General features: G+C 60.5%; 207 protein-coding genes, 5 tRNA genes, 1 pseudogene and 1 riboswitch (1 of these 214 running past the window's edge). Of the genes and pseudogenes, 94 read left to right on the forward strand and 119 right to left on the reverse strand.

Annotated features, from left to right (window positions below; all coding sequences use genetic code 11):
- From AC0JZ4_RS02310 to AC0JZ4_RS02355, 10 genes are all read right to left on the reverse strand, one after another.
- Nucleotides 1-958, reverse strand: partial view of a flagellar hook-associated family protein gene (locus AC0JZ4_RS02310; RefSeq protein WP_471884846.1) — the 5' portion only. 140 nt of this gene lie to the left of the window's left edge; only the first 958 of its 1098 coding nucleotides appear in the window; it begins with the start codon at nucleotides 956-958; its stop codon lies off the left edge, out of view.
- Nucleotides 959-960: 2 nt separating this feature from the next.
- Nucleotides 961-2481, reverse strand: coding sequence for a flagellar hook-associated protein FlgK (flgK, locus tag AC0JZ4_RS02315; protein ID WP_471884847.1), 1521 nt, complete (start codon nucleotides 2479-2481; stop codon nucleotides 961-963).
- Nucleotides 2482-2517: 36 nt separating this feature from the next.
- The gene (locus AC0JZ4_RS02320) at nucleotides 2518-3804 is read right to left on the reverse strand and encodes a flagellar hook protein FlgE (RefSeq protein WP_471884848.1); all 1287 of its coding nucleotides are present in this window, start codon (nucleotides 3802-3804) and stop codon (nucleotides 2518-2520) included.
- A 143-nt stretch (nucleotides 3805-3947) separates the two neighbouring features.
- Entirely contained in the window at nucleotides 3948-4619 is a 672-nt protein-coding gene (gene rem, locus AC0JZ4_RS02325) for a transcriptional activator Rem (RefSeq protein WP_471884849.1), read from the reverse strand.
- Nucleotides 4620-4902: 283 nt separating this feature from the next.
- Nucleotides 4903-5577, reverse strand: coding sequence for a transglycosylase SLT domain-containing protein (locus AC0JZ4_RS02330; RefSeq protein WP_471887759.1), 675 nt, complete (start codon nucleotides 5575-5577; stop codon nucleotides 4903-4905).
- A complete protein-coding gene (gene fliK, locus AC0JZ4_RS02335; RefSeq protein WP_471884850.1) occupies nucleotides 5540-6943 on the reverse strand; it encodes a flagellar hook-length control protein FliK in 1404 nt (467 codons plus the stop codon). The genes AC0JZ4_RS02330 and fliK overlap by 38 nt, the downstream gene beginning before the upstream one ends.
- Nucleotides 6940-8226, reverse strand: a complete 1287-nt coding sequence (gene motC / locus AC0JZ4_RS02340; protein ID WP_471884851.1) for a chemotaxis protein MotC — start codon at nucleotides 8224-8226, stop codon at nucleotides 6940-6942. The genes fliK and motC overlap by 4 nt, the downstream gene beginning before the upstream one ends.
- Before the next feature lie 2 nt (nucleotides 8227-8228).
- On the reverse strand, nucleotides 8229-9536 hold the full coding sequence (locus tag AC0JZ4_RS02345) for a MotB family protein (protein WP_471884852.1): 1308 nt from the start codon (nucleotides 9534-9536) through the stop codon (nucleotides 8229-8231).
- The gene (locus AC0JZ4_RS02350; protein WP_471884853.1) at nucleotides 9533-10171 is read right to left on the reverse strand and encodes a hypothetical protein; all 639 of its coding nucleotides are present in this window, start codon (nucleotides 10169-10171) and stop codon (nucleotides 9533-9535) included. Before AC0JZ4_RS02350 ends, AC0JZ4_RS02345 begins: the two co-directional genes overlap by 4 nt.
- Before the next feature lie 232 nt (nucleotides 10172-10403).
- Entirely contained in the window at nucleotides 10404-11441 is a 1038-nt protein-coding gene (locus AC0JZ4_RS02355; protein WP_471884854.1) for a flagellin N-terminal helical domain-containing protein, read from the reverse strand.
- A 621-nt stretch (nucleotides 11442-12062) separates the two neighbouring features.
- Between AC0JZ4_RS02355 and AC0JZ4_RS02360 the strand changes: the two genes are divergently transcribed.
- The 4 genes from AC0JZ4_RS02360 to AC0JZ4_RS02375 all read left to right on the forward strand — a co-directional run bounded on the left by AC0JZ4_RS02360 (nucleotide 12063) and on the right by AC0JZ4_RS02375 (nucleotide 20053).
- A complete protein-coding gene (locus tag AC0JZ4_RS02360) occupies nucleotides 12063-14876 on the forward strand; it encodes a hypothetical protein (protein ID WP_471884855.1) in 2814 nt (937 codons plus the stop codon).
- Nucleotides 14877-15248: 372 nt separating this feature from the next.
- On the forward strand, nucleotides 15249-16628 hold the full coding sequence (locus tag AC0JZ4_RS02365) for a hypothetical protein (RefSeq protein ID WP_471884856.1): 1380 nt from the start codon (nucleotides 15249-15251) through the stop codon (nucleotides 16626-16628).
- A gap of 209 nt (nucleotides 16629-16837) precedes the next feature.
- Nucleotides 16838-18880 carry an O-linked N-acetylglucosamine transferase, SPINDLY family protein gene (locus AC0JZ4_RS02370; protein ID WP_471884857.1) on the forward strand — a complete coding sequence of 681 codons (2043 nt, stop codon included), beginning with the start codon at nucleotides 16838-16840 and terminating at the stop codon, nucleotides 18878-18880.
- Nucleotides 18881-18904: 24 nt separating this feature from the next.
- A complete protein-coding gene (locus tag AC0JZ4_RS02375) occupies nucleotides 18905-20053 on the forward strand; it encodes a UDP-galactopyranose/dTDP-fucopyranose mutase family protein (RefSeq protein WP_471884858.1) in 1149 nt (382 codons plus the stop codon).
- Between the two features lie 144 nt (nucleotides 20054-20197).
- Here the strand turns inward: AC0JZ4_RS02375 and AC0JZ4_RS02380 are convergent, their stop codons facing one another.
- The 17 genes from AC0JZ4_RS02380 to AC0JZ4_RS02460 all read right to left on the reverse strand — a co-directional run bounded on the left by AC0JZ4_RS02380 (nucleotide 20198) and on the right by AC0JZ4_RS02460 (nucleotide 34722).
- Nucleotides 20198-21418, reverse strand: coding sequence for a flagellin N-terminal helical domain-containing protein (locus tag AC0JZ4_RS02380; RefSeq protein ID WP_471884859.1), 1221 nt, complete (start codon nucleotides 21416-21418; stop codon nucleotides 20198-20200).
- Between the two features lie 250 nt (nucleotides 21419-21668).
- The gene (locus tag AC0JZ4_RS02385) at nucleotides 21669-22910 is read right to left on the reverse strand and encodes a flagellin N-terminal helical domain-containing protein (protein WP_471884860.1); all 1242 of its coding nucleotides are present in this window, start codon (nucleotides 22908-22910) and stop codon (nucleotides 21669-21671) included.
- A 320-nt stretch (nucleotides 22911-23230) separates the two neighbouring features.
- The gene (locus tag AC0JZ4_RS02390) at nucleotides 23231-24472 is read right to left on the reverse strand and encodes a flagellin N-terminal helical domain-containing protein (protein ID WP_471884861.1); all 1242 of its coding nucleotides are present in this window, start codon (nucleotides 24470-24472) and stop codon (nucleotides 23231-23233) included.
- Between the two features lie 391 nt (nucleotides 24473-24863).
- Nucleotides 24864-25601: a flagellar type III secretion system pore protein FliP gene (fliP, locus tag AC0JZ4_RS02395; protein WP_471884862.1), complete on the reverse strand. Its 738-nt coding sequence runs from the start codon at nucleotides 25599-25601 to the stop codon at nucleotides 24864-24866.
- Nucleotides 25602-25754: 153 nt separating this feature from the next.
- On the reverse strand, nucleotides 25755-26258 hold the full coding sequence (locus AC0JZ4_RS02400; RefSeq protein ID WP_471884863.1) for a flagellar basal body-associated FliL family protein: 504 nt from the start codon (nucleotides 26256-26258) through the stop codon (nucleotides 25755-25757).
- Between the two features lie 26 nt (nucleotides 26259-26284).
- Nucleotides 26285-27004 (reverse strand): flagellar basal body L-ring protein FlgH, encoded by a 720-nt coding sequence (gene flgH, locus AC0JZ4_RS02405; protein ID WP_471884864.1) that lies wholly within the window; start codon nucleotides 27002-27004, stop codon nucleotides 26285-26287.
- Entirely contained in the window at nucleotides 27001-27555 is a 555-nt protein-coding gene (locus AC0JZ4_RS02410; RefSeq protein WP_471884865.1) for a MotE family protein, read from the reverse strand. The genes flgH and AC0JZ4_RS02410 overlap by 4 nt, the downstream gene beginning before the upstream one ends.
- The gene (locus AC0JZ4_RS02415) at nucleotides 27552-28667 is read right to left on the reverse strand and encodes a flagellar basal body P-ring protein FlgI (RefSeq protein WP_471884866.1); all 1116 of its coding nucleotides are present in this window, start codon (nucleotides 28665-28667) and stop codon (nucleotides 27552-27554) included. The genes AC0JZ4_RS02410 and AC0JZ4_RS02415 overlap by 4 nt, the downstream gene beginning before the upstream one ends.
- The gene (gene flgA, locus AC0JZ4_RS02420; RefSeq protein WP_471884867.1) at nucleotides 28664-29146 is read right to left on the reverse strand and encodes a flagellar basal body P-ring formation chaperone FlgA; all 483 of its coding nucleotides are present in this window, start codon (nucleotides 29144-29146) and stop codon (nucleotides 28664-28666) included. Before flgA ends, AC0JZ4_RS02415 begins: the two co-directional genes overlap by 4 nt.
- A gap of 19 nt (nucleotides 29147-29165) precedes the next feature.
- Nucleotides 29166-29954 carry a flagellar basal-body rod protein FlgG gene (flgG, locus tag AC0JZ4_RS02425; RefSeq protein ID WP_471884868.1) on the reverse strand — a complete coding sequence of 263 codons (789 nt, stop codon included), beginning with the start codon at nucleotides 29952-29954 and terminating at the stop codon, nucleotides 29166-29168.
- 17 nt (nucleotides 29955-29971) lie between these two features.
- Nucleotides 29972-30322, reverse strand: a complete 351-nt coding sequence (gene fliE / locus AC0JZ4_RS02430) for a flagellar hook-basal body complex protein FliE (protein WP_471884869.1) — start codon at nucleotides 30320-30322, stop codon at nucleotides 29972-29974.
- The gene (gene flgC, locus AC0JZ4_RS02435; RefSeq protein WP_471884870.1) at nucleotides 30319-30741 is read right to left on the reverse strand and encodes a flagellar basal body rod protein FlgC; all 423 of its coding nucleotides are present in this window, start codon (nucleotides 30739-30741) and stop codon (nucleotides 30319-30321) included. Before flgC ends, fliE begins: the two co-directional genes overlap by 4 nt.
- A gap of 3 nt (nucleotides 30742-30744) precedes the next feature.
- Nucleotides 30745-31131 (reverse strand): flagellar basal body rod protein FlgB, encoded by a 387-nt coding sequence (gene flgB, locus AC0JZ4_RS02440; protein WP_471884871.1) that lies wholly within the window; start codon nucleotides 31129-31131, stop codon nucleotides 30745-30747.
- Between the two features lie 89 nt (nucleotides 31132-31220).
- Complete coding sequence (locus AC0JZ4_RS02445) at nucleotides 31221-31775, reverse strand: flagellar protein (RefSeq protein WP_471884872.1); 555 nt, start codon at nucleotides 31773-31775, stop codon at nucleotides 31221-31223.
- 6 nt (nucleotides 31776-31781) lie between these two features.
- Nucleotides 31782-33191 (reverse strand): flagellar protein export ATPase FliI, encoded by a 1410-nt coding sequence (fliI, locus tag AC0JZ4_RS02450; RefSeq protein WP_471884873.1) that lies wholly within the window; start codon nucleotides 33189-33191, stop codon nucleotides 31782-31784.
- A gap of 15 nt (nucleotides 33192-33206) precedes the next feature.
- Nucleotides 33207-33944: a flagellar basal-body rod protein FlgF gene (gene flgF, locus AC0JZ4_RS02455; protein ID WP_471884874.1), complete on the reverse strand. Its 738-nt coding sequence runs from the start codon at nucleotides 33942-33944 to the stop codon at nucleotides 33207-33209.
- Between the two features lies 1 nt (nucleotide 33945).
- Entirely contained in the window at nucleotides 33946-34722 is a 777-nt protein-coding gene (locus AC0JZ4_RS02460) for a DUF1217 domain-containing protein (RefSeq protein WP_471884875.1), read from the reverse strand.
- A gap of 174 nt (nucleotides 34723-34896) precedes the next feature.
- On the opposite strand from AC0JZ4_RS02460, the gene motA reads away from it, so the two are divergent.
- From motA to AC0JZ4_RS02490, 6 genes are all read left to right on the forward strand, one after another.
- The gene (gene motA, locus AC0JZ4_RS02465) at nucleotides 34897-35766 is read left to right on the forward strand and encodes a flagellar motor stator protein MotA (protein ID WP_471884876.1); all 870 of its coding nucleotides are present in this window, start codon (nucleotides 34897-34899) and stop codon (nucleotides 35764-35766) included.
- A gap of 1 nt (nucleotide 35767) precedes the next feature.
- Complete coding sequence (locus AC0JZ4_RS02470; RefSeq protein ID WP_471884877.1) at nucleotides 35768-36718, forward strand: FliM/FliN family flagellar motor switch protein; 951 nt, start codon at nucleotides 35768-35770, stop codon at nucleotides 36716-36718.
- 65 nt (nucleotides 36719-36783) lie between these two features.
- Nucleotides 36784-37359: a flagellar motor switch protein FliN gene (gene fliN, locus AC0JZ4_RS02475; RefSeq protein WP_471884878.1), complete on the forward strand. Its 576-nt coding sequence runs from the start codon at nucleotides 36784-36786 to the stop codon at nucleotides 37357-37359.
- A gap of 29 nt (nucleotides 37360-37388) precedes the next feature.
- Nucleotides 37389-38441: a flagellar motor switch protein FliG gene (gene fliG / locus AC0JZ4_RS02480; protein ID WP_471884879.1), complete on the forward strand. Its 1053-nt coding sequence runs from the start codon at nucleotides 37389-37391 to the stop codon at nucleotides 38439-38441.
- A gap of 193 nt (nucleotides 38442-38634) precedes the next feature.
- A complete protein-coding gene (flhB, locus tag AC0JZ4_RS02485) occupies nucleotides 38635-39714 on the forward strand; it encodes a flagellar biosynthesis protein FlhB (RefSeq protein ID WP_471884880.1) in 1080 nt (359 codons plus the stop codon).
- 5 nt (nucleotides 39715-39719) lie between these two features.
- A complete protein-coding gene (locus AC0JZ4_RS02490; protein ID WP_471884881.1) occupies nucleotides 39720-40148 on the forward strand; it encodes a hypothetical protein in 429 nt (142 codons plus the stop codon).
- Nucleotides 40149-40282: 134 nt separating this feature from the next.
- On the opposite strand, the gene visR is transcribed toward AC0JZ4_RS02490, so the two are convergent.
- The 14 genes from visR to AC0JZ4_RS02560 form a co-directional block, all read right to left on the reverse strand.
- Entirely contained in the window at nucleotides 40283-41029 is a 747-nt protein-coding gene (gene visR / locus AC0JZ4_RS02495; protein WP_471884882.1) for a transcriptional regulator VisR, read from the reverse strand.
- A 4-nt stretch (nucleotides 41030-41033) separates the two neighbouring features.
- Nucleotides 41034-41750, reverse strand: a complete 717-nt coding sequence (gene visN / locus AC0JZ4_RS02500; RefSeq protein WP_471887760.1) for a transcriptional regulator VisN — start codon at nucleotides 41748-41750, stop codon at nucleotides 41034-41036.
- Between the two features lie 383 nt (nucleotides 41751-42133).
- Nucleotides 42134-43807, reverse strand: a complete 1674-nt coding sequence (fliF, locus tag AC0JZ4_RS02505; RefSeq protein ID WP_471884883.1) for a flagellar basal-body MS-ring/collar protein FliF — start codon at nucleotides 43805-43807, stop codon at nucleotides 42134-42136.
- Nucleotides 43808-43960: 153 nt separating this feature from the next.
- Nucleotides 43961-44350, reverse strand: coding sequence for a chemotaxis protein CheT (gene cheT, locus AC0JZ4_RS02510; RefSeq protein WP_471884884.1), 390 nt, complete (start codon nucleotides 44348-44350; stop codon nucleotides 43961-43963).
- 31 nt (nucleotides 44351-44381) lie between these two features.
- A complete protein-coding gene (cheD, locus tag AC0JZ4_RS02515) occupies nucleotides 44382-44933 on the reverse strand; it encodes a chemoreceptor glutamine deamidase CheD (protein ID WP_471884885.1) in 552 nt (183 codons plus the stop codon).
- Nucleotides 44930-45319, reverse strand: a complete 390-nt coding sequence (locus tag AC0JZ4_RS02520) for a response regulator (protein ID WP_471884886.1) — start codon at nucleotides 45317-45319, stop codon at nucleotides 44930-44932. The genes cheD and AC0JZ4_RS02520 overlap by 4 nt, the downstream gene beginning before the upstream one ends.
- Entirely contained in the window at nucleotides 45320-46369 is a 1050-nt protein-coding gene (gene cheB / locus AC0JZ4_RS02525) for a protein-glutamate O-methylesterase CheB (protein WP_471884887.1), read from the reverse strand.
- Entirely contained in the window at nucleotides 46366-47274 is a 909-nt protein-coding gene (cheR, locus tag AC0JZ4_RS02530) for a protein-glutamate O-methyltransferase CheR (protein WP_471884888.1), read from the reverse strand. Before cheR ends, cheB begins: the two co-directional genes overlap by 4 nt.
- Nucleotides 47271-47750 carry a chemotaxis protein CheW gene (locus tag AC0JZ4_RS02535; protein ID WP_471884889.1) on the reverse strand — a complete coding sequence of 160 codons (480 nt, stop codon included), beginning with the start codon at nucleotides 47748-47750 and terminating at the stop codon, nucleotides 47271-47273. Before AC0JZ4_RS02535 ends, cheR begins: the two co-directional genes overlap by 4 nt.
- A 15-nt stretch (nucleotides 47751-47765) precedes the next feature.
- On the reverse strand, nucleotides 47766-49994 hold the full coding sequence (locus AC0JZ4_RS02540; protein WP_471884890.1) for a chemotaxis protein CheA: 2229 nt from the start codon (nucleotides 49992-49994) through the stop codon (nucleotides 47766-47768).
- 16 nt (nucleotides 49995-50010) lie between these two features.
- The gene (gene cheY1 / locus AC0JZ4_RS02545; RefSeq protein ID WP_471884891.1) at nucleotides 50011-50376 is read right to left on the reverse strand and encodes a chemotaxis response regulator CheY1; all 366 of its coding nucleotides are present in this window, start codon (nucleotides 50374-50376) and stop codon (nucleotides 50011-50013) included.
- An 11-nt stretch (nucleotides 50377-50387) separates the two neighbouring features.
- Nucleotides 50388-50672, reverse strand: a complete 285-nt coding sequence (locus AC0JZ4_RS02550; protein ID WP_471884892.1) for an STAS domain-containing protein — start codon at nucleotides 50670-50672, stop codon at nucleotides 50388-50390.
- On the reverse strand, nucleotides 50672-52315 hold the full coding sequence (locus AC0JZ4_RS02555; protein WP_471884893.1) for a globin-coupled sensor protein: 1644 nt from the start codon (nucleotides 52313-52315) through the stop codon (nucleotides 50672-50674). The genes AC0JZ4_RS02550 and AC0JZ4_RS02555 overlap by 1 nt, the downstream gene beginning before the upstream one ends.
- Nucleotides 52316-52663: 348 nt before the next feature.
- Nucleotides 52664-54970: a cellulose synthase gene (locus tag AC0JZ4_RS02560; RefSeq protein WP_471884894.1), complete on the reverse strand. Its 2307-nt coding sequence runs from the start codon at nucleotides 54968-54970 to the stop codon at nucleotides 52664-52666.
- A gap of 247 nt (nucleotides 54971-55217) precedes the next feature.
- Between AC0JZ4_RS02560 and bcsN the strand changes: the two genes are divergently transcribed.
- The 5 genes from bcsN (at nucleotide 55218) to AC0JZ4_RS02585 (ending at nucleotide 62190) form a co-directional block, all read left to right on the forward strand.
- Nucleotides 55218-56294, forward strand: a complete 1077-nt coding sequence (gene bcsN / locus AC0JZ4_RS02565) for a cellulose biosynthesis protein BcsN (RefSeq protein WP_471884895.1) — start codon at nucleotides 55218-55220, stop codon at nucleotides 56292-56294.
- Nucleotides 56295-56334: 40 nt separating this feature from the next.
- Nucleotides 56335-58512 (forward strand): UDP-forming cellulose synthase catalytic subunit, encoded by a 2178-nt coding sequence (gene bcsA / locus AC0JZ4_RS02570; protein WP_471884896.1) that lies wholly within the window; start codon nucleotides 56335-56337, stop codon nucleotides 58510-58512.
- Between the two features lie 10 nt (nucleotides 58513-58522).
- A complete protein-coding gene (locus AC0JZ4_RS02575; RefSeq protein WP_471884897.1) occupies nucleotides 58523-61021 on the forward strand; it encodes a cellulose biosynthesis cyclic di-GMP-binding regulatory protein BcsB in 2499 nt (832 codons plus the stop codon).
- A 147-nt stretch (nucleotides 61022-61168) separates the two neighbouring features.
- The gene (locus AC0JZ4_RS02580) at nucleotides 61169-61399 is read left to right on the forward strand and encodes a hypothetical protein (RefSeq protein ID WP_471884898.1); all 231 of its coding nucleotides are present in this window, start codon (nucleotides 61169-61171) and stop codon (nucleotides 61397-61399) included.
- Nucleotides 61400-61614: 215 nt separating this feature from the next.
- Complete coding sequence (locus AC0JZ4_RS02585) at nucleotides 61615-62190, forward strand: hypothetical protein (protein ID WP_471884899.1); 576 nt, start codon at nucleotides 61615-61617, stop codon at nucleotides 62188-62190.
- A gap of 42 nt (nucleotides 62191-62232) precedes the next feature.
- Here the strand turns inward: AC0JZ4_RS02585 and AC0JZ4_RS02590 are convergent, their stop codons facing one another.
- From AC0JZ4_RS02590 to AC0JZ4_RS02630, 9 genes are all read right to left on the reverse strand, one after another.
- Complete coding sequence (locus tag AC0JZ4_RS02590; protein ID WP_471884900.1) at nucleotides 62233-63474, reverse strand: NAD(P)/FAD-dependent oxidoreductase; 1242 nt, start codon at nucleotides 63472-63474, stop codon at nucleotides 62233-62235.
- A 96-nt stretch (nucleotides 63475-63570) separates the two neighbouring features.
- Nucleotides 63571-64533: a dihydrodipicolinate synthase family protein gene (locus AC0JZ4_RS02595; protein WP_471884901.1), complete on the reverse strand. Its 963-nt coding sequence runs from the start codon at nucleotides 64531-64533 to the stop codon at nucleotides 63571-63573.
- Between the two features lie 105 nt (nucleotides 64534-64638).
- Entirely contained in the window at nucleotides 64639-65343 is a 705-nt protein-coding gene (locus AC0JZ4_RS02600) for a GntR family transcriptional regulator (RefSeq protein WP_471884902.1), read from the reverse strand.
- Between the two features lie 77 nt (nucleotides 65344-65420).
- Nucleotides 65421-65852 (reverse strand): monovalent cation/H(+) antiporter subunit G, encoded by a 432-nt coding sequence (gene mnhG / locus AC0JZ4_RS02605; protein ID WP_471884903.1) that lies wholly within the window; start codon nucleotides 65850-65852, stop codon nucleotides 65421-65423.
- Nucleotides 65849-66130, reverse strand: a complete 282-nt coding sequence (locus AC0JZ4_RS02610) for a K+/H+ antiporter subunit F (RefSeq protein ID WP_471884904.1) — start codon at nucleotides 66128-66130, stop codon at nucleotides 65849-65851. The genes mnhG and AC0JZ4_RS02610 overlap by 4 nt, the downstream gene beginning before the upstream one ends.
- Nucleotides 66127-66603, reverse strand: a complete 477-nt coding sequence (locus AC0JZ4_RS02615) for a Na+/H+ antiporter subunit E (protein WP_471884905.1) — start codon at nucleotides 66601-66603, stop codon at nucleotides 66127-66129. Before AC0JZ4_RS02615 ends, AC0JZ4_RS02610 begins: the two co-directional genes overlap by 4 nt.
- Nucleotides 66603-68228 carry a monovalent cation/H+ antiporter subunit D gene (locus tag AC0JZ4_RS02620; protein ID WP_471884906.1) on the reverse strand — a complete coding sequence of 542 codons (1626 nt, stop codon included), beginning with the start codon at nucleotides 68226-68228 and terminating at the stop codon, nucleotides 66603-66605. The genes AC0JZ4_RS02615 and AC0JZ4_RS02620 overlap by 1 nt, the downstream gene beginning before the upstream one ends.
- Nucleotides 68225-68563, reverse strand: a complete 339-nt coding sequence (locus AC0JZ4_RS02625) for a Na+/H+ antiporter subunit C (protein ID WP_471884907.1) — start codon at nucleotides 68561-68563, stop codon at nucleotides 68225-68227. Before AC0JZ4_RS02625 ends, AC0JZ4_RS02620 begins: the two co-directional genes overlap by 4 nt.
- Entirely contained in the window at nucleotides 68563-71484 is a 2922-nt protein-coding gene (locus tag AC0JZ4_RS02630) for a monovalent cation/H+ antiporter subunit A (RefSeq protein WP_471887761.1), read from the reverse strand. Before AC0JZ4_RS02630 ends, AC0JZ4_RS02625 begins: the two co-directional genes overlap by 1 nt.
- 83 nt (nucleotides 71485-71567) lie before the next feature.
- Between AC0JZ4_RS02630 and AC0JZ4_RS02635 the strand changes: the two genes are divergently transcribed.
- The 11 genes and pseudogenes from AC0JZ4_RS02635 to AC0JZ4_RS02685 all read left to right on the forward strand — a co-directional run bounded on the left by AC0JZ4_RS02635 (nucleotide 71568) and on the right by AC0JZ4_RS02685 (nucleotide 78971).
- The gene (locus AC0JZ4_RS02635) at nucleotides 71568-71870 is read left to right on the forward strand and encodes a helix-turn-helix transcriptional regulator (protein WP_471887762.1); all 303 of its coding nucleotides are present in this window, start codon (nucleotides 71568-71570) and stop codon (nucleotides 71868-71870) included.
- A gap of 194 nt (nucleotides 71871-72064) precedes the next feature.
- Nucleotides 72065-72154, forward strand: a tRNA-Ser gene (locus AC0JZ4_RS02640).
- Between the two features lie 217 nt (nucleotides 72155-72371).
- Nucleotides 72372-72764, forward strand: a complete 393-nt coding sequence (locus AC0JZ4_RS02645) for a helix-turn-helix transcriptional regulator (protein ID WP_471884908.1) — start codon at nucleotides 72372-72374, stop codon at nucleotides 72762-72764.
- On the forward strand, nucleotides 72761-73210 hold the full coding sequence (locus AC0JZ4_RS02650; RefSeq protein ID WP_471884909.1) for a helix-turn-helix domain-containing protein: 450 nt from the start codon (nucleotides 72761-72763) through the stop codon (nucleotides 73208-73210). The genes AC0JZ4_RS02645 and AC0JZ4_RS02650 overlap by 4 nt, the downstream gene beginning before the upstream one ends.
- A 178-nt stretch (nucleotides 73211-73388) precedes the next feature.
- Nucleotides 73389-74504 carry a tyrosine-type recombinase/integrase gene (locus tag AC0JZ4_RS02655; RefSeq protein ID WP_471884910.1) on the forward strand — a complete coding sequence of 372 codons (1116 nt, stop codon included), beginning with the start codon at nucleotides 73389-73391 and terminating at the stop codon, nucleotides 74502-74504.
- Between the two features lie 407 nt (nucleotides 74505-74911).
- Nucleotides 74912-75754 carry a transporter substrate-binding domain-containing protein gene (locus AC0JZ4_RS02660; protein WP_471884911.1) on the forward strand — a complete coding sequence of 281 codons (843 nt, stop codon included), beginning with the start codon at nucleotides 74912-74914 and terminating at the stop codon, nucleotides 75752-75754.
- 74 nt (nucleotides 75755-75828) lie between these two features.
- On the forward strand, nucleotides 75829-76491 hold the full coding sequence (locus AC0JZ4_RS02665; protein ID WP_471884912.1) for an amino acid ABC transporter permease: 663 nt from the start codon (nucleotides 75829-75831) through the stop codon (nucleotides 76489-76491).
- A gap of 7 nt (nucleotides 76492-76498) precedes the next feature.
- Nucleotides 76499-77161, forward strand: a complete 663-nt coding sequence (locus tag AC0JZ4_RS02670) for an amino acid ABC transporter permease (protein ID WP_471887763.1) — start codon at nucleotides 76499-76501, stop codon at nucleotides 77159-77161.
- 11 nt (nucleotides 77162-77172) lie between these two features.
- Nucleotides 77173-77943, forward strand: coding sequence for an amino acid ABC transporter ATP-binding protein (locus AC0JZ4_RS02675; RefSeq protein WP_471884913.1), 771 nt, complete (start codon nucleotides 77173-77175; stop codon nucleotides 77941-77943).
- 38 nt (nucleotides 77944-77981) lie between these two features.
- Nucleotides 77982-78145: pseudogene (locus tag AC0JZ4_RS02680) on the forward strand (RidA family protein); the annotation flags it as partial.
- Between the two features lie 19 nt (nucleotides 78146-78164).
- Complete coding sequence (locus tag AC0JZ4_RS02685) at nucleotides 78165-78971, forward strand: IclR family transcriptional regulator (RefSeq protein ID WP_471884914.1); 807 nt, start codon at nucleotides 78165-78167, stop codon at nucleotides 78969-78971.
- A gap of 6 nt (nucleotides 78972-78977) precedes the next feature.
- Here AC0JZ4_RS02685 and AC0JZ4_RS02690 read toward each other — a convergent pair whose 3' ends face one another.
- From AC0JZ4_RS02690 to AC0JZ4_RS02710, 5 genes are all read right to left on the reverse strand, one after another.
- A complete protein-coding gene (locus AC0JZ4_RS02690; protein ID WP_471884915.1) occupies nucleotides 78978-79325 on the reverse strand; it encodes a RidA family protein in 348 nt (115 codons plus the stop codon).
- Nucleotides 79326-79590: 265 nt separating this feature from the next.
- Nucleotides 79591-80349, reverse strand: coding sequence for an SDR family oxidoreductase (locus AC0JZ4_RS02695; RefSeq protein ID WP_471884916.1), 759 nt, complete (start codon nucleotides 80347-80349; stop codon nucleotides 79591-79593).
- Nucleotides 80349-81275, reverse strand: coding sequence for a dihydrodipicolinate synthase family protein (locus tag AC0JZ4_RS02700; protein WP_471884917.1), 927 nt, complete (start codon nucleotides 81273-81275; stop codon nucleotides 80349-80351). Before AC0JZ4_RS02700 ends, AC0JZ4_RS02695 begins: the two co-directional genes overlap by 1 nt.
- A gap of 11 nt (nucleotides 81276-81286) precedes the next feature.
- The gene (locus tag AC0JZ4_RS02705) at nucleotides 81287-82651 is read right to left on the reverse strand and encodes a dihydroorotase (protein WP_471884918.1); all 1365 of its coding nucleotides are present in this window, start codon (nucleotides 82649-82651) and stop codon (nucleotides 81287-81289) included.
- Nucleotides 82648-83340, reverse strand: a complete 693-nt coding sequence (locus tag AC0JZ4_RS02710; protein WP_471884919.1) for an aspartate/glutamate racemase family protein — start codon at nucleotides 83338-83340, stop codon at nucleotides 82648-82650. The genes AC0JZ4_RS02705 and AC0JZ4_RS02710 overlap by 4 nt, the downstream gene beginning before the upstream one ends.
- A gap of 309 nt (nucleotides 83341-83649) precedes the next feature.
- Between AC0JZ4_RS02710 and AC0JZ4_RS02715 the strand changes: the two genes are divergently transcribed.
- The 9 genes from AC0JZ4_RS02715 (at nucleotide 83650) to AC0JZ4_RS02755 (ending at nucleotide 92499) form a co-directional block, all read left to right on the forward strand.
- Nucleotides 83650-84372, forward strand: coding sequence for a GntR family transcriptional regulator (locus AC0JZ4_RS02715; RefSeq protein ID WP_471884920.1), 723 nt, complete (start codon nucleotides 83650-83652; stop codon nucleotides 84370-84372).
- Nucleotides 84373-84686: 314 nt separating this feature from the next.
- On the forward strand, nucleotides 84687-86669 hold the full coding sequence (locus AC0JZ4_RS02720) for an oxidoreductase (protein ID WP_471884921.1): 1983 nt from the start codon (nucleotides 84687-84689) through the stop codon (nucleotides 86667-86669).
- A 32-nt stretch (nucleotides 86670-86701) separates the two neighbouring features.
- A complete protein-coding gene (locus tag AC0JZ4_RS02725; protein WP_471884922.1) occupies nucleotides 86702-87067 on the forward strand; it encodes a cupin domain-containing protein in 366 nt (121 codons plus the stop codon).
- 51 nt (nucleotides 87068-87118) lie between these two features.
- Nucleotides 87119-87955: a creatininase family protein gene (locus AC0JZ4_RS02730; protein WP_471884923.1), complete on the forward strand. Its 837-nt coding sequence runs from the start codon at nucleotides 87119-87121 to the stop codon at nucleotides 87953-87955.
- Nucleotides 87956-88117: 162 nt separating this feature from the next.
- Nucleotides 88118-88984: a substrate-binding periplasmic protein gene (locus AC0JZ4_RS02735; RefSeq protein WP_471884924.1), complete on the forward strand. Its 867-nt coding sequence runs from the start codon at nucleotides 88118-88120 to the stop codon at nucleotides 88982-88984.
- A 13-nt stretch (nucleotides 88985-88997) separates the two neighbouring features.
- Entirely contained in the window at nucleotides 88998-89669 is a 672-nt protein-coding gene (locus AC0JZ4_RS02740) for an amino acid ABC transporter permease (protein ID WP_471884925.1), read from the forward strand.
- Nucleotides 89666-90319 carry an amino acid ABC transporter permease gene (locus tag AC0JZ4_RS02745; protein WP_471884926.1) on the forward strand — a complete coding sequence of 218 codons (654 nt, stop codon included), beginning with the start codon at nucleotides 89666-89668 and terminating at the stop codon, nucleotides 90317-90319. The genes AC0JZ4_RS02740 and AC0JZ4_RS02745 overlap by 4 nt, the downstream gene beginning before the upstream one ends.
- A gap of 61 nt (nucleotides 90320-90380) precedes the next feature.
- A complete protein-coding gene (locus AC0JZ4_RS02750; RefSeq protein ID WP_471884927.1) occupies nucleotides 90381-91178 on the forward strand; it encodes an amino acid ABC transporter ATP-binding protein in 798 nt (265 codons plus the stop codon).
- Nucleotides 91179-91188: 10 nt separating this feature from the next.
- Complete coding sequence (locus tag AC0JZ4_RS02755; RefSeq protein WP_471884928.1) at nucleotides 91189-92499, forward strand: NAD(P)/FAD-dependent oxidoreductase; 1311 nt, start codon at nucleotides 91189-91191, stop codon at nucleotides 92497-92499.
- A 9-nt stretch (nucleotides 92500-92508) separates the two neighbouring features.
- On the opposite strand, the gene AC0JZ4_RS02760 is transcribed toward AC0JZ4_RS02755, so the two are convergent.
- Entirely contained in the window at nucleotides 92509-94068 is a 1560-nt protein-coding gene (locus AC0JZ4_RS02760) for a GMC family oxidoreductase (protein ID WP_471884929.1), read from the reverse strand.
- Nucleotides 94069-94087: 19 nt separating this feature from the next.
- Entirely contained in the window at nucleotides 94088-94894 is an 807-nt protein-coding gene (locus AC0JZ4_RS02765; protein WP_471884930.1) for a substrate-binding periplasmic protein, read from the reverse strand.
- A gap of 111 nt (nucleotides 94895-95005) precedes the next feature.
- On the opposite strand from AC0JZ4_RS02765, the gene AC0JZ4_RS02770 reads away from it, so the two are divergent.
- Together AC0JZ4_RS02770 and AC0JZ4_RS02775 are read left to right on the forward strand one after the other, a co-directional pair.
- A complete protein-coding gene (locus AC0JZ4_RS02770; protein ID WP_471884931.1) occupies nucleotides 95006-96172 on the forward strand; it encodes a mandelate racemase/muconate lactonizing enzyme family protein in 1167 nt (388 codons plus the stop codon).
- Nucleotides 96169-96939, forward strand: a complete 771-nt coding sequence (locus AC0JZ4_RS02775; RefSeq protein WP_471884932.1) for an AroM family protein — start codon at nucleotides 96169-96171, stop codon at nucleotides 96937-96939. Before AC0JZ4_RS02770 ends, AC0JZ4_RS02775 begins: the two co-directional genes overlap by 4 nt.
- 48 nt (nucleotides 96940-96987) lie before the next feature.
- Here AC0JZ4_RS02775 and AC0JZ4_RS02780 read toward each other — a convergent pair whose 3' ends face one another.
- A complete protein-coding gene (locus tag AC0JZ4_RS02780) occupies nucleotides 96988-97683 on the reverse strand; it encodes an amino acid ABC transporter permease (protein WP_471884933.1) in 696 nt (231 codons plus the stop codon).
- 14 nt (nucleotides 97684-97697) lie between these two features.
- Complete coding sequence (locus AC0JZ4_RS02785; protein WP_471884934.1) at nucleotides 97698-98375, reverse strand: amino acid ABC transporter permease; 678 nt, start codon at nucleotides 98373-98375, stop codon at nucleotides 97698-97700.
- Between the two features lie 86 nt (nucleotides 98376-98461).
- Between AC0JZ4_RS02785 and AC0JZ4_RS02790 the strand changes: the two genes are divergently transcribed.
- A complete protein-coding gene (locus AC0JZ4_RS02790; RefSeq protein WP_471884935.1) occupies nucleotides 98462-99718 on the forward strand; it encodes an NAD(P)/FAD-dependent oxidoreductase in 1257 nt (418 codons plus the stop codon).
- Here the strand turns inward: AC0JZ4_RS02790 and AC0JZ4_RS02795 are convergent.
- Together AC0JZ4_RS02795 and AC0JZ4_RS02800 are read right to left on the reverse strand one after the other, a co-directional pair.
- Nucleotides 99710-100426, reverse strand: a complete 717-nt coding sequence (locus AC0JZ4_RS02795; protein WP_471884936.1) for a response regulator — start codon at nucleotides 100424-100426, stop codon at nucleotides 99710-99712. The two genes, AC0JZ4_RS02790 and AC0JZ4_RS02795, sit on opposite strands and share 9 nt — an antisense overlap.
- A gap of 2 nt (nucleotides 100427-100428) precedes the next feature.
- Nucleotides 100429-101667 carry a GAF domain-containing sensor histidine kinase gene (locus AC0JZ4_RS02800; RefSeq protein ID WP_471884937.1) on the reverse strand — a complete coding sequence of 413 codons (1239 nt, stop codon included), beginning with the start codon at nucleotides 101665-101667 and terminating at the stop codon, nucleotides 100429-100431.
- 243 nt (nucleotides 101668-101910) lie between these two features.
- On the opposite strand from AC0JZ4_RS02800, the gene AC0JZ4_RS02805 reads away from it, so the two are divergent.
- From AC0JZ4_RS02805 to AC0JZ4_RS02825, 5 genes are all read left to right on the forward strand, one after another.
- Nucleotides 101911-102918, forward strand: a complete 1008-nt coding sequence (locus tag AC0JZ4_RS02805) for a substrate-binding domain-containing protein (RefSeq protein WP_471884938.1) — start codon at nucleotides 101911-101913, stop codon at nucleotides 102916-102918.
- 91 nt (nucleotides 102919-103009) lie between these two features.
- Complete coding sequence (locus tag AC0JZ4_RS02810; RefSeq protein WP_471884939.1) at nucleotides 103010-104470, forward strand: ATP-binding cassette domain-containing protein; 1461 nt, start codon at nucleotides 103010-103012, stop codon at nucleotides 104468-104470.
- A complete protein-coding gene (locus AC0JZ4_RS02815; RefSeq protein WP_471884940.1) occupies nucleotides 104467-105408 on the forward strand; it encodes an ABC transporter permease in 942 nt (313 codons plus the stop codon). Before AC0JZ4_RS02810 ends, AC0JZ4_RS02815 begins: the two co-directional genes overlap by 4 nt.
- A complete protein-coding gene (locus AC0JZ4_RS02820) occupies nucleotides 105405-106352 on the forward strand; it encodes an ABC transporter permease (protein WP_471884941.1) in 948 nt (315 codons plus the stop codon). The genes AC0JZ4_RS02815 and AC0JZ4_RS02820 overlap by 4 nt, the downstream gene beginning before the upstream one ends.
- Before the next feature lie 39 nt (nucleotides 106353-106391).
- On the forward strand, nucleotides 106392-107309 hold the full coding sequence (locus AC0JZ4_RS02825) for an SMP-30/gluconolactonase/LRE family protein (protein ID WP_471884942.1): 918 nt from the start codon (nucleotides 106392-106394) through the stop codon (nucleotides 107307-107309).
- 51 nt (nucleotides 107310-107360) lie between these two features.
- On the opposite strand, the gene AC0JZ4_RS02830 is transcribed toward AC0JZ4_RS02825, so the two are convergent.
- Nucleotides 107361-108602, reverse strand: coding sequence for an amidohydrolase family protein (locus AC0JZ4_RS02830; RefSeq protein WP_471884943.1), 1242 nt, complete (start codon nucleotides 108600-108602; stop codon nucleotides 107361-107363).
- Between the two features lie 81 nt (nucleotides 108603-108683).
- On the opposite strand from AC0JZ4_RS02830, the gene AC0JZ4_RS02835 reads away from it, so the two are divergent.
- On the forward strand, nucleotides 108684-109082 hold the full coding sequence (locus AC0JZ4_RS02835; protein ID WP_471884944.1) for a nuclear transport factor 2 family protein: 399 nt from the start codon (nucleotides 108684-108686) through the stop codon (nucleotides 109080-109082).
- Between the two features lie 29 nt (nucleotides 109083-109111).
- Here AC0JZ4_RS02835 and AC0JZ4_RS02840 read toward each other — a convergent pair whose 3' ends face one another.
- The gene (locus AC0JZ4_RS02840; RefSeq protein ID WP_471884945.1) at nucleotides 109112-109816 is read right to left on the reverse strand and encodes a GntR family transcriptional regulator; all 705 of its coding nucleotides are present in this window, start codon (nucleotides 109814-109816) and stop codon (nucleotides 109112-109114) included.
- 232 nt (nucleotides 109817-110048) lie between these two features.
- Between AC0JZ4_RS02840 and AC0JZ4_RS02845 the strand changes: the two genes are divergently transcribed.
- From AC0JZ4_RS02845 to AC0JZ4_RS02855, 3 genes are read left to right on the forward strand one after another with little or no spacing between them, the layout of a single operon-like run.
- A complete protein-coding gene (locus tag AC0JZ4_RS02845; protein ID WP_471884946.1) occupies nucleotides 110049-110888 on the forward strand; it encodes an ABC transporter ATP-binding protein in 840 nt (279 codons plus the stop codon).
- A gap of 3 nt (nucleotides 110889-110891) precedes the next feature.
- Nucleotides 110892-111665 carry an ABC transporter permease gene (locus tag AC0JZ4_RS02850; protein WP_471884947.1) on the forward strand — a complete coding sequence of 258 codons (774 nt, stop codon included), beginning with the start codon at nucleotides 110892-110894 and terminating at the stop codon, nucleotides 111663-111665.
- A gap of 30 nt (nucleotides 111666-111695) precedes the next feature.
- Nucleotides 111696-112718 carry an ABC transporter substrate-binding protein gene (locus AC0JZ4_RS02855; protein WP_471884948.1) on the forward strand — a complete coding sequence of 341 codons (1023 nt, stop codon included), beginning with the start codon at nucleotides 111696-111698 and terminating at the stop codon, nucleotides 112716-112718.
- Between the two features lie 50 nt (nucleotides 112719-112768).
- On the opposite strand, the gene AC0JZ4_RS02860 is transcribed toward AC0JZ4_RS02855, so the two are convergent.
- Nucleotides 112769-114346, reverse strand: coding sequence for a capsular polysaccharide export protein, LipB/KpsS family (locus AC0JZ4_RS02860; RefSeq protein ID WP_471884949.1), 1578 nt, complete (start codon nucleotides 114344-114346; stop codon nucleotides 112769-112771).
- Nucleotides 114347-114653: 307 nt separating this feature from the next.
- Nucleotides 114654-115646: a cell division protein FtsZ gene (ftsZ, locus tag AC0JZ4_RS02865; protein WP_471884950.1), complete on the reverse strand. Its 993-nt coding sequence runs from the start codon at nucleotides 115644-115646 to the stop codon at nucleotides 114654-114656.
- Between the two features lie 298 nt (nucleotides 115647-115944).
- Between ftsZ and AC0JZ4_RS02870 the strand changes: the two genes are divergently transcribed.
- The 3 genes from AC0JZ4_RS02870 (at nucleotide 115945) to AC0JZ4_RS02880 (ending at nucleotide 119810) form a co-directional block, all read left to right on the forward strand.
- Nucleotides 115945-116322, forward strand: coding sequence for a hypothetical protein (locus AC0JZ4_RS02870; RefSeq protein ID WP_471884951.1), 378 nt, complete (start codon nucleotides 115945-115947; stop codon nucleotides 116320-116322).
- Nucleotides 116323-116788: 466 nt separating this feature from the next.
- On the forward strand, nucleotides 116789-117517 hold the full coding sequence (locus AC0JZ4_RS02875) for a CatB-related O-acetyltransferase (RefSeq protein WP_471884952.1): 729 nt from the start codon (nucleotides 116789-116791) through the stop codon (nucleotides 117515-117517).
- Between the two features lie 67 nt (nucleotides 117518-117584).
- The gene (locus AC0JZ4_RS02880) at nucleotides 117585-119810 is read left to right on the forward strand and encodes a glycosyltransferase (RefSeq protein ID WP_471884953.1); all 2226 of its coding nucleotides are present in this window, start codon (nucleotides 117585-117587) and stop codon (nucleotides 119808-119810) included.
- A 48-nt stretch (nucleotides 119811-119858) separates the two neighbouring features.
- On the opposite strand, the gene AC0JZ4_RS02885 is transcribed toward AC0JZ4_RS02880, so the two are convergent.
- The 18 genes from AC0JZ4_RS02885 to AC0JZ4_RS02970 all read right to left on the reverse strand — a co-directional run bounded on the left by AC0JZ4_RS02885 (nucleotide 119859) and on the right by AC0JZ4_RS02970 (nucleotide 136690).
- On the reverse strand, nucleotides 119859-121052 hold the full coding sequence (locus tag AC0JZ4_RS02885) for a CDP-glycerol glycerophosphotransferase family protein (protein WP_471884954.1): 1194 nt from the start codon (nucleotides 121050-121052) through the stop codon (nucleotides 119859-119861).
- A gap of 9 nt (nucleotides 121053-121061) precedes the next feature.
- Nucleotides 121062-121460, reverse strand: a complete 399-nt coding sequence (locus AC0JZ4_RS02890; protein WP_471884955.1) for an FAD synthase family protein — start codon at nucleotides 121458-121460, stop codon at nucleotides 121062-121064.
- 826 nt (nucleotides 121461-122286) lie between these two features.
- On the reverse strand, nucleotides 122287-124455 hold the full coding sequence (locus AC0JZ4_RS02895) for a bifunctional glycosyltransferase/CDP-glycerol:glycerophosphate glycerophosphotransferase (protein WP_471884956.1): 2169 nt from the start codon (nucleotides 124453-124455) through the stop codon (nucleotides 122287-122289).
- 8 nt (nucleotides 124456-124463) lie between these two features.
- A complete protein-coding gene (locus AC0JZ4_RS02900) occupies nucleotides 124464-125441 on the reverse strand; it encodes a glycosyltransferase family 32 protein (RefSeq protein ID WP_471884957.1) in 978 nt (325 codons plus the stop codon).
- Between the two features lie 400 nt (nucleotides 125442-125841).
- Nucleotides 125842-126240, reverse strand: coding sequence for a hypothetical protein (locus tag AC0JZ4_RS02905; RefSeq protein ID WP_471884958.1), 399 nt, complete (start codon nucleotides 126238-126240; stop codon nucleotides 125842-125844).
- A 202-nt stretch (nucleotides 126241-126442) separates the two neighbouring features.
- Nucleotides 126443-127545 (reverse strand): IS3 family transposase gene (locus AC0JZ4_RS02910; protein ID WP_471884959.1). Its coding sequence is split into 2 segments (ribosomal slippage): nucleotides 126443-127284 and nucleotides 127284-127545, totalling 1104 coding nucleotides; the frame shifts between segments, so codons are not numbered across the junction.
- 130 nt (nucleotides 127546-127675) lie between these two features.
- Nucleotides 127676-128884 carry a tyrosine-type recombinase/integrase gene (locus AC0JZ4_RS02915; protein WP_471884960.1) on the reverse strand — a complete coding sequence of 403 codons (1209 nt, stop codon included), beginning with the start codon at nucleotides 128882-128884 and terminating at the stop codon, nucleotides 127676-127678.
- A 491-nt stretch (nucleotides 128885-129375) separates the two neighbouring features.
- Nucleotides 129376-129451: transfer RNA gene (locus AC0JZ4_RS02920), tRNA-Phe, on the reverse strand.
- Nucleotides 129452-129688: 237 nt separating this feature from the next.
- Nucleotides 129689-129904, reverse strand: a complete 216-nt coding sequence (gene yacG / locus AC0JZ4_RS02925) for a DNA gyrase inhibitor YacG (protein ID WP_471884961.1) — start codon at nucleotides 129902-129904, stop codon at nucleotides 129689-129691.
- 267 nt (nucleotides 129905-130171) lie between these two features.
- The gene (locus AC0JZ4_RS02930) at nucleotides 130172-130792 is read right to left on the reverse strand and encodes a Maf-like protein (RefSeq protein ID WP_471884962.1); all 621 of its coding nucleotides are present in this window, start codon (nucleotides 130790-130792) and stop codon (nucleotides 130172-130174) included.
- Nucleotides 130793-130821: 29 nt separating this feature from the next.
- On the reverse strand, nucleotides 130822-131040 hold the full coding sequence (infA, locus tag AC0JZ4_RS02935; protein WP_004435948.1) for a translation initiation factor IF-1: 219 nt from the start codon (nucleotides 131038-131040) through the stop codon (nucleotides 130822-130824).
- 130 nt (nucleotides 131041-131170) lie between these two features.
- Nucleotides 131171-131668 carry an arsenate-mycothiol transferase ArsC gene (locus AC0JZ4_RS02940; RefSeq protein ID WP_471884963.1) on the reverse strand — a complete coding sequence of 166 codons (498 nt, stop codon included), beginning with the start codon at nucleotides 131666-131668 and terminating at the stop codon, nucleotides 131171-131173.
- Nucleotides 131669-131670: 2 nt separating this feature from the next.
- Nucleotides 131671-132144, reverse strand: coding sequence for a UPF0262 family protein (locus AC0JZ4_RS02945; protein ID WP_471884964.1), 474 nt, complete (start codon nucleotides 132142-132144; stop codon nucleotides 131671-131673).
- 2 nt (nucleotides 132145-132146) lie between these two features.
- Nucleotides 132147-133445, reverse strand: a complete 1299-nt coding sequence (hisD, locus tag AC0JZ4_RS02950) for a histidinol dehydrogenase (RefSeq protein ID WP_471884965.1) — start codon at nucleotides 133443-133445, stop codon at nucleotides 132147-132149.
- A 64-nt stretch (nucleotides 133446-133509) separates the two neighbouring features.
- Nucleotides 133510-133941 carry a DUF2948 family protein gene (locus tag AC0JZ4_RS02955; RefSeq protein WP_471884966.1) on the reverse strand — a complete coding sequence of 144 codons (432 nt, stop codon included), beginning with the start codon at nucleotides 133939-133941 and terminating at the stop codon, nucleotides 133510-133512.
- Nucleotides 133942-134078: 137 nt separating this feature from the next.
- Entirely contained in the window at nucleotides 134079-134921 is an 843-nt protein-coding gene (locus AC0JZ4_RS02960) for an oxidoreductase (RefSeq protein WP_471884967.1), read from the reverse strand.
- A gap of 142 nt (nucleotides 134922-135063) precedes the next feature.
- On the reverse strand, nucleotides 135064-136356 hold the full coding sequence (gene murA / locus AC0JZ4_RS02965; protein ID WP_471884968.1) for a UDP-N-acetylglucosamine 1-carboxyvinyltransferase: 1293 nt from the start codon (nucleotides 136354-136356) through the stop codon (nucleotides 135064-135066).
- 109 nt (nucleotides 136357-136465) lie between these two features.
- Nucleotides 136466-136690, reverse strand: coding sequence for a hypothetical protein (locus tag AC0JZ4_RS02970; protein ID WP_471884969.1), 225 nt, complete (start codon nucleotides 136688-136690; stop codon nucleotides 136466-136468).
- A 155-nt stretch (nucleotides 136691-136845) separates the two neighbouring features.
- On the opposite strand from AC0JZ4_RS02970, the gene AC0JZ4_RS02975 reads away from it, so the two are divergent.
- The 11 genes from AC0JZ4_RS02975 (at nucleotide 136846) to AC0JZ4_RS03025 (ending at nucleotide 146679) form a co-directional block, all read left to right on the forward strand.
- Nucleotides 136846-136920, forward strand: a tRNA-Thr gene (locus tag AC0JZ4_RS02975).
- 82 nt (nucleotides 136921-137002) lie between these two features.
- Complete coding sequence (locus AC0JZ4_RS02980; RefSeq protein WP_471884970.1) at nucleotides 137003-138781, forward strand: DUF6538 domain-containing protein; 1779 nt, start codon at nucleotides 137003-137005, stop codon at nucleotides 138779-138781.
- A 585-nt stretch (nucleotides 138782-139366) separates the two neighbouring features.
- Nucleotides 139367-140665 carry a hypothetical protein gene (locus tag AC0JZ4_RS02985; protein ID WP_471884971.1) on the forward strand — a complete coding sequence of 433 codons (1299 nt, stop codon included), beginning with the start codon at nucleotides 139367-139369 and terminating at the stop codon, nucleotides 140663-140665.
- An 847-nt stretch (nucleotides 140666-141512) separates the two neighbouring features.
- On the forward strand, nucleotides 141513-141746 hold the full coding sequence (locus tag AC0JZ4_RS02990) for a hypothetical protein (protein WP_471884972.1): 234 nt from the start codon (nucleotides 141513-141515) through the stop codon (nucleotides 141744-141746).
- 192 nt (nucleotides 141747-141938) lie between these two features.
- Nucleotides 141939-142130: a hypothetical protein gene (locus AC0JZ4_RS02995; protein WP_471884973.1), complete on the forward strand. Its 192-nt coding sequence runs from the start codon at nucleotides 141939-141941 to the stop codon at nucleotides 142128-142130.
- Nucleotides 142127-142480, forward strand: coding sequence for a hypothetical protein (locus AC0JZ4_RS03000; RefSeq protein ID WP_471884974.1), 354 nt, complete (start codon nucleotides 142127-142129; stop codon nucleotides 142478-142480). Before AC0JZ4_RS02995 ends, AC0JZ4_RS03000 begins: the two co-directional genes overlap by 4 nt.
- Nucleotides 142477-142695, forward strand: a complete 219-nt coding sequence (locus AC0JZ4_RS03005; RefSeq protein ID WP_471884975.1) for a hypothetical protein — start codon at nucleotides 142477-142479, stop codon at nucleotides 142693-142695. Before AC0JZ4_RS03000 ends, AC0JZ4_RS03005 begins: the two co-directional genes overlap by 4 nt.
- Before the next feature lie 96 nt (nucleotides 142696-142791).
- Complete coding sequence (locus AC0JZ4_RS03010; RefSeq protein WP_471887764.1) at nucleotides 142792-144159, forward strand: DNA cytosine methyltransferase; 1368 nt, start codon at nucleotides 142792-142794, stop codon at nucleotides 144157-144159.
- A 386-nt stretch (nucleotides 144160-144545) separates the two neighbouring features.
- A complete protein-coding gene (locus AC0JZ4_RS03015) occupies nucleotides 144546-144869 on the forward strand; it encodes a plasmid mobilization protein (protein ID WP_471884976.1) in 324 nt (107 codons plus the stop codon).
- Entirely contained in the window at nucleotides 144866-146053 is a 1188-nt protein-coding gene (locus AC0JZ4_RS03020) for a relaxase/mobilization nuclease domain-containing protein (RefSeq protein WP_471884977.1), read from the forward strand. The genes AC0JZ4_RS03015 and AC0JZ4_RS03020 overlap by 4 nt, the downstream gene beginning before the upstream one ends.
- Complete coding sequence (locus AC0JZ4_RS03025; RefSeq protein ID WP_471884978.1) at nucleotides 146050-146679, forward strand: hypothetical protein; 630 nt, start codon at nucleotides 146050-146052, stop codon at nucleotides 146677-146679. Before AC0JZ4_RS03020 ends, AC0JZ4_RS03025 begins: the two co-directional genes overlap by 4 nt.
- Before the next feature lie 9 nt (nucleotides 146680-146688).
- Here the strand turns inward: AC0JZ4_RS03025 and AC0JZ4_RS03030 are convergent, their stop codons facing one another.
- Nucleotides 146689-147174, reverse strand: coding sequence for a hypothetical protein (locus tag AC0JZ4_RS03030; RefSeq protein ID WP_471884979.1), 486 nt, complete (start codon nucleotides 147172-147174; stop codon nucleotides 146689-146691).
- Nucleotides 147175-147328: 154 nt separating this feature from the next.
- On the opposite strand from AC0JZ4_RS03030, the gene AC0JZ4_RS03035 reads away from it, so the two are divergent.
- The 5 genes from AC0JZ4_RS03035 (at nucleotide 147329) to AC0JZ4_RS03055 (ending at nucleotide 154635) form a co-directional block, all read left to right on the forward strand.
- Entirely contained in the window at nucleotides 147329-147535 is a 207-nt protein-coding gene (locus tag AC0JZ4_RS03035) for a hypothetical protein (RefSeq protein ID WP_471884980.1), read from the forward strand.
- Nucleotides 147532-148878 carry a DNA cytosine methyltransferase gene (locus AC0JZ4_RS03040; protein WP_471884981.1) on the forward strand — a complete coding sequence of 449 codons (1347 nt, stop codon included), beginning with the start codon at nucleotides 147532-147534 and terminating at the stop codon, nucleotides 148876-148878. The genes AC0JZ4_RS03035 and AC0JZ4_RS03040 overlap by 4 nt, the downstream gene beginning before the upstream one ends.
- Before the next feature lie 96 nt (nucleotides 148879-148974).
- On the forward strand, nucleotides 148975-150765 hold the full coding sequence (locus tag AC0JZ4_RS03045; protein WP_471884982.1) for a DUF262 domain-containing protein: 1791 nt from the start codon (nucleotides 148975-148977) through the stop codon (nucleotides 150763-150765).
- Between the two features lie 271 nt (nucleotides 150766-151036).
- Nucleotides 151037-153577 (forward strand): Z1 domain-containing protein, encoded by a 2541-nt coding sequence (locus tag AC0JZ4_RS03050; RefSeq protein WP_471884983.1) that lies wholly within the window; start codon nucleotides 151037-151039, stop codon nucleotides 153575-153577.
- On the forward strand, nucleotides 153574-154635 hold the full coding sequence (locus AC0JZ4_RS03055) for a PD-(D/E)XK motif protein (protein ID WP_471884984.1): 1062 nt from the start codon (nucleotides 153574-153576) through the stop codon (nucleotides 154633-154635). Before AC0JZ4_RS03050 ends, AC0JZ4_RS03055 begins: the two co-directional genes overlap by 4 nt.
- A 171-nt stretch (nucleotides 154636-154806) precedes the next feature.
- Here AC0JZ4_RS03055 and AC0JZ4_RS03060 read toward each other — a convergent pair whose 3' ends face one another.
- The 5 genes from AC0JZ4_RS03060 to mscL form a co-directional block, all read right to left on the reverse strand.
- Nucleotides 154807-156261 carry a hypothetical protein gene (locus tag AC0JZ4_RS03060; RefSeq protein ID WP_471884985.1) on the reverse strand — a complete coding sequence of 485 codons (1455 nt, stop codon included), beginning with the start codon at nucleotides 156259-156261 and terminating at the stop codon, nucleotides 154807-154809.
- 418 nt (nucleotides 156262-156679) lie between these two features.
- A complete protein-coding gene (locus AC0JZ4_RS03065; RefSeq protein WP_471887765.1) occupies nucleotides 156680-157489 on the reverse strand; it encodes a polysaccharide deacetylase family protein in 810 nt (269 codons plus the stop codon).
- A 145-nt stretch (nucleotides 157490-157634) separates the two neighbouring features.
- On the reverse strand, nucleotides 157635-158669 hold the full coding sequence (gene galE, locus AC0JZ4_RS03070) for a UDP-glucose 4-epimerase GalE (RefSeq protein ID WP_471884986.1): 1035 nt from the start codon (nucleotides 158667-158669) through the stop codon (nucleotides 157635-157637).
- Nucleotides 158670-158796: 127 nt separating this feature from the next.
- Entirely contained in the window at nucleotides 158797-159972 is a 1176-nt protein-coding gene (locus tag AC0JZ4_RS03075; RefSeq protein ID WP_471884987.1) for a pyridoxal phosphate-dependent aminotransferase, read from the reverse strand.
- A gap of 131 nt (nucleotides 159973-160103) precedes the next feature.
- Nucleotides 160104-160535 (reverse strand): large conductance mechanosensitive channel protein MscL, encoded by a 432-nt coding sequence (mscL, locus tag AC0JZ4_RS03080; protein WP_471884988.1) that lies wholly within the window; start codon nucleotides 160533-160535, stop codon nucleotides 160104-160106.
- 210 nt (nucleotides 160536-160745) lie between these two features.
- Between mscL and AC0JZ4_RS03085 the strand changes: the two genes are divergently transcribed.
- Nucleotides 160746-164258, forward strand: a complete 3513-nt coding sequence (locus AC0JZ4_RS03085; RefSeq protein ID WP_471884989.1) for a PAS domain-containing hybrid sensor histidine kinase/response regulator — start codon at nucleotides 160746-160748, stop codon at nucleotides 164256-164258.
- 210 nt (nucleotides 164259-164468) lie between these two features.
- Entirely contained in the window at nucleotides 164469-165701 is a 1233-nt protein-coding gene (locus tag AC0JZ4_RS03090) for an OpgC family protein (protein ID WP_471884990.1), read from the forward strand.
- Nucleotides 165702-165788: 87 nt separating this feature from the next.
- Here the strand turns inward: AC0JZ4_RS03090 and AC0JZ4_RS03095 are convergent, their stop codons facing one another.
- From AC0JZ4_RS03095 to AC0JZ4_RS03115, 5 genes are all read right to left on the reverse strand, one after another.
- Nucleotides 165789-166751 carry a bile acid:sodium symporter family protein gene (locus tag AC0JZ4_RS03095; protein ID WP_471884991.1) on the reverse strand — a complete coding sequence of 321 codons (963 nt, stop codon included), beginning with the start codon at nucleotides 166749-166751 and terminating at the stop codon, nucleotides 165789-165791.
- Nucleotides 166752-166977: 226 nt separating this feature from the next.
- Nucleotides 166978-169194 carry an FAD-dependent oxidoreductase gene (locus tag AC0JZ4_RS03100; RefSeq protein ID WP_471884992.1) on the reverse strand — a complete coding sequence of 739 codons (2217 nt, stop codon included), beginning with the start codon at nucleotides 169192-169194 and terminating at the stop codon, nucleotides 166978-166980.
- Between the two features lie 32 nt (nucleotides 169195-169226).
- Nucleotides 169227-169439: a hypothetical protein gene (locus AC0JZ4_RS03105; protein ID WP_471884993.1), complete on the reverse strand. Its 213-nt coding sequence runs from the start codon at nucleotides 169437-169439 to the stop codon at nucleotides 169227-169229.
- Between the two features lie 12 nt (nucleotides 169440-169451).
- Nucleotides 169452-170660, reverse strand: coding sequence for an acetyl-CoA C-acetyltransferase (locus tag AC0JZ4_RS03110; protein ID WP_471884994.1), 1209 nt, complete (start codon nucleotides 170658-170660; stop codon nucleotides 169452-169454).
- A gap of 236 nt (nucleotides 170661-170896) precedes the next feature.
- Nucleotides 170897-172690 (reverse strand): acyl-CoA dehydrogenase C-terminal domain-containing protein, encoded by a 1794-nt coding sequence (locus AC0JZ4_RS03115; protein WP_471884995.1) that lies wholly within the window; start codon nucleotides 172688-172690, stop codon nucleotides 170897-170899.
- 472 nt (nucleotides 172691-173162) lie between these two features.
- Between AC0JZ4_RS03115 and AC0JZ4_RS03120 the strand changes: the two genes are divergently transcribed.
- The 4 genes from AC0JZ4_RS03120 to AC0JZ4_RS03135 all read left to right on the forward strand — a co-directional run bounded on the left by AC0JZ4_RS03120 (nucleotide 173163) and on the right by AC0JZ4_RS03135 (nucleotide 181143).
- Entirely contained in the window at nucleotides 173163-177140 is a 3978-nt protein-coding gene (locus AC0JZ4_RS03120) for a peptidoglycan-binding protein (RefSeq protein WP_471884996.1), read from the forward strand.
- A gap of 349 nt (nucleotides 177141-177489) precedes the next feature.
- Nucleotides 177490-178416, forward strand: a complete 927-nt coding sequence (locus AC0JZ4_RS03125) for a sulfite exporter TauE/SafE family protein (protein WP_471884997.1) — start codon at nucleotides 177490-177492, stop codon at nucleotides 178414-178416.
- Nucleotides 178413-179225: a TIGR02186 family protein gene (locus AC0JZ4_RS03130; protein ID WP_471887766.1), complete on the forward strand. Its 813-nt coding sequence runs from the start codon at nucleotides 178413-178415 to the stop codon at nucleotides 179223-179225. Before AC0JZ4_RS03125 ends, AC0JZ4_RS03130 begins: the two co-directional genes overlap by 4 nt.
- A gap of 151 nt (nucleotides 179226-179376) precedes the next feature.
- Entirely contained in the window at nucleotides 179377-181143 is a 1767-nt protein-coding gene (locus AC0JZ4_RS03135; RefSeq protein WP_471887767.1) for a chloride channel protein, read from the forward strand.
- Nucleotides 181144-181194: 51 nt separating this feature from the next.
- On the opposite strand, the gene AC0JZ4_RS03140 is transcribed toward AC0JZ4_RS03135, so the two are convergent.
- Complete coding sequence (locus tag AC0JZ4_RS03140; RefSeq protein ID WP_471884998.1) at nucleotides 181195-181983, reverse strand: DUF4394 domain-containing protein; 789 nt, start codon at nucleotides 181981-181983, stop codon at nucleotides 181195-181197.
- Nucleotides 181984-182266: 283 nt separating this feature from the next.
- Here AC0JZ4_RS03140 and AC0JZ4_RS03145 point away from each other — a divergent pair, with 283 nt between their 5' ends.
- The 3 genes from AC0JZ4_RS03145 (at nucleotide 182267) to AC0JZ4_RS03155 (ending at nucleotide 184094) form a co-directional block, all read left to right on the forward strand.
- Complete coding sequence (locus AC0JZ4_RS03145; protein WP_471884999.1) at nucleotides 182267-182821, forward strand: sigma-70 family RNA polymerase sigma factor; 555 nt, start codon at nucleotides 182267-182269, stop codon at nucleotides 182819-182821.
- Complete coding sequence (locus AC0JZ4_RS03150; protein ID WP_471885000.1) at nucleotides 182818-183558, forward strand: anti-sigma factor; 741 nt, start codon at nucleotides 182818-182820, stop codon at nucleotides 183556-183558. Before AC0JZ4_RS03145 ends, AC0JZ4_RS03150 begins: the two co-directional genes overlap by 4 nt.
- A gap of 98 nt (nucleotides 183559-183656) precedes the next feature.
- Entirely contained in the window at nucleotides 183657-184094 is a 438-nt protein-coding gene (locus tag AC0JZ4_RS03155) for a universal stress protein (RefSeq protein WP_471885001.1), read from the forward strand.
- A 10-nt stretch (nucleotides 184095-184104) separates the two neighbouring features.
- Here the strand turns inward: AC0JZ4_RS03155 and pdeM are convergent, their stop codons facing one another.
- The 5 genes from pdeM to AC0JZ4_RS03180 all read right to left on the reverse strand — a co-directional run bounded on the left by pdeM (nucleotide 184105) and on the right by AC0JZ4_RS03180 (nucleotide 189743).
- Entirely contained in the window at nucleotides 184105-184833 is a 729-nt protein-coding gene (gene pdeM, locus AC0JZ4_RS03160; protein ID WP_471887768.1) for a ligase-associated DNA damage response endonuclease PdeM, read from the reverse strand.
- A 22-nt stretch (nucleotides 184834-184855) separates the two neighbouring features.
- Complete coding sequence (locus tag AC0JZ4_RS03165) at nucleotides 184856-187369, reverse strand: ligase-associated DNA damage response DEXH box helicase (protein ID WP_471887769.1); 2514 nt, start codon at nucleotides 187367-187369, stop codon at nucleotides 184856-184858.
- Between the two features lie 49 nt (nucleotides 187370-187418).
- Nucleotides 187419-188063, reverse strand: coding sequence for a YitT family protein (locus AC0JZ4_RS03170; protein WP_471885002.1), 645 nt, complete (start codon nucleotides 188061-188063; stop codon nucleotides 187419-187421).
- 1 nt (nucleotide 188064) lies between these two features.
- Entirely contained in the window at nucleotides 188065-188715 is a 651-nt protein-coding gene (locus AC0JZ4_RS03175; protein ID WP_471885003.1) for a YitT family protein, read from the reverse strand.
- A gap of 104 nt (nucleotides 188716-188819) precedes the next feature.
- Nucleotides 188820-189743 carry a class I SAM-dependent DNA methyltransferase gene (locus tag AC0JZ4_RS03180; protein WP_471885004.1) on the reverse strand — a complete coding sequence of 308 codons (924 nt, stop codon included), beginning with the start codon at nucleotides 189741-189743 and terminating at the stop codon, nucleotides 188820-188822.
- A 149-nt stretch (nucleotides 189744-189892) separates the two neighbouring features.
- Here AC0JZ4_RS03180 and AC0JZ4_RS03185 point away from each other — a divergent pair, with 149 nt between their 5' ends.
- Nucleotides 189893-190159, forward strand: a complete 267-nt coding sequence (locus tag AC0JZ4_RS03185; protein ID WP_471885005.1) for a DUF6460 domain-containing protein — start codon at nucleotides 189893-189895, stop codon at nucleotides 190157-190159.
- A 1-nt stretch (nucleotide 190160) separates the two neighbouring features.
- Nucleotides 190161-190646, forward strand: a complete 486-nt coding sequence (locus tag AC0JZ4_RS03190; protein ID WP_471885006.1) for a CAP domain-containing protein — start codon at nucleotides 190161-190163, stop codon at nucleotides 190644-190646.
- An 8-nt stretch (nucleotides 190647-190654) separates the two neighbouring features.
- Here AC0JZ4_RS03190 and AC0JZ4_RS03195 read toward each other — a convergent pair whose 3' ends face one another.
- Nucleotides 190655-191755, reverse strand: a complete 1101-nt coding sequence (locus AC0JZ4_RS03195) for a quinone-dependent dihydroorotate dehydrogenase (protein ID WP_471885007.1) — start codon at nucleotides 191753-191755, stop codon at nucleotides 190655-190657.
- The gene (locus tag AC0JZ4_RS03200; protein ID WP_471885008.1) at nucleotides 191752-192099 is read right to left on the reverse strand and encodes a DUF952 domain-containing protein; all 348 of its coding nucleotides are present in this window, start codon (nucleotides 192097-192099) and stop codon (nucleotides 191752-191754) included. Before AC0JZ4_RS03200 ends, AC0JZ4_RS03195 begins: the two co-directional genes overlap by 4 nt.
- 138 nt (nucleotides 192100-192237) lie before the next feature.
- Between AC0JZ4_RS03200 and AC0JZ4_RS03205 the strand changes: the two genes are divergently transcribed.
- From AC0JZ4_RS03205 to AC0JZ4_RS03215, 3 genes are all read left to right on the forward strand, one after another.
- Nucleotides 192238-192615 carry a hypothetical protein gene (locus AC0JZ4_RS03205; RefSeq protein WP_471887770.1) on the forward strand — a complete coding sequence of 126 codons (378 nt, stop codon included), beginning with the start codon at nucleotides 192238-192240 and terminating at the stop codon, nucleotides 192613-192615.
- A 130-nt stretch (nucleotides 192616-192745) separates the two neighbouring features.
- Complete coding sequence (locus AC0JZ4_RS03210; RefSeq protein WP_471885009.1) at nucleotides 192746-193393, forward strand: response regulator transcription factor; 648 nt, start codon at nucleotides 192746-192748, stop codon at nucleotides 193391-193393.
- A 216-nt stretch (nucleotides 193394-193609) separates the two neighbouring features.
- Nucleotides 193610-194272 (forward strand): S24 family peptidase, encoded by a 663-nt coding sequence (locus AC0JZ4_RS03215; protein ID WP_471885010.1) that lies wholly within the window; start codon nucleotides 193610-193612, stop codon nucleotides 194270-194272.
- A 232-nt stretch (nucleotides 194273-194504) separates the two neighbouring features.
- On the opposite strand, the gene AC0JZ4_RS03220 is transcribed toward AC0JZ4_RS03215, so the two are convergent.
- Nucleotides 194505-195398: a transporter substrate-binding domain-containing protein gene (locus AC0JZ4_RS03220; RefSeq protein WP_471885011.1), complete on the reverse strand. Its 894-nt coding sequence runs from the start codon at nucleotides 195396-195398 to the stop codon at nucleotides 194505-194507.
- Between the two features lie 88 nt (nucleotides 195399-195486).
- On the opposite strand from AC0JZ4_RS03220, the gene AC0JZ4_RS03225 reads away from it, so the two are divergent.
- Nucleotides 195487-197466 (forward strand): glycosyltransferase family 2 protein, encoded by a 1980-nt coding sequence (locus AC0JZ4_RS03225; protein WP_471885012.1) that lies wholly within the window; start codon nucleotides 195487-195489, stop codon nucleotides 197464-197466.
- A gap of 122 nt (nucleotides 197467-197588) precedes the next feature.
- Nucleotides 197589-198482: a helix-turn-helix domain-containing protein gene (locus tag AC0JZ4_RS03230; RefSeq protein WP_471885013.1), complete on the forward strand. Its 894-nt coding sequence runs from the start codon at nucleotides 197589-197591 to the stop codon at nucleotides 198480-198482.
- A 58-nt stretch (nucleotides 198483-198540) separates the two neighbouring features.
- On the opposite strand, the gene AC0JZ4_RS03235 is transcribed toward AC0JZ4_RS03230, so the two are convergent.
- Nucleotides 198541-200721, reverse strand: a complete 2181-nt coding sequence (locus AC0JZ4_RS03235) for a TonB-dependent siderophore receptor (RefSeq protein ID WP_471885014.1) — start codon at nucleotides 200719-200721, stop codon at nucleotides 198541-198543.
- A 368-nt stretch (nucleotides 200722-201089) separates the two neighbouring features.
- Here AC0JZ4_RS03235 and AC0JZ4_RS03240 point away from each other — a divergent pair, with 368 nt between their 5' ends.
- Genes AC0JZ4_RS03240 through AC0JZ4_RS03255 form a run of 4 tightly spaced genes read left to right on the forward strand, consistent with a single transcriptional unit; the run spans nucleotide 201090 to nucleotide 204944 of the window.
- Nucleotides 201090-202061, forward strand: a complete 972-nt coding sequence (locus AC0JZ4_RS03240; protein ID WP_471887771.1) for an iron-siderophore ABC transporter substrate-binding protein — start codon at nucleotides 201090-201092, stop codon at nucleotides 202059-202061.
- Nucleotides 202058-203095: a FecCD family ABC transporter permease gene (locus AC0JZ4_RS03245; RefSeq protein WP_471885015.1), complete on the forward strand. Its 1038-nt coding sequence runs from the start codon at nucleotides 202058-202060 to the stop codon at nucleotides 203093-203095. Before AC0JZ4_RS03240 ends, AC0JZ4_RS03245 begins: the two co-directional genes overlap by 4 nt.
- Nucleotides 203092-204144, forward strand: a complete 1053-nt coding sequence (locus AC0JZ4_RS03250) for a FecCD family ABC transporter permease (RefSeq protein ID WP_471885016.1) — start codon at nucleotides 203092-203094, stop codon at nucleotides 204142-204144. Before AC0JZ4_RS03245 ends, AC0JZ4_RS03250 begins: the two co-directional genes overlap by 4 nt.
- Nucleotides 204141-204944 (forward strand): ABC transporter ATP-binding protein, encoded by an 804-nt coding sequence (locus tag AC0JZ4_RS03255; RefSeq protein WP_471885017.1) that lies wholly within the window; start codon nucleotides 204141-204143, stop codon nucleotides 204942-204944. Before AC0JZ4_RS03250 ends, AC0JZ4_RS03255 begins: the two co-directional genes overlap by 4 nt.
- A gap of 56 nt (nucleotides 204945-205000) precedes the next feature.
- On the opposite strand, the gene AC0JZ4_RS03260 is transcribed toward AC0JZ4_RS03255, so the two are convergent.
- The 3 genes from AC0JZ4_RS03260 to AC0JZ4_RS03270 form a co-directional block, all read right to left on the reverse strand.
- On the reverse strand, nucleotides 205001-205840 hold the full coding sequence (locus tag AC0JZ4_RS03260) for a glycosyl transferase (protein WP_471885018.1): 840 nt from the start codon (nucleotides 205838-205840) through the stop codon (nucleotides 205001-205003).
- Between the two features lie 139 nt (nucleotides 205841-205979).
- Nucleotides 205980-206053: transfer RNA gene (locus AC0JZ4_RS03265), tRNA-Gly, on the reverse strand.
- 73 nt (nucleotides 206054-206126) lie between these two features.
- Nucleotides 206127-207218 (reverse strand): 2'-deoxycytidine 5'-triphosphate deaminase, encoded by a 1092-nt coding sequence (locus tag AC0JZ4_RS03270; protein WP_471885019.1) that lies wholly within the window; start codon nucleotides 207216-207218, stop codon nucleotides 206127-206129.
- 76 nt (nucleotides 207219-207294) lie between these two features.
- Nucleotides 207295-207372: riboswitch (SAM riboswitch) on the forward strand.
- A 46-nt stretch (nucleotides 207373-207418) separates the two neighbouring features.
- Between AC0JZ4_RS03270 and AC0JZ4_RS03275 the strand changes: the two genes are divergently transcribed.
- The 3 genes from AC0JZ4_RS03275 to AC0JZ4_RS03285 all read left to right on the forward strand — a co-directional run bounded on the left by AC0JZ4_RS03275 (nucleotide 207419) and on the right by AC0JZ4_RS03285 (nucleotide 210760).
- Nucleotides 207419-208597, forward strand: a complete 1179-nt coding sequence (locus AC0JZ4_RS03275; RefSeq protein WP_471885020.1) for an O-succinylhomoserine sulfhydrylase — start codon at nucleotides 207419-207421, stop codon at nucleotides 208595-208597.
- Between the two features lie 175 nt (nucleotides 208598-208772).
- Nucleotides 208773-209165: a Co2+/Mg2+ efflux protein ApaG gene (gene apaG, locus AC0JZ4_RS03280; protein WP_471887772.1), complete on the forward strand. Its 393-nt coding sequence runs from the start codon at nucleotides 208773-208775 to the stop codon at nucleotides 209163-209165.
- A 206-nt stretch (nucleotides 209166-209371) separates the two neighbouring features.
- Nucleotides 209372-210760 (forward strand): tetratricopeptide repeat protein, encoded by a 1389-nt coding sequence (locus AC0JZ4_RS03285; RefSeq protein WP_471885021.1) that lies wholly within the window; start codon nucleotides 209372-209374, stop codon nucleotides 210758-210760.
- Between the two features lie 82 nt (nucleotides 210761-210842).
- Here AC0JZ4_RS03285 and AC0JZ4_RS03290 read toward each other — a convergent pair whose 3' ends face one another.
- The 3 genes from AC0JZ4_RS03290 to AC0JZ4_RS03300 form a co-directional block, all read right to left on the reverse strand.
- A complete protein-coding gene (locus tag AC0JZ4_RS03290) occupies nucleotides 210843-211829 on the reverse strand; it encodes an Hsp33 family molecular chaperone (protein WP_471885022.1) in 987 nt (328 codons plus the stop codon).
- Nucleotides 211830-212023: 194 nt separating this feature from the next.
- Nucleotides 212024-212941 (reverse strand): ornithine carbamoyltransferase, encoded by a 918-nt coding sequence (argF, locus tag AC0JZ4_RS03295; protein ID WP_471885023.1) that lies wholly within the window; start codon nucleotides 212939-212941, stop codon nucleotides 212024-212026.
- A gap of 51 nt (nucleotides 212942-212992) precedes the next feature.
- Nucleotides 212993-214189: an acetylornithine transaminase gene (locus AC0JZ4_RS03300; RefSeq protein ID WP_471885024.1), complete on the reverse strand. Its 1197-nt coding sequence runs from the start codon at nucleotides 214187-214189 to the stop codon at nucleotides 212993-212995.
- 407 nt (nucleotides 214190-214596) lie between these two features.
- On the opposite strand from AC0JZ4_RS03300, the gene AC0JZ4_RS03305 reads away from it, so the two are divergent.
- Nucleotides 214597-215136, forward strand: coding sequence for a GcrA family cell cycle regulator (locus AC0JZ4_RS03305; RefSeq protein ID WP_471885025.1), 540 nt, complete (start codon nucleotides 214597-214599; stop codon nucleotides 215134-215136).
- Between the two features lie 212 nt (nucleotides 215137-215348).
- Nucleotides 215349-215783 carry a PACE efflux transporter gene (locus AC0JZ4_RS03310; RefSeq protein WP_471885026.1) on the forward strand — a complete coding sequence of 145 codons (435 nt, stop codon included), beginning with the start codon at nucleotides 215349-215351 and terminating at the stop codon, nucleotides 215781-215783.
- Nucleotides 215784-215859: 76 nt separating this feature from the next.
- Here AC0JZ4_RS03310 and phoB read toward each other — a convergent pair whose 3' ends face one another.
- The 7 genes from phoB to phoR form a co-directional block, all read right to left on the reverse strand.
- Nucleotides 215860-216543 (reverse strand): phosphate regulon transcriptional regulator PhoB, encoded by a 684-nt coding sequence (gene phoB, locus AC0JZ4_RS03315; protein WP_112458346.1) that lies wholly within the window; start codon nucleotides 216541-216543, stop codon nucleotides 215860-215862.
- 136 nt (nucleotides 216544-216679) lie between these two features.
- The gene (gene phoU / locus AC0JZ4_RS03320; protein ID WP_471885027.1) at nucleotides 216680-217393 is read right to left on the reverse strand and encodes a phosphate signaling complex protein PhoU; all 714 of its coding nucleotides are present in this window, start codon (nucleotides 217391-217393) and stop codon (nucleotides 216680-216682) included.
- A 49-nt stretch (nucleotides 217394-217442) separates the two neighbouring features.
- Complete coding sequence (gene pstB / locus AC0JZ4_RS03325; protein ID WP_471885028.1) at nucleotides 217443-218258, reverse strand: phosphate ABC transporter ATP-binding protein PstB; 816 nt, start codon at nucleotides 218256-218258, stop codon at nucleotides 217443-217445.
- Between the two features lie 12 nt (nucleotides 218259-218270).
- On the reverse strand, nucleotides 218271-219587 hold the full coding sequence (gene pstA / locus AC0JZ4_RS03330) for a phosphate ABC transporter permease PstA (protein WP_471885029.1): 1317 nt from the start codon (nucleotides 219585-219587) through the stop codon (nucleotides 218271-218273).
- Complete coding sequence (pstC, locus tag AC0JZ4_RS03335) at nucleotides 219584-221068, reverse strand: phosphate ABC transporter permease subunit PstC (RefSeq protein WP_471885030.1); 1485 nt, start codon at nucleotides 221066-221068, stop codon at nucleotides 219584-219586. The genes pstA and pstC overlap by 4 nt, the downstream gene beginning before the upstream one ends.
- A 269-nt stretch (nucleotides 221069-221337) precedes the next feature.
- Entirely contained in the window at nucleotides 221338-222372 is a 1035-nt protein-coding gene (locus AC0JZ4_RS03340; protein WP_471885031.1) for a PstS family phosphate ABC transporter substrate-binding protein, read from the reverse strand.
- A 193-nt stretch (nucleotides 222373-222565) separates the two neighbouring features.
- The gene (phoR, locus tag AC0JZ4_RS03345; protein WP_471885032.1) at nucleotides 222566-223819 is read right to left on the reverse strand and encodes a phosphate regulon sensor histidine kinase PhoR; all 1254 of its coding nucleotides are present in this window, start codon (nucleotides 223817-223819) and stop codon (nucleotides 222566-222568) included.
- A gap of 183 nt (nucleotides 223820-224002) precedes the next feature.
- On the opposite strand from phoR, the gene ppk2 reads away from it, so the two are divergent.
- Nucleotides 224003-224881, forward strand: a complete 879-nt coding sequence (gene ppk2 / locus AC0JZ4_RS03350) for a polyphosphate kinase 2 (RefSeq protein WP_471885033.1) — start codon at nucleotides 224003-224005, stop codon at nucleotides 224879-224881.
- Between the two features lie 36 nt (nucleotides 224882-224917).
- Here ppk2 and AC0JZ4_RS03355 read toward each other — a convergent pair whose 3' ends face one another.
- Nucleotides 224918-226228 (reverse strand): hypothetical protein, encoded by a 1311-nt coding sequence (locus tag AC0JZ4_RS03355; RefSeq protein WP_471885034.1) that lies wholly within the window; start codon nucleotides 226226-226228, stop codon nucleotides 224918-224920.
- A 257-nt stretch (nucleotides 226229-226485) separates the two neighbouring features.
- Here AC0JZ4_RS03355 and AC0JZ4_RS03360 point away from each other — a divergent pair, with 257 nt between their 5' ends.
- Together AC0JZ4_RS03360 and AC0JZ4_RS03365 are read left to right on the forward strand one after the other, a co-directional pair.
- Nucleotides 226486-227442 (forward strand): NAD(P)H-dependent flavin oxidoreductase, encoded by a 957-nt coding sequence (locus AC0JZ4_RS03360; protein WP_471885035.1) that lies wholly within the window; start codon nucleotides 226486-226488, stop codon nucleotides 227440-227442.
- Nucleotides 227443-227560: 118 nt separating this feature from the next.
- A tRNA-Thr gene (locus tag AC0JZ4_RS03365) sits at nucleotides 227561-227636 on the forward strand.
- Between the two features lie 46 nt (nucleotides 227637-227682).
- Here AC0JZ4_RS03365 and AC0JZ4_RS03370 read toward each other — a convergent pair.
- On the reverse strand, nucleotides 227683-228798 hold the full coding sequence (locus AC0JZ4_RS03370; RefSeq protein ID WP_471885036.1) for an NAD(P)/FAD-dependent oxidoreductase: 1116 nt from the start codon (nucleotides 228796-228798) through the stop codon (nucleotides 227683-227685).
- Between the last annotated feature and the right edge of the window lie 21 nt (nucleotides 228799-228819).

Raw genomic sequence — 228819 nt, forward strand, 5'->3', positions numbered from 1 at the left:
GGATATCTTCTTGCGCCCTCAAGCTTTCGCCAGCCTTGGATACGCGTTCGGTATAGATGCCGATTGTGGTTCTCTGCTGGACCAGACCGCTCTGCGCCTGGCTGACATAGCTCTCGCTGACCTTTTCGCCGACCAGTTCGCGTGCACCCTGGTTCATGCCAGCGGTCAGGAACTCGACGGACGTGACGGCAGCGAGTGCGAAGTAGCGCATGCCCATGCTGTTGGCGTTGGTGGAGCTTTCCACCACTTCCGTCGGCGTGATGCGGCTTTTCATGTTCTCGTCGGAGGCCGATGAGACGAAGGTGGTCCAGAAATCCAGGCCAGCATCTTCCGCATCGTGCGGAGGGCTGGTGGTCAGCTCCTCGCCCGTGAACTTCTTCTCAATGTCGGCCAGAAAGGCCTCCATGTGAGTCTCCGTCATCTCCTCTTTGCTCGCCAAAGCATTGTCGTCGAGGAACTGCTGAAGTTCGCGGTCAAACGCAAGCTTGGCACGCGAGTCCTCGGCGACAAGGTCGTCCAGAGGTCTTACGTCGCTATTGATACCCGCAAATATGTATTCTCCGTTAACGGCCGTGTTGGCGAAGCCGGTAAAGGCGGAAAGCGATGCGCTCATGACGGTACGCGCCGTGGCCAGGCTTGTCTCGTCAGTCGCATTTCCGAGCGAAATGATCGCGTTCTGCATGTCGAGCGCCAGCGTGTCCATGCTGGACAGAGCCAGTTCCGCGCTTTCCAGCCGCTGGGTAGCAAGCGAGGCGGTGCTGTAAAGACTGTCGATACGGGTCAGCTCGCGGGTCAGATCGAGCGCGCGCGAGGTGCTGGCGCCAAGCGTTGCGCCGATATCGGCGTAGCGGCCACTGACGGCCTCGGTATTGGCGTCGACCAGTTCGCGCTGCGCACTCGCGATCGAGTTGCGCATCGTGGTCTGTACCGCAAGAGACGAAATAAAGGAGGTCTTCATAATCAGCTCGCAATATCCAGAAGGGTCTGCAGCATTTCATCGACGGTGGACATGAGCCGCGCGCCGGCCTTGTAGGACTGCTCGATATCGAGAAGAAGAGAAAGCTCCTCGTCGAGGCTGACGCCGGTCTCGCTGGAGAAGGCTTCGAAGCTGCGGGTCAGCATGGCATATTTCGCCTCATCGGCTGTCGATGCGGAACTGCGCAGCTGTTCCAGCCATCCGAGCGAGTCGGATGCCATCGACATGATGTCGGGCGTATCGCCGATCTGCGTCGCCGGGTCGAAGGCGAGCGGGGCTTCCAGCGCTTCGTTGTAGCGATCGAGCAGTGCCGAATAGCTGCTGCCACCGGGCTGGCCGTTGACGAGATTGACCACATACTCGGTTCCGTTGATGCCGCCATCGCGGATCAGGTTGGCCGAGCCGTTGGGCGGCTGAACCGCCGGGTTGAGACGCAGGCGCGATGCCAGACCTGCAACGACCGCCGAGTTGGCCACCGGATTGCCGTCGGCATCGTATTCCACGGCCACAGGCACATCAGTCTGAAGCGCCCCGCTTTCATCCACATAGGTGAAGAGACCCGTGCGCGGCTCAAGCGTGCCACTCGGATCGGTTTCCTGGAATGCCGTGATCAGGCCTCGGGCGATTTCGTCTAGCTGCGACTGGAAGACCGGGGCGATGTCGTCACGGATCTGCAGATGCGACTGGAGCGAGCCCTTGGCGCTGGTGTCACCGGAGACGCCTGCCTTGAGCTGGACACCGTCGATGAAAACCGCGCCGCCCGTGTTGCCCGCATCGAACGCGGATGTCGGCGCGAAAGTCACGGCGCGCGGACCGGCCTCGAACAGCGTCACGCCGTCCGAAGTGTAGAGCACCATGTCGTTGTTTTCGCGCACATAGGACGAAACGCCGACGATTTCGGAGATCTGCTTGAGCAGCGCATCACGCTCATCGAGCGCATCGTTCGGATCACCGCCCGTTGCAGTGAGGCTCTTGACCGCGTTGTTGGCGGATTCGAACTTTGCCAGCAGCGTATTGAGGTCGGCAACGTTCTGCTCGATATTCTCGTCGGCCTGCTTGCGGATCGCCTGAAGCTTGTCGGAAGCCGAATTCAGCGTCGTGACCAGATCCTGGGCGCTGGAGACGACGGCCAAACCCATGGCGTTGTTGTTTGCCTGGCCGACAAACGCGTCCATGCTTTCTCGAAAGGCAGAGAGATAGCTGGCCGGCGACGTTTCGTAATCGTTGCCGCCCATCAGGCTCTTGATCTGCTCCAGACCGTTCAGAAGCGTCCGCTGCCCGGAAGAGATCGAAGTGCTTTCGATCGTCTGACGAAACAGCGGCTGGTCGGAAGCGCGAACGATGGTGCCTATCATCGCGCCGTTGCCACCGGTGACGACCATGGCCGAACGACGGATGTAATCCGGATTCTGCGCATTGGCGATGTTCTTCGCCGTAACCGACGACTGGGTGCCGGTATTCGTGAAGATGGACTGCGCCGTGGACATTGCGGATGTAAGCGACATCTTAAATTACCTCTCGAGATTCATTCTCGGATTAAGTTACCGTCGCAGGTTGATGATGACGTCCATCAAGTCCGAGCCGGTCTGAAATACCTTGGAGTTTGCAGTATAAATGCGCTGTGCTTCGATCATCTCGGTCAGCTCGGTGGCGATATCCACGTTCGAGCCTTCGAGTGCGCCGGAGTAGATCTGGCCGAACACGCCTTCCTGCGGGAAGCCGATGGTGACGACGCCCGAGTCGTTGGTCGGGATGTAGACGTTGCCGTTCTGCGGCATCAGCTTGTCGATCGCCGGAACGGTGGCAAGGGCGATCTGATAGATCGCGCGGCGGCCGCCATCCTGATACACTGCCGTTACCAGACCATCGCTCGATATCTGCACGTCGCTGATCGGGCTCGGCGCGTTGCCGTTGACGATACCCCTGCCCGGTGTGAAGTCGGTGGAGAACTGCGTCATGTCGGACAGATCGATGCTGATCAGCTGCGCCGGCGTGGCTCCGTCATTCGGATCCTCGATATCGATCGCAGTCGGCGAACCATCCGCGAGCGTGTTGGTGTTCGGATCGAAGGTGAGCGTTACCGAGGTCTGAACCAGATCGGGCGCGTCAGCTGTCGCGACATAGGGGAAGCCGCCACCGGTAGACTGATCCTGGCGGAAAACCGTGACTTCCCAGGAGTTATCGGAAACCTTGGTGTAGTAGAAGTCGTAAAGCACCTTGGCGCCGGAATTGTCGTAGCCGGTCAGCGAGGCCTTGTTGTGATAGGTGCTGGTGGCGCTGTTCGTATCCGGCGTGTCACCCGTGATCGGGTCGACCGTCTTGTCCAGGTTGGCCGGGAAGCTGCCCTGCGTCGACGGCGAGGAGACAAGGCCGAAATCGTTGATGTTGATCGCCTCGAGGCCGTTGAAGCCGTTAACGACGGCCGCCGGCGGGTTCGAGCCGTAGGGGTAGCCCATCAGCTGGAAACCGGCGGCGTTGACGAGGTAGCCCTCGGAATTCTGCTGGAAGGAACCGGCGCGGGTCAGCGCAGGTGTACCGGCCGGATCGGACACGATGAAGAAACCTTCACCCTGGATCGCAAGGTCGGTGGACGACGTGGTGTAGCTGATCGTGCCCTGTTCGGAAATGCTGTAGCGAACGTTCGTCTGCACGCCGCCGGATGTGTAGCTGCCGGACGTTGAAGGCAGGACCAGAGAGGAGAACGCGGTTGACGCGCGCTTGTAGCCCGTAGTGCTGGAATTGGCGATATTGTCCCCGACGGTGCTGAGCCGGTTGGACTGGGCGTTCATGCCAGACACGGCCGTTCTCATGGAACCGAAAATGCTCATATGGGAAGTCTCCTATTAGGCTGGTGCCGAACCTAGTGGGCAAGCCTTGCGTGAAGCTGTCTGACTTGACGGTTTGTCATTTTTAGAAATGAAAAAGCCGCCGATAACGGCGGCCTTTCGGGAATGAGCCAAGGTCAGCTCCATCAGCTCCAGTCGATGCAGTAGCCAAGGAAACGCTTGGAATCGACCGGATCGAAGCCCAGCTTCTTGCGCAGTTTCTTGCGCAGCTTGCTGATGTGGCTTTCAACGACGTTCTCTTCGACTTCCTCATCGAAGATGCCGTAGATGGCGTTGAAGATCTGCGTCTTCGACACGCGACGACCGCGGTTGGAGACCAGATATTCCAGAATGCGGCGCTCGCGGCGCGGCAACGCGAAGGTGTCGCCGTCGATTTCAGGATCACGGCCGTCGGAGAAGACGCGGATCGAACCGATGTCGGTGAAGTTGGAGATCGCCTTCAGGCGACGACGGATTGCCGCCGCACGTGCAAGGATCTCACGGGGATGAACCGGCTTGCGCACGACATCGTCGACGCCGCTGTCGAAGAAGGCGAGTGTCGCCTCCAGTGACGGCTGATCGCTGACCGCGATGACCGGTGCCATGGAACGATCGCGGATTGCCCGCGGCAGCTCGAGCGAACGCTCGCCCTGTCCGATCAGGAATGCCTCGACCGCTGCGATATCGGAGTCGGCTGCCGACTCCACCCATTCGCTGAACTCCCGCGGGTCGAAACCCGTGGAAGGAATGCCTTCACGTCCAAATAACGACGTGTATCCGTCTTTTACGAGCTCACGCTCATCTACCACTACGATCATTCGTCCGCCTCCGAATCAGTTGTGGTGCCTCGATGGCTCTATGGGTACGAATCGGAGGAATCCCAAACAAGCTGTGGGAAGTTAACCAAACAAATTAATAGTTGATTAACCTTTGAGCGGCGATTTGCACTACATTTAGTGGGTCATCGCGGCCTTGGCACAATTTCGAAGTGGAAAAGTTAACGCCGAAACCGACAGGGCTTGCGTGCCTCATTTTCCGCATTTTTCGAAATATACGCAATCATACGATTCAAGTTACCCACAGGAGGCAACCTGAACGCGCTCAGGCCTGGCAAAAACGGGTGGCGTTGGTGGTCCATGTTCCGTAGCCGGTGGCCACGAGATTGGCGATGACACGGCAGACATAACGCTTCTGGGCGGGATCGTTATTGGGTCCGGCGTGGTATCTTGCTACCGCCATCGTCCAGGTATCATGCCTGTCATGGAGCGCCTTCAGGAACTTTGCAGCGTATTCCACATTCTTGCGCGGGTCGAACATCTCCTGGGCGGAGGAGAAATTCTCGCCGTGAAAGTGGTGGTTGATCTGCATGCAACCGATGTCGATAAGCTTTGCGCCGCGCGTTTTCGCGGCACCGAATTGTTGCATTGCATCCTGCATCGATGCGGCGAAATAGGCCTTGCCCTCAATGTTCATCGCGAGCGAACTGAGGCTTCCCTTGCGGCCGGTTTCCGTCAGCCCGACCGAGTAGAGGATGCCTTCCGGCACCCCGTATTTGGCGGCGGCAGACTGAATTTCCCGCTCGCAGTCACCGGAGCCGACAGCAGCGCGCGGCGACGATTTAGGCAGGGCGGAGGGCTTTGCCGCGACCGCTGGCGCGGGCTGCGCAAGCGCGGCCGGATTACCCGTACCGGCAGCGGAGCCCCAGCTGCCGGCAGAGAAAAGCGAAGCCGAATGAGCGCTAGAGGTAGAGCTGGCCAGGGCGAGCGTTGCCAGCAGGGGAAGCAGCCTGGTTTTCCGATGCGCCATCATTGCCGTTTCCTGCCTGGTCATCAAAGCTCTGGCCTCCTGCGGCATTTTCCTGACCGCGGTTCGCCGCGCCCTGCCTGTTGCCTTCAGAGGCGGCCTGCTGTCCGTTCTGGCCGTTCAACGGGTTGTTGGAGGTATCGCTGTCCGCGGTCGGCGCGATGCTGATCGTGACCTGGTCGATGGCAAAGCCCTGGGCCTTCAATGCGTCCATGATGCCGCTGCTATCATCGGCCAGCTGGCGATACGCGGCACGGGTCTCGACGGTCAGGTGGACGTTGAGCTGCTCGCCATGCAGGCGCAGCATGGCCGTGACCGAGCCGAGATCATGCGGCGTCATCTGCAGTTTCAGCGTGTTGACGACGCCCCCGGTGGCGTTCTGAGCGTCAATCGCCTGGGCAGCCGCGCTGGACTGCATCGCCGCGACCCAGCCCTTGTCGCCGGAAAGCGCCGAGGTGAGAGCAGAAGAATTCGGCGCCAGACCGATGAAGCGGCGTGCGTCGAGAACCGTCACGGTCTCACTGGCATTGCCGGAAGAATTGCGGAATTCGGCTGCGCGTTCGGAGCGGCTGTCGCCGGCGACCATATCCACGCTATGGCGCTCGCCCTTGCTGCCCTGAAAACGGAACACCCGGTCATCGCCTGCCGAAGGCTGCACGTCGCCCGGCATGTCGATGTCATCCGACGTGGAGGAGACGGCCGACAGCGCATCCATGGCGGCGCTGCTTCTGCCCTTGAGCTCATCGGCGTCACGCTTGCCGCCCTGGCCACCATTCGCCTTCTGGCCCGGCGCCATGCCTTCAAGGGCCGCGGCGGCACCCTGGCCGTTCAGCAACGAGAGAATATCGGACAGCTCGACCTCGCTACCGCTGGCAAGCAGCGCTTCGATGTCGACTTCGGTGTCATCGGCTGCGCCATTGGCCTTTTCGGCCGCATCGGATTTCGCGGCAAGCGCCTTGGCGGTCGCGAGTGCTTCCTTGAGCTTCTTCTCGGCAACCGTCAGCTCGCGGACATCCTTGCCACCCTTGGCGGTTTCGGCCGAGGCGATCGTCTCGCTCTGCAGGTCGATCACGGGACCGGCCTTGCGCAGCGATTCCGGGCGAAGGTCGATGATCGGCTTGCGCGTGGTGGAAGCCGTCGTGTCGGCTTCGGCATCCTGCGGCAAGGCCTGATCGTCGCCACCATCGGTTTTCGCCGAGGTCTTCTGCGAGGCGGCATCCTTGTCGAAGCTCGAGAGAGCCTCGGAAAAGCCGTCGTTGCTTTCACCGGTCTTCTTGGGGGAGGAGGCCTGGGCGGAGGTCGCGGCGTCGGAGGCGCCTGTGCTCTGGATGTTCATCATGGGGACGCGTTCTCCTCCTTCAACAGGTCATCAATGGCATCGAGCTTCGAGCGACCGCCATCAACGAAGGACTTGAAGGCCGGATCGAATGAAGCCTGAGATCCGGTAACCGGATCGGATAATTCAGGGGTGGTTCCGGCTATGTCATTTCCGGTCGAAGCGGATGGAGATTCCGCCGTAGTCGTAGAGGACAGATTGCCCCCTGATTCTTGCGCGAGGCTGTTGGCAGAGGGCGCCGCGACAACCTGGCTCGCAATCGCCTTTGCCGCCCGCAGAAGCGCACGATCGCGCTCGGAGAGATTTTCCTCGTTGATCGCCGAAATGGCGTCCATGGCCGAACTGACGGAGCCGGTCGGAATCTCCGCCATGCTGCCGAACAGTTTCGCCATCGCTTCCGGCGTGCCGTTCCCGGTGCCGCTGCCAGTAAGAGCCTCGGCCTTGGAAGATGCGAGCGCTGCGAGCGCCACGCCGCCTTTGAGGGTTGCCTGCCGGGCGATCCGCAGGAAGATTTCGCGGCGGCGGTCGGCATCCATGAATTCCAGCGCGCCGTCGATATCGCCCTCGGTGATCTCGCCATAATGAGCGATCACAAGGTCGACGAAGAAATCGGCAAACTGGCTGGCATAGGGAGAATGGATGTAGCGGCGCGCATATTGTGTCGAGTACGACAGCGCTTCCTTGACCATGTTCGCCTCGACAGCAATCGCGACGGAGCGGCGCAGGGCCGCCTCCTCGACAATCGTGCCGGGTGCCGTCAGCCGCGCCCAGTCATACTGGACGAGGGCCGCTTTCGGGTCGGAGGTGATCGCCACATTGCCGCTGACGAGCGCCAGATAGGGACCGATCTTCTGATCGCGGTATTCCTCCGCCATCTGGGCCAGGCTCTTGGCCGCCAGCGTGCCCTGGCCGCTCAGATACTTGCGCAGGGCATCGGCAACGCGATTGTCGAAATTACCGTCGACATCGCGGGACGCCAGATATTCTAGCGTCGCCGGATTGCCGCCGCTCATGGCGTAGATCAGCGCCGCATCGACATTGCGGGGGTCCTGGAAAACCGCGGGATCGGAGGCTCTCAGGCGTTTGTCGAGCGTGCCGAGCATGAAGCGCTGCATCTCGCCGGCCGAATGATCTCCCAGCACGACCGAATCCTGGACGAACTGCAGCGAACGCAGCATCGAATAGGGCGTAAGCTCGCTCGGCTCCTGCGCGATCGCTGCCCCCGGCGCGACTGCGCCGCAGACTAGACCGGCGGCCAGAAGAGACCGTATCCGCGTCAGACCCATCGTCAGCTCTCGTCCGACTGGAGAAGGATTTCGATGCGGCGGTTGCCATTGGCCAACGGATCGTCAGGCACCTGTAGACGGCGGTCGGCAAAGCCGGAGACCTGCTTGATGCGCTCTTCCGTGACGCCACCATTGACGAGCATGTAATAGGCACTGTGCGCACGCGACATGGAAAGCCGCCAGTTGTCGTTGTTGCCGCCGCGGAACTGACGGCCATCGGTATGGCCACGGATGATGATGTCACCCTGCCTTTCCCGCAGGACCTGGCCGACGCGCTGCATCGCCAGAACCATGTCGCGCTGCGGCACGGCCGAACCGATGTTGAACATCGGGTCTTCGGTCTGGTCGGAAATGCTGATCAGCAGGCCGCCTTCGGCCGGCGTCACGACGAGACCTTCGGCAAGCTTTCCGGGAACGCCGGTCAACTGGCGCTGAAGTTCTTCCTTCAACTCCTCGGCGCGCTCCTGCTGCTCGGCATCGGCTTCGGCCGGCTGGCCATTCGCCTGGTTCTCGTCTGGGGTCGGCCTGCCATCGGCCGTCTGGGTATTCTGCGATGTCTCGGGCGGGCGCGTCGGAGTTGCCATGGCGACCTCCTCGGCAGCCGGCAGCGCCGGATTGGCCTCTGCAACTGTGCCCGGCTGCGGCGGCGCGGTGGGCGAAGCCGTCTGCTGGGCGAGCGGGTCCTGGCTCGCATCCGTCCGGACAGCTTCCGAAGGGCCTTCGGCGCGTGTCACCTGAACCTGTTTGGTCCAGAAATCGGGATCGAACGGATCGCGATAGGCTTCGCCGCCATCGGCGCCGGTGGCGGGGCCTGAATCAGCCGCACCGCCCTCGCCCTTGGCGCTGACATTGGCCTGCTGGCCGACTTCCTGGGCGATCTCGGCAAGAACCGAATAGGGATTTTTGAAATAGTCGGCTTCCGAGTAATTCTGCTCGTCGCCGGACGTGGAGGTCATGTCGTCGCCGGTGGCCGCCGCGGTGCCGACGGTATCGCCCTCACCCGCCACCTTGGACTGGGCCGTCTGCTCGGTGCCTTCGGCCTGATCGACCGGCTTTTCCAATCCCTTTTCAGCCGGCGTTTCGTCGGACAGCTTGATCGGGTTGAAGTAGCTCGCCATCGAGGCCTTGGTTTCCTCGTTGGCGGCATTAACCAGCCACATGACGAGGAAGAAGGCCATCATCGCGGTCATGAAGTCGGCATAGGCGATCTTCCACGCACCACCATGGGCGCCATCATCATGGCCGCCGCCGTGACGCTTGACGATGATGATCTCGTTCTTGCCGTGGTGATGATTTTCGCCGTCGCTCATTCCAGCACTTTCTTAAGGCTTGCGGACCAAGCCGACATGCGGCTGACGATCGATGCGTCGCCGAGTTCTATCGTCAGATCGGGATCGGAGGTTTCCACATGCCGAAGCACGCCGGCCTCTTCGCCCATTTTTTCGCGCAACTGCTCGAACATCGGCAGCGGGCCGGACACGATGACGCTGCCCACTTCGCCAGCCAGAAGCGCTGCGCGCAGCAGGTCGGCGAGATCGGCAACGGCCTTGGCCACAACCGCTTCGTCCATCACCGGGGCCAGTGCCGCGGCGGCCTGATCGGCGACGGCGCGGGCGGCAGCACTGGCAAAATCCTGCAACTGCGTTGCGATCTTGTCCACCAGCTCCGTCTCAAGCCGTGCCTTGAGGGCCGCGAGTTCCGCGGCATGGGCATCGATGAGCGCCGTCCGCTCCTCGTCCCATTGCCGACGCAGCTCTTCCCCTGCCTCTTCGCGTCCCTTGGCGTGGGCATCCGCACGCTCCGCCTCGATATCGACCGGCGGCTCCTCCGGCACGGCTGCGAAATCGCCCAGGTCGGGAGCGAAGAAATCGCTTTCCTGCTCGACGACGACCGGCGGCGGTGGCGAGCCGAAATCCTTCAGATACCTGGCGATAGAAGCGCTCATCGCGGATCCCTTTCTGCCGGTGCCGACACGGGGAAGGAACACCAATGGCCGGGCGCCTTGTCTGTGCACCGCGCGGAAAGCCATGTCGTTGCCATCATCGTGTCATCCCGAAACCGTCTCGCGATCCGCCAAGCGCGGACACGATCGTCAAATTCAACCTCCCGAAGGCTAGGCTGCTAAACTTGCGCGAGGATGAAGGCCGGCGACGCGGTCGCCGGTCACGGCCGCTGCCTTACTGCTGAAAGAGCTGCAGGATGTTCTGGGCGTTGGTATTGGCGATCGACAGCGACTGGATACCGAGCTGCTGCTGCGTCTGCAACGCCTTGAGACGGGTGGATTCCTCGTTCATGTCGGCATCGACCAGACGGCCGACACCCTTGTCGATCACGTCGGTCAGCGAGGCGACGAAGTTTTCCTGCAGTTCGATGCGGCTCTGGATCGAGCCGAGGGAAGAGGCCGCACTCGTCATGGCGAGAAGCTGGGTATCGACGAAGCTTTCGAGAATATCGAGCACATCTTCCTGCGTTGCGACCGGCTGGATCGCGTCATCGGGATCAAGATCGGCAATAGCGTTGATTTCGACGAGGTATTCGTCGAGCCTGTCGATATCGAAATTGGCAACCGAGAAGCTCAGCTTGGTGTCGGGGTTTTCCGGGTCGAGCTGCAGCTGCTTGTCGAGAATGCCCTGGTTGCCGCCGCTCAGGTCGAACAGGACGGTCGTCTCGTCGAGGATGAAATCGACTGTCTGGACCTGAACCTGCCCCTGGGCGGTGCGCGTGAAGGAGGCGACGACTTCCTTGGTGACGGGCGTCAGCTCTGCCGGAATGGTCGGATCGTCAGGGTCGCCGCCGTCGCTGATCCGGTCCTGCAGCCAGTTCTCGCCGGAGAAGCTGGCGGCATCGGAGATGCTTCGCAACTGCTGCTGCAACTGCGCAATTTCTTCTTGGATCTTGCTGCGGTTGGCACCGACGCCGTAGGCAGCGACGAGCTTGGTCTTGATTTCGGTGACGGTATCGATCGCACCCTGCATACCGGCATAGGCGGTATCGACCTTGGCCGCGCCGAGACCGAGCGCGTCCTGCACGGTGGAGAGCGCCTGGTTGTCGGAGCGCATCGTGGTGGCGATCGACCAGTAGGCAGCGTTATCAGCAGCGGTCTCGACCCTAAGACCCGAGGAAACACGCGCCTGCGTCGATTCCATGTTGCGGTCGATCGAACGAAGCGTCTGCAGCGCAGCCATCGCCGCGCTATTTGTAAGGATGCTGGTCATCTGGCCGTGCCTCAGTCACAAAGTATGGGAAATCGAGGGCGTCTCACCCACCGGAACGACAAAGGGGCATCATGCCAGCCGCGCGGAAAATCGGCGCAGATTGTCGTTTTAACAAATCGTTAACCATACTTAACAGAAGCGCAATCGGCTTTACAAGCAGCAAACCGGCCGGCTTTCACGGCTGCGCAGGCTTCACGCAAGCTACACTTGGAGCGCTGGTCACCAGTTTTATAGATGACTAGTGGTCAGATTATAAGCTTGAACGTCGCAGAATAGAGAAGGGTGTTAACCAATTTTTAACCGTCGTTAACTAGGTTTCCGGTCATCGCACATCCCTTCTGCATGTAAAAGCGGATGGTATGCTCGGGCAAAACGGTTTGGCGACCGGCACGAAGCACACGGATGGCGCGAGACGGCGCAAGAATCAGGGGATCTTCAACCCCTGGTGCATGATGTCTCTTTCATGCGCAGGCTCGCTCGAGCCATGTCTATTGGTTTTCCCGTACATGAACGAGTTGAGGCGAATGCATTTTCATTCGCCGTGTCGCCCGAGAACGGCCAGATACTTCGCTCTTCCGGAAAGATCGCTGGATACTGCTCTTCGAACCGGAGACTATTTCTATGCCGACGCCGATTTCTTCTATGCCCACCAGCCAGATCCGCAGCCTGACAACGGCAGAGATCGGCGCCTGGACTACGACGGATGTCGGCCAGCTGTCGTCGGGGCAGATCGCAGCCCTCAGCTCGCGACAGATTTCGGCTCTGTCGACGCAGAATGTCAGCGCGTTGCGCGACGACCAGATCGTCAGCGTGCGGCCGGCGTCGATCATAGGTCTTTCGGCAGATCAGCTCGCGGTACTTTCCTCGCAGCAGATACAAAGCCTTGCCCCGTCACAGGTGAGCGCACTCTATCTCGATCAGCTCAGCTCTTTGACGACCGGTCAGGTCAGCGCGCTGACATCGTCGCAGATCGCCGTGCTTACCTCGTCCGACATCAGAGCCCTCGGCGCTGACGATATCGCCACCTTCACGCCGAACGAAATTGCCGCCATCGGCTCCACGGCTCTGCGCGGGCTGTCGACGGAAGCGATTGCCGGCTTGTCCTCGGCACAGGTCGCGGCACTGTCGACCGGCCAGATCGGCGCTCTCAACACCGCCCAGGTTGCGGCGCTGACCGAAACGCATATCGCCAACCTGAGCGATACGCAGATCGGCGCGTTCAATTCCCGCCAGACGGCCGGCATCGCGTTTGCAAGCCTCACACCGGCGCAGACCACGCTTCTGTCCACCAGCCTTGTCGCCTCGCTGAAGTCAGACCACGTCGCAGCCCTTTCATCAGCCCAGATTGCCGCCTTCAGCGAAGCCCAGGTCAGAGCCCTGAGTTCCGTGGCAATCGGCGCGCTGGAAACGGCCGATCTCGCGACCTTCGATTCCGCCAAGATCGCCGCGCTCGGCACCAAGGGCGTGCGCGGGCTGACCACCGACCTGATCACGGCACTTTCCTCGGCTCAGGTCGCCGCGCTGGACAACACGCAGATCGCTGCGCTCTCCTCTGCCCAGGTTGCGGCGCTGACCTCGGAGCATATCGGCGATCTCACGAACGGCCAGATCGGCGCATTCACCATGCGCCAGGTTTCCGGCATGGACTTGTCGACGTTCGACAGTTCCGACGTCGCTGCACTTTCGACCGGCGTCATCGGCGCGCTGCGCAGCAGCCATGTCGCCGCGCTGACCTCCACCCAGATTTCGGGCCTGACGACAACCCAGCTCGGCGCCCTCAAGTCTGCCGCACTTGCCGGCTTCGAGACCGACGATATCGCAGGCCTGGTGCCGGAAAAGATCGCATCGCTTAGCCCGGTGACGATACGCGGCCTTTCGGGAGCGGCTATCGAAGCGCTGTCCAGCGCTCAGGTCGCCGCTCTGACGACCGAGCAGATCACCGCCTTGACACCGGATCAGGTCAGATCGCTGACCTCGGCGCATATCGGCAGCCTCAGCGACGCGCAGATCGGCACATTCACCGTGCGCCAGGCGTCCGGCCTTGCCATCGAGACGCTGACGACGGCCAAGCTCGTATCGCTGTCGACCGACATCGTGGCGGCACTGCGCAGCGCCCAAATCGAGGCGATGACGACGGAACAGGCTGCAGCGCTGACGCAAACGCAGGTGCAGGCCCTGTCTTCGGCCGCCATACGCAGTATCCAGCCGGAGCAGATTGCAACGTTCACGACGGCTGAAATCGCGAGCATAACCACCGGCGCGATCCGTAGCCTTTCCGCCGACGCGATCGCAGCGCTGACTACAAACCAGATCCTGGCCCTGACCACCCAACAGCTGTCGTCCATGTCGAGCAGCCATCTGGCCGCCCTCACCCCGGACCAGACCGGTGCGCTGAGCACGGAGCAGCTGGCGGCGCTGACATCGCGCCAGGCAAAAGGTATCGACATCATCTCGCTCGACACCGTGCAGGTCACCGCATTGTCGACCTCGGCGATTGCGGCACTGCAGGGCAGCCAGATTACCGCCCTGTCGAGCGATCAGGCGGCCGCCATGACCACCGGTCAGATCGCGGTCCTCACGGCCGCCGAACTGCGCTATCTGTCGTCTGAAAACATCGTCACCTTCGAGCCGGAAGAAATCGCCGCGATCACACCGCAGGCGCTTGCAGGCCTTCCGGGCGCATCCCTGGCGGCTCTCGATGAAGATCAGCTGCAGGCGCTCACCCAGCGGCAGCTGGCCGCGCTGTCCAGCGTCCAGGTGGCCGCCCTCGAAGCGGACCAGCTCAACGCCATGACCACCAGCCAGATCAGCTGGATGACGGCGCGTCAGGCGAAGGGCCTCGATCTGGAAGCCGTCTCGACCGACCGTATCGCGGCGCTCACGACAGCCGTCACCGGCGCCTTGACCGCCAACCAGGTTGCGACCCTTACAAGCGAACAGCTGACAGCGCTGACAGACGCGCAGCTGGGAAGCATCAGCGCCACGGCAATCCGCGGCATCAGCAGCGGCAACATTGCCGGCCTGACGCCCGCCGACCTTGCTCTCCTCAGCACGCGCAGCATCAGCGGCCTTTCCGACGACGTCGTCGCCTCGTTTTCCAACGAGCAGATCGCAGCCTTGACGACCGATCAAATGGCCGCGCTGCGGGCAAGCCAGATCGTGGCGCTGTCATCGGAACAGATCAGCCTGTTCAACAGCAGCCAGATCGGAGCACTTTCGGCGAACCAGATTGCCGCAATGCTTCTTGAAGACATCCAGACGTTTACTACGGATGAGATCGCCGCGATAAGCACGAATGCGATTTCAGGCCTAGAGAGCGAAGACTTTCTCGGAATGAACCTTGAGCAATTGGGCGCCTTTACTGAACCTCAGATCCAGAGAATGTCCAGCAGACAGATCGAAGCGGTCATGCTTGCTTACGCAGAGTTCGAGTAACATTACAATTAAATGCAATTCTAATGCAAAAACGAATTACCTAAGCAAAAACAGGCGTTAATCGAAATTTAAATACTGTCTGCTAATGATTTTGATGATGATAAAAGCCATGTAGCGCCCGCCAGACGAAGGTCTGCGGCAGGTACCGATGTAGGTATTGAGCGCATCTGACTTTTGTTTTCGAAGGCGCGGAGATCAGGGCGGTCAAATTCCCTGGATGCATGAAGCCATTCCGATGCGCTGGCTCGAACGAGCCATGTTTCACCCTGCATTCGTCTTCTGTCATTGCGACGACGGGCCGCCTCTCGAGACGGGACCGCGGCGTAACAGTGATCAGACATGACATTTCCGATCCTTAACTTGGAGATATCCATGACCGCCGTTTCCTTCCTTCAGGCCCTCAACACCAACCAGATCCGGTCGCTGACGACCGCGACGATGCAGGCGCTGAGCAGCGACCAAGTCGCAGCGCTGGAATCCGATGATGTCGCCGTCCTGTCCTCGACGCAGATCGCGGCCATCGATACCGCCGACATCAGCGCTCTCGACTTCTCGACGCTGACGACGCGCTCGATCGGCGGCCTGACGGCAGCTCAGCTCGACGCCATCGCAACCGCGACCAATGTTACCACCGTTCTGACCTCGGGTCAGGTCGGCGCGCTTTCGACCGACATCATTGCCGGCCTGGAAAGCGACGTGCTCGGTCAGCTCGCCGCCGTTACCGGCTACATCGAAGCACTGTCCTCGCGTCAGGTCGCATCGCTGACTGCTGCTGAAGTCAACACGGCCACATTTGCAAAGCTGCAGACGAACCAGATCGCTGCCCTGACCTCGAGCCAGGTTCAGGGCCTGGCCAGCGAAACCTTTGCGATCATCACTTCGGCGCAGATCGGCGCTCTCAGCAGCGCCGGCATTGCCGGGCTCGAAACCGAAGATATGGCCGCCTTCGACACGACCGCCGACATTGCTGCACTCGGTACGCGCAACCTGACCGCGCTTTCGACTGCCAACTTTGCCGCTCTCGATGCCAACGCCGGCTCCTTGAGCACCGCCCAGATTGCCGTCCTGACGAGCGGCCAGATCGGCGTTCTGACGACGGCTGAAACCACGGCATGGACGTCGGACAAGATCCAGGCCATTTCCTCCAGGCAGATCGGCAGCCTCGACCTCAGCGCCTTCGTCACCGCGCAGGTGGCAATGCTGGCAACCGGGCAGGTCGCCGCTCTCAGCAGCTCGCAGATCGCGAGCCTGTCGACCGACCTGTTCGCCGGCCTGACGACGGCACAGCTCGGCGCCCTCTCGTCCGGCGCAATCACCGGCCTCACTGCCGGACAGTTCGGAACGCTTAACTCGGCCGATTTGAACGCACTCAACACGCGTACATTCTCAGCTATCAGCACCGCTCTGCTGTCGACGCTCGAAACCGAAGTCGTTGCTGCCCTGAGCACTACCCAGGTAGCCGCTCTGTCGGCTAACCAGATCACCGGCCTCACGACGGACCAGGCCACCGCCCTGACCTCGGCACAGATCGCAATGCTGTCTTCGACCCAGGTAGCAGCCTTCGAGAGCGCCGACATCGCAACCTTCACGAGCGCCGAAGTTGCGGCCCTGTCGTCCACCGCCCTGCGTGGCCTTGCTTCGGAAGACATCATGGCGATGTCGGACGACCTGCTCAGCGCCCTGGAAGCGAACGCTTCGGCCCTCAGCAACGACCAGGTCAACTGGGTCCTGCAGGCTTACGCTGCTACGTAATAGCCTCTTCGGAGAAATCCGCAGGCAGTTACACAGGACTGAGATGGAAGGGCGGCGCGCAAGCGTCGCCCTTTTACTTTGCGGCCCAAATTGCTGCATCTGGCGTTACTTGCGCCAGCCAGCCTGGCGCAAGTTCATTCCGGCATTGTCAGCGCGGAACAGTGCGCGCGCGCATTGCCGGGATCGAGACTTGTATGCTGGGGAAAAGCATGGACATCACGAGTACACAGAACGACGCCGTCGCGGCGCTGGCAGGTCTTCACCTGCGCGCCAGGACACAGAAGGCGCCTCTGACCGAAATTCTGAAGGCTGCCGAGATGCTCGGCAATTCCGGCCTTCATGCCCAGGCTGCAGATCTCTACAAGACCTGGACCGCCTATAACGACGGCAATCCCCTCATCCATCTCGCCTATTTCAACTATTCCGTCGTTCTCAAGCAGATGAATGACCTGTCAGGCGCCATTCAGGCATTGCAGATGGCGATCAAGCTCGACGGGAGCTTCGCGCCTGCGCATATCAATCTCGGGCGCCATCTCGAAGATAGCGGCATGATCGACCGTGCCGTGATGCAGTGGCAGGCGCTGGTCGGCCAGACAGAGACGATCACCCCGGACCAGATCAGCCACCGTCTGATGGCGCTGCAACATATCGGCCGCGTTCTCGAAAGCGGAGGCCAGCAGGCCGCCGCCGAGGGCCCCCTCTGGCAGGCTATCGAGCTTGCGCCGTACAAGACCGAGGCCGCGCAGCACTGGCTGAGCATTCGCCAGCACCTGTGCAAATGGCCGATCGTCACGCCGTCGGCTCATGTCACGGAGCGCCAGCTTCTCGAAGCCATGTCGCCGCTGACGCTCAACTGCTATTCGGACGACCCGATCTTCCAGCTGGCCAAGGCCTATCGCTATCACAAGCAGCTCGTCGGCCGCCCGGACACGAGTGGCGTCGAGCGCAAACCGGTTCGGCACAAGACGGGCACCGGGCAGAAGCTGCGCATCGGCTATGTCTCGTCCGACCTGCGCGAGCATGCCGTCGGCTTCGCGCTTTGCGAAACGCTGGAACTGCACGACAAGAGCAATGTCGAGGTCTACGCCTATTACTGCGGCGGACCGCGGACGAACGACAAGACGCATGACCGTATCCGCGCCGCCGTCGATGGCTGGCGCGACATCGCCAAGTTGAGCGACAAGGACGCGGCAGCCCAGATCATTGCCGACGAGATCGACATTCTCGTCGACGTCAACGGTTACACGAAGGAAGCCCGCGCGAAGATCTTCGCCTTCCGCCCGGCGCCCGTCATCGTCAATTTCTGCGGCTATCCCGGCACGATCGCCAGCCCCTACCATCAGTATGTGATTACCGATCCGGTCATCGTGCCGCCGGGCAGCGAACTCTACTATACGGAGAAGGTGCTCTATATCGCCTGCGACCAGCCGGTCGACCGCAAGCGCGAGATCGCCGAGCGGCCGACGCGCGCGGAAGCCGGCCTGCCGGAAGACGCCTTCGTCTATGCCTGCCTCAACGGCATGCAGAAGATCACCGCCGCCTGCTTCACCCGCTGGCTGACGATCCTCAAATCGACACCCGGCAGCGTGCTCTGGCTTCTCGCCGGCGACGACGACGCAAACAGCCGCCTCAAGCAGATGGCGGCCCAGGTGGGCATCGAACCCGAGCGTCTCATCTTCGCGCCGAAGACGCCGAACCCGCGGCATCTCGCCCGTATCGCGCTCGCCGACCTGTTCCTCGATACCTTCCCCTACGGCGCGCATTCGACCGCAGCCGATGCGATCACCATGGGCCTTCCCGTCCTGACCGTGCCGGGCAAGGGCTTCCCCACCCGCTTCTGCGCCAGCATTGTGGCGGCGGCCGGCATTCCGGAGATGATCTGCGCGAACGCCGACGAATACGTGCGCCGCGCCGTCGGCTTCTGGCATGATCGGGAGAGCCTTGCGATTATCCGCAAATCGCTCGCCGACCAGCGCGAGACCTGCGCCCTGCGCGACATTCCAGCCCTTTCCCGCCGACTGGAAGAGCTTTACTGGCAGATGCAGGGCGATGCGGAGCGCGGCGAACTGCCCGTGCCCGATCTGCGCAATCTCGACATCTACTATGAGGTCGGCATCGAGCTTCTGCAGTCGAACCCGGAATTTTCCGACGATGCGAGCTACCTGAAGCGTTATCAGGACAAGCTTGTCGAGCGGAACGGCTACGAGCCGATCCCATACGACAACCGCCTATGGCCGCAGGCCTCCGAATAAGCACCGCGGCAGGACACACGCATCATGACTGACAGCATTCTCATCGTCGGCGCCGGGCTTTCCGGCGCCGTTATCGGACGCGAACTGGCGCTGGCCGGACATCATGTCGATATCGTCGACAGCCGCGGCCATATCGCCGGCAACTGCCATACCGAACGCGATGACGAGACCGGCGTCATGGTCCATATCTACGGTCCGCATATCTTCCACACCGACGACGGCGAAGTGTGGGACTATGTCAATCGGTTCCAGGCGTTTCGCCCCTACCAGAACCGGGTGAAGACGACGAGCAACGGGCGCGTCTTCTCGCTGCCGGTCAACCTGCATACGATCAACCAGTTCTTCGGCAAGACGCTGCGGCCCGACGAGGCCCGCGCCTTCATCACGGAACTCGCCGATACGTCGATCGAGGACCCGCAGACCTTCGAGGAGCAGGCGCTGCGTTTCGTCGGCCGCGACCTCTACGAGGCGTTCTTCGAGGGCTATACGATGAAGCAGTGGGGCTGCTCGCCGACCGCGCTGCCCGCTTCGATCCTCAAGCGCCTGCCGGTGCGCTTCAACTACGACGACAACTACTTCTTCCACAAATTCCAGGGCATGCCGGAAAACGGCTATACGGACATGGTGGCCTGCATTCTCGACCACGAGAATATTTCCCTAAGCCTCGACACGCATTTCGACCGGACGATGAAGGCGGGTTACGATCATGTCTTCTATTCCGGCCCGCTGGACGGCTATTTCGACTACGAGGCCGGCAGGCTCGGCTATCGCACGCTGGATTTCGAGCGTTTCACCCATGAAGGCGACTATCAGGGCTGTGCCGTGATGAATTACGGCGATGTCGATGTGCCTTATACGCGCATCACCGAGCACAAGTATTTCTCGCCCTGGGAAACGCACGAGGGCTCCGTCTGCTACCGCGAATTCTCGCGCGAGTGCGGCGAAGACGACATTCCCTACTATCCGATCCGGCTGGTGGAGGAGAAGGCGCTGCTGGCGGACTATGTGGAGCGTGCAGCGAGCGAGACCGGCATCACCTTCGTCGGACGGCTCGGCACATATCGCTATCTCGACATGGATGTGACGATCCGCGAGGCACTCGACACGGCACGGCTTTATCTGGGCCGCGCAGAGGGCGAGGCAATGAGGCCGTTCCTGCAATCGCCGGTCTGAACACGGCGCCTCCCCTTCCCTTCCCGTTTCCCTGCCCATCGTCCAAACATGGAAAAACCGCGTTCCCGAAGGAACGCGGTTCTTTCCAAAACTATCTGTCGTGTTAGAGCGGGACGAAACCGCTCCAGCCAAAGAGCGCCACTACTAACGGAAGAGCGACAGGATATTTTCGGAATTGGTGTTGGCGATGGACAGCGACTGGATGGCCAGCTGCTGCTGTGTCTGCAGTGCCTTGAGGCGGGTCGATTCCTCGTTCATGTCCGCATCGACGAGACGGCCGATACCGCTGTCGATCGAGTCCGTCAGCTTGGAGACGAATTCTTCCTGCATGCCGATGCGCATGGAGATGGAGCCGAGGTCGGCACTTGCGCTGGTGATTGCCTCCAGCGCCATGTCCGTCGCGCTGACCATGATGTCGAGTTCGTCATTATCCAGCTCGGTGATGTCGACGGTGTCCAGCGAAGCCGGCGCCCTCATCGTTTCATCAGGATCGACCGGCGTCAGGTCAACCGCCCAGGAGGAACCGCCGCCATCGCTCGTCGCAGCAACTTCCTGGCCGACGACGGTCGTAGCATCGACTGCCTTGACCCAGACGCCGTTGACGCTGACATAATCGCCATCGAGCGACGGCGTCGGCGGATCGGTGACTTCCGGAACGTGACCGGTAACCGAGGCATAATTGCCGTCGAACGTCGCGCCGGCTTCCAGCAGGCTGTCGAGCGTGAAGCTCCTGACGGTGTGCTGCTGGTCAACGCCGTTGACATTGACCGCCAGCGTCGTGGTGGCCGGAGCGACGTGGAAGACGCGGTCGAGAATTCCCAGTCCGCCGTCACCCTCATCGAAGAGGACAGTCGAGCCATCGAGCTGATATTCGATCTTCTTGACCGAAACGGAACCGTCTTCCGAGCGGATGAACGAGCCGACGACATTCTTGATGACCGGGCCGTCGGAAAGATCGGCCTGGAGCCAGTTTTCGCCGGAGAAGGATGCGGACGAAGAAATATCACGCAGCTGGGACTGCAGCTGGGCGATTTCTTCCTGGATCTTGGAACGGTCTACGCCTTCTTCGGTCGCCGCGACCATCTTGGCCTTGATCTCGGTGACGACGTCGACGACGGTCTCCATGGCCGAATAGGCGGTATCGACCTTGGCGGCGCCGAGGCCGAGAGCGTCCTGAACGGCAGAAAGCGCCATGTTGTCGGACCGCATCGTGGTCGCGATCGACCAGTAGGCGGCGTTATCGGATGCGGTGCCGACGCGCAGACCCGAGGACACGCGGCCCTGGGTGGTTTCCATCTTGTCGTCGATCTGGCGAAGCGTCTGCAGGGCGGCCATCGCCGCGGTATTGGTCAAAATGCTCGTCATGTTGATGCCCCTGAATTTGGCTGATGGGACAGTCCGGATCTAAAGCCGGAAACGACGGTCGGCGTAATGCCTGTTAACCTCTTTTTCGTCTTGGTTAACCCATCGTTGCGATGGCCCAAACTAGGAGTGATTTGGTTAACAAAGCTTAAACCGAATTTACCATTGTTAAGATCGAGCAAGAATTCTTACCGGAAAACGAAAAAGCCGCGCCCAAAGGCGCGGCTCGTAAATTTCGAAAAGAGCTTTTCGATTAACGGAAGAGCGACAGAACGCTTTCCGAAGCGCTGTTGGCGATCGACAGAGCCTGGACGGCCAGCTGCTGCTGCGTCTGCAGAGCCTTGAGGCGGGTCGATTCCTCGTTCATGTCGGCGTCGACGAGACGGCCAACACCAGAGTCAATCGAGTCGGTCAGCTTGTTGACGAACTCTTCCTGCAGGCCGATACGCATGGAGATCGAGCCGAGGTCGGCTGCTGCGCTGGTCATGTCGGTCAGAGCCGCGTCAACGCCCGAGATGAGAGCGTCGAGATCGACGTCAGCAGCGGTGATGTCGATTTCCGCGATCGAGGACGGTGCCGAAACGTCGTCCGCCGGAGTGGACTCCACATCGATGCCGTAAACCGTACCGTCTCCGGCAACGTGAACCGTTGCCTGGCCATCAGCCGGGGTCGCCGTTGCCTTAACCCAGAGATCGTCGCCAACCTGTACGAACGTCTCGTTGGCAGCAACTTCGCCGGCCGCGGCCTGCGCCGTGGCAAGACGTGTGGAGCCGACAACATTGCCGTCAGCATCTTCGACATCGCTGGTTTCGAACGTCGCGCCAGAAGCGATCAGTTCTTCCATCGAGAAGGCTGCAACTTCGTGGTTGCTCGTAACGCCGCCGACATTGACAGCAACTTCAACGCTCTTCTGCGAGACGTTGTAGGTGCGGTCCAGAATGCCGTTGTTGTTGCCCGATGTGTCGAACAGGACGTTGTTTGCGGTCAGGTTGTAGTTGACCTTCTTGACCGATACGTTGCCAGCATCGTCACGAACGAAGGAAGCGACGACGGACTTGCCGACTTCGGTATCAGCGGCGGTGATGTCGGCCTGCAGCCAGTTTTCGCCCGAGAAGGAGGCTGCTTCGGAGATCGAGGTCAGCTGGTCCTTGAGCTGGTCGATTTCTTCCTGGATCTTCGTCTTGTCGACGCCGTCTTCGGTGGCGGCTACGAGCTTGGCCTTGATTTCTTCAACGACGCTGATGGCCGATTCCATGGCGCCATAAGCGGTGTCAACCTTGGCGGCACCGAGGCCGAGGGCGTCCTGAACGGCCGAAAGGGCCATGTTGTCGGAGCGCATGGTGGTCGCGATCGACCAGTAAGCGGCGTTGTCGGACGCAGTACCGACGCGCTGGCCGGACGATACGCGAGCCTGGGTGGTTTCCATATCATTGCCAATACCACGGAGGGTCTGCAATGCGGACATGGCTGCGATGTTGGTCAGAATGCTAGTCATAGATGTTGCCCCTTGAACGGCTGATTAGAAAAGGGAACATTCGGTATTCACCGGAATAACGGCGCGCAGCATCATGCTTGTCAACCAGTTAATCGTTAAGGTTAACTCGCCGTTTCGATGAAAAAATGATTAGCCCGGGCATAGTTAACGAACACATAATCGCACAGCCAAAATCTTATAGTGCCGATTTTTCAAACAATTCTTTGCATCGCGCGCGTAACACATGAACATTAATAACAGATAAAAGCCGCACCCGTTTCCGGATGCGGCTTTTATTAACTTTTAGTAAACCCGGCGCGACGCGCCGGATCAGCTTCCGATTAACGGAAGAGCGACAGGACGTTCTGCGAGTCGGAGTTGGCGATCGACAGAGCCTGGATTGCGAGCTGCTGCTGCGTCTGCAGAGCCTTCAGGCGGGTCGACTCTTCGTTCATGTCGGCGTCGACGAGACGGCCTACGCCGGCGTCGATCGAGTCGGACAGCTTGGCTGCGAACTCGGTCTGCATGTCGATACGCGCGGAGAGCGAACCGAGCTGTGCAGCGGCGCTGGTCATGTCGGTCAGAGCCGCATCAACGCCCGAGATGAGAGCGTCGAGGTCAACGTCAGCAGCCGTGATGTCGATGTCTGCGATCGAGGACGGTGCCGAAACGTCGTCCGCCGGAGTGGAGGTGGTGTCGATGCCGTATGTCGTGCCGTCTGCGGCAACGTGTACGGTTTCCTGGTCATCAGCCGGTGCGTTCGTTGCCTTGACCCAGAGATCGTCGCCAACCTGTACGAAGGTGTCGTTGGCAGCAACTTCGCCGGCAGCCGACTGAGCAGTCGCAAGGCGCGTGGAGCCGACAACATTGCCGTCAGCATCTTCGACGTCGCTGGTTTCGAACGTCGCGCCGGAGGCGATCAGTTCTTCCATCGAGAAGGCAGCAACTTCGTACTTGGTCGAAACACCACCGGTGTTGACGGTGACTTCGGCGCTCTTCTGGGAGACGTTGTAGGTACGGTCCAGAATGCCGTTGTTGTTGCCCGAGGTGTCGAACAGAACATTGTCGGCCGTCAGGTTGTAGCCAACCTTCTTAACCGAAACGTTGCCGCTGTCGTCACGAACGAAAGAGGCGACGACGGACTTGGCGACTTCGGTGTCGGCGGCGGTGATGTCAGCCTGCAGCCAGTTCTCGCCAGAGAACGAAGCAGCGTCGGAGATCGCGGTCAGCTGGTCTTTCAGCTGGTTGATTTCTTCCTGGATCTTCGTCTTGTCGACGCCGTCTTCGGTGGCGGCTACAAGCTTGGACTTGATGGATTCGACGACCTTGATGGCCGATTCCATACCGGAATAAGCGGTGTCAACCTTGGCAGCGCCGAGGCCGAGGGCGTCCTGAACGGACGAAAGGGCAGCGTTGTCCGAGCGCATGGTGGTCGCGATCGACCAGTAAGCGGCGTTGTCCGAAGCGGTGCCAACCTTCAGGCCGGACGAAATGCGGCTCTGGGTGGATTCCATGTCGGAGGAGATAGAACGCAGGGTCGAGAGTGCGGCCATTGCGCTGTTGTTGGTCAGAATGCTCGTCATATTCGTTGTCCCTTTGAACGAAATACTATGTGGGGACATACCGGGTCAGCCGGGATGACCTTCCGGTCACGACAGTTCGGCCTCATGCCATTCGGTGCCGCATCTTAAGCAACCAGACCTGTCGTGTGAGAAGGAAAATCGCAGCCAAACCTTGCCAAGTCCTTTATATTACAACGAAGAAAAATTGAGCAGTTTCATATAGTTAATCATTCACTAGCGGATATGGTGAATGAACTTTTAAACGATGAACGCACCTCCGCATCACCGGCCAGCGCAAACGCAAGAAGGCCCGGACGAACGTCCAGGCCCTCATAGGAACGGAATTGCGGATATGAGATCGTCCAATGCAGTTCCGCCGAGATCGCGAAGCTGTCCTGCGGCCGGGACAGCCCTAATTGAACGAGCGGACCAGACTGCCGACCAACAGGTTCCAGCCGTCGATCAGGACGAAAAAGAGGATCTTGAAGGGCAGCGAGATAGAGGTCGGCGGCAACATCATCATACCCATCGCCATGGTGATGGCGGCAACGACCATGTCGATGACGAGAAAGGGCAGGATGATCAGGAAGCCGATCTCGAAGCCTCTGCGGATTTCCGACAGCATGAAGGCCGGCACCAGAACACGATAGTCGATCTGCTCCGGGGTGCCGACAGACTGGCCGCGCTCGCGGGCGATATCGACGAACAGCGACAGATCCTGATCGCGGGTATTGGCAGACATGAAGGCGCGGAAGGGCTCGGCGATACGCTGCACGGCTTCGGCTTCCGTCACCTGGTTCTGCAGCATCGGCTGAACGCCTTCGTTCCAGGCGCGGTCGAATGTCGGAGACATGACGTAGAAGGTCATGAACAGCGCCATCGAGACGAGGATCATGTTCGACGGGGCGGAGGCCAGGCCCATGCCCGAGCGCAGGATCGAGAAGGCGATGACGAAGCGCGGAAAGCTCGTCACCATGATGAGGATGCCGGGCGCGACCGACAGCACGGTCAACAGGCCGAAGGTGCGGATGATCCATGCCGCCGCCGAACCGTCGACCGGAATATTCAGGAGGTCGGCCGGCGATTGCTGCGCCAGCGCTGCGCCGGGTATCGCCAGCATGGCGAGGAACACGAAAAGCAATCGAATCATGGGACCACGGAAGTTGCGAGCATCGGCACCGATAAGCGCCGATGCTTGGCGGGCGTCAACCGCGGATCGTCCGGCGACCATGGTCATGAACAACAAAGCGCGTGAACGCCGCCACGCCGGGCAGCGACTGCGCTTTCTGCGGCCGTCGGCGGACTACTCGATGACGAAGGTGCGGACCATGACGCGCGCGACCTTGCCCTGCGAGCGCAGTGAAGCGCGCTCCTGGATATCGTCGCGCAGATACTGGAAGCCGCGCGGGCCTTCGATCTGTTGCAGCGAGACGGTGCGCATATAGGCCAGAATGTCCTGGTGGACGCTTTCGGCGACCGGCAGCTCGGGCGGACCGTTGAAGGCGAGTGCCACTTCCAGCCTTACCCAGTTGTCGGAAGGATAGGCCAGATTGGTGGTGATCGGCTCCAAAAGTACAACGCCGTTTGCCGGCGTCGCGATGGGCGGGATGCCGGCTTCCTCGCCGCCCGCCTGCTCGCCTTCGGCGGCAGCGGTTTCCGCCGGCGCCGGCAGCTTCGGTGCGATCATTCCGCCGACGACCCAGCCGCCGCCGGCGCCGACCAGTGTCAGGATCGCGATGCCGCCGATCAACAGCATCGGCGATGCCTTCTTCGCCTTGCCTTCGCCGTCTACCGATTCATCCGCCATGATGCCTGTCCCTTCTCTTCACGCGCTTAGAAGGGCGAATACAGGTCGACGACCTGCTGGCCGACCGGCGGCTGCTGGATCTCCATCAGACGGCCGCGGCCACCGTAGGAGATACGCGCCTCGGCGATCTTGTCATAGGAGATGGTGTTCAACGAATCGACATCCTGAGGACGCACGATACCGGCGACGTTCAGGATGCGGATTTCGTGATTGACGCGCACTTCCTGCGAACCGCTGATCAGTAGGTTGCCGTTTTCAAGGATACCGGAAACGACCGCTGCGACCAGCAGGTTCAGGGTTTCCGAGCGCTTGATCGATCCGTCGCTGTTGGTCTCGGTGCTCGACTGGGTTCCCATGTCAGCCGAGGTGCCCGTATCCGTGCTGAAGCCGAGGAAGTTCTGGATACCGGCGCGCCAGGTCAGGCTCGTCGTATTGTCGCGGCTGCGCTCCGTCTCGTTGTCGAAATTGGCGCGGTCGTTGATGCGGATATTGACCGTCAGGATGTCGCCGACGTTGAGCGCGCGCGCGTCCTTGAAGAGGGCTGCCTGATTGTCGCTCCACAGCGAGTAACCGTTGGCCATGTGGCGCGGCTGCTTCGGATAGAAAGACATCTGCGGCGTCTGCGCATATTGCAGGCCGCTGCCGATCGGGCTCATCGACGGCGCGTTGCCGATTTCCCTGACGGTCTGGCTCTGGCAGCCGGCCAGGAAGAGGACAGCCAGGAGTGCTGGAGCGCGTTTCGTCATGACGGTGCTTTCGGGGATTGATTGGTCTTGGACGTGTTCGGATCGGAAGCGCTGGAGATGATCATGGCGATCAGCCCCGCCTTTTCGGGATCCATTTCACTGAGAAACAGGGCAGACTGGCGGGCCGGCAGCTGCATGATGATGGCGGCGGCAATCTGGGTGTTCATCTCTTGCAGCTGCGGCGCTGCGGCATCGGGCTTCATCGTCTTGAACATGTCGACGAGACCGGCCTGCGCGCGCGCAAGGAAATCGTTGCGGCGCTTCAGCCAGTCCTGGTACTCGGCCGTGCGATCTTCCAGAACCTTCATGCGGCTATCGACATCGGCCTGCAGCTTCTCAAGCTCCTGGCGCTGCATCAGATAGCGCTGGTCGCGGGCCGCGTCGGCGATGTTGGTGCAAAAGGTCTGGATCTCGCCCTCGCCTGCCGCAGCGGCCGTCACCGGCTGCTGCTGGGCGTTGACCTGAGGAACCAGCATGATCAGGCCACCGGCGACGAGCAGGCGGCGCGCCAGCTTGCGCGAAAGCGTGATGGTGAGGAATGCGTCGGTCATTGCAGCACGAGCTCCGCTTGAAGTGCACCGGCAGACTTGATGCCCTGCAGGATGGCGATGATGCCGTCCGGCTTGACGCCGATGCTGTTGAGGCCGGCAACGAGGGTACGCAGGTCAGGTCCGTTGAGGATCGCCACCTGTCCGCCGTCCCGCATCGCCATGATGTCGGTCATCGGCTCGACGGCGGTTTCGCCACGCGAGAACGGCTCCGGCTGAACGACCTGCGGGGTCTCCGTCACCTGCACCGTCAGCGTGCCGTAGCTGACGGCGACGCGCGAGACCTTGACGTCGGCGCCGATGACGATCGTGCCGGTGCGTTCGTTGACGACGACCTTGGCCGGCGTGTCGGTCTCGACGGCGAGGTTTTCGATGTCCGCCATGAGGCGGGTCAGATCCGCGGTGCGCGGCTTCTGGATGACGACTTCCTGGCTGTCGCGCGCCTCGGCGATCGGCGCACCGTAGCGCTGCGAGGCATAGGCGTTGACCCTGTCGGCAATGCGCACCGAGGTGGAGAAATCCGGGTTGCGAAGCTGGAGCACCAGATTGACGCCGTCCTTGAACTTCGATGGCAGCTCGCGCTCGATGATCGCACCGTTCGGCACGCGGCCGGCGGTCGTCACGCCTTCGGTCAGCGTCGCCGCCTGCCCTTGCGCGGAAAAGCCGGAGACGATCAGCGAGCCTTGCGCCACCGCATAGATCTGGCCGTCCGCACCGGTCAGCGAAGTCATGACCAGCGTGCCGCCGCGCAGCGAGGTCGCGTCGCCCATGGAGGAGACGTTGACATCCATGCGGCTGCCTGGGCTGGCGAAGGGCGGCAGGTTGGCGGTGACCATGACGGCCGCGACGTTTCTCGCGTTCGACTGGCTGCCCTGGGTCGAAATGCCGAGGTTCTGCAGCATGGCGCGCATGGACTGGTCGGTGAAGGGCGATGAGCGCAGGCTGTCGCCCGTGCCCTGCAGGCCAACGACCAGACCGTAACCGATCAGCTGGTTATCGCGGCCGGCCTGGAGCGAGGCGATATCCTTGATACGGGCGATATCAGCCGCCGTAGCCTGCGCGGCAAGCGTCAGGCCAGCGATGACGATGGCTGCAAGGAGGGCATACAATTTCATTTCGCCATTACCTGTATCGTTCCGTCAGCCATGACGGTGCCGTTCACGATCGTGCCGGAATCGGTGTTGCGGACGCGGATGACATCGCCGACCAGGGCGTCTTCCAGCGGCGTGCCGCCGGCGGAAATGGTCATGGACCCCATGGTGAAGGTAAGCCGGATCGGCGTGCCGCGCTTGACCGCATAGGGCTCGCGCAGCGAGGCAAGCGTGATGGTGCGGCCGGGAAGAAGCGTGCGTTTGCTGACGAGGCCATTCACTTCCGAAATCGTGCGGGCGTAACCGCCCGCAAGGTTCGGGTTGGTCACGTCGACTTCTTCCAGCCGCGAGGCGGAAATCGTCTCGCCCGGATAGATGATCTGGGTCGGCACCACGGCGGTTCCCATATCCGCCGCCACGGGCGAGCCCGTGACAGCCAGGGACAAGCCAAGCCACAGGGCCGCAAAGCCCTTCTTCATCGCATTCTTCCGGCCAAACCTCATGTCTGCCTCTCCCTTAGCCTTACCTCAGGTTCTTGCTGACGATCGATGCCATTTCGTCGGCGGTGGTGATCACCTTGGAATTCATCTCGTAGGCGCGCTGCGCCGAGATCAGGTTGGTGATTTCCTTGACCGGGTCGACGTTGGAGGATTCCAGATAGCCCTGCTTCAGATAACCGAAGCCCGGATCTTCGGGCACCGCGACGATGGCATCGCCCGATGCAAGCGTCTGGCCGAACAGGTTGTCGCCGAGCGGCTGAAGGCCGGCCTCGTTGACGAAGTTTGCAATCGTCAGCTGGCCGACTTCCTGGAACTCCGTTTCGTTGCCGATGCGCACCATGACCTGGCCGGTACGGCTGATCTGGGTTTCGCTGGCATCCGCCGGGATGGTGATGTTCGGCACGACCGCATAACCGTCGATGGTGACGAGCTGGCCGTCGGCATTCTGGTTGAAGGCGCCGGCGCGGCTATAAAGCGTCGTGCCGTCCGGCGTCTGGATCTGGAACCAGCCGCGGCCGATCAGGGCGACGTCGAGCGGGTTCTCGGTCTGCGTCAGCTCACCCTGGGTGTGGATGTTGCGGACGGCCGAGGTCTGCACGCCGAGACCGATATTGGCGCCTTCGGGCACGATCGCCTGGTTGGCGCGGTTCGGCACGCCCTGGGCGCGCTCGCTCTGGTACAGAAGGTCGGTGAATTCCGCACGGGCTCGCTTGTAGCCCGTGGTGTTGATGTTTGCGATGTTGTTCGCGATGACCTCGAGATTGGTCTGCTGGGCATCCATGCCCGTTGCTGCGACGGCAAGCGCTCTCATGTCTTGGTCTCCAGGTCCTAGATCTGCATTTTCGAGATTTCGAGATAGGCGTTGACCACCTTGTCCCGGAATGCCACGGCGGTCTGCAGGCTCTGCTGCGCTTCAAGCACGGCGTCGACCACTTCGCGGGTGTTGGCCTTGCCCTGAATGCCCTGGAAGGACATGGCTTCGGCGCCCTTGATGCTGTTGACGGTATCGTTCGCCATGTTGCCGAGGATTTCGGCGAAGTTCATGCCGGTGTTCTGGCCCGGCGTATTCGCCATGGAGCCGACGGAGCCTGCGCCGAATGTCGAATTCGACGTGGAGGAAATGCCGTCGAGCCCCTTGGAGAAGGACAGCGCGCTGACGTTGGTTATCTTGTCGATCATTGGCCGCTGCTCTTCAGGAGGTCGATCGTGGCTGCAAGCAGCTCACGGGTCTGCTTGATGGTCTGGAGGTTGGCGTCGTAGGAGCGGTTGGCTTCCCGCATGTCCGCCATCTCGATCAGCATGTTGACGTTGGGCATCTTGACCATGCCCCGCTCGTCGGCGGCCGGATGATCCGGGTCGAATTCCTCGACGAACTTGGTCTGATCGACGCCAATCTTCCTCACGCCCACCAGATCCACACCGTTTGCGCGGTCGAGCTCCTCACCGAACGTGATCAGCTTGCGGCGATAGGGATCGGCGCCCGGCGTATCGCCGGTGGAACGAGCGTTGGCGATGTTTTCGGAAACGATGCGCAGGCGGGTTGCCTGGGCTTCAAGACCGGAACCTGCGATCTTGGAAGCGGCTGAAAGCGGATCCATGCTTTATCTCCTTACGGTCAACAACATCATGCTGTGAAACGACTTCACAAGGCCGGTCGAGAGCTCGTACTGGCGCTTGATCTCACCGGTCTTGCTCAGTTCCTGAGACAGGGACACGGTGTTGCCCGATTCCTGGATGCCGATCTCGTTGTTGAGATCAGCCTCCCGGATATCGATATCTTCGCTCAAGTCGTTGGAAGCGAAGTGGGCAGAGTTGGTGCGTGCCATGGGCACGTGGGTCTGATCGAGGACCGCCTGGAATGGCGTGATGTCCTTGGACTTGAACTGCGGAGTGTTAGCGTTCGCGATGTTGCTGGCAACGACCTCCTGCCTCACGGACAGCCATTCGGCCTGCCGGGATGCGAGATTGAACAGCTGAATCGGTTGCATAGGCTTCTCTCCATCATCTGAGGTGAACCTATGCCAACAAGCTTGCGTCGGACTGGACTTGGAGCGTTTCCTTGTTAAATCGAAACGCGCTAAAGGCCGTTTGCCGCCTGTTCGTGATAAATGTCGCCGGTCGAGGTGATCACCACCCATTTGCCGTTTCGCTGCTCCAGCGTGGCAAGCTTGCTGTTGTCCGGGAGGATCGAGCCGATGCGCACCATATACATGCCGGCAGCGTCCTCGATCAGCGCACGGCCGTTGGCCACATGCAGGAGGCGGAAGTCGCCCTTGCCCGGCATCGGCTGCTGGGTCACCGGCGCGCCATCGCGCTCCTCACCGATCGACGAGACGGTTGCGGTGGTGATCCGGTCGATGGGATCGGCGAGCAGCATGTCATCCCTGGTGCGATCGATCATCGCCATCGGCGATACGCTCAGGACCTGGCGACCCGGCAGTGGCGGAAGATCCCTGGTGAGGCTCGCCGTATCGGACGACAGGCCGAATTTATCGGCGTTGAGAAAAACATACCACGGGAAAACCGCCGAAGCGGCCGCGAGCGTGATACCGGCTGCTGCAAGCATCTTGTCGAAGAAGCGCGACGTCTCCGGCGATGCGGAGACCGTCGCTGTTTTTCTGGACCATCTCATGACCGTTTACCTTCTTGCTATCGCCGATGGCGGCTGCCCCTGCCCGGCTGCGGCGCGCAGGGCGTTGGCAAGGTCCGCATAGGCGTCCTCGGCAGGCTTTTCGCCCGGCGTCTGTTTGAGAACTTCATAGATGACCGGCACCTGCTTGATCGCCATGTCGAGATCCGGGTCGCTGCCGGCGCGGTAGCCGCCGATGAGGCGCAGGTCACGCGTTTCCTCATAGCGGTGAACCAGCGCCTTCAGGCGCGAAACGAGCTTGAACTGGTCGTCCGTCCAGGCCTTGCGGGCGAGACGGGAGATCGAGGCCAGCGGATTGATCGGCGGGTAGCGCCCCTCCTCCGCCAACGAGCGTTCCATGACGATGTGGCCGTCGAGAATACCGCGGGTACTGTCGGCGATCGGGTCGTTGTGATTGTCGCCATCGACGAGGATGGAGATGATCGCCGTGATCGTGCCGTCACCTTCCATGCCGGGACCGGCGCGTTCCAGAAGCCGAGGCATTTCGGTGAAGACGGAGGCCGGATATCCGCGGGCGATCGGCGGCTCGCCGGATGCGACCGCGACCTCACGGATCGCATGGGCGAAGCGGGTGACGCTGTCGATGATGAACAGGACGTTCTCGCCCTTGTCGCGGAAGTGCTCGGCGATGGTCACGCCGACAAGCGGCGCCATCTTGCGCAGCATCGGGCTTTCATCGCTGGTTGCCACGACGACGATCGATTTGGCCATGTTGTCACCGAGCGTATCCTCGATGAATTCGCGCACTTCGCGGCCACGTTCGCCGACCAGCGAGATGACGACCTTGTCGAAGGCATCGGCGCGCGCGAGCATCGACAGAAGCGTCGACTTGCCGACGCCGGAGCCGGCGAAGATGCCGAGACGCTGGCCGAGGCAGAGCGGCGAGAAGATATCGATGGCGCGAACACCGGTCTTGAAACCGGTTTCGACGCGGCTGCGGCTCATAGACGGCGGCGCGGTGGTGTTGATCGGGCGGGCTTCCAGGCCCTGGGCGAGTTCGCCCTTGCCGTCGATCGGCGTGCAGAGCGAGCTGATGGTGCGGCCGCACCAGCTGTCGTCGGGCGCCACGCGAAAGGCGCCCTGGCGGATGACGGTGTCGCCGATCGCGATCGGATCACCCGGCTCGATCGGGCAGACATAGATCAGCTCCGGCTCGACGCGGGTGACTTCGCCAAGGTTCAGGCCCTTGGCGGTGCGGTGACCGACGAAATCGCCGAGGCAGACATGCTTGGACAGGCCTGCGACCGTGTAGTGGCCGGCCGCGATCGTGCGGACATGGCCGCCATGGGCGATCGACACGGACGGATCGACATAACGGCCGGCGAGGCCCGCAAGCTGACTGAGCCTGCTGCCTGCAAGCGCCTGATTGATGGCGGCATCTGCCACTTGGATCTCCATCATCCGCTACTGGCGTCAGGTATTGGAGCCGCCGAGGACGCGGATGGCGTCGTCGAGGGCCGATTCACTGTCGCGCATCAGGGACGACATGCCTTCGAAGGCGCGGTTGACCTGGATGAGCTGGGTCATTTCGCGGATACCGTTGACGTTGGAGCCTTCGACATACCCTTGAACGATGGACGTATTCATCGCATCGACGACCGGCTGCGGTTCATCGACCGGGATCACGCCCGAGTTGTCGTAACGGGTGAAACCTTGCGAGATATCCGCGGTAAACAGACCGATCTGACCGACGATCTGATTGTTCTGGCGAATGGTGCCATCGGCACTGACCGACGGCGGTCCGGCGGCGCCGTTCAGCACGATCGGCGCGCCGCCGGCATCAAGGATCGGGAAGCCGCGGGTCGACAGGAGCTGGCCGCCTTCGTCCATGGTCACGCGACCGTCACGCGTCAGAACCTGGCCGGCCGGCGTATCAATCGCGAACCACGCATCGCCCTTGACGGCGAAATCGAGCGGGTTGCCGGTCTGCTGCAGCTCGCCGGTGCGGGTCGACAGATAATCGTTGCCCTGGGTGACGAAGGCAACCTTGGCACCGATCTCGTTCTGGGTCTTGGTCAGGACCTCATCGAATTTCACCTCGGTGGACCGGAAGCCAACCGTGTTCATGTTGGCCATGTTGTCGGCGATCGTGTTGAGACGACGCTCCAGGGCGATCTGGGACGAGATACCGACATAAAGTCCGGACTGCATATCATTTGCCTCCGAGTTTCAGATTGTTGATGGAGATCAGAAGATCTGTAGAAATGCCGCTCGAAGACGGCGCGAAGAGATTAAGCGTGGTGTCGACGGTGGAGGCGTTTTCCAGCTCCCACATGGCGGTGAAGCGCTCGAGGAACTTGCCGACCTTCTTCGGGTCCTGGAAATCCTCGATGTCGATGATGTCCTCGATATACTGAGCCTGGCGGTCGATGTCGGACCCCATGATCTCGTCCGGCATCTGGAACGCCGTGCGCACGACCTGCGACAGCGCATCATCGGCAAGGATTTCCATGCCCGACTTGATCGTCGGCGCGGTCCGCTCGAAGTAGAGCGCCAGACGGACACCCATGTTCTCCGAGCCGGCGTCTTCCTCCAGCTTCTGCCGCTCGAACATATTCATCACGCCGCTCTGGGCGCTGTCGAATGAGGTGGCGGCCGCGCCAAAGGCGGCGAAATTCAGCGATTTTGCGAGGGTCGCGTAACGGTTGTCGGACAACTGATTGGCGAACGCATCCTTGTCGTCGACGCCTTCCGTCAGGACCTTGCGGATAAAGGCCTTGGCATAGGCCATGTCCTCCAATCCATGCGCCTTCAACGCGAACGCATAGATGCGCTCGTCGGCCATGAAGTCATCGACCGATTTGATGTTTCCGATGTTGGCGCGGTAATATTCCGTCTCGCGGGCGACTTCCGGCTGCTCGGCGACGCGCGCCAGCGACTTCGACAGATCACGGCTGATCATCTCGTAGCTGGTAAATGTAGTGATCACGGGATTGCCTTGGTTCCGGGTGGCGCGACAGAACGGATGATCTGTTCATGAGGCGGCAAACTATGGCGGAAGACTTGCGCGAACCTGTTGGAAAAAAACGCAGGATCGGGCCAGCCTCACGCAAGCCAAGCGCCGTATTTCCGAGGCTAATGAAACGATCAGCGTAGGTACGTCATGAACATCATAATCGGACTGGTCATCACCGTCGGCTGTATTCTGGGTGGCTTCATGGCCATGGGCGGCCATGTTGATGTCCTCATGCAGCCGTTCGAGCTGTTGATCATCGGTGGCGCCGGCCTCGGCGGCTTCATCATGGCCAACCCGATGAAGGTGGTGAAGGATTCCGGCAAGGCGATCGGCGAGGCATTCAAGAACGCCGTGCCGAAGGAGCGCGACTATCTCGACGTGCTCGGCTGCCTGTATTCGCTGATGCGTGACCTCAGGACCAAGTCGCGCAACGAGATCGAAGCGCATATCGACAATCCGGAGGAATCCTCGATCTTCCAGGCCGCTCCGACGGTTCTGAAGAACAAGGAGCTGACCGCGTTCATCTGTGACTATGTGCGCCTGATCATCATCGGCAACGCCCGCAGCCACGAGATCGAGGCGCTGATGGACGAAGAGCTGGAAACCATGCATGGCGACCGGATGAAGCCCTATCACGCGCTGACCGTGATGAGCGACGCCTTCCCCGCCATCGGCATCGTCGCCGCCGTTCTCGGCGTCATCAAGGCCATGGGCTACATCAACGAATCGCCGGAAGTGCTCGGTGGTCTGATCGGCTCGGCGCTTGTCGGCACCATGCTCGGCATCTTCCTTTCCTACAGCGTATTCGCGCCGCTGACCTCGCAGGTGAAGTTCGTCCGCAACAAGCAGCACCGCCTCTACATCATCGTCAAGCAGACGCTGCTTGCCTACATGAACGGCTCTGTGCCGCAGGTGGCGCTGGAATACGGCCGCAAGACCATCACCAGCAAGGACCGTCCGTCGATCGATTCGGTCGAGCAGGAAATGATGAACCCCGGCGGTGAGAAGGCAGCGTAAGATGACCACGAGCGGCGCCAGCGCACCCAATCCCGGCATGAACCATGCCCTGCTCGCCAAGCTGACCGGCGGTCTGGGCGACAAGGCGACGGTGGAGAAGATCGCGGCCGATTTCGGACTGCTCTACACCGAATTCCTGCCCGACGTGTTCAACAGCGAGACCGGGATCGGCATCACCGTTTCCTATTCCGGCTGCAAATCCGGCCTGATGAGCGACCTGATCGTCGATCTCGGCGACACGTTCGCGCTGGCCGACGGCAGCTTGCGCAACTGGTCGCCGAATTTCGTGCTCGCCTGCGGCAACGGTTTCGTCATCTCGCTGATGGAACTGATGCTTGGCGCCGACCCGAAGACCATCCACGCGCCGATCGAGCGGCCGCTTTCGGATATCGAGCTCGACCTCGCAACCACGGTGTTCGACAAGATCGGCAGCGTGCTGCGCTCCGGCATCAATGCAGAGGGCGGGTTCGAAAGCGTGCTGGAGAAGCCGCATAATTTCGAAGACCGGACCAAGCCGGATGCGCTCATCGCGCCGGAATTCGGCGTTGCCATTCGCTTCGCTCTGGAGATCGCCTCGGTCAAGTCGGAATTCGCGGTCGTCATCCCGCAGCGTGCCTTCCTCAAGACCGCGGTCGTGCTGCCGCGTCCGGCCGGACAGCTTTCACCTGCCAAGCAGGACTGGGCCGATCGGATGAACGAGCAGGTGCGCCGCTCGCAGGTGACGCTGGAGGCAAAGATCCGCCTGCAGAGCCTGACGCTCGGCGTCATTTCCAAGCTTGCCGCGGGCGACGTCATCGCCTTCCAGGACAAGGGAGATGTTCAGGTTCAGGTCAGTGCGAACGGCAAGGACATGTATTCGTGCGAATTCGGGCGGTCCGGCGAACGCTATACAGTTCGCGTAAAGGATAACATGAGCACCGACGACGAAATTCTAAGACATCTGATAGGTTAAATTTCAGGCTGACGTTTTCCTGCCCAAGGCAGGCTGACGCAAGTTTCAATGGGAATAATGGGTTCATGGCTACGAAGAAGACACCCCTGACTGAAGACGATTCGCTGATGCCCGTCGGCAATGATTCCGAGCTGGACCAGGCGATCGACGATCTGCGCGGCGTGCTGAAGGCGGATGCGGACACGCCAGCAACCGATTTCGGCGCCGAATTCGGCGCGGCAACCGATGACTTCCCCGCAGCAGGCGGTGATTTTGGCGGCGCAAGCTTCGGCGGTTCTTCGGATTTCGGCGGCAGCTCCGATTTCGGCGCTACCCCGGATTTCGGCGGCAGCGATTTCGGCTCGAACAGCTTCGGCGGCGAAGCACGGGAGCCGGGCAGCGCGCTCACCGCCAATCTCGACCTGATCATGGATATTCCGATCGATGTCGAGATCGTTCTGGGCTCCAGCCGCATGCAGGTTTCCGGGCTGATGAGCCTCGAAGAAGGCGCCACGATCGCGCTCGACAAGAAGATCGGCGAGCCGGTCGAAATCATGGTGAACGGCCGCCGCATCGGCAAGGGCGAAATCACCGTACTGGAAAACGACGATACCCGCTTCGGCGTGAAACTGACGGAAGTCTTAAGCGCCAAACGAAGCTGATCCCGATGTAGGGACAGAGAGGGAAGACCATGATGGACTTTGACGATTTCGGAGGCGCCGTTTCGACGCAGCCGTTGTCACAGGCGGAAAAGGCCGCAGCCGTGCTGCTTGCCATGGGCAAGGACGTGGCAGGGAAACTGTTGAAGTTTTTCACCCAGGCCGAGCTTCAGACGATTATCGCCACAGCCCAGACGCTGCGGACGATCCCGCCGGACGAACTGCTGCAGCTGGTCAACGAGTTCGAGGACCTGTTCACCGAGGGCACCGGCCTGATGGACAATGCCGCGGCGATCGAGGGCATCCTCGAAGCCGGCCTGACACCGGAAGAAGTCGACGGCCTGCTTGGCCGCCGCACCGCCTTCCAGGCCTACGAAGCTTCCATCTGGGACCGCCTGCAGGATGCCGACCCGGCATTCGTGTCCAAGTTCCTCTCTCGCGAACATCCCCAGACGATCGCCTACATCCTGTCCATGATGCCGTCGGTATTCGGTGCCAAGGTGCTGATGCAGCTGCCGGAAAGCCGTCGCCCGGACATCATGAACCGTACGGTCAACATGAAATCGGTCAGCCCCAAGGCGGCGCAGATCATCGAAAACCGCGTCATCGAACTGATCGACGCCATCGAAGCGGAACGCAACTCGGTCGGTACTGCGAAGGTCGCGGACCTGATGAACGAACTCGAGAAGAAGCAGGTCGACACCCTGCTCGATTCGCTCGAGACGATCAGCAAGGATGCAGCCACCAAGGTCCGTCCGAAGATCTTCCTCTTCGAAGACATCATGTACATGCCGCAGCGCAGCCGCGTCATGCTGCTCAACGACGTCGCAGGCGACATCCTCACGATGGCACTGCGTGGCGCGAGCGCCGAGATCAAGGAGAGCGTGCTCTCCTCGATCAGCCCTCGCCAGCGCCGCATGATCGAGTCCGACCTGCAGGTTCAGGGTGCGACGCTCAACCCGCGCGAAGTCGCCATGGCGCGCCGCGCGGTCGCCCAGGAAGCGATCCGGCTGGCAAATGGCGGCCAGATCCTTCTCAAGGAAGAGGAAAAGTCCGACGAGGAGAAGGCCACCGAGGCGGCCTGACGCATACAGCACGAGGAGAAAGCGGAGTGGAACGGGTGAAGCCGGTCCGCTCCGCTTTCGCTTTTTCACGGCCGGAACGGGCGTCATCCCCAGCCTTTATGGCAAAGCGATTCGACCCTATTGGCGCTTGCGCTAAGCTCTCCCTAGAAAGCGACCGATTCGCCCAAGCGATTCGCCTTAAGGGAGAGACGCCTTGTCGGACGAAGATAAAGACAGCAAAACAGAAGACCCCACAGCCAAAAAAATGTCCGACGCGGCGGAGAAAGGCAATCTGCCCGTCTCCCGCGAACTGCCGATGTTCGCCTCGACACTGGCATTCTATGTCTTTCTCGTCTTCTTCCTGCCGTCGGCGTTCGGCCGGCTCGGCGAAACGCTTCGGGACCTGTTCGAGCAACCGGACCAGTGGCGGCTGGAAAATTCGTCGGATGTCGTATCACTCGGCGTCTATCTCGGCTGGGCCGTCGCCGCATTCCTCGGGCCGCCGCTCATTCTGTTCATGATCTTCGGTCTCGTCGCCTCGCTTTCGCAGAACATGCCGTCCTTCGTGCTGGAACGCATTCGCCCGAAGATGGAGCGGGTATCGCCGATGAAGGGGTTCACCCGCATCTACAGCCTTCCCGGCATGGTCGAGTTCGGCAAGTCGCTGTTCAAGATCCTGGTCGTCTCGCTGATCATGTATTTCGTCCTGCGGGGCGAGTTCTACGCCTCTCTCGATGCGATGCTCTCCGACCCTTACATCATCCTGACCAAGATCGACGCCGTGGTCCGAAAGATGGCGATCGTGCTTCTGCTGGCGACCTGCTTTCTTGCCGTCATCGACGTCATCTGGACCAGGCGACACTGGTTCAACCAGCTGAAGATGACGAAGCAGGAAATCAAGGACGAGTACAAGCAGTCGCAGGGCGACCCGTTCATCAAGTCGCGCCAGCGGTCGATCGCCCGCGACAGGGCGCGGCGGCGCATGATCAACAACGTTCCGCGCGCAACGCTGGTCATCGCCAACCCGACCCACTACGCGGTCGCGCTGCGCTATGTCCGCGAAGAAAACGATGCGCCGGTGGTGGTCGCCAAGGGACAGGACCTCGTCGCGCTCAGAATACGTGAGATTGCAGAGGCAAACGATATTCCCGTTTTTGACGATCCGCCGCTCGCCCGCTCCATGTTTGCGCAAGTCTCGGTGGATAGTGTCATTCCACCAGCCTTCTACAAGGCTGTCGCAGAACTCGTGCACCGGATCTACGCAGCCCGGTCGCCCAGGAAACGGACAAGCTGAGCGTCATGAAAAAATGCACCTACTCCGCCGAAAGAGAACGGATCGTTGCCACTGCCATCAGCCCGGTTGCTTCGGAATTGCGGCTTCTGGATGCCGCCGACCTCATCTCGCTTCTGCGGTTCGAGTGCTATAGCAGCCTCGCCGACCTCGTTTCGTCGGCGGCCGAGCTGTATTTCCATCCCGGCACCGTCAGCTTCGGTTCCGGCGGCGACTATGTGCTGGATTGGGGCGGTCAGCCGTCCGTAACGCTCGATCTTGAAATCAAGCCGCGCGGCGTTTCCGTGTTTGCCCGGCTGACGCTCGCAGATCAGCAGGCGGGGCTGGAGATCGATCACATCTCGTTCCAGAACGCCTCCGACAATCCCGACGACAATACATCTTTCCTGGCGCACAGCCTCAATGAGGCACGTTTCGTCGTCGAGGAAGCCGCCTAACGAGCCGATCAACGGCTCGCTTCTCACAGCGCCAAAGCGTGCCGCGATCTTTCAGGCTCGCGCCGCACGCTTTGGCTCGTTGCCTTGCGCATGTCTTTGGCTCGAAACCGGCGACCACTTTCGAGAGACATGCCTTAGTGAATGTAGCCAAGGCGGATCGCCTTGGCGATGGCCTGGATGCGGTTGACCGAGTCAAGCTTGATGGTCGCCGAGCCGAGATAGGCATTCACCGTATGCACCGACAGGCCGAGCTTTTCAGCGATCTCTTCGCTGATGTGGCCATCGCCGGCCAGCTGCAGACAGGCGACCTCGCGCTCGCTCAATGATTCGGCCGGAACACTGCGGCGTTCCTCCAACGCCAGAAGATCCATCATCACCTGACAGCTGCGGACATGCTGATCGATGACCTGGTCGGCGCCGACGTCGATCGAGGATGCGAGGAAGACGACGAAGCCGTTTCCGAGCGCGCCGAGGCGGACAGGAAAGGCAATGCCGGAAAATGGCAGGAGGCCGCACTCCAGCCGGCGAGCCAGATTGCCCAGATCCGTGATATCGACGAAGTTCGCTTCCTCACTACCGCGCCATACGAGCGGCAGAAGCGACATCTCGATATGGTCGAGCAGCACTTCGCCATAGGCATCGACGAGAAGATCCTGATGATCCTGGGCGACCGTACCCCAGTTTTCCAGCTCACAGACGAGCTTGCGCTTGTTGGGCATGCCGGCTCCGGCGACGCGCAGCACGACGAAATTGCGCGCCCGCAGCGTCTTCTGCATCGCCACCAGTTTCGGGAAAATGTCCGACCGGCTGGCCGCCCGTTGGAGGCGAAGTTGCTGGATGTTTCCGGGGCCGTCCGCCATACTGCTTCGCGAGTATCCCATATCTCTAAACCAGGTTGTTGCGTACGGCATACGCGATCGCTTCCGATCGCGTCTTCGTCGCAGTCTTGCGCATGACGCTGGTGATGTAGTTGTTGATCGTGTTGCGCGAGATGCCGAGGATCATGGCGATCTCGTCGCTGGTCTTGCCCTCGGCAATCCAGAACAGGCATTCCAGTTCGCGTTCGGTCAGCTCGAAATCACGCTCCGATCGCGCATCGTGGGCTTCGATGAAACTCGCGCCATAGGCCGCCAGAAGACCGACTTCCTTCAACCGCTCCTGCGACAGGATGATGTTATCGGAGAAAAGCAGCATCAGCGAAAAGCGGATGCGCCCGACGCAAAACATCAACGAACAGTACTGGCGGCTGATGTCGTCCGGCACCGTCACGGTGTCCGGCAGGATGGAAAACCCGGGTGTGAGAAGCGAGAGGCACTTTTCCAGCTCCGTCGAACGGGCATAGCTGCTGGCAAGTTCCGAACTGAGGCGCCGCACCAGGTCGAACGGCCAGTCGGAGGTAACGATGAAATCGAGCCCCTGCTCCTGAACAAGGTCATAACGAGCAAGGAGAAAATGGGAGGCGCCGACATATTCGGCGAGAAGCTTCATCACCGCCTGCACATTGCTTGCGGCGACGGCAACGCCCATGCGCTTGACGAGCTGCTCCCTGGAGAGCGCCCTTCCCCCGTCCGGCTCCACGCGGGAGCCTCCTCGCGACGTCATGTTCTGGCCCGGCAATTCCATTCGCTATATGCTCCGTGGCGCCGCTTGAACTGCAAAACCGAAAACCGGTTTCCGAGGCGTGAACCCCAGTTTTCCGTTTCGTTTTTTCGGGCGACGAGGTGGCAAGCCTCATCAGAAAATGCAAATTCGCCGTGATTGATGATGCAGGCGGCATCTTTCGGATACCACCATGCGTCCGAATCATTTTTGATTTTAGGCAAGAGCAGCCGAATTGCCATCGCTGGCGGGGATGTTTTCCCCATGTCCGCTAATGTGCGTGTGGTCGTTTGTACTTAGCTAGTCGCTGATGGCGGTAGAAACGACAGCAAAAAGGGCCGAATTGTGTCGGCCCTTCGCAGTTATCACAATTTCGTGAGTATCTATCAGGCTGCCTTGTCGACCGCCCACTTGCGGAGAATCTTGGCCGCACGCTCCTCGGAAATCTCGACCATGCGCGACAGGCGCTTTTCCGGGCCTTCCTTGACGCGTCGGTTGAAGCCGCCATCGTCCGCCCCGCCCATGAGGTCGTCGGAGCTGTCGAAGCCGAAGTCGGAGCCGAAACCGTCCATGAGCGACGGGCTGCCGCCGGCCGGGGAGAAGTCCGGCAGTTCCAGACCGGCACTCTCGGTGGAGAGCTCGCCTGCCGGCGATGCGCCGCCGACGGTGCGGATGAGAGGACGAAGACCGAGCCAGACAACCAGGAAGGCGACGAGGACGAAGGCGAGCGAGTTGATGATGCCGCCGATGTTGCGGTTGAGCGTTTCCATCAGGCTCGGACCGTTGGCGGCCTCATCCAGAAGCTGGGTTTCCAGGAAGTTCATCGCCGTGAGCGTAACGACGTCGCCGCGATCTTCGCTGAGGCCGGCCGCAGAGCGGACGATCGTCTGCATTTCCGCGAGATAGGCGTCGATTGCCGCCTGGTCAGCGTTTTCACCGACCATCTGGGCGATGCGGCCGCGGTTGACGACGACCGCCACCGAAACCTTCTCGATCTGATAGCTGTTGCGGGTCGTGGCCGTCGTGCGCTGGTTGATTTCGTAGTTGGTCTGTTCTTCGCGCTTGTTCGACTGGTCGGACGACTGCGGACCACCTTCACCACCGGCTTCCGGAGCGGCCTGGGGCACGTTCTGTTCGACCGTTGCGGCGTTGTCGTTCTGCTGCTGCTGCGAGCGGGCTTCTTCTCGCGTGGTGCGAACAGAGCGCTCGACGCGCGATTCAGGATCGTAGACCGTTTCCTGCGTCTGCTGGCTGTCCGTGTTCAGCTGCGCGGTGACGCTGGAGCGGAAGTTGTCCATGCCGAGAAACGGCGCGAGGGCCTTGTCGATGTTCGTTTCGATTTCCTGCTGGACGGTCTGGACCATGCCGAGCGAACGAGCCAGCTGGTTGTTGGTGCCGTCATCGCCGGAGGCAAGAAGCTGGCCGGTGGAATCGAGAATCGTTACGTCCTCTGCATCGAGGCCCGGAACGGCAGAGGCGACCATGTGGCGGATGGAGGCGGCAGCCTTGCGGCCGGCGGTCGAGCTTGCGCGGATCATCACCGATGCAGTCGGCTTCTGCTCGCCGCGGCGGAAATTGCCGACGTCGGGCATGACGATGTGGACGCGGGCGGCGGAGACGCCACTGATCTGCTGGATGGTGCGGCCGATCTCGCCTTCCAGCGCACGGACACGGGTCACTTCCTGCATGAAGGAGGTCAGGCCGAGGGAACCGACATTGTCGAAGAGTTCGTAACCGGCATTGGCGCTGTTGGGCAGGCCACGCTCGGCCAGCAGCATGCGCGCACGACCGGTCGAGCCGACCGGCACCTGAATGCTTGAGCCATCGGCTCCAACCTCAAAGGGCATGTTCGCTTCAGCAAGTGCGATACTGACCTGATTGAGATCAGTTGTTTCGAGGCCGACGTAAAGCGTCTCGTAAGCTGGTTTGTTGACATAAATAGCAGCGGCCAAAACAAGTGCCACCGAAACGAGGCCGGCCGCACCCAAAGCAATAAGCTTCGTCTGGCCCAACCCTGCCAAATTCTTAAATATATTCTGAAATTGAGCTAACAGATTCATTCTGTTTCCACATCGCCGAACACGGTTATAGAGCCTTGGCCCAAGCGCACCCTAGAAGGCGAAGCTTGTGCGAGCATGTCGGTTCTGTGGATTGACGATCGTCAGAAAGACTTCACCGGGGCGGATCTGCCGGCTGCCTGCCCGCCGTGCGGATCAGAAGAAGTCGAAATCGCCGGCAGCCTTGCTGAGCGGCTGCGAATGGCCGTGGCGGACGCCGGTTTCCAGCGACTTGCGCATATCGGCAAGCTTGACGAGGCCGAGTGCCGTCGAGACATCGACCTTCCATTCGTTCGGAATGGTGCCGGTAACGGTATCGATGAATTCGGCAAGACCGCGGGTCTTCTGAACAGCCAGATCGATGCCCTGCAGGATCTTGATCGCGTCGGGGGATGCCAGAAGCTTTTCGCCGCCGAGATCCATGATCTGGGGCTCGACGCGCTCGATAAGATAGGCGACGTCATGCAGTTCGGAAACGAGCCGCATCAGCACTTCCGGCAGCGATTTTTCCGGGGTAGCGATCGGCGGCGTAGTGGTGTCGGTCATGGCTATCCCTGGGACGTGGTAGAGGCTGTGCTCAGAAGAATTCGATGCTGTCGTCGACGGGCTTGGGTACCGGCCGGACGGGGCGTTGTTCGAGGGCCACCGTGCGCTGGGTTTCGGCTCCGGTCAGCGGGTATTGACGGGCGCGACCGTTTACCGGCCAGTATTCGAGCTTGCGGCCATGATCGCCGCCGGTCGAGGAGCCGACCACCTGAATGCCTTCGTCACGCAGGAACTGCATGGCAAAGGCGGCGTTCTGCTCGCCGACATTGGAGAAGCTGGCAATCGTCTTGGCGCCGCCGAAGATCTTGGCTTCCAGCCGGTCGCGGCGGGCGCCCTTCTTCAGGAGGCCGTTGATCAGAAGCTCCATCAGATGGACGCCGTATCGGGTGGCATCCCCACCCGACGTGGCACCCGATCCCGGCAAAAGAAAGTGGTTCATGCCGCCCACGCCGGCGACAGGATCACGAAGACACGCGGCCACGCACGATCCGAGGATCGTAGCCAGGACGACTTCAGGGTCATCCACGACCTTGAATTCGCCCTGGATGATATGGATTCTCTTGGCCGCAACGGCTTCGATCATTTCAAGGCTCCGAATACCGCTTCGATAGCGGCCTTCATCTTCTCGATGGTGAAGGGCTTGGCGAGAACGTTGTTGGCGCCGAGCTGGGCTGCCTTCTGAACCAGAGCGCGGTCGCCCTGGGCCGTCAGGATGATGAAAGCGGCCTTCTTGGTGCTCGGGTTGGTGCGAACCGCCTGCAGGAAGCCGAGGCCATCCATGTTCGGCATGTTGAAGTCCGAGATGACCAGGTGATGCGGCTGCTCGGACATGATCTTCATGCCCTGCACACCATCGCCGGCGGCGGTGATCTGCTTGAAGCCGAGCTGGGTCAGAGCATCGCTGAGCAACAAGCGGCTAGTCACCTGATCGTCGACGATCAGAACTTTGATTTTTTCAGCGAGAGACATTTATTCGGTACCTTCTTTTCGGGCAGCAGTTAGTTTCAATACTTCTTCTCCTATGGAGCCCAATGGCAGTTGGTGCTCGACGGCGCCCAATTCATGGGCCACCCTCGGCATGCCATAGACCACACAGGTCTTTTCGTTCTGGCCAATCGTGCGGGCGCCAGCGCTGCGCATCTTCAGCAATCCGGAAGCCCCGTCCCGGCCCATGCCCGTCAGAATGACACCGACGGCATTGCGGCCTGCCAGTTCCGCGACGGAATCGAACAGGACATCGACGGACGGCCGATGGCCGTTGACGGGTTCCCTTTCGACCAGCCGGCAGCACGGCGCAGACGGGTTTGCGATCTGCAGGTGACGGTCGCCACCGGGCGCGAGATAGACCTTGCCGATCTCCAGACGCGCGCCATCGGTCGCTTCCTGCACCACAGGAGCGCAGATACGATTAAGCCGTTCAGCAAAACTTTTGGTAAACGTGGACGGCATATGTTGAGTGATTACGGTCGGCGGGCAGTTCTGCGGAAACTTTTGCAGCACCGTGATCAGCGCCTCGACACCTCCGGTGGAAGAGCCGATCGCCACAACCTTGCGGCCCACACGGTAATCGGCAACCGACATCGGCTGCACAGGCTGCGGTGGTGCAGACGCCTGCATCAGACGGCGGCCCGACCTTGCGGCGGCCTTGACCTTCTCGGCCAGATCCATGAACGGGCGGCGATCGCCCGGCGCCGGCTTGCCGACGCAATCAAAGGCGCCGATCTCGAGCGCGGCCAGCGTCGCGTTGGCGCCGTGATGGGTCATGGTGGACACCATGATCACCGGCATCGGCCGCAGACGCATGATCTTCTCGAGAAACTCGAGGCCGTTCATGTTCGGCATCTCGATATCGAGCGTCACGACATCCGGGTTGAGCTGCTTGATCGCCGCGCGCGCTTCCATGGCGTCGCCAGCCTGGCCGACGACATTGACCTCGGGGTCGGAATTGAGGACAGCCGTGATCAGGCCACGCATGGTCGGGCTGTCATCGACGACGAGGACGCGTGCCGGTGCACTCATGCCTTTCTCCCGCCATTCTTGCCAAGGTAGCGATAGGTGGTGATGCCGATATTGTCGAAGGCGTTCTTCGCATCGCCGGAAACGCGTTCGGAATGGCCGATATAGAGGTGGCCGCCTTCCGGCAGCAGCGAGGCGAAGCGCGACCAGATCTTCACCTGGGTCGGCTCGTCGAAATAGATCACCACGTTGCGGCAGAAGATCACATCGAAGCCACCCTTGAACGGCCACTGGGCCATCAGGTTCAGCTCGTTGAAGGTGATCAGCTTCTTGATACGGTCATCGACCTGGAACTTGCGACGGCCATTGACGTCGACCTCGCGGAACCACTGCTTGCGCATGGCCGGCGAGACGCTTTCCAGCGCGCCTTCGTCATAGGCGCCGGCGCGGGCGGTCTCGAGGATCTTCGGATCGATGTCGGTCGCCAGAATACGGAAGTCATAGTCGGCGGCGTTCGGGAACATCGCCATGACGGTAAGCGCGATCGAATAGGGTTCCTGGCCGTCCGAGCAGGCCGCCGACCAGATGCGCACCCGACCGCCAGCCTTGGCGCGGTTGATGAGGCCGGGCAGAACGTCGTCGCGCAGATGTTCGAAATGATGGTTCTCGCGGAAGAAGCGGGTGAAGTTGGTGGTCAGATGCGACAGCATCTCGCGGCGGACCGCAGCACCTTCGGTCGAGGACACAAGCGCGCAATATTCCCGGAAGCCGCGCAGGCCGAGATTGCGGATATGCTTCGACAGGCGCGAATAGACGAGCGAGGCCTTGGAATCGTTGAGATAGATCCCGGCATCCGCATAGATCATCGCAGCGATTTCGGACAGGTCCTTGCGGGTCAGCGGATATTCTCCGCTTGCCAGAACCTCGTCCGGGGACTGCCGGCTATCGATCGCGCCCAACGATATCATGCGACTTCACTTTCCCTATCAAGGACTTTTTCGGAGAACAGGGCTTCCAGTTCGAGCAGGCAGATCATCCGCTTGTCGATGGCCAGAATGCCACGTGCGTACTGTTTTTCGAGATCCGAGGAGATCTCGGGGACCGGCTGGATATTATCCTCGGTAATCGTAAGAATATCGGAAACGGCCTCCACCAGCAGACCGACGACGCGATGCTTGACCTGCGCGACGATGATGACATGGCGGGGCGTCGGCTCCGCGTCCTTCATGCCGAGCCTTGCCGACAGATCGACGATCGGCAGGACCGCGCCGCGCAGGTTGATGACGCCCAGAACATAGGCCGGCGCATGCGGCATCGGGGTGGCCTGAGTCCATCCGCGAATTTCGCGGACGGACATGATGTTCACGCAAAACTCCTGGTCACCGATGCGGAAGGCGATCAGTTCACGGCTTCCCTGAACAAGAGATTTTACGGCGTATGACATACTGAACTTACCTGCTTAACCTGCGGCCGCCATCGACATGTCGGCCTTCATTCCAACTTCCTGACCGAGCGACTGGCCACGGGAAGCGCCGACAACAGCGTCGACATCGAGAATGAGTGCGACGCGGCCATCACCCAGGATGGTCGCCGCAGCGATGCCCGGAACGTGGGTGTAGTTCGCCTCGAGCGACTTGATGACGACCTGGCGCTGGCCCTGGATCGCATCGACCATCAGCGCGCGCTGACCGCCGCCTTCGGACTCGACCAGAAGGGCAACGCCCTCGACCGGGTTCGCCTGGTTGGCGCGGAAGTTGAGGATGCGACCGACATCGACCAGCGGGCAGAACGAGTTACGGATCGAGATGAGCCGCTGGTTCGCACCGAAGGAGTGGATGGCGGATGCTTCCGGCTGCAACGTCTCGACGATCGCCGTCAGCGGCACGACCAGCGTCTGGCCGGCAACGGTGACGACCATGCCGTCAAGGACGGCAAGCGTCAGCGGCAGGCTCATGGTGAAGACCGAGCCCTGGCCCGGCTTCGACGAGATCGAGATACGGCCACCGAGCGCCTGGATCGAGCGCTTGACAACGTCCATGCCGACGCCGCGGCCGGAAATGTCGGAGATCTGGTCGGCAGTGGAGAAGCCCGGCGCGAAGATCAGGTTGTCGATTTCCTCGTCCGACAGGTTGGCGTCCGGCGAGATCAGGTCGTTGTCGATCGCCTTCTGGCGGACGCGCTCGCGGTTGATGCCGCCGCCGTCGTCGATCAGTTCGATCAGGATGCGGCCCGAGCGGTGCTTTGCCGAAAGCTTGATCGTGCCTTCCGGGTCCTTGCCGGCAGCAATACGCTTCTCCGGGCTTTCGATGCCGTGGTCGACGGCATTGCGGATCATGTGGGTAAGCGGCTCGGCGATCTTGTCGATGACGGTCTTGTCGACTTCGGTGTTCTCACCCTCGGTGACCAGACGGATCTGCTTGCCGACCATGTCGGCGACTTCGCGGACGATACGCGACATGCGCTGGAAGACCGGCTTGACCGGCTGCGCGCGGATCGCCATGACCGAGTCCTGGATCTCGCGCGTGAGCTGCTGCAGCTCTTCGAGGCCCATGTTGACGGCGGACGTGCCGCCCGTATCGTTTTCGATGACGCTCTGCGAGAGCATCGCCTGGTTGATGACGAGCTCGCCGACAAGGTTGATCAGACGGTCGACGCGGTCGAGATCGACGCGAATGGTCTGGCCGGCCGAAGATGCGGCAGCTGCTGCATTGTTCTGGGCCGCGGCTGCGGCAGGCGCATCGCGCTTTTCGACCGCAGCGTTGACCGCCTTGGCGGCGCTCGACAGGATTTCGGTGGTCGCAGCGGCGGCGGGTTCTGCCGGTGCAGCCGTCTCGACCGGCGCGTCGTCGAGGGCGGAGAGGTCGAACGGAACCGGGATCATCGGTAGTTCTTCCTGCGATGCGGTATCGGCCGGCTTGACGTCGAGTTCGCAATCCCATTCGGCGAATTCGAAGACGGCACGGACTTCGTCTTCCGTCTTGTCCGTCTTAAGCTGCATGGTCCAGCTGAAATAGGAGGCTTCCGGGTCGAACTTTTCGAGCGCCGGGAGGCTTTCCATGTCGCAGGCGACGCTCAGCTCGCCGAGGCGGGACACGTCGCGCAGCAGCAGGGCCGCTTCATTGCCCTTGGAATAAAGCTCGCGGGTGGGCTTGAAGGTGATGTCGAAGACGTTTTCGAGAGACGGCTCGTCGTCACCGAAGGCATCGAAGGTGAAGGGGATCGGCTGGAAGCCGCTGTCGTCGGTCGGGGCCGGAGCGGCAGCAGCAGCGGCCGGCTTCGGCGCTTCTACCGCAGCACTCGGCGCTTCGCCGTTGGCGAGCGCTTCGAGTTCCTTGACGAGGCCCCTGGTGCGGCTTTCCTCGACGCTGCCGCCGTCACGCGAGCAGGTGACCAGGTCGGCCAGAACGTCGGCCGATTTCAGCATGACCTTGAGGACGTCCTGATTGGGCTCCAGCTTGTTGGAGCGGACGCAATCGAGCGTCGTCTCGAAGACGTGGGCGAAAGCGACCAGCTCTTCCAGACCGAAGGCGCCTGCGCCCCCCTTGATGGAGTGAACGGCACGGAAAACGGCGTTGACCGTTTCGGGATCGCGGTCGCCATCGTTCAACTTGAGAAGACCGGATTCCAGTTCAGCGAGCTGTTCCTCGCATTCCTGAAAGAAGATCTCTTTGATTTCGTTCATATCCATCGGAGGAATTCCCGGTTCAGGCGGTTACACGCTCGATCGCATCAATGAGTTTGGCAGGGTCGAAGGGCTTGACGATCCAGCCCGTCGCACCGGCCTGACGGGCACGGTTCTTCTTCTCGGCATCGCTTTCCGTCGTCAGGACGAGGATCGGAATGGCGCGGTACTTCTCGTTGGCGCGGACGCCCTCGATGAAGCCGAAGCCGTCGAGGCGCGGCATGTTGATGTCGGTGACGATGACATCCGGGTTGCAGCCCTCGAGCACTTCGAGACCTTCGACGCCGTCTTCGGCCTGGATGGTTTCGAAACCGGCGTTGTTGAGCGTCACCAGCAGCATGTTGCGGATCGTCCGTGAGTCATCCACGGTCAGCACTTTTTTCTTCATAGCGGGGTCCCTTAAGCGGCCAAATTGTCTTCGTTGATGCCAACAAGCTGCATCGTCTTGGCGAAGGCGTCCGACGCCTCCGTGATCTGGAATGACTTTTCGTCGGCAGCCCATGCCTTGGCGCCGGCCAGCAGCACCTGGGCGCACTGGACGCCGACGCGTTCGACCGCCGAAGCGTCGATGACGAGGTCGCTGCCGCGCATCGACATCAGCTTGCCGTGCAGGACCGATGCTTCATTGAGATCGAGAACGGGCGCGAGTGCCAGCTTTCCCGATGCGGCCTTCTTTGCTGCCATCAGTATGTTCCTTGCCGTTTGTAAACGCGTTGCGGTTCGGGCGCGACGAGAGCAGGCTCGAAGCCGTGCTGGCGCGCCGGATGGGAGATGGACGGAGCCGGCGCACCATAAGCGGTGGCTGCCATGCGGTCATCCTCGTAGCCTTCGAGGCTGTTGTTCTGGCGGGCGATGCGGAACTCGCGGACCGTGCGGCCGAGTTCCAGGATCACCGTATGCAGTTCATCGGCGCCATCGCTTGAATTGCGGGCGAAGCTGGCATTGGCATCGAGCGCCTGGCTGAGGCTGTCGATCTCGGCGGTGACGCGGTTAAGGCCATCGGACTGTTCGGCCGTGCTGCGGGCAACGCCGGAGATCGCGTCGTTGATCTCCGTCACCTGCTTGACGATGCCGCCGATCGCCGACTGGGTGCGATGGACCATCTGCACGCCTTCGCCGACCTGGCCCTTGGTATCGTTGACCAGCGTCTTGATCTCGCGGGCCGCATCGGCGGAGCGCTGGGCAAGACCACGCACTTCCTGGGCAACGACGGCAAAGCCGCGGCCGCTGTCACCGGCGCGGGCGGCCTCGATGCCGGCGTTCAGCGCAAGCAGGTTGGTCTGGAAGGCGATCTCGTCGATGACGCCGATGATCTGGCCGATTTTTTCCGCCGACTTCTCGATGTCGGACATGGCCGTGATCGCACGACCGACGATCTCTCCGCTTTCCTCGACCGAACGGCGGGTGGCGAGCGCTGCCTTTTCGGCCGTGGAACTGCCGGCGACGCTGTCGCGCACGAGGGCGGAAAGCTGCTGGAGGCCTTCGGTGGCCGACCGCGCGCGACCTGCCTGTTCCTCCGATGCCGAGGCAAACTGCGCGGCATTCTTCGCCAGCGCGTCGGTCAGCGAATAGGCCTGCATGCCGGCGGCATCGATGGTGCCGACGGACTGACGCATGCCGCCGACGGCACGGCCGAGGAGATCGGCAAGCTCGCGGTAGGCTTCCGGCATGTCGGCAGGCAGGGCCGCGGTGAGGTCACGCTCGGCGAGTGCGGAAATGACGGTTGCGAACGTGTCGACCGCCTGTGCCTGATCGGCGGCCTGCTGATCGGCAAGCGCGCGCTGGTGCTTCTGGCGCTGCTCGTTGAAGCGGAGCGATACGGCGATCTCGACATCGATCATGATCAACCGGATGAGGCCGGAGAGAAGCTCGCGCAGTTCCTGATCGCGCTTGCGCGAACCGGGCAGGATGGAGCGCGAGGACAGGTCGTTGACGACGCCGAGAACGAGATGCTCCAGCATCACCGCATGGCCGGCAATATGCCAGCGGGGATCAAGCCCCATGCGGCTTTCGGTATCGGAGAGAACCTTGACCCGGTCGGCATAGACCGCGTCGAAACGGGCGTCGGTCAGGATCGACCAATGCGAGGTCTGGAGATCGTGAAGGCGCTCGATCTGCTGCTCGCTGTCGAAATGACGCGCAGCTTCGGGCGAGGTCTGGAAACGGTGGAAGAGATCACGCAGGCCGGTCTTCAGATGGCCTTCCAGATGCGGACGACAACGGCGAAGTAGATCGCACAGGTCGCCGTCGAGGCCGGCGAATGCCAGTCTCTCGCCAAGGCTACCAGCCTGGCCGCGTCGCACCTGATCGCTTGGCGTATCCTGCACCAAAGTCGTCCTACATTGAAGCCTAGCCTGTCAGGCGCCGAGGAGGATCAAGCCGACGCATGCGCCCGAGACATTCGTCTCATGGCCATGTGCAGATGGTCACCGCAGTTCCTGACTTTTAATGAGCGTGATACCGGATTGATACCGGTACGGCTTTGGCGGCTTCATGCCTGGTGAGCAGACCGTGGTCGTCCCATTTCGCCGTGCTGTATCATATGTATGGTTAATTCCTTGCGCGAAGGTTAATACACAGTACAGATCGTATTTTTTGCTACGGAATACATGGACTTGCCGCATTGCAGCGGTGAATTTCGATTGCCGCTGCAAGGATAGGGTGCAGCGGCCGATCTAGTATCTCGCGGGCGCGGTCAGGTCGGCGAGCGCGCGCATGCCGTCGCGGTTGCCGACATCGGCCAGTGCCTGGAAGATACGGCGTGCATCGGCCTCGCGGCCGAGACCCAGATAGGCGTAGCCGCGCATGCTCATCAGGTCGTTCTGTTCGGGCACGATCTGTGAGCGCTGGTCGAGCGCGATCAGAGCCTCGTTGAAGCGGCCGACCTTGAAGGCATTGACGGCACGGTCTGCCAGGATGGCGCTCTGCAATTCCACGGCGCGGGTGTTGTTCTGCGGCGCGGTGGTTGCGGTGGCCGCAGCCTTGTCGGTCAGGCCGAGGCGCAGATAGGCAAGGCTCTTGCCGTAGGCGGCATCGGATCTCGCCGCCGGGGCGGAGGCCTGTGTCGCGACATCAAAGGCCTGCACTGCCTCGAGCGGCCGGTTCATGTCCATCAGGCACCAGCCTCTGGTCAGTGCCGTCTGCGGCGAGAGCTGGCGGGGATCGACGGTCGTCGAGCAGCCGCGGGTGGCGACAGCACGGCGAGCCGGTGCGGGGCGGACGGTCTGCGGCGCCGGGCGCTGGGCGGGCACGTCTGCGTATTCCTGCACGGTGCGGCTGGCCGGCTGGCGAACCGGCTCGACCGGCGCAGCCTGATAGTACTGTCTCGGTTGCTGAACCGGGGCCGGCTGCTGGAGCGGCGGCTGGGTCGCATATTGACGGTTTGCACCGCGTGGGTCGTTCTGCCCGAGCGTGGCGATCCGTTCCGACCGTCCGGCCCAGGCGCCCTGGATCGCGGCAACACCTGCCCTGTCGCGCAGGTCGTTGCGGCTGAGCACGAGGCCATAGGCGGAGGGTTCGTCATCCGGCTTCCATGACAAGGCTGCGGCAAACCACTGGGCTGCGGTACCGGGCTGGCCCATGAAGCGGGCGTACCAGCCGAATTGCTGGGCAGCCGCGGCATCCCTCGCCTCGATCACCACCGGCGCCATGCGCGCCAGGACCTGTTCCTGCAGCACCGGCGGCGGATCGATTGCCAGAAGATTGGCGACGGCGGCCATGTAGGCGGCCTTGGTGCCATCGGACGTGTCGCGCCAGCGATAGAGCACGTTTTCGGCTTCGAGCGGCGAGTTCTGCTGCGTCAGCGTCAGGGCGAGACCTTCGGCGGCCGATGCCTCTTCCTCTTGCGTGAAGGCGCGACGGAACCAGCGCTCGGCAGGACCGAGGTTTTCGCGGCGATAGTGATACCAGCCAAGAAGCAGGGCGTCGGATGCAAGCTCGCTGGTCTCGGCCAGACGTTCGAGACGTGTCAGGTATTTTTCCGGCACGACAAGCTTCGGATCGGCATTGCCTTCGCCGACCAGGCGACGGGCGAGATCGTCACGCAGGCTTTCGAATTCAGGTTTTCCATCCGCGCCGGTGCGCTCGGCGGAAAGGAGATTGTCCAGCATATCGGGCGGCAGAAGCTCGCTCGCCTTCTGCACCGTCGCCAGACGTTCCGACGGGTCGGAGCAGTTGCTGAGGATATAGGCATAGGCATCGCGGGCACGCGACTGGCGCTCGGTGCCGGCAAAGGCCTCGGCGAGGCGCCAGAGCACATCGACCTCGCTGCAGGTGAGCAGAGTCGGGTTTTCCGCCGAGATGCGGATCACTTCGTCATAGGTCTTGGCGTCGGAGGCCGCAGTCAGCTGCATGCGTGCTTCGGCAAGTTTCAGCCGCTCCAGAAGGTCCTCGGGCGGTTGCCAGCCGGTCTGGGCCGCCTGCCTGTCGGCGATCGCGCGGCGGACATCGGCGTAACGCGCCTGGGCGTAGAGCTGCCACATGGCTTCCAGCTGCGCATCGGCGGTGGAGCGAACGGCCAGCGGATCATCCGGCGGCGACCAGCTTGGGTAGAGCGCGCGGAGACGGGAAATCTCGGCCTGAAGCCTTGCGGTGTCGCCGCGGGCGGCAAAATAGCGGAGCGCGCTTTCATCGACCTGGGGAGCGGCCGCTGCCGCCGCCGGCTGCGTAGCGGGGACGGCAGGTTGGGCGGGCGGGCGGGCCTGCGCAACCGTCTGCTCCTGTGCTGGAATATCGACGGCGGGTGCCACCTGCGAGACGACGAGCGGAGCCCTTGGGGACTTCTGATCGCCGGCACCGAAGAGGGAGGCATCCTGGAGGCGGTTCGTGCGTGCGGCTTCAGAATTGGCAGAGCCAGTGGTGGTATCGCCGTCGCTCAGCGCGCCGGTCACCGCACCGAAATCGATATCGGCCCGACGGTCCATGCCGACCAAAGCCGTCACGGCAAGGCCGAACGCCGCCAACGAAATCAGCGAAAAGCGCATGTCCACTCCGGTCTCTGTTGCCCTATCTCTAAGCGCCGCGATCGCTGCGCGACACGGGCTGACACCTGCAATGGTTAAAGAATGCCCGGATATGGTTAACGAACAATTTAGATTTGGGGCTTAGTTAAGTAATCGTCAACGAATGAAAGCCGACTCGGCATCGGATTGCCGCCAGACCGGCGCAAGACGACACCTTCGGACAAGCGGCGATATGTAAAGAGTAGCTGCCCTCAACTGTGGAACTGCAATGACGGACAGGCTCACTCACGCAGCAGACCAAGGCTGGCACGCAGCACGCCAAGGCAGGCCGGTCAGCAAACCGGTGGTCGCCATGCTCCTCGGTCTCGCCTCCCTGACGCTTTCAGGCTGTGGCGGCAAGCCGATCCAGCCGGAGACGCTGGTCAAGAGCGCGCCGCCGGAACAGGCGATGATCATGCCGCCGCCGGCCGGCCCCGCCATCATCAGCGTCATCGAACGGCGCTTCAACAATGCGGTGGCACAGGACATTCATCTGGCTACGAATGCCTCGACGACCGGACAGAACATGTTCAAGATCGAAATGTTCGGCGCCGACCGTGCAACCCGCTACGGCGACAACTCGCTTGGGCTTTCAACCGTCAGCGAAGGCCGGATAGCGGCGGAAATGCGCGCTTCTCTGCCACGCGTGCGCATGGTGCGCTCGCAGTTCTTCGTGCAGAACAATTACGGTCCGTTCGGTTATGCCTTCGGCCGTGGCGCTGGCAGCGATCTCTGCCTCTATGCCTGGCAGCAGATCCGTTCGGACACCGGCACGGTATCGCCGCTCGCCAATCACGGCATGATCCAGGTTCGGCTGCGGTTCTGCGAAGCGAATGCGACGGAAGCCCGGCTTCTGTCCAACATGTATAATTTCACCATTACCGGCGCGATCGATGCCAAGGGCTGGAACCCTTACGGCACGCCGCGTGGTCCCGATCCGGCAATCGGCACCGGCACACCGATCTATCCGCGTGCGACATCTTCCGAGCCGATCGTGCAGGCGCTGCCGCCACGCCGCTCGGTGTCCTACGCGCCGCGCGCCCAGACCCGGCAGGTCCGTGCCGAAGCACCGCCCGCACAGATGCAGCAGCCGATCGGCGAGCCGGAATATTCGCCGCAGCGCCCGCGCGTGCCGGCGCCTTCCGGCCCTGGTTTCAATGCCGTCGAGACGCCGACCTCAGATCGCGGCGCCGCCTACGGAGCACCCAGCCAAAGTGGCGCGCCGGCCTATCAGGGCGCGCGCGTGACCGTGCCTTCACCATCCTGTACCATGGCAGCCGACGGCCCGGATGTCGTTTGCCGCTGATCATCTTCCGACCTGCGGGTCCCATCGAGGTTAGTCCGCCATGAGGACAATCTATTCTTCCGTCATCTGGGCCATCGCCACCATCATGGTGATCCTGCTCGTGACACTGCCGATCAATACGCGCACGCAGCTGATCGCCAGCATCCTGATCGTCACGGTCATGGCGGTGATCAAGCTTCTCGATGCGGGCGGAAAGTGGCGGCTGGTGGCGCTTGCCTTCGGTACCGGCATGGTGCTGCGCTATGTATACTGGCGCACGACAAGCACGCTGCCGCCGATCAACCAGCTGGAAAACTTCATTCCCGGCATGCTGGTCTATCTCGCCGAGATGTACAGCGTGCTGATGCTGTCGCTCAGCCTGTTCGTCGTCGCCATGCCGCTGCCGCCGTCGCGGCCCGGCAGCCGGTCGAGCAACGACGACAAGTTGCCGACTGTCGATGTGTTCGTGCCGAGCTATAACGAGGACGAGCAGCTTTTGGCCAACACGCTGGCCGCTGCACGCAACATGGATTACCCGGCGGACAAGCTGACCGTATGGCTGCTCGACGACGGCGGCACGGTGCAGAAGCGCCGCGCCAGCAATATCGCCGACGCCCGCGCCGCGGAAGCGCGCCACGAGACCTTGAAGAAGCTCTGCGAGGACCTCGGCGTCAACTATCTGACCCGCGAGCGCAACGAGCATGCCAAGGCCGGCAATCTCAACAACGGGCTGGCGCATTCGAAGGGCGACCTGATCGCCGTGTTCGACGCCGACCATGCACCGACGCGCGACTTCCTGCTCGAAACCGTCCATTATTTCGACACGGACCCGAAACTCTTCCTCGTCCAGACACCGCATTTCTTCCTCAACCCGGACCCCGTCGAGCGCAATCTGCAGACCTTCGAGAAGATGCCGAGCGAGAACGAGATGTTCTACGGCATCATCCAGCGAGGGCTGGACAAGTGGAATGCCTCGTTCTTCTGCGGTTCGGCCGCCGTCCTGAACCGCAAGGCGCTGGAAGTGTCGAACGGCTTTTCGGGCGTCAGCATTACCGAGGACTGCGAGACGGCACTCGACCTGCACGGTCTCGGCTGGAACAGCATCTATGTCGACCGGCCGCTGATCGCCGGCCTGCAGCCGGCGACATTCGCCAGCTTCATCGGTCAGCGCTCGCGCTGGGCACAGGGGATGATGCAGATCCTGCGCTTCCGCTTCCCGCCGCTCAAGCGCGGCCTGTCGGCGGCGCAGCGGCTTTGCTACATGTCGTCGACGCTGTTCTGGCTGTTTCCCTTCCCGCGGACGATCTTTCTCTTCGCGCCGCTGTTCTACATCTTCTTCGATCTGGAAATCTTCACCGCGTCCGGCGGCGAGTTCCTCGTCTATTCGCTCACCTACATGGCGGTGAACATGATGATGCAGAACTATCTCTACGGGTCGTTCCGCTGGCCGTGGATTTCCGAGCTTTACGAATATGTGCAGACGGTGCATCTGCTGCCGGCCGTCATCTCGGTCATGCTCAATCCGCGCAAGCCGACCTTCAAGGTGACCGCCAAGGACGAGTCCGTGTCCGTCAGCCGCCTTTCGGAGGTCAGCCGGCCGTTCTTCGTAATCTTCTTCATCCTCATCTTCGCGCTGGGGATGAGCATCTACAAGCTCTATACCGAGCCGTTCAAGGCCGATGTGACGCTCGTCGTCGGCGGCTGGAACCTCCTGAACATCATCATTGCCGGCTGCGCGCTCGGCGTCGTTTCGGAACGCGGTGAACGGCAGGCTTCGCGCCGCGTCAAGGTGAGCCGCCGCTGCGAATTCGGCGTCGACGGACAGTGGTTCACGGCGACGATCAACAACGTCTCTGTGCATGGCGCATCGCTGGAGGTCTATACCGAGGGCACGACCGGGATTGCCATGAACACGGTCGGGCATATCCGCTTCCAGCCGTTCAGCGACCTGCCGGTCAGCGACCTGCCCGTCGAGATCCGCAATTTCGATCGCACCGGCGACGTGACCTCCGTCGGCTGCCGCTACATGCCGCAGAAGGCGGTGGATCACCGGCTGATCGCCGACCTGATGTTTGCCAATTCGGCGCAGTGGACCCAGTTCCAGGTGTCGCGACGCAAGAACCCCGGCATCTTCCGCGGCACCCTGTGGTTCCTCTGGCTTTCCGCCTACCAGACCAGCCGCGGTCTCGGGTACCTGATGCGCGACCTCGGCAAGTCCCGCGGCGCAGAGAACAGTTAGGAGCGGTGCCATGAACAGACTTCTCATCGCTGCCCTGACCGCACTCGGCACCGCCGCCATCGCCACCGAAGCCATTGCCCAGCAGGCTTCGAGCCCGTTCGACATGGGATCGGAACGGCGCGACCGCGGCATACAGGATGCACCGCCGCAGCCGGCACCGGCCCTGCCCCCGGCGCAGTCACCAGCCCAGGCGCCGTCACAGCCCTCTGCCCAACCATCTGCGCCTGTCATCGTGACGCCGGCTCCGGTTGCTCCGAGCGGGCAGGCTACATCGCCTCCGACCGCTGCACCGGTCGCGCCGCCGGCGCAGCAGGCGGCAACGCCCGCGTCACCCTCGGCACCGGTGGCGAGTGCTGCCGATCTGTCGCGCCGTTACCTCCTGCCGTTTTCCGCCATGCGCCTCAACGGCGAGATCGACCAGCGTACGTGGTCGATCTACCTGACGGCCGAACAGGCCGGACACCCGGCGAAGCTGCATGTCGCCTATCAGAATGCGATCGTCGTTGCGCCCGAGACGTCGCGGCTGACGATCACGATCAACGATGCCGTCATCGCGGCGCAGTCGATCGCCTCGGCCGAGCAGGCCGCCGAACTCGTATTCGACGTGCCGGCCGGTCTGCTGAAGGCGGGCGGCAACTACGTGCGCTTCAACAGCACCCAGCGGCACCGCACCGACTGCACGATCGAATCGACCTATGAGCTGTGGACAGAGGTCGATCCGGCGCGCACCTATCTTGCTTTCGAAGGCGACCAGAATCGCCGGCTGGCGCGGCTGGACGACCTCAGAGCCGTCGGCGTCGATGCCAGGGGCAATACCCAATTCAGGATCATCGCACCGGCACTCGACCAGATGGGCTCGACCGAAACGCTGATGCGGCTGGCGCAGGGCCTGTCGCTGATGGGCGGCATGCCGAACCAGTCCTTCTCGTTCTCAAAACAGGCGGATGCGCCGATCCGCCCCGGTGAGGTGGCGATATTCGTCGGCACGGCGGCGGAGCTGCGCCAATCGGTGCCGGCGATCGCACGCGCCGTGAGCGACGTACCGGCCGCAAGCTTCGTCGACTATCCCGGCAGCAACGGCATTTCCGCGCTCGTCCTCTCCGGCCCGAGCTGGGCTTCGGTCGACAGTCTCGTCGACGGGATCGTCGGTTCCGTCGATGGTTCGGCGACGCAGCGGCGCGATATGCTGGCGACGGAAAGCTGGCGCGGCATGGACACGCCCTTCCTCTATTCCGGCGCGACGCTCGATTTTTCTGCACTCGGCGTGACGAGCCAGGAATTTTCCGGGCGCCTGTTCCGCACCAGCTTCTCCATCGGCGTGCCGGCGGATTTCTATGCCAATGCCTATGGCGAGGCGCGCATCCTGCTCGATGCCGCCTACACGGCGGACGTGCTGCCGGGCAGCCATATCGACGTCTTCGTCAACGGCAGCATCGCCTCGACCCTGCCGATCACCTCCGATGGCGGCGCGGTTCTGGACAAGCTGCCGATCAAGCTGACGATGCGGCATTTCCGGCCGGGCGTGAACACGATCACGATCGAAGCCGCGATGCGCACCGCTGCCGACGCCGTCTGCGCCCCCGGCGCGACCGCCGAGGAGAGGCCACGGTTCGCCATGTTCGGCACGTCGCAATTCCACATGCCGGATTTCGCCCGTATCGCGCAGGTGCCTAATATCGCGGCGACGACCGGTGTCGGCTTTCCGTATGCCACGGGTCAGGAACCGGTATCGCTGTTCCTTGGCAGGATCGACGAGCCGACGCTTTCGGCAACCGCCACCTTCCTCGGCAAGATCGCCAACGCGTCCTACAGGGTCATGCCCTTCAATGTGACGATATCCGCTGCGCGGATTGCCGAGCGCAACGCGATCTTCGTCGGCGGTGTTTCCGAAATTCCAGCCAATATCCTGACGCAGCTGAAGATCGACCAGGACAGCCGCAACAGCTGGAGCCCGGATACGGCAGTGCATAATGTCGTGACCCCTCCCGGCGTCAGCCTGCAGGACTGGCAGCAGCGAGCCGACAGCAACTTCATCGCAAGGCAGTTCAGCCAGCTCAGCGAGTGGGCCAAGGACAATTTCGACCTGTCCCTCTCGACCCTTCGCTTTGCCCCGTCCACCGGCGACCTCTACAGCCCGCCGCGTACCGCCAGCCTCGTCGTCGCGCAGGAAAGCGATCCGTCCGGGCTCGGCACATGGACGGCGATCATGGCGCCGGACAGCACGGCGCTCGATACCGGCATGCGGGACATCTCGGCGCAGGACAAGTGGGAAGAGCTTGCCGGCCGCATATCGATCTATAGCGGTCCGGAGGAGAACATGGCGGCGCTTCCCGTCAGCTGGTTCCGGTTCGTGCCGACGCAGGAGATCAGCTTTTCCAATGCGCGCCTGATCGCCGCCAACTGGCTGTCGGACAACATCATGTCCTATGCCTTGCTTCTGGCGGCGGGAAGCGTGCTTCTGGGGCTGGCGACCGGCGCGCTGCTGAGCCTGCTCGGGCGGCGCGGCTGACGTCTTGGATTGGCTCCGGCGGCATCGCTGCCGGGGCGTGTCCTGTCGGATTTACCATCTGATAACGCTGATCCCCATTCGTGCTTTCCATCATCGGGAAAACTCGATCCATTAGGTAGAGCTAATAATAGAAGAAGGGAGATAGGGATGGGTGCCTCCGCTTCAGCAGGTTTTGAGCCGATCGGTCCGGATGAACTGGAACGGCTGCAGACGATTTTCGAGACGGCGCGCTATATCGCCTGCATGTCGCGCCATGACCCCGCCTCGGAGCGGCTTGCCGCCATGGCGATCCGTTTCTATCAGATGGGTATCCGCGATGACGACGTATTGATCTCCACGATCGTCAACACCAACAAGTCGCTTCGGCACGCGATGTAGAAGCACGCCTGCACTCCCCCCCCGTGCAGTTGTCGGTGCATTTCTGCTGGACACCGGCTTTCCCCCATGAACTGATGATCCGGATTTTGGCAATTGCGGACGCAGAACCGGCTCCCCGCTTTGCTGGAATTGCTCCATGTCAATGTACGCGTCCGGCCTTCCAGGCTAGGTGGCATGACCGATCAACACGGTATGCCACGGGGTGCGCTCAGCAGATGACCTACGCAGCCTTCCTTTCCGCGGTCCTTGCCTTGCTGCTTGCGCCCGGCCCGACCAATACGCTGATGGGCATTGCCGGCGCGCGGCGGGGCATGGCGGCCGTCTACCGGCTGCTGCCGGCCGAGATTGCCGGTTATCTGACAACTATCCTGCCGCTGTCCGTGTTCGGCGCCGAACTGCTTGTCCATTCGCCATCCTCGGCCACAGCACTCAAGATGGTCGCCGCCATCTGGGTGATGTTCCTGGCGGCCAAGCTGTGGCGCATGCCGGCCGATGCCGGCATCAGCGACGGGGTGACCGCACGGCGTGTCTATCTGACCACGGTGCTCAATCCAAAAGCGCTGATCTTCGGGCTGGTGCTGCTGCCGGCACCCACCGACAGCCAGTTTACGGCCAGGCTCGGGCTGTTCTGTGCCATGGTCGCCGCCGTCGCCATTCTATGGGGCGGGTTCGGGCGGTTGACGCAGACCGGAGAGAATGGCGGCCGCCGCCTGCTCGTCGTGCAGAAGCTGGCCTCCGTCTGGCTTGCCTTCGTGTCGGTGACGCTGATCACCGGCGTGCTGGGCGCCTGACGCCCAGCGCCAACAAGAAAGCTCAGCTTCTCCCGAAAGGCTCTAAAAGCGATCCGGCGCGAACGGTGCAAGATCGATGGGGGTAGCGCTGTCGCCGAGAAGATCGGCAACGATACGCGCCGTACCGGCCGACTGGGTGAGGCCCAGATGACCATGACCGAAGGCATAGACGATATTGCGCGACGCCTTTGCGTGGCCGATCGCCGGCAGGCTGTCGGGCAGCGACGGACGGAACCCCATCCATTGTGTGCCGCCTTGCGTCTTCAATGCGGGCAGAAAGGTTTTTGCCTTTTCCAGCATGGCCTGCGAACGGGCATAGTTCGGCGGCAGGTCCAGCCCGCCGAGTTCCACCGCGCCGCCGACGCGGATGCCGGTCGACAACCGGGTGATGACGAAGCCGTGGCCGCCGAAGGTGATTTGCGTGCGCAGATCCAGTGCGTCGGGCGGCAGTGTGGTATTATAGCCGCGCTCCGTTTCCAGCGGAATGCTTTCGCCAAGCGTGCGGGCGATGCGGTGCGAGAATGCACCGGCGGAAAGGGCGACCCTGGTCGCACTCACGGTCCTGCCATCCGCCAGGTCGATATCGGCACCATCGGCGGTCGGCCGGAGTGAGCTGGCCTCGGCGATCTCGATCCTGCCTCCCCGGCTGCGAAAATGCTCGGCCAGGGCCAGGGTGTAGAGTTTCGGATCGGCAATCGAATGCCAGCCCGGCGTGAACGTGCCACGGATGAAGCGTGGGGCGATGCCAGGCTGGATTTCCGCCATTCCGGCGGCATCCATATGGCGGAACTCGATGCCGTGACCTTCCCGAACCTGCCAACCCGGCAGCGAGGCCTGAAACTCGGCGTCGCTTTCATAGACCTGAAGGTTGCCTTCCTTGCGCAGCATGGGAAGCGTGCCGGTTGCCGACAGGAAGGCTTCCAGTTCCGCCCTGGAGAGATCCATCAGCGCGGTCTGTGCGGCTGTCGAATGGGCGACGCGCGAGGGCGCGCAGGCGCGCCAGAAACGGAACATCCAGGGCGCGATGTTGAGCGCGTAGGCCGGCGGGATGGAGAGCGGCCCAAGCGGATCGAGCAGCCATTTCGGCGCTTTCCTGAGAATGCCGGGAGAGGCGAGCGGCAGGATATCGGTGAAGGCGAAGGCCCCGGCATTGCCGGCAGAAGCGCCGGCGGCCGGTCCCTCGCGGTCAAGCACCGTCACGCTGAAGCCGCGCATCTGCGCGGCAATGGCGATGGAGAGGCCGACAACGCCCGCCCCGATTACGACGACATCCGACTTTTCCATGTTCTGCCGCTTTCCGGCATGCCGATCCGCACGCCATGCCCCCGCCCCTGCAGCAAAGCCCTCCGATGGAGGGCTTTGCATTGTCGATGGATAATATCAGGCCTTGCAGGCCTGGACCGCGCCGGGAAGCTTGCTCCAGTCGGCATACCAGGTGTCGAACAGCGTCAGCTGGGCCTCGACATAACCGCGCTGGCTATCGCTCAGGACATCGGTCTCGATGAAGTTGAGCGCGAACTCCTTGTTCCCCTTCAGCACCATCATGTGCTTGAAATAAAGGACCAGATCCGGGCCTTCGTCGAAGGAGGAGAGGACGCCGAGCGCTTCTTCCAGTTCCTTGGCGCGGACGCGGGCATCCGCATCGCCCTTGGCGGCCGCCTGGGCGAGGTTGCAGAGATGCAGGACTTCCTTCGGCAGTACATTGCCGATGCCGGTGATGGCGCCGGTTGCGCCGCAATTGACATAGCCATGATAGACGGCGGTATCGACGCCGATCATCAGGGTCACGTCATCGTCACGGCTGGTGATGTTTTCCGCCGCATAGCGCATGTCCTGCGGGCCGCCGAATTCCTTGAAGCCGACGAGATTGGGGTGTTCGGCGCGCAGGGCGAAAAACAGGTCGGCGCGGGTGGCGAAGCCATAATAGGGGCTGTTGTAGATGACGGCCGGAAGATCGGGCGCGGCCGAGAGGATCGCCTTGAAATGCGCCTTCTGGGCGGCAATGACCGAACCGCGCGACAGAACGCGGGGGATGACCATCAGGCCCTGAGCGCCGACCTTCTGGGCGTGGGCAGCAAGCGCCACCGCGGAGGCGGAATTGATCGCGCCCGTGCCGACGATGACCGGGATGCCGGCCGCCACAAGGCGTTCGACGCCTTCCATGCGCTGCGCATCGGTCAGGAGCGGCCAGTCGCCCATCGAACCGCAATAGACGACGGCCGACATGCCGGCCTCGATCAGTTGCTTGCCCTTGGCGACGAGCGCGTCGAAATCCGGCGTGCGGTCGGTCTTGCAGGGGGTCATCAGCGCCGGCACGACGCCGGAAAAGATCTTCGATTTCATCTTGCCAATCCTCGATAGCGCAACGGCCGACATCGATGCTCGCCAGCCTCTGACAAGCGAGATTACTCCTTCCATATTATTTGTCGACAAGAAAAATACAAAGCCTCAAAGTTCGATATCGAGGCGGTCGTTGCGGGTGAGAAGCCGGCCGATCTGTTCGACGATCTGTTCGCCATGGGCCTTGCCCAATCGATCCGCACCCGCCACATCGCGGGCGGCGATGACGGCGATGATCTCCTCGTGTTCATCGACGAAACGGCGCGGCAGGCGATCCTCGTAGGACTGGTAATAGAGGCGCAGCATACGGCGGCCTTCCCCCAGCAAGCGTTCGAAGAAGGTGCCGTAATAGGCGTTGCGGCCGGCGGTCGCGATGGCGGAATGGAAAGCGGCGTTGGTGGAAATCATCGCCAGCGCATCCTGCGCTTCGACGGCGGCCGCGAATTCTGCCTGATGAGCGCGGATGATCTCCAGATCCGCGGCCGTGTGATGCTGCGCGGCAAGACGGGTGGTGACACGGTACATCAGCACCAGCGCGTCGAAATAGGCCGGCATGCCGAGAAAATCGACGTTGGAGACCATGGTCGAGCGGTTCGGCAGGGTTTCGATCAGCCCCTCGCCGGCAAGCCGTACCAGCGCCTCGCGGATCGGCGTGCGCGACATGCCGAAGCGGGCGGCCAGCTGCACTTCGTCGATGGCGCTGCCGGGCGCAAGTTTCAGATCGAGAATTTCGTCGCGCAGGAGGTCATAGACCAGCTTCACACCGGAGCCGCGCTTGCGCTCCAGAACCTGGCCCGGATCGTTTTCCGTCATGCAAGCCTCTTGTCGACATGATGTTTCAATGTCTCAGCTTTAACGGACAAACATCCAGACGGCCAGAGGCGACAGGATCAGGCGCCCTCGCCCTTTTCGCCCGGATTGTCCTCGGCGGCTTGCCTAGCTGCTTCGGGCGCCTCGCGATAGCGCGCGGGGCTTTCCGGCTTGCTTGGTACCGTGCCCGAACGCGCGGTACGATCGCGGTGCAGAGCCGCGCGCGAAACGAGCATGAAGGTGACCGGCGTCGTGACCGTGACGAAGATGCCGATCAGGATCTCATGGATGACGAGCCTTTCGGTCGTCAGGGTGAAATAGATCATCGAGGCCGTCATGATGCCGCCGATGCCCCAGCTTGCGCCGAGCGCCGGCGCATGCAGGCGCTCGTAAAAAGTCGGCAGGCGCAGGAAGCCCAGGGCGCCGATCAACGTGAGGCCTGAGCCGACGATGAGGAAGAAAGCGACCGCAATGGCGGCTGCGATGGGGAGATCCGCTGCAGTCTGCATCATTCGATCACCTCGCCGCGCATGAGGAACTTTGCCAGCGCCACGGTGGAGACGAAGCCCAGGAGGCCGATGACCAGCGCCGCCTCGAAATAGACGACGCGTCCCGTGCCGATGCCGAAGGTGACGAGCAGCAGCATGGCGTTGATATAGAGCGTATCCAGCCCGATGACTCGATCCTGCGCGCGCGGGCCGCGGAACATGCGGATGGTGGCGATTGCCATGGCGAGCGCCAGCATGAGCTGGGCAAGGGCGACGGCGGTGTAGATGATGACGGCGCTCATGCGAAAATCTCCATCAGAAGCTTTTCATAGCGGTTCTTGACCATGTCGATCCATGCCTGTTCGTCCTGCAGGTCGAGAACATGCATAAGGATCGTCTTTTCATAGCTGTCATATTCAAGCCAGGCGGAACCCGGCGTGCTGGTGAGAATGACGGCGAGGATCGCCAGGGCGGTCCTGTCCTCGATCTCCAGCGGAATGGTGAGAAAGCCGGAATGTCGCCCCCTGGCGCGGCCGTGCAGGATGAGCCACGCGACCGAAAGGTTGGAGCGAACGATATCGCCCAGGACGACAAAGAACAGTTTCGGCAGCAGATACCACTTTGCAAGTTTCGGCTTGTCGGGGCGCAGCGAGGCCATGCCCCAGGATGCGAAGACCGCCACCAGCGAACCGAGGATGAAATTGCCCAGCGAGAAGCTGGTGAGCAGCATCCACATGATGACGAGCGAAATGGTGAGCAGCGGATAGGGAAGCATCAGTATCCCTCCCCCGGCATATCGACATCGACACCCGGCACGATCGTCGCATTGCGCACCGCATCGATATAGATGCTGGGATTGTTGAGGGTGCGGATCGTCGTTTCTACATATTGAAGGGCCGCTTCCGCCTGGATGGTGAGCGCAAGCGTCAGCGCCAGAAGGAACATGACCGGCACGATCTCGATGACCAGAACGCGCGGGACGGTGCCTTCGATCGAGGTCCAGAAAGTGCGGATGCCGGCGCGGGTCATGGAGATCAGCGCGGCAAGGCCAGACAGGATAACGAGGGCGATCAACACCCAGACGGCGGCCGTCGGCGGCACGCCGATGGCGCCGGTGCCCATCATCGCGGACAGCATGGCGAACTTGGCAATGAAGCCCGAGAGCGGCGGCAGGCCGGAGAGAAGGATGGCGCACATGGCAAAGCAGGTGCCGAGGATGGCCAGCGTGCCGGGCATGGTCAGGCCCTCGACCTCTTCCGGCTCGTCCTCGTCGCCATCACCATAGGCTTCCATGGTGACCGCAAGCACGTTGGCGCCGGCATCCTGTCCGCGCTCGACCAGTTCGATCAGCATGAAGAAGGCGCTGATCGTCAAAGTCGAGCTGACGAGATAGAGAAGCGCGCCCGAGGAAACCGCTCCATCGTTGATACCGACGACCATCAGAAGCGTGCCGGAGGAGACGAGCACGGAAAAGCCCGCCATGCGACCGAGCGCCTGGGATGCCAGAACGCCGATAGTGCCGAAGATCAGCGTCGCCATGCCGCCATAGAGCAGGACCGTTGAGCCGAAACCGGCCGACGGGCCGCTTTCGAACAGCAGCGAGGTGAGACGCAGGATGACATAGATGCCGAGCTTGCTGAGCATGGCGAAAATGCCGGCAACCGGCGCCGATGCCGCGCTATAGGCTGTCGGCAGCCAGAAGCAGAGCGGCCACATGCCCGCCTTGATCAGGAAGGCGATGCCGAGCACGCCGGCGCCCGCTTCCATCAACATGCGGCGATCCGTTTCCATCTCCGGAATACGGGCCGCGAGGTCGGCCATGTTGAGCGTGCCGGCTGTGCCGTAGATCAGGCTGACGCCGATGAGGAAGAGGAGCGCCGCGACCAGATTGACGGCGATGTAATGCATGCCGGCCTTGACGCGCAGCGGACCGGACCCGTGCAGAAGAAGGCCGTAGGATGCGGCCAGCATGACTTCGAAGAAGACGAAGAGATTGAACAGGTCGCCGGTCAGGAAGGCGCCGTTGATGCCGGTCAACAGCAGCTGGAACATCGAGTGGAAATGCGCGCCCATGGCATGCCAGCGGGCGAGCGAGAAGACGAGCGCCGCAACCGCCAGAATGGCCGTCAGCAGCAGCATCAGGGCCGACAGGCCATCCAGTACGAGAACGATGCCGAAGGGGGCCGCCCAGTTGCCGAGCAGATAGACACCCTCATACTCGTTCGGGCCGCTTTCGATGCGGAACAGGATGATCGAGACGAGCAGGAGCAGCATGGTCGCGCCGAAGCTGACCATGGCTTTGGCGACACGCCGGCGCTCGTCGATCAAAAGTACGATCGCAGCGGCCGCGAGCGGGATCAGGATCGGCGCGATAATGAGGTGATGCGACCAGCCGATCATCGCTTATCCCCCCTGCCGTCGACATGGTCGGTGCCGGTCATGCCGCGCGAGGCGAGCAGGACGACGAGAAAGAGCGCCGTCGTGGCGAAGCCGATGACGATCGCCGTCAGGACCAGAGCCTGCGGCACCGGGTCGGCAAGGTTGGAGCTGACCGCACCTTCGGACAGGATCGGCGGAACATTGGTCTTTACGCCACCCGTCGAGAAGATGAACAGGTTCACCGCATAGGAGAGCAACGAAAGACCGATGATGACCTGATAGGTGCGCGGACGCAGGATCAGCCAGACGCCACAGCTGGTCATCACACCGATCGCGATGGAGAGAATGATTTCCATTACTTATCCCTCCCCTTCTCGGTTTCGATGGTTCTGAGGCGATTGATGCGGATCGACTGGTGGGCGAGTGCGACGAGGATCAGAACGGTCGAGCCGACGACGAGAAGGAAAACGCCGAGGTCGAAGATGAGCGCCGTCGCCGCCGGCACGCTGCCGATCAGCGGGATCTGCAGATACTGGAAATGCGAGGTGAGGAACGGATAGCCGAATGCCCAGGCGCCGATGCCCGCCGCCGCCGAAATCAGGATGCCGGTTCCCATCCACCAGAGCGGCAGGATGCGGATGCGATCCTCCGCCCAGCGGGTGCCGCCGGCAAGATATTGCAGCAGGAAGCCGATCGACAGAGTGAGGCCGGCGGAGAAGCCGCCACCCGGAAGATCGTGGCCGCGCATCAAGAGGTAGATCGAGAAGGTGATGATGACCGGGAACATCCACTGCATGATGACCGACGGCACGAGCAGGTACTCGCGAACGGTGTCGCCGGCCGCCCGTTCCGGCCGTTCCTCATCGAAACGGGCCTGGATCTGCTGCTGTTCCGGCAGGCCCATGCTATCCGGCGCAGGGCGGAAACGGCGCAGAAGAGCGTAGACGGTCAGTGCAACGACACCGAGAACGGTGATTTCGCCCATCGTATCGAAGCCGCGGAAATCCACCAGGATGACGTTGACGACATTGCGCCCACCGCCTTCCGTATAGGCGTTGTCGAGGAAATAGGTGGCAATCGCATCCGGTACAGGCATGGTCATGACGGCATAGGATATGAACGTCATGCCGACGCCGCAGACGATGGCGAGAACGAGGTCGCGCAGGCGGCGGAATCGGGCGCGGAAGGTGACGGCCTCGTCGGCACCCTCATTACGCTTTGGAAGCCAGCGCAGTCCGAGCAGAATGAGAACCGTCGTGACGATTTCGACGAGAAGCTGGGTGATGGCAAGATCAGGTGCCGACAGCCAGACGAAGGTGATGCAGACGATCAGCCCGATGCCGCCCAACATGACGAGCGCCGCCAGACGATGGTATTTCGCCGTGTAGGCGGTACCGATCGCCAGGCAAATGCCAATCGCCCAGATTGCGGCGAATGTCTTGTCTACGCCGGTGAAGACGAAGGAACGCGGCTCGAAGCCAGAGAGCCAGAGCGGCAGAAGGCCGGCGGCAAGGCCGACCGCCACCACCCAGCGCAATTGCGGCTGCAGATTGCGGGTGCCGATGCGCTGCTCGGCCATGCGCGCCCAGCGCCACGACACCTCGACGAGAATGCGCTCGAAGATACGCTGACCGCGCAGCCTCCTGAAAAGCGGTGGGCCGTCATCGCAGGTGGAGAGATAGTCACGCAGGACGAAATAGAGTGCCGTGCCGCCAACGAGCGCAATCAGGCTCATGATCAGCGGCAGGTTGATGCCGTGCCAGATCGACAGGCTATAGGCCGGGGTATCGGCCCCGAGTACAGCGAGAACCGCCGTATGCAGGAAAGGCCCGATGGAGAAGGCCGGAGCAATGCCGACAACGAGGCAGATCACCACCAGAAGCTCGACCGGAAAACGCATCCAGCGCGGCGGCTCGTGCGGCGTGTCCTTGGGCAGGTTTGTCGGCGGACGGCCGAAGAAGACCGTGTGGATAAAGCGCAGCGAATAGGCGACGCTGAAGGCGCCGGAGAGAGTGGCGACATAGGGCAGAATGCGGTCGAGGATGGAATCCGCGTGGGTTTCCACCGCCTCGGCGAAGAACATTTCCTTCGACAGGAAGCCGTTCAGGAGCGGCACGCCCGCCATGGCGGCGCTCGCAACCATGGCCAGCGTCGCGGTGTAGGGCATGTACCGGAACAGCCCGCTCAATCTTCGCATGTCACGCGTGCCGGTCTCGTGATCGATGATGCCGGCGGCCATGAACAGCGAGGCCTTGAAGGTGGCGTGATTGAGCATGTGGAAGATCGCCGCGACCGTCGCAAGCGGGCTTCCAAGGCTCAGAAGCGTGGTGATGAGGCCGAGGTGGCTGATCGTCGAATAGGCGAGCAGACCCTTCAGATCCTGCTGGAAGATGGCGAAATAAGCCCCCATCAGCAGCGTGATGATGCCGGCGGCGCCGACGATGACGAACCACTCGTAGCTTCCCGAAAGGGCCGGCGAGAAGCGCGCAAGCAGGAACACGCCCGCCTTCACCATGGTTGCCGAATGCAGGAAGGCGGAGACCGGCGTGGGCGCCGCCATGGCATTGGGTAGCCAGAAATGGAAGGGAAACTGGGCGCTCTTGGTCAAGGCGCCGAGCAGGATGAAGATCAGCGCAGGCAGATAAAGGTCATGACCGCGGATCAGGTCGCCCGAGGCGAGAATCTTGTCGAGATCGTAGCTTCCGACGATGTTGCCGAGCAGAAGCAGGCCGATCAGCAGGCAGAAGCCGCCGATGCCGGTCACCGTCAACGCCATACGCGCGCCGTCGCGTGCGGCAGCGGCATTATGCCAGTAGCTGATCAGCAGGAAGGACGTGATGCTCGTCAGCTCCCAGAAGATCGAGAGCAGGATGACATTGCCCGACAGAACGATGCCGAGCATGGCGCCCATGAAGGCGAGGAAGAAGGAGAAGAACCGCGGAACCGGATCGTCTTCCGACATGTAATAGCGGGCATAGACGGTGACGAGGAAGCCGATGCCGTTGATCAGCACGCAGAACATCCAGGCGAAGCCATCAAGCCTGAGCGAGAAATTCAGCCCGAGCTGCGGGATCCACTCGATCGTATAGCGCAGCACGTTGCCGCTGGTGACCTGGGGATAGGCAAGCGCGGTTATGACAAGGCAAAGAAAAGCCACCGCGGAGGCAAGCCGGGACGGCAGGACCTTGGAGGTCGTATTCAGAAGAAAGGCGGCAAGAAGACTTCCGACGAAGGGTAACGCCAGCAGAACAAGCAGAAAATGCGGCGCCAGCGTTATCCCAATGTCTCATCTCCCCGGCAATAGTGGCGCTCCAGCTCCTCCTGATGTGAAGAATGCCCCCACTAGCCAATCGGATGAAACTGCCATATATGATTGATAGTGACCAATATGGGCGACTTGATACGATGGGTCAAGCAGATCAGGATAAAATTCTGACCCCGGCTCTCTGTCGGGCGGGCCGCGGCTTCCTCGACTGGACGCAGCACGAGCTTGCCGACCGGTCCGGCGTGTCGCGCAGCACGATCCGCGACTATGAAGGCGACCGTCACGCGATCCACCGCTCCACTGAAGCCCAACTGCGACGCGCGTTCGAAGAGGGCGGCCTGGCATTCATCGCGACGGATGAGGAGTGCATGGGGATCTGCCCGAAAAAGGATGCCTGAGGCCACCGATCCCACAGCCTCAACGGCGAAGCACACACCTTCACGGCACCTAAAAGCCTGCAAAACCTCAGAGTTTTCCACAGGTGACACTAATGCGAAGAAAAAACGATATTTTAGTTGATCCCAGAAAAATCATCGGTATATATCGCGACCGTTCCAACGCTTAGTATTTTATACGATGCAAAGCAGATCAAGGACAGGTGGCCGAGTGGTTTAAGGCGCACGCCTGGAACGCGTGTGTGCGTGAAAGCGTACCGTGGGTTCGAATCCCACCTTGTCCGCCATCTTTTCAAATAAGTGTTTGTTTTCAATGACCTTCTTCGGAGGGCTTTTTGCTGGCCCGCCACACAGCCCGCCACGGCTTCAAAACCGAGGTCGCCCGTGCGGCAATTGCGGAAGAACGAAACAGGCTGTTGACAGCTAAGGCACTCTGAGATTAAACGGAACATATCCGCAACATAGCTGCGCAGGAGGTGCAGGGTCTCAACACAAGGAGAACCTGTGCCTGACCAACAGCACCCCGATCTGTTCGATTCCATCGACCAGATCTCCTCCCCGGAAAGCTCGAAATCTGATCTGCTCAAGCCCCTGCCCGAACCGGCAGATGTCGGTGCCGACGCAGGCGTAGCCGATCAGACGGAGACGACCGCAACGCAGACTCCGGCTAAGCGCAAGCGTGTGGCCCGCATCAAGGTCCGTATAAACCTCAACGACGAATGTTTTCTTTCGGTCAAAGAGGTGGCCAACCGCTACAGCCTGAGCGTGCCAACGATCTGGCGCTACCTTTCGACTAATCCGAGCTTCCCCAAGCCGCATCACCTCGAAGGCGGACCAACGCGCTGGCGCCTCGGCGACCTGCGCATTTACGAGGGCAGCAAGGGAGGAAGCGAATGACTACTCGCCCATCCCCTCACAAGAAGCGCATCAACAGCCAGACCAAGCGCGCCAAGATCAATGAACTCTACACCAAACAAGACGTAATGAAGCTCTTTAATGTCTGCCCTGGCACGGTGAGCAACTGGGTTCGCGCCGGCCTTGCCTATATCGACAGCGAGCCGCGCCTCTTTCTGGGCTCAGACCTCAACGATTACCACAAGCGGCGACGACAGAAGGACCGCGTAAAGACTGAGCGCTTCGAAGGATATTGCCCAGGCTGCCGCGCCGGCCACTCGCTGGTCACAGGTCCCATTGAAATCCGTCCGCTGGCCACCGGAAACTTCAGGGTCTTCGTCGTCTGCCCGGCGGGCGCCGGCCAGGGCGGAAAGTGGTTTGGAAGGGACGAGCTGGCCGTTCTTCAGGCACTGCGCGAAAGCAATCCCGGAGCGAAGACTCGCGACTAGTATGCTTCCGTTTTCCGCTCTCGGATTGCGCAAAACAGCATGATCCGAGTCAGGAAATCAAATCTCGACGGGCCCGGACGCCGAGAGCCATGCCAGCCACCATTTTTCCTTTTCTGAAATCCGGGGCGCAAATCAATGCCGCCCCGCCCCTCTCTCGCTTTATGGAAGGTTGTGGCTGATGGCCAACAGCAAAATCGTCTCATCCAATGCCAGGATGATCTATTTGTATCAAGAGGAACTCAAACAGGCTGGCGGATACAATGCCAAGACAGTCGATGCCGCACTTCGCCACATTTGGCAGCTCAACCGCCACCTCGACGGCACAGACTTCCGTAAGGTCACTCGCCAGTCCATTACTGATTTCAAGGACAATCTGATCGAAGCTGGAGTCAAGCGGGACGGCAACACGCTTTCCCCTTCGACAATCGTTCACATTCTCGGCAACCTGACGACCTTTTTCGAATGGCTTTCGCGCCAGCAGGGCTATCGCTCGATTCGCTCAGACCTCTACTCCTTCTTTACGGCTCCGCGCGACCTGAAGGAAAAGGCCAATGCCGCCGCCCCGAAATTCGTGCCTACGATGGAACAGCTACGCCAGGTCATCGCCGCAATGCCGGCGGGCACCACTGCACAGCGACGAGATCGCGCGATTATCCCTGCCTTGCTGCTGTCGGGGGTTAGGGATGGCGCACTTATCTCGCTTCGCATCAAGCATGTAGACATCGCGAACAAGCAGGTTTTTCAGGACGCACGCGAGGTGAAGACCAAGTTCAGCAAGACCAACATGGTCGACTGGTTTCCCGTCGGCGAAGACATGGAGGCCATATTGATCGACTGGGTAAAGGAGCTGCAAGCTTGCGGCGCAGGAGACAACGATCCGCTTTTCCCGACGGCGCCATTCCGACCTTGGTTCGGCTTCAACAAGGTCGAATTCAACTTCCTCACGACCGCCGCTCCGGTCAGAAAGGTGATCAAGAAGGCTACAGCGGCAGCTGGAGTGCCTTACTTCAAACCTCACGCAATCCGCTCCGCAGTTGCGCGCCTGTTCGACGATTGGGCCTATTCGCCGAAAGAGTGGAAGGCCCTGAGCCAGAATCTTAGCCACGAGCATGTTGGCACCACGTTCAAATTCTATGCCAACCTCGAGGACGACGCCAAGCGAAAGATCTTTACCCAGATCCGCGAGCGTCAGAAAAACCCGATCGATCGAGAGATCGCCGAACGCTTCCACAACGCGAATCCCGAGCTTCAGAACGTCGTTCTCACAATGTTGAAAATCGGTCAGAAGGGATAGCCTTTTCCATCGGTGGCGGCCTATGTGGGCCGTCTCCGATGTTGATTTCGCCAAGCGACAGCACGGCCATGCCGCCACGCAAGAAGATGCTCGAAGATCGGCGAGCGTGGGATCGAACTCGACGCCTGAAAAATGTCCGCTCCACTCAACTCGAGACAACACATCCCCGAGCCGCAACTCTCATTCGGCAACTGCATCGCCAGCACCCACCCCACTTCACGCTGCGGCCAACCTCCAGCAAATTGCTGCACTGCCGAAAAAATCGCCTGAATTTTGCGCCGCACCAATTTTAAGCAGCCACCCTTGACAAGCCACTTCTCCTAATACTTGATGCTGAAATCCGCTAAAACGGACTAATGTCCATTATAGCGGATTTCAAGGAAACGCTCGATTTCTAGGGGAACGTCATGATCACTTTTTTCCGCGCCGGCATGTTGTCGCTGGTCGCAGCAACTTTCCTTTCCACGACTCCAGTTCTCGCGGACGGCAGCAAGCTTGATGAAGTCGTTGCTCGCGGCCATCTGGTCATGGGTACCGGCAGCACCAACGCGCCATGGCATTTCAAAAGCGCCGACGACAAGCTGCAGGGTTTTGACGTCGATATGGGCCGCATCGTCGCCAAGGCGTTGTTCGGCGACCCTGACAAGATCGAATTCGTGAATCAGTCGTCCGATGCGCGCATACCAAACATCACGACCGACAAGGTGGACCTCACCTGCCAGTTCATGACAGTCACCGGCGAACGTGCGCAGCAGATTGCCTTCACCATCCCCTATTATCGTGAGGGCGTTGGCCTGATGCTTAAGGCTGATGGGAAATATGCCGACTACGAAGCGCTCAAGGCGGCCGGCTCGTCCGTGACCATATCGGTTCTGCAGAATGTTTACGCGGAGGCCATGGTTCACGCAGCACTTCCGGAAGCCACGGTCGACCAGTACGAGTCTGTCGACATGATCTATCAGGCGCTCGAGTCGGGCCGTTCTGATGCGGCTGCGACCGATCAGTCGTCGCTTGCATGGTACATGACCCAGAACCAGGGCCGCTACAAGGATGCCGGCTATGGCTGGAACCCGCAGACATACGCCTGCGGTGTCAAGCGTGGCGACCAGGACTGGCTGAACTTCGTCAACACGGCGCTGCACGAGGCAATGACCGGCGTAGAATTCGATTTCTATGCCACGTCTTTCAAAACCTGGTTCGGCAAAGAGCTTGCCCCGCCGCAGATCGGTTTCCCGATCGAGTACAAGTAAGGCGCAGCGCCTGACTTCGTGACGAAGGGGCACCCCTTCGTCACCTCCCCCATACCTTATGGCAGGACGCCGCAGTGGGTTACACTCTGAATTTCGCCGCCGTATGGCGCAACTTCGATCGCCTTCTCGAAGGACTTTTACTAAGCCTCGGCCTGGCATTCGTCGCAATCCTGATTGGTGCGCTGATCGGGCTTCTCGTGGCTTTTGCACTCACAGCCAAAAGCGGCTGGGCAAGACGTCCCGCCGCCACCTATGTCACGATAATCCGCAATCTTCCCATCTTGGTTCTGGTGCTCTTCGCCTATTTCGCTCTGCCGCAACTGGGCGTTCGACTAGGCAAGATCGAGAGCTTCGTCGCGGTCTTGGCGATCTACTCAGGCGCCTATCTGGCCGAAGTATTTCGCGCCGGCCTTCTGTCTATACCGCGTGGGCTCACCGAAGCCGGCTTGGCCATCGGCCTAACGCCGATGCAGATCCGCACTTCGATCATTGCTCCATTGATGTTCCGCAACGTGCTTCCGTCACTCTCATCGACAATCATCTCGCTGTTCAAGGATACGTCCCTTGCTGCAGCGATTGCGGTGCCTGAGCTGACGTTCGAGGCCCGCAAGATCAACGTCGAGAGCTTTCGGGTCATCGAGACGTGGATCGTCGCATCGGGCCTGTATGTCGTCACCTGCTCCGTTCTGGCTGCGTTGATGCGCATCGCCGAGCGCCGCCTGGCTGTTCCGAGGTAATGTCATGATGGATTTCCCTGCATTCTTAGAACAGATCTGGCTTGCCCGTATCGTCATCCTCAAGGGCCTTGGCGTCACGGTGTCGATCTCGCTTCTCGCAATCCTGTTCGGTTCAATGCTCGGCGTGCTCGTTGGCCTTTCACTGGTCTACGGCAACAAGGTGCTGCGTTTCGTCGTACGTGCCTACACGGACTTTGTTCGTGGCACACCGGTTCTGGTGTTGGTTCTTGCCAGCTATTACGTGCTCTCAACAGTGGGCATCGAGCTCGGCCCATTCCAGGCTGGAGTACTGGCGCTTGCCGTCTTCTGCTCCTCGCATGTGGGCGAGATCGTCCGCGGCGGATTGCAGGCCATTCCGAAAGGCCAGACCGAGGCAGCAAAGGCGATCGGCCTGACATTCGGCCAGACATTCGCCTATGTCTTGTGGCCGCAGGCCCTGAGGCAATTCCTGCCGGCATGGGTCAATACCGCTGCCGAGATGGTCAAGGCCTCTACGCTTCTGTCGGTGATCGGCGTCGCCGAACTGCTCCTGCGAACCCAGGAGATCATCTCCCGAAACTTCATGAGCCTGCAGTTCTACTTCTTTGCTGGGCTTCTTTATTTCATCATCAATTACGGCATCGAGCGCTTCGGTAAATATGTCGAGCGCCGCACCACCGTTCCCGCCTGAGGTTGCATGTCATGAGCAAGATACTTCTCGAAATCCAGGGGCTGAGGAAACAGTATGGCCCGCTTGAGGTGCTGAAAGGCGTCGATTGCACCATGCGTGAGGGCGAAGTGATCTCAATCATCGGCTCGTCCGGATCCGGCAAAACAACCATGCTTCGCTGCATCAACATGCTCGAGGAATTTCAGGGAGGCCATATCCGGCTTGGCGGCGAGGAAATTGGCTATAAGCATGTCGGTAGCGTTCGCAAGCGCAAGAGCGAAAAGGAAATCGCCCGGCAACGCGCAATGACCGGCATGGCCTTCCAGCAGTTCAACCTCTTCCCCCATATGACCGCCCTTCAGAATGTAATGCTTGGCCTGATCAAGGTGAAGAAGATGCCGCGTGAGGAAGCACAGGCAATCGCCGAGAGATGGTTGGACCGCGTAGGACTTTCCGGGCGGGGCGGACATCATCCGGGCCAGCTTTCAGGCGGTCAGCAGCAGCGCGTTGCAATTGCTCGGGCTATTGCGATGTCGCCGCAGCTGATGCTGTTCGACGAGGTGACATCGGCGCTTGATCCCGAACTGGTCGGAGAAGTGCTGCAAGTCATCAAGGGGCTGGCTGCGGACGGCATGAGCATGCTGCTGGTAACCCACGAGATGCGTTTCGCTTACGAGGTTTCCAGCCGGGTGATTTTCATGAACCAGGGCGTTATCTGTGAGGAAGGCGATCCGAAGGAAATGTTCGTCAGCCCGAAAACAGAGCGGCTTGCGGAATTTCTCAAGACCTCCAGCTTCAATTAGGAAAAGAGAACGGAAGGATGAGCGTCACTCGTTATGATGTCGGCGTCTGGCTGAATAATCCCAGCGACATCTCGAGTTTCAACGGCGCCGTACAGAATGCTTCAGGGATCCCCCTCCGGCTCGTGCTTGTGTTCAGTCTCGCATGATGGTCGATTGCAAAGTCAAGGTCGATTGCGTGGCTTATCACCCCGATCGCACCTGACGAAATACAGGAGAACAGCATGGCCGACGCCACCGGCGAAAGCGTGTCACGTCGTACACGAGGACTGGATCGCGCCTTCGAGATTCTCGAATTCCTGCGTGTGAAGCGCCAACCGATGCGGCCGAACGAGATCGCTGCAGAAATCGGTGCGCCACGCTCTTCCGTCTATGAACTCGTCAACCTGCTGCTTGGCCATGGCATGCTGGATTACCAGGGTGGCGACGGCCGCGTGTTTCTCGGGCGGCGGCTTTATTTCCTTGGAACCGCGTATGCAGAACAGTTCGATCTTATGCGCGAATGCGACAGGATGCTGGGGCGACTTGCGGAAGAGACCCGTGAGACAGCACAGATGTGCACCTTGGAAGGCCGGAAATATACTGTCGCCATGATGCGGGAAGGGATCAGGCCGTTCCGCATCTCATCCAATATTGGAGAACTCGTGTCGATCCCATGGACTGCTTCGGGTCGGCTTCTGGTCTCTCATTTAAGCGACCAGCAAATCCTTGATCTTATCCCGCCCGAGGACTTTGTTCTGCCGAATGGGCGTCTGCTGGCACCTGCCGACTTCATCGGTCAGGTTCGCCAGGCGACTTGCGATGGATACTTTACCTTCAATAGCGAGGTCGAGAATTTCACGCACTGCTTTGCGGCGCCCGTCCATCAGGCCGATGGTGCGTGTATCGCAACCCTTTGCCTAGTAGCACCTCGCGAAGATGGCCTGCGTAACCGTGACAACTATCTCGATCATCTGCTGAGAGCTGCAAACGAGATTTCCGAGAAACTCGGCTACCACAGGGAAAAGCCGGCGGTTTCGCTCGCCGGCTAATCTTTTTTACTTCGCAGCAACCGCCGTCATCTCGACAGCCAAGTCGGGATGAGCGAGACGGGATTCCACCGTTGCACGGGCCGGCGCATGGCCTTTCGAAACCCAGGCATCCCAAGCCTCGTTCATTTCGTCGAAACCAGACATGTCGGCGAGGAAGATGTTGACGCTGACGAGATTATCCTTGGTCACACCGGCCTTGGCGAGCGTATCCTCCATGTCGAGCAGAACCTCTTCCGTCTGGACCTTGACGGACCGGCCGCGGGTCTTTTCGGCAATATGGCCGGACAGGAAAATCAGGTTGCCGACAACGACTGCATCGCTCCAGCGGTCGGTGAGGCCAATTCTTTCAATCATGGTGACGTCCTTCTGGTTAGAGTGGCCAGACTTTTAGGACGGTGATCGCGAATTTGGAAGGTTTTGAGCAGCAAAGCGCCAGGTTGGCGACTTGAGCAGGTTCTGAGGGCAAAGCGAGGTCACTGAGAAGCAGATGACCGTCGCTGCACCGTGAGATGAAGCCGCGGGTCTGGGATAGTCGCTGTGGTGCATTCGGCCTGCATTTCACAAATGACCACTGGCCCGGATGCGGTGGTTAATCCGCGTCCGAGCCCAACGGTGCTGATCACAGCCCCTTGATCATCCCGCCGTCGACGCGGATGGTGGCGCCGGTGACGTAGCTTGCCTGCGTGCTGGCCAGGAAGGTGGCGACGGCGGCAAACTCTTCTGGTCGGCCGTAGCGGCCGGTCGGGATGTCGTTGCGGGAGGCTTCCTGAACGGCTTCGACGCTTGCGCCGGAATTCTTGGCCTTGATGCCGTCGAGTTCGCGCACCCGGTCGGTATCGATACGGCCCGGCAGGATCATGTTGACGGTGACGCCGTGCTTGGCGACCTCGCCGGCCAGCGTCTTAGACCAGCCGGCGACAGCTGCGCGAACGCCGTTCGACAGCGCCAGATTGGGGATCGGCTGTACGACGCCAGATGAGCCGATGGTGATGACGCGGCCCCATTTGCGGGCGATCATGCCTTCGAGCATCGCATCGGTGATCGTGAAGATGGAGGTCGCCATCATCTCGAACGCGGAAGCCCAGCTTTCCGATGCCTGGCCTATGGCCGGGCCGGCCTTGGGGCCACCGGAGTTGTTGATGAGGATATCGACGCCGCCGTCTGCCTTGAGTGTAGCGATGAGAGTTGCGACCGAAGCCTTGTCGGACAGGTCGACCTTGATCGGCGTGATGTTGGCGGAGGCTTCGATCTTGTCGATGCTGCGGGCTGCGGCGAAGACCTGAACACCTTCAGCTGCAAGGCCTTTGGCGATGGCAGCACCAAGGCCACGGCTTGCGCCAAGAACGAGGGCCTTCTTACCGGAAATCTGGAAATCCATTACTTCAATGCCTCAAGCTTTGCTGTCTGTCGTTCGATGAGTTTTTCGACCTCTTTAATGGCGAGCGCGTTGAGCGATGCACCCGGCCTGCGCTGGGCGGCGCTGGCGATCGCGCCGCGCTTGGCCAGCACATATTTGCGCACGGCAAGGCCGAGGCCCGGCTGCTGTTCGTAGCGCACCAGCGGCAGATAGGCGTCGAACAGGTCCTGCGCCTGATCGAACTTGCCTTCGTTGCTCAGACGCACGACGTCGACCATCATTTCGGGATAGGCGAAGCCGGTCATCGCGCCATCTGCGCCGCGCTGCATTTCCTCGGTGAGGAACACACCGGCGTTGCCGCAGAGGATCGAGGTGCGGCGACGGCCCTTGGCTTCGGCGTCACGCAGATCGGAAATCTTCTGCAGGCCCGGCCAGTCTTCATGCTTGAGCATGACGATCGACGGATGCGCTTCGAAGATCGCGCCGAGCACCTTCGTCGAGATCTGCACGCCGGTCGACAGCGGGAAATCCTGCAGGACGACTGGAACGTCGGTGCCGACCGTGTCGACGACATTACGATAATAGGTGATGATCTGCTCGTCGGTGCGCAGCGAGGACGGTGGTGCGACCATGACGCCGGCGGCGCCGAGATCCATCACCGCCCTGGTCAGTTCGCCGATGGCGGCAAGACCCGGTGCTGACACGCCGACGACGATAGGCTTACCGGCCGAGCGCTGGATCGTCAGCTTCGTGACCTCGATCGATTCCGCCTGGGTCAGTTTTGGCGCCTCGCCCATCATGCCGAGGATAGTCAGGCCGTCAGCGCCCTTGTCGTAATAGAAATCGACCATCGTATCGACGCTTGCGTGGTCGAGCGCGCCATCGTCCTTGAACGGCGTGCAGGCGATGACGAAGACGCCCTTGGTTTCGGAGTTGATCAGCGACATGTCGTAATATCCTATTCGAACCAGTGGGAAGAGCCGCGCGGCACATACTGGCCGTCGCCGGGCTGATTGGTGACGCTTTCGCCGTCGAAGCCGAGCTTGCCGCCGAGATAGGTGCGCGCCACCGTGACCGAGAACTCGCGACCGTCGAACGGGCTCCAGTTCAGTTCGTCATGTGCCTTTGCCGAATCCCACACCTGCGACTTCTGCGACAGGACGACGAGATCGGCATCGGTGCCGATGCGAATGGCGCCCTTTTCCGGCCAGAGACCGAAGAACTTTGCCGGGCGCTCGCAAAGCTGCTCGACGGTGATTGCTGCTGCATCCAGGCCACGGTTATCGGCTGCGGTATAGAAAGCGGGTAGAAGGGTTTCGAGACCCGGCACGCCGGCGCCGGCTTCGAAGATCGACGGAGTGAACTTGTTGTCGATCGGCCATGAGGAATGGTCGGACGAGACGAAGGCGACGCGGCCTGCAAGGATCTCGCCCCAGAGCGCATCGATCTGGCCGGGGCGGATCGGCGGATTGACCTTCATCTTCGCGCCGAGTTCCGCACCGTCCTTGTCTGGATCGAACCAGAGATAGTGGACGCAAAGCTCCCCGGTGGCGCGGAAGCCGTCGGCGAGATAGTTGTCGACGAGCTGGAAGCCGCGCGCGGTCGTCAGGTGGACGATGTGAGCATGGGCTTCTGCCGCGGCGCCAAGTTCGAGGAACTGGGCCGTCGCTGCCAGTTCAGCGGCCGGCGGGCGGCTGGCGGAATGCGCTTCGATGCCATCACGACCCGCAGCCTTGGCGGCGGCGATATAGGCGTGAACGATCTCCTGATCCTCGTTGTGTACGCCGAGCGGGATGACACTATCGGCCAGCGCGTTGAACGTCGCGAGGATCTGTTCGGATGCGATGCGCGGGAAGCGGGTCGGGCTGCTTTCGAAGGTGGAGATCTTGAATGCGACAACGCCGCCTTCAATCAGAGGCTCGATTTCGGCGGTGGACTGGTCCGGCATGATCGTACCGTAGAGCGCCATGTTGGCATGGGCGTGCTTTCGGATTGCCGCGACCTTGTCGTCGAGCCGCGCTACCGTGTTGAGCGGCTCGGGGTTGTCGTAAGGCATGTCGACCAGCGTCGTAACGCCGCCGGCAATCGCCGAGCGGGTGGTCGATTCGATACCCGGCAAGCCCCTGCACGAGCAGGCATGCGTCTGGCCGTCGATGACACCGGGAATGATCAGATCCTCACCGGCATCGAAGATTTCCGCAGCCTGCGGTGCCTCACGGGCGCCGATGGCGGCGATCTTGCCATCGCTCACCGCGATCCAGGCGTTTTCGAGCGGACCTTCCGGCAAGACTGCCGTACCGCGGATGATGAGATCGAAGGTCATGCCGTCATCCTTTCAGGAGCATTTGCCACACGGCGCGCCGTGCCATAGGCGAGATCAAGCTGGCCGCATGCGAGAGCGACGCCCGCCTGCACGGGATCGATGACGGGAAGACCGAGGCTTTCCTGCAATGCCTCGCGATAGGACCCCAGGCCGGCGCAGCCGAGGATGATGACATCGGCGCCATCCTCATCGCGCAGCACCCGCGCCGTGCGCGATACGGTCTCGACCACGTCGGTCGCCATCAGTTCGACAACCGTCTTGTCGATCGAGCGATCGCCGGCAAGGCGGCCTTCGATCTGGAGCACCTTGAGGTAGCGCAGATGGCGGTCGATCGAAGACTGACCGAGCGAAATGATGCCGAACTTTTGGCCCAGGCCGAGTGCTGCCAGATAGGCGGATTCGGCGATGCCGAGCACCGGCCGATCGACGAGTTCACGCACCTTGGCAATGCCCGGATCGGAGAAGCAGGACAGAACGAAGGCGTCGGCCCTGGATGCGGCGACTGCTTCGAGGATGTTCGGGATGACCTGCGCCACGTGTTCGTCGGTTTCGATACCCGGAGGCGACTTGGCCAGCTCGACGCACTCGATCGTGTGGCCGGTCGATGCGATGACGGGGCCGAGGCAGGCCTGCATGGATTGCGTCACGGACGCGGAACTGTTCGGATTGATTACGAGAATATGGGACAAGAAAGCACCTGCTTGCGGCAAAAAATCTGATGTGAGATGCGCTATGATATATCACGGGTATATCAGATCAGATGACGTGTCAAAGAAGAACGCGTAGCTTTTCACAGCATCAGCGCACGCCCGCCTTTCGGCAGGCATCAAGCGCACCGCACGCCTTAATCCAGGGGGACAACGCGGACGCGTCGCCGACCGACGAGTTTGCAACTGGCAGTTTTTCCTGCATAACCAGCCCGCGGCAAACGAACACGTTGCGAAAAATGTGCCGTCAAATATATCATGCGGAATCTCTTGAGAACTTGTGAGGACTTGATGACCGTCACCGTCGAACCCGCTTCGGCAAAGCCGCGGCAGCCGAAAAAAGCCGGGAAAAGCCGGTCGCTGACGGAGAAGGTCTATGATCAGCTGCGCCGGGACATCCTGCGCTGCACCCTTAAGCCGGGTGCCGATCTTTCCGAGGCCGAGCTTGCTGCTCGCTTCAAGGTTTCCAAGACGCCGGTTCGCGAAGCGCTGGCTGCGTTGCGGCTGGATGGCCTGATCCGTACCTTCCCGAGACGTGGATATCAGGTTTCGCTGATCACGCTTGGCGACGTCAACAGCCTGTTCGAAGTGCGCACGATCATCGAAGCGGGCGCTGCCGAACTGGCGTCGAAGCGCATTTCCGATGACGAACTTACCGAGCTGAAGCGCCTGGCCGAAGTGAGCTACGACCCCGGCACGGAAAAGACGCTCTCCTATTTCGTCAGCGCAAACCGTGACTTCCATCTGGCGATCGCACGCGCCTCGGGCAATCCTCGTCTCGTCTCCGCGCTCGAGCGTCAAATCGATGAACTGGAACGCTTCTTCTATCTCGGCGCCACTCTGCGCGACGTGAACACGGAGACAAACAAGGAACATCATGAGATTGTCGAGGTACTCACATCGCGAGATCCCGAGGCAGCGCGCGCAATCATGATCAAGCACAATCAGGCGACCCGTCAGGGCTTGCTGCAGGCCTTGGCGCAAAGCTCCAACTTCGGCGACGTCTCCCTCTAAGGCCCGCCCCTCCGTTAGAGGCCATCGTTATCATCCGCGCCGTATGATGGCGATGAGCCGGCGACCTGCACCGTCGTCCGTACTTCTTTGCGCACTGCCTACGTTGCACATACCTGCATTGAGACGCCGTTACCTGCAGCCTTCGGGCTGCGGGGCGATCGATGCTGCCTAGAGCCACCCACTCATCGCGAAGACAAATTGCATTGATGCAGTGCAAAAACGGCTGGACACACACCCGTAAGAATATCATAGATATATCAGTTCACATATCTCGCGGTTTCGCAGACGCATTCCGCATAGCGACGAAGATTGGCATGAGCGAATTCCTCAATGTACCGGCCACGCCCGAAGGTGGCTTCAAGCGATTGTTCGAGCCGCTGGAAATCAATGGTTGCCATATCCGCAACCGTATCGTGTTGACCGGCCACGGCACCGGCATGCCGACGGATGGTTCACCCAACGAACAGATGGTCGCCTATTACGAGGAACGGGCGAAGGGCGAGGTCGGCCTCATCATGCTCGGCACCCAGCAGGTGCATCCGTCGTCTCCCGGCATTACCGGCCTGCTCTGCAATTACGATGAGCGGATCATTCCCGGCCTGAAGCGGGTGGCCGACGCGGTGCACAGGCATGGCGCCAAGATATTCGGTTATCTCGGGCACATGGGTGTCGCGACGTCAGCGCGCCCCCTGCCCACCTGGTCCGCCTCGCCAGTCTACGAGCACAAGTATGGCGAAGTCGCTCATGCGATGACCAAGGCCGAGATAGATCTTCTCGTCGACGCGTTCGCGGCCGCCGCCAAGCGCAATCTCGAAGCCGGCATGGACGGCATCGAAGTGCATTGCGGCCACGGCCTGCTGCTGATGCAGTTCATGTCGCCGATCTTCAACAGGCGCGAGGACGAGTACGGTGGTTCGGTCGAAAACCGCACCCGCCTGCCGCGTGAAGTGCTGACCGCCGTGCGCGCCGCGATCGGCCCCGACGTGCCGCTCGGCGTGCGCATCTCTGCCGACGAACTGGTGCCCGGCGGCCTCACCATCGAGGACATGGAGATCATCTGCCCCATGTTGATCGAGGCAGGCGCGCTCGACTACATCGATGTCAGCGCCGGCAGCGATGGCGACTATGTGTCCAACATGCTTCACGAGCCGCCAATGGGCCTGCCGCCGGCACCCTATGCCAGCATGGCCGGGCGTATCCGCCGTGCCTGCCCCGGCGTCGCGATCCTGCACGCAACCCGCATTCACACCGCGGCCGAAGCGGAAGCCCTGCTCTGTCGCGGCGACGCGGATATGGCCGGGATGGTGCGCCCATTGATCGCCGATCCGCATCTGCCGGCCAAGGCGCGGCGTGGGGATGCCGACCGCGTGACGCCATGTGTTGCCTGCGAACAGGCCTGTTTCGGCCGGCTTTATCGTGGCCGTCATATCTCCTGCGTCGGCAACCCGACGAGCGGTCGTGAACTGCGCTGGCATGCGCTGCCGGCAGCGACCAAACGAAAGAAGGTCTGCATCGTTGGCGCTGGCCCTTCCGGCATGGAAGCCGCTCGCATCTCGGCCATGCGCGGCCATGACGTCGTGCTGTTCGACCAGCGCGACGTGCTGGGTGGTCGGATGAATGTCGCCAAGTTGCCCGCCGGCCGCTCGGAATGGGGGCGGATGATCGCCCACAAGACGAGCGAGATCGGCCATCTCGGCGTGACGTTGCGCCTTGGAGCGCTCGCGGATCGTGATGCCATTCTCGCCGAAGAGCCGGACGTCGTATTTCTTGCCACGGGTTCTAAAACCGGCCCGACCTATATTCCCGGCACCGATACCGCCCCGCTCATCATCGTCGATGCTGCTGCTTCCAATCCCGATCTCTGCGGCGAAAGGGTTCTGGTTATCGACAACATCAACCGGACGCCGGCGATGGCGACGGCCGTCTATCTCGCCAAGCTCGGTCGGCGCGTCGACATGAGCACACAGGGCTTTCATGCCGGCCACAGCCTCGTCATCCAGAACAAGAGCTTCTTCTGGCGCGAGGCGGCCAAATACGGCGTCACCTTCCTGCCGGCGATGAAGCCGGTCGCCTTTAACGGCGGCAACGTCACGTTCGAGCATGTGTTCAGTCGCGAAACCATGCCGCCGCGCCAATACGACACAATCGTCTGGGCCGATCCCGGCCTGCCGCGCGATGAGTTGCTCGGTGCGCTGAACGGGCACGTGAAAGATGTTCGTGCCATCGGCGACGCCTATGCGCCGCGCGATATCGAGGCAGCATTCCTCGACGGCTACGAGGCCGCCATAACACTTTGAAACCTTCCCATAACAAAGAGGAGAACTTTTACATGGAAGAGAAAATCCAGTGGTCCCGTCAGGAAGACGTGCCGATGACCTGGGTGCACGAGGGCAAGGAATTCAGCCACCGCCTAATCACCCAGAAGCAGAACGGCTCCAGCTTCTCGTTCCACATCACCACCTACATGCCGAATTTCGACGTGATGGTCGAAGGTAACGGCATCAATGAAGTGGTGCTTTACTGCCTTCACGGCTGGTCGCGCCAGATCGTCGAGGCAACCGGCGAAGAGCGCATCTTCAAGCCGGGCGACGCCATGTACCTGCCGAAGAACTATCGCTATCGCCACATCATCGGCGAAGCAGGCCTGGTCGTTGCCGTCTGCGCCAATCCGTCGAAGGAACACGGCGACATGTGATTTCAAAAGCCCGGACACTCATTCCGGGCTTCTTTTTTGAGGGGCAGAGAGATGGAATTTTCCGACTGGGGAAGCCTGACACGAAAAGAACTGAGCGAGCTTGCCGCGCGGCGCGCACTCGTTCTGGTGCCGACCGGTGCCATCGAGCAGCATGGCGATCATCTGGCGGTCGATACGGATACGCGGCTTGCCGGAACGGTCACGCAGATGGCCGCGGCTCGGGTCGCCTCCATTCCCGTCACGGTCGCGCCTCCCGTCGCGTTCGGCTTTTCCCCGCACCATGCCGCGTGGCCGGGCACGATCACGCTGCGGCTCGATACCTATATCGCACTGCTGCGCGACGTGGCCCTTTCGATACTCGCGGCCGGTTTCCCTCGCGTCCTGTTCGTCAACGGACATGGCGGCAATGAAGCGCCGCTGCGCAGCCTCGTGACCGAAATGGTGACGGACGGATATGCCGTCGGCATGGTCAACTATTTCTCCCCGTCATCGGCGGAATGGATACCTATGCTCGCGGGCGCCCTGCCCCGCGCCGGACACGCCTGCGAACAGGAAACGGCGCTGACGCTGGCCCTGCCCCAGACCGGAATTGAGGCGCAGGATCGCATCCTCACCGCCGTTTCCGGGATGCCCCCACGCACGGTTCAACCTTGGATGCCGGACGGGATCGAAGACGATCCGATTACCGCTGCCGGAGCGGCATGGCCACCCATCTTCCAGGAAGAGGACTGCGGCTATTATGGCGACCCGGCCGCCGCGACGCGCGAGACCGGCGAGCGCATTCTCGAGGTGACGGTGACGCGCCTTGCAGAGTTCATCGAGGCGTTCGCGCATGCTCCACTTCGCCTCGGATCACGTCATGGGACTGCATCTCAGTTAGGCAAATAGGCCCTGAGAATGCTTAGGAATAAGGCGCATCCGACGTGCTCGTCTTTTTCTGATATATCACTAAATATTTCTGTTGTGTTTGATGAAAATATCAGAGCATAGTTTTGTCACCCGTCAATTCAAGCCGATCATAAGACCGGGAAAACAACCAGAGAGGATCCAATGAAGACGAAGTTCAAGATGATCGTAGCCGGTCTTGCGGCCGCTACCTGCGCCACCCTTCCGCTCGCTGCAGCCAAGGCTGAAAGCATCGACCTGTCGACGCTCAACGTCTCTATCGAAGCGCCGAAATGGCAGCTCAACAACCTGATCGAGCCGGGCAAGCTGATCATCGCCACGACGGCGAAGACGCAGAAGGAAACCTTCATCGGTGACGACGGCAACCTTCAAGGTGCCCGCATCGATCTCTGGAACAAGATGGCAGCCGACCTCGGCCTGACCGCCGAATTCGTCAAGGTCGACTGGGCCGGCGTCATGCCGGGTCTTGCCGCCAACCGCTTCGACCTGGGTTGCGAAGGGGCAAGCTGGACGAATGAGCGCCTGACCTCGAAGGACTTCTTCCTGACGCGTCCGGTCAAGGTGCAGGTCAATGTCGCCGTCGTGCGCAAGGATTCCGGCATCAAGACCTTCGCCGACATGAAGGACAAGAAGCTCGGCGGCGTTAAGGGCGAGATCGAACTCAAGGCGCTTCTGACCAAGACCGGTGCTGCCGACGACACCGCCCTATCGCTTCCCGGCGTCACCGAGGCCCGCCTGGCTCTCCTCAACAAGCAGATCGACGTGTTCGGCACGGGCCTCCACGCTGCCGTCGCTGTCATGGACGGTCCCGACGGCGATCAGTTCATGCTCGTGTCCGAGCCGACCTCGGTCGGCGTCGGCGGCTTCTGCGTCAACGCCCGCGAGCCTGACCTTCTCAACGCCGTCAACTTCCTGATGGCCAAGTATCGCGCCGATGGCACGATCAAGGAGATGAACGTCAAGTGGGGTCTGCCGGACACATCCGACCTGCTCGGCAAGCTCGGCTACTGATCCGATACAAGCGATGGAGTTCGACCTTTCAGTCTGGATGCAGCGCGGCCCGTATATCCTGAACGGATTCTGGCAAACTCTGTCGCTCATCGCATCGGTCCTTGCCATCAGCGCCCCGCTGGCGTTGATGGTAGGCCTCTGCCTCGTGTCGCGTAGCGTCTGGCTGCGCGGCATCTTTTCCGCCCTGAGTTGGCTGGTGCGCGGCGTGCCGCCGCTGATCATCCTGTTTGGCGCCTATTACGTTCTGCCGATCGCGCTCAACATCCGGCTTGAATCGCTGACAGCTGCAATCTGCGGATTCGCGCTCTACAACACGTTCATATTCGCCGAGGTCGTGGCGTCCGGTCTGCGCGCCGTGCCGAAGGGCCAGCATGAGGCGATCGCTGCGATCGGCATTCCGCCGTTTCGGGCGCTCCGCCGCATCATCCTGCCGCAGGCCATGCCGGTCATCGTTCCACCCTACATTTCCTATGCCACCGACATGGTGAAGAGCACCGCACTTGCCGGCTCGATCGGTGTTATGGAGTTGATCACTCGCGCAAACCAGGCCGTCGTCGCCAGCAACAGGCCGTTCGAGATCCTGATCGGTGTTGCGATCATCTACGGCCTGATCGACGCCATCCTGATCGGCATCCAGGCCTGGTGCGAAAACCACTGGGGCAAGGCCAGGAGGCGCGCATCATGAATTTCGACACAGCAATCATCATCGACAATCTCGATCCGCTGCTGCGCGGCGTCAAAACCACGATCTGGCTCTTCCTCGCCATCATGGGGATCTGTACGCCGCTGGCACTGCTCGTTGCGCTGGCGCGGCTTTCGCGCAACCGCTCTCTGCAGGTGGCAGGCGCTACCTATGTCAACGTGATCCGCTCGCTGCCGCTGCTGGTCATCCTGTTCTTCACCTTCTACGGCCTGCCGGCGCTCGGGGTCTACGTCTCGCCGTTCGTCGCGGCGATGATCGGTCTTACCATCGTCACCACCGCCTATCTTTCGGAAGACCTGCGTGGGGCATTGATGGCGGTGCCGCGCGGCCAGTACGAGGCGGCCGATGCACTTGGGCTTTCGCCCTGGCGCTTCACCCGCCGCATCCTCATACCCCAGGCTCTGCCGGTGCTGTGCGCGCCGTATTTCACCCGCGCCATCGTCACGGTGAAGGCCACGTCGATTGCATCGATCGTTGCCGTCAGCGAACTGACCGCCGAGAGCATGGCGAAGATCACCGAGACCTACCGGTCCGTGGAGTTCCTGGCCTTTGCCGCTATTGCCTACCTCGCCCTGAGTTCGATCCTGGCATTGGCGCAATCCTGGACCCAACGCCGCGTGAACCTGCCGTGACACCCCGGATTGACCGCCCCGCACTGACTACCAGCAACGACTGGCAAGAAAGAATGAGTTGATGGACCTTTCTGTTTCCTCCGCACCGGCGACCGAAGCCCGCTTCATGCTGGAACTGGTCAACCTGCGTAAATCCTGGGGTGAGAAGACCGTTCTCAAGGGGATCGATTTGCGCGTGCCACCGGGTCAGGTCGTGTCGCTGATCGGCGCCTCCGGCTCCGGCAAGTCGACGCTGCTGCGCTGCGTCAATTATCTCGAAACGCCCGATGCCGGCAGCGCCATCCGCATCAACGGCCAACAGATGGGCGGCAGCGATCCGACCCGCGTGCCCGGCCGCCTGCTGCGTCAGCAGCGCGCCGAGGTCGGCATGGTGTTCCAGCACTTCAACCTCTTCCCCAACATGACCGCGCTGCAGAATGTCTGCGAGGCGCCGCTTGCGCACCGCCGCGGCAGCAAGGGGGAGATCCGCGACATGGCGATGGCGCTTCTCGAACGCGTTGGCCTTGCCGAGCGTGCCGGGCACTATCCGAGCCAGCTTTCCGGCGGCCAGCAGCAGCGTGTGGCGATTGCCCGCGCGCTTGCCATGAAGCCGAAGCTGATGCTGTTCGACGAAGTGACCTCGGCGCTCGACCCCGAACTGGTCGACGAGGTATTGAGGGTCATGCGCGAACTTGCAGAAGGCGGCATGACGATGTTGATCGTCACCCACGAGATGGCCTTTGCCGAGGATGTCGGCGATCGCGTCATCTTCATGGCCGACGGCACCATTCTCGAAGACGGCACGCCGCAGGAAGTTCTGCGTAACCCGCAGCAGGAACGGACCCGCAGCTTCCTGTCCCGCGCCATGCGCAACCGGTAAGAGGCATCTCATGGTCGCGGAGACATTCGGCGCATCCCTCTGGTCCGCCATCACGCCGGCAGGCGCATCATTCGACACGTTGACGGATGCGCATGACGCCGATTTCGTCATCGTCGGCGCCGGTTATCTCGGCATGAACACGGCCTACAATCTGGCCGCAAGCGGCGCCTCGGTCATTCTGATCGAGGCCGCCGAGTCCGGATTCGGTGCCTCAGGCCGCAATACCGGCTTCGTCGTGCCGACCCTGAAGAGAGCCCTGTCCCCTTCGAACGTCGTGCAGAAATTCGGCGAGAAACGCGCCGAGAGCTTCAACGCGATGATCGGCGGTTCCGGCACGCATCTGTTTTCGCTGATGGCGGAGAACGGGATCGAGTGTTCGGCGGAACAGACCGGCTGGCTGCAGCCGGCGCATTCACGCGCAGCGCTTGCCGCCTGTACCGCGCAGGCCAGGGAATGGCAGGAGCGCGGCTATGACGTCGAGCTGCTCGATGCCGCCGAGACCCATCGCCGTACGGGAATGGACGGTTATCACGGCGCCCTGTCGATCCCGACCGGCGGTCAGATCAACCCGCTCGCCTATGCGCGCGGCCTGGCAAGGGCTTGTGTCGCCAAGGGCGTCAGGCTGTTTGCCCGGTCGCCGGTGAGCGCCATTGAACGCGATGGTGAACGGTGGCTGGTCAGGACTGTTGGCGGTGGCGTCGCCAAGGGGCGTCAGGTGGTTCTGACGACCAATGCCATGGTCGGCAAACTGTGCTCGAAGGTAAATGCCGCGATCATACCGACGCGCAGTTTCCAGATCGCCACGCAGCCGTTTTCGCCGGAGATGCAGCAACGCATCCTGCCGTCACGGTCTCCCGTGGCCGACAGCCGGCGACATCTTTTTGCAGCACGCTGGTCTCCCGATGGGCGTATTGTCGGCGGCGGTCTCGTCTATCCCGGCCCATTCCGCATGGCGCGGACACGCTCGCGCTTCGAGGATCGCTTTTCCCGCTTCCTGCCGGAGCTTGGTCCGATCCGGGCGGACTATGCCTGGACCGGAACCGTTGCCGTAACGCTCGACAGTCTGCCGAGATTGTTCGATCTCGCGCCCGGCCTTTGGGCACCGATCGCCTGTAACGGACGCGGCGTGGCGCTTACGGCCGCTTTCGGACGCGAGCTTGCAGGATTCTTGGCGGGCAAGGTTACAGCGGACGATTTCGTCGTGCCGATCACACGGCCGGAGCCTGTGCCAATGCGCGCTTTCGCAACGCTCGGTCCGTATTTCTGGCTGCCTTACAGCGAGTTCATGGACAAGCGCGAAACGGAGGCCGTCACCGGTTAGGCGCGCGGCTCAAACGCAGTCTTCGGAGATAAACTCGGCGGCGCGTTCGGCGATCATCATCGTCGGGAAATGCAGGGCGGCATTCGGGATGAGCGGCATGATCGAGGCATCGGCGATGCGCAGGCCGGTGACGCCGCGAACGCGTAGCCTTTCATCCGTCACCGCGCCTTCGTCCGTTCCCATTCGCGCAGTGCCGGCCATATGGTAGGCGGTGCCGATGGACTTGCGGATTTCTTCGCCGGAGAGCTGTTTGAAGATTGCGTCATCGCTGACATGCCGGCGGAATGCCGGCTTCGCGAGGATCTCCTGCACACGTGCAATCGCGGCTTCCATGAATTCGACATCACGCCTATCGGACAAGGCACCGGTCTCAATCGATAAAGAACTGTCGGTGCGCAGGGAGATACGTCCCCGGCTGAACGGGCTACCCTGCTGGATAGCAAAGCTCGCGCCGTGTTGGCGCGGCATTGACGGCCGCTTGCCGGGTGGAGCTATCGGAAAAAGTGCGGGCGACATGACGACCTGCGCGCCAGCCATTGCATCATCATCCTCGGCCGGAAAATAGCCGGCCGCCTGGAACAGGCCCTGGGCCAACGGACCACTGCGGCTGTTGAGCCACTGCAGTCCGGCGCCGATCGCTTTGACCGGAGACAGGAGCTCGCTCATGCTGCCGCCATGGGTCGGCACCCGCAGCAGATAGGACGGATGGTTCTGCAGGTTGGTACCGACTTCGGTATGCGGAATGACGGGATCGATGCCTGCGGCCAGAAGATCATCCTTCGGGCCGATGCCGCTCTTCAGCAGAAGAGCAGTCGTGCCGATCGCGCCGCCGGCCAGAATGATCTCGGAGCGGATTTCGATCCGCTCGTCGCGTCCGCCGCGCGATATCACCAACGCTTTCGCATGCCCGCCAGTCAGCGCGATATGCTTTGCTTCGCAGCCGGCGAGGATAGTGAGGTTGGCGGGGACGGTTGGTAGGAAGGCACTACGGGCCGAATGTCGCCTGCCGTTCAGCGTGTTGATGTCGGTCAACCCGAAGCGTGCGCCCGCGGCACCATTCAGATCGTCGACCACCGGAAAACCAGCTTCACCGGCAGCGGAAAGAAATGCCTCGGGCAGCGGACCATAGGGCCTAATATGCCGGACCGAAATCGGCCCATCGCCGCCGTGCTGATCGCTGGCGCCGCCCTCATACCGTTCCAGCCGCCTGAAGGCTGCCAGACAGCGATCGTAGCTCCATAGATCACCAGCTGCGGTTTGCCAGGCGGTGTAGTCATCGACGCAACCACGGCTGACGACCATGCCGTTCAGCTCCGAAGAACCACCCAGTATACGCCCCTGATACAGAAGCGTCTGGCGTCCGGCATGGCTGGCCGGATGCATCCAGTTCAGGCCTTGGCGAAACGGGGCAAAGCCGGAAAGAAGCGGGATGGGATTGATGAGGCCGCGGCGATCTGCCCCGGCCTCAACAAGAAGGACATCGGCCTGCGGAAAGCGTGCGGCAAGGCGGGATGCCACGACACATCCGGCCGCCCCTGCCCCAACGATTACAAAATCGAAGTTGCGCATTCCTTCAGGCGCCACAGCCTTACTTGGCGATGCTGTCGAGATCGAGCGGCGTACCGACCCACTTCTCGGTGATCGTCTTCAGCGAGCCGTCCTTCTTGTAGGTTTCCAGCAGCTCGTCGATCTTTTCCGCCAGCAGCTTGTTGCCGTGCTGGATGACCAGAGCATTGCCGGCCACGTCGAGCGACGTCTTCAGCATGGTCAGCGGGCGCTTGGTCGAGCTGATCAGATAGGCCGGCGTGATATAGTTGCCGACCAGGGCATCGATGCGCTTGTTCTGCAGATCGAGCAGCAGTTCGGTCCAGCCGGCGTATTCGCGCGGCGTGCCGATGCATTCGGCGCCGATCTTGGCGGCCACGGTCTTGATCTGGGCGGCACCCTTGACGATGCCGATCTGCTTGCCGCAAAGGTCAGCCCAGTCCTTGATCTCGGCGCTGTCGCGATGCATGGCCGCGCCCGTACCGTTGGCGACATAGGCCTGCGAAACGAAGAAATCGGCCGACTTGACGCGCTCAGGTGTGCGCGCGACCGACGATGCGACCATGTCGAAGCGGCCGGACTGAACGCCCGCCAGCATGCCCGACCAGTCGAGAACGACGAATTCCGGCTCAAGACCGAGATCTTCCGCGATCTTCGTGGCAAGATCGATATCGAGACCGACAAGCTCGGCTGTCTCGTTATACATGGTGGACGGCGGGGACGAACCGGTGGTGCCGATCGTCAGCTTGCCGCCGGAGACGAGATTGGTCTTGTAATCATCGGCGAATGCTGCCGAAGTGAACAGGCCCGCGAATGTGGCGGCGCAGGCGAGAAGAAGCTTGAAGCGCATTTCGTTACCCTCTTTGTTACGCCGGTCGAATTGCTGCTCGCCAGCTTGACGCCTCCACGAAGATATCCGATTAGATATTTACTCTGATATATCATGGCGACGCCGAACCATATGACTGCTACCATCAAATCCGCAAGCGTTTTTCTCGTCCGTATCCCGCTTTCTGCGCCCTACGTGATATCGCGCGGAGCGCTTGAGGCGTTCGAAAATGTCGTACTGCGTCTCGAAACGGATGGGGGCATCGTCGGCTGGGGCGAGGCTGTTCCTGTGTCCCTGACGGAAGATCCGAGGGATTTCGCCCGGCTTCTGCAAGAGCGGCTAATACCGGCGATATTGGGCCAGTCCTTGCATGGCCTGGACACCGATCCCTTCTCTTGCATCTCGGCCGTTGTCGACGAGCTGCTGCCTCTCGCCGGCGCCGATGCGGCGACGGTCACCGCCGTTGACCAGGCGCTGTGGGACATCGCCGGGCGCCTTCAGAACCGCTCGGTCGGCGCGCTTCTGCATGCCGATCCTGAGCGGCGCACATTGATCGACTACACGATGGGCGCGCTGCCGGTATTGCAGACCGCGCCACGTGCGCGCGAGGTCATCGAGCGCGGCTATGCCGGTGTCGTCGTCAAGATCACCTGCAAGGACATGGACGAGGATGTCGCACGTGTCAGGACCGTTTGCGAAGCCCTGCCGAAGGCCACGCCTTATGCAAGCATTCGCGTCGATGCCAATGCCGGGTTTTCGCTCGATCAGGCGCGCCGGTTTCTCGATGCCGTTTACGGCCTGCCGATCGAGTTCGTCGAGCAACCGGTCGCGGCCAATGACCTTGCCGGCATGAGAGCCTGCCGCGACTGCGGCATTCCGATTGCCGCCGATGAATCATTGAAGCTTCCCCAGCATGCAGAAGCGCTTGTGGCGGAAGAGGCCTGCGACGTGCTCAACGTCAAGGTGACGAAGGCCGGCGGCATCGTACAGTCGATGCGGGTTGCCCGCATTGCTGAGAAAGCCGGCCTGCCGCTCGTTATCGGCGGCGGACTGACATTCGGGATCTCCCGCTTTGCCAGCCAGCATATCGCAGCTGCGACAACGGCAACGGAAGGCCGATGCCATCAGGGGCCGGGACCGGCCAGCCAGGCGCTAACCGGCGATATTACCCAACCACGTTTGACACCGGACGATATCTCCAGCTCACGCGGCTTCGTCATCGCACCAACCACCGCCGGGCTTGGCTTCGAGATCGACACTACCGCACTGACCAATTTCACATGCGAGGAATTCAGATGAAACTCGGACTGGTTACGACGGGACAGGGGCCACGGGCAGCATACGAGCACTATTTTACCGGGATCGGCAAAGCGCTTGGACTGAAGCTAGACGTCGTCAGCAAGCACATTCTCGATCCGCTGGACTGGCCGGAGATCCAGAAGAACCTCGCCGCCGGTGACCACCCGGTTCTCGGTGCGCATGTGCATGTGCCCGGTGCGACCGGCAACCGGCTGGGTGACGGATGGGACCATGTCTATGTCGATCTCGAATGGGCATATCAGTATTTCCAGCGCGCGATCGACGAGCTTGAGGCGGAAGGCGCCGGTGCGATCGTGCTGTGCTGCGGCACCGAGTTTGCGCCGGACCAGTTCCGCAGCAACGTGCCGCTGATTGCGCCCTGCAGCGCCGTCATGCAGGTCGTCGCCAATGCGGCCGCCACACACGAGACGCTTCGGCTCGGCCTGATGAGCTCGATCGGACATGCCAAGCAGGATGTGGCGTTATGGCAGAAGCAGCCTTTCGCGGACAAGCTTGAGGTGACCTATGAGGGTTTCGAAGGCAATCTGATGCCGGCGGCGGAACGGCTGGCAGAACGCGAGCACGATCTGGTCGTCGTCTGGAGTTTCGGCCTCGGCACCGCCGAAAGCGATGTCGACCGGATGGCGGAAAAGCTTGAGACCCTGCTCGGCTGCCCGGTCATCATGCCGCATCGCCTAGCCGCACTGACCGCCTTCGCCATTCTACCCGTCGGCTTCGACGACAAGACGATGGCACGACAGACCTAGGATCAGGTGGCCGGCACTGCTTGATGCCGGCCGTTCTCTCCGGCCTCATCAAGCCAGCGGAATTGCAAGCGCTTTCTTCGCTTCGGCCGCAGCCGCCTTTTCGGCGCGCCACATGGGGTTGAACGCCCGTTCCGTCACACCTTGCAGCCAGATGATGATGCTGTTGAGCGCAAGATAGACAGCGCCGGCCAGCAGGAGGAACTCCACCGGCCGATAGGTTTCCGAAATCAGGCCAGAAATCGTGCCCATGAATTCCGGCACGGCGACGAGGCCCGCCAGAGACGTGCCCTTGAGATTGAGCGTCAGGTTGGAAAAGAGAGGCGGCAGCGAGATGGGCATGGCCTGCGGCAGGATGACCTTGCGGATCATCACACCGCGCCTGATGCCGAGCGAACGGCAGGCCTCGATCTGGCCGAAGGGCACCGCTTTCAGGCCGGCGGTCAGAAATTCCACGTTATAGCCCATGGCCGAGATGACGAGCGCGATGAGGGCCGACATCAGCGGCGATAGGTAGATGCCGAGCGCCGGCAAGCCGAAATAGGCGAAGAACAGCAACACGAGTGTCGGCACTGCGCGCATCAGCCAAGAGAATGTGTTGACGCTCCAGCGCGCCCAGCGCGGTCCGTATTCGCGGGCCAACGCCAGCGGCAGCGCGAGAAGCGGTGCCAGCGTTCCGACGATCGCCATCAGGAGAATGGTGGTGCCGATACCCTTTGCGAGCAGCCAAGCGTATTGCGTGATCATGGTGCTCTCCATCATTACACCGCCGCCCGGCCGGGAATTGCAAGGCGGAAGCGCGCCACATGCTCCACGAACATGATGATGCTCGACAGAACGACATAGCTGAGCATGGCGATCAGCATCAGTTCGAACGGCTTTTGCAGCACGTCGATCAACCGCTTGGTCATGCCCATGACCTCGACCACCGCCACGGCAGAGGCGACGGACGTCCGCTTCAACGAAGTACAGGAGAAGGTCAGGAGCGGCGGCAGCGCAATGCGCATGACCTGGGGCATAATGACGTGGCGGTAGATGCCTCCACGCTTGAAGCCCAGAGACGATGCTGCCTCCGATTGACCATGGGGAAGGGCCATGAACGCACCGCGCAGCACCTCGTATTCGTAGGCGGAGGCGATCAGCGCAAGGCCGATCACGGCCGCCTGGAACGAAGAGAGATTGATGCCGAGCTTGGGCAGCGCAAGGAAGCAGAACATCAGGACGACGAGTTCCGGCAGTCCGCGAAAGAGCCAGGAATAGGTTCTGAGCGACCGCCGCAGCCACGGAGCCTTCGATGCGTCTCCCATGATCGAGAACATGAGTGCGATCGCCATCGACAGCAGCTGCGCCACCACGAAGACCTGGATCGTCAGCCAGATTGCCGGAATAAACCGGGGAAACATGCGCAGGATCAGCGCCCAGTCAAATTCGTAACCCAACGCATTCTCCTGTTCCGGGCTTGCCGAAATATATCAATAAAAATATCAGAGACACAAGGCATCATCGGACGGGAATACGAAAAGGCATGGAAAAGACGGCAATCGTGATTGGCTCCGGCATTGTCGGCCTTTGCTCGGCACTCAAACTTTCCCAGGCCGGATGGAGCGTTCGGATCATCGATCCGCGCGCGCCCGGAGAAGGCTGCTCGGCCGGCAATCCCGGCGGCATCAGCATCAGCTCGATCCTGCCGGCAGCCTCCCCCGGCGTCATCCGCAAAGTTCCCGGCTGGCTTCTCGATCGCGATGGACCGCTTACCATACGTCCGACCTACCTGCCGTTTCTCGCGCCATGGCTCATTCGCTTCATCCGCGCATCTGCGCCGGATCGTTACCGGCATGGCATGCGATCGCTCTACGCGCTCACGCAGAATGCTGCAGAGGCCTGGCACGATCTCCTGCAGAGCATCGGGCAGGCCGATGTCCTGAAAAGAAGCGGCCATCTGATCGTCTATCGCGATCGGGCGCAGTTCGATATCGAGGAGAAGAGCTGGCAGCAGCGCCGGGATCTTGGCCTGACGGTCTCCGCGGTCACCTCCGACGAACTCCGTCATGAGGTGCCGTCCCTATCTGCGGATTACGCGCTTGGTCGCCGGGTGGAAGACAATGGCTGGCTCACCGATCCCCTGCTCGTCTGCCGGATGCTGGCTGATCAGCTCAAGGCACGAGGCGTGGAGTTCCTGACCGCCGACGCGAAGGACCTGAAGATCGACCAGGCGGGAAATCCGCAGGTCAAGGTCGCAAATGAATGGCTTTCGGCCGATCGGGTTGTGCTTGCAGCCGGCGCATGGTCGGCGAAGCTTGCGGCGCGAGTTGGAGACCGCATTCCGCTTCAGCCCGAGCGCGGCTATTCGATCACCTGGGACGAGCCGGACTTGAGCATTCCGGTGCCGGTCTTTTCGCCCTCGGAAAAAATCATGGCGGCCCCGACGCGCGGCGGCATCCGCTTTGCCGGCACGGCCGAGTTCACCGGATTTGACAGCCCGCCGCGCTGGGAGCGCGCAGACAGCCTCGAGCGGCTTGGCCGCAGGATGTTCCCCGGCCTGACCCAGACGCGCAAAGCCGAAAGATGGACGGGACTGCGCCCCAGCACGCCCGACGGCCTGCCGGTTCTCGGCCATGCCAGCCACAGCAATCGTGTCATCTATGCCTTCGGGCACGGCCATATCGGCGTGACATCGGCAGCCGTCACCGCAGGCGTCGTCACCGAGCTTGCATCCGGTGCCGCAAGCTCGCTTGATTGCACGGCCTATAGCGCCGGGCGGTTCACAAACGCCTCATCCTAACCCGGTCTCCTTGAGGTCGCGGTCGGCGCGCTCAATGGCGCTTGAGTTGAGAACCTTGCGCGAAAGTGCGATGGCTACGGCGCGGGTTCGCAGGTTAAACAGGCCCTCGCCGCCGTGAGAGGATGTCTCGTAGACGCCGAGCTTTTCATAAAGCTGCTGTAGACGGTTCTGGACGCTCCTGAGCGACAGATGCTTTCGTTGCGCGATCGTCCTGTCGGTGAGGCCGAGCGCAACATCGACAAGGATCTCGTATTCCACGTCAGACAGGCCCGGCGAATTGCCGAGGCTCTTCTGCTGGATGCCACGAACTTCCCGATCGATAACGCATTGCGCCTCGATGAAGACGCTGCGCAGCGCGAGTTTCAATCGCTCCTCCGAGGCCGACTTCAACACATAACCGTAGGTCGCTCCTTCCGGCACAATCCGGGCTACGCCGCGGACATAGGCTTCGTCCGAGTAATTCGACCAGAACAGGATCGTCGTGTCGGGCCGCTCTCGCCAGATCGTGCGCGCCACCTCGATGCCGTTACGCTCGCTCATCTGCAGGTCCATCACGACATGAGCGGCACGCGAACTGCGCGCCAATGTCTCGCCCGCAAGCCCGTTGTCGGCCTCGATCACGCGGCCGCATTCCGGCAGCGCAGAGCGAACTGCCTCGCTCAGAAAGCTGCGATGCAGTGCGTCATCCTCGACGATCAGTATCTCCATCCTCAGATCTCCACGGTCGCCGTTTGATCCAGTTCCAGCTCCAGCCGCACACGCGTTCCGCCCTGTTGGCATGCCGGATTTCGGCCGATCTCGAAACGGGCCGAAATCAGCCTTGCGCGCGTACGCATGTTGTCGATGCCGTGCCCGACGCGGTCCTCGATGACACCCATGCCCAGACCGTCATCCTCGACCTCGATGACAAGCAGTCCTTCGAGCCGTGTCACACTGACAAAGATCGACTGGCAGTGGCCGTGGCGGATCGCATTGTTGACCGCTTCCTGCACGATGCGGAACAAGGCGATGCAAACGGTAGGGCCGAGCGTGTCCAGCGCACCAGCGCTATCATCGATCACCTGCCAACCAATCGCGTGGCCGCTATCGCGAACCGAGCGCTCCAAATGGGTCTCTATCGCCTCGGCGACGCCGAAGAGCTGGAGCACGCTGGGCTTTGCCTCCTCGATGATTTGCCTCAGGTCGTGCATGCATTGCTGCAGTGCGCGACCGATCGGCTCCAATGCATCGCCCGGCACGACGGCAAGGCTTGTCAGCCGTTCCATGCGACGCGTCAGCCGCGTAAGATCCGCCAGTGTCTGATCGTGAAGATCCATGCCTATACGCTGGCGCTCAGCCTCCAACGCCTCGGTCAGCTTGAGCGCGCCAAGGCGAAGCCCCTCTTCTCGCGCGCTTGCTTCCGTCTCGATCACGGCAGATCGCTTGGCCTGCTCGGCGGCGCGAAGCGCGAAGAAGTATGGCGCCAAAAGGTCTGCCACAGCCCGCGCGTTCTCGACATCCTCCATCGTGTAACAGTCGGCCTCGCGACTGGAACAGCTCAGGGCGCCGATCACGTTGCCCTGAACCCTGAGCGGCACATGCAGCCGGCTGCGCAGCTTGAGCTCGATGATCGGGCTTGAGAAAGCGCCATCGAAATGAAAGCGCGGATCGGAGCAGGCGTCGGCGGCCAGAAGGTGATCGACCTCTCCCGCCAACAGGGTGCGGATCGGACTTCCTGTCAAAAGTGCGGGCGGCTGGCGGCTCCAGGCGGTCTCCAGCCCGCTTTCATAGGCGATGTGATATTTGCCATCGACCATCTTGATACAGACATCCAGATGGTCGTGCGGGATTATGTGGCTGATTTCGTCTGCCACCGCCTTGATGATCGAATTGAAATCGAGCTGGCCAGCCAGCAGCCGGGAAATCCCGAGATAGCGGTCGAACAGCGCGTTGCGCGCCGAGTTGAGCATGCGAAGACCTCCTCCAAGTCCTCAAGCCGTCAGTTAAACGCTTTGTCTGCCTCGCTGTCTTGCGGGAACCCGCAGATCTTGCGCGGCAGCCCGCAGAAAGCGTGCTTGTATGCGCCTGTACAACCTCTCAAATCTCCTCCATTCTCGATTTACTGAGCAAAAGGGGCTCAGGGCAATGATTATCTCCGGATCACCGTTGAGGAGCGGCCCGGACGATATGCAGGGAGCTTTTGGGAGGAAATCATGACCATCAGGACGATGCTTGCGGCATCCGTGGCACTCGTGTGCCTTTCCGGTGCCGCTTTGGCCGATACGGCCGACAAGAAAATTGCACTTTCCAACAATTATGCCGGAAATTCCTGGCGTCAGGCGATGCTGACGAGTTGGGACAAGATCACCAAGGAGGCCGTTTCCAAGGGGGTGGTTGCCGCCGCTGATCCTTTTACCACGGCCGAAAACCAGGCGACCGAACAGGCCGCCCAGATCCAGAACATGATCCTGCAGGGCTATGACGCGATCGTCATCAACGCCGCCTCGCCGACGGCGCTCAACGGCGCGGTCAAGGAAGCCTGCGACGCCGGCATTACCGTGGTCTCGTTCGACGGGATCGTGACCGAGCCCTGTGCCTGGCGTATCGCAGTCGACTTCAAGGCGATGGGCGAGAGCCAGATCGACTATCTCGCCGAGAAACTGCCAAACGGCGGAAACCTGCTCGAGATCCGCGGCCTCGCCGGTGTTTCCGTCGATGACGAGATCCATGCCGGTATCGAGGCGGGCGTGAAGAAGCACAGCCAGTTCAAGATCGTAGGCTCGGTCAACGGTGACTGGGCCCAGGATGTTGCGCAGCGCGCTGTCGCCGGCATCCTGCCAAGCCTGCCGGAAGTCGCGGCCGTCGTGACCCAGGGCGGTGACGGCTATGGCGCAGCCCAAGCCTTCTCCGCTGCCAAACGCCCGACGCCGACGATCGTCATGGGCAACCGTGAGGACGAGCTCGTCTGGTGGAAAGAGCAGAAGGACAAGGACGGCTACGAGACCATGTCGGTCTCGATCGCGCCCGGCGTCTCGACGCTTGCCTTCTGGGTGGCGCAACAGATCCTCGACGGCAAAGAGGTTCAGAAGGACCTTGTCGTACCGTTCCTGAGGATCGACCAGGCTAATCTGGAGGAAAACCTCAAGAACACCGAAAAGGGTGGCGTGGCGAATGTCGAGTATTCGCTGGAAGACGCACAGAAGGTGATTGCCGCAAAGTAACGGCATTTCCCGCGTGCCGGAACGCAGGCACCCAATCCCTGCGTTCCGTTTCACTCCTTTTCCATCATCCATCAAAATCGACAGCGATTGCATGACCGAAACCTTGAAGCGACAAGAGGTGGTTGCCGCGCGCGGCATCCGGGTGACGTTCGGTGCCGTCAAGGCGCTCGACGGCGCAGACCTCGTCATCCATGCCGGCGAATGTGTCGGGCTTGTCGGCCATAACGGTGCTGGCAAGTCGACCATCGTCAATGTCATCAATGGCGGCCTGAGACCGCATGACGGAACGCTCGCCTATGCGGGCCGCGATGAGCACGGTATTGCGGCGGCCCGAGCCAATGGCGTGCGCTGCGTCTTTCAGGAACTGTCGCTCTGCCCCAACCTGACCGTCGGCGAGAATGCGCGCATCATGCATGCGGAGCTGAAAGGCTGGAACTGGCGGTCGCGCGCGCTGAAGCTGGTCGAGGCCCAGCTCGACCTGATCTTTCCCGGCCACGCGATCGACTGCGATACTACCGTCGACGACCTGTCGATCGCCGAACGGCAGATGGTGGAGATCGCCATCAGTTTTGCCGGTATCGAACTGCGCCCGAAACTCGTCATTCTGGACGAGCCGACTTCGTCGCTAGATGCGGGGCTTGCGGCACAGTTGATGGCCTATATCCGGGCATTCGTCGGTCAAGGCGGCTCCGTTCTTCTGATCTCGCATATTCTCGGCGAGATCCTTTCCACATCCGACCGTATCGTGGTGATGAAGGATGGCCGGGTGGTGGCCGATCGCATCGCACGAGACTTTTCCACCCGCAGCCTTGTCGAGGCCATGGGCAACGTCGTGCGGGAACAGGAATTCCTGCGCTCTCTCGCGACGAAGACCGGTGCGCCGGTTCTCGCAATGTCGCCCAGGCGTGGTCATGGTCTGCCTTTCGAGGCCTTTCGCGGCGAGATGATCGGACTTGCGGGTCTCGGCGGTCATGGCCAGACCGAAGCGCTGCTCGATCTTTACCTCGACCGCAACAGCAACTGGTGGCCGACGAGACGCCGCGAGATCGCCTTCGTCGCCGGTGACCGCAGTTTGAACGGCACGTTTCCGCTCTGGAGCATTCTAAAGAACCTTTCCATCGCCTCGCTCGGGCAGCTCTCCACCAACCGGATGGTCGACCGCGCCAGGGAGGAAACGCTCGGTGCAAGCTGGAAACAACGGATCGAGATCCGGACACCGGACATGGGCAATCGTATCCTTTCGCTTTCCGGCGGCAACCAGCAGAAGGTGCTCTTCGCCCGCGCGCTCGCGACTACGGCCAGTACCGTGCTGATGGACGACCCGATGCGTGGCGTCGATATCGGCACCAAGCAGGAAGTCTACGAAATCCTCAGGTCGGAAGCCGCCAATGGTCGCACCTTCGTCTGGTATTCCACCGAGATGGACGAGATCCGTCTTTGCGATCGGGTCTATGTCTTTCGCGAGGGCGCCATCGTTGCCGAACTGATCGGGGACGAAATCAGTGAGAAGAATGTGCTCGCCTCCTCCTTCAGCGAAGGAGAGGCTGCATGAAGCTTTCCTCCGGCACGATCCGCCTGATCATTCCCGCAGCCTCGCTCGTGCTGCTGCTTGCCGCCGTCTTCTACATGCAGCCTCGCGCCATGAGCTATACGGGCCTCAATCTGCTTTTCAATCTCGCGGTGCCGATCGCGCTTGCCACGATTGCCCAGATGCTGATCATGTCGGTCAATGATCTCGACCTGTCGATGGGTACGTTCGTCAGCTTCTGCGCCTGTGTTTCAGCCACATTCCTGCAGGCCTCACCGGCACTCGGCATGCTGATCTTTCTCGGCGCGATTGCCGCTTATGCCGTCATCGGGGTCGTCATCCACCTGCGCGAATTGCCGTCGATCGTCGTCACGCTCGGCATGAGCTTCGTCTGGGGCGGGCTTGCGGTCCTGATCCTACCCTCACCAGGCGGCACTGCTCCAACGTGGGCGCGCTGGCTGATGACGGCAAAGCCACCGCTGGTGCCGATGGCGATCGTCGCCAGCGTGCTGATCGCTGCCGTCACCCATTACATCGTCATGCGCTCGTCCTTCGGCGTCGTGATGCGCGGTGTCGGCGGCAATGACCGCTCCGTGGAGCGGGCCGGCTGGTCGGTAATCGGCGTTCGCGCCGCCACCTATGCGCTCGCCGGCATGTTCGCCGTGCTTGCGGGTATAGCGCTGGTCGGGCTGACGACTTCGGCCGATGCCAATATCGCGCTGCGCTATACGCTCTTGTCTATCGCTGGCGTCATTCTTGGCGGCGGGCAATTCGTCGGCGGCAAGGTATCGCCGATCGGCGCCGTCATCGGCGCGCTGACCTTGACGCTTGCCGGCTCCTTCCTGTCCTTCATGCGCATCTCGCCCGACTGGCAGATCGGCGCTCAGGGCGCGATCCTGATTGTCGTACTCGCGCTTCGTCTTGCGCTCAATCGCCTGGAAAAGCGGGAGAAAAGCCAATGAACCTGCATCGTGCCTTGATGGCAAAACCGTGGATCTGGTCGTTTGCCGCGGCGCTCATCGTCTGGGTTGTCACCGTGCTGTTTACCGGCGGGGCCAGCTCCTTCGGGCTTTCACAGGCCGCACTCACCTTTGCCGCCTTTTCCGTCATCGTCGGCATTGGCCAGATGTTCGTCATCACGCTCGGGCCTGGAAATATCGATCTCTCCGTGCCGGCGACGATGACGCTGTCCGGCACGCTTGCCCTGAAGTTCATGGACGTGCAGGACAGCATGATTGCCGTTGGGCTAATCGCCTCTATCGGGATCGGTCTCGTGATCGGGCTGGGCAACTACGTGCTGATCAAAGCGCTGCGCATACCGCCGATCATCGCCACGCTGTCGATGAGCTTCATCGTCCAGTCCGTGGCAATCTGGAGCAATCGCGGCCTGCGGATCAAGCCGCCGGACACTCTGGCAAGCTTTGCCACGTCCGGCCTGTTCGGCATACCCAATGTCGCGCTCGTGGCGCTCCTGCTCTCGATCGTCGCATGGGTGCTGCTGGAGAAATCCATTTACGGTCGCTGGATCTCGGCGATTGGGCAAAGCACCTTCGCTGCGCGCATGACCGGCATTCCGGTCGACGGCACGCGACTGGTCACTTACATGCTCTGCGCCGTGCTGGCGTCGGTCTGTGGTTATCTTCTGGCGAGCTTCTCCGGTGGTGCCGCGCTCAACATGGGGTCGGAATATCTGCTGATGTCGATCGCCGTCGTGGTGATCGGCGGCACCGCGGTTGCCGGTGGCAACTCCAACATACCGGGCATCTGGGGTGCCTCGCTCTTCATGTTCCTCGTCGTCTCGATGCTCAACACCTACGGCTTCGGCGCCGGTTTCCGTCTCATCCTGACGGGAGTCATTATCATCGCCGTCATCCTGCTGGCGGGCGGGCGACAGGCCACGAGATAGTCTTTGAATTCCCTGATCAATCCAAGCGGACGCAATGCCATGACCGAGACCCCTTCCATCTACGAAATCCACGACGATCGCTTTCGCTTCCTGATCGTCCCGACATCGCCGCTCGATGAACTCTATTCCGGATGCCGCTGGGCTGAAGGACCGGTCTGGTTCGGCGACCAGGGATGCCTCATCTGGAGCGACAACCCGAATGAACGGATGCTGCGTTGGGTGGAGGGCGGCGGCGTTTCGACCTTTCGGAGCGCGTCCAACTTCTCCAACGGCAATACGCGCGACAGGCAGGGCAGATTGGTGACCTGCGAGCACGGCACCCGACGCGTCACGCGCACCGAGATCGACGGATCGATCACCGTTCTGGCGGACAGTTTTGAGGGAAAACGGCTGAACTCTCCAAATGACGTTATCGTACACTCCGACGGCAGCATCTGGTTTACCGACCCGACCTACGGGATCATGTCCAACTACGAAGGCTTTCGCGCCGACCCGGAGCAGGCGACGCGCAACGTCTACCGGCTCGATCCTGAAACCGGTTCGATCGAGGCCGCCGTCACGGATTTCGGACAACCCAACGGGCTGGCCTTCTCGCCCGACGAGACAGTTCTCTACGTGGCGGACTCATCCTCAAGTCATGATCCGAAAGCGCCACGCCACATCCGTGCGTTCGACGTAAAAGGCGGACGCACGCTTTCCAACAGCCGGGAGTTCTGCACCATCGACAAGGGACTGCCGGATGGTTTCCGTGTCGATGCCGACGGCAATGTCTGGTCGAGCGCCGGTGATGGTGTTCACTGCTTCGCGCCAGATGGCAAGCTGATCGGCAAGATCCTCGTGCCGCAGACCGTCGCGAACGTCACGTTCGGCGGACCACGCCGCAACCGGCTGTTCATTACCGCAACCCGGTCGCTTTACGCAGTCTATACCGCAGCGATCGGGACAGGACTCGGCTGAGAAGCAAGCGGGAAACGTCTGGGGGCCTCATAAATCGGAGCGCAGCTCCCGTTACCGGATGATCCGTTCCGACCGCTCGAATGTCTTGCGACCGTTCTTGAAGCCCATCATGGCCGGTGCGATACGCCCGAAGGCTTCGATCTCGTCCTTTGCATCGACGATCACGAGGTCGGCGCGGCCGCCGGGCTGGATGCCGTAATCGTCGAGCCGCATGAGTTTTGCCGCCCGGCCGGTGATCATGTCGAGGCAGGCGTCAAATCCGTCGGGGCCGATCTGCATGAGATTGGCGTAGAGGTTCGCCATGCGCGGAAGCGAGCAGTCACCATAGGGTGTGAACGGGTTGAGGATGTTGTTGGTCGCAACCGATACATTGACGCCTTCCTCTGCCAACAGATGCACGGGAGCGACGCCACGGCTTGCGCGATAACCGTCCGCCCGGCCGTTGAGATAAAGATCCGTAGAGGGAAGCGCGGTGACGGCAACGCCTGCTGCCGCGAGCCGACATGCGTGGTGATGAAACGCTTCATCCGACATGGCTGCGAGCTTTGTCGCATGCCCGATCGCGACGCGACCCTGCCAGCCGTATGCCTCGGTACGGCGGCAAATATCCTCCATATGGGACCAAGACGGATCGAGATCGAAATCCAGATGGAAATCCAGATCGACATCGTGGCGCCGCGCAAGAGTGAAAAGGCGATCCATCTGCTTGGTCGGATCCGTATCGACATAGGGGCAGCCACCGAGAAGATCGGCGCCCTGCCCCAAAGCCTGCTCCAATAGCTCCTCCGCGCCCGGATCGTTGGTCAGCCCTTCCTGCGGGAAGACGCAGATCTGCAGGTCGATGGCGAATGCATAATCCCGCTTCAGCCGCAGCATGGCCTTGAAGCTGCGCAGGCCGACACGCGGATCGACCTCGACATGGGCGCGCATATGCATCGTGCCCTGCAGGATCGCCATTTCGAGCGAGCGCGCACCGCGGCGATAGACATCGTCCTCGGTGAAGTCCTGCTTCAGCCGAGATACCGCATTGATCGCGCCCTTGAGGCTGCTGACACCGCGGCAGCAGGCGAGCAGGCATGATTTGTCGAGATGGACGTGCGTGTCGACGAAGCCAGGCAGGACCAGACGACCATCGGCAAACTCTTCGGCGCATTGCGGACCGACGACCATGTTCCGCGATGACGGGCCTACGGTTACAATTCGGCCGCCGGCGACGCCGATATCCATCAACTCGCCTCCTCCCGCGAGCTGCGCTGCACGGATGACAAGATCAATCGATTCTGGAAATAACATATTGCAACCCGAAGGATAATTTGCGTAACACTACCTGTATGCACTTTTGATATTTTATTCGCAACATGTTTGGAGATATCCATGAGCGAGAGAGCAGAACGCGACCTTCAGGCGGTCAAGGATTATCTGGCGGCATCAATGGCACCCGATCCGGTGCGTGCCGCCACTTTTGTTGCGGCGGGCTTCACCTGCCGCTTCACCGGCTACCGCGTCTTCGACAAACCGAGCGGCCCGACAAGCTTCAATGCAGCCCGCTACAAGTGGGTGAAGAAGCGCATCGAGCGCTATGACGTCATGCCGGGTGAAAGCGAGACCATCGTCTACAGTCTCGGCTATCTCTATGGCGAATGGCCGGACGGCACGCCGTTCGACAACAATCGTTATATCGACCGGTTTACCGTGCGCGACGGCCTGATCGTCGATACGGACGTGTGGAACGACAGTGCCGAATGGATCCTCGACCCGACCATTGCACGCTGAAGAATTGACGGGAGGGCCGCCAGGCCCTTTCAATCCGCGTAGGGCGCCAGGATATCCATGAGGTCGCGCGGCTTGGCGCCGGAGCTTTGCAGAAGCGCGCGCGACGCGACCGCCTCCAGATGCTCCACCATCATCGCCTCCGCCTTTTCCGCCGGGCCGGTGCGGATGGCCTCGATCAGTTCGAGATGCTCGCTGACGGCACAATCGGAAGAATGCGGGCGCCCGAAAGCGGCAAGCGACAGGCCCGCGCGATAGCAGATTTCCGTCACGTAGCGGATCAGGATCGGCTTGCCGGTCATTTCTGCGAGAAGCACATGGAATTCGGTGGCCAGCCGGATGGAGGCGCCTTCGGGCCCCTGTCGCGCATCATGCTCAGCCTCGACGATGGCCTGCAACTGCTTTGCCTGAGCATCCGTCAGCCTGCCGGCCAGCCGGCGCACCACCTGCTTTTCGAGGTCGAGACGGATATCAAAAATATCCCGTGCATCCTCGAAGGAGGGCGTGGCAACAACGGCGATCCGGTTGCGCCTGAGATCCACAAGGCCCTCCGCAGCCAATTGGCCAAGCGCATGACGAGCGATGGTGCGGCTGACGCCGAACCGTTCGCCGAGCGAATCCTCCGGCAAACGGTCACCCGGCTGCAATGCGCGTTCGATGATCGCACGGCGCAAACCCATACAGATCGCTGCAACGCGATCACCTTCACTTCTTGCCGAACGCTTGCTGCCCGCCATTACGAACCCTCTGTGCTGGCAATTCGATAAGCGAGGCGGCAGCAAAGATCAACTCGGCACGCTGCCGCATTTGAATGCATTTCACGCAAAATTCGCCCAAAATAAATGCATGCAATTATTGCATTCACTTCTATCGACATTCACTCGACAGAAGAAGCGCTCGATTCCATACTCATCCAGATTGGCACACCGATTGCATGCACTTTGTAAGACTACTTTTGATGGAGACCCGATGCAGACCGAACCGCACCCCATGACCTCCGCCATCCCGGCGATCGAGTTATCGCAGGCAGCCGTCTCTTTCGGCCGGCAGGACAATGCCGTCGTCGCGCTGCAGGAGACCAGCCTGCGGATCGGCAATGGTGAATTCGTGGCGCTTGTCGGCCCTTCCGGCTGCGGCAAGTCGACGATTATGCGGTTAGCCGCCGGCCTGTTGCGGCCGACGAAAGGTGCGGTGATCGTCGGCGGACGTGAAGTCAGCGCCAAGGCTCTGCGCATCGGCATGGCCTTCCAGAACCCGACCATGCTTCCCTGGCTGACGATCGAGCGCAATGTCATGCTACCGCTCAAGATCGTCCGGCCGTTCCGTTCCGAATACCGGGCGAAGAAGAACGGCGAGTTTCGCGACCGGGTGCGCGCACTGCTGGCTGATGTCGGGCTCGATAAGTTCGCCAACCATTACCCGTGGCAGCTTTCCGGCGGTATGCTGCAACGCGCCAACCTCTGCCGGGCGCTTGTCCACGAACCGAGCCTGCTCCTGCTCGACGAACCGTTTGGTGCGCTCGACCAGTTTACCCGCGAGGAGCTGTGGGGCACGATGCAGTCTCTCTGGCTGAAACGCAAGCCGACTGTTCTGCTGATCACCCACGACCTGAAGGAGGCCGGGTTTCTTGCCTCGCGCATCTGCGTCATGAGTGCGCGGCCCGGCCGCATCATCGATGACAGCACCGTTGATTTCCCCCGTCCCCGCACAGTCGAGATGACGTTCGAACATGATTTCGTCGCGCTGAACCAGCGCCTGCGCGAACTCATCATCGATGCGCGCTCCGACACCGCAATCCAGGGAGCCTGAACCATGAGCTATGAATTGCGCCGCCGCATCTGGGCCGCCGCCCTCATCGTCGCCTTCTTCGGCCTTTGGGAAATTCTCTGCCTGGCGCTGCAGGTATCCGACCTTGTCCTGCCGCGCCCGAGCCAGGTTTTCGAGACGCTGGTCGATCGCTTCCCCGTACTCGTGCCGCATATCATCCAGACGCTCTGGACGACAATGGTCGGCTTTGTGCTCGGCGTCGCCGTCGGCGTCGTCATCGGTGCGGCGATCGGCGTCTCACGCACCGCCTATGATACCGCCTATCCGCTGCTGATCGGCTTTTCGTCGATCCCCAAGGTGGCGGTCGTGCCGATCTTCGTCTTGTGGTTCGGCTCCGGCTCGGTGCCGGCGATCCTGACGGCGCTTGCCATGTGCTTCTTCCCGATCGTCGTCAACATCGCCACCGGGCTTGCGACGACCGAGCCGGAACTGGAGGACGTGTTGAAATCGCTCGGCGCCAGCAAGCTCGATATCCTCTGGAATGTCGGCCTGCCGCGCACCATGCCCTTCTTCTTCGCCTCGCTGAAGATCGCCGTCACCTTCGCCTTCGTTGGCTCGGTGCTGTCGGAAACGGTAGCATCGAACCGCGGCATCGGCAATGTGATGATGTCGGCCTCATCCAATTTTGATGTGCCGCTGGTCTTCGTCGGCCTCTTCATCCTCGCCCTTCTGGGCGTCGCTCTCTACGTCGCCTTCTCGCTGATCGAGACGCGCGTCACCGGCTGGGCCACCCGCCGCCAGGATTTCACTGCCGCCTGAAACTGAACACCAACCCAAACGGAGCCAGACATGCTGAAGACACTACTCTCGACGCTCGCGCTTAGCCTTTGCCTGGGCGGTACCGCCATGGCCGAAACGGATATCAAGTTCACCCTCGGCTGGAAGACGCAAGGATCGGATGCGCCGTTCCTGCTCGCCATGCAGAAGGGCTATTTCAAGGAAGAAGGCCTCAACGTCACGATCGACCAGGGCGAAGGTTCGGCCGCGACCGTGACCCGCATCATGTCGGGCGTCTACGATGCCGGCTTCGGCGATATCAACGCCATCATCCAGAATGCAGCCACTCGCCCGAACGAAGTGCCGGTGATGGTCTACCAGCTCTGGAGCAAGCCGCCGTTTGCCATCGTCAGCAAGAAAGAGACCAACATCACCAAGCCGGCCGATCTCGAAGGCAAGAAGCTCGGTGGCGCGCAGGGTACCCCGACGACCCGTCTCGTGACCGTGCTCGGTTCGATCAACAAGGTCGATATGACCAAGGTCGCGATCGAGAACATGGGGCCGAACCTGCAGGAGCCGATGCTGATCAAGGGCGATATCGACGGCGCTCTCGTTTTCAACATCACCAGCTGGTTCAACCTGATCAACAACCGCCAGGATCCGGCAAAGGACTATAATTGGCTTTCCTTCGGCGATTACGGTCTAGACCTTTATGCCAACGGCATGATGGTGTCGCAGAAGCTGGTGAAGGACAACCCGAAGGCCGTCGAAGGTTTGGTGCGCGCCGTTAACAAGGCTGCCAAGGAGATCGCGGGCAATTCCAAGGCCGGTATCGACGCTGTGATGGCCTATGACAACCTTGCCAAGGAAGATCTGGAACTGGCACGCATGAAATTCTCCTACGAGAACCTGATCATCTCGCCGGAAGTCGACAAGCTCGGCCTCGGCGATGTCGATGACGCCCGCCTTGCTCGCTCGATCGACATCGTCGCCGAAGGCTACCAGCTGCCGTCCAAGCCGAAGCCGGAGCAGATCTTCACCCGTCAGTTCCTGCCGGCGCTGGAAGACCGCAAGCTGGTCTACAAGGCAGACTGAGGCCTGATCAGTTCGCCGGCGGCAATGGCAGCCGGCGAACTGTGCGCGCGCTATTGCGTCCGCGCTTTGCAATCTTCCAGATGCTTCATTACACGAGCGCCGATTTCGGCTGCAGCCTTCTCCCGATCCCGGAGGTCGATCGCGTAATGCTTTCTGAGCATGAACCAGAAGGTGCGTAGCTCATCCCGCGTCAGGCGACTTTCCCCTTCGGAGAATTGCTCCGCAAAATCCCCCTTCTGCCGGCAGACGAAACAGCCTCCCATATAATCCGATCGACCGAACACATAGACCGGCTTCTCGTGCAAAAGCGCCTCCGCGCCGACGCCTGAATTGATGACGCAGACGGCGACGGACTTAGGGATAATCGCGTGAATACTCGAATAGACCTGAACCGCCCTCCCCTCGGCGACCAAGTTCGCAAGGAAGCGTGAGACTTCAGGCGTGTTGCAAAGCGGATGGCGCTTGATAACAACACTTAGTCCTTTCGCCTCGGCAACCTTCAAAACGTCTTCCACCATCTCGAAGAGGTTGAGATAGGCAAGCTGGCTAACGGCATCGCCGATGAGCTGCAGAGCGACGAAAATGAAGCGGTCTGGCAAAGCTTCAGCGTGCGAAACGTCAGCCTGTCGGTATTTCGAAAGGTTGCCGCCGATGACGCGTCGCTGCTCGTCTGCAAAGAAGGCGTCGGCCTCTTGCCGGTCAACCGCTGCTACCTTCAGCTCCTCCATCGTGATTTCCGAGAATTCCGACCACCCGGAGTAACCGCGTCTGTCGAAGCTGAAAAGCGACGGGCGGTCAGTCTCCTTGAAATGAAGATTGCAGTCGAACGTTGATGCAGTGTGATACGAAATGGTGGGGATAGGCGATTTTAACAATCCATGAAGAGCCAGCCGGCCCCTAACCTCGTATTTTGTATTATTTTCATCCAGCTCTTTTACTAACTGTCCGAGCACAAACCTCAGATCCGATCGAAATCCAGGATAGTCTACTTTATTTTTTCTGAATGCGGCCGCCGGCATATGCAGAACCATTTTGCTATCCGGAACCCGGTCTACCCTGAGCGCACGAGCTAATATGTCTTCCTTCGCCGCCTTTACAGCATAACTAAACTCATCAGTCTCCTTGCGAATCGTCTCCACCTCGTCCCGGAGTTCGCGTCGCAAGTCCGATCCGCGAGTCGATATACGTTGTAGAAACGATTGCGCGCCCTCTACGTCAAATAGACACAGCTTCACCGCAACGACGCTGGCTGCGTACTGACGCGAGAGTTTAGGACTTGCTTCAACGGTGTCCAATTGTGCAATCAGCAACCCGATTGCTTCCGAAAAGAGGTCTTCCCGACTGCACGCCTCGGCCGATATCGCTGCCGACAATAGGAGTTTCAGGTCGATGTAAGATGTCTCTGCCCGCAAGAACGTTAGGCGATCCTCCGCCAAGAGCTCGTGCTGACGCATGAGGTCTACGTTGACGTGACGTCCTTCGCTTTGCTCGACCTCAATCTCCTTCATTCGTTCAAGCGCTACTTTCATCAAAGCAACGGCGCCAGGTGAGTGCTCGCCATGCCGAAATATTTCTTCCACTCGACGCGCATGGCCCGGCAACAACACCCGCGCGATAAAAGTGCTCACGGCCCAGAATGTCAGCTCACCGCGTCTAGCGTAGTGTATAAAAATGCCCTCTGCAGCGTCGTGACGGCCAGCGTGGTACTCTATCAGGAGGCGCCCCTCCATGATTAGCCTGGACGGCGCGATGGTAAACTTGCACGATGGCAACGCTAGCGATGCACAAGCGAGGAGCGCTCGCATGGCCGGGAGATTTCTTCCAGCCTTTACTCTATTTTCTATCTGAGCAATCATTACAGCATTCACATTTCGTTTTGCTGAGGCGACCGCAAAAACAGCACTAGCACACCGATGTTTCGAAGGCCTAGGACTGTTATACTTGCGCTCCGACACCAGGCATCGAGGGCGCAGCGTCTAACCCGGTTGCAACCACTGAAACACGAAACGTGCCGTCGAGATTTCGATCGAAGATCGATCCTACAACGATGTCCGCCTCGGCCTCAACCTCATCGCGGATCCGGCTGGCAGCCTCGTCCACCTCGAAAAGGGTCATGTCGGCACCGCCGGAGATCGAGATCAGCACGCCTTTGGCCCCCCTCATCGAAATATCATCGAGAAGTGGATTGGCGATCGCTGCTTCTGCCGCCACCAGGGCCCTGCCATCACCCGAGGCTTCACCGGTGCCCATCATCGCACGGCCCATACCTTTCATGACCGATTTGACATCGGCAAAGTCCAGGTTGATCAGGCCTTCCTTGACGATCAGGTCGGTGATGCAACCGACACCGGAATAGAGGACACGGTCGGCGATCATGAACGCATCCGCGAAGCTGGTCTTGTTGTCAGCGATACGGAACAGGTTCTGGTTGGGAATGACGATGACCGTATCTGCGGCGTCGCGGAGCGCTTCTATTCCCGCTTCCGCAGTCTTCATCCGGCGCTGACCTTCAAAAGTGAAGGGTTTTGTCACCACAGCAACGGTCAGAATGCCTGCTGCACGCGCCGCGCGCGCAATAGCCGGCGCTGCACCGGTGCCGGTGCCACCGCCCATTCCAGCCGTGACGAAACACATGTGGGAGCCAGCGAGGTGATCCATGATCTCGTCGATGGACTCTTCCGCCGCGGCTTGCCCGACATCCGGAAGAGAGCCTGCACCGAGTCCTTCGGTCACCTGTGCACCGAGCTGAATCCGGCGCGTCGCCTTGGAGGTTGCGAGCACCTGCGCGTCCGTGTTGGCGGCAACGAATTCCACACCCTGAAGGTTTTCGGCAATCATATTGTTGATTGCGTTACCGCCGCCGCCGCCGACACCGATCACGGTGATCTGCGGCTTCAACTCAACTAATCCGCTCGCAAACTCCGACATGATATCTCCTCAGCACAGGCTGTCATCCGAAAGGACGACGAATCGGTGCATAAGCTAGTCCGGGAAAGCGACAGAAACTAGGAGGCACGGCGCATCATTTTACCTGCCTAGACCTTACCTTCGCAGGCAGTCTAGCATTGCAAACCAGCGTCACGGGACAAGTATGGGCATCGGCAACCTATTTTCCCTTTGCGAGAGTAAGGGAACGGATCTGGGCATAGTTGCGTGCGGAGAATTCTCGTGCTTCAAAAGCCGCAATTCGGTGTCGGAGAGAAAAGTCGCACAGGGGAGATCAAAGGTGGAACTCGCTACGATAATCGTGAGCATCGAAGCCGCCGACGAAGGTTCGCGGATCCTTGATCGGCACATCGCCGAAGCGATTGGATGGCGACGAGAAGTTCGCGAGGACAGAGATAACACCGGGCAGATTATCGCTCGCGGTATTTGGTTCGAGCCGAATTCGCAGAAAGCGGGTACTATCCCGAGATACACTCAGGACCTTGAAGCCGCTCACTCACTCGTGAAATTCGTCGCTCCTGAAAGCGCTGGCGGATGCAGCTGGGAAGAGGGTTCAGCAAGTGCTAAGATCGACGAAGGCCCATACAGCCAAGCTCGCACGCCGGCATTGGCGCTCAGTTGCGCAGCATTGAGATTTCTACTTCAGAGTACGCGTTAAACGCTTTGAGACAGGGCTGTCGCATTTCTGTATCAAAATCATCATAGAGGAAATGGAGATAAGTTCGCGCCGGGAGCAGCATGCGTCTAGACAGCGTTATAAATCTCCTGCGTGGAGCGGACGTAGGATCAAGGTCTCTTGATGGCCTAGTGGCGCAAGCAGTAGGCTGGCGCAAAGTCGATGGCGAGATGATCGACACCCAGACAGGGAAAGCTCGAGGCAGAACCCTTTGGCTTATCCCGCATTCAGATGACCCTGGCAAAGTCCCTCATTACACCTCAAACTTGGAAGCCGCCTATCTACTCTTACAGCAAGCTCATCCATCCGCAGTGAGCGGCTATTCGTGGAGTGCTGGGCTTGCGACAGCTCAGGTTGGCGAACGGGGGCCGCGCGTGAGCGCTGCAACACCGGCCCTTGCCCTTTGCCTTGCGACGCTGATGACGTTCATGCAGGAAAGCGGTTCAAGATGAGCTCGAGAAGGGTAGAATTCGGCAGCCGCTATACGCCGGAGGATTTGATCAGGCTCGGCCTGGAACTGGAGTTCACTCCAAAAAGCCAATTCCTTTGCGGCAATTCTTACGAGATCCCTTGCCAAGTCAAGACGTCGATGAGGGACATTCTCTCAGTCGGTGCGTTTTCCTACATCAACGGCCGGGGGCGCTTCACCAATGTACGCATCGGCCGATACTGCTCAATAGCCGAAGGCGTTCAAATCGGGTATCCTGAGCATCCCACCCACTGGTTGAGTACATCCCCGGTACAGTACATACGTCCAAGTTGGGCTGCTGTGACGGGTGACTGGAAGCGTGTGGCGCACACGACCATCAGGCAAACTACCATCGAGAACGATGTGTGGATCGGGGTCGGCGCATTTATCCGTACTGGCGTAAAGATCGGGACCGGCTCGATCATCGGAGCCCATGCTGTCGTCACCAAGGACGTGGCCCCGTATTCGATTGTCGCTGGAAACCCCGCCCGCGTCGTCCGTACGAGAGTGTCTTCGGAGCTTATTGAGCCCCTCCTTGAAACTAGATGGTGGGAGTTTTCGCCGGCGCAGCTTGACGGCTGCCCGTTCGACAAGCCGAGCGAAGCCATTCAGTTTGTGAACCAGCTGCGTGTTGCAAATACGCCAACCTATCGGCCACAGCGCCTCGAGATCACGACAAACGGAGCCGGCCTCTCTGCGCCTTACTGATCGTATCCAGTGGCTCATTCGCGGCGCTGTCACAATACAGTCATCGGAAGTGAACTAAGGCAGGACGATGGCAAACAAGGGCATACAGTCGATGCGGCACAGTGAAGGCGAAACCTACGTCAACGTCGTATTTGCGACGGATGAAGAGTATCTGCCGGTGACTGCGGTTGCACTTACCTCGGTCGCCGTAAACTACAGAGATCGCAGAAAGCTCCGCGCATTTATTCTTGTCGAGCGACCGCTACCCTATGATGACCAGGAACGATTTCAGCGGCTTGCGAAACAGCACAATATAGAAGTCCATGCAGTCACCGTCTCAGCCTCCGACTTCGCCTCAATTAGGACCAGCCGCGGCATATCGATCGCAACCTATTTCCGTCTGGGCATGCACCTCGTACTGCCGGTTGACGTAGAGAAAGTCGTATATCTCGATTCCGACATTGTCGTTCTTGGCAATATCGCCGAACTCTTCGATACAGATCTTCATGATAAGACAATGTTTGCCGGCGCAGAGGACTACAATAGCATCGCGCACCGTAAGGCGTACAAAACCTCACCGACATCCGTGAACCTAAATGCTGGCGTGCTCGTCTGCAACATGAAGAACATCCGGACGATGGATTTCGCTGGGGCGGTTCGCGAGTACATCGAACGACATAAGTTCGTGATTTTTCATGGTGATCAGCAAATTCTCAACTCTCTCTTCTGCGAACGCATGGCCTACGTTCATATCGCATGGAACATGCATGGAGAGCTTTTCGACGCGGAATGGGTCGCGGATAACATGAGCGGCCGCGCGCTGGTCAGTCCCGACGACATTCGTAACGGACAGAAGACACCCAAGATCATCCACTATAATGGCACCATGAAGCCATGGAATGGCGGTGCTCATCCCAAGCGTCGAGTGTGGTATACCTTCTCCAAGGTCTCGCCTTACGCCGAAATGTTTCCGGAGCCCACGTGGCGGAGCGCTGCCCGGAAAAATGAGAAAAAGCAATCGCGGTCACGAACTGCATTCAAAATGCTCCGGCCCGATAGAATCCTCCGCGCCATGACTGAGGTCTATCAGGCAAAGGGCACACGCGCTTGGCTAGAAAAGAATATCAAGAACGGAAAGCTGTGGAAGCAGAAGCCCTTTGACGAGTTGCGCGTGCTCTCTGAAAAACAGTCACTCATCCAGATGCATGCCTACCTCGCGATGCGCGGGATCATAAGACGGCAGCGTGCCTTCTCAGCCGCGGAATTTGTGCGAGCAATCCCGGAGGGTGCGATGGTCTATGCAAATGCTCCGAAGGATGACTTGGAAGGTGGCTTTCACGAGAACGTCAAGCTTATTTTCCAAACCCCAAATGTCAGCATGAAGGTTCTCCCTCATGAGGCGGACTTTGCCCTAGTTCTACATATGGCCATCCGAACCTCCGGATTCTGGGACGCACTGCTCATCGGAAGCTTCGACCGTGAGATTATATTTGGGGAAGCCGCTTTTTTTGGCGCCTACGCCGGCTATTTTGACAACCAAGCCCCAGCCATTGGAACGCGCCCGTTTGGCTACATTCTCGATGATCTTGGATACTACTACGATGCACGTCAGCCATCGAGGCTTGAACTCAAGCTCAATGACGGCTCCTACAGCCTAACGGAGGCGCAGCTCGTTCGGTCACAATCTCTAATCCAACGGGTCAAGCGCGAGCGGCTTACCAAATACAACCGGTACGCCGGGCGGGGAACAAAGGTCGTATTGGAGCCGAACGCAGTAGTCGTGATAGACCAGACGCCGAATGATGCTTCAATCAAATTTGGAAGCGCGGAAAAGCGCACAATCACGGACATGGTTACTGCTGCCGTCAAGGAAAACCCCAATACTCCCGTTTATTTTAAACGCCACCCGGACAATGTTAAAAACAATCAGAACCTACTTCCGGCGACAGCACGGGTGAAACTCCTACCTGATGACGCTGACATTACCGAGGTCCTAGATCAATGCGCTTCAGTCTATGTCGTCGCCTCGCAGGTGGGGTTTGAGGCATTGCTTAGAGGCAAGAAGGTCACGACTTTCGGAATGCCATTCTATGCCGGGTGGGGACTTACGGATGACCGGCAGCCAATCAGTCGACGCACCGCTCTTCGAACGGTGGAAGAACTGTTCTTTGCTGCGTGTATTGATATGTCGGTGTATGTCGATCCATCGTCTGGAAATCTGATCGAGATCGAGCAGGCGTTCGACCTCATCCAAACCTTAAGAAACCTAGAACGGAAAAAACCACTGTTGGCGGGGATGCAAGCGGCAGAGTGATGGGTAAGGCAACTTCCTCGTTAGCCCACCATCGAAGACGCATAGTGATCACTTGCGAGGACGCACCAATCTCTTCAACCACCGAAGAACCCTGATAGAGAGCGACGGATGTTTCCGGCGCGCGCCTTGCAAAGCGCGCTCACCTTGCCGAGCGATCTTCACGAGCTCACGAACATAGAGCTGAGAAGTGGTCAGCGGCGTTATCCTTCCCTCTAGAAGGTCGGTAACCTTCGACCGTGCGGCGTTTACAACCTCCGTCTTTTCGCAATCAACCATAAGTTCGGACCGCAGTATCCTCAACCGCGCCCGGTCCGCGTCATCCATATCTAAAGCGCGTTTGATACTGTCAGAGAGATCATCCGTTTTTTCGCAAACGATCCCGAGTTCATCTCGACGTCGATACTCGATCGACTGAAGATTGAACTTTTGGATGCCTACAGCCTTCAATGCGTCCTCTTGAAAGAGCACGACCGGCACTTGAGCATATAGAGCATCAAAGATCGCGCCAGAATAATCACTGATAACGACATCGGCTGCGTCAAGTAACCGTCGCTGATCACTGCCTGCGCCAAATAGATGGCGAAACCCGAGATCCTTGGCCTCGATCCTCCAGGACACCATGCCTTTCGACTCCTGGTTGTGATGGGCTTTTATGACGACATTGTATTTCTGATTGAACTCGGCAAGCGGCTCTAATAGCCGTTTGAGTGAACCAAGCTCGTTGTATGTGGGCATATAAAGAATCGTAGGAAGCGCCGCGTCCAGTCCGAGCACCTGTCCGGCCTTCTTTTTTTCCGTTGGATCAACGCTCACCTTCCAATCCGCAAACTTCAAGTTTCCGATTGCAAAGCTGGGTGAGAAATGCGCGACCGCCGCTGCGGAGTATTCGCCATACATGAGGTTCATGTCGGCGAGTGAATGCCACTCACCGTAGTTATGCCGTTCTTTGGCTAGACCGTACTGTATGCATACAAGTCGGGTCTTGTTTATCTCTTCAATCAGGGGAAACGGCGTTTGGAAAAACAGAACATCGAATGTGCCATCGAGGGAAACTGCCTGCCGATACGACAAGACGTGAAACCTCCCGTGGTCTTCGGATGGAACAGTTGCGAGAAACGCCTCCCAGTCAACGGCGCCGCCAACCAACAAAACCTTTGAGAGGGGATAAGCCTGCCACAGGCGCTCTACTTGCCTGAATTGGAATACATTTCTGGCTATAAAGCCAACCACAGGCTCTGACATTGATTCACTTTAGGATGCGATAGCTCGGATCTCAGCCAGCAACTGGGTCGTCGATATACCCTCGGTTCGAGGGAGATACACCACTTCACACAGGGACTTGAATTCGTCGAACTTACCGGCCCAATCGTCGCCCATCACGAGAACGTCAGCCTTGTGCTCTTGAATGTACTGGCCCTTCTCCTCCAGGGAGTGCTCAAAGAACACCTCGTCCACCCCGGAAACGGCCTTCACAATTTCCAGACGATCGAACTGAGAATACACGGTCTTCTTTTGCTTTTTTGACCAATTGAGGGCATCTGTGGAGATACCAACCGTCAAATGATTACCGAGCAGGCGCGCGCGCTGCAGGATTCGGATATGCCCGACATGCAGAACATCGAATGTTCCGAACGTGATAATTCGCTTCATTGGCGGCCCTTCGTTGCCCTTGGGAGGTGACGGATTTATGAAGCTTTTGTGACGACATTGCAAGGTACAAACAAACTCGAGATCGAAGCGCCATGTGCCTCAAATAGGATGCGAATAACGCTGGCCGGAGATCCGAACCCCGGGCCGCCTGACTAACACACGGTCCGGCTCGAAAGCTGCTGAATTTCCGCCATCGTGCGCGTCAATTGATGCGTGTAACCTCGCCCCGTTGAAAAAAACGCCTGGCCGAGAGCGGCCTTGCGACAGATCGCTGCCATAGTCGCCCTTCTATGACGTAAACACCTTCTGAGCGTCCAAATACTTCGATCACGTCGACACTTCTGCGCGCAACGCAACCGCGGATTCAACATGGGGAGTCTCAGCCGGCTTTATGGCGATTGGTGATAGAATGTCGTAGACTTACGGCAACTCCAATGCTTCACTAACGTTAGCGAGGGTCGGAGGAAGAGGGACATGGCACCATCGTTTTACGCGATTGCGCTAGTGGTGATTGGAATTTGTCAATTACTTCCAGAAGGGTGGCACCGAGCGCTGCTGCTAATTTGTTTTGCCTGCATATCGCCGGCTTTCGCTATCAAGCACAAGCGAGAGCCTGAGATGGACACCTCAGGCGATGACTTTGCTACATCGGACGACCCGTAGAATGTGACCTACACTGAAATTTATCCGAGGTTCTAAGCGCAGCAGGATGAACTTCAGTGGCGGGTCGGCAGGTAAGGTCCATACCGGGCGGCTCTTGAAGAAGCTTTCGAGCAGGAGGCGCCTGCGCTGGCGCCTCCTATTCTATAAACGTGGGAGTGAAACATCACGCCTCCTTTGGGTTTGAGGTGATTTCTATGCCAAAAACTTCCCTGATCACTCTCTGAGTCGCCTTTCCATCCTCTAGCGAGCAGAAACGATGGTTGAAAGCCCGCAACCGTTTCTGATTCTCAGGTGAAACAAACTCCCGCGATCTGAGGCCACTTAGAAACGCATCGAACGAATCCGTAATCAAACCAGGCGGCTCTGATTTGACATCGAAGTACACTCCCCGCTCGGCAGTATAATTGTCATAGTCGTACGTGTAGAGAATAATCGGACGATTCAAGCAAGCATAGTCAAACATGATGGAGGAATAGTCGCTGATGAGTAGGTCCGCGATTAAGCAGATCTCGTTGCTGTTGACGTAAGACGACACATCGATGATTTTATCGCTGTTTTCAGCTGCACCCGCCTTTAAGAAGTAGTGTCCGCGAGTGATGAGGACGTACTCGTCGCCCAGTGCAGCTTGAACTTGCACAGCATCGAAAGCCTGAGTGTCGGCTACATTCTTGACTTTGCCCTTATCGGGTGCTCGGTAAGTCGGAGCATATAGTGCGACTTTCTTCCCGTCAGGGATGCCTACTGCACGTCGGATCCGAGCCACGTCCTCATCGGTATGATTGAAGAAGATATCGTTGCGAGGGTATCCGGTCTCCAAGACTTTCCAGTTGTACGGAGCGTTACGGCGCCAGATCCTCGTCGAGTAACGGTTTGACGAAACGCCAAAATCCCACTTCTTGGAGCGGCGCGCATAGCCGTTCCAGTTCATCTCCTGCGGGTTGGTTTCCCTCAAGTCGAGTCCCATCAGCTTAAGTGGTGTGCCATGGAACGTCTGCAGGTGAACCTGCTCAGGACGCTTGATCCATTCGTCCGGAAAGTTCACATTCGAGACCATGTATTTCGCGCGGGCCATCGTCTCGTAGAACTCTCTACTATGCCGGCGAACGACTTTACCGGGGTAAACTGAAGGCCTCTTACCGTCCTTCTTAAGATCCCATACGATCTCAAAGCCGTGTTTTTCGAGTTCCGTGGCGATCGCTAAGGGATTGCAATCAATCTTCTGGCCCCAAAAAGCATCCATGAAAACAAGGTTGTTCTGGATTGGCTGCCTAACCATCCTATTTCTATAGAGGAACTCGATATAAGGTTGCTTGTATTTATTGTAGTAGGGCGTAACCGCCTCGATGATCGCCTTCTCCGTCTTATCATAGAACCGAAGAGCCTTGATCCCTCCTGCGTAAGCTGCGTAACTCTGAGTGTCGATAAGGCGCTCTGTCCAGGTCCTCTTCTTCTTCCCAACAAGTTTTCTAAACCCCCTAAGCAAAGAGGACGCCTCTCGTACGAACCGTCCACGGGCAGCAGGCGGAAGGCGGTTCTCGGCCAGGATGCGAACAACCACATCCCGGATATAGGAGTAGGTCCGTAGGCCATAAAGTTTGGAGAGCTTCGGATCTCGGGCATAGAAGTCGTACATCTTGCGGCCTTGGGACAAGGCGTCAAAATGGTGCATATCTCTAGATCGAAGGACCGACCGCGCACGGTGTCGATAATAGACCAAAACGTTTGGCGTAACGTAGAGTGGCGACGCGAGAATGAGAACCTTGAAGTTCCATTCAATATCTTCGTACAAACCTTCGCCGAACTCGATCGAATTCTCGCAAAGAAAGTCCTTTCGGTACATCTTATTCCATGCAACGCCAAAGTTGCGGAGGATCTTCTCAATCTCTTCAGGCTCTCGCCGATAGCCCTCGGTGAGAAGCTTCGTGTTCTTATTGTTGATGCGCGAGCCGTTTTCATGGAAGCGCGCATAGTTGTACAGGTAGACTTGAGCCGGGTTTTGGAGCGTCATTTCATTGAGGCGGTCGAGGGCATGAGGCGACAGAAAGTCGTCGCCGTCCAAGAAGATTATAAACTCTCCGACGGCTGCGTTCACGCCTTCGTTCCGGGCGTGACCTGGACCGTAGTTCCTGCCCAGGTGCAGAGCGCGGTACGGGATCGCGAGATCGGTGGCGGTCTCTTGAGCCAGTAAAGCTGTTGTATCTGTCGATCCATTATCTACATAGAGTACTTCGTAATCATCACGTTTCGGGAAAATGCAGCTCGCGATGGCCTGCTCGATGAAATTCTCGACATTGTGACCAATGACGATAATCGAAAATTTGATGGGTGTCATATCCGAGCCTATTTTTCTTTGTACGTCGTATGGCTGTGCATAAGATGGCCAATCAAAGAGTCCTCATTAACGGTTCCCGCAGCTGCTTTTTCGTCAACCGGCGTCCAGTCGATGCCTCGTAATTTGATCAAGTTGCAGAACTGGTTCGCAGATGCGGGCATATCCGTCAGCCTCTTCAGTATGTTTGCCGCGTCCCATCTCGCCTGACTTTGCAGGAGGAAGGGATCGTCTTCGGCTTTGAACAGCAGAAGACAATGGCTATTTTTTTGCCGGCGCAGAACCATCTGACCTGCGATATGCATAGAAAAATGACGGACTTTCTCTATCCCATGACGAACATCATCCAAGTTAACTTGGCTGCGTAAGTCACGAATGTACTGATCTGAGCCGTGTACAACCGACTTCATGAACTCGTGATACCAGTCCTCAACGAACCATCCTCCGGGCGGGGATGCGAGGAACCAGTTTTCCACGAGAGGATACGTCATATCCTTGGTTTTGCTCTTTATATAATATCCTACAAAATCAGACCCGCATATCTGCTGCGCTTCCGATATAAAATCCAACGGTCCCCGAACGATCGTTGTAGCATCAAGCCAGATGCCACCGTATCTGCGTAGCAGTGCAAGACGTAACCAATCAGCCCTCCTATGAACCCCATCATCGAAGATGCTTTCGGGCGCATCGTGCAAGAAGTCCTGAATGGTAGTCTTTGTGAGCAGATTGATTTCGTAGCTAGGATTGTGCCTACGCCACGAAGTTACGCAGGCTTCAACCAGTTTTGGCAGGCTATTATCGTCCCAGTAAGCCCAGATCCTCTGGGGTATCTTCGATTCCTGCGCTCGCCACTGCCCAGAACCTCGCCAAGTGATAGATTGCAGAGCAAGGTTTTCGCGACGAGGAGTGAGGTCTTCCCTTGGGTACTGCGAGGCCTGAAGGGCAACTGCGACCTGCTGCGTTTTGTTGCGTCGAAATAGATTGATCATGGATTGCTTGAGCTTTTCTGTCGGACGACAATCAGGGATGTGGCGCAGACGGCCATTGCAACATCTCTCGCCCTAATCGGGGGGCGAGAGCCAATGACACTGTGGGCACCTGTTTCGTCCCACGAGCAGCCCACTTTTGCACCGCCGCTAACGTCAGAAGCCAAATCAAGAGCACACTGAAGGTCACTGGTGTAACTAGGAACGCGGCGCAATGTCTGACTACCCGGTGGGTACCATCGCTTGAGGAGCTTTTGTGAAGTCTCGCCGGTGTTCGCGTCCGTTGTGGTCTCGTAGGCCCGCGACCACCCTAGTATTTCTGCAATACCATCATCCATGTCGCGATGGGGAGTATCGTCGCGCATAAGCCTTTTGATGAGAGCGTCAATAACAGAGAGATCATTCATAGCGCCGACTTGTCTTTCATGTGGGAAACGGCTGCGAGGCACAGCGCGATTGCGCTAGTCTTGGCGTGAAAGGGCGCCCCCCCCTCTAGCTGGGCTCTTGCGCTTCCGTTCTCGACGACGAGAGCGCAGGGCAAACCCGCGGCCACTTCCTGTACTAGCATCCGAGCCTCCTGGGCACCCTTCGTGTAATGGGGCACTTCACGGACCTCGCCGGAAGGAACAAGCCACATTTTCTGCTGGACCATTCGGCTCTTATCGCTTGCGGTATCCGAAATGGTGGCGAATCTCTTTGACCATCCCAACGCCTCGGCGATATTGTCATCGACGGCGCGCGACGGGCCTTCAAGATCGAGAAGCGCGTTGATGAGTTTTTGAAGATCCATGTATTCGTTCATAAGTGGTTGCGGATCATTTCTTGTTACAGTTTTATGACGACTTTAATCAAGTAGGAGCGCGAGCACTGATCACCGGTCAAGATAGGCAAGAGGCTTACGATGACCTGAGCCCCATCTTCCCTCCGATTTTCAGGAGAGTTGCTCTGAGACTGCTCTGAGACCGAACCTTGGACCGCCGGAAGCTGGAGTTTTCCGGCTTTGATCACGATGGCTGGCTGGTTGTGCCACCGGGATTATGCAGGTCAATCGGGACGTCATATCCGATCGCCGAGTGAGGACGTTCCTCATTATAGTATCGACGCCAAGTCTCCAACTTTTCGCGCGAATCCGCAAGGGTCAGGAACCAATGGGCGTTCAGGCACTCCGCCCGCAGCTTGCTGTTGAAGGCCTCGATGAAGCCGTTGTCGGTCGGCTTGCCAGGCCGCGAGAAGTCCAGGGTGACGTTGTTGGCATAGGCCCACAGGTCGAGATCACGAGAGATGAACTCACTGCCGTTATCCACCCTTATCGTCTTCGGATATCCGGTCTTCCTGCAGATGCCTTCCAGGGTCTGGACCATGTCTTCGCCTCGATAGGTGAAGCGGGCGTCGGCGGCCGGACAGTAGCGCGAGTGCATATCGACCACGGTCAAGATGCGCAGCTTCTTGCCGGTGGCGAGCTGGTCGTGAACAAAGTCCATCGCCCAGACATCGTTCGGGCCGACAGCTTCTTGGCGGTCGTCCCGAAGCTTGGCCTTCACCCGGCGCTTGGGATGCTTGTTGCGCAGCTGAAGACCTAACTCGCTGTAAATCCTGCGTGTCTTCTTCATGTTGATCTTCCATCCATCGCGGAGCAGGTGGACATGGACACGCCGATAACCATATCGCACGCGCGTCTCGCAAATCTCCTTGATGCGTCGTTCGAGTGGGGCCTGTCCGGTGCGGCGGGATTTGTAATGGTAGGTCGACGTGTCGAACCTCAGAACCTTGCAGACCCGTCGGATCGAGATGCCCCAATCCACCAGCATCCCGTCTATCAGCTTGCGCTGCCTGACAGGCCTCGGAGCTTTCGGCGGATGACATCCTGGAGCATCTCGCGGTCCAGTGTCAGATCGGCAACGATTTTCTTGAGCCTGGAATTCTCATCTTCCAGAGCTTTCAATCGGCGCATCTCATCGGGCAGCAGCCCAGCGTACTTCTTGCGCCAATTGAAATAAGTTGCTTGGCTGATGCCCGCCTTGCGGCAAATCTCTGCCACCGGCACTCCGTCATCGCCCTGCTTCAGAATGAACGCTTTCTGCGCGTCCGAAAACTTCGATGCCTTCATAGCTTCCGCTCCTGTTCCCAGCCGGGAATCTAGCGCGGAAAACTCCAATTAAAAACGATCCAGTTTTTGGGGATCAGAGCAGGGATCAGAGTACGTCAAGCGTCAAATCTTATACCGAGATTTACTCACATCAGGTAATGGTCGACGAGCAATATCGCTCCCAATCCACCATCATCGCCCTCCGTTGCTCGAGCAAGTCAGTACGATGATAGGCTGCCTCCGACATGCTTTTTATCGTATGGGCCAGCGCTCTCTCGGCCAGGTCGCGCGAATACCCGTGCTCAGAAGCCCAGTCGCGGAAGCTAGAGCGGAAGCCGTGGGCAGTGGCTAGGCGGCCCGGTGTGTCGCTTTCGATTTCCCTGTCGCGCAGAAACTTGGTCAGAACCATATCGGTCATCGGCTTGCCTGTCCGAGAAGGGAAGACTAAGCCCTCTCCAGTTTCGGATTTTTCCAACTGATCATCAAGAATGGCGATCGCCCTTGGCCCTAGTGGGACGCGATGCTGGACTTTCGCCTTCATGCGCGCTGCCGGGATGACCCATAGCGCATCATCGAGATGCAGCTCTTCCCACCGCATCTGACGCAGCTCGCCGGAACGACAGGCTGTGAGAACCAGAAGCTCCAGCATCCTGCGAGACACTGACTCTCCCTCCTGAAGCATCGAATAGAAGGGCGGCATCATTCGCCACGGAAGGGCTGGCTGATGTTCTACTCGTTCTCTTTTGCCAGGCTGCTTTGGGAGGATCTTGTCTACTACGGTGACCGGGCTGGCAAGAATGAAGCCGTGCGCGGCCGCCCAGTTCATCACCGCGTCACAGCGCTGCCTGACGCGAGCGGCTGTCTCAGCTTTCTTCAACCAAATCGGCTTGAGGCAAGCCGCAAAGTCAGCCGGGGTAAGATCGTTGACCAGTCGTCGGCCAATTTTCGGGAAAACGTACTGCTCAAGCGACGTCATCCATTGTTCTGTGTGCTTGGAGTTGCGAAACCCTTCCGCCTTGTCAGCGTGATGTTGTCGGGCGGCGGCCTCAAACGTGGGAACGGCAGCGATCCTTGCAATCTCCCGCTGTTCCGCACGCCTCGCATCCACAGGATCCCTGCCGCTCTCTATCACCCCTCTCGCTTCCATTGCCTTCATACGGGCGTCACGGATGGAAATGGATGGATAACTGCCAAGGCCCATTTCGCGCCGCTTGCCGGTCAGCGGGGAGATGAAGCGGATAATCCACTTTCCGCTGCCGGCCGATACCGCCGCAGGAACAAGATACAGCCCTGCCACCGTTCCATCGGAGATCGGCTTGTCGCCCGCCTTCATCTTCCGCGCTTTCGCGTCGCTCAACATTTCCCACCCCTTAAATCGGATTGCTGAACACTCCACTAGCCCGCCACGCAGCCCGCCACAAGAGGCAATATTGCGTGATACGGGCTGAGATGAGTTAAGACACAGGTCAGTCAATTTAAATCTTTATTTTCAGATACTTGTGTATTTATTTTCGCCCCAAATGATACAAATTGAGACACCTAAAATAGCAGTCACCTTGTCTGCCCTATTTATCGACGCGACAGGATGCAACGTCCAGCACCCTAAGCGAACGGAACGACAAGAGGCACGAAGCTGCGACCCAAAAGGCCATTGTTCGGTAACGATCACCCATGAAGATCAAGCAAGGTGAATGGGCTGGAGCTTGCCGCATGTTCAGACACGGCAACAGGATCTGAGGCTCAGAACCAGACGGGGCCGCTCAGATAAGTGGAGCACGCAACCATAGAGCTGCGGGAGCGCGGCTAAAGGCATCAACTTTCATCAGGGAAAATCAATATTCTGAGAAAAAATGGTGCCCGGAGGCGGATTTGAACCACCGACACGCGGATTTTCAATCCGCTGCTCTACCAACTGAGCTATCCGGGCATCCGAGGCTTTATCAAGCCTGCCGGTCTTTCCAGACCGTCCGAAGGAGGTTTCCTGCGGGAGCGAGCGGGGTTATAACATCTTGTTCGGCCATGTCCAGCACCCGTCGCTACTTTTTTGACAAGTTTGCGAAAATTCCGAATTCCCCAGCAAAAACAGCCGTAAAGCCAGGGCTCTACGGCTGTGGAGAACGTGTTGGCAGAGCTGACGCAGGCGTCTCCCGCATGCAGGCAGGCGTCAGTCGCGCCCGTCCGGGTCGTTGGCCTTGCTCTCGTCATCGGCCACCGGAATGGCATAGGAACCCTTCAGCCAGCGGGAGAGATCCAGGGTACGGCAGCGCTCAGAGCAGAAGGGATAGTCTTCGCGCGAGGATGGCTTGCCGCATTCAGGACACGGGCGGGCTTTCCTGAGCGGCTCGACCTTGCCGCCCGGCTTGATCGGTTCGGATGTCATGTGAGCAACTCCTTTTCGGCTCTGTAGGCGTTTTCTGTCAAAGCACGCTGCGAGCATTCAGGTCGCTTGCCGTGCCTTGCTTCCCGGTTTTTCGCGCATGCCCTTGTCCAAGAACCGGCTCCCCTTTTCGGGAAACATGCTTTGGGGCGTTTCGTCTTCGCTGGAAGTGCGCGACGGCTCAATATATCTGCGACGATGCAGCTGCCTCGCGAAACCACTTGCAATCCCTGCTGGAATTGAGTTGCTCCGCGCGCCGTTCCCGGTCGGTCAAACTTCTGGCCAGGCTCCCGCAACGTCGAAACCTTCGCCGGCGAGAAGCGACGTCACTTCATGCAGAGGCAGGCCGACGACGTTGGTGTAGGAGCCGACAAGTTTCTGCACGAAGGCGCCGGCAATGCCCTGGATAGCGTATGCGCCCGCCTTGCCGCGCCATTGGCCGGACGCGAGGTAGTTTTCTATCTCGCGGGTCGAGAGCCGCTTGAAGCGCACCTTGGTCTCTACCACCGTCTGGCGGTACTGGCCGCCGGGCGTGACGAGGCATATGCCGGTATAGACCCAATGGCCGCGACCGGAGAGAAGATGCAGCGCCGACGACGCCTCCTGCGTATACTCGGTCTTTTCCAGGATACGCCGGCCGACGGCGACGACCGTGTCGGCCGAGAGGATGTAGCTGTGGCGCCAGGTCGGGTCGTCCTTTACCGCCCGATGGGCTGCTTCGGCCTTCTCGGCACTCAGACGACGCGCCAGCGAGCGCGGATGCTCGGCCCGCTTGGGCGTCTCGTCGATATCCATCGGCATCAGGCGCGCGGGCGCTATGCCCACCTGATTGAGCAGGTCGAGGCGGCGCGGCGAACCGGATGCCAGTATCAGCTTTTGCTCAAGCGCCATGTAATGCCATGCCCTGCCGGAAGTTCTGCTTACTTGAAGCGGTAGGTGATACGGCCCTTGGTAAGGTCGTAAGGCGTCATTTCAACGAGAACCTTGTCGCCGGCAAGAACGCGGATACGGTTCTTGCGCATGCGGCCTGCGGTGTGGGCGATGATTTCATGCTCGTTTTCAAGCTTTACGCGGAAGGTCGCGTTCGGCAGCAGTTCCGTGACAACGCCCGGAAATTCAAGGACTTCTTCTTTAGCCATTTACTGGTGTTCTTTCTGTGGTTGAACGCATGCGCTATCGGATTCTCCGACCTGCGCCGCAAAATTGGGCGGAAACTACACAATCGTGTCGCCTTTGTGAACCTAGCTTGAAAGCTAATCTTTCAGGCGCTCAAATGCTTGCCGGCGGCGGGCGTCGGATCGGCTTCATACGCTTGTCGATCAGCTTCCACAAATGGTCGCGAACCTCTCGATAGGCATCAAGCCGCTGTTCGCGCGTGCCGGTCACGACCGTCGGGTCCATCGTCGGCCAGTAGACGACGTCTACCGGGCTCGTACGCGTCAGTTCCAGTGCCAGGTGATGCGCCTCCGGCGCCAGCGTGACGATCAGGTCGAAGAAGTTGTCCTCGATCTCCTCGAGCGTGCGCGGCCGGTGCGGGCGATTACGGCTGAGCGTCAGGCCAACTTCTTCCAGCACCGCATCGACAAAGGGATCCGGCTCACCGGAGCGAACGCCGGCCGACTGGATGTAGATATCGGGTTGCAGCAGGCTTTTTGCAATGGCCTCGGCCATCGGCGAGCGGATCGAGTTCTGCCCGCACATGAACAGGATCGCATTCGGAATGCCGATCGTCTGCTTCCGGTTCGGGCTTGGTGCGTCGGATGCCATGGTCAGCCGCGCCAGTAGAGCACGCAAACGAGCGTGAAAAGCCGCCGCGCCGTGTCGAAATCGACGCCGATCTTGCCGTCGAGGCGGTCCATCAGCGTCTGCGAGCCCTCGTTGTGAATGCCGCGCCGGCCCATGTCGATCGCCTCGATGCGCGAGGGTGTGGCCGTCTTGATCGCCTCGTAATAGCTCTCGCAGACCATGAAATAGTCCTTGATGATGCGGCGAAAGGGGGTGAGCGACAGGATATGGGTCGCCACATCCTCATCGCCTTCCGTCGTGATCGTCAGCACGAGCCGAGCATTGGCCAGCGAAAGTCTCAGCTTGTAGGGACCGCCGCCATGGCCGAATGGCGTGAACGAGTTTTCCTCGACAAGATCGAAGATCGCCACGGCGCGTTCGTGTTCCACGTCAGGGGTAGACCGCCCGATGCTATCGTCCAGCACGATATCACAGAGACGAAACGCCCCCTGCCCCATGGTCAGCCCTCGCTATTGAGCCGGATCGATACCGACCGCGCATGCCCATCAAGCCCTTCGGACGTGGCCAGAGTGATCGCCGCCGGCGCCAGCTGCCGCAACTGATCGGGGCCGAGGCGCAGGATCGACGAGCGCTTGACGAAATCGAGAACGCCGAGACCGGACGAAAAGCGGGCGGAGCGCGCCGTCGGCAGGACGTGGTTGGAGCCGCCGACATAGTCGCCGATCACTTCCGGCGTATGGCGGCCGATGAAGATCGCACCGGCATTGACGATGCCCGGCAGAAGCGCATCGGGATCGGCAACGGCGAGTTCCAGATGCTCGGCAGCAATGCGGTTTGCCAGAGGCAGCGCCTTCTCAAAGCTTTCGATGAGGATGACGGCGCCGAAATCGCGCCAGCTGGCGGTGGCGATCTCGGACCGCGACAGGGTCTTCAGCTGGCGCTCGACGGCGGCCTCGACGGCCTTGCCGAACGCCGCATCGTCGGTCATCAGAATGGACTGGGCGCCGGCATCGTGTTCCGCCTGGGCGAGAAGGTCGGCGGCGATCCAGTCCGGGTCGTTGTCGCGGTCGGCCACGACCAGCACTTCAGACGGACCGGCGATCATGTCGATGCCGACGGTGCCGAAGACCTGCCGCTTGGCGGCCGCGACATAGGCATTGCCGGGGCCAACGATCTTTGCCACAGGCGCGATCGTTTCCGTACCATAGGCAAGCGCTGCCACGGCCTGCGCGCCGCCGATACGGTAGATTTCGGTGACGCCGGCGATGCGGGCGGCGGCCAGCACGGCCGGATTGATCTTCCCGCCACCGGCCGGCACGACCATGACGAGACGCGGCACGCCGGCGACCTTGGCCGGCACCGCGTTCATCAGCACGGAGCTTGGGTAGCTTGCGGTGCCGCCCGGAACATAGAGGCCGACAGCCTCGATCGCCGTCCAGCGGGAGCCGAGACCGACACCGATCGCATCCTCGTAGATATCGTCCTTCGGCATTTGCCGGGCGTGGTGCTTTTCGATGCGTTCGGCGGCCAGCCTCAATGCATCGATCACGGCGGAATCCGTCGCGGCAAAGGCCGCGTCGATCTCTGCTTCCGAAATGCGGATGCCGGCGATTGCGAGGTCGACCTTGTCGAAACGCGAAGAGTATTCGATCAGTGCAGCATCGCCACGGGCGCGCACATCGTCGATGATCGCCTTGACCACGACATTGACGTCCTCGGAGACCTCGCGCTTGGTCGAAAGAAACGCGGTAAACCGTGTTTCAAAATCCTCGGATGTTTGCTCAAGCCAGCTTGCCACGCGGGTCGTCCTTCCATGCCATCATCATATCAGGCCGGGAGCAGTCGGTGATCGGGGTCGGCGATCAGGGATGGTGCGGCCTCGTTGCGGTTTCCCACGCGCCGCCGATATCCGCAAGTGCGACTTCGATGCATTCGACATCCAAAGCAACGGTGCCGCCGCCGGACAGCAGCAGCTCGACCGTTCCTTCCGGGCCTTCGCCCTTCTGGACGAAGCGGACGGCAAGCAGCGACAGCACCTCATCGCGACGAGCGCGGTTGACGCCGGTGGAGCGGACGGCCTCGACGCGTTTGAGGACGAGGGCTGCGCGATGCCGCTCGAAGCCCTTGCGCTTGCCGGTGGACGCTTCCCAGTCGAAACGGTTGGCGGCAAGCGAGAAGGTCTTCTCCGCGGCCGACCAGCGGGTGTCGACAAGCTTGAACACCGCATCCTGCATATGGGCCGAGATGACACCCAGATCATCCGTATCGAGAGCGAGAAGCTTCAGCGCGGTCATTCGTCCTGTTTCCATGCTTGGAGCGGCCCGCAAAGCAATGCGGGACACTCGTTTTCCGATACGCTGGAGATAGGATGGCGGCGACCAAGAAACAACAGGGCGCGGCCGCCCGCACGATCACCTGCCGGCGCTGGCGCTTATTTGGGGAAGTCGGCGGACAGGCTGACATCCTTCCACGCCTCGATCTGGTCGCGGCGCTGCTGCAGCTTGCCGGTGATGCCGTTATAGGCAAGTTCGCCAAGCACGAGGTGGCGCGGCGGCTCAGCGGCCTCGGTCACCTTGATCATCGCCTCGCCGGCGCGCACCGGGTCACCCGGCTGCTGGCCGCTATAGCCGGATGTCTGGTTCATTCGGGCGCCGGCAGTCTCCTGATATTCAGCTATGGCCACCGGCGTCTGCTTCAGCGAGCGGCCGGCCCAGTCGGTGCGGAAGGGACCCGGTGCGACGCAGGTGACCTTGATGCCGATCGACTCACCTTCGGCGGCAAGCGCATCGGAGAACCCTTCGACCGCATGCTTGCTTGCCGCATAATAGCCGGAGCCGGGGAAGCCGATGAAGCCTGCCTGCGAGGTGATGTTGAGCACATGGCCCATGCGGCGTGCACGCATGCCCGGCATCACGGCACGGGTCATGGCAAAGAGGCCGAAGACATTGGCATCGAACATGGCGCGGATTTCAGCGTCATCGCCTTCCTCTATCGAGGCCTGGTAGCCATAGCCGGCATTGTTGACCAGCACGTCGATCCGGCCGAATTTTTCTTCGGCAGCCTTTACCGCGGCCTCGATCTGCGACTGATCGGTGACGTCGAGATCAACGGCGAGCGCGTTTTCATGGCCTTCGACCAGATCCGCAAGCCGCGCCTTGTCGCGGGCGGTGACGATCGTCGGCCAGCCGCGCGCAAGCGTCAGCTTGGCAAGCTCGCGGCCGAAGCCGGTTGAACAACCGGTGATGAACCAGACGGGGGAAGATGCATTGGACATGAAAAAACTCCGAGGAAAACCGGATCATGAATATGAGGCGGAATGGTGGGTGGGATACCGTACTGACATAGGCGTACGAAAAAGGGCGGCAAGGTTTTGACCTGCCGCCCTTTCCGCAAAAATCACAATGGCGTTCGCCGGGTCAGTCGCTGACGCGTTCGACGATCGCACCGCAGCGGGTAAGCTTTTCTTCCAGACGCTCGAAGCCGCGATCGAGGTGGTAGACGCGGCTGACCATCGTATCACCTTCGGCGGCAAGGCCGGCGATGACGAGCGAGACGGAGGCGCGCAGGTCGGTCGCCATGACCGGTGCCCCCTTGAGCTTCGAGACACCTTCGATGCGCGCCATCTGGCCCGAGAGCGAGATCTTTGCGCCGAGGCGGGCAAGTTCCTGCACATGCATGAAGCGGTTCTCGAATATCGTCTCGGTGACATGCGACACGCCGGAGGAACGCGTCATCAGCGCCATGAACTGCGCCTGCAGGTCGGTCGGGAAGCCGGGGAAGGGCTCGGTGACGATATCGACCGGCTGAATGCCGTTGCCGTTGCGGACGATCCGCAGGCCGCTGTCCGTCTCGGTGATTTCGGCACCGGCGAGGCGCAGCGTATCGAGCGCATTGTCGAGCAGCGAGGCACGGGTGCCGGTGAGCGTCACGTCACCGCCGGTCATGGCAACGGCCATGGCATAGGTGCCGGTCTCGATACGGTCGGGCAGGACGCGGTGGCGGGCGCCGTGCAGCGAAGACACACCTTCGACGGTGATGGTGCGGGTGCCGGCGCCGGTGATCTTGGCGCCCATGGCGATCAGGCAGTCGGCGAGATCGACGACTTCCGGCTCGCGCGCGGCGTTGTCGATGACGGTCGTGCCCTTTGCAAGCGTTGCCGCCATCATCAGAACGTGGGTCGCACCGACCGAGACTTTCGGGAAGGTGTAATGCGCGCCGACAAGGCCGCCCTTCGGAGCGGAGACGTTGACATAGCCGCCATCGATCTCGATTTCGGCACCCAGCGCGGCAAGGCTCTCGAGGAAGAGATCGACCGGACGCGTGCCGATGGCGCAACCGCCCGGCAGCGAAACGCGGGCCCTGCCCTCACGCGCCAGAAGCGGGCCGATGACCCAAAAGCTTGCGCGCATCTTGGAGACCAGCTCGTAAGGGGCGGTCGTATCGACGATGGTTCGGCAGGTGAACTGAATGGTGCGGGCGTAGGTTTCCGCCTGGCCTTCGCGGCGGCCATTGACGGAAATGTCGACGCCGTGGTTGCCGAGAATGCGCAGAAGCTGCTCGACATCTGCCAGATGCGGCACGTTTTCAAGCGTCAGCGTGTCGCTGGTCAGAAGCGAGGCGATCATCAGCGGCAGGGCTGCATTCTTGGCGCCGGAAATCGGAATGATGCCGTTCAGCTCATTGCCGCCGGTAATGCGGATACGATCCATGGTTGAAAAACTTTCCCTCTCAAGCGCACAAGGCCGCGTCCTTAGACGAAAAGCCCCGGCTCATCAATGTTTGTGAAATCCTGGAAAAGACCCCGTTGCACGGAGTAGATCAGGATGATTCGTCCGATTTTGCGGCGGCGGGTGAAGATGCCGGCAGACCCTGTGTTTCGTCGGCCTCTCCGGCGCGGCGGGCGCGCGACTGGCTTTTCCGCCGCATCAGGTTTTCGCGAAGCTTGGCTGCGGCCTTGCGTTTTCTGTCCGCTTCGCGCGCTTCCTGCGCCTTGCGGGCACGCTCGCGGCGGTCGGTCTCGTTGCTGTCGTCATTTTCGGCCATGGACTTCCTTAGCCAAAAAGCCCGGCAAACAAAAGCGTCACGGCGGTTTTCCCCATGCCGCGTGAAATAACTTGGAATTTGCTGCTTGCGCTCGTCCTGAACCTATGGCAATAGGCCGCTCACCAACGACGCGGAACAAACCGCGCCGCCTGAATGCTGCTATAGCTCAGGGGTAGAGCACTCCCTTGGTAAGGGAGAGGCCGAGAGTTCAAATCTCTCTAGCAGCACCATCACTCCCCCATTGAAATCGCTATTCCTTTGAGGAATTAGGCTTTTCGTTACCGCCGACTGGTACAAAACGGTGGTACAACGATGAGTATCAGAATGGCGTCCCCTTTACTCCGCAACTCAGTCTATTGGTTTCGTAAGGGCGTGCCAGATGACCTTCGCCCAATCCTGAAAAAGACCGAAGAGAAGTTCTCTTTGAGGACACGGGACCCAGCAGAAGCGAAGGTCAGGTTCGCAAAGGCGCTAGCTGAAGTGGAGGAGCGGTGGGCACGACTTCGACAGGGAGAAATCGAGCTAACACATAAGCAGTCGCTTGCTATTGCTGGACAGATTTATCGCGAGATGATCGCGGAACAAGAGGATAATCCAAAAGCGAACTTCAGCGAACATTCCTTTGACGGCTTCAGGCTTGGAAAAAAGGATGTAAAAATGATCCCGCTGACAAAAGACCAGGCCCTAGTGGATATGGTCCTTGCTCGAATGCGGCAGCGACACGAAGACCACAATATCGGCCGCATCGACGCGTTCCTTCTTCGAGAAGGATATCGTCTGCGTGCAGAAAGTCGCGAGAAGCTACGCAGACATGTCGACGAAGCAATTTATGCCGCACGCGGCAAGCTTAACAATATGGCTACTAGAGGCGACTACAGTCCTGACCCTGAAGCCGAAAAGTTTCCAGCATACATTTCCCCCCGCACATCAAATTCCGAACAACCGGCGGACATACCCTTACTGTCGGTTGCCATCGATGAGTGGATTGCCGAAAAAACCAGAGCTAGCGGCAAGAAAAAGCGAGCGGCATGGAGTCCGCAAACAGCGGGAAGTTACGAATTAGCCGCACGGCGATTCCTAGCGCTTGCAGGTGACCGTCCGCTATCCGACTACAAGAAAAAAGATGCCAAGGCATTTAAGGAAGCCTACCTCTCGCTTCCGAGAACGGAGTTTCTCAAGAAGAGTTTCGTCGGTCTAAGCTTTCCTGAAATCATATCGAAAGTGAAAAAGATCACTGCAGAAACTCAACTCGCAGGCACCGAGCTACCATTCATTTGCGTTGATGAGTCAACCATCAACAAGAACATAGGGTTTGTCCAAGCTTTATGGGGTTGGGCAAAAAAACAGTATGATGACGTGCATACAAACCCATTTGAGGGAATGAAGCTCACCGGGCAGACAGATGCGGTTGATCAGCGTGACCCTTTCACCACCGAGGAACTTCAGAAAATTTTCGACGCACCCGTGTTCACAGGTTGCAGATCGTCGAAGGCTTGGCAGACGGCAGGCGAACATATCCCTTACAACGAAGGAATTTACTGGATTCCCCTGATCGGTCTCTTCACAGGAGCCCGCTCTGGTGAACTCATCCAACTGGACGTAGATGACCTCGTCGAAGAACGTGGCATCCTGCATTTCAAGATTACAGCACGTCGGAAGGGGCAAAAGGTCAAGTCGAAGAATGCCGTCCGAAAAATTCCCGTCCACTCAATGCTTATCAGGCTCGGTATCCGGGAGTTTGCGGAGGCCCAACGGAAAAAAGGATCGCGGCTATTTCCTGAGTTTCCACGTGCATCCAATGGCACTTACTCCACCGCATATTCTTCACGGTTTGGTCGGTTCCTCGCAAAGCTAGGCATTAAGACTGAAAAGAACTCGTTCCATAGCTTCCGTCACACTTTCGAGGACGAAGCTCTCGACAGCGATATCTCGGTAAATTTCGTAAATAGCCTTCAGGGCCATTCGAATGTGGGAATGGCCGGCCGATATGGCTCTGGCAAGGTGCGCCTGAAAGCGCTCCATGCAGAGTTTGAAAAGGTCGCATTTGAAGAACTCGATTTCAGCCGTATGCTAGCCGCCAGAAATCGATAGAGCCTATCAGACTTCGTTCTACCGCTATTGCTCGACCTGTCTGGACCAGCAAAAGAAGGACATCGTCAGTTTTGGTGAGCGGACGTAGGGTGTGCATATCCTGAAGAACCAGCGGATGGGCAAGCTTTTACATCCGAGGTCCCATGCTCGCTTGGTCGCCTCCAAGGGTAGACATTTCAGAACCTACCGCCGATCTCGCTTCATGTACAAGTACTTGATGATGAAGACCTAGAGTTCGCGTCTCAGCCCAAATTCTGTAGATTTTAATTGACGCTTGACCGCTGCGTAGATGCAGGTGAGCATGAAAAAACCGCTATCCACGGGCTCGCAACCCTCCAGCGGTTTTTCTTGGGAATGTTCGAAAATGATGAACGATCTTTTCTGCATTGTAAAGCTGCCGTTGACGGCTGAGTGATCGCGAGGCTGGGACATATCCCAGCCGATCAGAGCCCCACTTTACCCCGCGAAAGTTGTCAACATTTTTGGCCTGACGGAACGTTCTGTTATGAGGCCTTTGGTCCTCGACAGCATCTGCAAGCACTCCACCCCGAGAATACCAGAAGCCGTAACGGTGTCCGCAAGGGCGTGGTGTCGTTCGCGCAGCGCGTGCTGGACGGCAAGAAGAATTGGAAGGAATGGACCGTCCCCGTTGGCGGCGATGCTATTCTTCAAGCCGAGCAAATCCTTCGAGCCGGCGGCGAGGACGTGTATATCAGTCAACAGGTGTTCAGCCGTTGGCGCGGCATTGCGGACCTCACGGCCCTTGGCTCGAATTACATCGATCTCGATTATCACCAAGTTGCCCAGTGGAAGGAAAAGCGGCCCGTCGATGTTGCCGCAGCGGTTCTCCACAAACTCGGAGAAGACGGCATACCGCTTCCATCCTATATCCTGTCGACGGGCCGCGGTCTGGTATGCGTCTGGCTGACAGAACTCCTACCGCCAATGGCTCTGCCGCGTTGGAGCCAGGTGCAAAAGACCTTGGCCGGCGCGCTTACCAAATTTGGCGCGGACAAGCGTGCGCTCGATGCCGCGCGCGTCTTCCGACTTTCTGGAAGCACCAACTCCCGAGCCGATTGGAATCGGCGTCACGTCGGTATGATCTGGTGTCAGGGAACACCAGATGCGCCGACACGTCACGTATTTGGCACGCTCGCGGATGAGGTGCTGCCCTACACTCAGGCCGAAATCATTTCGCTCCGGGCGGAGCGTGCCGCCCGCAAGGAGGAGCGTGAGGGACGAACCAAACAGACGATCCAAAAGCTAACCGGCGCGACGTACTGGTCCGCCGTTCACGATGACCTCCAGAACCTTCGCAGATGCCGCAGTCCCGAGACGGGAACACTCCCGCCAGGGCAGCGTGACATCTGGCTTTTCATCGCGGCGAACGCTCTTTCCTGGATAGACGCGGTGGACGACATGGAGCGGGAAATCCGTATACTTGCGATGCAATCGGCGGGCTGGTCGGAATCGGAGTCCAAGGCCAGATTGAGCGCCGTTGTGAAACGCGCACGACAGGCCGCTTCTGGGAAGACGATGCCCTATAACGGCAACGAGGCCGATGCCCGCTACAGAATGCGCGCGGATACAATAATCGACTGGCTTGAGATCGAACCCGAGGAAATGCGTGCCGCCGACCTCCGGGTGCTCATCGACACGGACAGACGCCGTGAACGTGGAGCTATGCGCCAGACGGAGAGTCGCCGCCGACGCGGCGCGAAAGACCAGGGCGAGCAGAGGGCCGCCCGACTGGAACTCGGCAGGAAGTGCCTCTACCTTTCGGTCAAGAACGGCATGAACCGCGATGACCTCGCCGCACATTTCGGAGTTTCGACGGGGCAGATTTCCAAGGCCATGAAAGAAGCCCGCGTCGACACGCAATAGTCACGACGATCAGAAAACACAGCATCCGTCACGATTCGTCACGGTGTATGGTATGTTTACCGAGGCTTGGGGGAGGCCGAAGGCCAGGGGGTGCTTGCACCCCCACCCGATCCTATAAAAATCATCTTTCTTCTCTTGCTCTGCCGCTCCCCACATACGCGGAGCCGAAAAACGGGCATGGTAATGATGTGACCTTGCGCCATAGGCCAGAAACGGAATGCGGTATCGGGCGTAGTCGGTCCCAGGGTCCGCCTACCGGCGGCGCATTGCTACCCTTCCTGCGGCTACCCCTATTCCGAATACCACATGCGCGAATTCCCGCCTCATCCCTATTGGGTCGCTATGCTTGGGGCTCCGATATGCTCATGTCTCTCATGGTCGCGTAAAACCGCGCTAAAGGGCGGATTCCGCGATTTCGGGCATCGGCATCGAAAAATGAGGCTCCCGGAGGCTCGCACAGTGCTAATAAGCCCTTCAGACGTAGTCTGATACCTCCCGAAATCTCCCCCTGCCCTGACGCGCAAGCCGGCCATCGTGCGCCCTCTGTCAATGTCCGTCGGACATCCTCCACGCTGTTTCGGCCCTTCTGGGTGACTGCCGCTGTGCGCGATGGCATCCTTGAAGCATCGGGACGGGGAACGTCTCGGCCGCCCCTGCGGAGCGGGTTCTCGCGGCCGGCGGCCCGCATCGAACAGGAAACAAGCCAGGAGCCGAAATCCCTCGAATTTGACTGACTTCGCTCACCGCACATCCGGCATGTTGCAACTCTCACGCGTTGTTTCCCTGGGCTCCTCTATTGCCAGAATTATAATCAAGGTGCTGGAAACGTTGGAAATCGAGGCAAATCATGTCGATCAGATCGACCCTATTCAAAGGTTTGACGTACAACATTCGGGTTGAGGAATTCCACGATCAGGATGCCGCCGGATGCCTCATTGGATACGTCGCATCGATCTACGTGGAAACCGCATCCACGCGGCATCTCGTCCGTCGATCACGTCTTCCTGGTGTTGCCGAAAACCTACGTCGGGAGATCGAGCGCGACGGTATTCAGGCTGTCCGACGCTTTGCTCAAACCTGAAGCACTCAGCCCAGTGCGGCGCAGATCAATCGTAGGCCGCGACAATTCTGGCATCCATTGCCGCCCTATCGGGCATCTCAATCTTTTTTCACAAACATGCGCCAGCCCCCTTGTGACCGTGAAATATCGGCGTCAGCATGAAGATGTGGGGTCGCACAACGACGTATCCTCACAGAGACAGGAAACCTAGAAATGGAAACAAAAACAAGGAACAACTCGCTTCGGCGGGAAGGGCGGAGCCATGCCGAAAGGCTTACGGTTGAGCTTCCGCCAGGCATGATGATGACGCTCAAAATACACGTCGCGCAGCGTGAAACGACAATCCGCGCCCTCGTCACCGACCTTCTTGAAACTGCCCTCAAAGAGGGAGGAAAACGACAATGACAACAATCGAACTCGATGGCCGATCCATCGAAAATCCAGCTTATTGCAATCACCGGCGCGGCCAAAACTGGGGCGCAATCGTACGCGGCAAGAATGTTGCAAATTGCGAGCGAACGTTTCTGTGGGCCGTTGGCGAGGTTGTTGACCTTGAAGCCGTTCAGGTCGGCGACGTGCTCGAATTCGGCGGAGACTACGTGACCAGAGGCGGCCGACGGCATCCCGATCGTCGCTGGTGGCACGTCCAGAAAATCACTGATGATGAAATGAGCTACGAGGCTCATGAAACGCTTGCGAAGGCGCTCCGGTCGGCCCGTCAGCAGTCTATCGCGACAGCGGAGGCAAGCCAATGAAATTCACGGACATCCCCACGCGGAAGTTCCCGTTGAACCTCAATAAATGCTCCCGCCTTCAGCGCGAAATTCAGACTGCTGCAGATCGTTTCTCCGACCTCGGGACTAATGACGGATATGCCGTCTTCCGGGAACTGGTCGAGGTTCGGGCGCGGCTTGACCAGACATGGCAATTGATCCTGCAGATCGAGAACCGTGAGAGAAATGGTCGCTGAAAGTACGACGTGACATTCGTGTTTTCGTAACCCCTGGCGTGCGAAAGACATCATGTACAAGTACATGAAAAGCATGGCAGGGGTTTCGTGCGGGCAGTGGAATTATTTTGCGGTGCTGGCGGGATGTCCCGCGGCCTCGTCGATGCAGGATTTAAAGTTGTCAGGGCATATGATGCCTGGCCCGCCGCGGTGGAAACCTATTGTCGCAATATCGGCCCACATGTCGTTGAAGCTGATCTGAGTGATCTTCTCTCCAGAATTCCTGAGATTTCCGCACTTGCTCCTGATATCGTGTGTGGTGGCCCTCCCTGTCAGGACTATTCGCTCGCCGGCAGACGCGAGGAAGGCAAAAATGCGAGCATGACCATCGCGTTCGCGGTCATCGTGACGACAACGCGGCCCGAGTGGTTCGTCATGGAAAATGTGACACAAGCCCAAAAATCTGAAGCTTGGGCGGAGGCGCGCGCCATGTTGAAACGCGCCGGGTACGGACTCTCGGAATCCAAAATCAACGCCGCCTATTATGGGGTTCCGCAATCTCGGCGGCGTTTCTTCGTGATTGGACGATTGGGAGAGAAGGACGGTTTTCTTCAGTCCGCCCTTGTTGCGAAGGCATCCTCAGCACCAATGACGTTGCGCCAGTTTTTCGGCTCGGCGGTGCCAGATGCTGTGTTTTTCCCGGCAACGTCCGATGCCCGACGCTCCTTTTACTCGGCCGATGAATCCGCACCGACAATCCGGGAACGGTCGATCCGACCGCTTCCAGAGGGACACAGATATCACCCCGCCGACGTAGCCTTGCTAGAAAACGGATACGTTTATTCTCGGCCAGTTCGCGGCGGACGCGGAGTCCGCTCGATCGACGAGCCTATCGCTACGATCACCCGCACATCCTGGGAACGACCGACGCCGCGTTATCTGTCTGCGCCCCATCATCTCGATCCAGTAATCGCAACGGAGACGGCGGTTTTGACGGTCGACCAGATTGCCCGAATCCAGGGCTTCCCTGCAGACTGGGTTTGGGGCGATAAACCAAAGCGTGATGTCCTGCAGATGATCGCTAATGCCGTGCCCGCGCCGGTGGCACAATCGCTGGGAGAAGTCATCCTCGAGCGCCAGCGCGGCCAGTCTGTACCCGCGATCGAGGGGCGGTTTGTCGATTGGCTTGTCTGGAGCGGACGAAACCGGGCAACGGCCCACAACGTTAAAGCCAATGTCGGCCGGGCACGGCGTCTTCTCGACGGTAGGACGTTCGCCGATATCGGCCACGAAATCCTCGCCCTTGAAGCCGCGCCTGGTTTCGATGCCCTTCCGAAGAACACGAAGAGCGATCTACGTCGGGCGCTTTCAGTGCTTGCGGAATTCGAGGCATCAAAACTTCAGAGGAAAAGAAAGCCGCGTCGGTTGGCCGCATTGCTCCCTCTTGAACAGGAAGCCGGCAAGTCACTGAAAAGGGCCGCCTAAGATCGGAGCCAGGAATCGACCTGTTAGGGACTTCCCTGCCAGAAAACGACCGTCAGGGAGGCACATACAGCACGATTCGGAGGCATGGATGATGTTTGGTACCCGCCAGAATTCGTCATAGTCAAGGATTCCGCCACCTTCGTTGCGGCATCTCGTGATCGGCGACACCATTCCAAAGTCTGGGAAAGTCATGTGTGAGCGGGAGCGATCATCCTCCGCATGGGTCCGTGCAACATTTGCGCCGGCAGAGTCCCGACATCATCATCTCTGTAGAAAACAGAAGGGGAGCCAGCAATGGCGTGTGCCCACACACGCCGCTGGTCAGGGGGAGCAAGCTCCCCCGTGAACCCCCTCACGGTCCGAGACGGACCGAATAGGAGATAACGATGCGGGATCAGATCATCCGTGTCCGGACCACCCACACCGAAGCGACAGCAATGAAAGACCTCGCCGTCGCACGAGGTCTTACATTATCAGAGTTGATCCGTCGCGCAGCGCTCAACATCCGAATGCCTAAGCGGTCCTTTGATGCTACCCACATTGCCCTGTTGGCTCAAACCTTGGGCGAACTCGGTCGCATTGGCGGCAACATCAATCAATTGGCCCGCCGTGCTAATGCGGGCAAATTGCCCGGTCACGATCCCGAACTCGCGAAAGCACTGCTCGAACTTGACGCGCTGCGCGGCCGTCTCCGCGAGATCATCCAATGATCATCCAAACGACACGCATCAACCGCGCCGGCGGCATTCGATATCTCGCCCGTCATCTCCTCGACAAAGCCGACGAAAATGAACGGATCGAGATTCTGGCGGGCGATCGGAATGCCCTCCATGATGCTCAAGCGCTCGCCTCTGCGCGAGGCTGTCGATACAGCGTTCGTCACCTGTCGATTTCCCCAGAACTCGAAATGACGCCGACGCAATTGTCTGTATTCCTGCAGTCGGTGGATAGGGAATTCCATGTCGGCACCAGTCGCCCACACCTGATCGTGCGACATGTGAAAAACGGCCGCTCCCATTTCCACGTTGCACTTGCAGAGGTGGACCCTGTGACGTTGCGGGTGCTCGATTGCAAGAACGATTATCAGCGTCTTGAAGACCTAGCCAGACGCTACGAACTGGAACAGGGCGAAGCTGTACAGCCGACGCGCACGCACAGATGCCGTAATCAGGCAGAGGGATTTTCGGACACCGCCCGGAAACGCGCGGAGCGCGTTGCGCCGAGTTTCGACCGCACCGCCATTAGGGCATCCTTTTTGGCAGGAGGCGCGGCGTTTCGTGCCGAACTCGACCGCCAAGGGCTTCGCCTGGCCGAGGGCAAGAAAGGCACCGTCCTGGTTTCCATAGCCAGTGGAGCTTTCGTTTCCGCCGCGAGCCGCGCGGCCGGCGTGAAGCGCGCCGAATTCGAGAAATACCTACAAGAGGAGAACCCGATTGAACGACACCACAGAAATCCGCTCCGAGTACCGGAGCATGATCGTAGCGACGGAGCGCAATACTCAACGACTGTTGCCACTCCTCGATCTCCTGAAGCCGCACGAGGGACCGGACAGGATCGCGCAACTCATGGAAATCCTGGGACTCATTCTCGACGCGCAACACACACAGGCGGCGGCGCTGAAAAGCCTCACGGAAAAAGTCGATCGCCTACCACGTCGATAGCACGGACGAATGAGAGGCTGTTTCTAAATCGTCTTACGAAATTCGACCTGGACGATCTTCTCAGACGTGCGGCGGAGCTTGCCGCCTCGATCGCGTGGATGTTCGCCCCCGAACGGGATCGCCTCGCATTGCGGATCGCCGCGGCAAAGCGAACTCGGGACGCATTCACGCCGGCGGAACCGATCAAGGACAAGAGGCCAGGTTATGATCTTACGAGGAGGATCGGGCCATGAGATCAGAAAATAACAAAAAGAAACGGCAACGGACTTGTTATGACCGGGCACGGAAGCGTTGGCTTGAAGCTCGCCGCGTCCAGGCAACCAATCCCGCAGCGTCGGCCGCCACGCAACTGCTCGGGGTCTTTGGTTTGATGCTTGGGCGAATGCCGATCGTATCGCCGATGCCCGTGCCTTACGTTGCTCCGCCAATGTCGCCGAGACAGGAGCAAAAGAACGAGACCGCGCGCCGGCTCGGCATTCCGACGCGGTATCTCGACATCGTACTCAAAAAGGGCAAGGTGCCTTACGGTCTTCTATTCGAGCATATTCGTCTAGGTGGAGCCACCAGAAGGGATGCCTTGGACGAACTACGCAAGCTCATTCCTACTGAAACCGCGGACTGGCTAAATCATGTTGAAGAACGAGAACTCTGGTCGGACCTGTCACGCTGTTTCCACCCCGATGCCAGCGACGAGGATACCCAGGTGCAATTGTTAAAGGCCACGTTGGCCTGGATCGAGTCCCAGAAGAAGTCAGACGACCCCGCCTTAGTGTCCACTGAGACAAAGTACGGACTAGAGCCACCGAAACCAGGCGGAAACGAAGACCCTCACAATGATCCAAAACCACCGACACCCTGATCTAACAGGTCAAGGTACTATGTAGCGATCAACCTCAACTCCTGCGGCCCGTAATCTCTCTGCCGCGGAATTGAGCATCGCGTCATCAAATCTACTAGGATGCCGAAGGGCTACAGCCTCGAATGTCAGTTCGGGCATCTGCCGCTCAATAAGCATTGAGAACCCTTCGGAGGGTTTTTTCGCGCCAATGATCAGGTCTTTTACAGTCTCCAACTCGCCCACCCGGGCAATTTTTTGACGTGTCCTCCCTAAGCGTGTTGTCTTTCCACGTTCGTTGGAGAGTGTGCCTTCTAGCGCGTGTATGCTACGCCACACGTCGTACTCGAGCGAGCCAGGTTTTTCCGAAGGAAGGATTTCATAGAGACGTAGATCGGCTGCGCGCGCGACATCTAACTCGCCTCTTTGACGGGCGTTTGCAGCGATTTGTCTAAGGCTTTTTGGATCAACACAACTCTCGATGATTTTCAGCGCACGTTCGACAACTTGGTTGATCATGGGCATCTCTTTCCAATCGGGTTGCACCAAACCACGGTGAGTCGCTGGAGACTATTTAAGTTAGGCGGCCACATCTAGCGCGTCCAGCGCCGTAATGCGTTCCTTCGCTTAGGCTGAACTCGACAACTGCACCACGTTGGTGCAGATTGGTGTAATGAGTCCGAAGCAGCAACCGAATCCAAAACGAAAGCGCTTTAGCATCGCCCTGGAGGTGGCGGACTACGACGCTTTGCAGGAACTCTGCGCTGCGCAACGTCCGCCGTTAAAGCAACAGTATTTGATTGAACTAGCAGTGAAAAATTTGCTCGACCAATACTCAAATCGCCAGCTTTCGTTTCCATTGGATCGACCAAACACATGAAGTTCATTGATTTATTTGCGGGCCTCGGTGGTTTTCACCAAGCTTTGAGCCGCCTCGGTCACGAGTGTGTATTCGCTTCAGAACTCAACGCAGAGTTGGCGAGCCTGTATGAGGAAAACTTTGGTATCAAGCCGAAGGGTGACATAAAGGTTTCATACTCGGAAGTACCGCCTCACGACATCCTATGTGCAGGTTTTCCGTGCCAGCCATTTTCGAAAGCTGGAGATCAACTCGGTTTCGACTGCCCGCAGTGGGGTGACCTCTTTGATTACGTGATCAAGATAATCGAATGCCACGAGCCGAGGTATGTGATCATTGAGAACGTGCCGAACCTCCTACGCCATGACGGAGGCAGGACTTGGAAAAGAGTGCACGAACGGCTCTGTGGCTTGGGTTACGATGTCGATGCTCGTAAGCTGTCACCACACATGTTTGGCGTTCCGCAAACAAGAGAGCGTGCGATAATTGTAGGCTCACGCAAAGGACTGGCATCTTTCCAGTGGCCAGCGCCAACGCATGTGGGTGACGACCTAAGTATTCGTACGATACTAGACCAAAATCCCGTAGGCGCACGTATCCTACCTGAACATTTTGTTCGCTATCTCGAAGTGTGGCAGAGCTTGCTAGACGCGCTGCCTAACGGACTCGAATTACCCTCGTTCCCAATTTGGGCCATGGAATTTGGAGCGACTTACCCGGTGCGAGACGGATCGCCAGTGGGGCGAGGACTTTCCGAGGTCCGTGAATTTCGCGGCGCATTTGGAATGCCGTTGCGAGGTCTTTCTGACAAAGAGGTTCTCGAAGCATTGCCACCCTATGCGCGTGGTAGCGAACCAACATTTCCGGAATGGAAAATCCAGTTCATCGAGCAGAACCGTCAATTTTACCGAACTCATAAATACGCCATCGACCAATGGCTTCCAAGAATACAAGACTTCGCCCCAAGCTTTCAGAAGCTCGAGTGGAATTGGAAAGGCGGCCCGAGGGACCTTTGGCAGACGCTCATTCAGTTCCGCGCATCTGGAATTCGGGCGAAGCGACCTACATTCGCGCCATCGCTGGTAGCGCTCACGACCAGTCAGGTGCCAGTCATACCTTGGGAACGCCGCTACATGACAATGCGGGAATGTGCTCGCCTACAAAGTATGGGCGATCTTCCACATTTGCCAAAAGCGCAGGGGGCTACGTACAAAGCGCTTGGCAACGCAGTGAATGTGACTGTGATCGAGGCTGTCGCGCGAAACTTAATCGGCCAGTCCCCCGAACCGAGCACCAGTAAATCTTTGGCATCGGCCCCTAGCATAGCAAGTCAAGATGACGTGCAGTTTGCTCATGCGAGTTGAAGACAGGGGCGTGTCAGGCCCGCTTCGAGTTGAGATTGTCTTTCAAGGAATTTAAAAGAGAAAAGAGGATGTCTTTGATGTCCTACCGGAGGGAATGTGGACGAGATCGATAATGGCGAGATCGCAAGGCTCCTGAGTAACCTTTCAAGTCGGACGCAGCTCCCGGACAATATTAAGTCTAAGCCGCCGACCGAATTCTCCGCGGGGGACGTAGGCTTCGAGGATAACAGCTGGCTCACCAGAGTCGTAGATATTCAAGGCTGGCTCTGGCTGGATGACCCACTAAGCAGGGACGAAACCGAGTCCGCAACCGCCGCGAAGCTGTTTAATCAACTTGCACCGGATACCGACGAATTGTTGTTCAATGTTTCGAACGGCGTCGTCAGAATGACCGAACAGGGGGTCGAAGCCTTGGAGGGTCGGCTTGCCCGAGCTGACGAACGCAGCGCTCGATTCGTTGAGGCGCTTGAAGATGACGAATCCCGCAGCTCCGCATCAGCTGTCTGGGAGCAGGAATGGGACGAGCCAGAAGTACGTGAGCCCCCGAACATAAAAGCGACCGTCGATACCCTGCCGATTGTTGAGTTTGTCGGCCACGCGCACGAAGGGGAATTGGACCTCAACCCACCTTACCAACGCGAGTACATTTGGTCTAACCCGGACTCTCAAAAGCTGATTGAATCGATTCTACGGGGTATTCCTCTACCCTCGATCATCCTCGCGACGGTTGCCGACGACGACAAACTGCAAATCGTCGATGGCAAACAACGCCTAACATCGATCCTACGTTTTGTCGGAGCTCATCCATCTGCGATCGCGTTTGCCAAGGAGAAGAACGATCTGGAACTGTTTCAGAGAAGCTTCCGCCAATTCGCGAAAAAGTATGCGCTCACACCGGACGACGTTCGAAAGCACTACCTGCCGTTCAAAACGAGGAGCTACGAAAAAAAAGACCCGTTAAGAGCGCTTTCAGGGAAGTTTTACGACGAAATTAGGGAGGTTCAGACTCCGATCGGCGGAAAGCTGGTCGCTGTCCGCAAGTTGTTTGACTCAAGCTCGTCTCCCTATCGTATCCCGATTCTACGATATGAAGACACTGCGGTCCGCGACATCCATCAGGTATTCAGGATATACAACCAACAAGGCGTTAAACTGAACGCCGAGGAAATTCGTAACGCAGTCTACAACCACCTAAAAATAGTCCAGTTGATGCTGTTCATCGGTGGCGACCGCGCCGACCCTTCGATGGCTGAGTACGCCGTCGAGGCCGGCATTGATCCTACGTTTGCATACAGCGTAATTGCCGACATGGGTTTCAGCATCGCGCGCTTCAGACGCACAAAGGTTCTCCTTTGGATGGTAGCCGCGCTGCTGCATCCTACCGGGACAGCTGGGAACTATCGCGCTCCATCGACGGCCAGCCATATCGATAGCTTCCTTGAAGCGATAGACAAGAAACTCCCACGGCTTCGTGCGACGCAAGTTTTGACTGAACTCGCACGTGACATGGTCGCCGCCATCGAACTCCATGCCAACGCGGACAGAGCATGGCATCCACGTTTCCGCAGCAAACGTGAATCCGGAACGAAGTGGGAAGAATTGGGCGCGGTGGCCAGTTTGGCGGCGTGCTTCGTTCTTGTTATGCTTGGTGAACAAGATCGTTTACTTGGCAGTGTCGACGAAGTTAGGGCCGTCACTAAAGAGAAGAAGGGCCCCGATAGTACTCAGAACAAAACGCAGTGGGGCCATATTTCAGACTCGCTGTTAACGATCCTTGAGACAGTCGGAGTAACCCCTGAAGAAATGCGGACGGCTATGGACGAGCGTTATGGCACGTCAGCTGTAAATGGGCTCATCGAACTACGCACGTTGGCTGCGGATGCTTGAACCTAACTCGAAATCGATAACTGTAGTTCCTGCGCAATCGGTCTCATCTACAACGACTGGTGACCGAACCAGTTGGTGGGAACGATATAAGGTCAACGCCGCCGCCCAACTTTCACCGACAGCGTTGGAGGTGCTGGAGGTTGACGCTCGCTACATTGTGGAGAACGCCCTTCCTGGCTCAGATGGCAATATTGATGCCGAGGCCTGGCCCCAGGAACGCCTTCGAACAGGTATGGTAATTGGCTCTGTTCAATCAGGGAAGACTGCCAGTATGCTGGCGGTGGCAAGTCTAGCGTTGGACAGGGGCGTTGACGTTGTCGTGCTGCTGGCGGGCACCCGCGTGGGTCTTTGGCTGCAAACATATGAGCGGATGCTTTCGCAATTGGACGGTAGTGCACGCGACACAGCCTATGCACGCTCTGGCGTGCGGCTAATCTTGCCGCAGCCTGAAGATGTTTTGAGCCCTGATCGGATGGGACCGACTAGCTATCTAAAGCCGTCTAAGGCGACACTCGCGGTTCGTCAGGGCATACCAATAATCATCGTCGTTCCCAAGCTCGACGAACATCTCCTTCACCTTTCCCGGATGCTCAAAAATGTACTGAATAGTACGATCCTTGCTGGCCGTGACAGAGCAACCACAATGTTAGTCCTCGATGATGAGGCTGACGATGCCTCCGTGCTTGATAGCGCAACTTCGGACAAAGTCACACCGCGTTTCATCGCTGCACTATGGAGCGGTGATCACCACAACTCCTCATCCCGAGATACAAACTTGCTGGCATCTTATGTTGCCTACACTGCGACGCCCCAGGCAAATTACCTTCAGGAGTCTCATAATCCGCTTGCACCGAGAGAGTTCAGCGCTGCGCTGCGGGTAGCTGGGCATGAGGGGGAAATTACGCCCCGTTCACTAACCTACCTGGAGCCGAATGGTATTCGCGGTTACTACTGCGGCGGCGACATGTATTATGACGCGACCAGTTTCCTATCTGGACCGCTTACAGTGTCGTGGCCTTATCCTGAATTGCGACCTGGTGAAACCGAGAGCGAACTAGCTGAGCGACAAGAGGTCCTTCGCTGGGAGGCCATATCAGCCGCACTACGAAGCTTTTTGGTTGGGGCCGCAGCGCGTCTTCTTATAGACGGTCGACGCTACTCTGACGTTGCTGATTGCTTGTTTCCTGACAGAGACGCGCTGCAGGCGGTAATGCCTCGTGCGCACACAATGATGTTTCACCCATCGGTACGTAAGGACGCTCATTTCGCGGCAGCGGAGGATATTGCGCGTTGGTCCCGTGCGATTCCTGGAAACGAGCGCGACATTGAACTACCAGAGGGCGACGATGGTGAGCCAGTACTTGCTCTCGATCCAGCAGGTCTAGCGTTACGGCTTCAATTGGAAGAAGAGAAGTGGCGCGCTTGCTATTCAAGTTTTGAGCAATCACGTCTTGCTTTGTCCAGTTTTCCGGGTGCTGCCTACCCCCGACTAGATGAAACTCGGTGGACGGAAGTCTACTCTCTCCTTGTGAATGAGGTTTTCCCGAATGTCGCTCTTCGAGTTCTGAACAGCGATCCGGCAGCTGACGATCATCCTCGATTTGGACCTACCGAGACTGCTGAGGGGTGGCGCTCACCCGAGGACCTTCTTACCATATTTGTAGCGGGAAACATTCTTTCACGAGGCCTTACGGTCGAGGGGCTCGCGACTAGCCTGTTTCTCCGAAGCAGCCAAGACCCTGCGGCCGACACTCAAATGCAGATGCAGCGTTGGTTCGGCTATCGGGGTGCGCACCTGCCATTCTGCCGGGTATTTCTGCTTGAAGATCAACTTTCGCTTTTTCGCCAGTACAACATTCGCGACAGAGCGCTAAAATCGCTCGTACTTCGGCGGATGGCACTACCTCAAGATGGGACTGCTGCTAGCACCCTCATCTTGGAGGGGTTGGATTTCGTGGCAACCAGTAAGATTGAGACTCGCAAAATCCCACTTAGTCCTGGTCCGAGCCCTCAAATTCGGCTGGTGGAAAGGTCCAACCCTGATCTGGCAAGCAGTAACAATGACATACTCATATCCGAATTGGGACGAGGCAAATGGGACGAGATTGATCCCACTCGAAACGTCGGGAGAATACGTAGCGAACCAATTGGTCCGCTTGAACTTGCTGATTTGCTGGACAAACTACGTTATACACAGCACGACCCCAGCGTCGAAGACGAACTCAGCCGTCGATGGACCAGTCTTCAGCATAGTCTCGGCTTGAGCGACCCACTGTTTCGCCCGCCTGGGCTCAATCCTATGCCATATCGCGTTCGCCCCCAGGGTTGCCCCTATGCCATGGCGGCCTACCTTCGACTTTGGCACGCGCTTGCCACTGGCCACTACGCGCCAGGCTTCCACGCTACTGACAAGGCTGATTTGCCATGGTCACAACTCGATGGACGTACCATTCCGCAGTTTTACCTCGCAGTACGCTCAGGTGAAAAACAGTCGACCGTTCCAGAGATTCGATCGCAAGGAATCGGCGCGATGATTCGTGGAATTGGACCAAATGATCGGCTCAACACTCTTTGGGGTAGCCGAGGATACGACAACAGCGGTTATTTTGGCGACCAGTTTATCGATTACCATTACCATGGTCGGAAACCAGTGCCTCGATTGCGAGATGGCGACACTTGGCGGCCTCGTGGACATCCAGGCCTTGCTCTGTTTCACGTAATAAGTGACGACCAAGGGGGGCCAGACATGCTTACCCTTGGTCTGGGGCTACCTCACGGTGGACCTGATCACATTGCGGCCCTCCGAAGATGATGGAGTTCCGAACGATCGACTTCGAAAGTTTGCGCGATCAGCTTTCAGACCTTGAGGTTCCTGCTGGGAACGCACGCCGCCTCATCTGGGTAGTTCCCGAACGGTTGGGCGCTGCGATGACCAGCAGCGGCCTTTACGAAATCTTCTTGGCGGGCCCAGAACTGTCTGCCACGCAAGCTGTTGTCGCGCGCAACCTCCAATACGACCGTTGGGAGCCCAGTGACGGCGGAGCGGAATTTGCGGCAACGCGTATTCTACTTGGTTCCGCGGCGCACTTTGCTGCAGTGGCGACGTTGATCGTGACCGAACTAGCACGCCTTGACCTATCTACGCATACTGCGATGCAGGCAGCATTTAGCGAAGTAGAGCCGATTATCGAGTTGGCAATTAGACGCGGGACCTTGTCAACAGAGTCGTTAATTGGCCTATTCGCAGAACTTCAAATGCTACGAGTCGCACTTCTTGCAAGTCCTGTGGCGGGTCGGCCCAGAACCTTGGTAACCTGGCGCGGTTGGACGAAGGGGCGAGACTTCGTCATTGGGCAACATGCAGTCGAAGTCAAAGCGACACTTGGGAACACCTCCCGCCACACCTTTAGTGGGCTCCACCAACTTGAAACCCAGGCATTGCCTGACGGTGCGCTAGAAATGGTCCACCTGCTTAGCGTTGGCTTGATCGAGGTTCACCAAGGCGGGCAGAGTTTGCCCGAACTGGTCGCGGACATTGTGTCTTTACTCAGCGACGGCACGCCCCCGGGAGCGGGCGCATGCGCACAGTTCTTGGAAATGATCCGAGAATATGGTGGTATTGGCACATCGGGTTATGATCACGCTACGATGAGGGGCTGGAGCGCCTATCAAATCCGCTTCCAAATCACGTTCACACGACTCTATGCGATAAGTGATCCAGACATGCGCCTCCTTACGAGTGCTGCACTCGACGGAACTTTTGTCGTTCCCGGTAGTGTGAGTTTCGAGTTGCAGCTACCCACCCGTGTCTCTGCATTCAACCCTGCCCAAAACTGGCAGGGGGAAATTGCTGCAATGTTGACACGATAGCAACTGCTCAAACCACGTCGGTCGCATCATGTACATGTACATGATCGCCGCTCTTGGAAAAACCGAGGCTCATGACTGGCTTTGGACCCCTCATTGCAATCTGGGCGAATTGTTTTGCTTGAGGCCTAGAACCCGCAAAAAGTGAGCTTGGCCGAAGTAGGGCTAACCCGCTCAAGCGACTGCTGCTTCCTTATCGTCAATAAGTCGAATTACCGCTGTAAAGGAGGCGATCACTGCCGTCGGTGGCGTAATGGAATGGAGGTCGCCGTCTTTGAAGAAATATTGAATGATCCCACCGAACGCGTCTGGTGAAATTGGATTACGCGCGTTCGGATTGTGAAACAGCTGCAACTCATCCGACCAGTACTCTTCGTACTCTGGAGACAAGATGTCTTCTTGGAATGGGGTGCCCATATAAGCATCTGGCGATGGATCGTAGCGATAGCCTTGGCGGAAATACATGTGATCCTCAGGCACGAAACCAGCTCGAAGTCCCATTCTATTGAACTTCGGTAAGGTTCCCGCATTAGAGAAAAGTACTGCGGAGACATTCTCTGCGCCCGGAAGGTCGAAAAAACCTGTCGGGATCGTCTTGCCAGCATAGATGTGCTCTTCTCCTTTAACCATCCGCCAGTATCCTCTGCCGTCCTCCGTGTTCTCGAATACCACACGCCTACCATACAGGTAGGGCCATAACGCTGAATGGCTGTAAGTCATAGAGCCAAGATTTTGGAGGTCGCCTGGTTTGTGGAAATCAGCAATAGCTATGACGAACGGCTTTCCTCTTGTCTGAGGTCGATCCCAGTACGGCTCCCCAGCAGCATTCTTTTTGTTCAGCTTGCTGGTAAGGCTAGAGCCAAACTTCATTGGCATGTAATGCTTCAAGAATTCAGCCTGCTCTTCTGGCGTCTTGGGCTCGGGATGTACAGCTAGAGGTCCCGAGGTAGACGGAGAAACGGCTGTAGCCTCCACAGTGAAGGAAATCCCTGGTGCACGGCATGAAAAGTCGGGTGCTTCAGGCTGGGTGACGTCAAGACCCAGTTCCCGGAAAGCTGCCCAAAGATAGAGTTCCCAAATTCTTTGATCGAAAGCCGTTGTCTGGAATTCTTTGACGAAATGCGGATCAGACGGCGCGAGCCACGGTCCGATTTCTTTCAATGCTGCACGAGCCGGCATGTGGCCTGCATCGCTCAGCGCCTCGAAATAGGGGTGCAGCTTCTCTGTATGGGTAACGCTCAGAAGATCGAACGGCGCATTCGGTTCGTCGCCTTGCCAGCCGAAATCCGCGGGGATGCCCTCCCTAACTAGCTTAGCCATTTCCCGGAGTAGGACTTCAGTAACGAGTGGCTCGCTCTTGATGCTGGTGTCCAGCTTACAGCATCGAAATCGACCGATCCTATCCCTCGCTAGGATCATCCAAGCGAAGTCTCCATCAGTGTAGTCGAGGCTTGTGAATCCGAGAATCCGCTCTTCATGGTCCGACCAATACGAAATTTCACCGGAATACATACGGCTCACCGCCATCCTGACGCCGATGGAAAGAAGGTGGAATCTGGCGGCGCTCATGGGCCGTATGATTTGCTCATTTTCCGCACGTTCCTTCGCTCGCCTCTTCGCTTCGCCCATAAATTCCCCCACACTTGCAAGCCAACAACGAAGCAAGTTTGTTAGCACGCAGAAGTGGTGGGCAACAATTGAGAATGCACTTCCTGCATAATTCAGTACCGCGTTGTGCTGATGGCAACGCTACACCGAGAAGACCGCGAGTGCGGCCGAGCGAACTGAAGAAAGTTGTGAGAATTTTATCCCGCGCGTCACTTGGACCATCACTTGTAGGACAACAAAATGGTTGACGCGGTAGAGGTGAGAGTTCAAAGAAACGTCCCAGACGAGTGGTACAAACACTGGTCGGCACGTCTCGTGAATCGCCTGATTCTTAGGGTGTTGAGGAGAGCTGCGAGAAAATTCAAATCTCTCTAGCAGCACCATTTTCCCCAATGATTACAGATGAGACGCCACTTGGCGCACGCTTGCTTGGAGCGGCTTAGAACAGGCCCGGCATTGCCGCCGTCGTGTCGTTGTCGCCGATCGCTTCGGCATCCGACAGGCGGACGAAATTTGCGCCGCGGGATTTCAGCTTCAAAATGGCGGCAGCGACACCCTCGCCGGCCGCGTGGGTCGGCTGGTTGATGTGGGAGATGATGACGTCGCCATCCCTGGCTGCGGCAATGCGCCTTTCGGCGGCGCTGGAACCGAGCAACGAGCCATCGTCGCCGTTGAGCGAATAGCCGGCGATCCTGTAACCCATGGTGCGGATTTCGGTGATCGAGGCCACGTCGTATTTGGCCGTAGCCCCGCGAAACCAGCGCGGTGCAGGCAGTCCCGCAGCAAGGATAGCCTCGGCCCCCTTGCCGACTTCCCTTGCGACGGCTTGCGGTGATCCGGCAGAGGCTATGCCATAGACCGGCACAGCGGAATCGATTGCCGGGACATGATTCTCACCGTGGTTTTCGATTTCGAAGAGGTCCGGGTTGGCGAGGAAAAGCGACACCGTTTGCGGGTTCCTGCGCAGCCAGCGAGCGGTGACGAAGATCGTCGAGGGAATGCGTTCGGCAACCAGCGTCTGCAGTATACGTTCGTCTATCGCCCCCATGCAGGCATCGAATGTGAGCGCCACCCGCAGGCCGGTTCCCGGCTCTCCCTTGGAGAGACGCAGACGCGGTTCAACGAGCTTTACCCTGGCAGGCTTTGTTGCAGACCCGATCCGGGCGGGAGCTTCGGCCGCGTTGGCAGGCGAAAAGCCGCCGCCATTTATCGTGGCGAGAAGCAGAAGGGCAGCGACGGCATTGCGCATGGTCATGTCGGGTCCGGTTTAATGCCCGATCGCATACGCCCGACTTGCCTTATGCGCCATCGGCATTTCGGCATGACACCCCTGCCCGCCACACATTACAGCGCCACGTTTCTGGACAGCGCCACGTTTCCGGCCGGCCGCAGCATTATCCGCGCGCGGCGGACAGCCGTTGATGCAGCGATTTCAGGTCATCGACCTTGCGAGCGGCAAGCCTGCCTTCCCAGGCGATTGCCGTCTCGATGATGAGATCGAGATCGTCGAGGCGCGGATGCCATTCCAGAAGGCGGCGGGCGAGCGTTGCGTTGGCGATGACGCTTGCGGCATCACCCGGCCGGCGCGGGCCGTAATGTACCTCGAAAGACTGGCCGCTGACGCGCCTGACCGCATCCAGCACTTCCAGCACGGAATATCCGCGGCCATAGCCGCAATTGGCGATCAGCGGCTCGCCGCCACGGCGCAGATAGCTCAGCGCATTGAGATGGGCGGCAACCAGATCGGTGACATGAATATAGTCGCGCACGCCGGTGCCGTCGGGGGTCGGGTAATCGGTGCCGAAGATATCGACGCCCGGTCGCTCTCCGAGTGCCGCCTCGCAGGCGAGCTTGATCAGATGGGTCGCGCCGACGGTGGACAAGCCCGTGCGGCCGAGCGGATCGGCACCGGCGACGTTGAAATAGCGCAGGGCAACGAAGCGGAAATCATGGGCGGCGGCGGCATCGCGCAGCATCATTTCCGACATCAGCTTCGACTGACCGTAGGGGTTTTTCGGCAGGGTCGGCGCACTTTCCAGAACCGGCGTATCATCCTTCTGCTCGCCATAGACGGCGGCGGTGGAGGAAAAGACGAAGTGCTTTATGCCCGCCTTGATGGCTGCGGCGGCAAGAAGCCGCGTCTTGCCGGTATTGTTGTCATAGTAATCGAGCGGCTCGGCGACCGATTCCGGCACGATGATCGAGCCGGCGAAATGCATGATCGCATCGATGCGGTTTTCGGAAAAGACCTGCTTCAGCAGCGCTTCGTCGCCGACATCGCCGTGATAGAAGCGGGCGGCACCCGGAACCGCCCAGCGGAAGCCTGTCGACAGGCGGTCGAGCACAACCACGCTTTCCCCGGCATCCAGCAATGCCCAGGCCATGTGGCTACCGATATATCCTGCTCCGCCCGTTACCAGGACTGCCATTTCGATACTTCCCTGCTCTTTTTTGGCTCAAGGCAGGAAAGCATCGTGGCACTTGCTCAGCGGTTACTCAACACGCGGAGACGCGTCTAATTCGGCCAACATGGCTAAGGGAAGCTTACGCCGCCCCTTACAGGGCCTTGATATAGGTCGCCAGGCGGCTCGCCGCTTCCTCGACATGTCTGGGATTGCGCAGGAAGCAGGCGCGCAGAAAGTTCTCGCCGCCCTTGCCGAAGGCCGAGCCCGGCGCCAGCGCCACACCCGCCTTGTCGACGATGTCGAAGGCCGCCTGGCGGCTGTCGGTGATGCCGTCGACCTTGAGGAAGGCATAGAGAGCGCCCTCGGGCTTAAGCGTCTGGACGCGGTTGGTGGCGATCAGCATGTCGCAGAGAATGTCACGCGAGACGCGGGCGCGCTCGATATTTTCCTCGACGAAGGCATCCCCCTCGTTGAGCGCCACGACGGCGCCGCGCTGCATGAACTGGGCGACACCGGAATTGGAGTACTGAATGAGGTTTTCGATCACCTGGCCAAGCTCGGCCGGGGCGACGAGCCAGCCGACGCGCCAACCGGTCATAGACCAGTTTTTGGAGAAGGAATTGGCGTAGATGATACGGTCGTCCGCCTCGGAAATATCGAGGAAGGAGGGCGCACGCACCGCTCCGCCATAATAATAACGGGCGTAGATTTCGTCGGCGACGATCCACAGACCGTGCTTGCGCGACAGCGCGAGGATGGCCGCGAGGTCTTCCCTCGTCGCCGTCCAGCCGGTCGGGTTGGACGGCGTGTTGACGAACAGGCCCTTGGTCTTCGGCGTGATCATCGCCTCAAGCCTGTTGATATCGAGCGACCATGCGCCGCCGGTGAATTCGAGCGGCAGGCCGGTGGCGACAGCACCGGAAATCTCGATTGCCGAGACGATGTTGGGCCAGGTGGGCGAAAGATAGATCATCTCGTCGCCCGGACCACAGATCGCCTGCACCGCCATCATGATGGCATGCATGCCGGAACCGGTGACGTAGAAATTCTCCATCGGCAGCGAAACCGAGAAGTGGCGCTGATAGTAATCCGCCAGCGCCTGGCGCAGCTCGGGAATGCCGCGTTGCCAGGTGTAGAAGGTCTCGCCGCCCAGAAGCGCGTCGGATGCTGCCCGGTTGATGAAATCCGGGCTCGGCAGATCGCCTTCGCCCGCCCAGAGCGGGATCAGATCCTCGCGTCCGCCGATACGGGCGTGATTGATGATCTCGACGATGCCGCTTTCGGGAGCGGCAAGGGCGCGGGCACTGAGCGAGGCGAGCAGAGACATGCGGATTTCCTGTTTTTCGTCTCTCTCCCATAGACCAGAAGAGAGACGAAATCACATGAGAATCCGTGAGCCTGCAATTCATTGTTCTGATAGATGCAGGCGCTTCCCGAAGCAGGCCGCAATGCCGCGGATCACTTCGTCTTCAGCAGGTCGCGAATTTCGGACAGCAGCTGGATATCGGCCGGTGGAGGCGCAGGCGCCTCGTCGACGGGCTTCTTTTCTTCCATGGCGCGCAGCTTGTTCACGCCCTTGACCATCAGGAAAATGATGAAGGCAAGGATCGTGAAATTGATCATCACGGTAATGAAGCTGCCATACGCGAAAACCGCGCCCTGCTCACGCGCCTGGGAAAGGCTCTGGGCCGTCACCGCGCTCGACAGCGGCAGGAAGTAATTGGAAAAATCGAAACCGCCGCCGGTGATCGCCCCGACGACCGGCATGACGATATCATTGACAAGCGATGTGACGATGCCGGTGAAGGCGCCGCCGATGATGATACCGACCGCCAGATCGATGACATTGCCCTTGGCGATGAAGGAACGGAATTCGCTGACTACAGACATGACATTACCCCTCTCTTGGTTGCCGTCGTGCTTAACATAGCGTTTCCTCAGATACTGAAAAGGTGCAAAAGCCCAAAGGCTTAAAGCTGATCATGCATCAGACGAAGACGGGCTCCATTGAACTTTTTGACGAGGGGCGAGCGATTTCCAAGCATTGCCGTTTCCCCTAGTATCCGTTTGAGGACCGCATGTCTTTGCGGTGGAGGAACAATGCTTCCAGGCTGGGTCATTCTTGTCTCGGCTTTCGCCTATATCCTGCTGCTTTTCGCAGTGGCGAGCTATGGCGACAGGCGCAGTAGACATAGCGGCGTGCCGAAAGGCGGGCGCCCGATCGTCTATGCGCTGAGCCTTGCCGTCTACTGCACGTCCTGGACCTATTTCGGCGGTGTCGGCCTTGCGGCACAGCGCGGGCTGGAATTTGCGGCAATCTATGTCGGACCGATCCTCGCCTTCACGCTCGGCATGCCGATCATCCGCCGCATCGTCGAGCTGGCAAAATCCGAGAAGCTGACCTCGATCGCCGATTTCATCGCCGCCCGCTATGGCAAGAACGCAACCGTCGCGGCGATCGTGGCTGCTTTGGCGCTGGTCGGGACCATTCCCTATATCGCGCTGCAATTGAAGGCCGTCTCCAGTTCCGTTGCCGTGATGGTCAATCCGTCCGATTTCGGCATTGGCGGCGGCAACCTGCATTTCATCGACCTCGCCCTGATCGTGACGCTGCTGATGGCATGTTTCGCGGTCGTCTTCGGCACACGCCACACGGATGCGACGGAGCATCAGGACGGGCTTATCCTGGCGGTGGCGATGGAATCCCTGGTCAAGCTGGTTGCCTTTGCAACGGTCGGCCTTACCGTCGTCTTCGTGCTGTTCGACGGATGGACGGACCTTGCCGAGAAAGCGTCGCAGAACCTGCTGGCGGCATCGGCTGCATCCTATGAGACGCCTCTCAGCCGCTGGGTGCTGATCATCATGATATCGGCCTTCGCCATTGTCATCCTGCCGCGCCAGTTTCACGTCACCGTCGTTGAGAACCGCACGGCGCGGGAACGGCGTGCCGCGGGCTTTCTGCTGCCTGTCTATCTGATTGCCATCAACATCTTCGTGCTACCGGTCGCGGCTGCCGGACTGATCACCTTCGGAGGGGCCGGAGATCCCGACCTCTACGTGCTGACGCTGCCGCTGGAGGCCGGGTTTCCGCTGGTGACGCTGATGACCTTCATCGGCGGATTTTCGGCCGCGACCGCCATGGTGATCGTGGAATCGGTGGCACTGTCGATCATGATCTCAAACGATATCGTGCTGCCGCTCTTCCTGCGCCGCAAATTCGCCAGCCATTCCGGCGGCCAGCAGGATCTGACCCGCACGCTCCTTAATATACGGCGCGCGGCGATCTTTGCCGTGATGCTGCTCGGCTACGGCTATTACCGGATGGCCGACAGCCAGTCGGGGCTCGCCTCGATCGGCCTGCTTGCGTTTGCGGCGATTGCGCAGATCGCCCCTGCCCTGCTCGGCGGGCTGATCTGGCGGCGGGCCAATGCGCGCGGCGCAATCCTGGGCCTGTCGCTCGGTTTCCTCGTCTGGGCCTACCTGCTGTTTCTTCCAAGCCTCGGCGGGCCGGACAATTCGCATCTGGCGGCACTCGTCCTGAACTTCCTTTTGCCCGGCTCGACGATCTTTTCCGGTCCGCAGACAGACCCTTTCGTGACCGCGACGATTTTCAGCCTGGCGCTCAACACGCTCGCTTTCGTGCTCGGCTCGCTGTCGCGCAATCCGAGCCCGGTAGAGCGGTTGCAGGCGGGCATTTTCGTCAAGCGGCAACACCGCGCCCAGTTCGCCACGCGCGGCTGGAAGACCCGCATCAGCGTAGGCGACCTGAAGACCGTGATTGCCCGCTATCTCGGCGAAGAGCGGATGCTGCGCTCCTTCTCCAATTACGAGAAGACGGCCGGGCGAAAATTCCGCGACGACCAGCCGGCCGACATGGCGATGATCCATTTCTCCGAACAGCTGCTCGGCAGCGCTATCGGCTCGTCCTCGGCAAGGCTCGTCCTGTCGCTCGTCTTGCAGAAGGTGGAAGACACCAGTTCCGATACCGCATGGCTGCTGGATCAGGCGAGCGAGGCCCTGCAATATAATCAGGACATGATGCAGACTGCGCTTTCGCAGATGGATCAGGGAATTGCCGTGTTCGACAGCGCCGACCGACTGACGGTCTGGAACCGCCGATTCCGGCAGTTGCTCGATTTGCCGGAACAGGCGGGACAGGTAGGCTTCGAGCTTGCCGACGTGATCGCCATTCTGGTGCAGCGGGGTGATCTGCCGGAAAGCGAAAAGGACAATGTGATCGCCCGCTTCAAGATGCCCGGAACATCCTTCCCGCTGGCTTTGGAGCATGGCGAGCGGATCATCGAGGTGCGCAGCAAGCCGATGCCGGATGCCGGACTGGTTGCGACATTTACGGACATTTCCAACCGGCTTGCGGCGGACCGGGCGCTGAAACAGGCGAACGAGACGCTCGAGCAACGAGTGAGCGAGCGCACGGCGGAGCTTACCCGCGTCGCCCGTGAACTTGGCGAGGCGCGCGCGACCGCGGACGAGGCCAATATCAGCAAGACTCGCTTCTTCGCCGCCGCCGGCCATGACATCCTGCAACCCCTCAATGCCGCAAGGCTCTATTCATCCGCTCTGGTGGAACGGCTCGGCGGGGCCGATCGCAACGCCGCACTGGCGCGCAACATCGATTCCTCGCTCGAATCCGTCGAGACGATCCTCGGCGCAGTGCTGGACATATCGAGGCTCGATACCGGGTCGATGAAGCCGCGTATAGGTTCGATCGAACTCGAAGACCTGTTCAGACGGATCGAGACCGATTTTGCGCCGATGGCACGGGAAAGAAGCCTCAAGTTCGTCGTCATGCCCACGTCGCTGAAAGTCGTTTCGGATGCCAATCTGCTGCGCCGGCTGGTGCAGAACCTCGTGTCCAATGCAATCAAGTATACGCTGACCGGCAAAGTGATCGTCGGTGCAAGACGGCGGGGGGATAAGGTCGTCATCGAGGTGCTCGATTCGGGCATCGGCATTCCGCCCTCGAAATTCCGCACCGTGTTCAAGGAATTCGCGCGGCTGGAGGATGGGGCGAAGACGGCCGCCGGGCTGGGGCTCGGCCTGTCGATCGTCGACCGGCTTTCGCGGATGCTCGCCCATCCGGTACAGCTTGCCTCGAAGCCCGGCAGGGGCACGGTGTTTCGCGTGGTGCTGCCGCGCGATCTTGCCGGCCCGCAAGCAGCCGCCGTTCGGACCCGGCGCGAAAAGGCCAAGGCGGCAAACGCGATGGCCGGACTTCGGGTCCTGTGCATCGACAACGAACCCAACATCCTCGACGGAATGGCGCTTCTGATCTCCGGCTGGGGCTGCACGGTCGGGCAGGCGCAGTCGATCGGCGACCTCGACGCGATCATGGCGCGTCGCGAGCCGCGGCCGGACGTGATCATCGCCGACTACCATCTCGACCATGATAACGGGATAGAGGCGATCCTTGCCCTGCGGGCAAATTACGGTGCCGACATCCCGGCGCTGCTGATCACGGCAGACCGCACGCCGGAGGTGCGCGCGGAAGCAGAACGACATGCGATCGTCGTCCAGCACAAGCCTGTCCGGCCCGCCGCAGTGCGTGCCTATCTCACTCAGGCAGCCGGTTCGCGGCGCATCGCGGCCGAGTAGTTTTCCACACCCGCCGTCAAACTCCGTTCATGTGACAGTCATCACGCAGTGTTTACGGTTGCAATGTCTGAACGTCGGCTAGAAACCGATTCAAGTCGGAACTCTCCGGCTTCTCGCGACGTTTAGGCGCGTGACTTCCCGGCCCGAAGAGGCCTTACGGGCCTTGGGGCAAGCCGCCATCAGGACCGGCAAAGACGGAGACCGCGACCGATGAAGCGCTTTGAAATCATTGACGGAATGCGCGGATATTTCCTCGTATTCATGGTCTTGAACCACCTAATCTTTGCTGGTGGTTACCTGCTCGTCAAAATCAATCACAACCAGCTCGCTTTCGTCGAGGATGCGCAGGGCTTCGTGTTCCTGTCCGGCCTGATGATCGGCATGGTCTATGCCCGCAAGATGATGAAAGGCGGCTATTCCGCCGGTCGTTCGGCCATCTATAGCCGCGCCTTCGAGCTGTATCGGTACGCGATGGGTCTGGTGCTCGCCGTCATGGTGGCGCAGATGATTCTGCCCGATGCCTATGCGGTCTGGTTCAACTGGCTCGGCTACACGACGTTCGACGATCCGCTGCGCCTCGCCGCGATCGCGACCTTCTTCTACCAGCCGACCTTCATGGACATTCTGCCGCAGTATATCGTCTACATGCTGTTCGCGCCGATCCTGATCAAGCTCGTGCTGGACGACAAGTGGCACTATGTCGTCGCCGCATCGATCATGCTGTGGATGGCCGGACAGCTGGGCCTGCATCAGCTGGCGACGATCCCGATCAACGAAATGCTCACCAGCAGTGACGATCAGGGCATCCGCGTGTCGTTCAACCTGCTTGGCTGGCAGATCGTGTTCTTCTCGGGTCTGGTGCTCGGCGCGCTGACGTCGTCTGGCAAGATCGACTGGGGCCGCGTGCTATCACCTGAGAATACGTTCATCCCGAAGGTGGCGCTGGTGCTGGTGCTTTTCTTCCTGCCGCTGCGCCTGATCACCGCTAACGAGCTGATGCCGCCGCACATGATCGGCAAGTTCGCCTCGATGGAAATCCGTGCCGATTTCGGCCCGGTCTATCTGCTGAACTTCGCTGCTGTCGGCCTGCTGGTTACGTGGCTGCTGGTCGCAGGCCCGAAGCATAAGGCCGCATGGGTGCGGACGATCGCTTCGGCGCTGACCTGGGTCTTCACGTTGCGTTACCTGCGCCTGCTCGGCCGCCACTCGCTCTATGTCTATGTATGGCACGTAGCGATCGTATACTTCGTTTACTATTTCGACGGCCGCACGCCGGAACTGAACGAGTGGACGAAGACAGCAATCGCAATCTCCGCGGTCGGTCTTCTGTGCATCCCCGCCGTATGGCGCGAGCGGGACAAGTATCTCGGCACGCCGGAACCTGCTGCTCCAAAGAAGCAGGAGCAGAAGCCGGCAGGGTCGCAACAGATGGTCAGCCGGTAAAACAGATCTGCGACATCATCCGATACGAAAAGGGCGGCCCGAGAGGGCCGCCCTTTTTGATTTCACACCGTTTTCAAAGACCGTGCTTCAAGCAGTCTGCCGCTCCAGCTCTGCCTTGGCTTCCTCGTCCGGCCGGCCGGAGAACCAGTTGGCAAGAAGCGCGCCGGAAATGTTGTGCCAGACGGAAAAGATGGCGCTCGGCACCGCCGCAAGCGGAGAGAAATAGGCTGTTGCCAGAGCCGCACCGAGACCGGAATTCTGCATGCCGACCTCGATCGCGATCGCCTTGCGCTTGGCAAACGACAGGCCGGAAGCCCTGGCGAGGAAATAGCCGAGCAGATAGCCGAGGCCATTGTGCAGGAAGACGACGGCGAAGATCAGCAGGCCGGACTGGACGATCGAAGCCTTTGACGCTGCAACCACGGCTGCGACGATGAGGACGACACCGACGACGCTGACGAGCGGCAGGGCCGGCACCGCGGCCTTGACGACCGTCGGCATGATCTTCTGCAGCGCCGCACCCAGCGCCAGGGGAACCAGGACGACGGTGATGATCGACATGAACATCGCCCAGCCATCGACAGGAAGATACTGGCTGGCGAACAGCCAAACCAGGAACGGCGTCACGACCGGCGCTGCGAGCATGGTGACCGAGCTGCTGGCCACCGACAGGGCCACGTCGCCTTTGGCAAGGTAGGTCATGACATTCGACGAGGTGCCTCCGGGGCAGCAGCCGACGAGGATGACGCCGGCCGCGACTTCCGGCGGCATGGGGATGATCATGGTGAGGATGACGGCCAGCAGCGGCATGATGATGAACTGGCCAAGCACTGCGATCGTGACATCGACCGGGCGCTTGACCACTTCCTTGAAGTCGTCAGCCGAAATCGTCAGGCCCATACCGAACATGATGATCGCCAGAAGCGTGACGATCCATGGCGCCACCTGCCTGAAGGTTTCCGGAAGGAAGAAGCCGAGAGCAGCGAAGACGATGACCCAGATGGCGAAGGTCTTGCCGACAAAATTGGATAGGGTTACCAAGGATTTCAAAAAAATACTCCCGAACGATATAAAGTGTCGCGCGGTGTAACCTTGGTGCGTGTCCTGTCAAGGTCGCCCTCGGCCCTAACGGTTCGCCGGGAACATCCTCGAAATCTCGCCGGAATACCCGGACGGCAATCCGAATAGTCCGGCGAGGAAAGGCGTGAGTGGGTTCAGGAACCCATTTTCCGACGAACCCCATCACACGGCAGCCGGCGCGTGGGAGAGACAGGCCCTATGCGGCCCTGCCGAGTGTCCCATAGGGATCAAACCGTCCGTAGAAGGTCTCATCCTTCGCCGCCATGTCCTTCAGCAGCGGCGTCGGGGCAAAGTGATCGCCATACTGGCGGCTGAGCTTTTCCGCCAATGCGACAAAGGCCTTTGCGCCCATGCCGTCGATATAGCTCAGCGTACCACCCGTATAAGGCGCGAAGCCGAAGCCGAGAATGGAGCCGACGTCCGCCTCGCGCGGATCGGTGACGATGCCTTCCTCGACCGTGCGTGCCGCTTCCAGCGCGATGGTCACGAGGAAGCGCTGTTTCAGCACATTGACGTCGATTTCCGCTGCCGGCTTTTGCGGATAGAGATCCCTGAGGCCCGGCCACAGCGATTTCTTCGCCGGTTTGGGCGGGTAATCATAGAAGCCCTGACCGTTCTTGCGGCCACGGCGATCGAGGTCGTTCACGAGTTTGTCGATCAGCGCCATATGGCCGGGCTTGACCGAGGCCTCGCCCAGGTCGGCAATGGAAGCCTTCATGATTTTCTGGGACAGGTCGACTGCGACCTCGTCGTTGAGCGATAGCGGGCCGACCGGCATGCCTGCCATCTTGGCCGCGTTCTCGATCATCGCTGCCGGCACGCCTTCAATGAGCATGTCATAGGCCTCGTTGATATAGCGGAAGACGCAGCGGTTGACGAAGAACCCGCGGGTATCGTTGACGACGATCGGGGTCTTCCTGATCTTGGCGACGAAATCCAGCGCAACCGCCAGCGCCCTGTCACCCGTCTTTTCGCCGAGAATGACTTCGGTGAGCATCATCTTCTCAACCGGCGAGAAGAAATGCACGCCGACGAACTGGTCCGGGCGTTTCGAGTTTTCCGCCAGACCGGTGATCGGCAAGGTCGAGGTGTTGGAGGCGAAGATGGTGGTTTCGGGGATGACCGCTTCGATCTGCTCAATGACGGCCTTCTTGACCTTGCGATCCTCGAACACGGCCTCGATAACGAGATCGGCATCCGACAGCGCCGCATAATCCGGCGTGGGGGTGACGAGGGAGAGCAGCTTTTCGCCCTCTTCCTTGGTCAGCCGGCCCTTGGCGACGCTATCGGCCACCAGCTTTTCGGAGACGGACTTGCCCTTGTTCGCGGCTTCCTGATCACGGTCGATGAGGACGACCGGGATACCGGCGGCGGCCGTGACATAGGCGATCGAGGCGCCCATGAAACCGGCGCCGACGACGCCGACCTTTTTGAACTCGCTTTTGGGAATTCCCGCCGGGCGGCGAGCGCCCTTGCCCAGTTCCTGCATGGAGATGAACAGCGAGCGGATCATCGAGAAGGCTTCCGTCGTCTGCAGGACCTGAGTGAAATAGCGCTGTTCGACTTTCAGCGCCGTATCGAAGGGAAGCTGCAGGCCTTCATAGACACATTTCAGGATGGCGAGCGCGCCGGGATAATTGCCGGCGGTTTCGCGGCGCAGGATGGCGGGGGCTGCGGGAAAGAGCTGGGCGGCGGCCGGGGTCCATACGCCACCGCCGGGGACCTTGAAGCCCTTCTCATCCCAGGGGGCGACAGGCTTGAGGCCATCCTTGATCATCTGCCTGGCAGCCGTGACGAGCTGATCGGGCTCGACCACCTGATGGACGAGGCCCATGGCTTTCGCGCGAGCGGGGGCGAGCGACTGTCCGGTCGTCATCATCTGCAGGGCGGACTGGGCATCGGTGAGGCGCGATACGCGCTGGGTGCCGCCAGCGCCGGGGAAGATGCCGACCTTGACCTCGGGCAATGCCAGCTTGACGGACTTCGCATTGGAGACGACACGGCCGTGGCAGGCGAGCGACAGTTCGAACGCGCCGCCCATGCAGGTGCCGTTGATGGCCGAGACCCATGGCTTGCCATTGGTCTCGATGGCACGGTACAGCCAGGTCATGCGGCCCGCGACATCGAACAGTTTTTGCGCGGCGGCTGCGGGGTCCTTCGCCCGTTCATCCTGCAGCATGGAGAACATGCCGCGGATCATCGTCAGGTCTGCACCGCCGGAGAAAGAGGATTTTTCGCTGGTGAAAACGACGCCCTTGATGGTGGCGTCCTCTACAGTTTGCTTCAGGATTGCCTCGAGTTCGTCCATCACCTCGACGGTGAAGACGTTCATGCTTTTGCCCGGCATGTCCCATGTGATCAGGGCGATGCCGTCAGCATCGGTTTCAATGGTGAAATTCTTGTAGGTGCTCATGGTGGGATTTCCTCTTCCCTGAAATCTCGATTTTACGACAGCCAGAGGAGCAAGCCGAAGCCCCCAAGCAAAACGGCCAGGAACAAGATCAGGCCACGATTTTCTCCTCTGAGCTTACGTGCGTGCTCAACCGGATCGACACCTAGCGATGCCTGATAATCGTCAGCCATATCCTTCTCCAGATGATGCTGGGCGAATTGGCGCTGAATCTCATTTTTCTCATTTTTGTAGACCTCACGCTTCATCGTCCCCACCCATCAAACCCGCTCGATCACCGTTGCCGTACCCATGCCGGCGCCGATGCAGAGCGTGACCAGTGCGGTATTCAGATCGCGGCGTTCCAGTTCGTCGAGGACCGTGCCCAAGATCATCGCCCCGGTGGCGCCGAGCGGATGGCCCATAGCAATCGCGCCGCCGTTGACGTTCATGATGTCGTGGGAAATGTCGAAGGCTTGGCAGTAGCGCAGCACGACGGCGGCAAAAGCTTCGTTGAGTTCGAACAGGTCGATATCGGCAATCGTCATGCCGGTGCGGGCCAGCAGCTTTTCGGTGACATCCACCGGGCCGGTCAGCATCAGGGCCGGGTCAGAGCCGATATTGGCGAAAGCGCGGATACGGGCACGCGGCTTCACGCCCAGAGACTGGCCGCCCGCCTTGGAGCCGATCAGCACGGCTGCCGCGCCATCGACGATGCCCGACGAGTTGCCGGCGTGGTGGACGTAGTTGATCTTCTCGATTTCCGGATGGGCCTGAATGCCGACGGCTTCGAAACCGCCCATTTCGCCCGGCATCTGGAAGGAGGCGTTGAGCGAGGCCAGTGCCTGCATGTCCGTGGTCGGGCGCATGTGCTCGTCGCGATCGAGGATGATCAGGCCGTTCTGGTCTTTAACGGGGATGACGGAATTCTTGAAGTAACCGGCATCCCAGGCCTTGCCGGCGCGCTTCTGGCTTTCGACCGCATAGGCATCGACGTCATCGCGCGAAAACCCGTATTTGGTGGCGATGAGGTCGGCGGAGACACCCTGCGGCATGAAATAGGACGGAAAGTTCACCGAAGGGTCCATGTACCAGGCACCGCCGGACATGCCCATGCCGACACGCGACATGCTTTCGACGCCGCCGGCGATGACGATGTCATCCGAACCAGCGGCGATCTTGCCGGCGCCGAAATTGATGGCGTCGAGGCCGGAGGCGCAGAAACGGGAGATCTGCATGCCGGGGGCCTTTGTGGAATACCCCGCCTCGAACGCGGCCGCCTTTGGGATGACGGCGCCACTGTCCATCACCGGATCGACGCAGCCCATGATGATGTCGTCGACGGTTTCGGTGGCAAGACCGTTGCGGTCGCGGATGGCTTCCAGCGTTTTTGCGGCAAGGCGTACCGAAGGTACCTCGTGCAGGCTGCCGTCCTTCTTGCCTCGACCGCGCGGCGTGCGCACGTGGTCATAAATGAAGACTTCGGTCATGGTGTCATCTCTCCCGTGTCATCGTGTGGGGTGCGCGGGGCACCCTCGAATTTGTAATATGCGCGGCTGCCCCTCATCCGCCTGCCGGCACCTTCTCCCCGTTCGGACGGGGAGAAGGACGCATGCAGTAACGTCCCCATCCCCCTCGAACGTTGAACGAGGCACGTCCCCTCGCCCCGTTTACGGGGAGAGGGTTAGGGTGATGGGCGGCCGTGCAAGACAAGGGCGACAAAGCCTCAAAACGCCCCGGCCGCCAGTTCCATCACGCTATCCGCACCCGCCTCGATGCGCACCTTGCGCAGGGCGGTTTCGGGCATGATCTTCTCCATATAGAAGCGTGCCGTCACCAGTTTATTCTTCAGATAATCCTCGCGCGGATCACCGCCGCCGAGCTTTTCCTGCGCGGCCTTTGCCATGCGCGCCCACATGTAGCCGAGCGTGACGAGGCCGAAGAGGTGCATGTAGTCGGTGGAACCGGCGCCGGCATTGTCGGGTTTGGCCATGGCGTTCTGCATGAACCACATGGTCGACGCCTGGAGGTCGTTGAGGCCTTTTTTCAGGCCCTTGGTGAAAGGGGCCATTGCTTCGTCGGAACGGTTTTCCTCGCAGAAATCGCCGATCTCCTTGAACATCGCCATGACGGCGCGGCCGCCGTTGAGCGCCAGTTTTCTCCCCACCAGATCGAGCGCCTGAATGCCGTTGGCGCCTTCGTAGATCATGGCGATCCGGGCATCGCGGACATACTGGCTCATGCCGTGTTCCTCGATATAGCCGTGGCCGCCGAAGACCTGCTGCGCCATCACCGCGTGGTCGAAGCCCTTGTCGGTCAACACACCTTTCAGGATCGGCGTGGCGAGACCAAGCAGGTCGTCGGCGTTCTGGCGCTCCTTTTCGTCCGGCGAGCGGTGAGCTACATCGGATTTGAGCGCAGTCCAGAGCAGGAACGCGCGGCCGGCCTCGTTGAACGATCTTATCGTCATCAGTGAGCGACGGATATCCGGATGGACGATGATCGGATCGGCTTTCTTGTCCGGTGCCTTAGGCCCAGAAAGCGAACGGCCCTGGATGCGCTCGTTGGCGTAGGCGACGGCGTTCTGATAGGCGACCTCAGCGATCGACAGGCCCTGCAGGCCGACGCCGAGGCGAGCCTCGTTCATCATCACGAACATGGCCGAAAGGCCCTTGTTTTCCGCGCCGATGAGATAGCCGGTGGCATCGTCATAGTTCATGACGCAGGTGGAATTGCCGTGGATGCCCATCTTTTCTTCGATCGCGCCGCAGGTCACACCGTTGCGGGCACCGAGCGCCCCATCCTCTCCAACGATGACTTTCGGCACGATGAACAACGATATACCCTTGGTGCCTTCAGGCGCGCCTTCGATGCGGGCGAGGACCAGATGGATGATGTTTTCGGTCATGCCGTGCTCGCCGGCGGAGATGAAGATTTTCTGGCCGGAAATCCGATAGGAACCATCTCCCTGCGGAACGGCCTTGGTGCGCAAGAGGCCGAGATCGGTACCGCAATGGGGCTCGGTCAGGTTCATGGTGCCGGACCATGTGCCTTCCACCATCCTCGGCAGATAGGCGGCTTTCTGCGCGTCCGATCCGTGTACGAGAATGGCGGCAATCGCGCCCTGCGTCAGGCCCGGATACATCATCAACGACATGTTGGCGGACGACATGTATTCGCCGACGGCCGCATGCAGCGTATAGGGAAGCCCCTGCCCGCCGAATTCCTCCGGCACGGCGAGACCGATCCAGCCGCCCTGGCAATATTGGTCGTAACCTTCCTTGAAGCCCTTCGGCACGGAGACCGAACCGTCATCATGCCGCATGCAGCCTTCCCGGTCGCCCGAAAGGTTGAGGGGAAATAGCGTCGCCTCCGCGACCTTCGCGGCCTCGCCGAGGATCGCCTCGATCATGTCGGGTGTCGCATCGGCGAAACCGGGAAGGTTGCCGTAGCGTTCGAGACCCAGCACATCGTTCAGAATGAAAAGCGTATCGGCGGCAGGCGCCTTGTAGACCGGCATTGATGAGCATCCTCTCTGTCATCCATGGCTGGCGATGCCACCTGTATGTCTCCCACATTTCAGCCGCGTGAAAGCTGCAATCAACTTTTCGCGGCGATGCGGCAACACTGCCAGCTCTTGCATATCTCATTTAATTGACGTGCGCGTAAACGTCAATCTCGGAACGAGATCAAATTCCGGCATTTGAGGCGTCAATATAGGGGCTTGGCCGGCGAGGTCAGGTGCGCCAGTGAATATTAGGTAGTTATCATTTAGTTAAAATTTTTGGTCGGCTTAACGGCTTGTTTACCATGTTTTCCGACATAGTGGGCGATCTGACGGTGCAAAGCATTATCCGAAGCGGAAGCTTCAATCCGTCACAATGGCAAGTCTTGCGTAAGGTTCACATAATATTCGAATATACTTATGGAGGAATTCTCCGGGGTATGTTCAGGGTCGAACCGGCAGGATCAACGTCGAAGCGAGCGAGCACATGAACGGATCACGATCGGCACACCCTCGTCACGGCGACCGCGACCGCTCGTCCCTGGATGCCTTGAGCCGCACCATCGAGGGACTGGAAGCGCGCATCCAGGGCCTTATGGCCGGCGCCGGCCGAGCGCCCGTTCCGGCACCCGACCAACGCTCGACCTCGCCTGCCCAGGTGGAGACCCGCACCCCACGCAATGCCGCAACCGCGCCTGCCCCCTATGCCGAGCGGCAGCGCGATCCGCTTGCGGAAATCCGCGAGCGCCAGCGGATGCTGGAGGAAGCCGCCAATTCCACTCGCCATCACGACACGCCGCGGCTGCAGGAGCAGCGCTACGTTGCCCAATCGAGCCCGCGCATGCCGGAACCTCATGCAGAGGCAAGGCCGCCGGTGCGCGGTGAAGCGCGTTCCGACATGCGCCACGCAACACCGACGCGTCGCGAGGACATTCGCCAGCCCGCCATTTCGACCCGCGTCGCCGAAGCCAACCAGCGCCGCACCGACATGCGCGAATTCACAGATGCCCTCACCGGCCTGCGCCGCGACCTTAAGCACGATCTTGCCGAGGGCTTTTCGGACGACATGCGAGCGCTGCGCGAGGAAGTGCGTGCGATCAAGCTGCAGGCCGAAGACCGTCGCTTCGCCAAGGACGTGCAGTCCGACATCGCGCGGCTTTCACAGAGCATCGACCACCTGACGGCACAGCCGACGCCCGAAACCGCAAGCCTGCGCTCGGAACTGGAAGACCTGCGTTCGGCAATCGAAGGCCTGGCACGGGAAGATTCGCTGCGGCAGATCCATGACCATTGGCAGGGGCTGGAAGAACGCATGCAGGAAGGCGACAACGCCGCGCTGCGCGAAGAACTTGTCTCGGTCGCCTACCGGATCGACGAAATGCGCAACCAGCTCGGCCTGATGGCCGACAGCCCGGTCATCCGCGCACTGGAGCAGAAACTGCTGGCCGTTGCCGGCATGATGGAACAGCTCGGCTCGCGCATGCAGCCGGACGACCGGGCCTTCAGCGAACAGTTCGGCCAGCTGGACCAGCGTCTCGACGAAATCAGCCGGGCGATCGCCGCCAATACCCGTGCACCGGGAAATACCCATGACGAGCGCGCCATGCAGCGCCTCGAAAGCGGGTTTTCAGTGCTGCTGAAACAGGTCGAGACGATCGGCCGCTCCGCCTCCGACAACAGCATGACCGATGCGCTTTCCAGCCGCATCGAAGCCTTGACCGGCAAGATCGACGAACTCGCGGAAGATCAGGCCGCAGCCCGGCTTGAAGAGCGGATCGAACAGCTCGCCACCCTGGTGCAGCAGCTGCAGCCGCACGGCCAGCAGGAGGAATTCACCGGCTATCTTTCCGACATTTCCCGCAAGATCGATGCGCTGGATACGAGCTTCGGTGCAGAAGGCTTTGGTGAGCGGCTGGACGAGATTGCCCGCCGCATCGAGGAGATGGAGCAGCCGCAGCGCGGTCAGGACCCAGCCGACGAGGCTGCTTTTGTGCGGATCGAGGACAGACTTACCGATATCGCCGCACGACTGGACGAGGCATCCTCGGCCCCAAGCGGCAACGACGACGCCTTGCGGGCGCTCGAGGCCCAGATTGCCAATCTCTCGTCGCTGATGGCCCAGCCGAGCGCACCGGCCGTGCTGCCTGCCGAATTCGACAACCGCATGGCGGCGATCGAAGGCTATATGGCGACCAATGACGAATACATCGTCGAAGCCGCCCGCCAGGCCGCAGAAGCGGTGGTCGAGGCCTATTCGCGCAACATGACGCCCGGCACGCCGGGGGCGAGCGCCGATATGGCTGCCCTTTCGGCATTGGCGGACGACCTCAAGCATCTTGAAGAATTGGCGCGCGGTTCGGAAAGCCGCACGCACCAGACATTCGAAGCACTGCATGGCACGCTGGTGCAGATCGCCGACCGCCTGGACCACCTGGAAAGCCATGTCGCCGGCGGCATCGCATTCAACACGCGCGCCGAGGAACCGGCACCGAAGGCATCCTTCGGCAATGCCGCGCCCGCCTATCACGAACCAGCCTATCGCCAGATGGAGACGGCCACCGTTGCGGCATCGACGGCCGCGCCGGTCCTATCCGCCAGTGTCGCCCGCGAGCTTGCGAGCCTCGACGTTGCGCAGGGCGAGCCACGCTTGGTGGAAGCCCGGCTGAAGGAGACGAGTGCGATCGGCTCGACCATGGCCGATCACATTCCCGCCGCTGCGGAACCTGTCGTCGAAGACGAGCCGAAACAGGCCCGGACAAGCCTTCTCGGCGGGCTCACTCGTCGCTTCCATCGCGGCGACCGCCGCGATGCGGCAACGCCGGCCCGCACACTTGTCGATCCGACGCCATCGATCGATCCGTCGATGGATGACGATGTCGTCGACACGTCCGAGGACCTGGGCGACGTATTGCCGCCGGAACGGGCGAACGAGCTTCTGGAACCGGGCTCCGGCGCGCCAGACGTGAAGAAGATCCTCGAGCGCGTTCGTGCCAGCCAGGCTGCCGGTGAGTTCGCCAGCGACCGCAGCGCCGACAAGACCGGCGATCGCGCCGATTACATTGCCGCCGCCCGCCGCGCCGCCAAGGCCGCCGCGCAGGAAGCCGATCCTTCGCAGATGGGTTCCCAGCCGAAGGGCAAGGCAAAACTTGCCGGTGTCAAGGATGCGCAGGGCGGCTCGGCATTTTCGCGTCATCGCCGCCCGATCCTGATGGCTGTCGGCGCCGTTCTTCTGGCGCTGATGGCGATGCCGCTGATCAAGACCGTAACAGGAAGCCAGCAGGCACCTGAAATCGCCGCAAACGTCCCGCCGGCCGACATGGCCGCCCCGAGCGAGCCGGCGGCGGAATTGCCGCAGCAGGATATGTCCAGCGCGTCGATGGTTCGCCCGCCGGAAACCGAGGCTCCGCAGGACAGTATTGCTCCTACGGTCGAGCCACAGCTTTCCACGAGCGATACCGGCGACCAATCCGTCAGTCTCGCGCCCGAGACCAACGCGCCGGCCGCAAACACCCCCGAGATGAGTGCATCCGCTCCGGCCATCGAAACGCCCGCGAGCGAAACTGCGCCTGCTTCATCGAGCGTTGCGGCCACCGAGACCTCGGCTCCGATTGAAATCCCGGCCGGGATCGAACCGAAGTCGCTGGCCGATGCCGCCGCCGGCGGTGACGCCAATGCGCTGTTCGAAATCGGTGCCCGCTTCAGCGATGGCCGCGGTGTGACGACGGATCTTGGCGAAGCCGCCAAATGGTACCGGCTGGCTGCCGATCGCGGCCTGCCCCCGGCGCAATACCGGATGGGTAACCTTCTGGAAAAGGGAACCGGCGTCGAGCGCAATCTCGGTGAGGCTGTGACCTGGTACAAACAGGCCGCGGAAGCCGGCAATGCCAGCGCCATGCACAATCTCGCCGTCCTACTCGCCTCCGGCGCCACCGGACAGCCGGATTATGCCGGTGCCATCGAGTGGTTCCGCAGTGCAGCCGAGCTCGGCGTCGCCGACAGCCAGTTCAACCTGGCGATCCTTTATGCCCGTGGCAACGGCGTCAGCCAGAACCTGGAAGAATCCTACAAGTGGTTCGGCGTTGCGGCCAAGGGCGGCGACAGCGATGCCGCGGCCAAGCGCGACGAAGTGGCAAACGCGATGCGCAAGGAACAGCTGGACAGCGCCCGTGCCAAGCTGGACACCTGGACCGCAAAGCCCCTCGACCCGCGCGCCAACGCCGTGGCCCTGCCCGACGAATGGGCCGGCGGCAAGGGCCTGACCACCGCCTCGGTGGACATGAACAAGGCGATCCGCAACATCCAGGCGATCCTGAACCAGAACGGCTTCGATGCCGGCGCACCCGACGGCAAGATGGGCGCCCGTACGGTCGCCGCGATCAAGTCCTTCCAGACCTCCGTCGGCCAGGAGCCGACCGGCATGGTTGACGACGCAATGGTGAAGGAACTTCTCGCCCGCAACAACTGAGGATAACGGCCTCCAGTCGCCGGATCGGATGGTTGAGCGCTCGGCTCTGCCTCCGGTCCGGCTTTTTTGCGCGCGTCAGCGGCGACCACACTTCAATCACGACTAAGCCGACAGGGTTTGCGGTGACGCGGCATATTCGCCACGCCTCATGGAAAACGCTCCGATCGGCGATCCGGCGAACCGAACGGCGGCCTGCGCGGTTTGACTTTGGCAGATGAGCAGGCGCATGAGGGGAAACATCTTCATGCCTTGTTCACCCGGCATGTGAGATCATCCTTCACCACTTCAGCGGGCTGCCGGTTAAAAGAATACAGGCCTTCCGCCAAATCGCCTTGCCGGGGTCTCAACCGTGACTGTCTACCTGCCCATCGCAGAGCTGTCGGTGAACATCTTCATCATTCTCGGCATGGGCGCGGCCGTCGGCTTCCTCTCGGGCATGTTCGGCGTCGGCGGCGGGTTTCTGATCACGCCGCTGCTGATCTTCTACAATATCCCGCCCGTGGTGGCTGTCGCGACCGGCGCGAACCAGGTCGTCGCCTCCTCGGTTTCCGGGGCGATCACCCATTTCCGGCGCGGGACGCTGGACATGAAGCTGGGATCGGTACTGCTGGCCGGGGGCTTGGTCGGCGCCACGGTCGGCGTCTGGATCTTCTCCTGGCTGAGGCGCATCGGCCAGCTCGACCTGTTCATCTCGATCCTCTACGTCGTGCTTCTAACCACGATCGGCGTGCTGATGCTGCAGGAAAGCCTGCGCGCCATGCGCAAGGCGAAGCTCAACCAGCCCCTTCCCCTGAAGCGCCCCGGCCAGCACAACTGGGTTCACCGGCTGCCGCTGAAGATGCGGTTCAAGAAATCGAAGATCTATCTGTCGGCCATACCGGTGGTGATGCTCGGCTTCGCGATCGGCATCCTCACCTCGATCATGGGTGTCGGCGGCGGCTTCATCATGGTGCCGGCGATGATCTACCTGCTGCGCATCCCCACCAATGTCGTCGTCGGAACCTCGCTGTTCCAGATCATCTTCGTCACCGCCTATACGACCATGGTGCAGGCAGCGACCAACTATTCGGTCGATATCGTGCTCGCCTTCATCCTGATGGTGGCCGGCGTGATCGGTGCGCAATACGGCGTACGGGTGGGGCAGAAGCTGCGCGGCGAGCAGCTGCGCGCGCTTCTGGCGCTGCTGGTTCTTGCCGTCGGCATCCGTCTTGCCATCGGGCTTTTCGTGCGGCCGGAGGATCTCTATTCGGTCGCCGTCGGGGGGATCGGTTACTGATGCGTTCCCGCCTCGCCCTTCTCTCCTGCCTCGCCTTCCTGGTCGCCGTGCCGGCTTCGCCGGTCATGGCGCAGATGCCGATCGGCGAAGCCTCGTCGGTGAAGGAAGGTCTCGATATCGGCGTGTCGACGACGGAAATCGCCATCACGTCGGACTTTCGCGGCGCCGACCTGACTGTCTTCGGCGCGATCACCAATGCCGACGACCTGTTGCTCGCGATCGGCAATTACGATGTGATCGTCACGCTCGAAGGCCCGCGCGACTATGCCACCGTGCGGCGCAAGGAACGGGTCCTCGGCATCTGGGTCAACACCGATTCGATGACGTTCGAGCAGGTGCCGGAAAGCTATTCGATCGCCGCCACGCGCCAGCTCGACGACCCGACACAGCTGCCGCCGCTGACCGCCACCGGCGTCGGCATCGAGCATCTGGCGCTCAATCCGACCGGCTATATCCGCGATGTCGGCGAGCTTTCCGAATTCCGCGAGGCCTATCGCCGGCTCAAGCTTTCCAGCGGCCTTTATCAGCGGGAAACGAGCGGCGTCCGCTTCGTTTCCTCCAGCCTGTTTCGCGCTTCGCTGCGGTTGCCGGCAAACGTGCCGAACGGCGTGCATGTCGTGCGTTCCTACCTGTTCAAGGGCGGCACGCTGGTGATGCAGCGCGAGATACCGCTGCGCGTCATCAAGACCGGCCTGGAACAGGCCATCACCGATGCAGCGCATGAGCGTCCGCTTCTCTACGGCCTCTTCTGCGTCGTCATCGCCATGCTGACAGGCTGGGGTGCGAGCGTGATGTTCCGCAAGGAATGACACTTTGCTTCGCCGACCAGCGCACTAGTTTTCCGTTTCAACGCAATCGCGGACGCCGGACCGGCTTCAAACCCGTCGCGATTGCCTGAGTTAGGCCAAAATGCCCGCAAGCGAATTCGCCCGCACCGTGCTGCATCATCTCAAAGACCGCATGCCGGACTTTCGCCACCTGCTGCATCCGGCGCAGCTGCGCCTGGCCGTCCGGCGCAGCGAGTTCGGCCTCATCGTCGTGGCGGCTGTGATCGGCGTGCTTGCAGGCCTCGCGGTTGCGGCAATGAGTTTCATCGCCCACGAGATCCAGCACATCATCTTCGCAATGCAGCCGGGCGAGCGGCTGAGTTCGGCCACCAATCTCGACCCGATGACCGTTCTGTGGGCGCCGGCCGCCGGCGGCGTGGCGATGGGGCTGGTGTTCCTGATCCTGCGGAAATGGCGCAAGAAGCCGATGGTCGACCCGATCGAGGCCAATGCGCTGCACGGTGGACGGTTATCGCTGACCGACAGTATCATCGTTGCGGTGCAGAACCTCATCTCCAACGGCTCCGGCGCCTCGATCGGGCTCGAAGCCGGCTATACGCAGCTGTCTTCCGGCATCGCCTCCAAAGTCGGCTTCCTGCTGCAGCTGCGCCGGCAGGACCTGCGCATTCTCGTCGGCTGCGGCGCTGCAGGCGCCATCGCCTCGGCCTTCAACGCGCCGCTGACCGGTGCGTTCTACGCATTCGAGCTTATCATCGGCACCTACACGATCATAAGCCTTGCGCCGGTGGTCGTTTCGGCCCTGACGGCCACTTTCGTGACAAGGATTTTCGTAGGCGACGCTTTCGCCATCGATATCGGCGAGATCGGCAGCGTGGTGCCGGCGGATTATGTACCGGCCGTCGTTTTGGGCATGGTCTGCGCCGGTGGCGGGATCCTGCTGATGAAGGGCGTCTCCAAGGTCGAGGAACTGGCGCGGCAAAGCTCGATCTCGCCGATCTTCCGTCCGGCGCTCGGCGGCATCATCGTCGGGCTTCTGGCGCTGATCGATACACGAGTGCTTTCGGCCGGCCATGGCGCGCTGCACGAGAGCCTCAATCAGGAGATGGCTATCGGCGCGGTGCTCGGGTTGCTGCTCTTGAAGTCGGTGGCCTCGGCAATCACCATCGGCGCCGGTTTCCGTGGTGGCCTGTTCTTCGCCTCACTGTTCCTCGGCGCGCTGCTGGGCAAGCTGTTTGCCTATGCGACACCGATCCTGTTTGCCCATTCGATGCTGACGCCGGTGGTCTATGCGGTAATCGGCATGAGCGCCATGGCGGTGGCCGTGATCGGCGGGCCGCTGACGATGACGTTCCTGGCGCTTGAAGTGACCGGCGACTTTCCGATCACGGCGCTGGCGCTGGCGGCCGTCATCACCTCGTCGGTCATGGTGCGAACCACATTCGGATACTCGTTCGCGACATGGCGCTTTCACCTGCGCGGTGAAAGCATTCGCAGCGCCCACGATATCGGCTGGATCCGCAACCTGACCGTCGACAAGCTGATGCGCGCCGACGTGAAGACCGCGAAGGCCGGAATGACGCTCGATGAGTTCCGCAAGGAGTTTCCGCTCGGTTCAGCGCAGCGGGTGATCGTGGTGGACGAGGGCGACAAGTATCTCGGCATGATCCTGATCCCCGACATCTATTCGGCGGCCACAGAAGGGGCCGAGGAAAAGCCGGAGCTTTCCTCCTTCATCCGGTTCAAGAGCGACGTGCTGTTGCGCAGCATGAACGCCAAGCAGGCGGCCGCAATGTTCGACCGGACGGAAGCGGAAGCGCTGGCGGTGGTCAACAACCAGATCGAGCGCAAGGTGGTCGGCCAGCTTTCGGAAAGCCATACGCTGCGGCGCTATACGGAAGAACTGGACCGACGCCGGCGAGAGATGTCGGGCGAGATATAAAGGAGGGCGAAGCTCTCGGCTTCGCCCTCATGTTCGTTGCTCAACCGGCCATTACATGGCGGGAAGAATGGCGATATCGCGGATCTCGTTTTCCGTGCCGGTGATCGCACCGACTTCGGTCGCCGCCCCGGTTTCCAGATTGACAGTGTAGAGCATCTTGTTGGCTGCGAGATAGGCGGTGTTGCTGCCGCCTTCCATGCCCTGGATATCGAAGGCGTAGGTCGCGGGCATTTCCTTGATACCAAGCTTGCCGATCGCCTTCAGCGTGCCGTCGTTCGGTTTGGTCTGCTGGATCAGTGCACCGATCGTCGCGTCGATATTGTACATCGCCGTCGTTTCCGGCTTGCCGACCGAATTCGTATAGGCGGCTGCGACGATGTTGGGCGTTTCACCCTTGTGCATGTCGCCGTCTTCAAAGGCGAGTACGCCGTCGACGGTTACAGCGCCGGTATCCGGATGGACGCGGTGGTTCGTCGTGCCGGTCATGAAGCGCAGGCGATCGGCCATCGGGTTGAAATCGACCACGACCGGGGCCTGCGTCATGGTCAGCATCTTGTCCATCTTGGCGACTTCGGTCGCAGCCCCGGTCTCAAGATTGATCGTCACGATCGCATGGTCCGGGGTGACGCCGATTACTGTCTTGTTGCCGGGGCGAAAATCGATGCCGACGAGCTTGTCGACGCCGGTGACGTCCATGGTCTTGGTGACCGCCGGCTTTTCGGTATCGAACATGACGAGTGTCTTGTCGCCGGCAAGGCCGAGGACCGGAGCAGCCGAAACGGCAGCGGCGGACGCAACCAGCATGGTGGAAGCGGCAAATGCGGTTTGAGCGATGTTCATGACTTTCTCCCGTTGTGTTTCCAAAATCGTCAAGAACGATCCGGCGCACGGCCTTTTCATCGCTCTTGATGGTGAGACACGCGGGAAGCGGCCTCTGGATGCAGCGAGCAGAAATATTTTTTCGCCTCGCATCCATTTCCCCGTTCGCGGTGTCTTCCATATGCGGTCCTTGAGCGGCTGCGGGAAACCGGAAAGACTGGACGAGCGCATGTTCGCCGTTAAAACAGCAGTTGAGGAATGTTCGCAGATGCGCGGGTATTCAGGGAGAGAGGACGGCCTGGCCTTGGCGACAGACCAATCGACGGATTTCGAAGCCGCGCTCAGCGCCTGCGCGAAGGGTGACCGCAGCGGATTGCGCCGGATCTTCGATGCCGAAGCCGGCCGCCTGGTGGCGGTGGCGCAGCGCATCGTCAAGCGACGGGAACTTGCCGAGGAAGTCGTGCAGGAGGCGTTCATCCGCATCTGGACCCACGCACATCAATACAGGCCCGAACGGGGCTCGGCGCGAGGCTGGATATATGCAATCGTTCGCAACCGGGCGCTCAACATGCTGCGCGACGGAAAGCGCGAGGATCTGGTCGGCGAGGACCGGCTGGAAATACTGCAAGACGGCGAGCAGCTGGACGAGATCATGGCCGCGTGGCACCGCCTTGATCGCAACAGCCGGCTGAAGGAATGTCTCGGCCGACTGGACGAGATCCGCCGTCGCGGCATCCTGATGGCCTATGTCGGCGGCTATACCCATGGCGAGATCGCCGGACGGCTGAGACTGCCGCTCGGGACGGCGAAATCATGGATACGCCGAGGCCTGCTGACCCTGCGGGAGTGCATGGCATGAGGTTTGACCCCGACAATCTTGCCGCCATTGCCGACGAATATGTGCTGGGTCTGCTGGACAAGGCCGATGCGGAGCGCGTGGAAGCCGAGATAGAAAGAAATCCGGCGCTGACGGAAGCCATTGCGGAGGCGCGTGAACAGTTCCTGCCGCTCGATACCGGGGTCGAACCCGCCGCCGTGACAACCGGCCTTTGGGATGGGATCGCGGAGAGGCTGCCCGAACAGTCCGCAGCAGGCGAGGTTTCCATAGCAACGGTCTCTCCGCATCTGCCGACCGCCGGCAATGACAATATGGGGGACCGCGGGGTCCGCGCCAGCTGGCGCGCGGCGGCGATTTCAGCAATGGCCGCATCGCTGATTCTTGCAGTCGGCCTCGTCTGGAGTGTCATGCGTACCGTCGAGCCGCTGGTGGTGGCGGTGCTTATCGACGACGCCGGTGAAATACGGGCCGTCGTCGAGGACTTCGGCAACGATACGGCACATGTGCGGCTGCTGGCCGATTTTGCCGTCCCCGCCGACAAGACGATGCAGGTTTGGACGCTGCCCTCGCGCGAGATGGGGCCGATGTCGCTCGGCCTTCTGGAGGAGGCCCATTCGGCACAGCTCAGCGGTTCGGCCCTGCCACGGCCGCAGGATGCGCAGCTTTACGAAATCACACTGGAGCAGGCCGGCGGCTCACCGACCGGGCGACCGACGGGGCCGATTTTGGCAAAGGGCTTTGCCAAGCTGGCGCGATAAGCTTTCGACCTGTTTGTTGCGCCAAATCAATGTGCGGCATCGTGACCATGCAAAGGTGACCCCGACCAAGGGAGGTCACCCAAAAGAGGTCCAAAACGATGTTCAAGCACATCCTCATCCCCACGGACGGCTCGTCGCTTTCCACCCAGGCGCTGGAAAAGGCATTCGACTTCGCCCGCGAGGCGGACGCCAAGGTAACGGTGCTGGCGGTGATCGAACCACTACAGGTCTTCACCGTCTATCCTGTCGGAATGGACATCGCCTATGCGGAATACGAACAGCGGGCGAACGAGCAGGCCGACGGCATTCTCAACGACGCCAAGGCAGCGGCAGCGCAGCGCGGCCTTGAATGCGGGCTCGTCAAGAAGCAGAGCGTCGATCCGGCCGGCTGCATCGTCAAGACGGCGGAAGCGGAAGGCAGCGACGCCATCATCATGGCCTCACATGGCAGATCAGGCTTCAAGGCATTCATGCTGGGCAGCGTGACGATGAAAGTGCTGGCCGGCTCCAAGCTGCCGGTGCTGGTCTATCGCTGAGGAGAACCGGTCAGCCGGTAAGGTTGCCGTATCGAACCGAATAGATGCGGTCGCGGCCGAGAAGATGAGCGATCAGGGTTTCCTGGCGAAACAGACCCTGCATCGCCTTGTGGCGAAGATCGAGGCCACCGGAGAGCACGCCGAAGGCCGGCATGACGAGCCGGTGTCCATCGCTGGCGAAGCAGGGACGGCGGACGGACTTTTCACGACGGCGGACGGTGGCCGACGGATGGAGGTGGCCGGCGATCTCGCCCTTGGCCGAGATCAGGCTCGGCTCATGCCGGAAGACGAGGCCGCCATAGACGAGTTCGTCGCTCGACACACCCGGCAGATCCGTCGTGCCGTCCGGGTCGTGGTTGCCGTTGATCCAGATCCAGTCGCGGCCAAGCGCCATGTCGACAATCATTCCGCGCAAGGTCTCCGGCAGCAGTTCGGAACCGCGACGATCATGAAAATTATCGCCGAGGGAAACGACGACCTTCGGATCATAGCGGGCGATGACGGTTGCGAGGATGTTGAGCGTGGCGAGCGTATCATAGGGCGGCAGCAGCATGCCGCGGCGTGCGAAGGCGGCACCTTTTTCCAGGTGCAGGTCCGAGACGACGAGCATGCGTGTTTCCGGCAGGTAGAGAGCTCCGAGCGGATCGCAGACGGCTGTAACGCCATGGACGATGATTTCCTGCGTGCCGGCGGTCTGGCCGATCATCCTGGGCTGGGCGGCGAGGCCTATGCGATGCATCAATGTCGTCGTCTTTCCAATCCTAGAGCCCCGCCTCGGCGATCAACTCGTCCGCCGCTTCCTGAAGCACGGCATCCTGCGCCTCGCCGGGTACACTCTCCTTGCCTATCTCCAGCATGATCGGCACCGCCAGCGGCGAAACGCGATCGAGATCACGGTGGGTGATACGGCCTCTGATTCTCGCCAGCATATCGCCGAGGCGGCCGATATCCAAAAGCCCCGTCGCAGCATCGCGGCGGGTTGCCTCAAGCAGTATATGGTCCGGCTCGTGAGAGCGCAGCACGTCGTAGATCAGGTCGGTCGAGACCGTCACCTGCCGACCGGTCTTCTCCTTGCCGGGATGTCGGCGCTCGATCAAGCCGGAAATCACGGCACAATTGCGGAAGGTGCGCTTGAGCATGAAGCTTTCATCCAGCCATGCCTCGAGATCATCTCCCAGCATGTCCTCGTCGAAAAGATCGGAGAGGCGAAGCGTGCCCTCGCCGATCATAGCGCCGATATCGTTCAGCCCCCAGATGGCAAGCGAATAGTCGGTGGCGACGAAGCCGAGCGGGCGGGCGCCGGAGCGTTCCAGCCGACGGGTCAAGAGCATGCCGAGCGTCTGGTGCGCCAGCCTGCCCTCGAAGCAATAGGCGATCATGAAAAAGCGTTTTCCACGCGGAAACGTCTCGATCAGCAACTCGTCCTGTTTCGGCAACATGGAGCGTTCGAGCTGGATCGACAGCCAGTCGCGAACCTGATCCGGCAGCGCCGTGTGGCGGCCGGGATCGGCCAGCATGGCGCGCACCTGGTCGGCCAGGTATGTCGTGAGCGGAAACTTGCCGCCGGCATAAGCGGGTATCTTCGGGTCGAGCGAAAAGGCGTTGGAGACGAGGCACTCGTTTTCGCGGATGCCTTCGAAACGAAGCACCTTGCCGGCGAAGAGGAAGGTATCGCCCTGCACCAGCTGTTCGAGAAAATACTCCTCGACCTTGCCGAGCGACATGCCCCCCCTGCCCAAAGTGCCCTTGGCGTTGCGCCTGACCATTCGGACATTCAGTTCGGCAGCCTCGACGATGGTGCCGAGGTTCATTCGATATTGCTGCGCGACCTGCGGGTTGGAGACGCGCCAGCGGCCCTCCTGCGTCTTCCTGATCTTGGCATAGCGCTCATAGGAGCGCAGTGCATAGCCGCCGGTGGCGACGAAATCGACGATCCGCTCATAGGTTTCCCATGGCAGGCCGGCATAGGGCGATGCGGACGTGATCTCGTCATAGAGTTCCAGTGCATCGAAGGGTTCGGCGCAGGCCATGCCAAGCACATGCTGGGCCAGCACATCGAGCGCGCCCTCACCGACAGGAGGCGTATCCTGCGCGCCGATATAGTTGGCGTCGAGGGCAGCCTGACATTCCATCACCTCGAACCGGTTGGCGGGAACGAGAATGGCCTTGGACGGCTCATCCATGCGGTGATTGGAACGGCCGATGCGCTGGGCAAGCCGCGAGGCGCCCTTCGGCGCACCGACATGGACGACGAGATCGATGTCCCCCCAGTCCAGCCCCATGTCGAGCGTCGAGGTGGCGACGACGGCGCGCAGTTTGTTGTCGGCCATCGCCGCCTCCACCTTGCGGCGCTGGCTGGCGTCGAGCGAGCCGTGATGCAGGGCGATGGGAAGATTGTCCTCGTTGATGGTCCACAGCGTCTGGAACAGAAGCTCGGCCTGGAAGCGGGTGTTGACGAAGATCAGCGTCGTCCTGTGCCGCCTGATTTCCTCGTAGACTTCGGGGATGGCATAGGTGGAGACGTGGCCGGACCAAGGGATGCGCGTGTCTGTGCCGAGAATGCTGATATCGGGTGCGGCTCCGCCCGTCACATGCACGAGGCCGGCGGGTGCAGCCGGGCTTTCGCCCTGAGGGACGAGAAAGCGTTGCAGATCCATCGGATCGGCGACCGTGGCGGACAGACCGATCGTCTGCATTTTTGGCGCATGCTTGCGAAGCCGTGCGAGGCCGAGCGAGAGAAGATGCCCGCGCTTGGAGGTGACGAGCGAATGCAGCTCGTCGAGGACGACATATTTCAGGTCCTTGAAAAACCGTGCAGCCTCCCCGTTGGCCAGAAGCAGCGCCAGCTGCTCGGGCGTGGTGAGCAGGATATCGGGCGGGTTGAGTTTCTGGCGCTGGCGTTTGGACTGCGGAGTGTCGCCGGTTCGATTTTCCACCGTCACAGCGAGGCCCATCTCGGTGACCGGTTTCATCAGGTTGCGCTCGATATCGACGGTGAGCGCCTTCAATGGCGAAATGTAGAGCGTGTGGATGCCGACAAAGGCCGCGCCGGGGGGCTTCCTTCCGCGCGCCACGAGGTCGGCCAGCGAGGGCAGGAAACCGGCCAGCGTCTTGCCGGCGCCCGTCGGGGCGATCAGCAGCATGTTTTCGCCGGCCTGCGCGCGGCCCAGAAGTTCGAGCTGATGGGCACGCGGTTGCCAGCCCTTTTGCGCGAACCATTTGAGGAACGGCGCGGGCAGAGTGGCGGCCTGATTGCCGGGGGATTTCGGTTCGATGCGATCCACACATCTAAGGTAAGTGCATGCGGCGCGAAAGAAAGAGCGCCTACCTTACGATATAGCGATCCGTGCGGTGGTTGATGGCAAGCGTCAGATTGAGTGCCAGCGCTGCCAGCACCGAGCAGGCGATGACGAACGGGCTGGCGACGAAGAAGGACAGAAACAGCACGACGCAATCCAGACCCAGTTGCACGAAGCCGGCGCGCCAGCCAAAGCGATCCTGCAGATAGAGCGCCAGGATACCGAAACCGCCGAGCGAGGCGCGATGGCGGAAGAGAACCAGCATGCCGCAACCGATCAGAAGTCCGCCGAACAGGGCAGCGGCTATCGGTTCGATGCTGGAAAAGACGATCAGCCTGGGCAGGATGCCGGTCAGAGCCGACGTGAGCGCGACAGCCGCGAACGTCTTGATCGTGAAGACGGGGCCGAGACGCTTGTAGGCCAGCCAGTAGAAGGGCAGATTGAGGAGGAAGAAGGCCGTGCCGAAGCTGACATCCACCGAATAGCGCAGCAGGAAGCCCAGCCCGGCGGTGCCGCCAATCATCAAGCTGGCAGCAGCCAGCATGGTGACCCCGAGCGCCGCCAGCATGGAGCCTGCGACGACGCCCTGCACATCCTCGACAATCGAGTGCTTTTCCGTCGTCGAGGCCCAGAAGCCGATCGGGCTCTTGCGATCCCTCGCGCCGCTCATCTCAGCGCACCGCTATATAGCGATCGGAACGGTGATTGATGGTCAGCAGAAGATTGAGCACCAGGGCGCTCAGCAGCGACCAGAGAACCGTCATCGGGCTGACCACGAAGAAGGCGGCAGTCATGACGCAGAGGTCGAAAGCGAGCTGCACGAGGCCGGCCGGGATTTTGAAACGGTCCTGGATGTAGATGGCGAGAATGCCGATGCCGCCGAGCGAGGCGCGGTGGCGATAAAGGCCGAGCAGGCCGAAGCCGATCAGGATGCCGCCGAGAAGCGCTGCCCAGAGCGGATCGAGATGCTGGATGACGAGGAACTGCCGTTCCAGCTCGGTGATGAAGGACACCATCAGGATGGCGATGAAGGTCTTGAACGAGAAGCCGACGCCGAGCCGCTTGAAGGAGAGATAGTAGAAGGGCAGGTTGACGGCGAAGAACAGGATGCCGAACGGGATATCCAGCGCGTAATGCAGCAGGAAGGCGACGCCGGCCGTGCCGCTTGTCAAAAGCCCCACCTGATTGAGGAAATACAGGCCCAGTGCCGCAACCATGGAACTGATGAACAGGCCCTGCGCATCTTCCAGCAGCGTGTGGCGCGCCGGATCGAGACTATAGAAGCCCAGCCGGCGCTTGCCGGAACCTTGTTCCTCGGCCAATTCGTTCCCCTTGCTTTTTCTGGATTGTGCACCGCGATAGCGGCTTCATCAAGCATCTTCAAGATCGCTTGAATGCGCATGGTGAAATCGCAAGAAAACGGGCTTTAGCGCAGCTTGCGCGACACAAACAGAATGCCGCGGACCGGTTTTCCGCCATCCATGCGAATGGTGGTGCGTTCAAGCTGCAGGAGTTCGAAGCGCTGATGGGCGAGAAGCAGCCGGATATGCGCTTCCGAATGGGCATAGCGCAGGCTGTCGCGCAGGACGAAGCCTTCTTCTTCTGCGGCATCTTCCACCGAGAAGGCAAAGAGGCCGTTGTCGGCCAGCAGAAGATCGACGAGCGGGAAGACCGTTTCGAGCGAGCCCAGATACATCAGCACGTCGGCGGCGGAGACGAGATCGGCGCGGTGCGATGGCAGGTCGGGGCCGAAGAGACCGCTTTCATCTGCGGCAAGGCTCAGGTCCGACTGACCCAGGTGATCGTAGATCGCCTTGTCCTCAGCCTTCGAAAGCATGTTGGCGGAGAGATCGAACCCTTCGAGCCGTGTCGTCGTCGCCCGGATCTCGGCGCCGAACAGGCCCGTGCCGCATCCAAGATCGACGGTCAGCGCGAAAGGCGTATGGGGCTGGACCAGAGCTGCCAGCTTGCCGGGGACGGAATAGTCGAGCTTTTCCACCAGTGCCGTGTCGAACCGGTCGGCATAGCCGTCGAACAGGCTTTCTATATAGCGGCTCGGCGGCTGGTCGGGCGTATCCTCCGCGCCGATGACGGCGAGCTTGAGCATTGCGCCGAACACATCGTCCGGCTCCAGTTCAAGTGCCTGGCGATAGGCGCCTTCAGCGCTTGCAAGGCCGGCCTTCTCGCGATACTCGCCCAGCCGGAACCAGCCCGCCGCCCAGGTGGGCGACAGTTCGAGCGCCTGTTCCATCAGTTCGGCGGCGGCCGCAAAATCCCGGCCCTCGGCGAGCATGCGGGCATAATCGGCACGACGGTCGGCTATCACATCGCCGGAAGAGAACTGGCTCATCATTTTCTGTCCTGAAATCTCGCCGCTCATTGCCGAAGCCACAAAAAAACACAAGTTCTATTTGAGAGGCAAAGATCAATACCTATCTGGGAGTTGCCGTGTCGGTCGCGCGCGGCTATGCGGATCAGAGATAACGGAGACGAAAACGAATGGCGGATGGCGTGAACAGGTTTTTGGGCGATTCGATCGGCCGGACGATCCTGAAGCTGGTCGTGGTCTGCCTGATCGTCGGCTTCGTGCTCGCCTTCTTAGGCTTCACACCCGACAATATCGTCAATGACATCCGCTATTATGTGCTCGATCTCTGGTACAACGGTTTCCGTGCGCTGGGGCGGGTTGGCGACTACCTGCTGCTCGGCGCGATCGTGGTGATCCCGGTTTTCGTCATTCTGCGCCTGATGAGCTACCGCCGCTGACATGACCACTTCAACGTTTACTTCGCGGCGCGGATTTCTCGCGCTTTCCGGACTTGGACTTGCGCTCGCAGGCTGTTCGACGACATCCGTCCTGGCACCGACGCCGGGTTCGGAGGATACGACCGTTGCCGCGCTGCCGATCGTCAACCGGCTGCGTGCCTCCAGGGGGCTATCTGCGCTCGAACTCGACACGCCGGCCCGCAAGGCGGCCGGCATCCAGTCCGTCCGCATGGCCAAGGCCGAGAAGATGACCCACCTGATCGGGCTTGGCGACGACTTCGGCGCACGGATGAAGAAGAGCGACGTGGCGCTTCCGGCTGCGGAAAATATCGCAGCAGGCCAGCAATCCGTCGAGGCAGCCGTACAGGCCTGGATCGACAGCCCGAAACATCTGGAAAACATGCTCGGCAGCTATCGCGGCCTCGGCGTCGCAGTCGCCAAGGCCGCCGATGGGCGGCCCTACTGGGCCATGGTGCTTTCGGGTTAGGCCACTGATCAGAGCGGCTGCGCCGCCCAGTGATCGACACGGGTGTCGCGCAGGTCGCGGATCGATGCGATGCCTTCCCGATCGAGGTGTTTCGACAGGCCGCGGCAGATATCGCCGGGCAGAGCCGGCCCTTCATAGACCATGCAGGAATAGACCTGGACGAGATCGGCGCCGGCACGGATCTTTTCCAGTGCATCTTCCGCGCAGCCGACACCGCCGACACCGATAAGCGGCATGTCGGCACCGACGCGCTTGCGCATGCGGGCCAGAACGGCCGTGGACTTTGCAAAGAGCGGCGCACCCGACATGCCGCCCATCTGCTTTGCCTGGACCTGATCCTTCAGGCCCTCGCGCGACAGGGTCGTGTTCGACACGATCAGGCCATCGAGATCATGATCGAGCGCCTCGGCTGCGACATCGTCCAGCCCTTCTTCCGTCAGGTCGGGTGCGATCTTCAGAAATACCGGAATGCGATTGCCGATGCGCAGAGCCTCTTCGGCGCGGGCATCCAGCACCGCATCCAGCAAGGCCTTCAGGCTTTCACGCGCCTGCAGATCGCGCAGGCCCGGCGTGTTGGGCGAGGAGATGTTGACGGTGAAATAGGTCGCGACAGACGAGAAGCGGCGAATGCCGAGTACGTAATCGGCAATACGGTCCTCGCTGTCCTTGTTGGCGCCGATATTGACGCCGACGATGCCCTTGGCCGACCGGCGGGCGGACAGCCGGCGCAGGGCCGCCTCATGGCCCTCATTGTTAAAGCCGAAACGATTGATGACGGCGCGGTCTTCGACCAGGCGGAAGAGGCGCGGGCGGTCATTGCCGGCCTGCGGCTTCGGCGTCAACGTGCCGACCTCGGTGAAACCGAAGCCGATCTTCAGCATCGCATCCGGCACTTCGGCATTCTTGTCGTATCCGGCGGCAAGGCCGACCGGGTTTTCAAAGCGGATACCGGCGATCGTCCGGGCGAGCCGGGGATCGGCTTTCGGGGCGCATACCGGCGAAACACCGGTCTTCAGCGCCACCATGGACAGGTTGTGGGCGGTTTCGGGATCGAAGGCGAAAAGACTGCGGGAGGCAATTCCCGCAAGGCGTCCAAGCGGACCGGTCATGGCATTTTCTCCGGGAAGGCATGTTGGCCGTCGACGCCGATCAGCAGAGGCATTTCCCAAAGGACTGCCGACAGCGGCAGGACGCCGTAGAGGTGAGGAAAGAGATCACCGCCACGCGACGGCTCGAATTTCAGTGCGTCGCCGAGTACCAGCGTGTTGACGGCGACAAGCAGCAGCCCCGTCAATCCGGCAAAGTGGCGGCTGGCCGTTTCGCGCGCCTGGGCACTGGTCGAAAGATGGATGTAGCCATCGCGATGATCGATCTCGGCGCCTTCGAAAACGCCTTTCTGTTTGGCTTCACGCCAGATTGCCTCGGGCACGATCTTGTAAACGGTATCCGTCATCACACATCTCCGGTGAGATATTTGGCTTGTGAGAACTTTATGGCTGCCGACCGGTTCGACCGATCAAGCGGCTGTTGCGGACCGTTTGCCGCAAAGGCACCCGGATGTCCATCGCAAACGGAGGAGACAAATATGCGCATGCTATCGATTTGCGGAACGATCGCTCTTCTGTGCTGCACTGCTGCCGAGGCGCAACAGCGATTTCAGCTTGAGCGCAGCGGAGAGGACATCGTTAGGCTGGACACCCAGACCGGCGCGATCACGACCTGCAGGGACGAGGCGGGCGAACTCACCTGCCGGATGTCCCCCGACGAGCGGGCCGCCTACGAGACGGAACTCGACCTTTTGGAAAAGCGGGTGACGGCATTGGAGGAAAGGCTGAGCCAGACGCCCCCTGAGCGGCTGCCGAGCGACGCAGAGGTCGACCGCTCGCTTTCCATCATGGAACGGTTCATGGGGATCGTGCGCGAGTTCAGCGGCGAGACGAAGCCCGAGCCACAGCCGGACCGCACGTGACGCCTTTTACACACCTTCGGCAAGCGGTCTTGTTTCGACTCGCCAACAGGGTTACAAATTCAACCATGGCCTTGAGGAGGGCCGTGGGCACGGCCCGAGCACAACTATGCCTTTGGGAGGAGGCGTGGGAATGCAGACACTCACAATCATTATTGCAGATGACCACCCCCTGTTTCGCGGTGCCTTGGTGCAAGCCCTTCAGACGCTGGCCGACGATGTCGTCATCATCGAATGCGGGGAGTTTTCCGCAGCTGTCCAGGCGGCCGAGGATAATCCCGACGCCGACCTTCTGCTGCTCGACCTCGCCATGCCGGGCGTCAGCGGCTTTTCCGGCCTGATGACGCTCCGGGCGCAGTATTGCGCGCTGCCGATCGTCATCGTTTCGGCGACCGAGGATTGCGGCACCGTTCGGCGGGCGATCGAGCTTGGCGCGTCAGGTTTCATCCCCAAATCGTCCGGCCTCGACGAGATCAGGACCGGTGTGACGACGGTGCTTGACGGCGGCATCTTCTCGCCCGGCGGCGATATCGCCCCGGTGGAGGACGATCCGGTACTCGTCGAGATCTTCGACCGGCTGAAGACGCTGACCCCGCAGCAGAGCAAGGTACTGACCATGCTTGCCGAAGGCCTGCTCAACAAGCAGATCGCCTATGAGCTCAACGTCTCGGAGGCAACGATCAAGGCGCATGTCTCGGCCATCCTCCTCAAGCTCAATGTCGACAGCCGCACCCAGGCGGTGATCAAGCTTGGCAAGGTCAACATGGCCATGGTCGCCTGAGGCAAAGCGCCATGTGGGCAAGGAAGGATTTTATTCCTTTTTCGCTTTACGCGGACATGTCATTCCGCTAAAATCTCCCTCGCCGGCAGGATCAATCTCCGGCAGTTTCAAGCGCGCCTTGCAATTGGCGTGTCATCTCCGTTCGACGAACCGATCCCGCCCCCTATCCGGAGGTCTTGATCGGGTCAGACAGACACAGCCGGGGCATGGGCGACGATGCTGTCACATGAAGCGATCTGGACCGCGCTAGACAGGCTGGCCGAACGGCACCAGCTGACGCCATCCGGCCTTGCGCGCCGCGCCGGCCTCGACCCGACATCCTTCAACCGTTCCAAGCGCCTCGGTCCCGACGGGCGGTTGCGCTGGCCCTCGACGGAATCGATCTCGAAAGTGCTCGACGCTACCGGAGCGACGATCGACCAATTCATGAGTTTCCTGCCCTCGCCCGGCCGAAATCAGATCCCGGACGGTAATTTTCCGCCGCAAACAGGCTCGATACCGCTGCTCGGCTTTGCCCAGGCGGGCGCCGGCGGCTTTTTCGACGACGGCGGCTTTCCCGCCGGCCAGGGCTGGGATGTGGTGGAATTTCCGGCCGACCCGGCACGCAAGAGCGGCGTCTATGCGCTCGAGGTGCAGGGGGAATCGATGATGCCGCTCTACCGCGACGGCGACGTTCTGATCGTCGAGCCGGGTGCACCTGTGCGGCGCAACGACCGCGTTGTACTGAAGACGCGCGAGGGCGAGGTGATGGCCAAGGTGCTGGCCCGCCAGAGCCCGAAGACCGTCGAGGTCATGTCGCTCAACCCGGAGCATCCGAACCGCGTCTTCGAGCTTGCCGACGTCGAATGGATCGCACGGATCATCTGGGCGAGCCAGTAAGCCCGATCAAAGGACCAAATTCCTACAGCATTTCTTCCGAAAGGGGCCACCGGTTTCGGGAGACATGCGCGAAAACAAGGAGCTAAAGCACGGCAAGCGAACCCGAACGATCGCGACGTGCTTTAGATTGACGAAGGGCTTCGTCGAAATGCGATACTGACCCATATCGCCGTCGCCAGGCAATTCCGACAGTCAAGCCGTTTCCGCGTTTCTGCTGGACTTGCAACCCTGCTCAGTAAAGCCCGTTCGGAAAATAGCGCAGATAGAGATCCTGCAGGCGGCCGTTGCGTGACAGGCCGGCCAGTGCCTGATCGAAAGCCTGAGCGATGAGCGGATCGGTTTTACGCATCATGATCGCCAGCCCCTCGCCCAGATATTTTTCCGATACATAGGGACCGTCGAACAGGCTGCAGCAGTTCTGCGAGGCTTCGCTCGCCACCCAGAAAGGCAACCGAAGACCGTCGGAAAAGACCGCATCGACCTTTGCTTCCCGTAGTCCTTCCGTCATTTCCCAATCGTTTTCGAAGGGCACGGCCTCGACCCGCGGGAAGAAGGCCTTCAGCATCGCCGCATGGGCGGTATCCCCGACGACCCCAACACGTTTTCCGGCAAGGGCGGCTGCCGTATCGCCCGGCAGTTCCAGCGATCGCAGTTTGGCAAAGCGGGCCGGGATGCCGAGATAGGGACGCGAGAAGGCGAATTTTTCACGGCGCTCCGGCGTGATGGCAATGCCTGCCATGACCGCCTCGCCGGCATTGCCATCCAAAGCCGTCTCCAGATCCTCGAAAGGCAATGCTTGGATCTGGCACTTCGCCTCCAGCCTCAGCTCGGCGCAGATTTCGCGAGCGAGATCGACATTGAAGCCGGCCAGGCGGCCGCTCTGGTCGGCGAAGTTGAAGGGCGGGAAATCGACGGTCGTCAAAATGCCGATGCGCACCACCGCCGAGAGGTCCGGCCGCGCCAGCCGCTCGCGCGCGTCGAACATCAGCGGCAGTTGATCGGCACCATTAACGGCCGTTGGGTCGCTCTGGGAAATTGCCGGCGTTGGCGCGGCAAAGGCGGCCGAAACCAGCAGGAAAGCGCTAAAGAGGCGCAAAGCCCCCCGCCAAACTGGGGATGTAATCATCCGGCGCCTCATTAAAATACACAGTGGGCAAAGGTCGACGCGCCGATTTCAACTCGGCAGCGCCGTTCGGGGATGGTGTAACAGAACCATGCGCTTCGGGGAATATCCGCCGCAGGGATCGGCGATCTATGATGACGCGGGCGAGATGCCGGAGCACGACGCCGTCGGGGCCGCGGGTGGCGAGGCCATCCGTGCTGCACGGTCGGAAGCCGACGTGCTCGCAGCGCTCGGTTTTTCCAAGCCGCTGATCGCCGAAGTCGCTGCGCGCGCCCTTTACAACGGTACCTCGCTCGAGGCGGAGCTGCTGCGCTCCGGCAAGGTGCGCGAAGACGCCTATTATGGCGCGATCGCACGGCTGCTGCGGCTGCCCTTCCTCCAGACGATCGATGCGGCGCTGGTGCGGGACGGCGCGCTGAGCGACACACAGCTCATCCGCCCGACCATGATCAGGCTTGCGCATCGCAACCGGGCGCCACAGACCGTTATCGTGCCGGAGGCCGCGCGGCTGGCGGATCTTGCGGCAGCACTGGTGACCATGCCCCCGCTTGGCCGGGACCTTGCCATCACCACGCCGACGGCGCTGCGGCAGGAAATCTGGTCTGCCGGAGAGGCGCGGCGAGCACGCGAGGTTACCAACGGTCTTTTCGAGAGCCGGCCGCTGTTTTCCGCGCGGCCGGTGCTTACCGGACAACAGGGGTTTTATGCCGGCACGCTGGTGACCGGTGTGATCGCCAGCCTACTGATGGCACCGCTTGCCACGCTGTTTTTCCTGCATGTGACGCTGTCGTTCCTCTATCTCTCATCGCTGATTCTGCGGCTTTCGGCCTTGGCCATCAAGATGCGGCAACGTCCGTCCCCGCCTCCGCAGCCGGCACCTCCGGGGTACCTGCCGCGCTATACCGTCATGGTGGCGCTCTACCGGGAGGCGCCGGTTGTCCGGCAGCTGGTCACCAGCCTGCTGCGGCTCGACTGGCCGGCTGCGCTTCTCGATATCAAGCTTGTCTGCGAGGCGGATGATGCGGAGACGATCACGGCGCTCGAGACGTTCCGCCTGCCGCCGCAATTCGAGATCATCCGCGTGCCGCCGCTCGGGCCGCGAACGAAGCCAAAGGCCCTTACCTATGCACTTGCGGCCGCCCGTGGCGAGTATCTGGCGATCTACAACGCCGAGGACCGGCCGCATCCGCAGCAACTGCGCGAGGCCTATGCAACGTTTCGCAACGGGCCGGACGACCTTGCCTGCCTGCAGGCGCCGCTGATCATCGCCAATGCCCGCGAGAACTTTCTGAGCGGGCTTTTTTCGCTGGAATATTCGGCGCTTTTCCGCGGCCTGTTGCCGATGCTGGCGAAAGGCCGCATGCCGCTGCCGCTCGGCGGTACATCCAATCATTTCAAGACCGAGATCCTGCGGCAGGTCGGCGGCTGGGACCCGTTCAACGTGACGGAGGATGCCGATATCGGCCTGCGCCTGTTCAGGCTCGGGTATCGCTCGGGCGTGATCAGCCGACAGACGATGGAGGATGCGCCGCTAGAAATGTCAGTCTGGATGGCGCAGCGCGCCCGCTGGTTCAAGGGCTGGCTGCAGACATGGCTGGTGCTGATGCGCCAGCCCGCGACGTTGGCCCGCGAGATGGGCATTCTGCCCTTCGTGATCTTCCAGCTCACGGTCGGCGGCATGCTGCTTTCGGCACTGCTGCATCCGCTTATCTTCGTCTTCCTGTGGCTGGGCGCCTCGGCCCTGCTGGAGGCGCCGAAGGATGATCTGCCGCTCGGCACGCTGTCGCTGTTCATCATGGATTTCGTCAATATTATCGGCAGCTACCTGATCTTCCTCGGTCTCGGCGTCGGCTCGATGATCGACCATGAAAAGCGGATGCTGGGCAGGAAGTGGGTCTTCGTTCCCTTCTATTGGCTGATGATTTCGGCGGCGAGCTGGAGAGCGGTGGTGGAGCTGAAAACGAAGCCTTTTCACTGGAACAAGACGCCGCATCGGCCAACGATCCTGCCATCCGCACCAGCGGAAAATCCGGCGACCCGAGCAGCCGGACTTCCCGATCATTCCGGGTGACTTGCCGAAACCGGACAAACATGACAAAATTGATCAGATTTTAGGTTCGGAGCGATTGGTCCGGCTTTCAGATGCAAGACCGCTTTCAACGGTCATATCTTGATATCAGGGCGGATTTGAAATTGGGTTTCTGGCACGCGATGGACTGGCGGACCGAGGGCATTCAGGTCGTCGCCCCGCCAAGGTGGCGGCAGTTTGACGGGCTTGTGAGCGTCTTCTGGGAAGCGGAAAGTCAACAGGGCGCCAAGGGCTATTACCTCGCCGACGACCCGCGCATCATGATCTTCTTCAGCGACGTGTCGTCGCGCGTCAGCATTTCCAACGAGAATGGCGAGTTCTGCCGCAATCATCGGCCGATGACACGGGCGATCTATATTCCGGCCGGCGTCCCGATGTGGACGACCAGCCGCGCGCTGCACCGTTTCTCGCATCTCAACCTGCATATCCACCGAGACCGGCTGATGCGTTTCCTGTCCCCTTCCCTGGGGAGTTCGGCCGCCCTTTCCGCGATGAAGCGACCGTCGGAAGTGCAGGATATCGGTGCGATCGAGACACTCGCCGGGCTTCTCGTCGATGAGATTTCCGGGCCATCGCGGCACTCCGTCTTCGCGGAAAGCCTCGTGGGAAGCATCGTTGCCGGCCTGCTCGACATTCCGATGACGGACGAGAAACCCGCCAATGGTCGGCTGACGCAGGGGCAGCTGAACAAGCTGACGGCACGCATCGACGCGCAGAGCGATTGCCGGATGACAATCGCGGAAATGGCCGAGACGGTGGGTTTGTCGGAAAGCTGGTTTGCCAACGTGTTCAAGCAGACGACCGGCAAGACGCCGCTGCAATGGCAGCTTGCCAAGCGGATCGAGCTTGCCAAGGGTCTGCTCGTCAATAGCGATATTGCCGTTGCCGATATCGCGGCAGAGCTCGGCTTTACCGATCAGGCCCACCTGACCAAGTCATTCCGCCAGATCGTCGGAACAACACCTGCCGCATGGCGCCGCGTGCAGCAGGGCGGCTGAGCTCCTCTCGCAACCGGAAGGAAAATTCCCGCCCGCAGTGATGCGGACGGGACGGGCGTTACCAGGTCTGACGGAGGGTCGCCATGATGTTGCGGCCCGGATTGTAATAGATGCCGCCGCCGTCATTGTTGGCGACATGCTTCTCGTCGAAAACGTTGCTGACGTTAAGCTGGAACGTCGTATTTTCCTGGATCTTGTAGGTATAGGCAGCATCGAAGACCACAGCGCCATCCGACTTACGGGTGTTGGCGTTGTTGAAGTAATACGAGCCGATATAGCGTGCACCAAGCCCGAAGGTCATGTCGCCGCGAGCGCCCTCACCTTCCAGAGTGTAGGTACCCCATAGGGATGCAATGTGTTCGGGAACCTGGGCAAACTTCTTGCCGTTCAGGTTGTTGGCATTGCCCGGCTCTTCGATCTTCGAGTCGATGTAGGAATAGGCGGCGATCAGGTTGATGTTCTGCGGCAGCTCGACCTTGGCTTCCAGATCGATACCGCGATGGCGCACCTTCTCGACAGTGGATTCAAGATATGCCGGAGCCTCACGCGTGGTGATGTTCTCCATCGTCAAATCGTAGACCGAAGCGCTGAACAAGGCCGGAAAGGCATCCGGGCGATACTTGATACCCGCCTCATACTGCTTTCCGGTCGTCGGCGTGCTCCCGAAGGCCGGTGGCGCAGCAGACTCGGCATAGCTGACAAAAGCCGCGACTTCGTCGGTAATCTTGTAGCTCAGACCAAAGCGCTTGGTGAATTCGCGATGTTCTTCCGAGTCGTCGGTACCAAAGATCCTGTCCGTCTGGCTAAGATCGAGCCAGTCGTTTCGGAAGCCGAGGCTGGCCGTCAACCTGTCGGAGAAGGTCAGATCCTGCTGAAGGTAGATCGCCTTCGTCTTCTGCGTGTTTTCTCGGCTGCTGCTCAAGGGAATTGTCGAGGGGAAACCGGAATAGATCGGATTTTGCCAATCGATGGGCGTGGTGAGGCCCGGGTAATAGGGCAGGTACGGAGACGACGAGTCGTAATAGCCGGTGCTCTCAGACTTGTAGTTGTTATAATCCACGCCGACTAGCGTACGGCTCTCGACCTGATCGAAGTCTGCCTCGTAGAGCATGTGAGCGTCGATGACGAACTGTTCGCTGGAGCTTTCGCTCGCGAAGAGATCGCGATTGATCAGCGTGTCCGACGGGTCAAGAACGCCCAAAGCATCGTTAAGGTACATATAGCCGAACGACGAACGGGTCTTGCTGTAGCGCGCGCTTGTATTGAACGTCAGACCGTTGGCAAAGTCGTGATCGAAGATGAAGCTGTAGGTGTTGCGGTTGGTCGTATCATAATTGAAGTCCGGTTCACCGAAGAATTTATCACGGTCAAAGTCGGATCCGATCGGGTGAGCACCGCTGCTCGGCGTACCATCCTTGTCGAGGTGATCGAAGATGAAGGAGAGGCTCGTCAGATCGGTCGGGCGCCAGGTCAGGCCCCCCATGATGAAGTTCTCGTCATCCTGCGAATAATCGTATTCGGCATTGGAGCGCTGGAACTTGCCGGTGAGGCGGTAAGAGAGCGTATCATCCTCAGTAATGTTGTCACCGAAATCGAAACCGGCTTCCTTGTGAGCAAAGGAGCCGCCTGTTCCGTAAACCTCACCAAAGCGCTCGCTCCTCGGGCGCTTCGTCACGTAGTTCACAGAACCACCCGGATCGGAAACGCCAAAGCCGGAGGAATTAGCTCCCTTGAGAACCTCGATGCGTTCGAAAGCATAGGGTTCCTCGCGAGTGCCAGCCCAAGTGCGGCCGATCGCCAAGCCATCGCGAGAGGTGTAGGGCGAGAAGCCGCGGATCTTGAAATAATCGTAGCGATCGTCAGAGCCGTAATAGTCGGTGTTCACGCCGGCGGTGTACTGCACGACCTGCTCGATACTCTGCGCACCACGTTCCTCGATTTCCTTGGACGTGATGACCGAGACCGTTGCCGGAGCTGTCAGCACATCGGTCGGCATCCTGCCGACGGCTGTCGTCTCTCTCGCCACGATCGAGTTGGAATCATTGCTGGTATCGAGCGTGCTGCCAGTACCCTGGATAACGATCGGCGCAAGCGTCGTGTCCGATGCAGCGGTATCGGCCTCCTGGCCGATTGCCAGGGTCGGGGCGAGTGCTACGAGCGCGGTGCAGCCCAGAAGCACGGTTTTCCGGTAGCGCTTCAGGGCTCGTTTCGGGTTGTCGCTCGTGCGTTGCATGTCCATGTTCATCTTCCAAGATTGATCTGGCGATCGCCGGCCCGCGAGTTATCGAAGCCGCCGCTGATTTCGGTTGGGCAGACATGGAGCAGCGCATGCGCGATGCCTGCAGATCGAGATCCGTTGATCCCAACGCAAGCCGGTGCACGCGATAACCAAATTGTGTCCCCGGCAAGGCTCATAACTTGAGCAAGCTTATCCAGTATTGTATCTTTTTTAAACTTTGTAGAAACCTACGGAAAGATCACCATGGCCACCGTCGAGGAACAGCCATCCGGTTGACGCGCCCGGTTGAACCTGAAACTGGAAGTCCACTTATCCACGGACGGTCACGGAGATTGCACATGCCGCCATTCATCGCTTCCGCCCTGCGCATGGTGTCCTGCTGCATTATCCTGCTCGTTGCGAGCCTTGCACAAGCCGCGGACGGCGAGACCACGTATCCGATCACCATCAAGCATGCGCTGGGTACCACGGTCATCGAGAAGAAGCCGCAGCGCATTGCAACCGTTGCCTGGGCAAACCATGAAGTGCCGCTGGCGCTCGGCATCGTGCCCGTCGGCATGGCTGCCGCCAATTTCGGCGATGACGACAATGACGGGATCCTGCCCTGGGTGACCGCCAAGCTTGACGAACTGGGCGCGCAAAGGCCGGTCCTGTTCGACGAGGGCGACGGCATCGATTTCGAGGCGGTCGCCGCCACGCAGCCGGATGTCATCCTCGCCGCCTATTCAGGCCTCAGCCAGGCAGATTACGATACGCTGAGCCAGATCGCCCCGGTCGTCGCCTATCCCGAGGCGCCATGGTCGACGGACTGGCGCGAGATGATCCGCTATAACGCGCTTGGCCTCGGCATGGCCACGGAGGGCAATGCCCTGATCAAGACGATCGAGGGCGAGATCGCCGAGGCGGTTGCCGGCCATCCCGAACTGCATGGCAAATCTGCGATGTTCATCACCCATCTCAACGCGTCAGACCTCAGCGTCGTCAATTTCTACACGACCAACGACACGCGGGTGAAATTCTTCGCCGATCTCGGCCTTGCCTCGCCGAAGAGCGTCGTCGACGCTTCGGCACCGGGGAAATTCGCTGGGGCCGTCAGCGCCGAACGGATCGACGATTTCGACGATGTCGACATTCTCGTCACCTATGGCGACCAGCGTCTGCTCGAAGCGCTTGAAGCCAATCCGCTGATGGCGAAGATGCCGGCCGTGGAAAACAAGGCGCTCATCACGCTCGGCCGCAATCCGGTCGGCACCGCCGCCAACCCGACGCCGCTTTCGATTTCCTACGTGCTGAAGGATTACGTCGCACTGCTTGCCGGCGCCGTCAAGAAAGCCCCATGACGCCCGATCAGCCTGCAGCCCCAACCCTATTATCGTATCTGTCGAACAGGCAGAGAAGCCTCTGGCTCATCGGGCTTGTCGCGCTTCTTGCGCTGCTGTTCGCAGCCTCGGTGACGATCGGGACGCGTGACGTCGCATGGGCCGATATCGTCGCAGCCCTTGAGGGTCATGTGGATACGATAGGCCAGGCGGCCGTGGCACTGCGCATTCCGCGCACGCTGCTGGCGCTGATGGCCGGCGCGTCGCTTGGCCTTGCAGGGGCGATCATGCAGGGGGTAACGCGCAATCCGCTTGCCGATCCCGGCATTCTGGGCGTCAACATGGGCGCCTCGCTTGCCGTCGTCATCGGCGTCGCATGGTTCGATATCACCTCTGCCTCCGCCTATATCTGGACCGCTGTTGCCGGTGCGGCGGGCGCCGCGATCTTCGTCTACACGATCGGCTCGATGGGCCGCGGCGGTGCGACGCCTTTGAAACTGGCGCTGGCGGGTGCAGCGACCTCGGTCGCCTTTTCCTCGCTGGTGATCGCGATCGTTCTGCCTCGGGCCGACATTGCCGGCGGCGTGCGTTCATGGCAGATCGGCGGCGTCGGCGGTGCGACCTTCGAGCGGATCTGGCCGGTTCTGCCCTTTCTCGCCGTCGGTTTTGCCATCAGTCTTCTTTCGGCACGCAAGCTGAACTCGCTGGCGCTTGGTGACGAACTGGCAAGCGGCCTCGGCGAGCGGGTGGCCGTGGCGCGGGCAACCGCCGCGCTCGGCGCCATCCTCCTATGCGGCGCGACCACCGCCGTCTGCGGCCCTATCGGGTTTCTCGGGCTGGTCGTACCGCATGTCTGCCGCCTGCTGGTCGGTGTCGATCACCGCTGGCTTCTGCCCTTCTCGGCACTTGCCGGGGCAAGCCTGCTGCTCGCGGCCGATGTCGTCGGCCGCATCATCGCACGGCCGGCGGAACTCGATGTCGGCATCATCACCGCATTGATCGGCGCCCCCTTCTTCATCTGGATCGTCCGCCGCCAGAAGGTTCGCGAGCTTTGACCACGATCTCCCCTCCCCTTTCCGGCACACTTGCCGTGATCGTCGCCAACCGGCAGCGACGCCGTCGCAGATATCGACTGGTGATTTCCACCCTCGTGCTGACGGTCGCCTTGCTGTTTGCACTGGCGCTGTCGCTCGGCCAGTCCTTCACGCCGCCGGGGGACGTGCTTCGGGTGCTGATGGGGGAAAACGTGGCCGGCGCGAGCTTTGCCGTCGGCCAGCTGCGCCTGCCGCGCTCGGTGCTGGCGGTGCTGGCCGGCCTGAGCTTCGGTCTGGGAGGCGCGGCCTTCCAGATCATGCTGCGCAATCCTCTGGCCAGCCCCGATATTGTCGGCATCAGCTCCGGCGCAAGCGCCGCCGCCGTGTTTGCCATCATCGTCCTGTCATGGAGCGGACCGGCCGTTTCCATTCTCGCCGTTTGCTCCGGCCTTGGCGTGGCGATGGCGGTGTATGGCCTGTCATCGCGCAACGGGGTTGCCGGTACCCGCCTTATCCTGGTCGGCATCGGCGTTTCCGCCATGCTGGAAAGCATCGTCGCCTATATCCTTTCCCAGGCGCCCGCCTGGAGCCTGCAGGAGGCGATGCGCTGGCTGACCGGCAGCGTCAACGGCGCACAGATCGGTCAATCCGGCACACTGCTTCTGTCGCTTTTCATCTTCGGCGGCCTCTTGATCAGCCGCGGACGCGACATAGAGGCACTCAGGCTCGGCGACGACATGGCTGCGGCACTTGGCGTTTGCGTCTCCGCCACACGGATCATCGTCATCGTCGCGACCGTCGGCATGATCGCCTGCGCCACGGCCGTGACCGGCCCGATCGCCTTCGTCGCCTTTCTATCGGGACCGATCGCCGCCCGTATCGTCGGCGACAGCGGGCCGCTGCTTCTGCCGGCAGCCCTTGTCGGGGCGGTCCTGGTTCTTGCCGGCGATTATGCCGGGCAGTTCCTGCTCGCCAGCCGCTACCCGGTCGGCGTCGTGACAGGGGCGCTTGGCGCTCCCTATCTCATCTATCTCATCATACGCGCAAACCGGGCCGGAGGCTCGCTATGACCGTTCATTCGCTGACCGCAGAGACGCTTTCCGCCGGATATGGCGAAAGCGACATCCTCACCGACCTCGACCTTGCCATCCCTCCCGGCAAGATTACCGTGATCGTCGGCGCCAATGCCTGCGGAAAGTCCACATTGCTGCGGGCCATGTCGCGGCTGCTGACGCCGCGCAACGGGCAGGTTCTGCTCGACGGAAAGTCGGTGCACAAGACGCCGCCGCGAGAGCTTGCCCGGACACTCGGCCTTCTGCCGCAATCACCGGTCGCGCCGGAAGGCATCACCGTTGCCGATCTCGTCAGCCGCGGGCGGCATCCGCATCAGGGCCTTTTCTCCCGATGGACGACAAAGGACGATGCGGCCGTGCAGGCGGCGCTCGACGCGACGAAGACGGCGGACCTTGCAGACCGGCCGGTGGACGAGCTTTCCGGCGGCCAGCGCCAGAGGGTATGGATCGCCATGGCACTCGCCCAGGAAACGAATGTCCTGCTTCTCGACGAACCGACGACCTTTCTCGACATCAACCACCAGATCGAGGTTCTCGATCTTCTGACCGACCTCAACCATGAACGCGGCACGACGATCGTCATGGTGCTGCACGACCTGAACCTCGCCGCCCGCTACGCGGACCATCTGGTGGCGATGAGCGGCGGGCGCATCCATATATCGGGAACGCCGGAAGAGGTGCTGACGGAAGCAACCGTGAGGGACGTGTTCGGCCTGCAAAGCCGGGTGATTGCCGACCCGACCTGCGGCCGGCCGATGATGCTGCCGCTCGGGCGACATCACGTGCATGGTTCGTGAAGCGTCAGCCGGCCCCGTAACGGGCCGTGTCGTCATGCGGCGGAAGGCCTGAAAATTCAGCGCCAGTGGTCGGCCACCCAGGATGCCGGCTTGATGTAGTGACGCAGGTAGCGGAAGAAGCGCTTGCCTTTCCGCTTGTTCTTGTCGAAGGCGCTCGCGAGATGCTGGAGCGGCGTCATCGCCACGCCATTCTCGCCATATCGGCCTTCGATCGCATGCTGCGGCCAAAGACCTCTCGGGAAAATCACCACGCGGGCGCTTTTGGGCAGGCGCGGCGCGAAAAAATAATTGAGCGGGAACGGCCAGCGGCAGTCCTGGCGAAAATGCAGTACCCATTTGCGCGGGAACAGCTTGATGCCGCCGGGCGCGCAACGGCTGACGTAGCGCTGCTCGAACCGATAGGTATCCGCGACCCATTGCGGATCTTCCTTGAATTTTTCCTGCAGCGGCAAAAGCTTGCCGACGGGAAAACGAAAGAGAGACGTCTGGCCGAGACGTTCGAAAGGCGTGGTCTGGTTTTTCGCGAGGATCACGTCATCCGCATTTCCGGTCTCGAAGAAGGGATCAAGCGAGGAGACGATCACCAGATCGAGATCCAGGAACAGAACCGGCCCCTTGAGCGATCCGAGCTCCGGCCCCCAAAGGCGCGACTTTGGCCAGATGCCGAGCGTATTGACCGGCATATCGACTTCGATCGGCGGCAGGTCCTCGCAGAGAATTCCCGGATGCAGACCTTCACGATTGTCGGTGAAGCAGGTGAAGGTGAAGGGCGGCGTGATGTTGCGTTCGACCATGGTGTAGAGACGGTTGATGAAAGGCGCGCCGTATTTGGTACCCCAGCTGATGCAGATGACCTGCTTGACGCCGTTGCTTGCGGCCAAAACTTCGCTACCCATACCCAAACTTCCTTTGCGGCGCAGACACCTGCGGACCATCAACGATGGACCCGTTACCGTCAGACGGTCGCAACTATCCTATTCAAACTGCCGGATGCAAGGGTTCTGCCGGATCAATAGGCCAAATGGCAGGAGAAGCTGGAGCGGGTGAAGGGAATCGAACCCTCGTATTCAGCTTGGGAAGCTGCTGCTCTACCATTGAGCTACACCCGCTTAGTCGGTGAAGGTTTCCAACAACCGCCCGGCCCTGTCAAGGTTGCGGTGATCGTATCATGAGGATCGAGGTTCAGCCGCGAAAGTGCTTCGACAGTTTCAGGCCCTGCGCCTGGTAATTGGAGCCCAGGCCGGAGCCGTAGAGGCCCTGCGGCGCCTCCAGCATGTGCTCATAGACGAGGCGGCCGACGATCTGGGCGTCTTCCAGGATAAACGGGACTTCGTGGCTGCGCACTTCCAGCACGGCGCGGCTACCGCGGCCGCCGGCAGCCTCATGGCCGAAGCCCGGATCGAAGAAGCCGGCGTAGTGGACGCGGAATTCGCCGACCAACGGATCGAATGGCGTCATTTCAGCCGCATAGAGCGGTGGGACATGCACCGCCTCGCGCGAGACAAGGATGTAGAATTCGTCCGGATCGAGGATCAGTTCGTTACGGCCACGGCTATAGAGCGGTTCCCAGAAATCAAACAGGTCGTGCTGGGCCTTCTTGTCGACATCGACCACGGCGGTGTGGTGCTTGCCACGGTAGCCGATCAGGCCGTTCTCATCGCCCCTCAGATCGATCGACAGGGCGATGCCGCCACCCGAGACGTTCGGCTTGGCGGCGGCGACCAGTGTTTCCGTCTCGTGCAGGTGGAGGATTTCCGGCTCGGTCAGGAGCGCGTTGCCGATGCGGAAGCGGATCTGCGACAGGCGCGAGCCCTGACGGGCGACGATCGGGAAGGTGCGCGGCGAGATTTCCAGATAGAGCGGGCCGGAATAGCCGGCCGGTATCTTGTCGAACTCTTGCGCATGATCGGTGATGACGCGGGTGAAGATATCGAGGCGGCCGGTCGAGGATTTCGGGTTTGCCGAAGCGGACATTTCCGCCGGCAGGTCGAGACGTTCCATCAGCGGCACGATGTAAACGCAACCGGTTTCCAGAACCGCACTTTCCGTCAGGTCGACGACATGCAGCTTCAGGCGATCGAGCTTGTCGGACACAAGGCTGTTCGGGCCCGGCATGAAGGAGGCGCGGACGCGATAGGCTTTCGCGCCAAGCCGAAGGTCGAGGCTTGCCGGCTGGATCTGGTCATGATCGAGCGCCCTCTCGGAGATCAGTCGCCCCGTTTCGAAAAGCGCCGCGATCGCGCGGTCCGCCAGAATTCCCGTTTCCCGAGCCATGATGTCTCTTTCAAATTTTGGCGGTGACAAAACCAAATACAGGCCATTGACGCAAGCAGATGCTAGGCGTAAGCCAGCTTTATCCCGTGGTGATTTGCCGGTCGGCTTGCAGCCACGTTAAACAAGTGGCTAAAAAGACCGGGTTGCTAAAACCGGTCTGCTTTCGCGGCCGGTTTTTTTGTTTTGGAATGAGGACTGACATGACAGACAAATGGCGCCCGGCAACTACACTCGTACACGGTGGCACGCTGCGCTCGCAATATGGCGAGATGTCTGAGGCGATCTACCTGACACAGGGCTTTGCCTACGACAATTCCGAAGCCGCGGAGGCACGCTTCAAGGGCGAGACCGACGGCTATATCTATGCCCGCTACGGCAGCCCGACCAACGACATGTTCGAAAAGCGCATGTGCGCGCTGGAAGGCGCCGAAGAAGCGCGCGCCACCGCCTCCGGCATGGCCGCCGTTTCGGCGGCGCTGCTCTGCCAGCTGAAGGCCGGCGATCATATCGTCGCCGCCCGCGCGCTGTTCGGCTCGTGCCGCTGGGTCGTAGAGACGCTTGCGCCCCGATACGGCATCGAATGCACACTCGTCGACGGCCGCGACCTGGCCAACTGGGAAGCCGCGATCCAGAAGAATACCAAGGTCTTCTTCCTCGAAAGCCCGACCAACCCGACGCTCGAAATCGTCGACATCGCCGGCGTGGCCAAGCTCGCCAACCAGATCGGCGCCAAGGTCGTGGTTGACAACGTGTTTGCCACGCCGCTTTTCCAGAAGCCGCTCGAACTCGGCGCCCACATCGTCGTCTATTCGGCAACCAAGCATATCGACGGCCAGGGCCGCAGCCTTGCCGGCGTGATCCTTTCTGATCGCGAATGGGTGCTGGAGCATCTGCAGGACTACTATCGCCATACCGGCCCGGCCATGTCGCCGTTTACCGCCTGGACACTGATCAAGGGCCTCGAAACGCTGCCCTTGCGCGTGAAGCAGCAGACCGAGAACGCTTCCAAGGTCGCCGACTTCCTGGCCGAGAGCGGCAAGGTTGCCAAGGTCATCTATCCGGGCCGCAAGGACCATCCGCAGGCAGATATCATCGCCAAGCAGATGACCGGAGGCTCGACGCTCGTCTGCTTCGAACTGAAGGGCGGCAAGGAAGCGGCCTTCAAGCTGCAGAACGCTCTGGAAGTGGTGACGATCTCCAACAATCTAGGCGATACGCGCAGCCTGATCACCCACCCCGGCACGACGACGCACAAGAACCTGACCGACGAGGCCCGCGCAGAGCTTGGCATCTCCCCCGGCACCGTCCGTTTCTCGGCCGGCATCGAGGACAATCAGGATCTACTCGACGACTTCGCCCGCGCGCTTGCGGCGATCTGACGGACCGGCCTATTCAGACATGGTGAATTGCAAGCAGTGTCATCGCTTGCGATTCACCATAACAGTTATCCCTAATTCCAAGAACAGATCACGGTTTCCGGCGTAAGCTGTGAGTTTTCTTGACGTTTATGGCGCACTGTACGATATCCGACGCAATGGAGTTGAGGTGTTGTCCATGTATCGCGCCCGGACACGAGACATAGAAGTTGCAGTAGAGCCCTTTTACCTGGAGGATCAATCCTGCCCGGAAGAGAGCCGCTACGTCTGGGGTTACCGTATCGTCATCGAGAACCATTCGATCCATACGGTCAAGCTGGTTCACCGCTACTGGCACATTACCGACGAGAACGGTCTGGTTGACGAGGTCGACGGCCTCGGCGTGGTCGGTGAACAGCCGAGACTTCGCCCCGGCGACAGTTACGAATACTCGTCCGGCTGCCCGCTCGATACGCCGTCGGGCATGATGTTCGGACATTACGACATGCAGACGGATGAGGGCGAAGTGTTCAAGGTGGATATTCCCGCCTTCTCGCTCGACACGCCGGGCATTGCCCGTACTCTCAACTGAGAACGACTGACGGAAACGTGATGCGGGCGCTAGACAGAACTGCGGATCATGGATGAATATTATTTAATATCCGTTTGTTAGCTGATTTTCGCCCGCAAAACATTAGCGCGTACGCAGATATTGACGCAAGCTTCCAGCAGGCTTCACTTCCTATCGCCCGGAGAGCCGGAGTTTTTCGGCGTCCTTTAGCGGTATGCGGAGTAGCAATGCGGATCGAGATCGAAAACGCGGAATTGGCGGGCCAGTCGCTGAATGAGGCAATGCGCTTTCACGCGAGCGGGGATCTGGAAAGCGCCGAGAAGCATTATGTGCAGGTTCTCTCCAAGGAATATCGCACGACCGATATTCTGCCGCTTCTGGCAGGCGTCGTCTCCAAGCGCGGCGATACCGAGATGGCGCTCTATTACTGGGACAAGCTGATCGCGCTCGACCCGCGCCACCTGACCGCCTATCTGGAGAAGGCGAAGATCCTGCGCGACCTGAAGCGTCATGACGAGGCGATCAACTGTTACCAGATCGCCCGCGGCCTTGCTCCGGATAAGCCGCTCGTGCGCAACAACCTTGCCGTGACGCTGGCCGATAGCGGCCGCAAGGACGAGGCGCTGCAGGAATTCGGTCAGGTGCTGCGCCTGCAGCCATCCAATATCAACGCGTTTCATCAGATGCGCCGCCTGACGGCCTCCATCGTACCCTTCTGGCATATTCCGATGCTGAACGACGCGCCACGCAACGACGCCTTCGAAGCCGCGATCATCAAGGCGATCGCAATGCGCGGGCCGGATGCGCAGATCCTCGACATAGGCTCGGGCAGCGGCCTGTTGTCGATGATGGCAGCGCGCGCAGGCGCAACCAACATCGTCACCTGCGAGGCCGTGCCGGTGATTGCCCGCACGGCCGAGGCCATTATCGCGGACAACGGCTATTCCAAGCAGATCAAGGTGGCCGCGAAGAAATCGACGGAGCTTGTCGTCGGCAAGGAACTGGAGACAAAGGCGAGCATGCTCGTTTCGGAAATCCTGTCGAGCGACCTTTTGGCCGAACATGTGCTTTCCACTTTCGAGGATGCTCGCGAGCGGCTTCTGACCGATGATGCGATCATCATTCCGAAGCGGGCCGCTGCGATGGGCTGCCTCGTCACCAGCGAGACGCTGGAGGCCTATAGCAGCGTGACGACGGTTTCCGGCTTCGACGTGTCGCGCTTCAACAATCTTGCGCCGATGGCGTTGCCGATCCACGGCACGATGACGGACTGGACGCGGGCATCCGGCGATTTCGAGATTACCGCCGTCGACCTGACGAAGAAAACGCATGAAGCCACACTGCGCCAGCTCGATGTTCCGGCGACCGCATCCGGCAAGGTGATCGGCGTGGTGCAGTGGATGCATGTCGATCTGATCGACGACATCCATTTCTGCAACCACCCGGATGTCTATCAAGACGGCGGCTGGCTGCAGATCCTTCACCCGTTCCCGCAGCCGATCGAGATCGCCGCCGGCGAGACGCTCACGCTGATTGCCGGCCATGACAAGGCAAGCCTCGTCGTGCTGCCCAAGGGGGTGAAGAAGCCGGATCAGGCAACCGACACCAGAGCCTGAGCCACCAGCGTATAAAACTCCATGAAAAAGGGCGGCCGAATGTTTTCCGGCCGCCCTTTTTGGTTTGATCTGACTGCGCCGATCAGGCCGGCGCGAACTCAGCCACGTCGTAGCGGTAGGTGGTGGAGCAGAATTCGCAGGTGACTGCGATCTGGCCATTCTCCTCGCTCGCCTCGATCTCCTCGGCGCTGAAGCCGGTGAGGACGCCCTTGATCTTGTCGCGCGAGCAGCTGCAGCGATCGAAGACCGTCTGCGGGTCGTAAACGCGCACGCCGCGCTCGTGAAACAGCCGATAGAGCAGCCGTTCGATGGCGACCTGCGGGTCGGTCAGCTCGTCCGTATCGATGGTCTCGACCATGGTGCGCGCCTCGTTCCAGGCATCGTCGGCGGCATCCGTATCGCGCTCATCACCGTCACCGCCGTGCAGGTCCGGATGGCGCATGCGCTCGGGTGCCTGCGGCAGAAACTGCGCCACAAGCCCGCCTGCCCGCCAGTTGTGACGCGGCTTGCCATCGTCTCCACGGTCATAGAGTTCCGCGACACCGAGGCGCACGCGCGTCGGGATCTGTTCCGACTGGCGGAAATAGACGCCGGCAATCTCCTCCAGTGAAGAGCCGTCGAGCGGCACAATGCCCTGATAGGGCTGCATGCCGTGTCCCTGATCGATGGTGAAGGCGAGAACACCCTGACCGAGAAGCTCGGGCGGAGTGATCTTGCCATCCTTGATGGCGGCAGCGAGCGCATCCTCGTCATAACGGGCATAGGCGCGCAGGGCATCCGGCGTCGAGAAATCGGCAACCAGCAGATCGACCGGACCGTCACCCTTGGTCTGGATGGTGAACTTGCCGTCAAACTTGAGCGAGGTGCCAAGCAGCGCGGTCAGAACGATCGCTTCGGCCAGGAGGCGGGCAACCGGTGCCGGATAGTCATGCCGGCCGAGGATCGTGTTCAGAAGCGGGCCAAGCTGCACCGCACGGCCGCGCACATCGAGACCTTCGACCTGGAAGGGCACGACCCTGTCGTCGCCGGCAAACGGGAGATCGTTCAGTTCCAATGTTGCTTCCGCCATCATATACTCCTTCGTGCCGATAGCGCGACCTTTACACAAAGGGCGGCCCGAGCGGAACCGCTGGCCACCTCAAAAGGTCTCGGCAATGTCATGTTGAAGCGCCCCGGCATGGCGTCGGCCTGCCATTCGGCGCGTTGGAAAGCCGACAGATGGTGTCGCTCAAGCCGGAGTTCAAGATGCCGTGAGGGGACCGCTCAAACGGCCCCGAAACACCAGGCCAGGATCGATTTCTGGGCATGCAGACGGTTCTCCGCCTCATCGAAGACAACCGACTGCGGGCCGTCGATCACGGCGTCGGTGACTTCCTCGCCGCGGTGCGCCGGCAGGCAATGCATGAACAGCGCATCGGGATTGGCCTGCTTCATCAATGCCTCGTTGACCTGATAGGGCTGGAAGATGTTGTGGCCGCGCGCCTTGTGCTCCTGGTTCATCGACACCCAGGTATCGGTGACCACCACGTCCGCGCCGGCAACCGCGCGCTCGACATCGTGGGTCAGCATGATGTCGCCGCCGTTGTCGCGCGCCCAGTTCAAGATCTTGTCGTCCGGCTCCGAGCCCATAGGCACGGCCATGGTCATGCGGTAGCCGAAACGGGCCGAGCCTTCGACCAGCGAATGAAGCACATTGTTTCCGTCGCCGGTCCAGGCGATCGTCTTGCCTGCCACCGGGCCGCGATGTTCCTCGAAGGTCATCAGGTCGGCCATGATCTGGCAGGGGTGGGTCAGGTCCGTCAGCGCATTGATGACCGGTACGGTGGCGTGTTCGGCCATTTCCATCAGGCGCGTGTGGTCCGTGGTGCGGATCATGATCGCATCGACATAACGCGACAGAACCTTGGCCGTGTCGCCGATCGTCTCGGCGCGGCCAAGCTGCATTTCGGTGCCGGAGAGGAACAGCGTTTCACCGCCAAGCTGGCGCATGCCGACATCGAAGGAGACGCGGGTACGGGTCGAGGGCTTTTCGAAGATCATCGCCAGCATCTTGCCGGCCAGCGGCTTGTCGGCGGTACCGGCCTTGGTCGCCTGCTTGCGCGTCTTGGCGTCATCGAGGATGACGCGCAGATCGGCCGAGGAGACCGTGGATAGATCGAGAAAATGCTTCGGAGATGCCATGTTATGTTCCCTATCAAGAGGGAACCATCAATGGCGCCCCCCTGCCTGCCCTCAGGCGGATTTCTTCAGCTGTTCGGCGGTGAGCGCTTCCGCTGCGCGCTCGATGCGGGCAAGGCCTTCGCGAGCCTCTTCCGCGGTGACTGTGAGCGGCGGCAGCAGACGCACGACATTGTCGCCAGCCGGAACGGCCAGCATCTTCTCTTCGCGCATGCCGGTCACGAGATCGCCTGCCGGAACCTTGGCCTTGATGCCGAGCAGCAGGCCTTCACCGCGGATATCCTCGATCACTTCCGGGAAGCGATCCTTGAGTGCCGCCAGACCCTGGCGGAAAACAAGCGATACGTCGCGGACATTTTCGAGGAAGCCTTCAGCCAGGACGATATCGAGCACAGCATTGCCGCAGGCCATGGCGAGCGGGTTGCCGCCATAGGTCGTTCCATGAATGCCGGGCTTCATGCCGGATGCGGCCTCGGCCGTCGCAAGGCATGCGCCGAACGGGAAGCCGCCGCCGATGCCCTTGGCGATCGCCATGATATCCGGCGTGATGCCCGCCCATTCGTGAGCGAAGAACTTGCCGGTACGGCCGACGCCGGTCTGGACCTCGTCGAGGATCAGCAGCAGGCCCTTCTCATCACAGATGCGGCGAAGCTCGCGCATGAATTCCTTCGGAACGGCGCGCACGCCACCCTCACCCTGGATCGGCTCGATGAGGATCGCACCTGTATTTTCATCGATCGCGGCATTCAGCGCTTCAAGATCGCCGAAAGGCACCTGATCGAAACCCTGCGCCTTCGGCCCGAAACCTTCCATGTACTTTTCCTGACCGCCGGCAGCGATCGTCGCGATCGTGCGGCCGTGGAAGGCGCCTTCGAAGGTGATGATGTGGAATTTTTCCGGGTGCCCCTTGGAGAAATGGTAGCGGCGTGCCGTCTTGATGGCGCATTCCAGCGCTTCCGCACCCGAATTGGTGAAGAACGCCTTGTCGGCGAAGGTCGCTTCCGTCAGGCGACGGGCAAGGCGCTCCTGCTCGGGGATCTCGTAGAGGTTCGACAGATGCCAGACCTTCTCGGCCTGCGACTTCAGTGCTTCGACGAGATGCGGATTGGCATGGCCGCAGGAGGTCACGGCGACGCCTGCGCCGAAATCCAGATATCGCTCGCCGCGTTCCGTCACGAGCCATACGCCCTCACCGCGCTCGAAGCGCAGCGGGGCCCGGGCAAAAGTGTCGAAAAGCGCGGCTTCAGCCATGGCGACATCACTCCTGAGGCAATCAATGTCCCGTTCGAAAAAGGACATTTCAAAAAATCAAAATGCCGCCCTCGGGGCGGCGGTCGCACTATCATCGCTCGACAGGGGAATGTCAACAAAACTCGCGGAATTGCAGGGCCTTCGCCCCCTCGGGCCACCACCACCGGCTGTGGCAAAAATGACTCGACAGGGAAGCAAGTTGGGGAAAACCCGAAAATCGATTCCCGACGATTCCCCGGACTCTTGTCACGGAGTCAACCGACCTCTAGGTTAATGGTCAATTACTAGACTGCATGCGGCGGAACTAGTCACCGACAAGCTATATATAGTATCTGCGACGGGTTTTACATCCGCCGCATCGGAGACGGATTCTGCATGCCGAAGTCGTTCAAAGGCGGAGAACGGGCATGAACTGGACAGACGAGCGCGTCGAAAGACTGAAGAAACTCTGGGCAGAGGGCCTCAGCGCCAGCCAGATTGCAGCACAACTTGGAGGCGTAAGCCGGAACGCCGTCATCGGCAAAGTTCACCGTCTCAACCTTCCGGGTCGCGCCAAGGCAGGCGGCACCGTTGCCACCAACCGCGCCGTCAAGCGCCCGGCTGTCGCGCCTCGCCCGCAGACTTTCGCCTCGCGTACGGCAACGGCCACCCGCACCGTTACCCGCCCGGTCGGCGCAACCGTCGTCCACGAGGAAATCGAGATCGAAGCCCGCCAGGAACTGGTGCTGCGCCCGGCAGCCAATATCGTCCTGCCGATCTCCAAGAAACTCGCCTTGACCGAACTGACCGAGCGCACCTGCAAGTGGCCGGTCGGCGACCCGCTGACGGACGATTTCCATTTCTGTGGCTGCGAGTCCCAGGACAGCTCGCCCTACTGCAAGTACCACGCAAAGCTGGCTTACCAGCCGGTACACGAGCGCCGTAAGGCGGGTGCAGCACGCGCCTGACCGGCACGGCACGGACTTCAAAACAGCGGGCTTTAAGGCCCGCTTTTTTATTGCCGGTCCCTGGACATGCCCCGGCTGCAAGGCAGGATTGCCCGTTCGACGCTTGCCCTTCGCAGCACAAGACCTTATTTATTCTGTGAGCGAGGACGACCTCCCCCAGTATGGGCATCAACAACCGGGACGACCCGGCAGAGCCCAAGGGGTATAAAGTCATGCGGACCACACGCGACCGTATTCGCCACGCCATCAGCTTCGAAATCATCGGACTTGCGCTGTTCATTCCGTTCAGCGCTTTCGTGTTCGACATGCCCATCTCGCATATGGGCGTGATCGGCATCGTTTCATCGACGCTCGCGACGATCTTCAACTATGTCTACAATCTCGGCTTCGACCATGCGATGCAGCGCCTGCGCGGCACTACGGAAAAAACGCTGGCTCTGCGCGTCCTGCATACGGTTCTTTTCGAACTCGGCCTGCTGGTCGTGCTGTTGCCGTTCATCGCCTGGTATCTCGGCGTGACGCTCTGGCATGCGCTGGTGATGGATATCTCGTTCGCGCTCTTCTACCTGGTCTACGCCTTCGTCTTCAACTGGAGCTACGACCGGGTGTTTCCTCTGCCCGAATGGCAGGAGAAGGCAGAAGCCTGATCTCTTCCCAAAAAGAAATCAGCCCGGAAGCGTCGACCGCTTCCGGGCTGATGTTCGTTCCGTCAGATCCTGTTGATCAGGATTCCATGGAATAACCCGCACCGCGAACGGTGCGGATGACATCCTGCATGTTGGAGAAGTTGAGCGCCTTGCGCAGGCGACCGACATGGACGTCGACGGTGCGTTCGTCGACATAGATATCGTGGCCCCAGACACCGTCGAGAAGCTGAGAACGCGAGAAGACGCGGCCCGGCGAAACCATCAGGAATTCCAGAAGGCGGAATTCCGTCGGACCGAGGCGCACTTCGCGGCTCTTGCGGTGAACGCGATGGGTCTCGCGATCAAGCTCGATGTCTCCGCATTTCAGAACGCTGGAGAGAACCTCCGGCTTGGCGCGGCGCAGCATGGCCTTGACGCGGGCCATCAGCTCGGGCGTCGAGAACGGCTTGACGACGTAATCGTCCGCGCCGGTCGCGAGGCCGCGAACGCGTTCGCTTTCCTCGCCGCGGGCCGTCAGCATGATGATCGGCAGACGTTCCGTCTCCGGCCGCATGCGCAGGCGCCGGCACAGTTCGATGCCCGATACGCCCGGCAGCATCCAGTCGAGGACCAGAAGATCCGGAGCGCGTTCCTGAAGCCGGATTTCCGCCTCGTCCCCCCTAAGGATGGTCTCGACTTCGTAGCCTTCGGCTTCGAGGTTGTAACGGAGGAGGACGCTCAGCGCCTCCTCGTCTTCCACTACCGCAATTCTTGGCTGCATCCTCATTACGCTCCGTCAGGTACGCTGCTGCATCGGCCCGAAAATCGGCTCGATTTTCGGAAGGCCCGATGCGCAGTTTCTTAGCAATCGAGCGCCCCATGCACGTCCTTAAGGACGTGCGGCCCTCCGGCAGCAATCACTCGGCGACAGCGCCGACAGTGTTTGCCGTATCATCCTTCGGGCGCTCGCCTTCCGGCGCCGCACCCGTGGTCATGTAGTAGATTGTCTCGGCGATGTTGGTCGCGTGGTCGCCGATACGCTCGATGTTCTTGGCGCAGAACAGGAGATGCGTGCAGGTGGTGATGTTGCGCGGATCTTCCATCATGTAGGTCAGAAGCTCGCGGAACAGCGACGTGTACATCGCGTCGATCTCTTCATCGCGCGAGCGGATCGCCTCTGCCCGTTCCGCCGAGCGGGTGGCGTAAACATCGAGAACATCCTTGAGCTGGACGGCCGCGAGATCCGACAGATGCTCGAGACCGCGGGCAAGCTTGCGCGGCACGCCGGTGCCCTGCACCGCGATGACGCGCTTGGCAGTGTTCTTGCCAAGATCACCGACGCGCTCCAGATCGGCTGCGATGCGCAGGGTGCCGATGATTTCACGCAGGTCGGCCGCCATCGGCTGACGCTTGGCGATGGTGACGATCGCCTTGTCCTGAATTTCGCGTTCGGCGTGATCGAGGATCACGTCGTCGGAGATGACCTTCTGGGCAAGCGCAGAGTCGGAGTTGACCAGAGCGCGCACGGCATCGCCGCACATCTGCTCGGCCAGGCCGCCCATTTCGGAAATGCGGCGGCGCAGATATTTCAGTTCTTCGTCGTAGGCAGAAAGGATATGACTGGATACCATCTTCTTGTCCTTGAAAATCCGTAGCAGCAGGCAAATGGCTTATCGCCGATCAGCCGAAGCGACCCATGATGTAATCCTGGGTGCGCTGGTCATCCGGATTGGTGAACATCTTGTCCGTGTCGTTCTCCTCGACCAGCTGGCCGAGATGGAACATGGCGGTGCGCTGCGAGACGCGGGCCGCCTGCTGCATCGAGTGCGTCACGATGACGATCGTGTAGTTGGCGCGCAGCTCGTGGATGAGTTCCTCAACCTTGGCGGTGGCGATCGGGTCGAGCGCCGAGCAGGGTTCGTCCATCAGGATCACTTCCGGCGAGACCGCGACCGCACGGGCGATGCAGAGACGCTGCTGCTGGCCACCGGAGAGACCGGTGCCGCCTTCATGCAGGCGATCCTTGACTTCGGCCCAGAGGCCGGCGCGCTGCAGAGATGCCTCGACGATCGCATCCATATCCGCCTTGCCGCGGGCAAGACCGTGGATCTTCGGACCGTAGGCGATGTTTTCGTAGATCGACTTCGGGAACGGGTTCGGCTTCTGAAACACCATGCCGACGCGGGCGCGCAGTTCCACGACATCGATTTCCTTGTCGTAGATGTCGTCCTGGTCGAGCGTGATCTTGCCGGTGACCTTGCAGTTCTCGATCGTGTCGTTCATGCGGTTCAGCGTGCGAAGGAAGGTCGACTTGCCGCAGCCCGACGGGCCGATAAGCGCCGTTACCGTGTTTTCGCGGACGTTCAGGTTGACGTCGAAAAGCGCGCGCTTATCGCCGTAATAGACCGAAACGTCCTTGCCGATCATCTTGTAGGCTACATCATTCATCTTCTTGTCCAGCGCCTTTTCAACTGCTGCTTCTGACAACATATTCATTGTGTCGATCTCCTACCACCGGCGTTCGAAGCGGCGGCGCAACAGAATTGCACCCACGTTCATGACAATGAGGAACAGGAGCAGGATGATGATCGCTCCCGAGGTTCTTTCGACGAAGGCGCGTTCCGCCTCGTTCGCCCACATGTAAATCTGCACCGGCAGCGCGGTCGACGGATCCATGGGGGTCGTCGGGTAGTTGGCGACGAAGGCGACCATGCCGATCAGAAGGAGCGGCGCGGTTTCGCCAAGCGCGTGCGCCAGGCCGATGATCGTGCCGGTGAGAATGCCCGGCATGGCGAGCGGCAGGACGTGGTGGAAGATGGTCTGCATCTTCGATGCGCCGAGGCCGAGAGCTGCGGCGCGGATCGACGGGGGAACCGCCTTCAGGGCCGCACGGGTGGCGATGATGATCGTCGGCAGGGTCATCAACGTCAGCACCAGACCGCCGACCAGCGAGGCCGAACGGGGCATGCCCATGAAGTTGACGAAGACTGCAAGGCCGAGAAGACCGTAGACGATAGAAGGCACCGCCGCGAGATTGTTGATGTTCACCTCGATCAGGTCGGTGAATCTGTTCTTCGGGGCGAATTCCTCGAGATAGATGGAGGCAGCGACACCGATCGGCAGCGACAGGATGAGCACGATCGCCATCATGTAGAAGGAGCCGATCAGGGCGACGCCGACGCCGGCGGCTTCCGGACGGCTGGAATTGCCGTTGACGAAGATGCCGGTGTTGAAGTGCTTGCCGAGAGCGCCCGCTTCCGCCAGCTGGTTCATCCAGCCGACCTGCTGGTCGGAGACTTTTCGGTTGTTTTCGGACACGGTGAGGTCGATCTGGCCCTTGAAGGCGCTGTCGATATCGCCGGCTGCGAGCAGCGACACGGTCTGGGTCGTGCCGATGATCTGCGGGTTGGAGGTGACCATGTCCCGCAGCTGACCGCGAACACCGTCCGAAATCATCTGGTTGACGGCACGCAGGCCCTGACGATCGCCCTCGGCGACGCCGAGCACCTTTGCCAGAGCATCGCGGGCGACAACCGGATAATTGGCGGTCATCAGACGCTGCGGATTTTCGGCACGCTCGTTATTCCGGTCGATGATCTGTTCGGAGAATTCGACTGGAATGGTGATCATCGTCTGCTGGAACGCGGTGTAGCCCTTGGAGACGACCGAGTAGAGCAGGAGGAACAGGAACAGGATGCCGAAGGACAGGGCTGCGATGCCATAGGCACGGAAGCGACGTTCGGCGGCATAGCGGCGCTTGATGCCGATATCGCGGCGAGCGGGCTTGGCCGACGCGCCGGCGGGGAAGGATACCACGTCGGTCATTCGTACTGCTCCCGGTATTTGCGCACGATGTAGAGCGCGTAGATGTTGAGGCAAAGCGTGATGGCAAACAGCGTGATGCCGAGCGCGAAGGCGACGAGCGTCTGCGGCGAGGTGAATTCAAGGTCGCCCGTCAGCTGGCTGACGATCTTGACGGTCACGGTCGTCATCGGCTCGAACGGATTGAGCTGCATGCGGGCGGCCACACCTGCGGCCAGCACGACGATCATCGTTTCACCGATGGCGCGCGAGGCGGTCATCAGCAGAGCGCCGACAATGCCCGGAAGTGCCGCTGGCAGCACGACCTTCTTGATCGTTTCCGACTGGGTGGCACCGAGACCGAGCGAACCGTCACGCAGGGTGCGCGGCACGGCGGTGATGATGTCGTCCGACAGCGAGGAGACGTAGGGGATCAACATGATGCCCATGACGAAACCGGCAGTCAGAACGGACTGCGCCTGGATGAAGTTGGCGAAGTCGCCGGTGGCTATGCCGTTGATCTGCGAAGATAGGTCGCGCAGGAACGGACCGACCGTGGTCAGGGCGAAGAAGCCGTAGACGATGGTCGGGATGCCGGCCAGGACTTCAAGCAGCGGCTTGGCGACCGAGCGCACGCCCCTGGATGCGTATTCGGACATGTAGATCGCCGAGAACAGGCCGCTCGGAACAGCGACGAGCATGGCGACGAGGCCGATATAGAGCGTGCCGAGAAGCAGCGGGATAAGCCCGAACTGGCCTTCCGAGGCGGTGGCGCCGGCGGCGGCGAAACGCGGATCCCAGACCGTGCCGAAGAAGAATTCCCAGGCGGGAACGCGGCCGAAGAAGTGGCCGGCTTCGGTGACCATCGACAGGACGATGCCGATGGTCGTGACGATGGCGATCGACGAGGCGAGAACAAGACCGCCAAGGATGACGCGTTCCACCCGGTTACGGGCACGGAAGCGCGGCGAAATGCGGGTATACGAGAAACCGGCACCGGCAAGAGCGACGATCATCACGATCGCCGTCATGATGCGGTTGCTGACCTTGTTCATCGCGTTGAGGTCACCGGCGGATTCGACCATGTAGGGCTCGGGATCGCCGGCAAGCGGAACGCCCCTGGCACCCATGGCGGCGCGCAGCGCAGCCGGGTCTGCACCCACCTGATCGATTTCTTCCAGCGTCAGGACATCCATGCCGCGGGCCAGAGCACCGACCATGCCGAAGGCGAGGCCCTGCTCAGCCTGGCTGCGCGCTTTCACCTCTTCGGGGAAGCCGGACAGCACGGTGGAATTAATGTAGAACGGGCTGGCGATCAGCCAGACGGCCAGGACGATGGCGGCAGGAAGAACGGCGCAGATCGCGACGAACGTGCCGTAATAGCCGGGGCGGGAGTGAAGTTTGGAGGATAGGCCGCCGGCAATCGCCAGCGCATGTCGCGTCCCCACGACATAACAGACGATCGCTATGATCGCCAAAATCAACAAGATCAGTGGTGTGCTCATCAGAATCCCCCGGCCTACCGCCTTCGGCGGCAGCCACTACCGCACAAATCCCATCACCGGAACCGAATTAGTCGCAAATACCCAGTTTTCGGGCCGCCCTATGAAAGGGCACAGGCTTGAAAGTCGTCGCATAAGGCCGGGAACAGGTTAAGATTTTCCGACGGAAACGCACCGACTGTCAGCAGAGCAGCGCTCCGGGCCAACACCTTGGCAGCCCGGCACTTGAAAGAAACCCGGCGCCGCTCGATCGAGCGGCGCCGGATCGTAGATTACAGGGTCTTGCCGTCTTCGAAGGCCTTGCGGGCTTCGTCGCGCTGTGCGTCCGGAGCAGCAACCAGGCCGTATTCGGCGAGCGGGCTTTCCGGGCCGACCATGTCGTCAGACAGGAAGAATTCCACGTATTCCTTCAGGCCCGGGATAACGCCCAGGTGAGCCTTCTTTACGTAGAAGTACAGCGGACGGGAAACCGGGTACTCGCCGGACGAGATGGTTTCGGTCGACGGAACGACTTCCGAAACGGTCGCGACCTTCAGCTTGTCCATGTTGTTTTCGTAGAAGGCCAGGCCGAATACGCCAAGGCCGGTCTTGTTGGCGGCGATACGCGCGAGCGTCTCGGTGTAGTCGCCGTCGATGTCGACTGCAGCGCCGTCCTTACGGACTGCGACGCAGGCAGCAGCAGCGGCCTTGGCATCGGTGATCGAAGCCTTGATGACGTCCGGAGCGCCGGCTTCCTTGCAGCCTTCAGCCATGATCTTCTCTTCGAAGACTTCGCGGGTGCCGTGCTTGGAACCCGGAATGTAGGCAGCGATCGGGCCCTTCGGCAGGGTCGGGTTTACGTCCGACCAGTTCTTGTGCGGGTTGGCGACGAGCTTGCCGTCAACAACAACCTGAGCGGCGAGAGCCGTGTAAAGGTCCTTCGGGGTGATCTTCATGTCGCCGTTGGAAGAGTCGGCAGCGAAGACGATACCGTCGTAACCGATGCGGACTTCCTGAACGTCGTTGACGCCTGCAGCCTTGCAAGCTGCCAGTTCGTCGGCCTTGATGGCGCGCGAAGCGTTGGCAATGTCGATGGTGCCTTCACCAACGCCCGAGCAGAATGCCTTCAGACCGCCACCGGTGCCGCCCGACTCGATGACCGGAGCCTTGAAGTCCGGGAAGGTCTCGGCGAAGGTTTCGGATACGATCTTTGCGTAAGGCAGAACCGTGGAGGAGCCGGCAACCTGGACCTGGTCGCGAGCGGCGGCAGCGCCGGCAAATGCGACAGAAGCCACGAGGGCAGCTGCGGAAAGTTTCAAGATGTTCATCGATCTCTCCCGATAAGGGTTTTCTAAAAAGCGTTCTCGCCGGCTTTTCGCGCTTGCCGGCTCTCGGCCCGCTTCTATTAGCTGCCGTTGACCTCAGCTTTTATGTCACTTCGATGAAACATTTATGACAAATTATATCGTTGATTTCACTGCGAAATACTGTTGCACGCGCGTGCATGGCAACGCTTTTATGTCAGAACCTGACGGTAAAATCGGAACCCTTGCCCAAAACCGACTTCACAACCAGCCGGGCGCGGTGCCGGGTGAGGATGTGTTTTACGATTGCAAGCCCCAGACCGGTGCCTTTCTTGGATCGGCTGTCGGCCACGCTGACCCGGTAAAAGCGCTCCGTCAGACGCGGCACATGCTCTGCCGGGATGCCCGGACCGCGGTCGACGACACTGACTTCGACCGCCTGCCCCGGCTCGGCGCGCAGGTAGACATCGACCACCTCGCCTTCCTGGCCATATTTACAGGCATTCTCGATCAGGTTTTCGAATACCTGTACCAGTTCGTCGCGATCGCCCAACACTTCGGCCTTGGTTTCCGGCAGATGTGTGCGGATCTCGACACCGAGATCATCGGCCAGCGGCTTCAGGGCATCGCGGACATGGCCGAGAACCGGCCGCAGGTCGATCGTCTGGTCCGGCGCGATGTGGGATTTCAACTCAAGCCTTGAGAGAGACATGAGGTCGTCGACAAGGCGGCTCATGCGGGTTGCCTGATCGAACATGATGCCGAGAAAGCGCTCATGCGATGCCGCATCGGATTTGGCCGGCCCCTGCAAGGTTTCGATAAAGCCGCGCAGCGAGGCGAGCGGGGTGCGCAGCTCGTGGCTGGCATTGGCGACGAAATCCGACCGCATGCGGTCGATGCGGCGCAGTTCGGAGATATCCTTGAAGGACAGGACAAAGAGCTTTTCAGAGGGACTTGTGTCGTCCGGCGCAATCGGCGCGATGCGCAACGTGTAGACGCGCTCGGACGGCAGGCGTTCGGAATGCTCGATCTGGTTTGGCTCGCCGGTGGCGATCGTCTCCTTGACCATGTCGAGAATGCTGGGTGAACGCAGCCGGGCGGAAAGATGCGCACCGAGCGGCAAAAGGCCAAGCGCCCGTTCCGCCGCCTTGTTTTCCCAAAGGACTGCCGCCTCGGCATTGAGAAGCAGGACAGGGATATCAAGTGCGGAAAGGGTAGCGGTTATGCGCGGCAGCGGATCGGGCGGAAGCACCTCCTGCGCCGGCTCTTCGGCAACCGGGGCCGCGATAATGACCGGACGCCGCGTGATGACCGTGATCACAAGTGCCAGCCATGTCGGCAGAACCGCAAACCATGGAGTACCGGCCACGAGGGCGGTCGCCGCGGCAAGCGCGAGCAGCACCAGCAGCAGCCATTCTCTCTTCGCCACAGCAAGAATGCCCTCGCCGCCCTGCCCATTCTCGGCTGCCATGATAACTCCAACAAAAACGGAACCGGGCGCCCCACACCCTTCCGATAAACACGTGGTCATATAAGGCCAACATGACACTTGTGCATCACCGCCTATGGAAAACCCATTCCATTATTCCACCTTTGGGATAGCGTGCCCGAAAACGGCATGCCGGAATAGCCGGACGTCAAAGAGGAGTGATGCATGTCAACAGGTGAAAGCAGAGCCGTCGATCTTACCATCAAGGGCAAGAAACGACGCTTCGATATAGACGACCCGACACTGCCGGACTGGATCGAGGACAATGCGCTTTCATCGGGCGACTACCCCTATGACGACAAGCTGAACAAGGACAAGTACGCCAAGCAGCTGGAGGCGCTCCAGATCGAGCTGGTGAAAATGCAGTTCTGGATGCAGGCGACGGGCAAGCGGCTTATGGCGCTTTTCGAGGGACGCGATGCGGCCGGCAAGGGCGGCACGATCTTTTCGATCCGCACTTATCTCAATCCCCGTTCGGCGCATGTCGTTGCGTTGTCCAAGCCCACGGAGACCGAGGCGGGGCAATGGTACTTTCAACGCTATGCAACGCATTTTCCCACCAAGGGTGAAATCACGCTCTACGACCGTTCCTGGTATAACCGTGCCGTCGTGGAGCCGGTGATGGGGTTCTGCACGCCGGCGCAATACGATGCATTCATGAAAGCAACGCCGAAGTTCGAGAAGCTGCTGGTCGAGGATGGCATTCATTTCTTCAAGTTCTGGCTCGATATCGGCCAGGAAATGCAGCTGAAGCGCTTTCACGACCGGCGGCATGATCCGTTGAAGATCTGGAAACTGTCGCCGATGGATATCGCGGCGCTGAGCAAGTGGGACCAATACACGCAAAAGCGCGACCGGATGCTGGAGGAAACGCATTCGAAGGATGCTCCATGGGCGATCCTGCGCGCCAACGACAAGCGCCGTTCGCGTCTCAACGCCATCCGTCACATTCTTCTGTCGCTCGATTATGAAGGCAAGGACAAGGACGCCATCGGCGAGATCGACGACAAAATTCTCGGCTTCGGACCGAAATTCCTCAAATAATCGGCGGCCGACCGTAACCAGCCTTACCGACCAATCCTATTGGCCGGTAAGGGCACGCACGGAATAGACGAAGACAGGTGCCGCTGTGCCGCTGATGCCGGTGTTGATGATCAATCGGCCCGGCGCGTTCGGCGCCATGGTACGGTCGAAGGAGACACGGAAGAGCGCATCCTGCCGCTCCTGCATGGCCGTAAAGCGATGGCGCGAGCACGAACCGAGGCTGCCGAAATCGCAGCGGACCGAAATCTGTGCCGGCTGATCGGCAGCGGACTGCACCGTGATGGCGAGCGTCGAGCTTCTGCCGGCAAGTTCGCGCAGCACTTCGGCCGGGACTTCGATAGCCACATCGCCGGCGGCGTTGGCGCTCGCCGACGTGATCCTCAGCGCCTGGCCCTCCGATCCCGTTGCGATCTGCGCCTGAGCCTGGGCGCCGGCGCGGAATGCCGCTCCCTCCACAGGTTCGAAAATGTCCGTCCACTCCTCGGAGAAACCACCGCGGGAAGACAGGGCAGACGGCCCCTGGCCGTTGACTGAGAGCGCCGACGGGCGATTGGCGGCCTGCACCGCTTCCTGAACGATCGATTGCACCATGCCCGACTGATAGAAGGCAAAGCAGCCGATGGCGACGACGGCAAGCGTCACCATCCACGTGGTCAGATGCGACAGAAACCCGCGCCGACGACGCGGCTTGGCCGCACGTTCCGACGCCATTCCCGCAGCCGCCTTGTTACGCACCTTGTTGCGCGCCACGCGGCCCCTCGTTTTCGGCTCGACTGCCGGTGACGCTTCGGCCGGCGACATGCCGCCTTCCGGCGGCGCGTCCCTGTAGGCTGGCGGCAGCGCATCGACATCCATCGACGGTGCCTGGGCCGTATCCTGTTCGGCATGCGATCGCGTGACCCCGCCAAGCGCACCGAATTCAGGTGCAGCGCCCGGCATTCCGCGTCGGTCCATGACAGAGGCCGGGGGATCGACGGAGACGGAAACATCCGGTGCCGCGGCAGCCGGATGCGATCTTACCGGAGCATCGACCGAGACCGAAGGTTCGATGCGAGATGGCGCCCCGACATCGTCCATTCGGTGTGGCTGAAGATCGGGGGCTTCGGGCTGGTACGGCGGCGCGGCCGACTGCGCCAGACGGTTGATCTCCTCGTCCTCGATCTCGCGGATCTTGTCTTCGAGCCGCTTGCGCTGCTGCATGATGACCAGATTGTCGCTGACGCCCTGTTTGCGAAGGCCGGCATCGAGCGCCTGCCTGGCGGACTGATAGATGCGCGCACGCACCTTGCCGTCACCACGTTCCGCTCGATCCAGGGCATTTCTAATGGCTGTTTCCAGGCCGCTCACTGCCGGTCCTTCCGGTTCATTTCAACTCTCGGCCGGTATGCGGCCTATCTCGCGCGGCATCGTCCCGCGCCTGTCCGTTAACCCCTCGGTAACGTCTCGACCGCCGAACTGCAAGACTTGGCCGCAGCTCATCCCGCGCTGAAACGGCCGCAACATGGTGTCAAATTGATGATGGGCACAGCCAACACACCGGCTTCCCCCCGATCTTTGCATCTGATACATCATCTTACGTAAAGGTAATTCGGGAGGTTCCTTTCATGCTTCCAGCGGTCCTCAAGGACAGGCTGCGGTTGCCCGTCGTGGCATCGCCGCTCTTCATCATCTCGCATCCGGACCTGACCATCGCCCAGTGCAAGGCGGGCGTTGTCGGCGCATTTCCGGCGCTCAATGCCCGGCCGGAAAGCCAACTGGACGAATGGCTGGCGCAGATCACGCAGGAGCTTGCCGCTCACGATGCGGCTCATCCCGACAGGCCATCCGCGCCTTTTGCCGTCAACCAGATCGTCCACACCTCGAACCGCAGGCTCGAACACGATCTGATGATGTGCGTGAAATACAAGGTGCCGATCGTCATCTCCTCGCTCGGCGCCGTGCCGGAGGTGAATGCTGCCGTGCATTCCTACGGTGGGATCGTGCTGCATGACGTGATCAACAACCGGCACGCCCATTCCGCCATCCGCAAGGGCGCCGACGGGCTGATTGCGGTTGCGGCCGGTGCCGGCGGTCATGCGGGAACGCTATCTCCCTTCGCGCTCGTGCAGGAAATCCGTCAATGGTTCGATGGGCCATTGCTGCTTGCCGGCGCGATCGCAACCGGCGGCGGCATTCTGGCGGCGCAGGCGATGGGAGCCGACATGGCCTATATCGGCTCCCCCTTCATCGCCACCGACGAGGCGCGCGCCGAGCGCGCCTATAAGGAGATGATCGTCGCCTCCAGCGCTTCGGACGTCGTCTATTCCAACTATTTCACCGGCATTCACGGCAATTACCTGAAGGGTTCGATTGCCGCCATGGGCCTGGACCCGGATGCCCTGCCGGTCGCGGATCCGTCGAAGATGGATTTCGACAAGGCAACGACCGGAGCGAAGGCCTGGAAGGAAATATGGGGGGCCGGCCAGGGTGTCGGAGCAGTCAAGGCGATAGAACCGGTCGAAAAGCTCGTCGATCGACTTGCCGAGGAATATGCGCAAGCGCGACGCAGACTGTCTCTTTGACCCCGCCATGACCGGCAAGTCAGGAAAAACAAAACTATCTGCAAAACCGGCTTGAAATCGGAATTGGTTGCCTGTATCAGCGCATCACTCTCAGCTTGGCGCCCAGCGCCGCTGACGGGCCGCTTTAGCTCAGGTGGTAGAGCACATCATTCGTAATGATGGGGTCGCAGGTTCGAGTCCTGCAAGCGGCACCATTTTTCCAATGTCCATATCAGATATGACAAAGCGCCTGTTGCCCCTCTATTCGCTCGACAGGCGCCAGACTTCATCGGCGATCGCCAGGGACGATGTAAGGCCCGGCGATTCGATGCCGTAGAGGGCAAGATAGGCCGCGTGGCCTGTCGCATCAGGCCCCTGGATGATGAAGTCCCCGCCGCCACCGCCATCCGCGCCGACGGTTTTCGGACGTATGCCTGCATAGGCGGGCTGAAGCGCGTCGTCCTTCAGGCGCGGCCAGTATTTGCGGATCGCCGCATAGAATTTTTCCGAGCGGGCCGGATCGACATCGTAGTCGGGTTCGTCCAGCCATTCGACATCGGGACCGAAGCGGGCCTGGCCCGCAAGATCGAGCGTCAAATGCACGCCAAGGCCGCCGGGTTCCGGCACCGGATAGATCAGGCGGGTCGCCGGTGCTCTTCCTGTCAGCGAGAAATAGCTGCCCTTCGCATAGGCGCGGTGCGGGATCGTTGCCCGATCAAGGCCTGCAAGGCCCATCGAGACCGCCCATGCATCGAGGCCCGCGGCGTTGACGACGAGCCGCGCGCGGGCAGTGAAGGGGTCGCTTCCGCCGACGGCGAGCGTGACACTTCCCGCCTGCAGCTCACCGGACAGGACAGGCGAATTGACCACGACCGTGCCGCCATGCGCTTCGATGTCGGTGATATAGGCCGCCATCAGGGCGTGGCTGTCGATGATGCCGGTTGCGGGAGAAACGAGCGCCGCATGGCCTTCGATCTCGGGTTCAAGTTGAGCGAGCCGGCCGGCGTCGATCAGATAGCAATCGTCGACGCCGTTCGCCTCAGCCTGTTTCAGCAGTTTTTCGAGATAAGCGACTTCGGCCTCGTTCGAGGCGACGACCAGCTTGCCGCATTGCCGGTGAGCGATATTCCGTTGCCGGCAGTAGGCATAGAGTGCCTGCCGGCCGGAAACGCAAAGGTGAGCCTTGCGGCTGCCGGTGGGATAATAGAGGCCGGCATGGATGACTTCGCTGTTGCGCGACGAGGTGATGCTGCCGGTCAGCGGCTCGCTTTCGAGAACGACGACCTCCCTGCCCGCCATCGCCATGCGGCGCGCAATCGCCAAGCCTATGACGCCGCCGCCGATGACGACGCAGTCGAGGTCGAGAGTTTCTCCCATCCGCTCCTCCAATCCCGCCCT

Source organism: [Rhizobium] kunmingense (assembly GCF_977018605.1).

Excerpts from the sequence above, each read along its gene's own strand:
- AC0JZ4_RS02600 (WP_471884902.1), bottom strand. The coding sequence starts at position 65,343 with ATGACGGAAAACGATCCGGGCCAGGTTCTGGAGCGCAAGCGCGGCTCC.
- AC0JZ4_RS03210 (WP_471885009.1), top strand. The coding sequence starts at position 192,746 with ATGCAGACACTCACAATCATTATTGCAGATGACCACCCCCTGTTTCGC.
- flgC (WP_471884870.1), bottom strand. The coding sequence starts at position 30,741 with ATGGATCCGCTTTCAGCCGCTTCCAAGATCGCAGGTTCCGGTCTTGAA.
- AC0JZ4_RS03200 (WP_471885008.1), bottom strand. The coding sequence starts at position 192,099 with ATGACGGATACCGTTTACAAGATCGTGCCCGAGGCAATCTGGCGTGAA.
- AC0JZ4_RS02410 (WP_471884865.1), bottom strand. The coding sequence starts at position 27,555 with ATGACCGACGCATTCCTCACCATCACGCTTTCGCGCAAGCTGGCGCGC.
- AC0JZ4_RS02365 (WP_471884856.1), top strand. The coding sequence starts at position 15,249 with ATGACCGCCGTTTCCTTCCTTCAGGCCCTCAACACCAACCAGATCCGG.
- AC0JZ4_RS03035 (WP_471884980.1), top strand. The coding sequence starts at position 147,329 with ATGAGTCCGAAGCAGCAACCGAATCCAAAACGAAAGCGCTTTAGCATC.
- fliK (WP_471884850.1), bottom strand. The coding sequence starts at position 6,943 with ATGATGAACATCCAGAGCACAGGCGCCTCCGACGCCGCGACCTCCGCC.
- ftsZ (WP_471884950.1), bottom strand. The coding sequence starts at position 115,646 with ATGTCGGAGTTTGCGAGCGGATTAGTTGAGTTGAAGCCGCAGATCACC.
- AC0JZ4_RS02825 (WP_471884942.1), top strand. The coding sequence starts at position 106,392 with ATGACCGAGACCCCTTCCATCTACGAAATCCACGACGATCGCTTTCGC.
- AC0JZ4_RS02660 (WP_471884911.1), top strand. The coding sequence starts at position 74,912 with ATGATCACTTTTTTCCGCGCCGGCATGTTGTCGCTGGTCGCAGCAACT.
- pstB (WP_471885028.1), bottom strand. The coding sequence starts at position 218,258 with ATGAATATGTTGTCAGAAGCAGCAGTTGAAAAGGCGCTGGACAAGAAG.
- AC0JZ4_RS03120 (WP_471884996.1), top strand. The coding sequence starts at position 173,163 with ATGAACGGATCACGATCGGCACACCCTCGTCACGGCGACCGCGACCGC.
- AC0JZ4_RS03060 (WP_471884985.1), bottom strand. The coding sequence starts at position 156,261 with ATGGGCGAAGCGAAGAGGCGAGCGAAGGAACGTGCGGAAAATGAGCAA.
- AC0JZ4_RS02390 (WP_471884861.1), bottom strand. The coding sequence starts at position 24,472 with ATGACGAGCATTCTGACCAACAACAGCGCAATGGCCGCACTCTCGACC.
- fliG (WP_471884879.1), top strand. The coding sequence starts at position 37,389 with ATGATGGACTTTGACGATTTCGGAGGCGCCGTTTCGACGCAGCCGTTG.
- AC0JZ4_RS03150 (WP_471885000.1), top strand. The coding sequence starts at position 182,818 with ATGAGGTTTGACCCCGACAATCTTGCCGCCATTGCCGACGAATATGTG.
- motC (WP_471884851.1), bottom strand. The coding sequence starts at position 8,226 with ATGGGTCTGACGCGGATACGGTCTCTTCTGGCCGCCGGTCTAGTCTGC.
- AC0JZ4_RS03225 (WP_471885012.1), top strand. The coding sequence starts at position 195,487 with ATGCGCTTCGGGGAATATCCGCCGCAGGGATCGGCGATCTATGATGAC.
- flgK (WP_471884847.1), bottom strand. The coding sequence starts at position 2,481 with ATGTCGCTTACATCCGCAATGTCCACGGCGCAGTCCATCTTCACGAAT.
- fliI (WP_471884873.1), bottom strand. The coding sequence starts at position 33,191 with ATGGAGATCCAAGTGGCAGATGCCGCCATCAATCAGGCGCTTGCAGGC.
- AC0JZ4_RS02550 (WP_471884892.1), bottom strand. The coding sequence starts at position 50,672 with ATGGCAGCAAAGAAGGCCGCATCGGGAAAGCTGGCACTCGCGCCCGTT.
- fliE (WP_471884869.1), bottom strand. The coding sequence starts at position 30,322 with ATGATCGACAAGATAACCAACGTCAGCGCGCTGTCCTTCTCCAAGGGG.
- AC0JZ4_RS03300 (WP_471885024.1), bottom strand. The coding sequence starts at position 214,189 with ATGGCTGAAGCCGCGCTTTTCGACACTTTTGCCCGGGCCCCGCTGCGC.
- AC0JZ4_RS03340 (WP_471885031.1), bottom strand. The coding sequence starts at position 222,372 with ATGAACATCTTGAAACTTTCCGCAGCTGCCCTCGTGGCTTCTGTCGCA.
- AC0JZ4_RS02775 (WP_471884932.1), top strand. The coding sequence starts at position 96,169 with ATGAAACTCGGACTGGTTACGACGGGACAGGGGCCACGGGCAGCATAC.
- AC0JZ4_RS02625 (WP_471884907.1), bottom strand. The coding sequence starts at position 68,563 with ATGGAAATCATTCTCTCCATCGCGATCGGTGTGATGACCAGCTGTGGC.
- AC0JZ4_RS02880 (WP_471884953.1), top strand. The coding sequence starts at position 117,585 with ATGGCAAACAAGGGCATACAGTCGATGCGGCACAGTGAAGGCGAAACC.
- flgF (WP_471884874.1), bottom strand. The coding sequence starts at position 33,944 with ATGCAGTCCGGACTTTATGTCGGTATCTCGTCCCAGATCGCCCTGGAG.
- cheR (WP_471884888.1), bottom strand. The coding sequence starts at position 47,274 with ATGATATCGTTGGGCGCGATCGATAGCCGGCAGTCCCCGGACGAGGTT.
- AC0JZ4_RS03275 (WP_471885020.1), top strand. The coding sequence starts at position 207,419 with ATGACAGACAAATGGCGCCCGGCAACTACACTCGTACACGGTGGCACG.
- AC0JZ4_RS03245 (WP_471885015.1), top strand. The coding sequence starts at position 202,058 with ATGACGCCCGATCAGCCTGCAGCCCCAACCCTATTATCGTATCTGTCG.
- phoU (WP_471885027.1), bottom strand. The coding sequence starts at position 217,393 with ATGGTATCCAGTCATATCCTTTCTGCCTACGACGAAGAACTGAAATAT.
- AC0JZ4_RS02375 (WP_471884858.1), top strand. The coding sequence starts at position 18,905 with ATGACTGACAGCATTCTCATCGTCGGCGCCGGGCTTTCCGGCGCCGTT.
- galE (WP_471884986.1), bottom strand. The coding sequence starts at position 158,669 with ATGGCAGTCCTGGTAACGGGCGGAGCAGGATATATCGGTAGCCACATG.
- AC0JZ4_RS03115 (WP_471884995.1), bottom strand. The coding sequence starts at position 172,690 with ATGCCGGTCTACAAGGCGCCTGCCGCCGATACGCTTTTCATTCTGAAC.
- AC0JZ4_RS03285 (WP_471885021.1), top strand. The coding sequence starts at position 209,372 with ATGCGGATCGAGATCGAAAACGCGGAATTGGCGGGCCAGTCGCTGAAT.
- apaG (WP_471887772.1), top strand. The coding sequence starts at position 208,773 with ATGTATCGCGCCCGGACACGAGACATAGAAGTTGCAGTAGAGCCCTTT.
- visN (WP_471887760.1), bottom strand. The coding sequence starts at position 41,750 with ATGACGTCGCGAGGAGGCTCCCGCGTGGAGCCGGACGGGGGAAGGGCG.
- AC0JZ4_RS03100 (WP_471884992.1), bottom strand. The coding sequence starts at position 169,194 with ATGAGCACCTACAAGAATTTCACCATTGAAACCGATGCTGACGGCATC.
- AC0JZ4_RS02695 (WP_471884916.1), bottom strand. The coding sequence starts at position 80,349 with ATGGATTTCCAGATTTCCGGTAAGAAGGCCCTCGTTCTTGGCGCAAGC.
- AC0JZ4_RS02370 (WP_471884857.1), top strand. The coding sequence starts at position 16,838 with ATGGACATCACGAGTACACAGAACGACGCCGTCGCGGCGCTGGCAGGT.
- AC0JZ4_RS03205 (WP_471887770.1), top strand. The coding sequence starts at position 192,238 with ATGCTATCGATTTGCGGAACGATCGCTCTTCTGTGCTGCACTGCTGCC.
- AC0JZ4_RS03090 (WP_471884990.1), top strand. The coding sequence starts at position 164,469 with ATGAAGCGCTTTGAAATCATTGACGGAATGCGCGGATATTTCCTCGTA.
- AC0JZ4_RS02995 (WP_471884973.1), top strand. The coding sequence starts at position 141,939 with ATGGAAACAAAAACAAGGAACAACTCGCTTCGGCGGGAAGGGCGGAGC.
- AC0JZ4_RS03305 (WP_471885025.1), top strand. The coding sequence starts at position 214,597 with ATGAACTGGACAGACGAGCGCGTCGAAAGACTGAAGAAACTCTGGGCA.
- AC0JZ4_RS02805 (WP_471884938.1), top strand. The coding sequence starts at position 101,911 with ATGACCATCAGGACGATGCTTGCGGCATCCGTGGCACTCGTGTGCCTT.
- AC0JZ4_RS02345 (WP_471884852.1), bottom strand. The coding sequence starts at position 9,536 with ATGAGCGACGGCGAAAATCATCACCACGGCAAGAACGAGATCATCATC.
- AC0JZ4_RS02970 (WP_471884969.1), bottom strand. The coding sequence starts at position 136,690 with ATGGCCGAAAATGACGACAGCAACGAGACCGACCGCCGCGAGCGTGCC.
- AC0JZ4_RS03185 (WP_471885005.1), top strand. The coding sequence starts at position 189,893 with ATGGCGGATGGCGTGAACAGGTTTTTGGGCGATTCGATCGGCCGGACG.
- AC0JZ4_RS02735 (WP_471884924.1), top strand. The coding sequence starts at position 88,118 with ATGAAGACGAAGTTCAAGATGATCGTAGCCGGTCTTGCGGCCGCTACC.
- AC0JZ4_RS02520 (WP_471884886.1), bottom strand. The coding sequence starts at position 45,319 with ATGTCTCTCGCTGAAAAAATCAAAGTTCTGATCGTCGACGATCAGGTG.
- bcsA (WP_471884896.1), top strand. The coding sequence starts at position 56,335 with ATGAGGACAATCTATTCTTCCGTCATCTGGGCCATCGCCACCATCATG.
- AC0JZ4_RS02815 (WP_471884940.1), top strand. The coding sequence starts at position 104,467 with ATGAAGCTTTCCTCCGGCACGATCCGCCTGATCATTCCCGCAGCCTCG.
- AC0JZ4_RS02750 (WP_471884927.1), top strand. The coding sequence starts at position 90,381 with ATGGACCTTTCTGTTTCCTCCGCACCGGCGACCGAAGCCCGCTTCATG.
- infA (WP_004435948.1), bottom strand. The coding sequence starts at position 131,040 with ATGGCTAAAGAAGAAGTCCTTGAATTTCCGGGCGTTGTCACGGAACTG.
- AC0JZ4_RS02470 (WP_471884877.1), top strand. The coding sequence starts at position 35,768 with ATGACCACGAGCGGCGCCAGCGCACCCAATCCCGGCATGAACCATGCC.
- AC0JZ4_RS02945 (WP_471884964.1), bottom strand. The coding sequence starts at position 132,144 with ATGGGGCAGGGGGCGTTTCGTCTCTGTGATATCGTGCTGGACGATAGC.
- AC0JZ4_RS03170 (WP_471885002.1), bottom strand. The coding sequence starts at position 188,063 with ATGAGCGGCGCGAGGGATCGCAAGAGCCCGATCGGCTTCTGGGCCTCG.
- AC0JZ4_RS03025 (WP_471884978.1), top strand. The coding sequence starts at position 146,050 with ATGAGATCAGAAAATAACAAAAAGAAACGGCAACGGACTTGTTATGAC.
- flgA (WP_471884867.1), bottom strand. The coding sequence starts at position 29,146 with ATGAGGTTTGGCCGGAAGAATGCGATGAAGAAGGGCTTTGCGGCCCTG.
- AC0JZ4_RS02745 (WP_471884926.1), top strand. The coding sequence starts at position 89,666 with ATGAATTTCGACACAGCAATCATCATCGACAATCTCGATCCGCTGCTG.
- AC0JZ4_RS02685 (WP_471884914.1), top strand. The coding sequence starts at position 78,165 with ATGGCCGACGCCACCGGCGAAAGCGTGTCACGTCGTACACGAGGACTG.
- AC0JZ4_RS02905 (WP_471884958.1), bottom strand. The coding sequence starts at position 126,240 with ATGAACGAATACATGGATCTTCAAAAACTCATCAACGCGCTTCTCGAT.
- AC0JZ4_RS03255 (WP_471885017.1), top strand. The coding sequence starts at position 204,141 with ATGACCGTTCATTCGCTGACCGCAGAGACGCTTTCCGCCGGATATGGC.
- AC0JZ4_RS02955 (WP_471884966.1), bottom strand. The coding sequence starts at position 133,941 with ATGACCGCGCTGAAGCTTCTCGCTCTCGATACGGATGATCTGGGTGTC.
- argF (WP_471885023.1), bottom strand. The coding sequence starts at position 212,941 with ATGGCATCTCCGAAGCATTTTCTCGATCTATCCACGGTCTCCTCGGCC.
- AC0JZ4_RS02830 (WP_471884943.1), bottom strand. The coding sequence starts at position 108,602 with ATGTTATTTCCAGAATCGATTGATCTTGTCATCCGTGCAGCGCAGCTC.
- AC0JZ4_RS03290 (WP_471885022.1), bottom strand. The coding sequence starts at position 211,829 with ATGGCGGAAGCAACATTGGAACTGAACGATCTCCCGTTTGCCGGCGAC.
- AC0JZ4_RS02560 (WP_471884894.1), bottom strand. The coding sequence starts at position 54,970 with ATGCGCTTTTCGCTGATTTCGTTGGCGGCGTTCGGCCTTGCCGTGACG.
- pdeM (WP_471887768.1), bottom strand. The coding sequence starts at position 184,833 with ATGCATCGCATAGGCCTCGCCGCCCAGCCCAGGATGATCGGCCAGACC.
- AC0JZ4_RS03180 (WP_471885004.1), bottom strand. The coding sequence starts at position 189,743 with ATGAGCCAGTTCTCTTCCGGCGATGTGATAGCCGACCGTCGTGCCGAT.
- AC0JZ4_RS02840 (WP_471884945.1), bottom strand. The coding sequence starts at position 109,816 with ATGGCGGGCAGCAAGCGTTCGGCAAGAAGTGAAGGTGATCGCGTTGCA.
- AC0JZ4_RS02740 (WP_471884925.1), top strand. The coding sequence starts at position 88,998 with ATGGAGTTCGACCTTTCAGTCTGGATGCAGCGCGGCCCGTATATCCTG.
- AC0JZ4_RS02990 (WP_471884972.1), top strand. The coding sequence starts at position 141,513 with ATGTCGATCAGATCGACCCTATTCAAAGGTTTGACGTACAACATTCGG.
- AC0JZ4_RS02760 (WP_471884929.1), bottom strand. The coding sequence starts at position 94,068 with ATGCGCAACTTCGATTTTGTAATCGTTGGGGCAGGGGCGGCCGGATGT.
- AC0JZ4_RS02915 (WP_471884960.1), bottom strand. The coding sequence starts at position 128,884 with ATGTTGAGCGACGCGAAAGCGCGGAAGATGAAGGCGGGCGACAAGCCG.
- AC0JZ4_RS03215 (WP_471885010.1), top strand. The coding sequence starts at position 193,610 with ATGCTGTCACATGAAGCGATCTGGACCGCGCTAGACAGGCTGGCCGAA.
- AC0JZ4_RS02610 (WP_471884904.1), bottom strand. The coding sequence starts at position 66,130 with ATGAGCGCCGTCATCATCTACACCGCCGTCGCCCTTGCCCAGCTCATG.
- AC0JZ4_RS02620 (WP_471884906.1), bottom strand. The coding sequence starts at position 68,228 with ATGATCGGCTGGTCGCATCACCTCATTATCGCGCCGATCCTGATCCCG.
- AC0JZ4_RS03065 (WP_471887765.1), bottom strand. The coding sequence starts at position 157,489 with ATGCGCAATGCCGTCGCTGCCCTTCTGCTTCTCGCCACGATAAATGGC.
- phoR (WP_471885032.1), bottom strand. The coding sequence starts at position 223,819 with ATGGCAGCCGAGAATGGGCAGGGCGGCGAGGGCATTCTTGCTGTGGCG.
- AC0JZ4_RS02380 (WP_471884859.1), bottom strand. The coding sequence starts at position 21,418 with ATGACGAGCATTTTGACCAATACCGCGGCGATGGCCGCCCTGCAGACG.
- AC0JZ4_RS02790 (WP_471884935.1), top strand. The coding sequence starts at position 98,462 with ATGGAAAAGACGGCAATCGTGATTGGCTCCGGCATTGTCGGCCTTTGC.
- AC0JZ4_RS03195 (WP_471885007.1), bottom strand. The coding sequence starts at position 191,755 with ATGACCGGTCCGCTTGGACGCCTTGCGGGAATTGCCTCCCGCAGTCTT.
- AC0JZ4_RS03055 (WP_471884984.1), top strand. The coding sequence starts at position 153,574 with ATGATGGAGTTCCGAACGATCGACTTCGAAAGTTTGCGCGATCAGCTT.
- fliF (WP_471884883.1), bottom strand. The coding sequence starts at position 43,807 with ATGAATCTGTTAGCTCAATTTCAGAATATATTTAAGAATTTGGCAGGG.
- AC0JZ4_RS03370 (WP_471885036.1), bottom strand. The coding sequence starts at position 228,798 with ATGGGAGAAACTCTCGACCTCGACTGCGTCGTCATCGGCGGCGGCGTC.
- motA (WP_471884876.1), top strand. The coding sequence starts at position 34,897 with ATGAACATCATAATCGGACTGGTCATCACCGTCGGCTGTATTCTGGGT.
- bcsN (WP_471884895.1), top strand. The coding sequence starts at position 55,218 with ATGACGGACAGGCTCACTCACGCAGCAGACCAAGGCTGGCACGCAGCA.
- AC0JZ4_RS03085 (WP_471884989.1), top strand. The coding sequence starts at position 160,746 with ATGCTTCCAGGCTGGGTCATTCTTGTCTCGGCTTTCGCCTATATCCTG.
- AC0JZ4_RS03220 (WP_471885011.1), bottom strand. The coding sequence starts at position 195,398 with ATGATTACATCCCCAGTTTGGCGGGGGGCTTTGCGCCTCTTTAGCGCT.
- AC0JZ4_RS02850 (WP_471884947.1), top strand. The coding sequence starts at position 110,892 with ATGAGCTATGAATTGCGCCGCCGCATCTGGGCCGCCGCCCTCATCGTC.
- AC0JZ4_RS02415 (WP_471884866.1), bottom strand. The coding sequence starts at position 28,667 with ATGAAATTGTATGCCCTCCTTGCAGCCATCGTCATCGCTGGCCTGACG.
- AC0JZ4_RS03190 (WP_471885006.1), top strand. The coding sequence starts at position 190,161 with ATGACCACTTCAACGTTTACTTCGCGGCGCGGATTTCTCGCGCTTTCC.
- cheT (WP_471884884.1), bottom strand. The coding sequence starts at position 44,350 with ATGACCGACACCACTACGCCGCCGATCGCTACCCCGGAAAAATCGCTG.
- AC0JZ4_RS02765 (WP_471884930.1), bottom strand. The coding sequence starts at position 94,894 with ATGCGCTTCAAGCTTCTTCTCGCCTGCGCCGCCACATTCGCGGGCCTG.
- yacG (WP_471884961.1), bottom strand. The coding sequence starts at position 129,904 with ATGACATCCGAACCGATCAAGCCGGGCGGCAAGGTCGAGCCGCTCAGG.
- AC0JZ4_RS03310 (WP_471885026.1), top strand. The coding sequence starts at position 215,349 with ATGCGGACCACACGCGACCGTATTCGCCACGCCATCAGCTTCGAAATC.
- AC0JZ4_RS03135 (WP_471887767.1), top strand. The coding sequence starts at position 179,377 with ATGCCGGACTTTCGCCACCTGCTGCATCCGGCGCAGCTGCGCCTGGCC.
- murA (WP_471884968.1), bottom strand. The coding sequence starts at position 136,356 with ATGGATCGTATCCGCATTACCGGCGGCAATGAGCTGAACGGCATCATT.
- AC0JZ4_RS03020 (WP_471884977.1), top strand. The coding sequence starts at position 144,866 with ATGATCATCCAAACGACACGCATCAACCGCGCCGGCGGCATTCGATAT.
- AC0JZ4_RS02360 (WP_471884855.1), top strand. The coding sequence starts at position 12,063 with ATGCCGACGCCGATTTCTTCTATGCCCACCAGCCAGATCCGCAGCCTG.
- ppk2 (WP_471885033.1), top strand. The coding sequence starts at position 224,003 with ATGTCAACAGGTGAAAGCAGAGCCGTCGATCTTACCATCAAGGGCAAG.
- flgB (WP_471884871.1), bottom strand. The coding sequence starts at position 31,131 with ATGCAACCGATTCAGCTGTTCAATCTCGCATCCCGGCAGGCCGAATGG.
- rem (WP_471884849.1), bottom strand. The coding sequence starts at position 4,619 with ATGATCGTAGTGGTAGATGAGCGTGAGCTCGTAAAAGACGGATACACG.
- AC0JZ4_RS02810 (WP_471884939.1), top strand. The coding sequence starts at position 103,010 with ATGACCGAAACCTTGAAGCGACAAGAGGTGGTTGCCGCGCGCGGCATC.
- AC0JZ4_RS03040 (WP_471884981.1), top strand. The coding sequence starts at position 147,532 with ATGAAGTTCATTGATTTATTTGCGGGCCTCGGTGGTTTTCACCAAGCT.
- AC0JZ4_RS02690 (WP_471884915.1), bottom strand. The coding sequence starts at position 79,325 with ATGATTGAAAGAATTGGCCTCACCGACCGCTGGAGCGATGCAGTCGTT.
- fliN (WP_471884878.1), top strand. The coding sequence starts at position 36,784 with ATGGCTACGAAGAAGACACCCCTGACTGAAGACGATTCGCTGATGCCC.
- AC0JZ4_RS03360 (WP_471885035.1), top strand. The coding sequence starts at position 226,486 with ATGCTTCCAGCGGTCCTCAAGGACAGGCTGCGGTTGCCCGTCGTGGCA.
- AC0JZ4_RS03075 (WP_471884987.1), bottom strand. The coding sequence starts at position 159,972 with ATGTCTCTGCTCGCCTCGCTCAGTGCCCGCGCCCTTGCCGCTCCCGAA.
- pstC (WP_471885030.1), bottom strand. The coding sequence starts at position 221,068 with ATGAGCACACCACTGATCTTGTTGATTTTGGCGATCATAGCGATCGTC.
- AC0JZ4_RS02730 (WP_471884923.1), top strand. The coding sequence starts at position 87,119 with ATGGAATTTTCCGACTGGGGAAGCCTGACACGAAAAGAACTGAGCGAG.
- AC0JZ4_RS02575 (WP_471884897.1), top strand. The coding sequence starts at position 58,523 with ATGAACAGACTTCTCATCGCTGCCCTGACCGCACTCGGCACCGCCGCC.
- AC0JZ4_RS02580 (WP_471884898.1), top strand. The coding sequence starts at position 61,169 with ATGGGTGCCTCCGCTTCAGCAGGTTTTGAGCCGATCGGTCCGGATGAA.
- AC0JZ4_RS03030 (WP_471884979.1), bottom strand. The coding sequence starts at position 147,174 with ATGATCAACCAAGTTGTCGAACGTGCGCTGAAAATCATCGAGAGTTGT.
- AC0JZ4_RS03155 (WP_471885001.1), top strand. The coding sequence starts at position 183,657 with ATGTTCAAGCACATCCTCATCCCCACGGACGGCTCGTCGCTTTCCACC.
- AC0JZ4_RS03005 (WP_471884975.1), top strand. The coding sequence starts at position 142,477 with ATGAAATTCACGGACATCCCCACGCGGAAGTTCCCGTTGAACCTCAAT.
- AC0JZ4_RS02715 (WP_471884920.1), top strand. The coding sequence starts at position 83,650 with ATGACCGTCACCGTCGAACCCGCTTCGGCAAAGCCGCGGCAGCCGAAA.
- AC0JZ4_RS02590 (WP_471884900.1), bottom strand. The coding sequence starts at position 63,474 with ATGGAAAAGTCGGATGTCGTCGTAATCGGGGCGGGCGTTGTCGGCCTC.
- AC0JZ4_RS02780 (WP_471884933.1), bottom strand. The coding sequence starts at position 97,683 with ATGATCACGCAATACGCTTGGCTGCTCGCAAAGGGTATCGGCACCACC.
- mscL (WP_471884988.1), bottom strand. The coding sequence starts at position 160,535 with ATGTCTGTAGTCAGCGAATTCCGTTCCTTCATCGCCAAGGGCAATGTC.
- AC0JZ4_RS02770 (WP_471884931.1), top strand. The coding sequence starts at position 95,006 with ATGACTGCTACCATCAAATCCGCAAGCGTTTTTCTCGTCCGTATCCCG.
- AC0JZ4_RS02540 (WP_471884890.1), bottom strand. The coding sequence starts at position 49,994 with ATGGATATGAACGAAATCAAAGAGATCTTCTTTCAGGAATGCGAGGAA.
- AC0JZ4_RS03260 (WP_471885018.1), bottom strand. The coding sequence starts at position 205,840 with ATGGGTAGCGAAGTTTTGGCCGCAAGCAACGGCGTCAAGCAGGTCATC.
- phoB (WP_112458346.1), bottom strand. The coding sequence starts at position 216,543 with ATGCAGCCAAGAATTGCGGTAGTGGAAGACGAGGAGGCGCTGAGCGTC.
- AC0JZ4_RS02595 (WP_471884901.1), bottom strand. The coding sequence starts at position 64,533 with ATGAAATCGAAGATCTTTTCCGGCGTCGTGCCGGCGCTGATGACCCCC.
- AC0JZ4_RS02385 (WP_471884860.1), bottom strand. The coding sequence starts at position 22,910 with ATGACTAGCATTCTGACCAACATCGCAGCCATGTCCGCATTGCAGACC.
- AC0JZ4_RS02755 (WP_471884928.1), top strand. The coding sequence starts at position 91,189 with ATGGTCGCGGAGACATTCGGCGCATCCCTCTGGTCCGCCATCACGCCG.
- AC0JZ4_RS02650 (WP_471884909.1), top strand. The coding sequence starts at position 72,761 with ATGACTACTCGCCCATCCCCTCACAAGAAGCGCATCAACAGCCAGACC.
- AC0JZ4_RS02445 (WP_471884872.1), bottom strand. The coding sequence starts at position 31,775 with ATGAGATGGTCCAGAAAAACAGCGACGGTCTCCGCATCGCCGGAGACG.
- AC0JZ4_RS02895 (WP_471884956.1), bottom strand. The coding sequence starts at position 124,455 with ATGACACCCATCAAATTTTCGATTATCGTCATTGGTCACAATGTCGAG.
- visR (WP_471884882.1), bottom strand. The coding sequence starts at position 41,029 with ATGGGATACTCGCGAAGCAGTATGGCGGACGGCCCCGGAAACATCCAG.
- AC0JZ4_RS02960 (WP_471884967.1), bottom strand. The coding sequence starts at position 134,921 with ATGTCCAATGCATCTTCCCCCGTCTGGTTCATCACCGGTTGTTCAACC.
- AC0JZ4_RS02670 (WP_471887763.1), top strand. The coding sequence starts at position 76,499 with ATGGATTTCCCTGCATTCTTAGAACAGATCTGGCTTGCCCGTATCGTC.
- mnhG (WP_471884903.1), bottom strand. The coding sequence starts at position 65,852 with ATGATGCAGACTGCAGCGGATCTCCCCATCGCAGCCGCCATTGCGGTC.
- AC0JZ4_RS02820 (WP_471884941.1), top strand. The coding sequence starts at position 105,405 with ATGAACCTGCATCGTGCCTTGATGGCAAAACCGTGGATCTGGTCGTTT.
- AC0JZ4_RS03270 (WP_471885019.1), bottom strand. The coding sequence starts at position 207,218 with ATGGCTCGGGAAACGGGAATTCTGGCGGACCGCGCGATCGCGGCGCTT.
- pstA (WP_471885029.1), bottom strand. The coding sequence starts at position 219,587 with ATGACCGACGTGGTATCCTTCCCCGCCGGCGCGTCGGCCAAGCCCGCT.
- fliP (WP_471884862.1), bottom strand. The coding sequence starts at position 25,601 with ATGATTCGATTGCTTTTCGTGTTCCTCGCCATGCTGGCGATACCCGGC.
- AC0JZ4_RS03050 (WP_471884983.1), top strand. The coding sequence starts at position 151,037 with ATGCTGGCGGTGGCAAGTCTAGCGTTGGACAGGGGCGTTGACGTTGTC.
- AC0JZ4_RS02655 (WP_471884910.1), top strand. The coding sequence starts at position 73,389 with ATGGCCAACAGCAAAATCGTCTCATCCAATGCCAGGATGATCTATTTG.
- AC0JZ4_RS03140 (WP_471884998.1), bottom strand. The coding sequence starts at position 181,983 with ATGAACATCGCTCAAACCGCATTTGCCGCTTCCACCATGCTGGTTGCG.
- AC0JZ4_RS03015 (WP_471884976.1), top strand. The coding sequence starts at position 144,546 with ATGCGGGATCAGATCATCCGTGTCCGGACCACCCACACCGAAGCGACA.
- AC0JZ4_RS02855 (WP_471884948.1), top strand. The coding sequence starts at position 111,696 with ATGCTGAAGACACTACTCTCGACGCTCGCGCTTAGCCTTTGCCTGGGC.
- AC0JZ4_RS02980 (WP_471884970.1), top strand. The coding sequence starts at position 137,003 with ATGAGTATCAGAATGGCGTCCCCTTTACTCCGCAACTCAGTCTATTGG.
- AC0JZ4_RS02940 (WP_471884963.1), bottom strand. The coding sequence starts at position 131,668 with ATGGCATCCGACGCACCAAGCCCGAACCGGAAGCAGACGATCGGCATT.
- AC0JZ4_RS03235 (WP_471885014.1), bottom strand. The coding sequence starts at position 200,721 with ATGGACATGCAACGCACGAGCGACAACCCGAAACGAGCCCTGAAGCGC.
- AC0JZ4_RS02585 (WP_471884899.1), top strand. The coding sequence starts at position 61,615 with ATGACCTACGCAGCCTTCCTTTCCGCGGTCCTTGCCTTGCTGCTTGCG.
- flgG (WP_471884868.1), bottom strand. The coding sequence starts at position 29,954 with ATGAGAGCGCTTGCCGTCGCAGCAACGGGCATGGATGCCCAGCAGACC.
- cheD (WP_471884885.1), bottom strand. The coding sequence starts at position 44,933 with ATGATCGAAGCCGTTGCGGCCAAGAGAATCCATATCATCCAGGGCGAA.
- AC0JZ4_RS03110 (WP_471884994.1), bottom strand. The coding sequence starts at position 170,660 with ATGACCGAAGTCTTCATTTATGACCACGTGCGCACGCCGCGCGGTCGA.
- AC0JZ4_RS02900 (WP_471884957.1), bottom strand. The coding sequence starts at position 125,441 with ATGATCAATCTATTTCGACGCAACAAAACGCAGCAGGTCGCAGTTGCC.
- AC0JZ4_RS02400 (WP_471884863.1), bottom strand. The coding sequence starts at position 26,258 with ATGGCGGATGAATCGGTAGACGGCGAAGGCAAGGCGAAGAAGGCATCG.
- AC0JZ4_RS02700 (WP_471884917.1), bottom strand. The coding sequence starts at position 81,275 with ATGTCGCTGATCAACTCCGAAACCAAGGGCGTCTTCGTCATCGCCTGC.
- AC0JZ4_RS02845 (WP_471884946.1), top strand. The coding sequence starts at position 110,049 with ATGCAGACCGAACCGCACCCCATGACCTCCGCCATCCCGGCGATCGAG.
- AC0JZ4_RS02930 (WP_471884962.1), bottom strand. The coding sequence starts at position 130,792 with ATGGCGCTTGAGCAAAAGCTGATACTGGCATCCGGTTCGCCGCGCCGC.
- AC0JZ4_RS02355 (WP_471884854.1), bottom strand. The coding sequence starts at position 11,441 with ATGACCAGCATCCTTACAAATAGCGCGGCGATGGCTGCGCTGCAGACG.
- cheB (WP_471884887.1), bottom strand. The coding sequence starts at position 46,369 with ATGAGTGCACCGGCACGCGTCCTCGTCGTCGATGACAGCCCGACCATG.
- AC0JZ4_RS02885 (WP_471884954.1), bottom strand. The coding sequence starts at position 121,052 with ATGTCAGAGCCTGTGGTTGGCTTTATAGCCAGAAATGTATTCCAATTC.
- AC0JZ4_RS02535 (WP_471884889.1), bottom strand. The coding sequence starts at position 47,750 with ATGTCATACGCCGTAAAATCTCTTGTTCAGGGAAGCCGTGAACTGATC.
- AC0JZ4_RS02320 (WP_471884848.1), bottom strand. The coding sequence starts at position 3,804 with ATGAGCATTTTCGGTTCCATGAGAACGGCCGTGTCTGGCATGAACGCC.
- AC0JZ4_RS02875 (WP_471884952.1), top strand. The coding sequence starts at position 116,789 with ATGAGCTCGAGAAGGGTAGAATTCGGCAGCCGCTATACGCCGGAGGAT.
- AC0JZ4_RS03000 (WP_471884974.1), top strand. The coding sequence starts at position 142,127 with ATGACAACAATCGAACTCGATGGCCGATCCATCGAAAATCCAGCTTAT.
- AC0JZ4_RS03240 (WP_471887771.1), top strand. The coding sequence starts at position 201,090 with ATGGTGTCCTGCTGCATTATCCTGCTCGTTGCGAGCCTTGCACAAGCC.
- AC0JZ4_RS02725 (WP_471884922.1), top strand. The coding sequence starts at position 86,702 with ATGGAAGAGAAAATCCAGTGGTCCCGTCAGGAAGACGTGCCGATGACC.
- AC0JZ4_RS02890 (WP_471884955.1), bottom strand. The coding sequence starts at position 121,460 with ATGAAGCGAATTATCACGTTCGGAACATTCGATGTTCTGCATGTCGGG.
- AC0JZ4_RS02350 (WP_471884853.1), bottom strand. The coding sequence starts at position 10,171 with ATGAGCGCTTCTATCGCCAGGTATCTGAAGGATTTCGGCTCGCCACCG.
- AC0JZ4_RS02615 (WP_471884905.1), bottom strand. The coding sequence starts at position 66,603 with ATGCTTCCCTATCCGCTGCTCACCATTTCGCTCGTCATCATGTGGATG.
- AC0JZ4_RS03105 (WP_471884993.1), bottom strand. The coding sequence starts at position 169,439 with ATGAAGCGTGAGGTCTACAAAAATGAGAAAAATGAGATTCAGCGCCAA.
- cheY1 (WP_471884891.1), bottom strand. The coding sequence starts at position 50,376 with ATGAAGAAAAAAGTGCTGACCGTGGATGACTCACGGACGATCCGCAAC.
- AC0JZ4_RS02490 (WP_471884881.1), top strand. The coding sequence starts at position 39,720 with ATGAAAAAATGCACCTACTCCGCCGAAAGAGAACGGATCGTTGCCACT.
- AC0JZ4_RS02795 (WP_471884936.1), bottom strand. The coding sequence starts at position 100,426 with ATGGAGATACTGATCGTCGAGGATGACGCACTGCATCGCAGCTTTCTG.
- flgH (WP_471884864.1), bottom strand. The coding sequence starts at position 27,004 with ATGACGAAACGCGCTCCAGCACTCCTGGCTGTCCTCTTCCTGGCCGGC.
- AC0JZ4_RS02720 (WP_471884921.1), top strand. The coding sequence starts at position 84,687 with ATGAGCGAATTCCTCAATGTACCGGCCACGCCCGAAGGTGGCTTCAAG.
- AC0JZ4_RS02675 (WP_471884913.1), top strand. The coding sequence starts at position 77,173 with ATGAGCAAGATACTTCTCGAAATCCAGGGGCTGAGGAAACAGTATGGC.
- AC0JZ4_RS02800 (WP_471884937.1), bottom strand. The coding sequence starts at position 101,667 with ATGCTCAACTCGGCGCGCAACGCGCTGTTCGACCGCTATCTCGGGATT.
- AC0JZ4_RS02705 (WP_471884918.1), bottom strand. The coding sequence starts at position 82,651 with ATGACCTTCGATCTCATCATCCGCGGTACGGCAGTCTTGCCGGAAGGT.
- AC0JZ4_RS02835 (WP_471884944.1), top strand. The coding sequence starts at position 108,684 with ATGAGCGAGAGAGCAGAACGCGACCTTCAGGCGGTCAAGGATTATCTG.